At 69.9% G+C, this 228,979-nt stretch carries 205 protein-coding genes, 1 tRNA gene and 1 riboswitch (1 of these 207 cut by a window edge); of the genes, 128 read left to right on the top strand and 78 right to left on the bottom strand.

Annotated elements, in window-relative coordinates:
• The 3 genes from ACGFNP_RS18770 to ACGFNP_RS18760 form a co-directional block, all read left to right on the top strand.
• A protein-coding gene (locus ACGFNP_RS18770) for an RHS repeat-associated core domain-containing protein (RefSeq protein ID WP_358317139.1) crosses the window boundary here: on the top strand, positions 1–5,295 show its 3' portion. The gene continues 840 nt to the left of window position 1, outside the view; only the last 5,295 of its 6,135 coding nucleotides appear in the window; the start codon falls outside the window, past its left edge; the stop codon is at positions 5,293–5,295.
• Between the two features lie 116 nt (positions 5,296–5,411).
• The gene (locus ACGFNP_RS18765) at positions 5,412–6,173 is read left to right on the top strand and encodes an SDR family NAD(P)-dependent oxidoreductase (RefSeq protein ID WP_358317141.1); all 762 of its coding nucleotides are present in this window, start codon (positions 5,412–5,414) and stop codon (positions 6,171–6,173) included.
• 178 nt (positions 6,174–6,351) lie between these two features.
• On the top strand, positions 6,352–7,176 hold the full coding sequence (locus ACGFNP_RS18760; protein ID WP_358317143.1) for an alpha/beta fold hydrolase: 825 nt from the start codon (positions 6,352–6,354) through the stop codon (positions 7,174–7,176).
• 7 nt (positions 7,177–7,183) lie between these two features.
• Here the strand turns inward: ACGFNP_RS18760 and ACGFNP_RS18755 are convergent, their stop codons facing one another.
• The 3 genes from ACGFNP_RS18755 to mce all read right to left on the bottom strand — a co-directional run bounded on the left by ACGFNP_RS18755 (position 7,184) and on the right by mce (position 10,323).
• Positions 7,184–8,269 carry an AI-2E family transporter gene (locus tag ACGFNP_RS18755; protein WP_358317145.1) on the bottom strand — a complete coding sequence of 362 codons (1,086 nt, stop codon included), beginning with the start codon at positions 8,267–8,269 and terminating at the stop codon, positions 7,184–7,186.
• A gap of 139 nt (positions 8,270–8,408) precedes the next feature.
• On the bottom strand, positions 8,409–9,707 hold the full coding sequence (locus tag ACGFNP_RS18750) for a DivIVA domain-containing protein (RefSeq protein WP_358317147.1): 1,299 nt from the start codon (positions 9,705–9,707) through the stop codon (positions 8,409–8,411).
• A 166-nt stretch (positions 9,708–9,873) separates the two neighbouring features.
• Positions 9,874–10,323 (bottom strand): methylmalonyl-CoA epimerase, encoded by a 450-nt coding sequence (gene mce / locus ACGFNP_RS18745; protein ID WP_358317149.1) that lies wholly within the window; start codon positions 10,321–10,323, stop codon positions 9,874–9,876.
• An 84-nt stretch (positions 10,324–10,407) separates the two neighbouring features.
• On the opposite strand from mce, the gene ACGFNP_RS18740 reads away from it, so the two are divergent.
• Positions 10,408–11,592, top strand: coding sequence for an acetyl-CoA C-acetyltransferase (locus tag ACGFNP_RS18740; protein WP_358317151.1), 1,185 nt, complete (start codon positions 10,408–10,410; stop codon positions 11,590–11,592).
• 101 nt (positions 11,593–11,693) lie between these two features.
• Here the strand turns inward: ACGFNP_RS18740 and ACGFNP_RS18735 are convergent, their stop codons facing one another.
• The 3 genes from ACGFNP_RS18735 to ACGFNP_RS18725 all read right to left on the bottom strand — a co-directional run bounded on the left by ACGFNP_RS18735 (position 11,694) and on the right by ACGFNP_RS18725 (position 14,059).
• Positions 11,694–11,846: a hypothetical protein gene (locus ACGFNP_RS18735; RefSeq protein ID WP_219526770.1), complete on the bottom strand. Its 153-nt coding sequence runs from the start codon at positions 11,844–11,846 to the stop codon at positions 11,694–11,696.
• A gap of 151 nt (positions 11,847–11,997) precedes the next feature.
• Positions 11,998–12,669, bottom strand: coding sequence for a DUF4230 domain-containing protein (locus ACGFNP_RS18730; RefSeq protein WP_358317153.1), 672 nt, complete (start codon positions 12,667–12,669; stop codon positions 11,998–12,000).
• Positions 12,670–12,697: 28 nt separating this feature from the next.
• Positions 12,698–14,059 carry a hypothetical protein gene (locus ACGFNP_RS18725; RefSeq protein ID WP_358317155.1) on the bottom strand — a complete coding sequence of 454 codons (1,362 nt, stop codon included), beginning with the start codon at positions 14,057–14,059 and terminating at the stop codon, positions 12,698–12,700.
• A 232-nt stretch (positions 14,060–14,291) separates the two neighbouring features.
• On the opposite strand from ACGFNP_RS18725, the gene ACGFNP_RS18720 reads away from it, so the two are divergent.
• From ACGFNP_RS18720 to ACGFNP_RS18705, 4 genes are read left to right on the top strand one after another with little or no spacing between them, the layout of a single operon-like run.
• Positions 14,292–14,843: a MarR family transcriptional regulator gene (locus tag ACGFNP_RS18720; RefSeq protein ID WP_358033561.1), complete on the top strand. Its 552-nt coding sequence runs from the start codon at positions 14,292–14,294 to the stop codon at positions 14,841–14,843.
• On the top strand, positions 14,827–15,765 hold the full coding sequence (locus ACGFNP_RS18715; protein WP_393320011.1) for a tetratricopeptide repeat protein: 939 nt from the start codon (positions 14,827–14,829) through the stop codon (positions 15,763–15,765). The genes ACGFNP_RS18720 and ACGFNP_RS18715 overlap by 17 nt, the downstream gene beginning before the upstream one ends.
• A 9-nt stretch (positions 15,766–15,774) precedes the next feature.
• The gene (locus ACGFNP_RS18710) at positions 15,775–16,404 is read left to right on the top strand and encodes a cytidylate kinase-like family protein (protein WP_358317159.1); all 630 of its coding nucleotides are present in this window, start codon (positions 15,775–15,777) and stop codon (positions 16,402–16,404) included.
• 56 nt (positions 16,405–16,460) lie between these two features.
• Entirely contained in the window at positions 16,461–17,870 is a 1,410-nt protein-coding gene (locus tag ACGFNP_RS18705; protein ID WP_358317160.1) for an NAD-dependent malic enzyme, read from the top strand.
• A gap of 281 nt (positions 17,871–18,151) precedes the next feature.
• On the opposite strand, the gene ACGFNP_RS18700 is transcribed toward ACGFNP_RS18705, so the two are convergent.
• On the bottom strand, positions 18,152–19,531 hold the full coding sequence (locus ACGFNP_RS18700; protein ID WP_393320007.1) for an MFS transporter: 1,380 nt from the start codon (positions 19,529–19,531) through the stop codon (positions 18,152–18,154).
• 67 nt (positions 19,532–19,598) lie between these two features.
• Between ACGFNP_RS18700 and ACGFNP_RS18695 the strand changes: the two genes are divergently transcribed.
• On the top strand, positions 19,599–20,210 hold the full coding sequence (locus ACGFNP_RS18695; RefSeq protein WP_393320004.1) for a TetR/AcrR family transcriptional regulator: 612 nt from the start codon (positions 19,599–19,601) through the stop codon (positions 20,208–20,210).
• Between the two features lie 83 nt (positions 20,211–20,293).
• Positions 20,294–20,872: a YqgE/AlgH family protein gene (locus ACGFNP_RS18690; protein WP_358317166.1), complete on the top strand. Its 579-nt coding sequence runs from the start codon at positions 20,294–20,296 to the stop codon at positions 20,870–20,872.
• Between the two features lie 13 nt (positions 20,873–20,885).
• On the opposite strand, the gene ACGFNP_RS18685 is transcribed toward ACGFNP_RS18690, so the two are convergent.
• Complete coding sequence (locus tag ACGFNP_RS18685; protein ID WP_358317168.1) at positions 20,886–21,497, bottom strand: TetR family transcriptional regulator; 612 nt, start codon at positions 21,495–21,497, stop codon at positions 20,886–20,888.
• A 157-nt stretch (positions 21,498–21,654) separates the two neighbouring features.
• Between ACGFNP_RS18685 and ACGFNP_RS18680 the strand changes: the two genes are divergently transcribed.
• From ACGFNP_RS18680 to ACGFNP_RS18650, 7 genes are all read left to right on the top strand, one after another.
• Entirely contained in the window at positions 21,655–23,262 is a 1,608-nt protein-coding gene (locus ACGFNP_RS18680) for an MFS transporter (RefSeq protein WP_358317170.1), read from the top strand.
• Between the two features lie 119 nt (positions 23,263–23,381).
• Complete coding sequence (locus ACGFNP_RS18675) at positions 23,382–23,636, top strand: DUF3039 domain-containing protein (RefSeq protein WP_214641663.1); 255 nt, start codon at positions 23,382–23,384, stop codon at positions 23,634–23,636.
• A gap of 77 nt (positions 23,637–23,713) precedes the next feature.
• Positions 23,714–24,829: a zinc metalloprotease gene (locus ACGFNP_RS18670; protein ID WP_358317172.1), complete on the top strand. Its 1,116-nt coding sequence runs from the start codon at positions 23,714–23,716 to the stop codon at positions 24,827–24,829.
• Positions 24,830–24,855: 26 nt separating this feature from the next.
• On the top strand, positions 24,856–26,262 hold the full coding sequence (locus ACGFNP_RS18665) for an MFS transporter (protein ID WP_393319999.1): 1,407 nt from the start codon (positions 24,856–24,858) through the stop codon (positions 26,260–26,262).
• A gap of 600 nt (positions 26,263–26,862) precedes the next feature.
• Positions 26,863–27,618 (top strand): hypothetical protein, encoded by a 756-nt coding sequence (locus tag ACGFNP_RS18660; RefSeq protein ID WP_358317176.1) that lies wholly within the window; start codon positions 26,863–26,865, stop codon positions 27,616–27,618.
• 133 nt (positions 27,619–27,751) lie between these two features.
• Complete coding sequence (locus ACGFNP_RS18655; protein ID WP_358317178.1) at positions 27,752–29,500, top strand: DEAD/DEAH box helicase; 1,749 nt, start codon at positions 27,752–27,754, stop codon at positions 29,498–29,500.
• A 258-nt stretch (positions 29,501–29,758) separates the two neighbouring features.
• Entirely contained in the window at positions 29,759–30,136 is a 378-nt protein-coding gene (locus ACGFNP_RS18650; protein WP_358317180.1) for an STAS domain-containing protein, read from the top strand.
• Here the strand turns inward: ACGFNP_RS18650 and ACGFNP_RS18645 are convergent.
• The 3 genes from ACGFNP_RS18645 to ACGFNP_RS18635 form a co-directional block, all read right to left on the bottom strand.
• Positions 30,126–30,650 carry a hypothetical protein gene (locus ACGFNP_RS18645; RefSeq protein WP_358317182.1) on the bottom strand — a complete coding sequence of 175 codons (525 nt, stop codon included), beginning with the start codon at positions 30,648–30,650 and terminating at the stop codon, positions 30,126–30,128. The genes ACGFNP_RS18650 and ACGFNP_RS18645 overlap by 11 nt on opposite strands.
• 127 nt (positions 30,651–30,777) lie before the next feature.
• Positions 30,778–31,347 (bottom strand): nicotinamidase, encoded by a 570-nt coding sequence (locus ACGFNP_RS18640; RefSeq protein ID WP_358317184.1) that lies wholly within the window; start codon positions 31,345–31,347, stop codon positions 30,778–30,780.
• Between the two features lie 15 nt (positions 31,348–31,362).
• Entirely contained in the window at positions 31,363–32,601 is a 1,239-nt protein-coding gene (locus ACGFNP_RS18635; protein WP_393319993.1) for a nicotinate phosphoribosyltransferase, read from the bottom strand.
• 91 nt (positions 32,602–32,692) lie between these two features.
• On the opposite strand from ACGFNP_RS18635, the gene clpS reads away from it, so the two are divergent.
• The 5 genes from clpS (at position 32,693) to ACGFNP_RS18610 (ending at position 35,301) form a co-directional block, all read left to right on the top strand.
• Entirely contained in the window at positions 32,693–32,986 is a 294-nt protein-coding gene (gene clpS / locus ACGFNP_RS18630; protein WP_393319990.1) for an ATP-dependent Clp protease adapter ClpS, read from the top strand.
• 10 nt (positions 32,987–32,996) lie between these two features.
• Entirely contained in the window at positions 32,997–33,527 is a 531-nt protein-coding gene (locus tag ACGFNP_RS18625) for a DUF2017 domain-containing protein (RefSeq protein WP_358317190.1), read from the top strand.
• 10 nt (positions 33,528–33,537) lie between these two features.
• Entirely contained in the window at positions 33,538–33,939 is a 402-nt protein-coding gene (locus tag ACGFNP_RS18620) for a M67 family metallopeptidase (protein ID WP_358317192.1), read from the top strand.
• A 140-nt stretch (positions 33,940–34,079) separates the two neighbouring features.
• On the top strand, positions 34,080–34,352 hold the full coding sequence (locus ACGFNP_RS18615; protein WP_358317194.1) for a MoaD/ThiS family protein: 273 nt from the start codon (positions 34,080–34,082) through the stop codon (positions 34,350–34,352).
• 1 nt (position 34,353) lies between these two features.
• Positions 34,354–35,301 (top strand): PLP-dependent cysteine synthase family protein, encoded by a 948-nt coding sequence (locus tag ACGFNP_RS18610; protein ID WP_393319985.1) that lies wholly within the window; start codon positions 34,354–34,356, stop codon positions 35,299–35,301.
• A 35-nt stretch (positions 35,302–35,336) separates the two neighbouring features.
• Here the strand turns inward: ACGFNP_RS18610 and ACGFNP_RS18605 are convergent, their stop codons facing one another.
• Positions 35,337–37,145, bottom strand: coding sequence for a DUF3352 domain-containing protein (locus ACGFNP_RS18605; RefSeq protein WP_393321554.1), 1,809 nt, complete (start codon positions 37,143–37,145; stop codon positions 35,337–35,339).
• 151 nt (positions 37,146–37,296) lie between these two features.
• Here ACGFNP_RS18605 and ACGFNP_RS18600 point away from each other — a divergent pair, with 151 nt between their 5' ends.
• The 3 genes from ACGFNP_RS18600 (at position 37,297) to ACGFNP_RS18590 (ending at position 39,723) form a co-directional block, all read left to right on the top strand.
• A complete protein-coding gene (locus tag ACGFNP_RS18600; RefSeq protein WP_358317198.1) occupies positions 37,297–38,088 on the top strand; it encodes a thioesterase family protein in 792 nt (263 codons plus the stop codon).
• 61 nt (positions 38,089–38,149) lie between these two features.
• Entirely contained in the window at positions 38,150–38,974 is an 825-nt protein-coding gene (gene murI / locus ACGFNP_RS18595; RefSeq protein ID WP_393319981.1) for a glutamate racemase, read from the top strand.
• Entirely contained in the window at positions 38,971–39,723 is a 753-nt protein-coding gene (locus ACGFNP_RS18590) for an MBL fold metallo-hydrolase (protein ID WP_358317202.1), read from the top strand. The genes murI and ACGFNP_RS18590 overlap by 4 nt, the downstream gene beginning before the upstream one ends.
• A gap of 13 nt (positions 39,724–39,736) precedes the next feature.
• On the opposite strand, the gene ACGFNP_RS18585 is transcribed toward ACGFNP_RS18590, so the two are convergent.
• Positions 39,737–40,975: an MFS transporter gene (locus tag ACGFNP_RS18585; RefSeq protein ID WP_393319978.1), complete on the bottom strand. Its 1,239-nt coding sequence runs from the start codon at positions 40,973–40,975 to the stop codon at positions 39,737–39,739.
• Positions 40,976–41,043: 68 nt separating this feature from the next.
• Here ACGFNP_RS18585 and rph point away from each other — a divergent pair, with 68 nt between their 5' ends.
• From rph to ACGFNP_RS18560, 5 genes are all read left to right on the top strand, one after another.
• Positions 41,044–41,763, top strand: a complete 720-nt coding sequence (gene rph, locus ACGFNP_RS18580; RefSeq protein ID WP_358317206.1) for a ribonuclease PH — start codon at positions 41,044–41,046, stop codon at positions 41,761–41,763.
• Positions 41,760–42,350, top strand: coding sequence for an RdgB/HAM1 family non-canonical purine NTP pyrophosphatase (gene rdgB / locus ACGFNP_RS18575; protein WP_358317208.1), 591 nt, complete (start codon positions 41,760–41,762; stop codon positions 42,348–42,350). The genes rph and rdgB overlap by 4 nt, the downstream gene beginning before the upstream one ends.
• A gap of 83 nt (positions 42,351–42,433) precedes the next feature.
• Positions 42,434–44,185 (top strand): molybdopterin-dependent oxidoreductase, encoded by a 1,752-nt coding sequence (locus ACGFNP_RS18570; protein WP_393319974.1) that lies wholly within the window; start codon positions 42,434–42,436, stop codon positions 44,183–44,185.
• Positions 44,186–46,203: 2,018 nt separating this feature from the next.
• The gene (locus ACGFNP_RS18565; RefSeq protein ID WP_393319971.1) at positions 46,204–46,665 is read left to right on the top strand and encodes a toxin glutamine deamidase domain-containing protein; all 462 of its coding nucleotides are present in this window, start codon (positions 46,204–46,206) and stop codon (positions 46,663–46,665) included.
• Complete coding sequence (locus tag ACGFNP_RS18560) at positions 46,662–46,931, top strand: hypothetical protein (RefSeq protein ID WP_358317212.1); 270 nt, start codon at positions 46,662–46,664, stop codon at positions 46,929–46,931. Before ACGFNP_RS18565 ends, ACGFNP_RS18560 begins: the two co-directional genes overlap by 4 nt.
• 627 nt (positions 46,932–47,558) lie before the next feature.
• On the opposite strand, the gene ACGFNP_RS18555 is transcribed toward ACGFNP_RS18560, so the two are convergent.
• The 4 genes from ACGFNP_RS18555 to ACGFNP_RS18540 all read right to left on the bottom strand — a co-directional run bounded on the left by ACGFNP_RS18555 (position 47,559) and on the right by ACGFNP_RS18540 (position 52,739).
• Entirely contained in the window at positions 47,559–50,048 is a 2,490-nt protein-coding gene (locus ACGFNP_RS18555) for an ABC transporter permease (protein ID WP_393319968.1), read from the bottom strand.
• A gap of 1 nt (position 50,049) precedes the next feature.
• Positions 50,050–50,802, bottom strand: a complete 753-nt coding sequence (locus ACGFNP_RS18550; protein WP_358317216.1) for an ABC transporter ATP-binding protein — start codon at positions 50,800–50,802, stop codon at positions 50,050–50,052.
• A 105-nt stretch (positions 50,803–50,907) separates the two neighbouring features.
• Positions 50,908–51,558 (bottom strand): response regulator, encoded by a 651-nt coding sequence (locus ACGFNP_RS18545; RefSeq protein WP_393319965.1) that lies wholly within the window; start codon positions 51,556–51,558, stop codon positions 50,908–50,910.
• Positions 51,558–52,739, bottom strand: coding sequence for a histidine kinase (locus ACGFNP_RS18540; protein WP_358317219.1), 1,182 nt, complete (start codon positions 52,737–52,739; stop codon positions 51,558–51,560). The genes ACGFNP_RS18545 and ACGFNP_RS18540 overlap by 1 nt, the downstream gene beginning before the upstream one ends.
• A gap of 146 nt (positions 52,740–52,885) precedes the next feature.
• Here ACGFNP_RS18540 and ACGFNP_RS18535 point away from each other — a divergent pair, with 146 nt between their 5' ends.
• The gene (locus ACGFNP_RS18535) at positions 52,886–53,395 is read left to right on the top strand and encodes a hypothetical protein (protein WP_393319962.1); all 510 of its coding nucleotides are present in this window, start codon (positions 52,886–52,888) and stop codon (positions 53,393–53,395) included.
• On the opposite strand, the gene ACGFNP_RS18530 is transcribed toward ACGFNP_RS18535, so the two are convergent.
• Complete coding sequence (locus ACGFNP_RS18530) at positions 53,392–54,414, bottom strand: helix-turn-helix domain-containing protein (RefSeq protein ID WP_358317222.1); 1,023 nt, start codon at positions 54,412–54,414, stop codon at positions 53,392–53,394. The two genes, ACGFNP_RS18535 and ACGFNP_RS18530, sit on opposite strands and share 4 nt — an antisense overlap.
• 154 nt (positions 54,415–54,568) lie before the next feature.
• Between ACGFNP_RS18530 and ACGFNP_RS18525 the strand changes: the two genes are divergently transcribed.
• Positions 54,569–58,354, top strand: a complete 3,786-nt coding sequence (locus ACGFNP_RS18525) for a S8 family serine peptidase (protein WP_393319959.1) — start codon at positions 54,569–54,571, stop codon at positions 58,352–58,354.
• Positions 58,355–58,360: 6 nt separating this feature from the next.
• Here ACGFNP_RS18525 and ACGFNP_RS18520 read toward each other — a convergent pair.
• Both ACGFNP_RS18520 and bcp read right to left on the bottom strand, forming a co-directional pair.
• Positions 58,361–58,443, bottom strand: a tRNA-Leu gene (locus tag ACGFNP_RS18520).
• Positions 58,444–58,532: 89 nt separating this feature from the next.
• Positions 58,533–59,006, bottom strand: a complete 474-nt coding sequence (gene bcp, locus ACGFNP_RS18515; protein ID WP_358317226.1) for a thioredoxin-dependent thiol peroxidase — start codon at positions 59,004–59,006, stop codon at positions 58,533–58,535.
• A gap of 135 nt (positions 59,007–59,141) precedes the next feature.
• Between bcp and ACGFNP_RS18510 the strand changes: the two genes are divergently transcribed.
• Positions 59,142–59,474, top strand: coding sequence for a DUF3618 domain-containing protein (locus ACGFNP_RS18510; RefSeq protein WP_358317228.1), 333 nt, complete (start codon positions 59,142–59,144; stop codon positions 59,472–59,474).
• A 5-nt stretch (positions 59,475–59,479) separates the two neighbouring features.
• On the opposite strand, the gene ACGFNP_RS18505 is transcribed toward ACGFNP_RS18510, so the two are convergent.
• The gene (locus ACGFNP_RS18505; RefSeq protein WP_393319955.1) at positions 59,480–60,673 is read right to left on the bottom strand and encodes an amino acid deaminase/aldolase; all 1,194 of its coding nucleotides are present in this window, start codon (positions 60,671–60,673) and stop codon (positions 59,480–59,482) included.
• Positions 60,674–60,810: 137 nt separating this feature from the next.
• On the opposite strand from ACGFNP_RS18505, the gene ACGFNP_RS18500 reads away from it, so the two are divergent.
• Together ACGFNP_RS18500 and ACGFNP_RS18495 are read left to right on the top strand one after the other, a co-directional pair.
• Positions 60,811–61,410 carry a DUF6286 domain-containing protein gene (locus ACGFNP_RS18500; RefSeq protein WP_358317515.1) on the top strand — a complete coding sequence of 200 codons (600 nt, stop codon included), beginning with the start codon at positions 60,811–60,813 and terminating at the stop codon, positions 61,408–61,410.
• Complete coding sequence (locus tag ACGFNP_RS18495; protein ID WP_358317232.1) at positions 61,410–61,910, top strand: hypothetical protein; 501 nt, start codon at positions 61,410–61,412, stop codon at positions 61,908–61,910. The genes ACGFNP_RS18500 and ACGFNP_RS18495 overlap by 1 nt, the downstream gene beginning before the upstream one ends.
• Positions 61,911–61,934: 24 nt before the next feature.
• Here the strand turns inward: ACGFNP_RS18495 and ACGFNP_RS18490 are convergent, their stop codons facing one another.
• The 7 genes from ACGFNP_RS18490 to ACGFNP_RS18460 all read right to left on the bottom strand — a co-directional run bounded on the left by ACGFNP_RS18490 (position 61,935) and on the right by ACGFNP_RS18460 (position 69,353).
• Positions 61,935–63,311: an L-serine ammonia-lyase gene (locus ACGFNP_RS18490; protein ID WP_393319951.1), complete on the bottom strand. Its 1,377-nt coding sequence runs from the start codon at positions 63,309–63,311 to the stop codon at positions 61,935–61,937.
• Between the two features lie 51 nt (positions 63,312–63,362).
• Entirely contained in the window at positions 63,363–63,752 is a 390-nt protein-coding gene (gene gcvH, locus ACGFNP_RS18485) for a glycine cleavage system protein GcvH (RefSeq protein ID WP_358317236.1), read from the bottom strand.
• Complete coding sequence (gene gcvT, locus ACGFNP_RS18480) at positions 63,749–64,834, bottom strand: glycine cleavage system aminomethyltransferase GcvT (RefSeq protein WP_358317238.1); 1,086 nt, start codon at positions 64,832–64,834, stop codon at positions 63,749–63,751. Before gcvT ends, gcvH begins: the two co-directional genes overlap by 4 nt.
• Positions 64,835–64,963: 129 nt before the next feature.
• Positions 64,964–65,061: riboswitch (glycine riboswitch) on the bottom strand.
• Between the two features lie 95 nt (positions 65,062–65,156).
• Entirely contained in the window at positions 65,157–65,846 is a 690-nt protein-coding gene (locus ACGFNP_RS18475) for a gamma-glutamyl-gamma-aminobutyrate hydrolase family protein (protein ID WP_358317240.1), read from the bottom strand.
• A 12-nt stretch (positions 65,847–65,858) separates the two neighbouring features.
• The gene (locus ACGFNP_RS18470; protein ID WP_358317242.1) at positions 65,859–66,623 is read right to left on the bottom strand and encodes a 3-oxoacyl-ACP reductase; all 765 of its coding nucleotides are present in this window, start codon (positions 66,621–66,623) and stop codon (positions 65,859–65,861) included.
• A 4-nt stretch (positions 66,624–66,627) separates the two neighbouring features.
• The gene (locus tag ACGFNP_RS18465) at positions 66,628–67,971 is read right to left on the bottom strand and encodes an aldehyde dehydrogenase family protein (protein ID WP_393321551.1); all 1,344 of its coding nucleotides are present in this window, start codon (positions 67,969–67,971) and stop codon (positions 66,628–66,630) included.
• A gap of 5 nt (positions 67,972–67,976) precedes the next feature.
• Complete coding sequence (locus ACGFNP_RS18460; RefSeq protein ID WP_358317246.1) at positions 67,977–69,353, bottom strand: glutamine synthetase family protein; 1,377 nt, start codon at positions 69,351–69,353, stop codon at positions 67,977–67,979.
• Positions 69,354–69,461: 108 nt separating this feature from the next.
• On the opposite strand from ACGFNP_RS18460, the gene ACGFNP_RS18455 reads away from it, so the two are divergent.
• On the top strand, positions 69,462–70,166 hold the full coding sequence (locus ACGFNP_RS18455) for an FCD domain-containing protein (RefSeq protein ID WP_358317517.1): 705 nt from the start codon (positions 69,462–69,464) through the stop codon (positions 70,164–70,166).
• A gap of 64 nt (positions 70,167–70,230) precedes the next feature.
• A complete protein-coding gene (locus ACGFNP_RS18450; RefSeq protein WP_358317248.1) occupies positions 70,231–70,986 on the top strand; it encodes a hypothetical protein in 756 nt (251 codons plus the stop codon).
• A gap of 9 nt (positions 70,987–70,995) precedes the next feature.
• On the opposite strand, the gene ACGFNP_RS18445 is transcribed toward ACGFNP_RS18450, so the two are convergent.
• The 3 genes from ACGFNP_RS18445 to ACGFNP_RS18435 all read right to left on the bottom strand — a co-directional run bounded on the left by ACGFNP_RS18445 (position 70,996) and on the right by ACGFNP_RS18435 (position 75,205).
• On the bottom strand, positions 70,996–72,462 hold the full coding sequence (locus ACGFNP_RS18445) for a nickel/cobalt transporter (RefSeq protein WP_393319945.1): 1,467 nt from the start codon (positions 72,460–72,462) through the stop codon (positions 70,996–70,998).
• Positions 72,459–73,664, bottom strand: a complete 1,206-nt coding sequence (locus ACGFNP_RS18440) for a tetratricopeptide repeat protein (protein ID WP_393319942.1) — start codon at positions 73,662–73,664, stop codon at positions 72,459–72,461. Before ACGFNP_RS18440 ends, ACGFNP_RS18445 begins: the two co-directional genes overlap by 4 nt.
• Before the next feature lie 164 nt (positions 73,665–73,828).
• Positions 73,829–75,205 carry a DUF4331 domain-containing protein gene (locus ACGFNP_RS18435; protein WP_358317254.1) on the bottom strand — a complete coding sequence of 459 codons (1,377 nt, stop codon included), beginning with the start codon at positions 75,203–75,205 and terminating at the stop codon, positions 73,829–73,831.
• Between the two features lie 219 nt (positions 75,206–75,424).
• Here ACGFNP_RS18435 and ACGFNP_RS18430 point away from each other — a divergent pair, with 219 nt between their 5' ends.
• The gene (locus ACGFNP_RS18430) at positions 75,425–77,140 is read left to right on the top strand and encodes an ABC transporter ATP-binding protein (protein ID WP_393319939.1); all 1,716 of its coding nucleotides are present in this window, start codon (positions 75,425–75,427) and stop codon (positions 77,138–77,140) included.
• A 75-nt stretch (positions 77,141–77,215) separates the two neighbouring features.
• On the top strand, positions 77,216–78,040 hold the full coding sequence (locus tag ACGFNP_RS18425; RefSeq protein WP_358317258.1) for a MurR/RpiR family transcriptional regulator: 825 nt from the start codon (positions 77,216–77,218) through the stop codon (positions 78,038–78,040).
• Here ACGFNP_RS18425 and ACGFNP_RS18420 read toward each other — a convergent pair.
• The 3 genes from ACGFNP_RS18420 to ACGFNP_RS18410 are packed head-to-tail and all read right to left on the bottom strand — an operon-like array spanning position 78,020 to position 80,256.
• On the bottom strand, positions 78,020–78,766 hold the full coding sequence (locus ACGFNP_RS18420; RefSeq protein ID WP_393319936.1) for an ABC transporter permease: 747 nt from the start codon (positions 78,764–78,766) through the stop codon (positions 78,020–78,022). The two genes, ACGFNP_RS18425 and ACGFNP_RS18420, sit on opposite strands and share 21 nt — an antisense overlap.
• Positions 78,763–79,716, bottom strand: coding sequence for an ATP-binding cassette domain-containing protein (locus ACGFNP_RS18415; RefSeq protein ID WP_393319933.1), 954 nt, complete (start codon positions 79,714–79,716; stop codon positions 78,763–78,765). Before ACGFNP_RS18415 ends, ACGFNP_RS18420 begins: the two co-directional genes overlap by 4 nt.
• Positions 79,717–79,725: 9 nt before the next feature.
• Complete coding sequence (locus ACGFNP_RS18410; RefSeq protein ID WP_358317264.1) at positions 79,726–80,256, bottom strand: PadR family transcriptional regulator; 531 nt, start codon at positions 80,254–80,256, stop codon at positions 79,726–79,728.
• Between the two features lie 53 nt (positions 80,257–80,309).
• On the opposite strand from ACGFNP_RS18410, the gene ACGFNP_RS18405 reads away from it, so the two are divergent.
• The 4 genes from ACGFNP_RS18405 to ACGFNP_RS18390 all read left to right on the top strand — a co-directional run bounded on the left by ACGFNP_RS18405 (position 80,310) and on the right by ACGFNP_RS18390 (position 83,845).
• Positions 80,310–80,996 (top strand): SDR family oxidoreductase, encoded by a 687-nt coding sequence (locus ACGFNP_RS18405; RefSeq protein ID WP_393319930.1) that lies wholly within the window; start codon positions 80,310–80,312, stop codon positions 80,994–80,996.
• A gap of 98 nt (positions 80,997–81,094) precedes the next feature.
• The gene (locus ACGFNP_RS18400; RefSeq protein WP_393319927.1) at positions 81,095–82,447 is read left to right on the top strand and encodes a formimidoylglutamate deiminase; all 1,353 of its coding nucleotides are present in this window, start codon (positions 81,095–81,097) and stop codon (positions 82,445–82,447) included.
• 5 nt (positions 82,448–82,452) lie between these two features.
• Positions 82,453–82,797, top strand: a complete 345-nt coding sequence (locus ACGFNP_RS18395; RefSeq protein WP_393321547.1) for an amidohydrolase family protein — start codon at positions 82,453–82,455, stop codon at positions 82,795–82,797.
• A gap of 106 nt (positions 82,798–82,903) precedes the next feature.
• Positions 82,904–83,845: an RNA polymerase sigma factor RpoD/SigA gene (locus tag ACGFNP_RS18390; RefSeq protein ID WP_219526709.1), complete on the top strand. Its 942-nt coding sequence runs from the start codon at positions 82,904–82,906 to the stop codon at positions 83,843–83,845.
• 181 nt (positions 83,846–84,026) lie between these two features.
• Here the strand turns inward: ACGFNP_RS18390 and ACGFNP_RS18385 are convergent, their stop codons facing one another.
• Positions 84,027–84,596, bottom strand: coding sequence for a TetR family transcriptional regulator (locus tag ACGFNP_RS18385; RefSeq protein ID WP_358317272.1), 570 nt, complete (start codon positions 84,594–84,596; stop codon positions 84,027–84,029).
• An 84-nt stretch (positions 84,597–84,680) separates the two neighbouring features.
• Here ACGFNP_RS18385 and ACGFNP_RS18380 point away from each other — a divergent pair, with 84 nt between their 5' ends.
• Positions 84,681–85,478 carry an alpha/beta fold hydrolase gene (locus tag ACGFNP_RS18380; protein WP_393319923.1) on the top strand — a complete coding sequence of 266 codons (798 nt, stop codon included), beginning with the start codon at positions 84,681–84,683 and terminating at the stop codon, positions 85,476–85,478.
• On the opposite strand, the gene ACGFNP_RS18375 is transcribed toward ACGFNP_RS18380, so the two are convergent.
• Complete coding sequence (locus ACGFNP_RS18375) at positions 85,479–86,393, bottom strand: ABC transporter substrate-binding protein (RefSeq protein WP_393319920.1); 915 nt, start codon at positions 86,391–86,393, stop codon at positions 85,479–85,481.
• Positions 86,394–86,581: 188 nt separating this feature from the next.
• On the opposite strand from ACGFNP_RS18375, the gene ACGFNP_RS18370 reads away from it, so the two are divergent.
• The 8 genes from ACGFNP_RS18370 (at position 86,582) to ACGFNP_RS18335 (ending at position 95,654) form a co-directional block, all read left to right on the top strand.
• A complete protein-coding gene (locus ACGFNP_RS18370; RefSeq protein WP_358317278.1) occupies positions 86,582–87,898 on the top strand; it encodes an ammonium transporter in 1,317 nt (438 codons plus the stop codon).
• Entirely contained in the window at positions 87,895–88,233 is a 339-nt protein-coding gene (locus ACGFNP_RS18365) for a P-II family nitrogen regulator (RefSeq protein WP_184756141.1), read from the top strand. The genes ACGFNP_RS18370 and ACGFNP_RS18365 overlap by 4 nt, the downstream gene beginning before the upstream one ends.
• On the top strand, positions 88,230–90,455 hold the full coding sequence (locus ACGFNP_RS18360; RefSeq protein WP_358317280.1) for a [protein-PII] uridylyltransferase: 2,226 nt from the start codon (positions 88,230–88,232) through the stop codon (positions 90,453–90,455). Before ACGFNP_RS18365 ends, ACGFNP_RS18360 begins: the two co-directional genes overlap by 4 nt.
• Positions 90,456–90,587: 132 nt before the next feature.
• Positions 90,588–93,485 carry a nitrate- and nitrite sensing domain-containing protein gene (locus ACGFNP_RS18355; protein WP_358317282.1) on the top strand — a complete coding sequence of 966 codons (2,898 nt, stop codon included), beginning with the start codon at positions 90,588–90,590 and terminating at the stop codon, positions 93,483–93,485.
• A gap of 25 nt (positions 93,486–93,510) precedes the next feature.
• The gene (locus ACGFNP_RS18350) at positions 93,511–93,933 is read left to right on the top strand and encodes a roadblock/LC7 domain-containing protein (RefSeq protein WP_214641598.1); all 423 of its coding nucleotides are present in this window, start codon (positions 93,511–93,513) and stop codon (positions 93,931–93,933) included.
• A 26-nt stretch (positions 93,934–93,959) separates the two neighbouring features.
• On the top strand, positions 93,960–94,322 hold the full coding sequence (locus ACGFNP_RS18345) for a DUF742 domain-containing protein (protein WP_358317284.1): 363 nt from the start codon (positions 93,960–93,962) through the stop codon (positions 94,320–94,322).
• Positions 94,303–94,881 (top strand): ATP/GTP-binding protein, encoded by a 579-nt coding sequence (locus ACGFNP_RS18340; protein ID WP_393319913.1) that lies wholly within the window; start codon positions 94,303–94,305, stop codon positions 94,879–94,881. Before ACGFNP_RS18345 ends, ACGFNP_RS18340 begins: the two co-directional genes overlap by 20 nt.
• An 8-nt stretch (positions 94,882–94,889) precedes the next feature.
• A complete protein-coding gene (locus ACGFNP_RS18335) occupies positions 94,890–95,654 on the top strand; it encodes a hypothetical protein (protein ID WP_393319910.1) in 765 nt (254 codons plus the stop codon).
• A gap of 123 nt (positions 95,655–95,777) precedes the next feature.
• On the opposite strand, the gene ACGFNP_RS18330 is transcribed toward ACGFNP_RS18335, so the two are convergent.
• On the bottom strand, positions 95,778–96,548 hold the full coding sequence (locus ACGFNP_RS18330; protein ID WP_393319907.1) for a TetR/AcrR family transcriptional regulator: 771 nt from the start codon (positions 96,546–96,548) through the stop codon (positions 95,778–95,780).
• A 78-nt stretch (positions 96,549–96,626) separates the two neighbouring features.
• Between ACGFNP_RS18330 and ACGFNP_RS18325 the strand changes: the two genes are divergently transcribed.
• Together ACGFNP_RS18325 and ACGFNP_RS18320 are read left to right on the top strand one after the other, a co-directional pair.
• Positions 96,627–97,550 (top strand): ATP-binding cassette domain-containing protein, encoded by a 924-nt coding sequence (locus ACGFNP_RS18325; protein WP_358317290.1) that lies wholly within the window; start codon positions 96,627–96,629, stop codon positions 97,548–97,550.
• A 26-nt stretch (positions 97,551–97,576) separates the two neighbouring features.
• Positions 97,577–98,392 (top strand): ABC transporter permease, encoded by an 816-nt coding sequence (locus tag ACGFNP_RS18320; RefSeq protein WP_219526697.1) that lies wholly within the window; start codon positions 97,577–97,579, stop codon positions 98,390–98,392.
• Between the two features lie 33 nt (positions 98,393–98,425).
• Here ACGFNP_RS18320 and ACGFNP_RS18315 read toward each other — a convergent pair whose 3' ends face one another.
• From ACGFNP_RS18315 to ACGFNP_RS18300, 4 genes are read right to left on the bottom strand one after another with little or no spacing between them, the layout of a single operon-like run.
• Entirely contained in the window at positions 98,426–99,361 is a 936-nt protein-coding gene (locus ACGFNP_RS18315; RefSeq protein WP_393319903.1) for an ABC transporter substrate-binding protein, read from the bottom strand.
• A gap of 58 nt (positions 99,362–99,419) precedes the next feature.
• Positions 99,420–100,388, bottom strand: coding sequence for an ABC transporter substrate-binding protein (locus ACGFNP_RS18310; RefSeq protein ID WP_219526695.1), 969 nt, complete (start codon positions 100,386–100,388; stop codon positions 99,420–99,422).
• Positions 100,385–102,298, bottom strand: a complete 1,914-nt coding sequence (locus ACGFNP_RS18305; protein ID WP_393319900.1) for an ABC transporter permease — start codon at positions 102,296–102,298, stop codon at positions 100,385–100,387. The genes ACGFNP_RS18310 and ACGFNP_RS18305 overlap by 4 nt, the downstream gene beginning before the upstream one ends.
• Positions 102,295–103,341: a glycine betaine/L-proline ABC transporter ATP-binding protein gene (locus ACGFNP_RS18300; protein ID WP_393319897.1), complete on the bottom strand. Its 1,047-nt coding sequence runs from the start codon at positions 103,339–103,341 to the stop codon at positions 102,295–102,297. The genes ACGFNP_RS18305 and ACGFNP_RS18300 overlap by 4 nt, the downstream gene beginning before the upstream one ends.
• Before the next feature lie 345 nt (positions 103,342–103,686).
• Between ACGFNP_RS18300 and ACGFNP_RS18295 the strand changes: the two genes are divergently transcribed.
• The 4 genes from ACGFNP_RS18295 (at position 103,687) to ACGFNP_RS18280 (ending at position 107,668) form a co-directional block, all read left to right on the top strand.
• Positions 103,687–106,308 (top strand): nitrate- and nitrite sensing domain-containing protein, encoded by a 2,622-nt coding sequence (locus ACGFNP_RS18295; RefSeq protein ID WP_393319894.1) that lies wholly within the window; start codon positions 103,687–103,689, stop codon positions 106,306–106,308.
• Positions 106,305–106,727 carry a roadblock/LC7 domain-containing protein gene (locus ACGFNP_RS18290; protein ID WP_358033790.1) on the top strand — a complete coding sequence of 141 codons (423 nt, stop codon included), beginning with the start codon at positions 106,305–106,307 and terminating at the stop codon, positions 106,725–106,727. Before ACGFNP_RS18295 ends, ACGFNP_RS18290 begins: the two co-directional genes overlap by 4 nt.
• Positions 106,728–106,794: 67 nt before the next feature.
• Complete coding sequence (locus ACGFNP_RS18285; RefSeq protein WP_358317306.1) at positions 106,795–107,109, top strand: DUF742 domain-containing protein; 315 nt, start codon at positions 106,795–106,797, stop codon at positions 107,107–107,109.
• Positions 107,090–107,668, top strand: a complete 579-nt coding sequence (locus ACGFNP_RS18280) for an ATP/GTP-binding protein (RefSeq protein WP_393319890.1) — start codon at positions 107,090–107,092, stop codon at positions 107,666–107,668. Before ACGFNP_RS18285 ends, ACGFNP_RS18280 begins: the two co-directional genes overlap by 20 nt.
• A gap of 7 nt (positions 107,669–107,675) precedes the next feature.
• On the opposite strand, the gene ACGFNP_RS18275 is transcribed toward ACGFNP_RS18280, so the two are convergent.
• Together ACGFNP_RS18275 and ACGFNP_RS18270 are read right to left on the bottom strand one after the other, a co-directional pair.
• The gene (locus tag ACGFNP_RS18275) at positions 107,676–108,638 is read right to left on the bottom strand and encodes an SIS domain-containing protein (protein WP_393319887.1); all 963 of its coding nucleotides are present in this window, start codon (positions 108,636–108,638) and stop codon (positions 107,676–107,678) included.
• Positions 108,635–109,786 (bottom strand): hypothetical protein, encoded by a 1,152-nt coding sequence (locus tag ACGFNP_RS18270; protein ID WP_393319884.1) that lies wholly within the window; start codon positions 109,784–109,786, stop codon positions 108,635–108,637. The genes ACGFNP_RS18275 and ACGFNP_RS18270 overlap by 4 nt, the downstream gene beginning before the upstream one ends.
• 150 nt (positions 109,787–109,936) lie before the next feature.
• Between ACGFNP_RS18270 and ACGFNP_RS18265 the strand changes: the two genes are divergently transcribed.
• Genes ACGFNP_RS18265 through ACGFNP_RS18250 form a run of 4 tightly spaced genes read left to right on the top strand, consistent with a single transcriptional unit; the run spans position 109,937 to position 113,753 of the window.
• Complete coding sequence (locus tag ACGFNP_RS18265; protein ID WP_358317314.1) at positions 109,937–111,058, top strand: spermidine/putrescine ABC transporter substrate-binding protein; 1,122 nt, start codon at positions 109,937–109,939, stop codon at positions 111,056–111,058.
• Between the two features lie 32 nt (positions 111,059–111,090).
• Positions 111,091–111,930 (top strand): ABC transporter permease, encoded by an 840-nt coding sequence (locus ACGFNP_RS18260; RefSeq protein WP_358317315.1) that lies wholly within the window; start codon positions 111,091–111,093, stop codon positions 111,928–111,930.
• Positions 111,923–112,705 carry an ABC transporter permease gene (locus ACGFNP_RS18255; RefSeq protein WP_358317317.1) on the top strand — a complete coding sequence of 261 codons (783 nt, stop codon included), beginning with the start codon at positions 111,923–111,925 and terminating at the stop codon, positions 112,703–112,705. Before ACGFNP_RS18260 ends, ACGFNP_RS18255 begins: the two co-directional genes overlap by 8 nt.
• On the top strand, positions 112,692–113,753 hold the full coding sequence (locus tag ACGFNP_RS18250) for an ABC transporter ATP-binding protein (protein WP_358317319.1): 1,062 nt from the start codon (positions 112,692–112,694) through the stop codon (positions 113,751–113,753). The genes ACGFNP_RS18255 and ACGFNP_RS18250 overlap by 14 nt, the downstream gene beginning before the upstream one ends.
• Here ACGFNP_RS18250 and ACGFNP_RS18245 read toward each other — a convergent pair.
• Positions 113,735–114,352, bottom strand: coding sequence for a helix-turn-helix domain-containing protein (locus tag ACGFNP_RS18245; protein ID WP_358317320.1), 618 nt, complete (start codon positions 114,350–114,352; stop codon positions 113,735–113,737). The genes ACGFNP_RS18250 and ACGFNP_RS18245 overlap by 19 nt on opposite strands.
• A gap of 121 nt (positions 114,353–114,473) precedes the next feature.
• On the opposite strand from ACGFNP_RS18245, the gene ACGFNP_RS18240 reads away from it, so the two are divergent.
• From ACGFNP_RS18240 to ACGFNP_RS18215, 6 genes are all read left to right on the top strand, one after another.
• Positions 114,474–115,757 carry a glycosyltransferase gene (locus ACGFNP_RS18240; RefSeq protein ID WP_393319878.1) on the top strand — a complete coding sequence of 428 codons (1,284 nt, stop codon included), beginning with the start codon at positions 114,474–114,476 and terminating at the stop codon, positions 115,755–115,757.
• Positions 115,750–117,147 (top strand): aminobutyraldehyde dehydrogenase, encoded by a 1,398-nt coding sequence (locus tag ACGFNP_RS18235; protein ID WP_393319875.1) that lies wholly within the window; start codon positions 115,750–115,752, stop codon positions 117,145–117,147. The genes ACGFNP_RS18240 and ACGFNP_RS18235 overlap by 8 nt, the downstream gene beginning before the upstream one ends.
• Positions 117,148–117,321: 174 nt before the next feature.
• Positions 117,322–120,636 carry a nitrate- and nitrite sensing domain-containing protein gene (locus tag ACGFNP_RS18230; protein WP_393319872.1) on the top strand — a complete coding sequence of 1,105 codons (3,315 nt, stop codon included), beginning with the start codon at positions 117,322–117,324 and terminating at the stop codon, positions 120,634–120,636.
• On the top strand, positions 120,633–121,055 hold the full coding sequence (locus ACGFNP_RS18225) for a roadblock/LC7 domain-containing protein (protein ID WP_246650111.1): 423 nt from the start codon (positions 120,633–120,635) through the stop codon (positions 121,053–121,055). Before ACGFNP_RS18230 ends, ACGFNP_RS18225 begins: the two co-directional genes overlap by 4 nt.
• A 27-nt stretch (positions 121,056–121,082) precedes the next feature.
• Complete coding sequence (locus tag ACGFNP_RS18220; RefSeq protein WP_219527172.1) at positions 121,083–121,484, top strand: DUF742 domain-containing protein; 402 nt, start codon at positions 121,083–121,085, stop codon at positions 121,482–121,484.
• Positions 121,465–122,043: an ATP/GTP-binding protein gene (locus ACGFNP_RS18215; protein ID WP_214641575.1), complete on the top strand. Its 579-nt coding sequence runs from the start codon at positions 121,465–121,467 to the stop codon at positions 122,041–122,043. The genes ACGFNP_RS18220 and ACGFNP_RS18215 overlap by 20 nt, the downstream gene beginning before the upstream one ends.
• 94 nt (positions 122,044–122,137) lie before the next feature.
• Here ACGFNP_RS18215 and ACGFNP_RS18210 read toward each other — a convergent pair whose 3' ends face one another.
• The 5 genes from ACGFNP_RS18210 to ACGFNP_RS18190 are packed head-to-tail and all read right to left on the bottom strand — an operon-like array spanning position 122,138 to position 126,963.
• Complete coding sequence (locus tag ACGFNP_RS18210; RefSeq protein ID WP_358317328.1) at positions 122,138–122,905, bottom strand: ABC transporter ATP-binding protein; 768 nt, start codon at positions 122,903–122,905, stop codon at positions 122,138–122,140.
• A 22-nt stretch (positions 122,906–122,927) separates the two neighbouring features.
• Positions 122,928–124,385 (bottom strand): dihydroorotase family protein, encoded by a 1,458-nt coding sequence (locus ACGFNP_RS18205; protein ID WP_393319867.1) that lies wholly within the window; start codon positions 124,383–124,385, stop codon positions 122,928–122,930.
• A 9-nt stretch (positions 124,386–124,394) separates the two neighbouring features.
• A complete protein-coding gene (locus ACGFNP_RS18200) occupies positions 124,395–125,171 on the bottom strand; it encodes an ABC transporter permease subunit (RefSeq protein ID WP_358317332.1) in 777 nt (258 codons plus the stop codon).
• Complete coding sequence (locus tag ACGFNP_RS18195) at positions 125,168–125,977, bottom strand: ABC transporter permease (RefSeq protein WP_358317333.1); 810 nt, start codon at positions 125,975–125,977, stop codon at positions 125,168–125,170. Before ACGFNP_RS18195 ends, ACGFNP_RS18200 begins: the two co-directional genes overlap by 4 nt.
• Complete coding sequence (locus ACGFNP_RS18190; protein ID WP_393319863.1) at positions 125,974–126,963, bottom strand: ABC transporter substrate-binding protein; 990 nt, start codon at positions 126,961–126,963, stop codon at positions 125,974–125,976. Before ACGFNP_RS18190 ends, ACGFNP_RS18195 begins: the two co-directional genes overlap by 4 nt.
• 558 nt (positions 126,964–127,521) lie before the next feature.
• Here ACGFNP_RS18190 and ACGFNP_RS18185 point away from each other — a divergent pair.
• The 18 genes from ACGFNP_RS18185 to ACGFNP_RS18100 all read left to right on the top strand — a co-directional run bounded on the left by ACGFNP_RS18185 (position 127,522) and on the right by ACGFNP_RS18100 (position 145,464).
• A complete protein-coding gene (locus ACGFNP_RS18185; protein WP_393319860.1) occupies positions 127,522–130,236 on the top strand; it encodes a nitrate- and nitrite sensing domain-containing protein in 2,715 nt (904 codons plus the stop codon).
• The gene (locus tag ACGFNP_RS18180; protein WP_214641568.1) at positions 130,233–130,655 is read left to right on the top strand and encodes a roadblock/LC7 domain-containing protein; all 423 of its coding nucleotides are present in this window, start codon (positions 130,233–130,235) and stop codon (positions 130,653–130,655) included. Before ACGFNP_RS18185 ends, ACGFNP_RS18180 begins: the two co-directional genes overlap by 4 nt.
• Before the next feature lie 65 nt (positions 130,656–130,720).
• Complete coding sequence (locus ACGFNP_RS18175; RefSeq protein WP_214641717.1) at positions 130,721–131,068, top strand: DUF742 domain-containing protein; 348 nt, start codon at positions 130,721–130,723, stop codon at positions 131,066–131,068.
• Positions 131,049–131,639 carry an ATP/GTP-binding protein gene (locus ACGFNP_RS18170; RefSeq protein WP_214641567.1) on the top strand — a complete coding sequence of 197 codons (591 nt, stop codon included), beginning with the start codon at positions 131,049–131,051 and terminating at the stop codon, positions 131,637–131,639. Before ACGFNP_RS18175 ends, ACGFNP_RS18170 begins: the two co-directional genes overlap by 20 nt.
• Before the next feature lie 163 nt (positions 131,640–131,802).
• Positions 131,803–133,350, top strand: coding sequence for a signal recognition particle protein (gene ffh, locus ACGFNP_RS18165; RefSeq protein WP_358317339.1), 1,548 nt, complete (start codon positions 131,803–131,805; stop codon positions 133,348–133,350).
• Positions 133,351–133,570: 220 nt separating this feature from the next.
• Positions 133,571–134,017: a 30S ribosomal protein S16 gene (rpsP, locus tag ACGFNP_RS18160; RefSeq protein WP_358317341.1), complete on the top strand. Its 447-nt coding sequence runs from the start codon at positions 133,571–133,573 to the stop codon at positions 134,015–134,017.
• 2 nt (positions 134,018–134,019) lie between these two features.
• On the top strand, positions 134,020–134,265 hold the full coding sequence (locus tag ACGFNP_RS18155) for an RNA-binding protein (protein ID WP_020546537.1): 246 nt from the start codon (positions 134,020–134,022) through the stop codon (positions 134,263–134,265).
• Between the two features lie 68 nt (positions 134,266–134,333).
• A complete protein-coding gene (rimM, locus tag ACGFNP_RS18150) occupies positions 134,334–134,834 on the top strand; it encodes a ribosome maturation factor RimM (RefSeq protein ID WP_358317343.1) in 501 nt (166 codons plus the stop codon).
• The gene (gene trmD / locus ACGFNP_RS18145) at positions 134,834–135,613 is read left to right on the top strand and encodes a tRNA (guanosine(37)-N1)-methyltransferase TrmD (protein ID WP_358033854.1); all 780 of its coding nucleotides are present in this window, start codon (positions 134,834–134,836) and stop codon (positions 135,611–135,613) included. Before rimM ends, trmD begins: the two co-directional genes overlap by 1 nt.
• Before the next feature lie 137 nt (positions 135,614–135,750).
• Positions 135,751–136,113 (top strand): 50S ribosomal protein L19, encoded by a 363-nt coding sequence (rplS, locus tag ACGFNP_RS18140; protein WP_214641562.1) that lies wholly within the window; start codon positions 135,751–135,753, stop codon positions 136,111–136,113.
• Between the two features lie 141 nt (positions 136,114–136,254).
• Positions 136,255–137,115: a signal peptidase I gene (gene lepB / locus ACGFNP_RS18135; RefSeq protein WP_393319852.1), complete on the top strand. Its 861-nt coding sequence runs from the start codon at positions 136,255–136,257 to the stop codon at positions 137,113–137,115.
• A complete protein-coding gene (gene lepB / locus ACGFNP_RS18130) occupies positions 137,115–137,705 on the top strand; it encodes a signal peptidase I (protein WP_358317349.1) in 591 nt (196 codons plus the stop codon). Before lepB (ACGFNP_RS18135) ends, lepB (ACGFNP_RS18130) begins: the two co-directional genes overlap by 1 nt.
• A gap of 53 nt (positions 137,706–137,758) precedes the next feature.
• A complete protein-coding gene (locus ACGFNP_RS18125; protein ID WP_358317351.1) occupies positions 137,759–138,427 on the top strand; it encodes a ribonuclease HII in 669 nt (222 codons plus the stop codon).
• Between the two features lie 39 nt (positions 138,428–138,466).
• Positions 138,467–138,790: a DUF2469 domain-containing protein gene (locus tag ACGFNP_RS18120; RefSeq protein ID WP_026215037.1), complete on the top strand. Its 324-nt coding sequence runs from the start codon at positions 138,467–138,469 to the stop codon at positions 138,788–138,790.
• A 1,295-nt stretch (positions 138,791–140,085) separates the two neighbouring features.
• Positions 140,086–140,439, top strand: a complete 354-nt coding sequence (locus ACGFNP_RS18115) for a YraN family protein (RefSeq protein ID WP_358317353.1) — start codon at positions 140,086–140,088, stop codon at positions 140,437–140,439.
• A gap of 1 nt (position 140,440) precedes the next feature.
• Complete coding sequence (locus ACGFNP_RS18110) at positions 140,441–141,976, top strand: YifB family Mg chelatase-like AAA ATPase (protein ID WP_358317355.1); 1,536 nt, start codon at positions 140,441–140,443, stop codon at positions 141,974–141,976.
• Between the two features lie 136 nt (positions 141,977–142,112).
• The gene (gene dprA / locus ACGFNP_RS18105; RefSeq protein WP_393319848.1) at positions 142,113–143,627 is read left to right on the top strand and encodes a DNA-processing protein DprA; all 1,515 of its coding nucleotides are present in this window, start codon (positions 142,113–142,115) and stop codon (positions 143,625–143,627) included.
• A gap of 973 nt (positions 143,628–144,600) precedes the next feature.
• The gene (locus ACGFNP_RS18100; protein ID WP_393321542.1) at positions 144,601–145,464 is read left to right on the top strand and encodes a tyrosine recombinase XerC; all 864 of its coding nucleotides are present in this window, start codon (positions 144,601–144,603) and stop codon (positions 145,462–145,464) included.
• Between the two features lie 927 nt (positions 145,465–146,391).
• On the opposite strand, the gene ACGFNP_RS18095 is transcribed toward ACGFNP_RS18100, so the two are convergent.
• Positions 146,392–147,921 carry a peptidoglycan DD-metalloendopeptidase family protein gene (locus ACGFNP_RS18095; protein WP_393319845.1) on the bottom strand — a complete coding sequence of 510 codons (1,530 nt, stop codon included), beginning with the start codon at positions 147,919–147,921 and terminating at the stop codon, positions 146,392–146,394.
• Positions 147,922–148,053: 132 nt separating this feature from the next.
• Here ACGFNP_RS18095 and ACGFNP_RS18090 point away from each other — a divergent pair, with 132 nt between their 5' ends.
• The gene (locus ACGFNP_RS18090; RefSeq protein WP_393321539.1) at positions 148,054–148,527 is read left to right on the top strand and encodes a GNAT family N-acetyltransferase; all 474 of its coding nucleotides are present in this window, start codon (positions 148,054–148,056) and stop codon (positions 148,525–148,527) included.
• Between the two features lie 159 nt (positions 148,528–148,686).
• Here ACGFNP_RS18090 and ACGFNP_RS18085 read toward each other — a convergent pair whose 3' ends face one another.
• Positions 148,687–150,048 (bottom strand): MFS transporter, encoded by a 1,362-nt coding sequence (locus ACGFNP_RS18085; protein ID WP_393319842.1) that lies wholly within the window; start codon positions 150,046–150,048, stop codon positions 148,687–148,689.
• Positions 150,049–150,321: 273 nt separating this feature from the next.
• Here ACGFNP_RS18085 and ACGFNP_RS18080 point away from each other — a divergent pair, with 273 nt between their 5' ends.
• From ACGFNP_RS18080 to ACGFNP_RS18055, 6 genes are all read left to right on the top strand, one after another.
• Positions 150,322–150,936, top strand: coding sequence for a winged helix-turn-helix domain-containing protein (locus tag ACGFNP_RS18080; protein WP_358317363.1), 615 nt, complete (start codon positions 150,322–150,324; stop codon positions 150,934–150,936).
• A 219-nt stretch (positions 150,937–151,155) separates the two neighbouring features.
• Positions 151,156–152,130 (top strand): 30S ribosomal protein S2, encoded by a 975-nt coding sequence (gene rpsB / locus ACGFNP_RS18075; protein ID WP_393319839.1) that lies wholly within the window; start codon positions 151,156–151,158, stop codon positions 152,128–152,130.
• A 276-nt stretch (positions 152,131–152,406) separates the two neighbouring features.
• Positions 152,407–153,240 (top strand): translation elongation factor Ts, encoded by an 834-nt coding sequence (tsf, locus tag ACGFNP_RS18070; RefSeq protein ID WP_358317367.1) that lies wholly within the window; start codon positions 152,407–152,409, stop codon positions 153,238–153,240.
• Between the two features lie 123 nt (positions 153,241–153,363).
• Positions 153,364–154,062, top strand: coding sequence for a UMP kinase (gene pyrH, locus ACGFNP_RS18065; protein ID WP_217709034.1), 699 nt, complete (start codon positions 153,364–153,366; stop codon positions 154,060–154,062).
• 43 nt (positions 154,063–154,105) lie between these two features.
• Positions 154,106–154,663 carry a ribosome recycling factor gene (gene frr / locus ACGFNP_RS18060; protein ID WP_358317369.1) on the top strand — a complete coding sequence of 186 codons (558 nt, stop codon included), beginning with the start codon at positions 154,106–154,108 and terminating at the stop codon, positions 154,661–154,663.
• 70 nt (positions 154,664–154,733) lie between these two features.
• Entirely contained in the window at positions 154,734–155,573 is an 840-nt protein-coding gene (locus tag ACGFNP_RS18055) for a phosphatidate cytidylyltransferase (protein ID WP_358317371.1), read from the top strand.
• Between the two features lie 274 nt (positions 155,574–155,847).
• Here ACGFNP_RS18055 and ACGFNP_RS18050 read toward each other — a convergent pair whose 3' ends face one another.
• Positions 155,848–156,870: a suppressor of fused domain protein gene (locus ACGFNP_RS18050; protein WP_358317373.1), complete on the bottom strand. Its 1,023-nt coding sequence runs from the start codon at positions 156,868–156,870 to the stop codon at positions 155,848–155,850.
• Between the two features lie 132 nt (positions 156,871–157,002).
• On the opposite strand from ACGFNP_RS18050, the gene rlmN reads away from it, so the two are divergent.
• The gene (gene rlmN, locus ACGFNP_RS18045) at positions 157,003–158,103 is read left to right on the top strand and encodes a 23S rRNA (adenine(2503)-C(2))-methyltransferase RlmN (protein ID WP_358317375.1); all 1,101 of its coding nucleotides are present in this window, start codon (positions 157,003–157,005) and stop codon (positions 158,101–158,103) included.
• Between the two features lie 6 nt (positions 158,104–158,109).
• On the opposite strand, the gene ACGFNP_RS18040 is transcribed toward rlmN, so the two are convergent.
• From ACGFNP_RS18040 to ACGFNP_RS18030, 3 genes are all read right to left on the bottom strand, one after another.
• Positions 158,110–158,811, bottom strand: coding sequence for an SGNH/GDSL hydrolase family protein (locus tag ACGFNP_RS18040; RefSeq protein ID WP_393319834.1), 702 nt, complete (start codon positions 158,809–158,811; stop codon positions 158,110–158,112).
• Positions 158,812–158,893: 82 nt separating this feature from the next.
• A complete protein-coding gene (locus ACGFNP_RS18035) occupies positions 158,894–159,565 on the bottom strand; it encodes a hypothetical protein (protein ID WP_358317379.1) in 672 nt (223 codons plus the stop codon).
• Positions 159,562–160,224 (bottom strand): ATP-binding cassette domain-containing protein, encoded by a 663-nt coding sequence (locus ACGFNP_RS18030; RefSeq protein ID WP_393319830.1) that lies wholly within the window; start codon positions 160,222–160,224, stop codon positions 159,562–159,564. The genes ACGFNP_RS18035 and ACGFNP_RS18030 overlap by 4 nt, the downstream gene beginning before the upstream one ends.
• Positions 160,225–160,364: 140 nt before the next feature.
• Between ACGFNP_RS18030 and ACGFNP_RS18025 the strand changes: the two genes are divergently transcribed.
• A complete protein-coding gene (locus tag ACGFNP_RS18025; RefSeq protein WP_393319827.1) occupies positions 160,365–160,913 on the top strand; it encodes a DivIVA domain-containing protein in 549 nt (182 codons plus the stop codon).
• Between the two features lie 22 nt (positions 160,914–160,935).
• On the opposite strand, the gene ACGFNP_RS18020 is transcribed toward ACGFNP_RS18025, so the two are convergent.
• From ACGFNP_RS18020 to iolC, 5 genes are read right to left on the bottom strand one after another with little or no spacing between them, the layout of a single operon-like run.
• Positions 160,936–161,589: an HAD family hydrolase gene (locus tag ACGFNP_RS18020; RefSeq protein ID WP_358317385.1), complete on the bottom strand. Its 654-nt coding sequence runs from the start codon at positions 161,587–161,589 to the stop codon at positions 160,936–160,938.
• Between the two features lie 39 nt (positions 161,590–161,628).
• A complete protein-coding gene (iolD, locus tag ACGFNP_RS18015; RefSeq protein ID WP_358317387.1) occupies positions 161,629–163,485 on the bottom strand; it encodes a 3D-(3,5/4)-trihydroxycyclohexane-1,2-dione acylhydrolase (decyclizing) in 1,857 nt (618 codons plus the stop codon).
• A complete protein-coding gene (gene iolB, locus ACGFNP_RS18010; protein ID WP_358317389.1) occupies positions 163,482–164,321 on the bottom strand; it encodes a 5-deoxy-glucuronate isomerase in 840 nt (279 codons plus the stop codon). Before iolB ends, iolD begins: the two co-directional genes overlap by 4 nt.
• Positions 164,318–165,223 carry a deoxyribose-phosphate aldolase gene (locus ACGFNP_RS18005; RefSeq protein WP_393319823.1) on the bottom strand — a complete coding sequence of 302 codons (906 nt, stop codon included), beginning with the start codon at positions 165,221–165,223 and terminating at the stop codon, positions 164,318–164,320. Before ACGFNP_RS18005 ends, iolB begins: the two co-directional genes overlap by 4 nt.
• On the bottom strand, positions 165,220–166,143 hold the full coding sequence (gene iolC, locus ACGFNP_RS18000) for a 5-dehydro-2-deoxygluconokinase (RefSeq protein ID WP_358317393.1): 924 nt from the start codon (positions 166,141–166,143) through the stop codon (positions 165,220–165,222). Before iolC ends, ACGFNP_RS18005 begins: the two co-directional genes overlap by 4 nt.
• Before the next feature lie 257 nt (positions 166,144–166,400).
• Between iolC and ACGFNP_RS17995 the strand changes: the two genes are divergently transcribed.
• From ACGFNP_RS17995 to ACGFNP_RS17960, 8 genes are read left to right on the top strand one after another with little or no spacing between them, the layout of a single operon-like run.
• Positions 166,401–167,789, top strand: coding sequence for an extracellular solute-binding protein (locus tag ACGFNP_RS17995; RefSeq protein ID WP_393319819.1), 1,389 nt, complete (start codon positions 166,401–166,403; stop codon positions 167,787–167,789).
• On the top strand, positions 167,764–168,690 hold the full coding sequence (locus ACGFNP_RS17990; RefSeq protein ID WP_358317397.1) for a sugar ABC transporter permease: 927 nt from the start codon (positions 167,764–167,766) through the stop codon (positions 168,688–168,690). Before ACGFNP_RS17995 ends, ACGFNP_RS17990 begins: the two co-directional genes overlap by 26 nt.
• Complete coding sequence (locus tag ACGFNP_RS17985) at positions 168,687–169,505, top strand: carbohydrate ABC transporter permease (RefSeq protein WP_358317399.1); 819 nt, start codon at positions 168,687–168,689, stop codon at positions 169,503–169,505. The genes ACGFNP_RS17990 and ACGFNP_RS17985 overlap by 4 nt, the downstream gene beginning before the upstream one ends.
• Positions 169,505–170,575: an ABC transporter ATP-binding protein gene (locus ACGFNP_RS17980; protein ID WP_393319815.1), complete on the top strand. Its 1,071-nt coding sequence runs from the start codon at positions 169,505–169,507 to the stop codon at positions 170,573–170,575. The genes ACGFNP_RS17985 and ACGFNP_RS17980 overlap by 1 nt, the downstream gene beginning before the upstream one ends.
• Entirely contained in the window at positions 170,572–171,756 is a 1,185-nt protein-coding gene (locus ACGFNP_RS17975; RefSeq protein WP_393319812.1) for a CehA/McbA family metallohydrolase, read from the top strand. Before ACGFNP_RS17980 ends, ACGFNP_RS17975 begins: the two co-directional genes overlap by 4 nt.
• Positions 171,747–172,640 carry a TIM barrel protein gene (locus ACGFNP_RS17970; protein ID WP_358317405.1) on the top strand — a complete coding sequence of 298 codons (894 nt, stop codon included), beginning with the start codon at positions 171,747–171,749 and terminating at the stop codon, positions 172,638–172,640. Before ACGFNP_RS17975 ends, ACGFNP_RS17970 begins: the two co-directional genes overlap by 10 nt.
• A gap of 34 nt (positions 172,641–172,674) precedes the next feature.
• Positions 172,675–173,763, top strand: coding sequence for a Gfo/Idh/MocA family protein (locus tag ACGFNP_RS17965; protein WP_393319809.1), 1,089 nt, complete (start codon positions 172,675–172,677; stop codon positions 173,761–173,763).
• Positions 173,760–176,456, top strand: coding sequence for an alpha-mannosidase (locus ACGFNP_RS17960; protein ID WP_393319806.1), 2,697 nt, complete (start codon positions 173,760–173,762; stop codon positions 176,454–176,456). Before ACGFNP_RS17965 ends, ACGFNP_RS17960 begins: the two co-directional genes overlap by 4 nt.
• A gap of 54 nt (positions 176,457–176,510) precedes the next feature.
• Here ACGFNP_RS17960 and ACGFNP_RS17955 read toward each other — a convergent pair whose 3' ends face one another.
• Positions 176,511–177,005 carry an Lrp/AsnC family transcriptional regulator gene (locus tag ACGFNP_RS17955; RefSeq protein ID WP_358317411.1) on the bottom strand — a complete coding sequence of 165 codons (495 nt, stop codon included), beginning with the start codon at positions 177,003–177,005 and terminating at the stop codon, positions 176,511–176,513.
• Positions 177,006–177,206: 201 nt separating this feature from the next.
• Between ACGFNP_RS17955 and ACGFNP_RS17950 the strand changes: the two genes are divergently transcribed.
• The 8 genes from ACGFNP_RS17950 (at position 177,207) to ACGFNP_RS17915 (ending at position 185,904) form a co-directional block, all read left to right on the top strand.
• Positions 177,207–178,640, top strand: coding sequence for a gamma-aminobutyraldehyde dehydrogenase (locus ACGFNP_RS17950; RefSeq protein ID WP_393319803.1), 1,434 nt, complete (start codon positions 177,207–177,209; stop codon positions 178,638–178,640).
• 17 nt (positions 178,641–178,657) lie between these two features.
• Positions 178,658–179,725, top strand: a complete 1,068-nt coding sequence (locus ACGFNP_RS17945; protein WP_358317415.1) for an ABC transporter ATP-binding protein — start codon at positions 178,658–178,660, stop codon at positions 179,723–179,725.
• Positions 179,726–179,728: 3 nt separating this feature from the next.
• Complete coding sequence (locus tag ACGFNP_RS17940) at positions 179,729–180,958, top strand: spermidine/putrescine ABC transporter substrate-binding protein (protein ID WP_393319800.1); 1,230 nt, start codon at positions 179,729–179,731, stop codon at positions 180,956–180,958.
• 3 nt (positions 180,959–180,961) lie between these two features.
• Positions 180,962–181,813, top strand: coding sequence for an ABC transporter permease (locus ACGFNP_RS17935; protein ID WP_358317419.1), 852 nt, complete (start codon positions 180,962–180,964; stop codon positions 181,811–181,813).
• Positions 181,810–182,595, top strand: coding sequence for an ABC transporter permease (locus ACGFNP_RS17930; protein WP_393319797.1), 786 nt, complete (start codon positions 181,810–181,812; stop codon positions 182,593–182,595). The genes ACGFNP_RS17935 and ACGFNP_RS17930 overlap by 4 nt, the downstream gene beginning before the upstream one ends.
• 36 nt (positions 182,596–182,631) lie before the next feature.
• A complete protein-coding gene (locus tag ACGFNP_RS17925) occupies positions 182,632–184,026 on the top strand; it encodes an NAD(P)/FAD-dependent oxidoreductase (RefSeq protein ID WP_393319794.1) in 1,395 nt (464 codons plus the stop codon).
• Positions 184,027–184,051: 25 nt separating this feature from the next.
• Positions 184,052–184,924 carry an alpha/beta hydrolase gene (locus tag ACGFNP_RS17920; RefSeq protein WP_393319791.1) on the top strand — a complete coding sequence of 291 codons (873 nt, stop codon included), beginning with the start codon at positions 184,052–184,054 and terminating at the stop codon, positions 184,922–184,924.
• Between the two features lie 71 nt (positions 184,925–184,995).
• On the top strand, positions 184,996–185,904 hold the full coding sequence (locus ACGFNP_RS17915; RefSeq protein WP_393319788.1) for a serine hydrolase: 909 nt from the start codon (positions 184,996–184,998) through the stop codon (positions 185,902–185,904).
• A 66-nt stretch (positions 185,905–185,970) separates the two neighbouring features.
• Here ACGFNP_RS17915 and ACGFNP_RS17910 read toward each other — a convergent pair whose 3' ends face one another.
• The 8 genes from ACGFNP_RS17910 to ACGFNP_RS17875 form a co-directional block, all read right to left on the bottom strand.
• Positions 185,971–187,479 carry an MFS transporter gene (locus ACGFNP_RS17910; protein WP_393319785.1) on the bottom strand — a complete coding sequence of 503 codons (1,509 nt, stop codon included), beginning with the start codon at positions 187,477–187,479 and terminating at the stop codon, positions 185,971–185,973.
• Positions 187,480–187,514: 35 nt separating this feature from the next.
• On the bottom strand, positions 187,515–190,325 hold the full coding sequence (locus tag ACGFNP_RS17905) for a BTAD domain-containing putative transcriptional regulator (protein WP_393319782.1): 2,811 nt from the start codon (positions 190,323–190,325) through the stop codon (positions 187,515–187,517).
• An 84-nt stretch (positions 190,326–190,409) separates the two neighbouring features.
• Positions 190,410–191,162: an isocitrate lyase/phosphoenolpyruvate mutase family protein gene (locus ACGFNP_RS17900; RefSeq protein ID WP_393319779.1), complete on the bottom strand. Its 753-nt coding sequence runs from the start codon at positions 191,160–191,162 to the stop codon at positions 190,410–190,412.
• On the bottom strand, positions 191,159–191,944 hold the full coding sequence (locus tag ACGFNP_RS17895) for a cytochrome P450 (RefSeq protein ID WP_393319776.1): 786 nt from the start codon (positions 191,942–191,944) through the stop codon (positions 191,159–191,161). The genes ACGFNP_RS17900 and ACGFNP_RS17895 overlap by 4 nt, the downstream gene beginning before the upstream one ends.
• Positions 191,945–191,995: 51 nt before the next feature.
• Complete coding sequence (locus ACGFNP_RS17890) at positions 191,996–192,676, bottom strand: DUF998 domain-containing protein (RefSeq protein ID WP_358317438.1); 681 nt, start codon at positions 192,674–192,676, stop codon at positions 191,996–191,998.
• On the bottom strand, positions 192,673–193,884 hold the full coding sequence (locus tag ACGFNP_RS17885) for a glycosyltransferase (protein WP_393319773.1): 1,212 nt from the start codon (positions 193,882–193,884) through the stop codon (positions 192,673–192,675). Before ACGFNP_RS17885 ends, ACGFNP_RS17890 begins: the two co-directional genes overlap by 4 nt.
• Before the next feature lie 87 nt (positions 193,885–193,971).
• Entirely contained in the window at positions 193,972–194,775 is an 804-nt protein-coding gene (locus ACGFNP_RS17880; RefSeq protein WP_358317440.1) for a DMT family transporter, read from the bottom strand.
• Positions 194,776–194,811: 36 nt separating this feature from the next.
• Positions 194,812–195,429: a DedA family protein gene (locus ACGFNP_RS17875; protein WP_393319770.1), complete on the bottom strand. Its 618-nt coding sequence runs from the start codon at positions 195,427–195,429 to the stop codon at positions 194,812–194,814.
• Positions 195,430–195,863: 434 nt separating this feature from the next.
• Here ACGFNP_RS17875 and ACGFNP_RS17870 point away from each other — a divergent pair, with 434 nt between their 5' ends.
• Positions 195,864–196,841 carry a hypothetical protein gene (locus tag ACGFNP_RS17870; RefSeq protein ID WP_358317444.1) on the top strand — a complete coding sequence of 326 codons (978 nt, stop codon included), beginning with the start codon at positions 195,864–195,866 and terminating at the stop codon, positions 196,839–196,841.
• On the opposite strand, the gene ACGFNP_RS17865 is transcribed toward ACGFNP_RS17870, so the two are convergent.
• The 3 genes from ACGFNP_RS17865 to ACGFNP_RS17855 form a co-directional block, all read right to left on the bottom strand.
• Positions 196,749–197,378 (bottom strand): VC0807 family protein, encoded by a 630-nt coding sequence (locus ACGFNP_RS17865; protein ID WP_358317446.1) that lies wholly within the window; start codon positions 197,376–197,378, stop codon positions 196,749–196,751. The two genes, ACGFNP_RS17870 and ACGFNP_RS17865, sit on opposite strands and share 93 nt — an antisense overlap.
• Positions 197,379–197,639: 261 nt before the next feature.
• Positions 197,640–198,305 (bottom strand): leucine efflux protein LeuE, encoded by a 666-nt coding sequence (leuE, locus tag ACGFNP_RS17860; protein ID WP_358317448.1) that lies wholly within the window; start codon positions 198,303–198,305, stop codon positions 197,640–197,642.
• 45 nt (positions 198,306–198,350) lie between these two features.
• A complete protein-coding gene (locus ACGFNP_RS17855; RefSeq protein ID WP_393319767.1) occupies positions 198,351–199,556 on the bottom strand; it encodes a serine hydrolase domain-containing protein in 1,206 nt (401 codons plus the stop codon).
• A gap of 206 nt (positions 199,557–199,762) precedes the next feature.
• On the opposite strand from ACGFNP_RS17855, the gene ACGFNP_RS17850 reads away from it, so the two are divergent.
• Together ACGFNP_RS17850 and ACGFNP_RS17845 are read left to right on the top strand one after the other, a co-directional pair.
• Positions 199,763–200,857: a YeiH family protein gene (locus tag ACGFNP_RS17850; protein WP_393319764.1), complete on the top strand. Its 1,095-nt coding sequence runs from the start codon at positions 199,763–199,765 to the stop codon at positions 200,855–200,857.
• An 88-nt stretch (positions 200,858–200,945) separates the two neighbouring features.
• Positions 200,946–204,290 carry a BTAD domain-containing putative transcriptional regulator gene (locus ACGFNP_RS17845; protein ID WP_393319761.1) on the top strand — a complete coding sequence of 1,115 codons (3,345 nt, stop codon included), beginning with the start codon at positions 200,946–200,948 and terminating at the stop codon, positions 204,288–204,290.
• Here ACGFNP_RS17845 and ACGFNP_RS17840 read toward each other — a convergent pair.
• Genes ACGFNP_RS17840 through ACGFNP_RS17830 form a run of 3 tightly spaced genes read right to left on the bottom strand, consistent with a single transcriptional unit; the run spans position 204,263 to position 207,512 of the window.
• The gene (locus tag ACGFNP_RS17840) at positions 204,263–205,846 is read right to left on the bottom strand and encodes a CocE/NonD family hydrolase (protein ID WP_393319758.1); all 1,584 of its coding nucleotides are present in this window, start codon (positions 205,844–205,846) and stop codon (positions 204,263–204,265) included. The genes ACGFNP_RS17845 and ACGFNP_RS17840 overlap by 28 nt on opposite strands.
• Complete coding sequence (locus ACGFNP_RS17835) at positions 205,843–206,604, bottom strand: ABC transporter permease (protein WP_393319755.1); 762 nt, start codon at positions 206,602–206,604, stop codon at positions 205,843–205,845. The genes ACGFNP_RS17840 and ACGFNP_RS17835 overlap by 4 nt, the downstream gene beginning before the upstream one ends.
• Positions 206,601–207,512 carry an ATP-binding cassette domain-containing protein gene (locus ACGFNP_RS17830; protein ID WP_393319752.1) on the bottom strand — a complete coding sequence of 304 codons (912 nt, stop codon included), beginning with the start codon at positions 207,510–207,512 and terminating at the stop codon, positions 206,601–206,603. The genes ACGFNP_RS17835 and ACGFNP_RS17830 overlap by 4 nt, the downstream gene beginning before the upstream one ends.
• A gap of 192 nt (positions 207,513–207,704) precedes the next feature.
• Between ACGFNP_RS17830 and ACGFNP_RS17825 the strand changes: the two genes are divergently transcribed.
• The 3 genes from ACGFNP_RS17825 to ACGFNP_RS17815 all read left to right on the top strand — a co-directional run bounded on the left by ACGFNP_RS17825 (position 207,705) and on the right by ACGFNP_RS17815 (position 213,343).
• Positions 207,705–209,537 carry a M14 family zinc carboxypeptidase gene (locus ACGFNP_RS17825; protein WP_393319749.1) on the top strand — a complete coding sequence of 611 codons (1,833 nt, stop codon included), beginning with the start codon at positions 207,705–207,707 and terminating at the stop codon, positions 209,535–209,537.
• A gap of 389 nt (positions 209,538–209,926) precedes the next feature.
• Positions 209,927–211,612, top strand: coding sequence for a fibronectin type III domain-containing protein (locus ACGFNP_RS17820; RefSeq protein ID WP_393319746.1), 1,686 nt, complete (start codon positions 209,927–209,929; stop codon positions 211,610–211,612).
• A 78-nt stretch (positions 211,613–211,690) separates the two neighbouring features.
• Positions 211,691–213,343 (top strand): carbohydrate binding domain-containing protein, encoded by a 1,653-nt coding sequence (locus tag ACGFNP_RS17815; protein ID WP_393319743.1) that lies wholly within the window; start codon positions 211,691–211,693, stop codon positions 213,341–213,343.
• Between the two features lie 3 nt (positions 213,344–213,346).
• Here ACGFNP_RS17815 and ACGFNP_RS17810 read toward each other — a convergent pair whose 3' ends face one another.
• The gene (locus ACGFNP_RS17810; RefSeq protein WP_358317469.1) at positions 213,347–214,930 is read right to left on the bottom strand and encodes a molybdopterin-dependent oxidoreductase; all 1,584 of its coding nucleotides are present in this window, start codon (positions 214,928–214,930) and stop codon (positions 213,347–213,349) included.
• 117 nt (positions 214,931–215,047) lie between these two features.
• Here ACGFNP_RS17810 and ACGFNP_RS17805 point away from each other — a divergent pair, with 117 nt between their 5' ends.
• On the top strand, positions 215,048–216,439 hold the full coding sequence (locus ACGFNP_RS17805) for a hypothetical protein (protein WP_393319740.1): 1,392 nt from the start codon (positions 215,048–215,050) through the stop codon (positions 216,437–216,439).
• Here ACGFNP_RS17805 and erm read toward each other — a convergent pair.
• Positions 216,428–217,249 carry an ErmE/ErmH/ErmO/ErmR family 23S rRNA (adenine(2058)-N(6))-methyltransferase gene (gene erm, locus ACGFNP_RS17800; RefSeq protein ID WP_358317473.1) on the bottom strand — a complete coding sequence of 274 codons (822 nt, stop codon included), beginning with the start codon at positions 217,247–217,249 and terminating at the stop codon, positions 216,428–216,430. The two genes, ACGFNP_RS17805 and erm, sit on opposite strands and share 12 nt — an antisense overlap.
• Before the next feature lie 229 nt (positions 217,250–217,478).
• Here erm and ACGFNP_RS17795 point away from each other — a divergent pair, with 229 nt between their 5' ends.
• Genes ACGFNP_RS17795 through ACGFNP_RS17750 form a run of 10 tightly spaced genes read left to right on the top strand, consistent with a single transcriptional unit; the run spans position 217,479 to position 227,559 of the window.
• A complete protein-coding gene (locus ACGFNP_RS17795; RefSeq protein ID WP_358317475.1) occupies positions 217,479–218,540 on the top strand; it encodes a MoxR family ATPase in 1,062 nt (353 codons plus the stop codon).
• Positions 218,537–220,315: a hypothetical protein gene (locus tag ACGFNP_RS17790; RefSeq protein WP_393319736.1), complete on the top strand. Its 1,779-nt coding sequence runs from the start codon at positions 218,537–218,539 to the stop codon at positions 220,313–220,315. Before ACGFNP_RS17795 ends, ACGFNP_RS17790 begins: the two co-directional genes overlap by 4 nt.
• A 58-nt stretch (positions 220,316–220,373) precedes the next feature.
• Positions 220,374–221,054, top strand: a complete 681-nt coding sequence (locus ACGFNP_RS17785) for a response regulator transcription factor (RefSeq protein ID WP_358317479.1) — start codon at positions 220,374–220,376, stop codon at positions 221,052–221,054.
• Complete coding sequence (locus tag ACGFNP_RS17780) at positions 221,051–222,439, top strand: ATP-binding protein (protein ID WP_393319733.1); 1,389 nt, start codon at positions 221,051–221,053, stop codon at positions 222,437–222,439. Before ACGFNP_RS17785 ends, ACGFNP_RS17780 begins: the two co-directional genes overlap by 4 nt.
• A 44-nt stretch (positions 222,440–222,483) precedes the next feature.
• Complete coding sequence (locus ACGFNP_RS17775; RefSeq protein WP_393319730.1) at positions 222,484–223,014, top strand: hypothetical protein; 531 nt, start codon at positions 222,484–222,486, stop codon at positions 223,012–223,014.
• Positions 223,011–224,099 carry a peptidoglycan-binding protein gene (locus ACGFNP_RS17770; protein WP_393319727.1) on the top strand — a complete coding sequence of 363 codons (1,089 nt, stop codon included), beginning with the start codon at positions 223,011–223,013 and terminating at the stop codon, positions 224,097–224,099. Before ACGFNP_RS17775 ends, ACGFNP_RS17770 begins: the two co-directional genes overlap by 4 nt.
• Positions 224,099–224,761 (top strand): ABC transporter ATP-binding protein, encoded by a 663-nt coding sequence (locus tag ACGFNP_RS17765; RefSeq protein ID WP_393321536.1) that lies wholly within the window; start codon positions 224,099–224,101, stop codon positions 224,759–224,761. Before ACGFNP_RS17770 ends, ACGFNP_RS17765 begins: the two co-directional genes overlap by 1 nt.
• Positions 224,758–225,960: an ABC transporter permease gene (locus ACGFNP_RS17760; RefSeq protein ID WP_393319724.1), complete on the top strand. Its 1,203-nt coding sequence runs from the start codon at positions 224,758–224,760 to the stop codon at positions 225,958–225,960. Before ACGFNP_RS17765 ends, ACGFNP_RS17760 begins: the two co-directional genes overlap by 4 nt.
• A gap of 54 nt (positions 225,961–226,014) precedes the next feature.
• A complete protein-coding gene (locus ACGFNP_RS17755; protein WP_393319721.1) occupies positions 226,015–226,863 on the top strand; it encodes a hypothetical protein in 849 nt (282 codons plus the stop codon).
• Between the two features lie 33 nt (positions 226,864–226,896).
• Positions 226,897–227,559, top strand: coding sequence for a DUF6597 domain-containing transcriptional factor (locus tag ACGFNP_RS17750; RefSeq protein ID WP_393319718.1), 663 nt, complete (start codon positions 226,897–226,899; stop codon positions 227,557–227,559).
• Here ACGFNP_RS17750 and ACGFNP_RS17745 read toward each other — a convergent pair.
• Positions 227,516–228,556 (bottom strand): AI-2E family transporter, encoded by a 1,041-nt coding sequence (locus ACGFNP_RS17745; RefSeq protein ID WP_393319715.1) that lies wholly within the window; start codon positions 228,554–228,556, stop codon positions 227,516–227,518. The genes ACGFNP_RS17750 and ACGFNP_RS17745 overlap by 44 nt on opposite strands.
• Positions 228,557–228,979: the final 423 nt, after the last annotated feature.

The raw sequence follows: 228,979 nt of genomic DNA, 5'->3' as shown, positions 1-228,979 counted from the left end.
GAGCTGAACCCCAGCGGCTACGTCGAGCGCCGTTACAAGTCCTGCATGATCGACGGCAAGAAGACCGGCGACCTGTGCTGGGACCAGGAGAACGCCACCCTGTCCCTCGGCAACTCGGCCGTCGAGCTGGTCAAGGACGCCACCACCAAGCAGTGGCGCCCCAAGCGCGACGACGGCACCCGGATCGAATACCTCACCGGCGCCGTGAACGGCGACAACAACGGTGAGTACTGGCGCGTCACCGCGGCCGACGGCACCCAGTTCACCTTCGGCCTGAACCGCCTGCCCGGCTGGGTCACCGGCAAGCCGGAGACGAAGTCGGTCCAGACGGTGCCGGTCTTCGGCAACAACAGCGGCGAGCCCTGCTACAACAGCACCCCGGCCAACGCCTGGTGCCAGCAGGCCTACCGGTGGAACCTCGACTACGCGGTGGACACCCACGGCAACGCCACCACGTACTGGTACGCGCTCGAGAACAACTACTACGGCCGCAACATGAAGCCCGAACTGGGCACCCTGTACGCGCGAAGCGGCTACCTCACCCGCATCGACTACGGCTACCTCAAGGGCGAGCTGTTCACCAAGGCGCCCGCGGCCCGCGTGGTCTTCGACGTGGCCGAGCGCTGCCTCCCCAGCGGAACGATCACCTGCGCCGCCGCCGAGCTCAAGAAGGAGACCGCGAGCAGCTGGCCGGACGTCCCGTTCGACCAGATCTGCGACTCCGGCGTGAAGTGCACCGACCGCCTGTCGCCGACGTTCTTCACGCGTAAGCGGCTGGCCAAGGTCACCACCCAGGTGCTCAACACCGACACCGCCAAGTGCGCGGGCGCGCAGTACTGCCCGGTGGACTCCTGGACGCTGACGCACCAGTTCCCCGCCACGGGTGACGGCCTCAGCCCGTCGCTGTGGCTGGCGTCGATCCAGCAGAGCGGCCTGGTCGGCGGCACGATCACGCTGCCCAAGGTCACCTTCACCGGTGTCCAGCTGCCCAACAGGGTGGACGCCAACGAGGGTCGCGCCCCGCTCGTCAAGTGGCGCGTTCAGGCGGTGAACAACGAGAGCGGCGGCGAGCTGCGCGTCAACTACGCGCCGGCCGACTGCAAGCCGGGCGACCTGCCGGCCGCCGACAAGAACAACCGGCGCTGCTTCCCGCAGCGCTGGGCCCCGGCGAACGAGGCCGAGGTCACCGACTGGTTCCACAAGTACGTGGTGACGCAGACGGTGGAGGCCGACCGGGTCGCGGGCTCGCCGAACGTGGTCACCGACTACGAGTACCTGGACGGCGGCGCCTGGCGCTACGCCGAGAACATCCTCGTCAAGCCCGAGCACCGGACGTGGTCGGACTGGCGCGGGTTCGGCCGGGTACGGGTGCGCGAGGGCGACGGCCAGGACACCAAGCGCACGCTCACGGAGTTCAGGTACTTCCGGGGCATGGACGGCGACAAGCAGGCCGACGGCACCAAGCGTACGGCCGAGGTGGTGGACACCGAGGGCGTCAAGCTGGCCGACCTCGACCAGTTGTCCGGGTTCGAACGCGAGGAGATCCTCTACGACGGTGACGGCGGGTCCATCCTGACCGCGACCGCCGAGGAGCCGTGGTCGCTCAAGACCGCCGAGTCCACGCAGGGCGGCGTCACCAAGGCCGCGTACGTGGTCGAGCCCAAGTCCATGGTCACCCGCACCGCGTTGAGCGGCGGCAAGTGGCGGCGTACCGGCGAGGAGCGCGCGTACGACACCAAGGGCCTGCTCACCCAGGTGGAGGAGAAGGGCGACCTGGCCAGCACCGACGACGACCAGTGCACCCGCTACACCTACGCCCGTGACGACACGGCCTGGCTGATCGACTACACCAGCAGGATCCAGAAGGTCGCCGCGGGCTGCGGCACCGGCGTGGCCAAGCTGGCCGCCGAAGAGGTGATCTCCGACCAGCGGGTCCAGTACGACAACAAGGCGTACGGCCAGGCCCCGAGCAAGGGCGACGTGACCGCGGTCCAGCTCGTCACCGGGGACGGCACGGCGAGCACCGACAGCACCCACACCTACGACACCTACGGCCGCGAGACCAGCGAGACCGACGCGGTCGGCACCAAGTCCGTCACCACCTACACCCCGGCCGCGGGCGCCCCCGCGACGGAGATCGTCGAGACCAACCAGCTCGGCCACGTCGACCGCACCCTGCTCGAACCGGCCTGGGGCGAGCCCATCGCCGAGGTCGACGCGAACAACCGCCGCGTCGACATGGAGCACGACGCGATCGGCCGCCTGGTCAAGGTCTGGCAGCCCGACCGGAGCAAGTCGGCGGGGCAGTCGCCCAGCACCGAGTACTCCTACCAGATGCGCAACGACGGTCCCAGCGTCGTCACCACGAAGACGCTGCGCGCGGACGGCTCCTACACCACCAGCTACGAGCTGTACGACGGCCTGCTGCGCGAGCGGCAGACCCAGGAACCCGCGCCCCTCGACACCCAGACGCAGGACCCCGCGCTGCGTGAGGGACGCACGATCACCGACACCATCTACAACTCGCTCGGTGAGACGGTCAAGTCCAACACCGGCTACTTCGCCACCGGGGCGCCCTCCACCGAGCTGCTCGCGGTGGCCGACGCCGACGTGCCGACCCAGGTCGTGTCGACGTTCGACGGCACCGGAGACGTCAGCGCCCAGGCCCTCAAGGCGAAGGGCGTGGAGAAGTTCCGGGTGTCCTCCACACAGGAGGGCGACCGGATCCACGTGACGCCGCCGCCGGGCGGCACCGCGACGACCCGCATCGGCGACGCCGAGGACCGCCTCATCGAGCTGCGCCAGTACAAGGGCGCGACCCCGACCGGCGAGTACGAGTCCACCAAGTACACCTACGACCACGCGGGACAGCTGTCCACGGTGACGGACCCGGCGGGCAACGTGTGGCGCCACCACTACGACCTGCGCGGGCGGGAGATCAAGACCGAGGACCCCGACAAGGGCGTCACCACGATGACCTACAACGACGCCGACGAGCTGCTCAGCACCACTGACGCCCGCGGCAAGACCCTGTGGTACGTCTACGACGAGCTGGGCCGCAAGAAGGAGATGCGGGCGGACTCCGCGACCGGCACGCTGCTGGCCGAGTGGAAGTACGACGCGCTGGCCAAGGGCCACCTGAACGCCAGCATCCGCTACGTGGGCGGGCAGGCGTACAAGGCGGAGATCAACGCCATCGACACCAGCTACCGCACGCTGCGCCAGACCGTCACCGTCCCCGAGCGGGAGGGCAAGCTGGCCGGTTCGTACCAGCTCAACACCCGCTACACGCTCGACGACCAGGTCCAGTCCGTCAGCTTCCCCGCCGGCGGCGGCCTGGCGGAGGAGTCGGTCGTCTACTCCTACGACGAGCTCAGCCAGCCGACCAAGGTCACCGGCCTGTCGTCGTACGTGACCGCGACCCGCTACTCCAAGCTGGGCGAGACCCTGCAGTACGAGCTGGGCGCCGGAGGCAAGAAGACCTGGCTCACCTACACCCACGACGAGTCCACCCGCAGGCTGACCAGGATGCGGCTGGACAGGGAGAGCGCCACCGCGGCCGACCTCGACCTCAACTACACCTACGACGCGGTGGGCAACATCACCAAGATCGCCGAGCAGGCGAGCGGCCAGGACACGCAGTGCTTCAAGTATGACCATCTGCGCCGCATGACCTCGGCCTGGACGGCCACCGACGGCTGCGCCGCCGGCACCCCGCAGTCCGACAAGATCGGCGGCGTGGCCCCCTACGCGGTCAGCTACAACTACGACGCCACCGGCAACCGGATCAAGGAGACCAAGCACGCCTGGGGCGGCGCACCCGAATCCACCCGCACCTCCACCTTCCCGGCGGCGGGCGCCAAGCAGCCGCACGCGCTGCAGGCCGTCGGGGCGGACGTGTTCGCCTACGACGAGGCCGGCAACACCACCAGGCGCAAGGTCGGCAATTCAGACCAGACCCTGGTCTGGGACGCCGAGGGCAACCTGGAGTCGGTGACGGAGGCGGGCAAGAGCACCTCGTTCGTGTACGACGCGGACGGCGAGCGGCTGCTGCGCAAGACCACGACCGACGCCACCCTGTACGTCGACGACATGGAGCTGCGCTTCGACTTCGCCAAGGACGCGGTCGAGCAGACCCGCTACTACACCATCAACGGCGAGGCCATCGCGGTCCGCACGCCGGACAACCAGGTCTACTTCCTGGCCAACGACCACCAAGGCACCGCGCAGGCCGCGGTGAACGCCGGGACCGCGGCGGTGGCCATCAGGAGGATGACGCCGTTCGGCGAGGACCGGGGATCGCCGCCACAGTGGTGGCCAGGACAGCGCGGGTTCGTCGGTGGCGGGAACGACCCGACGACCGGGCTGGTCCACCTCGGCGCCCGTGAGTACGACCCCAAGAACGGCCGCTTCATGTCGGTCGACCCCATCATCGACGAGGAGGACCCGCAGCAGCTCAACGCCTATGCCTACGCCAACAACAGCCCCGTCAGCATGAGTGACCCCGACGGGCAGCTGTTCTGGATCGTCGTCGGCATCGCGGCCAGGATCGCGGCGCGGATCATCGCCAGGAAGCTGGCGCAGGCGGCCGCCAGGCGGGCGGCGTTGGCGGCGGCACGGGCGGCGGCAAGGCGCGCGGCCATCGCGGCGGCCAAGCGCAGGGCTGCGGCACTGGCCAGGAAGAAGGCCTTGGAACTGGCCAAGAAGAAGGCGGCTGAGGCGGCCAAGAAGAGGGCCTTGGCGGCGGCCAAGAAGAAGGCCGCGGAGAAGATCAGAAAGGCCGCGGCTGCTGCGGCGAAACGACGGGCCGCCGCGGCGGCGAGAAGGGAAGCCAGGAGGAAGGCCGCTGAGGCGGCGGCGAAGAGGCGGGCCGCGGCGGCGGCCAGGGCACGCAACCACCGGGCCGGCCGGCTCCCACGCGGCATCCAGCAGGCGCGGCAGCGCCCGGCACACCGGCCGACCAGCCAAAGAGCGGTACAGCGGCAGTCGCCGCCCAAGGCGAGCCGGCAGCCGGCACAGCCAAGACCGAGCCAGGTCTACCGCAACGACGGCAGCACGCAGCAGACCCAGTCCTACACCGTCTACGGCAACGGCCGGATGTACCCCGAAGGGAGACCCCCGACGCGCCTCCCAGATCGCGCCGGCTCCGGAAGTGCGGAGAAACAGCTCTGGAAGAATGAGGAGATCGAGCTGACCAAGAGGTCTGGCGCGATCGCCGAACTGGGCGCCCGAAGTCAGAAGATCGTGGACAACATCGTCGACACCATCGACACTCTGTTGGGCGGGCTGGGATAGCACCTCTCTCCTGCCGATGACGGACCGGCGCGGGGCTCTCGCAGCTCCGCGCCGGTGGCGTTTCCAGGCCCCCAGTCCATAGAATCTTGTTCGGTTCCGATGCGAGGAGGCATCCCGTGGGCGCGTTCGATCTCAGCGGTAAGCAGGCTCTGGTCACCGGGGCGTCGAAGGGGATCGGGCGGGCCATCGCGCTCGCGTACGCCGAGGCCGGGGCCGACGTGGCACTCGTGTCCCGCTCGGCCGAACCCCTGGCCGAGGTGGCCAAGGAGATCGAGGCGCTGGGCCGGCGCGCGGTCGTCCTGCCCGCCGACCTCACCGACCGCGACGCCGCCACGGGCGCCGTGGCGGCGGCGATCGACGGGCTCGGCCACCTCGACATCGTGGTCAACAACGCCGGCGGGTCGAATTTCCTCGTCGAGTTCAAGGATCTCCGGCTGTCCGGCTGGGACAAACTCCTCCGGCTCAATCTCGACTCGACCATGGCGGTCTGCCACGCGGTGGCACCTCACCTCCTGGACAGGGGCACCGGCTCGGTCATCAACGTGGCGTCCGCAGCGGCATTGGGCGCGCCTTTCCTGGCCCCTTACGCGGCGGCGAAGGCGGCCGTCGTGGCGTTGACCAAAACCCTGGCCGTGGAATGGGCGCGAGCCGGTGTGCGGGTCAACGCTCTATGTCCCGGCTGGACCGCCACGGATCTCAACCGCAACCTGTGGGAAGACGAAGCGTCGAACGAGGCGACGGTGTCCAGTGTCCCGATGCGTCGCTGGGGAACACCTGAGGAAATGGCCCATCCAGCGGTTTTCCTGGCTAGCGGCGCATCCGCCTATATGACGGGCCAGGTGCTCTTCATAGATGGGGGCGCGACGGCCATCAGATAGGCGGCAATGGTGAAGAATGCGCACGTCACGGCGCCTCGCCCGGGAGCCGGAGGAGCGTGTCCCTGGACAGGCCTCGGCCAGGTGCGGCGGTTGGGGCCGGCCACTGCCGGCCGTAAAAAGACTGGTGTCACAGAAAGCGGTCAGCACACGAGGCAATATCGGCATAAGCCGAGAAGTGATGGAATCACAAAAGAGGTCTACCGTATCGTGCGTGCAGCTTTACACGAGATCAGCCGGAACGGGACTCCCGGTCGTACTGCTTCACGCGTTTCCGCTCTCGTCGGCCATGTGGCTGGCGCAGCGAGAGGGGCTGGCCAGGTCGTGCCGCGTGATCACACCTGACCTGCGCGGCTTCGGCGGGTCGCGGCTGGGGGAGGAAGAGCCGTCGGTCGAGGTCATGGCCGACGACGTCGCCAGGATGCTCGACGGCGAGGGGGTCGATCGCGCGGTCGTCGGCGGGCTGTCGATGGGCGGCTACGTGACGATGGCGTTCTGCCGCCGCCATCCCGACCGGCTGCTGGGCGTCATACTCGCCGACACGAAGGCCACTCCCGACCCTGAGCCCGCCCGTGAGAACAGGGAGCGCATCGCCAACGCGGTCCTGTCCGGCGGCAGCGCGGTGCTCGTCTCCGAGGTGCTGCCCGCGCTGATCGGGCCCACCACCAAGGAGCGCAGGGCCATGGTGTTCGGGCGGGTCAAGGGGCTCGTGCAGTCGGCTCCGCCCGGTGCGGTGGCCTGGGCGCAGCGGGCCATGGCCGGGCGGCCCGACTCCTTCGACACGCTGGCCGCCCTCAAGGTGCCGCTGCTCGTCGTGGTGGGGGAGGAGGACGAGCTGGCGACCGTGGCCGACGCGGAGGCGATGGCGCGAGCCGTACCCGACGGCCGGTTGGAGATCATTCCGAAGGCCGGTCACCTGTCGGCGGTCGAGCAGCCGGAGGCGTTCAACGCGGCCGTGGCGGAGTTCCTCAACAGCGAACTCGGCGGCGCGGCACGACCTCGCTGACGAGAAGTCAGGCCTGTGCCTGGCGGGGGAGGACGAACTCCCGGATGATCAGCGCGATGGCGGCCGCGACCGGGATGGCCACCAGCGCGCCCACGATGCCGAGCAGCGCGCCGCCGAACAGCGCGGCGATCACCGTCACCGCCGGCGTCACATCCACGGAGCGTTTCATGACGCGCGGGTAGATCAGGTAGTTCTCGACCTGCTGGTAGATCACGAAGAACACCGCGCACGCGAGTCCCACGGGCAGCGACTGAAGCAGCCCGACCCCCGTCACGAGCACCGCTCCGATGGTGGCGCCCACGAGCGGGATCAGGTCCGTGAGCGCGACCACCAGCGCCAGCGCCAGCGCGTACTTCACGCCCATGACCGACAGGAAGATCCAGGTCAGCACGCCCGCGATGACCGAGATGAGGACGTTGCCCGCGACATAGCCGCCGATGCCGTCGAGGATCTGCTCGCTGATCTCCCTGGTCCGCTCCCGCCGGGAGACCGGCACCAGCTTGAGCAGGTACGCCTTGATCGTGTGCAGGGAGCCGAGGAAGTAGAGCATGAGCACCAGCAGCGTCACCGTGGTGAACACGCCGTCGAGCACCACCAGCCCCGCCCCCACGACCCCACTGGCCAGCGAGGGCCCCAGCTGGCTGGTGACGAACGTGGCCACCTTCGGCAGGATCTGGTAGTCGGCGTCGAGCTGCCGGAGCGTCGGATGGTTGCTGAGCTCGGTCACATAACCGGGCACGGCCGCGATGAACTCGCTCAGCTGCTTGCTCACCGGCGGCACCACGGCCAGCCCGAACAGCACGAACGCCACGATGACCCCGGCGAACACGATCGAGATCGCCCCGCGCCTGGCCAGCCCGCGCCGTTGCAGCGCCTCCACGGCCGGGTTCAGCCCGACCGCCAGGAACATCGCCACCACGACCAGGACGATCACGCTCAGAGAGCGGACGACCATCTGCGCGAGCGCGATCGCGGTCAGCACGCCCAGCCCGCCGACCAGCCCGAACATGAACGGCCCCCGGGTGAGCGGCGGCGTGTACGACGGCGGCTTGGCGACATCCTCCACGGCAGGGGATTCGGCTTCTGCGGACACGGGGGCTCCTGGAAGATCACGACAAACCACGGCAGTTTTTGACATATGCCCTACGGAACGACAAAGAGAGCCTAGCGACCCCAAGGTCACCAGGCTCTCTTCAACCGTCAGCCAACCCCCGTGTAGTCGACTCCGGCGGCTACTCCTGCCACCACTCCGCGTCGTCTTCACCCTTGGTCTCGGCCTTGGCCGGCGCCGGTGCCGGTGCGGCGGCCGGGGCGGGCTTGTCGTTGACCGGTGCGGCGATAGCCGGCTTCGGCGGGGCCGCCGTGACCGCGGGCTCGGGCTCCATGCCCGGCAGAGCGGCGCCACCGAGCAGCTGGCGCAGCTGCGCCAGGTGGCTGGTGATGCTGTCGCGCTGGCGGGTGAGCTCGTCGACCTGGCGCTGCATCGCCGTGCGGGTGCGCTCGGCGTCGCTCTTGGCCTCGGTGACGATGGTCTCGGCGCTGGACTTGGCCTCGGAGACGATCGTCTCGGAGCTCTTGCGAGCGTTGGCGACCAGCTGCTTGGCGTGCAGGTCGGCCTCGCGCCTGGTCTGGTCGGCCTGCTGGGTGGCCTTCGTGGCCCGCGACTCGGCCGTGGCCGCGCGCTGCTCGGCCTCGGCGACCAGCTTCTGCGTGTTGGCCTGCGCGGTGGCGTGGCGCTCGGCCTCCTGGCGCTCGGCCTCCTCGCGGCGGGAGGCGAGCTGGATCTCGAACTCGGCCTCGTCCTGCGCCCGCTTGGCCTCGGACTCCTCCAGCACCCGCTGAGCCTGCGCGCGCATCTCGTCGGCCTGTCGCTTCGCGGTGGTCAGCACCTCGTCGCGCTCGCGCTTGGTCGAGGCGCGTAGCTGCGCCACCTCGCGCTCGGTCGTCGTGCGCAGCTTGGCGATCTCGCGCTCGGCGTCGGCCCGCTTCTCCGCCACCTCGTGGTCGGCGGTGGCCCGCAGCTTGGCGACCTCGCGCTCGGTGGTGTTGGTCAGCTCGTCGGCCAGACGGCGAGCGGTCGAGCGGGTCTCCTCCGCGTCGCGCTCGGCGCTGGTGCGCATCTCGTCGGTCTCGCGCGTCGCCTGCGCCCGCTTGTCGGCGGCCTCGGCCTCGGCGGCGGCCCGGACATCGGCGGCCTCGACCTTGGCGGCGGCCTTGATCTCGTTGGCCTCGGACCTCGCGGCCTGGACGAGCTCGGTGGCCTGCTCCTCGGCGAGGCGCAACAGCTGCTCGATGCGGGCGCCGAGACCGGAGTAGGTCGGGCGCTCCTGCTCCTGCAACTGGCGCTGGGAGTCGGATAGATCGCGCTGCAGGGACGTCACCTGCTCGCGGGACTGGCGAAGCTCACCGTCGAGCTGCTTCAGATGATCGTGAACCTGATGGCGGTCGTAACCGCGGAGCACGACGTCGAACTCGCGTGCTGGGGCATCCTCGAAGAAGTTGTTGAGCTGGGCGTCGATGTCGGACTGCATGGAGGCTCGATCCTGGGTTGTCGAGACGGCTACACGGGCCGGACGGGGGGTTCGGGACAGCCGAGCCAGGAGCCTGTGCCTCGCGGCAGGCGCCTTGTCCGGTGGAAAGCCAGCGTACTCCGCCAGCCCCGCCTGAGAAGCCCCGTCGGACTATCTGCGTGACTAGTTACATACGATCGGTTTTGACGTTTGCCGGAGCTCCGGCTGCCTGCACCAGCTCAGTGAGCATCCCTCCCACGTCCTTGGGGTGCGCAAACGCGATCTCCGACCCCATCGAGCCGTGTCGCGGGTGCTCGTCGAGCAGCCGCACGCCCTTACCCGCCAACCGTTCCATCGCCTCGGCCACGTCCGGCACCCCGAACGCCACGTGGTGCACGCCCTCGCCGCGCTTGGCCAGGAACTTTCCCACCGGCGTGTCGGGCGACAGTGGCTCCAGCAACTGAATGTAGGAGCTCCCGCCCTCGCCGTCGGCGATGTGGAGCATGGCCTCCCGGACCCCTTGCTCCTCGTTCACCTCGCGCGCCACGACGGTCAACTCGAACGTTTCCGAGAATAGCGCGATCTTCGCCTCAAGGTCGTGACAGGCGATCCCGATGTGGTCGATCCGCATGAACATGTGTGGCCTGCCTCCATAGCGAGCGTGCACCTACTCGTGGGTATGGTGTCAAAGAACCCCTCGCGCGCACAGGAGGCCGTCGCCATGTCTGGGTCCGTCATCGTAGCCGGAGCTCGTACGCCCATCGGCAGGCTGCTCGGCGCCCTGTCCGAGTTGCCCGCCGTGGAGCTCGGCGGCATCGCCATCAAGGCCGCCTTGGAACGTGCCGGAGTCGCGCCGGAGGCCGTCGAGTACGTGATCATGGGCCAGGTGCTCCAGGCGGGCGCGGGCCAGATCCCCTCCCGCCAGGCCGCGGTCAAGGCGGGCATCCCGATGACCGTCCCCTCGATCACCATCAACAAGGTCTGCCTGTCGGGGCTGGACGCCATCGCCCTGGCCGACCAGCTCATCCGCGCGGGTGAGTTCGACATCGTGGTCGCGGGCGGCATGGAGTCGATGACGAACGCGCCGCACCTGCTGCCCGGCCTGCGCAAGGGCGTCAAGTACGGCGGCGCCCAGGTGCTCGACTCGATGGCGCACGACGGACTGTTCTGCGCGTTCGACCAGTGCGCGATGGGCGAGTCCACCGAGCGCTACAACGCCCGGCTGGGCATCGGTCGCGAGGAGCAGGACGCGCTGTCCGCCCGCTCCCACCAGCTGGCCGCCGCGGCCACCAAGAACGGCGTCTTCGAGGACGAGATCGTGCCGGTGGAGCTCCCGCAGCGGCGCGGCGAGCCGGTGGTCGTCAAGGAGGACGAGGGCATCCGCGGCGACACCACCGTGGACACGCTGGCCCGGCTGCGGCCGGCGTTCGCCGCCGACGGCACGATCACGGCCGGCTCGGCCTCGCAGATCTCCGACGGCGCCTGCGCGGTGGTCGTGATGTCCAAGGCCAAGGCCGAGGAGCTGGGTCTGCCCTGGCTGGCGGAGATCGGCAGGCACGGCAACGTGGCCGGGCCCGACACCTCGCTGCAGTCGCAGCCGGCCAACGCCATCAAGCAGGCGCTGGCCAAGCAGGGCCTGAGCGTCGGCGACCTCGACCTGGTGGAGATCAACGAGGCGTTCGCCAGCGTGGTGCTCCAGTCGGCGAAGGAGCTGGGCGTGCCGCTCGACCAGGTCAACGTCAACGGCGGCGGCATCGCGCTCGGCCACCCGATCGGCGCCTCGGGCGCGCGCATCGTGCTCACGCTGGCCCACGAGCTCAGGCGCCGGGGCGGCGGCCTGGGCGCGGCCGGGCTGTGCGGCGGCGGCGGTCAGGGCGACGCGCTCATCATCCGCGTACCCGCGTAACGCATCAGGGGTGAGAGCTCGGCTCTCACCCCTGATGTACGTCTATGGAGGTTGGTGAGCCCGGCCGCGAGGGAGGTTGCGGCCGGGCTTTCTTGCGGTGGTCATGAGGAGAGGAGCTTGGCGAACACCGAGCGGTGACGACGCTCGGCCTTCTGTCCCTTCTGCGCCTCGCGGGCCCGGCGGTGCTGGGCCGCGGCCTCGCGGAGCTCCTCCGCGTGGTTCTTCATGACGACGTATTCGAGTTCGGCGTTCATCCGAGTGCTCCCGGTTTCTTTCGGTCTTCTTCCCTGGCACTTTCCAGGTTGCTCCTAAGGCCCCTGCCGCCACATCGGGCGGATGCCCTATCTGTGGCATTAGGCCGATGTGCGGAGCTACCTAGGGCGCCGGTCGCAGGACCTAAGGCACCTAGGGCTGGTCGGCGAACTTCACCGTCACCTTGGCGAACCCGAGCGACTTGAGCATCCCTTCGAGCATGGCCTTGGTGTTGGTGTCGGCGCGGGCGCGCAGGTCACTGGACGCCGCGGCCTCGGCGATCTTGGTCTCCGCCAGCACGTACAGCTCCCGCTGGTCGTTCGGGGACGACGACAGGAAGCCCTGCACGCGGTCCAGCAGCCCGCGCTGCTGCGCGAAGACGTAGGAGCGCCGGTTGTCGAGGTTCGGCTTCTCCAGTTGCGCGCGGGGCAGGCGGATCGTGGCCTCCGTACGGTCCTTGGAGACCGTCACGCCGTTGGCCCCCATGGCGGAGAAGTCGACGTAGGCGTCCACGTTGCCCGCCCCCACGAACAGCGTGCGGGTGCCCTTGACCGCGTCGGGCAGGAACCGGGCGTCCTTCTCCAGGTCGACCACCACCTGGAAGTTGCCGGTGGCCGCCTCGAACCGGCTCAGGTCCTTGATGGACTGCAGGAGCACCGGCTGGCTGCGGTCGATGGTCTGCTCACCGAACGGGTTGAGCCAGGTCCAGGCCAGCCGGCCGCCGACCACGAGCAGAACCGCCACGACCAGGAAACCGGCCAGATATCGCCACCTGCGGCGCCGCCGCGGGGTGACCGCGGGGGGCGCCGTTTGGGAAGTCGTCATGCGAGTGTGACTACCCGACCGTGGATCATCATTGCCAGCTTTTTGGTGACATCTCCGATCCCCAGTCGGCAGACCGCTCTTCGTCGCTGGGATTCGGATAGACCGGATAGACCTGTGGCGAGCCGGTCGAGGCCGCCACCGGGGCCGCCGCCGCCCCTGCCGGCCCGCCGCCGAAGTGGGTGCTCGACAGCTTGCACGCCTGGAAATCGCTGAAGAACATGCGCAGCCACTCGCGCCGCTGATGCTCGCTCAGCCCGGAGAACCAGGCCGCCGCGTACTGGTGCTCCGGCAGCGGCCCGCCCGGCAGCGGCTCGCCGCGCAGCCAGGCCACCACGATCTCGCGGTAACCGTCGCCGGGCGTGTCGGGGCATTGGGCGGCCAGCGACTCGACGTACTCGTAGACGGCCTCGTCGGCGAAGCCCGCCGACAGGTCGGGCACGTGGATCTGCGCGAGTCCGGTGGACGGCTGCAAGGGTTCTTCCAGCGGCCGCTGTTCGACCCGGGTGAAGGCGGCGGGCGTGCCCGCCAGGCGGGACGCGATCTGGGTGAAGGCCGCGCCGAGCTCGGCCAGGCCCGCGCGCATGCCCGGATGCAGGCAGACCGTGATCGGCCAGTCCTGGCAGCTGTAGGCGATCTCCTGGGCGGCGGCGGGCTTGGTCGCGGCCAGCAGCCGTGCCACCCCCGTGCCCGCCGCGAGCACGGCCAGCAGCGCGCACGCCAGCACCAGGGCCTGCCTGGTGACCACCGCCGCCCAGCCGAGCAGCAGCGCGGCCGTGATGCCCAGCAACCAGAGCGTCTGGTCGAGGAACGCCGCGCCGCCGAGCCCCTGGAACAGGTCATAGGGCTCGCCCGTGCCGGGCGCCAGTTTGTCGGCCCAGCCGTTGCCGCCGGCCAGCCAGGTGAACAGGCCATAGCAGCCCAGCCCGGCCAGCGGCGGCGTGCAGGCCTTGGGCAGCAGCCAGCCCGCGATCCAGCCGATCACCGAGTAGAGCGCCAGTCCGGCCATGCCCACGCCGAGCCCGGCCAGGCTCAGCCGTCCCGACTGCTCGGTGAGCACCGTCTTGACGGCCAGGACCAGCACGGTCGCGCCGAACGAGCCCAGCACCACCACGACGATCGCCAGCGGCGCCTTCAGCGCCCGCCAGGTCGTCAGTGAGCGGCCACGCAGCGCTCTGCGCTTGCGCATCGCCACCCACGCGGCGAAGGCGGCGGCCACGGGCCCGGTCAGCCGGAGCGAACCGATGACCGCGGCCACGATATTTTCCCACGCGTCCACGCCAGGTATCAGGACGCTCCACGCCGCGACCAAGCCGAGAGCAAGGAGCACGGCGACCGTTACGGCCGCGCTCTGCTTCAACTCTTCACGTGAAACGCCCGCGTGCTCACGCACCCGTTTTTCCATTGAAGTTCACCAAGCACCCCCCGTGCCCCGTCGGTGCGGCGGAAGCGAGGCAAGTCCGGGCCGGTCCCCACGGCGAGTGAACTTGGCTTCCGCGTCACCATTCGATGTGAGAACCATAACGGAGCGTGATGATTGGCGTCCGGATTCTTGGTCAAGCCGTGAGTCCGATCGCTCTCCGTAATCATACTAATCAGGACGAGCGGCGCGCTACCGTAGCGCTGTGTCGCAGCCGAAGCCGCTCAATCTGCCCTTCGACCCCATCGACCGCGCCGCGGAGTCGTGGCGCGCTCACTTCGGGGCTTCTTCCGCGATGGCCGCCGTCACCTCGATCATGAGAGCGCACCAGATCCTGCTGTCGCAACTCGACTCGCTGCTCAAGCCGTACGACCTGACCTTCGCCAGGTACGAGGCCCTGGTGCTGCTGACCTTCAGCAGGACCGGAGCCCTTCCGCTGTGGAAGATCGGAGAGCGGCTCATGGTGCACCCGACGAGTGTGACCAACACCATCGACCGACTGGAGAAGTCGGGTTTCGTCTGCCGGATGCCCAACCCGCAGGACGGCCGCGGGGTGCTCGCCGAGATCACCGACGCGGGGCGCGACGTCGTACGGCGGGCCACGGCCGATCTGATGGCGGCCGACTTCGGCCTCACCATGTACGGCGAGGACGAGCTGCGGCAGCTCTTCGACGGGTTGCGCACGCTGCGGGTGGCGGCGGGTGACTTCTCCACGGCGTCGATGCGGCAAGATGATGAGCATGGCGGACTTCTCTAGGCCCGGGTCGCTCTACGGAGCCATAGACCTGGGCGCGCGTAAGCAGGCACTCGAGGCACAGGCCCGGCGGGAGGCCGGGGGTCCCCAGGCGGCCACGTCGGGCTCGATCGTCGACGTGACCGAGGAGACGTTCACTACCGATGTCATTGACCGCTCGATGAGCGTGCCGGTCGTTCTCGACCTCTGGTCTCCGCGCGCACCCGGCAGCGCGCAGCTCAGCCCGGTGCTGGAGAAGGTGGTCGGCGAGCTGGGCGGCCGGGCGATCCTGGCCAAGGTCAACGTTGACGCCAGTCCCCAGATCGCGCAGGCGCTGCGGGTGCAGGCGGTGCCGACCGTGCTGGCCATCTTCCAGGGGCAGGCCGTCACCGGCTTCCAGCAGGTGCTGCCCGAGCAGGAGGTGCGCCGCTGGCTCGACGAGCTGATGGGCGCGGTGGAGCAGTTCTACCAGGCCAACCCCGACGCCCGGCCGGCGGAGGCGGGGGAGCAGCAGGACGAGCCCGCAGGGCCGCCCGCCGATCCCGACCTGCTGGCCGCCGAGGAGGCCGTCGACAAGGGCGACCTCGACGCGGCCGAGGCGGCCTACCAGCGGCTGCTGGCCCGCTCGCCCGGCAACGAGGACGCGAAGATGGGGCTGGCGGGTGTCGGCCTGATCAAGCGGACGGCCGATGTCGACCCCGCTGACGTGCAGCGTCGCATGCAGGACCCGGCCGACATCGACGCCCAGTTGCTGGCGGCCGACCTGGAGATGCTGTCGGGCGCGATCGACGAGGCGTTCGACCGGATCATCGGTGTGGTCAAGCGCACCTCGGGCGACGACCGCGACAAGGCCCGGCGCCACCTGCTCGGCCTGTTCGACGCGCTACCCGCAGAAGACCCTTCTTTGGCCAAGGCACGTAGAGCTTTGTCCAGCGCGCTGTTCTAACCTGGACCTATGCGGGTCGTCACGATCTCGGCGACGTATGGCACGGCCGGCAGCCACATCGGCCCGGCCGTGGCCGAGCGTCTGGGCGTGCCCTTCGTCGACCGCGCCATCCCCAGCACCGTCGCCCAGGAGCTGGGCTGCACGCTGGAGGAGGCGCTGGCCCACGACGACCGGGCCGAACACGGCCTCGGCCGGTTGCTCTCCGGCGCGATGCGCCTGCCGACGGTCACCTTCGGCGGCGTCGACATGTACGTCCCCGGCGCGATGCCGATCGCGCAGGAGGAGTTCGTCCGCCGCACCGAACGCCTGCTCAAGGACACGGCGCGCGCTCAGGGCGGGGTCTTCCTGGGCCGGGCGGGGGCCGTCGTGCTCGCCGACCATCCCGGCGCGCTGCACGTCCGGCTCGACGCCCCGCTGAAACGCCGGGTGCGCCAGACCGCCACGCTGGGCGAGATCGGCGAGCGCGAGGCCCGCAAGATCGTGGAGGACAACGACCGCGCGCGCACCGCCTATGTGCGCCACTTCTACCGCGCCGACCCGGCGGATCCCTCCCTATATCACCTGGTCATCGATAGTACGAGTATTCCTGTGTCGACCTGCGTGGATTTGATAGCCATCGCAGCCGAGGCACTCGACTGACCGAACTCCCCCTACCATGGGAGAACTTCTTGGTCAGTCCCGAAGGAGCATTTGACGTGGCGACCGTCCCCAGTGTGTCGTACTCCATCACCGTGCGACTTGAGGTGCCCGCAGGCGGCAAGGCCGTCAGCCAGCTCACCCACGCCGTAGAGTCGGCGGGTGGTGTGGTCACCGCGCTCGACGTCACCAACGCGGGCCATGAGAAGCTGCGCATCGACGTCACCTGCGCGGCCCGGGACACCGACCACGCGCAGGCGATCGTCGACCAGCTCGAATCCGTCGACGGCGTCGTCATCCACAAGGTCTCCGACCGCACCTTCCTCATGCACCTCGGCGGCAAGATCGAGATGGTGTCGAAGGTGCCGTTGCGCAACCGCGACGAGCTGTCCATGGCCTACACCCCCGGTGTGGCGCGCGTGTCGATGGCCATCGCGCGCAACAAGGAGGACGCGCGGCGGCTGACCATCAAGCGCAACACGGTCGCCGTCGTCACCGACGGCTCCGCCGTGCTCGGGCTGGGCAACATCGGCCCGGAGGCGGCGCTGCCGGTCATGGAGGGCAAGGCGGCCCTGTTCAAACGCTTCGCGGGCATCGACGCCTGGCCGATCTGCCTCGACACGCAAGATGTCGACGAGATCGTCCGTACGGTCCAGGTCATCGCGCCGGGCTTCGGCGGCATCAACCTCGAGGACATCGGCGCGCCGCGCTGCTTCGAGGTCGAGCGGCGGCTGCGCGAGCTGCTCGACATCCCGGTCTTCCACGACGACCAGCACGGCACCGCCATCTGCGTGCTGGCCGCGCTCACCAACGCGCTGCGCGTGGTGGGCAAGCCCATCGAGGGCGTCAAGATCGCCATGGCGGGCGCGGGCGCGGCCGGCAACGCGGTGCTGCGCCTGCTGCTGGCGGCGGGCGCGCGCAACGTCGTCGTCTGCGACTACCTCGGCGCCGTGCACAAGGGCCGCGACGACCTCGACGAGTCGCTGCGCTGGATCGCCGACCACACCAACGCCGAAGGCTACGCGGGTGACCTGCGCGGGTCGCTCAAGGGCGCCGACGTGTTCATCGGGGTGTCCGCTCCGGGCATCCTGACCGGCGCGGACATCGCCACGATGGCCGACGACGCGGTGGTGTTCGCCCTCGCCAACCCGGAGCCCGAGGTGTCGCCCGACGACGCTCGCGAGCACGCCGCCGTGGTGGCGACCGGGCGGTCCGACTATCCCAACCAGATCAACAACGTGCTGGCGTTCCCGGGCGTGTTCCGCGGCCTGCTCGACGCCCAGGCGACCGAGGTGAGCCAGCAGATGCTGCTGGCCGCGGCGCACGCGCTCGCCGCCGTGGTGGCTCCGGAGGAGCTCGGCCCCAACTACATCGTGCCGAGCGTGTTCCACCCGGACGTGGCGACCGCCGTCGCCGCCGCCGTCCGCGACTCGGCGGGCGGGCGGGCGAGGGGATTTACTGAGGCGTGATTTTTTAACAGCACAAAACCGATTTTCTTTTACGGCACAGCCGCCCCCACCGCCACCCGCCGACCAGGGCTGAGGGCCTCCAGGAAGACGGCCGCTGACCGGATGGTGGCGGGGCGCCGTTACGGCGTCTTCTGGGCCGGTGGCGACTCTTTCGTGACCGCCGGGACGATGCGGTAGTCAGCGTCTTCGGCTCTCTGTGTTGCCTGCCGGTCGGCCCAGAGAACCCGCCTGTCCGCGGGTGCGGTCCCGGAGGTGGCGTAGCGAGGCCTCGTGCGGCGGGGTCATGAGCGGTCTTCTCTTCTGATCGCGGTGTGGGCGGCGATGGCCAGGACCAGGGCCGCGTTGATCAGTACCGCGGTCGTCACTCCCTGGAGGATCGTGCCCATGGCGGCCGTGACTATCGCGCTCATGACCGGGATGCCCATGGTGATGCCGATCTGCTGCGTCATCGTGGCGAGGCCTGTGGCCAGGCCCTGTTCGGAGCTGGGCAGGCCCGAGGTGGCGGTCACCATGAAGGCGACGATCGCCAGCATGTTGCCGACGCCGCCGATGAAGGTGGCCACCAGGAGGAGCCAGATCCAGCCTGCCTCCGGGCCGAGGAGGGTCAGCGCCGCCGTCGCCGCCGCCTGCACCAGGAAGCCCGCCGCCAGCGTCCGGCGGTTGCCGAGGCGGGACAGCACGCGCGGGGCCGCGATCCCGCCGAGCACCGTGCCGAGGCCGAGCACACCGAAGGCCAGTCCCGTGGCCAGGGCCGAGTAGCCGAGGACCTTCTGCAGGTAGAGCGTCATGAGGAAGACCAGCGACGTCTCCGTGGCGAACGCGACCAGCCCCGCCAGGTTGCCCCACTTCACGGTGGGCCTGGCCAGGATCGTCACCGGTACGAGCGGTGCGGGCGCCTGCCGTTCGACGAACCAGAACGTCACCAGCAGGGCGGCCCCCGCCAGCAGGGCGCCGATCCCGGCCGGGTCGGTGAAGCCGCGCTCGCCGGCGCGGGTGAGCCCGAACACCAGGGCCAGCAGGCCCGCGGTCACCGTCACCGCGCCCGGCAGGTCCATCCTGGGCCGGTCCGCGGGGCGGCTCTCGGCGGGCAGGACCGGGGCGGCGGCCAGGACGGCGAGCGCGACCGGAACGTTCACGAAGAACGCCCACCGCCAGCTCAGCAGGTCGGTCAGCAGTCCGCCCAGGATGGCACCGGAGGTGAAACCGGCCGACATCAGCGCCCCGTTCAGCCCCAGCGCGCGCGCCCGCAGCGGCCCCTCGGGGAACGTGGTGGTCAGCAGTGACAGCCCGGCCGGGGTGACAGCGGCCGTGGCCAGCCCCTGGGCCACCCTGGCGACCAGAAGCAGGCCGGGCGACGTCGCCAGTCCGCCGGCCAGTGAGGAGAGCCCGAGCAACGCCATCCCGCCCAGGAACAGCCGGCGCCGACCGAACAGGTCCGCGATCCGGCCGAACAGCAGCGTGAACCCGGCCGCCGCGAGCGCGAACGCGGTCGCCACCCACTGCAGGTCGGCCAGCTCGAACCCGAGCCCGGCGCCGATCACCGGCAGTGCGACGTTCAGGATGGAGAAGTCGACGGCGAGCATGAACTGGGATCCGAGCAACAGCACCAGGACCAGCCTCTGCCGCCCCGTCATCCGGACGGCTTGCGAGGTCACGGTCATGTCATCCCCCTAATGGGTCTCTTGTTCCGTTAAGATGAGGATGACGGTAGCACGCTAGGGAGGCTTAATGGAACAGGATTCCCGTTTGGCTGGGACGGTGCGGCCCGGCGGCCGTACGGCAAGGGTCAGGGCGGCGGTTCTGGAGGCCGCTCAGGACGAGCTGGTGCTCCATGGCTTCCACGGCCTCACCATGGACGCGGTGGCCGCCCGCGCGGGCGTCGGCAAGACCACGGTCTACCGCCGCTGGGCCGGCACGGCGGGCTTGGTGGCCGACCTCATGACGGAGCTGGCCGACCAGTCCGCCGCGCACGCGAACACCGGCACCATCGAGGAGGACCTGCGCGCCAACGCCCTGAGCGTCCTGAACGCCATCACGGACGAACGCCTCGGCCCCACGCTCCAGGCGGTCATCGCGGCCGCCACCTGCGACGACGAGGCGGCGGCCGCCCTGAGCGCCTTCTACGACCGGCGGATCAGGGAGTGGGCCAAGTCGATCGACCTGGCGGTCCGGCGCGGCGAGCTCCCGGAGGGCACCGACGGCCAAGAGGTCATCCGGGCGATCTCGGCGCCGCTGTACTACCGCCTGCTGGTCACGAAGGAGCCGGTGGACAAGGAGGTGGCCGAACGGTCGGTGGCGCGCGCTCTGGTGGCGGCTCGCAATGGCGCGTTCGCAGAGTGACGTCTAGTGCCTATATGGCTGCATAAAGTAACAACAGGGTGGTGGGGGAGCGAGATGCGGGGTTGACCCTTCATGATGGAGGTATGGCGGAAGCGATCTACGTCGGCGGTTTACTGGTGGCGACGCCGCTTCTTGACGACCCCAACTTCCGGCGTAGCGTCGTGCTCATCCTCGAACACGACCTCGACGGCGGCACTCTCGGCGTGGTCCTGAACCGGCCGAGCGACATCTCGGTGACGCAGGTGCTGCCGGTGTGGGATCCCCTGGTGACCGGGCCATCGGTGCTGTTCGAGGGCGGTCCTGTGCAGACCGACAGCGCGCTGGCGCTGGCGGCGGTGCCGAGCGGTCAGGAGCCGCTGGGCTGGCGCAGGCTGCACGCGGGCACGCCCGCGGTCTCCCGGCTGGGCACGGTCGATCTGGACGCGCCGCCCGAGATCCTTCAGGGCGAGATCGCGCAGATGCGGATCTTCGCCGGATACGCGGGCTGGACATCCGGGCAACTGGAGAGCGAGATCGCCGAAGGGGCCTGGTACGTCGTCGACTCGGAGGCGGGCGACACCTTCCACACCGACCCCGGTTCCCTGTGGCGCAACGTCCTGCGGCGGCAACCGGGCGAACTGGCCTTCGTGGCGACCTGCCCGGACGATCCGACGCTGAACTAGATTCGACGCTGAACTAGACGTCCCAGCCGGGGCGGAAGGCGTTCTGGGCGAGTTCGAGGGTCTCCTCCATGCGCTCCACGAGGATCCGCACATCCGTCACCTCGCGGTGCGGGCATTCGAACCCGACCCGCAGGATCGACATCGCGAACGCGACGATGAGGTGGGTGCGCTGGTCGGTGGTCACGTCGACGTTCCTGCGGGCGGCGATCTCGACGGCCAGGCGGCGCTCGGTCGCCGCGCCCCTGGCGACGGACAGACCCACTAGATGGGGATTTTCCTCCATGAGCCGCCGCAACTTCAGGAATCTTGTCGTGTCCTCGGGCGTTGATCCCTCCATGTCGCGGACGACCCCGCGCAGCCCGTGGATCAGCGCCGTGAAGGAGGGCTCGTCGGCGGGGCGGTTCCGCAGGGTCTCCAGCATGATCTCCTCGCCGTGGTCGTGGAACCACAGCACGAGATGGTCCTTGCTGGTGAAGTAGCGGAAGAACGTCCGCGGGGAGATCTCGACCGACCCCGCTATCTGGTCCACCGTGGTCGAGTCGTACCCTTGTTCGAGGAACAGGTCGAGCGCGGCGTCGAGGATCGCCAGGCGCGTCTTCTCCTTCTTGCGTTCCCTTAGACCCACACGCGTCACTCCCTAGAAACTTCCCTGTCATGGTGTGTCATAAGTCATACGCCGTCAAATAAAACCCGTTTGTCATCTGTCAGCGACTGCCATAGATTACCTGAGACTTAAGTGACTTATGCCCCGGTGTGGGGCGGTACGTACTGAGGGGGATCTCATGGCTAACGCGAGGACGGTCGAGGCGCCGTCGTCGCCCGGCCCCGGGGAGACGGGGTCCGGCGGCAATCCGTGGTTGGTGCTGCTGGCGGTCTGCCTGGGCGTCATCATGGTGATGCTCGACGGCACCGTGGTCGGCATCGCCAATCCGTCCATCCAGCACGACCTGGGCGCATCGCTGTCCGACCTGCAGTGGGTGACCAGCGGTTACCTGTTGGCGCTGGCGGTGTTCCTGATCACGGCGGGCAAGCTGGGGGACCTTTTCGGACACAAGCGGGTCTTCCTGATCGGTGTCGCCGGGTTCGCGCTGTCCTCGATCGGCATCGGCCTCAGCCAGGAGCTGGCGGACATCATCCCGGGCGTGTCGCCGATCGGCGCGCTGATCGGCCTGCGCGTGCTGCAGGGCCTGTTCGGCGCCCTGCTCCAGCCCGCCGCCCTGGCCCTGCTGCGCGGTGCCTTCCCCGGTGAGAAGCTGAACCAGGCCATGGGCGCCTGGGGTGCCATCATCGGCCTGTCCAGCGCGGCCGGCCCGATCGTGGGCGGTGTCCTGGTCGAGAACGTCAGCTGGCAGTCCGTCTTCTTCATCAACGCGCCGGTGGGGATCATCGCCCTGATCATGGGCATCTTCCTCATCAAGGAGAACCGCGTCCCGTCGCTGGCCAGGATCGACTGGCTCGGCGTGGTGCTGCTGTCGGGCGCGATGTTCTCGCTCGTCTGGACGATCATCAAGGCCCCCGAGTGGGGCTGGGGCGACAGTACGACGCTCAGCTTCATCGCCGGGTTCGTCGTGCTCATCGCCGCCTTCGTCTTCTGGCAGAGCAAGGCCAAGCAGCCGCTGGTCCCGCTGTCACTGTTCAAGAACCGGTCCGTCTCCATCGGCACCGTGCTGATGATGATGGTGGCGTTCGCCATGTTCGGGGCGATGTTCTTCCTGGGCTTCTTCTTCCAGGGCGTGCACGGCCTGTCCCCGCTGGACGCGGGCCTGCGCATGCTGCCGATGAGCGCCGGCATGATCGTGGCCTCGCCGCTGGCCGGCATGCTGATCGGCAAGATCGGCGCGAAGTTCACGATGGCCGCCGGTCTGCTGATCACCGCGAGCTCGATGTTCCTCATGTCGCAGTTGAGCATCGACGCCTCGTTCGTCGAGAGTGCCATCCCGTTCGTGCTGCTGGCGTTCGGCCTCTCGCCGGTCTTCGTCGGCGCCACCGAGATCATCGTGGGCAACGCCCCGATCCAGCTCAGCGGTGTCGCGGGCGGTCTGCAGCAGTCGGCCATGCAGGTCGGCGGCGCGCTCGGCACCGCCATCCTGGGCGCCGTCATGGCCTCCGAGATCTCCAGCAAGCTGCCCGGCTACCTCGGCCCGGCGGCCAAGGCGATCCCGGCTGAGCAGTTGTCCCTGCTGGAGAAGGCCGCCGCCTTCGGCGGGCTCCCGGCCGGCACTCCGCAGCAGCTCCAGCAGCTGGTGGGCGGTGCCGTGCACAACGCGTTCATGGACGGCATGCACCTGGCCTTCCTGGTCAGCACCGGCATCGCGATCCTGACCGCGATTCTGACGCTGTTCGTCCAGGCCGGCCGCAAGAGCGAGGGCGCGCCGGTTCACATCGGCTGACCCTTTTCGCAGTCCGTACGGCCCTCGCCTGGTGGCGGGGGTCGTACGCGTGTCCAAGGGGTGGGCTCGGCCGTCTCGGCCGGGAAGACTCGGTCGGAGGCGGGCATAGACTCGGGGGGGTGAGTACGAAGATCCTCCCTGAGCAGGAGACCACCCCGCGGACATCGCATGGCGACGGCGATCACGAGCGGTTCTCGCACTACGCGGACAAGCACAAGATCACCGAGAGCATGGTCACCGGCACGCCGATCCGGGCCCTGTGTGGCAAGGTCTGGGTGCCCAGCCGCGATCCCAAGAAATATCCGGTGTGCCCCGAGTGCAAGGAGATCTACGAGGGGCTGCCGTCGGGCGGAGACGACGACAAGAACGAGTGAGTGTTGATCACATGTGATCACCTACGGGAGAGCTACCGTCTGCATGCAGACGTACTCATACCGTAACGGGGGATTGCATGGCCCGGCGCGCGACCGCCGTCTCTTTGGCATGCCTGCTCGCGGCCGGGCTCACACCGCCGCTCCGCCCTGCCGCCACGGCCTGGGCCGCGGCCGACTGCCGCGCCGCGCGGCGCGAGGCGGGCCCGCGCACGGCCCGCGACGGCGCGCCAAGTGCGGCGGGTCCGCGCATGGCCCGCGGTGACGCATCGAGTGCGGCTGGTCTACGCACGGCCCACGACGACGTGCCGAGCGCGGCAGGTCTACGCACGGCCTACGACGACGTGTCGAGTGCGGCTGGTCCGCACACGGCTCGTGACGGGGCGTCGGGTACGGGGGCCTCGGGGCTGGGCGATGATCCGCGGTCGCCGGGGCCTCGGGAGCCCAAGCCGCGGGACGTGCAGCAGGTGCTGGCCGAGCTCGACCAGCGGCTCGCCGGGGTGACGGTCCCGGACACGGTCACCGTTCCCACCTGGGTGCACGTGCTGACCGACGGCGTCCGGCGGGCCTCGGACGCGGCTGTCAAGGCGCAGATCGACACGCTCAACGCCGCCTACAGCGGCGCGCTGGGCGGTGCCCCAAGCGGGGTGCGCTTCCGCCTCGACGGCATCTCGGTCAAGGAGAACGCCACGTGGTTCGTCGATCCGATCGCCAATGAGGGCGCCATGAAGACCGCCCTGCGCAAGGGCGGTCCCGAGACCCTCAACCTCTACATCGGCCAGCTGGGCGACCTCGTCCTCGGCTACTCCGCCTACCCGTACTGGTACAACGGCAGCCCCGCCCTCGACGGCGTCGTCATCGACTGGCGCAGCCTGCCCGGCGGCTCGATGGTCAACTACGACCGCGGCTACACCGCCGTACACGAGATCGGCCACTGGCTCGGCCTCTTCCACACCTTCGAGAACGGCTGCGCCAGCCCGGGCGACGGCATCGCCGACACCCCGCCCGAGGCCAAGCCCACGGAAGGCTGTCCCGATGCCAAGGAGACCTGCGCGGAGCAGGGCGGCGATCCCATCCACAACTACATGGACTACGCGCATGACCGGTGCATGTGGGAGTTCACGCCTGATCAGGCGAAGCGCATGCACCAGATGTGGGCCGTCTACCGGGGCCGGGGCCTGCTGGCCGCACCCTGAAATAACGGCACAACTAGGATGTGTGAGTGACAGCACCGAAGGCACTCGACACTCCATACGATCAACCTCGCATCTTCGGTTCGGCCTACCGGGCGGCGACCATCGGCATCCTGCTGGTGATCACACTGATCGCCTTCGAGGGCATGTCGGTGAGCGTGGTGATGCCGATCGTCTCCCGGCAGCTCGACGCGCTCGACCTCTACGGCCTGAGCTTCTCGGCCTTCCTCATCGCCAGCCTGTTCGCGAACGTGGTGTCCGGGCTCTGGTCGGACCGGCGTGGCTACACGATGCCGTTCCTGCTCGGGGTGGTGCTGTTCGTGATCGGGATGGGGCTGGCGGGGGCGGCGGCGACCAAGGTGCTGTTCCTGGCCGCGCGGGCCGTGCAGGGGCTGGGCGCGGGATGCACGATCGTCGCCGTGTACGTGATGATCGCCCGCGTCTATCCGACTGCCCTGCGGCCCAAGATATTCGCGGGGCTGTCGGCGGCCTGGGTGGTGCCCGCCATGGTCGGTCCGGCGGTGGCCGGGTTCGTGGCGTCCGCGTGGGGGTGGCGGTGGGTGTTCTTCGGGATCATCCCGCTCGTGGTGCCGGCCCTGGTGATGTTGGTCCCCGCCTTGAAGAAGCGCGCCGACGGGGCGGCGTCTGACGAGGGCGGGGGGTCGTCGCAGGGCGCGCGGTCCAGGCCGTTCGCGATGACCGTGGCCGCCACCGCCGCCGCCGGTGGGGCGGGCGTGCTGCTGTACGGCGTGGACAAGCTGCACATCTCACCGGTGCCGAGCGCCGTCGCGGTCCTGGCCGGGCTGGCCTGTCTCGGTTACGGCCTGTCCAAGCTGCTGCCGCCGGGCGCGCTGCGCTTCAGGCAGGGCCTGCCGACCACGATCATGATGCGCGGCATGTTCTCGGCCGCCTTCTTCGGCGTGAACTCGTTCATTCCCCTCGCCCTCCAACAGGTCAAGGAGTTCGGCCCCGCGGCGGCGGGCATCGCGCTCACGACCGGCGCCCTCGGCTGGTCCACCGGCTCCTACCTGCAGAGCAGGCGCTCGGTCGAGCCGTATCGGCGGATCCGGCTGGGGGCCGCCTGCGTCATGGCGGGGGTGCTGCTCGGGCTGCTGTCGGTCCTGCCCGGGATCACCGGCTGGGTCGCGGTGCCGGCGTGGATCGTGGCGGGGTTCGGGATGGGCATCGGCATGACCACGGTCAGCATCACCGCGCTCAAGCAGTCGCCGGTCAACGAGCAGGGGGCCAACTCCGCCGCACTCTCGGTGACGGACATGCTGGGGTCGGCGCTGGCGGTGGGCGCGGGGGGTGCGCTGGTCAACGTCATCGGGCACAGCCCGGGGATGATCGCGCGCGGCTTCGTGGTCATCTGCTGTCTGATGTCGGCCGTCGCCCTCGCCGCCACTCTCCTCGCCTCTCGAACTCGCTCCGATTGATCTCCTGTCGGGGGCGATTCCTGTCCCTCCTGTCACAGCGATCACGGAACGCCGGATCCGCGGGAGAAGGAGTGATAGGACAGCGGACAAGGAGGTGTCATGGAGGACGATCGCCGCGTGTGGCCGCCGAGTTCCGGAGCCAGGCACCGCCGGACACCTCCCGACCCTCCCGACACTCCCGACACTCCTGAGCCTCCGGCTGATGCGGCGCCGGGCCGGGTGCGCAGGGGCGGAGATCCGTATCCGCGGGGTGGACGGCGGGACGGGGAGGCACAGGCGCGGCCGTCCGGGCCGGCGCGGCGCGAGCCGGCGGCCGTCGATGACGGCCCCGGCCAAGTGCGGCGAGAGGCCCTGACCCGGCGGGATCCCCTGGCCCGCCGAGATCCCGTGAGCGGGCGAGACTCCGTGACTGGGCGAGACTCCGTGAGCGGGCGAGACTCCGTGAGCGGGCGAGACTCCGTGACTGGGCGAGACTCCGTGAGCGGGCGAGACTCCGTAACTGGGCGAGATCCCGTGAGTGGACGAGATCCGGTGACCGGGCGGGACTCCGGGAGTGGGCCAGATCCCGTGGCCGGGCTCGGGCGGGTGCGGCGTGGGTCTGTGGGTGGTGATGACAGGCTCTCGTGGCATGGGAGGAGCGGCCCGGAGGGGGATGAGCGGGACGAGCCGGAGGATCTGTGGAATCCACGGCCGCGGCGAACCACCGAGCGGGGGCTTGAGCGGGATGACGGCGATCCGCAGGTGCCGTGGGAGTCGCTGCCCCCGTCCGCCCGTCACTACGGGGCGCCCGCCGATCCAGGCCTGTCGAGGCGGGTATCGGTGCGGCGGTGGGGACGGCCCGCCGAGGCGGTGATCGCGCTGCTCCTGTCCGCCGGGCTGGTCGCGGCGCTGGTCATGGTCGTGCTGCGGCTCGCCGTCCCGAAGCCCGCGACGGCGCGGTTGAGCGACTCGCTGGCGGGAGTGACGATCACGCTGCCGGCCGGGTGGCAGGAGGGCGCGGTGCCGCCTGTGACCGGATTCACCTCGGTCGCCAGAAGCGACGGCGCGCTCGTCATGGCCAGGCCGATCCCCGATCCGGTGGCCGATGTGACGAAGGCCACCAAGGACGCGGCGGAGCTGTACTCCACGCTGCTGCTCAAAGGCGACAAGGTCGACGTCGTCGAGGACAAAGACCTCCCCCAGGGGCACACGCGTGCGCTACGAGCGCAATACCAGGATGTGGTGAACAGACCCGCCTACCTACGTGTCACACTCCTCAACCGGGGCGGCAAGGCAGTACTGCTGGTCGGGCTGCTCCAACCCGAAGAAACCACCCGAAAGCAGGCACTCGACGCGGTGATGTCGAGTGTGCGATAAGCCCCGTACGCCCCTTAGCACGCGAGGATGAGCTTGGCCAGGATCCACGGTGCACGGCACGTCTTGTCGGTGGGCCCGATTACTCTTGGGTCACTGTGAGACAGCGAAGCACACGAACCCCAGAGGTGATGCGGTGAGCACCTTCGCCGCATCCCACCTTTCGCCTTCCTATCCCGACCGCGCCGCGTGGGGCACCGCGCCCAAGCTGCGCGCCTGGCAGCAGGAGGCGTTCGACCTGTATTTCAGGCGCGAGCCGCGTGACTTCCTCACCGTGGCGACGCCGGGCGCGGGCAAGACGACCTATGCCCTGCGCATCGCCAGCGAGCTGCTCGCCAACGGGGTGATCCGGGCGATCACCATCGTCACCCCCACCGAGCACCTCAAGCGCCAGTGGGCCGACGCCGCGAGCAAGGTCGGCATCAGCATCGACCCCGAGTTCAAGAACAGCCAGGGCGCCACCTCCAGCGACTATGTCGGCGTGGCCGTGACGTACGCGGCGGTCGCCATGCACCCCGCCCTCCACAGGGCGCGCACCGAGGCCCGCAAGACACTCATCATCTTCGACGAGATCCACCACGCGGGCGACGCCAAGTCGTGGGGCGACGGCATCCGCGAGGCGTTCGAGCCCGCCGTCCGCAGGCTCCAGCTGACCGGCACGCCGTTCAGGTCCGACGACAACCCGATCCCGTTCGTCGGCTACGAGGAGGACGCCGAGGGGCTCAAGCGCAGCGTCTCCGACTTCTCCTACGGCTACGGCCCGGCCCTCGACGACGGGGTCGTCCGGCCGGTCATCTTCCTGGCCTACTCCGGCGAGATGAAGTGGCGCACCCGCGCGGGCGACGAGCTCGCCGCCACGCTGGGCACGCCGCTCACCAAGGACCAGCTCTCCCAGGCCTGGCGCGCCGCGCTCGATCCCAAGGGCGACTGGATCCGCCAGGTCATGGAGGCCGCCGACCGGCGGCTGACGGAGGTGCGCCGCGGCGTCCCCGACGCCGGCGGCCTGGTCATCGCGACCGACCACGAGACGGCCCGCGCCTACGCCCGCCACCTGCGCAACATCTCCGGCGAGGGCGCCACCGTCGTGCTCTCCGACGACCCGGGCGCCTCCAAGAAGATCAAGCAGTTCGCCGCGTCCGGTGACCGCTGGCTGGTGGCGGTCCGGATGGTGTCCGAAGGCGTCGACATCCCGCGGTTGTGCGTGGGCGTCTACGCCACCTCGACCTCCACCCCGCTGTTCTTCGCCCAGGCGGTCGGCCGCTTCGTGCGGGCCCGCAAGCGCGGCGAGATGGCCTCGGTGTTCCTGCCCTCGGTGCCGACCCTCATGGGCCTGGCCAACGAGATGGAGGTGGAGCGCGACCACGTGCTCAACCGCCGTCCGCCGGAGGACGGGCTGGACGACAGCCTGCTGGAGCAGGCCAACAGGAAGAAGGACAATCCGGACGTCCTAGGTGACGAGCTGCCGTTCGAGATGATGGAGACGTCGGCGACGTTCGACCGGGTGCTCTACGACGGCGGCGAGTTCGGCACCGGCGCGGAGGTCGGCTCGGCGGAGGAGGAGGACTTCCTCGGACTGCCCGGCCTGCTGGAGCCCGACCAGGTGGCCACGCTGCTGCGCAAGCGGCAGTCGGACCAGCAGGCGGCCAAGGCGAAGAAGCCCGAGACCGGCCAGCCCGCGCCGGCGGCGCACGAGCAGATCGCCGAGCTCCGGCGAGAGCTCAACGGCCTCGTGGGCGCCTGGAACCACCGCACCGGCCAGCCCCACGGCGTCATCCACTCGGACCTGCGCCGGGCCTGCGGCGGGCCGCCCATCGCCCAGGCCACCGCGGTCCAGATCCAGGAGCGGATCGACAAGATCCGCCAGTGGGCCACCCAGCGACGTTAGCGAAGCCGCCCGGTTCCATCGCCGGGCGGCCGACTGAAATCTTGGCGTTCGGGTGGCCGTTGAGCCCGAGAAGTGTCACGGTTAGGACACGGCAGCGAAGAGCCTGCTCACGGCCACGCCGGACGCCGATCCAGAGATCGTCATGCTCTGGCCCCCTCTACGCGTTTAGTCACACCGCCGTGTCCTATCGTTAGACAACCAGCGGAACCGGCAACACCAGACGATGGCTGCCTTGGGAAATACAGAAGGACTTCACCCATGTCATCTGGGGCCACGGGAAAATCGACGTTCGTCGTCACCTCCGGCCTCTCGGGAAACGCCATCATCACCCGGCTGAGCGGCGATCTCGACGCCTCTGCGGTGCCGGCCTTCCGGGAGCACATGGCGCGCATCTGGGCACTACCGGTGAAACCCTTCCTGATCATGGATCTGCGGGAGATCACCTTCTGCGACTCCCTGGGGATGAACGAGCTCGTCGAGGTCCTGCAGCGGTGCGAGGCCAGGGAGACACGGCTGCTGCTGGGCGGGGTCCAGGGGGTCATGGGGCGGGTGCTGTTCATCACGGGGCTGCGGCACGCGTTCGAGGTCTACGCCGACCTGGACGACGCGCTGCGACAGGGTTCGGTCATCTCGTAGAAGTCGTCGGCCGGGGGATGGGGTGCCCGGTGCGGCCGTCGACCGGACGCAGGCGCGCGGAGGCGGGCGGGTCGAGCGGCACCCGCAGCGAGGCGGCGCCTTGAGCGACGTGTACGGACACCGTACGCATCCCTTCGCGTTCCTCGCGGGGCGGCCCTTCGTGGACCCAGACGCGCAGCCTGCGGCCCTCGGGCCGGAGCGTGACCTGCGCCGTCGCGCACTCGTCGGGCGCGGCGGCCCAGGACAGCGTGAGATCGTCGCGCGGGCCGCTCAGCCGTGCCGTCTCGGGCACCGGCGTGCGCTCCGCGCAGCCCATCGGGAGCACGCTGGGCGGCACGTCATGGGCGACGACCGCGGCCTCCCGCTCCTCGGTGGTCATCGCCACCGTGGCCGCCTCCAGCAGCACCAGCGTCAGCACGGCCCCGGCCCTGGCCGGATTACGCCCGCGGACGAGCACCCAGAGGCTGAGCGGGGCGAGCAGCAGCCAGGCCAGACCGAGCGAGAAGGTGAGCATGGGGAACCTCACACATGAGGACGACGTAGCATCGCTCTCCGTGGTGGCGCGCATTCGGAGAGCATTCGCCCTCTTGGATATCACATGACCGCAGCGTCGCGCACCGCGTACTCTTCGTGGCCGACGGTCAGGCCACGGAGGGCGTGCCCTGCAGGACGGCGCCAGCTGCGCGCAACTCCGACAGCGCGACGTCCGTGGTCTGCCGCGCCACCCCCGCCGTGAGGTCGAGCAGCACGCGTACGGCCAGGCCGTGCGCGACCGCGTCGAGCGCCGTGGCGCGCACGCAGTGGTCCGTGGCGATCCCCACCACGTCCACCTCGCTCACCCCGCGCTCGGCCAGCCAGTCGGCCAGCGACACCTCGTCGCCGGAGGCGCCCTCGAACCCGCTGTAGGCGGCGGCGTGCGCGCCCTTGGAGAAGACCTCCTCGACCGCCGAGACGTCGAAGGCCGGGTGGAAGTCCGCGCCCGGCGTGCCCGCGACGCAGTGCGCCGGCCAGGTCGTCACGTAGTCGGGGGCCTCGGAGAAATGGCCGCCCGGGCTGATGTGGTAGTCGCGGGTGGCCACCACGTGGTCGTAGCCGTGGTCGGCCACGTAACGGGTGATCGCGGCGGCCACCTCGGATCCGCCCGCCACGGGCAGGCTGCCGCCCTCACAGAAGTCGTTCTGCACATCGACGATGATCAGCGCGCTCCCCATAGGAAGCACCATACGTCAGGCGAACTCCGTGGCGATCGCCGCGTACCCCCGGCCCAGGTGCAGCGCCTCCTGGGGGAGGCCCGCGATGGTCCTGGCGTGCCGCTCGCGGGCCGCGGCCAACGGCTCCCTGCCGATGACCTCGCCGTCGCGCACGAGGTGGTGCAGCAACGGTACGCCGCCCTCCGGCGCCGGCCCCGACGTGGTGATCAGCTCGGTCTCGGCGTGCCCGGTCTCGTCGAACAGGCGGTAGGGCTCCTTGCGGCCGCCGCGCGACGGCTTGCCGACCGACCGCTTGGCCACCGGCTCCATGACGCCCGCCGCGGTCTCGCGCGCCACCAGCTTGTAGACCAGCGCGGCCGTGGGCACGCCCGAGCCCGTCACCAGCGAGGTGCCCACGCCGTAGCCGTCGACGGGGGCGGCGGCCAGCGCGGCGATGGCGTACTCGTCCAGGTCGGAGGTGACCACGATGCGGGTGTTGAACGCGCCGAGCGCGTCGAGCTGCTCGCGTACCTCCTGCGCGGCCGCCGCCAGGTCGCCGGAGTCGATCCGCACCGCGCCCAGCTTGGCGCCCGCCAGCTCGACCGCGGTGCGGACCGCCTCGGGCACCTCGTAGGTGTCGATCAGTAGCGTGGTCTCCGGGCCGAGCGCGGCGATCTGGGCTTCGAACGCGTCCCGCTCGGTGTCGTGCAACAGCGTGAACGCGTGCGCCGCCGTACCGGCCGTCGGAACGCCGTAGACCTTCCCCGCCATCAGGTTGGAGGTGGAGGCGAAGCCGGCGATGTAGGCGGCGCGGGCGGCCGCGATGGCGGCCCACTCGTGCGTGCGGCGCGAGCCCATCTCGATGATCGGGCGGTTGCCCGCCGCGTTCGTCATCCGGGAGGCGGCCGAGGCGATGGCGCAGTCATGATTGAGGATGGAAAGGGTCAACGTCTCGAGGAGTACGGCCTCGGCGAACGTGCCTTCCACCACCATGATCGGGGAGGCGGGGAAGTAGACGTCTCCTTCGCGGTAGCCGTACACGTCGCCGGAGAAACGGTAGTCGGCGAGGAAGGCGAGGGTCGGTTCGTCGACCACCTCTTTCTCCCGCAGGTAGGTCAGCTCCTCATCACGGAAACGGAAGTCTTCCAGCTCGTCCAGGACACGTCCCGTCCCGGCGACAACCCCGTATCGCCGTCCGCCAGGCAGATGCCGGGCGAACACCTCGAAAACCGCCCGCCGATGGGCGGCGCCGCTCCGCAGCGCCGCCTGGAGCATTGTCAGTTCATAGTGATCTGTGAGCAACGCAGTGCTCATGGTCATTGCCACGACTCGAAGACTACGGCCGGGGTAGGGCAGGATGGGGGATGTGGGTAGCACTGCTCCAACGACCGTCGAGCGTCCGTCAACGGACGTCCGGCCCGATCTGCCATGGGTGACGATCGTCTGGAACGACCCGGTCAACCTCATGTCCTACGTGACGTACGTTTTCCAGACGGTCTTCGGCTACTCCAAGGAGAAGGCCGAGAGACTCATGATGGACGTGCACAAGAAAGGCAAGGCCGTCGTGTCCAGCGGCACCAGGGAGGAGATGGAGCGCGACGTGCAGATTCTCCACTCCTACGGCCTGTGGGCGACGGTCCAGCCGGATTCGGTGAAGTGAGGCGGCACACGTGAACTCGGGGTTCTCGACGCGGGACGGCGGCGGCGTCATCGCGAAGTTCGAGGCGGCGGAGGTGTCGATCCTGCGCTCGCTGGTCGCCCAGGTGCTCGGTTTGGTGGCGCCCGGCGAGACCGGGGACGACCCGCTGGAGCGGGCGCTCGGCATCGGCATCGGGGCCGGGCTGGCGCCGTCGGATCCGGTGCTCGCGCGCCTGTTCCCCTCGGCCTACGAGGACGCGGAGGAGGCGGCGGAGTTCCGGCGCTACACCGAGGCGACGCTGCGCGACGGCAAGCGCGCCGACGCGCAGACCATGCTCGACAGCGCCAGACCGGGACGTAGCGAGCTCACGCCCGAGCAGGCCCAGGCGTGGCTGCGCGCGCTCAACGACGTACGGCTGGCCCTCGGCACCAAGCTCGAGGTGACCGAGGAGATCCACGACGAGATCGCCACCATGTCCGAGGACGACCCTCGATACCCGGCCTATGTCACCTACGACTGGCTGACCTACCTGCAGGACACCCTGGTCCGGGCCCTCTGGTAATTTCCGGGACATGCTGACGATCGCGCAGGAACTGGTTGATCAGATCGTTGCCCATGCGCGGGCCGACCACCCGGACGAGGCATGTGGCGTGATCGCGGGCCGGGACGGCGTTCCCGAGCGGTTCGTCCCGATGGAGAACGCCGAACGCTCGCCCACGTTCTACCGCTTCGACTCGATGGAGCAGCTGCGCGTCTGGCGCGACATGGACGACCGCGACGAGGTGCCCGTCGTGATCTACCACTCCCACACGGCGACCGAGGCCTACCCCTCGCGCACCGACGTGACCTACGCCTCCGAGCCGGACGCCCACTACGTCCTGGTCTCCACCAGGGACGAGCACGAGACGGAGTTCCGCTCCTACCGCATCCTCGACGGAGTGATAACAGAGGAAGAGGTAAGATTCCTCCCATGATGGTCAGGCCGGTGCAGAGCTACCTCTTCGCGCATACCCCGGCTGTCGTCGTCTACGACTGTCGCTGATCAGGAATCCGTGTTCAGCCGTCGGCGTTGCTGCCGATGGGACGACGACCTGACCCGAGGAGACTGACCGCGATGGCTATCGAGGTTCGCATTCCGACCATCCTCCGTACCTACACCGGCGGCGCCAAAGCCGTCGACGCCGAGGGCGCCACCCTCGACGAGCTGATCAGCAACCTGGAGTCCCTGCATCCCGGGCTCAAGGCCCGCCTGATCGACCAGGGCAACCTGCGCCGCTTCGTCAACGTGTACCTGAACGACGAGGACGTGCGCTTCCTCGGCGGCCTCGGCACGCCGGTGTCCGACGGTGACACGGTGACCGTGCTGCCCGCCGTCGCCGGCGGGTGACATGCGTTTCGAATCGCTGATCGACTCGGTCGGCCGCACGCCCCTCGTCGGCCTTCCCCGGCTCTCGCCGTCGGCCGACGTACGGCTCTGGGCCAAGCTCGAGGACCGCAACCCGACCGGGTCGATCAAGGACCGGCCCGCGCTGTGGATGGTCGAGCAGGCCGAGAAGGACGGGCTGCTCACGCCCGGCTGCACGATCCTGGAGCCCACCAGCGGCAACACCGGCATCTCACTGGCGATGTCGGCCAAGCTCAAGGGCTACAAGCTGATCTGCGTGATGCCGGAGAACACCTCCGAGGAGCGCCGCCAGCTGCTGCGCATGTGGGGCGCGGAGATCGTCTCGTCGGCCGCGGCGGGCGGCTCCAACGAGGCCGTACGGGTGGCCAAGGGACTCGCGGCCGAACACCCGGACTGGGTGATGCTCTACCAGTACGGCAACCCGGCCAACTGGCGCTCCCACTATGAGTCGACGGGGCCGGAGATCCTTGAGGACCTGCCCGGCGTGACCCACTTCGTCGCCGGGCTCGGCACGACGGGGACGCTCATGGGGGTGGGACGGTTCCTGCGTGAGCGCGTGCCCGGCGTGCGGATCGTGGCCGCCGAGCCGCGTTACGGCGAGTTGGTCTACGGGCTGCGCAACGTGGACGAGGGGTTCATCCCCGAGCTCTACGACGAGTCCGTGCTGACCACGCGGTTCTCGGTGGGGTCGGCCGACGCGCTGCGCCGTACGCGGGAGCTGCTCGCCGCGGAGGGGATCTTCGCCGGCGTGTCCACAGGGGCGGCGTTGCACGCGGCCCTGGGCGTGGCCGCCAAGGCGGTGAAGGCGGGGGAGAGCGCCGACGTCGTCTTCGTCGTCGCCGACGGCGGCTGGAAATACCTGTCCACGGGGGCCTACGAAGGCACCCTGGACGAAGCCGAGCACCGCCTCGAAGGCCAGCTCTGGGCGTGAAAGTGGCCGCCCCCTGAGGGGCGGCCACCCTTGCTTCAGTTGAACAGCACCCGCAGCGAGAAGCTGGCCTCCGTGGCCGTCTGCTTGCCGCTCAGGCCGACCGCCCGCAGGACCTGGGCGTTGGCCTTGTCGTCGCCCTCCATGTTCGGCAGGTAGTACTTCTCGACCTTGTCCAGATCCACGAACAGGGCGTAGGTGGCCTCGTCGGCATCCGGAACGGCGTCCTTGAAGGTCTGGCTCTCACCCAGCGTGCCGTCGGCTGACAATGCCTTGGCGTACTCGTCGGTGGTGGCGACGGTGAACGTGCCGTCACCCGCGACCTTGGCGAGCTGGGGAGTGGGCTGGCCACTGGACGACATGGCCTTCTGGATCTTGTCGTACACGGCCTGCGCCTTGGCCGGGTCGGTCGTGATGCGGACGCCGGCCTTGATCTTGTCGCTGTCCAGGCCCTGGGCGTCGACCGCGAGGGTCAGGTTCTTGCCGAGGACCGTGGCCAGATCGTCGGGCAGCTGCAGGCCGTAGGTCTGCTTGGCCTGGTCGACGAACTGCTTGAACTGGGCCCCCGCGGGCGTCGCCGCGATGGACTGCTCGATCTCGGCCCACTTCTTGGTGATGATCTGGTCGAGGCCCGAGTAGGACAACGCGCCCGCGGTGGAGGCGGGCAGTGCGGACAGCTTGGCGGGCTCCAGGTCGCCCTCCACCATGCCCTCGGCGCCGCGGACGACACCGGCCAGCTCGGCGTAGGCGCTGTCGAAGCGGAGCGCGCCGGCGAACCTGGCGTTCTTGACCTGTTCGAGCGCCTTGGCCTCCTCGCTCGACTTGTCGGTCACCGCCAGCTCGCCGACCTTGCCGAGGTGCGCCCAGTACGACAGCACGCCCTGCTCGCCGACCGCGTTCACGTCGTCGTTGAAGTCGGCGTTGTCGGCGAGGCTGGTGGTGTCGGCGGCGTACTTGTCGGCCAGCGTCTGTGTGGAGGTCACCAGCGCGTAGTCGTCACGGAAGGACAGGCCGAACTTCTCCTTGCCCATCAGCTTGGTGATGCCGGCCTTGGCCTGCGCCTCGTCCTTGACCTGGACGGCCACGGCGAAGTCCGGCTCTTTGCCGCCCGACGGGATGACGGCCAGGCCGATCCTGCTGCCCAGCCAGGGATCGACGTCCTTGGCGAAGTCGACCTTGGACAGACCGGCGTCCTGGGTCAGGTCGAACACCGCCTTGCGCGGGTCCTCACCCCTGAAGGTGTCCTTGGTGACGGTGAACTTCCTGGCGATCTGGAACAGCGCGAGCTTCTGGTTGGCCGCCGGGTCCAGGTCGAGCCGTACATAGGCGATCGAGCTGGCGGGCAGCACCTCGTGCGGCTGCGTGCCACCGCCGCCGATCGCGCCGACCGCCCAGACCGCGCCGCCACCGAGCAGGACGACGGCCAGCGCCGAGGCGATGGCGATGATCCAACCCTTGCGGCTCTTCTTGGCGGGCTCGGCGGGGCCGAAGCCCTCGGGGCCCTGCTGCTGCCAACCGGTCTGCGCGTACGGGTCCTGCTGGCCGTACTGGGGCTGCTGCCCATATTGGGGCTGCTGGCCGTAGGACGGCGGTTGCTGGCCGTACTGGGGCTGTTGTTGCTGACCATAAGACTGCTGCCCGTACTGGGGCTGCTGGCCATAGGACGCCTGCTGCCCGTAGGGAGCCTGCTGACCTGAGGGGGCCTGCTGGCCGTACTGGGGCTGCTGGTAGGACTGCTGCGGTGGATACGGCTGGCCCGGCGGATTCCCGGGCTGCTGCTCCTGGTTCCAGCGGTACGCCGTGGTCCGGTTAGGATCTTGGCCACTCGGGGGATTATTAGCAGACATCACTCAACTCACAATGTGGACTTTTGACCACAAAGAAAGTAGCTGATGTTGCTAGACGGTCGCTTGCAATGTACTTAGACGCCTGAGAGTTCCTGCTTTGAGGTGCTGATGTAGGGTTACTAGAATATAGTTCCGTACCTGAGGCAGGGCGATGACCAAGTTCGATGAGGCCACGCAGGCGATCCGGGTCGACGAGGCCACCTATGACGTCTGCCTCGACCCCGGCTACGTGATCGGTGGCCCGCTCAACGGCGGCTACCTGCTGGCGGTGATCCTGCGCGCGGTCGTGGACGCGTCGCCGTTCGAGCATCCGGTGAGCACGTCGGCCCAGTTCCTCAAGTCGCCCGCGCCCGGTCCCGCGCGGGTCCGGATCGAGCAGCTCAAGGCGGGCAGGACGGCGGCCTTCACCCGGGCGACGCTCGTCCAGGACGGTGTGGCGCAGATCGAGAGCCTGATCACCACGGCCACGCTCGGCGACGTCGAGCCGATGTACGCCGATAAACCGGGATATGTCATGCCACGGCCGGAAGACTGCGCCAAGCTGCCCGACCCCAGGCCCGAGTCGAACATGACGCTCAACGCCCAGATGGAGATGCTCTTCGACCCGCCCACGATCGGCTGGCTGAGCGGCGAGCCCAGTGGCCGGCCCGAGTCCAGGGCGTACTTCAGGATGGCGGAGCCCCAGGACCCCGACCCGTACGTGCTCGCCCTGGCCGTGGACTCGCTGCCGCCCGTCGTGTTCTCGGCCGGCGCGCGAGGTTGGGCGCCCACCGTTGACCTCACCTGGCACCTGCGGGCGCTGCCCGCTCCCGGCTGGCTCACCCTGATCGGCAGCGGCCGGCTCGTCTCCGACGGCTGGTTCGACGAGGAGGTCGAGGCGTGGGACTCCCAGGGCCGGCTGGTCGCCCAGTGCCGTCAGCTCGCCCGGGTGGGGCGCGGGTGACACGCGGGCTGTGAGCATTCTTACGCAGTGAAGATGTCGCAGGTCGCCTACCCTCTTAAAGGTGCCGGACACGAGTATCGGGATCTTCGACAGCGGGGTGGGCGGGCTGACGGTCGCCAGGGCGATCATCGACCAGCTCCCCCATGAGTCCATCACCTATGTGGCCGACACGGCCCGTCAGCCGTACGGGCCGAAACGCATCGCAGAGGTTCGCGCCTACGCGCTGGAGGTGATGGACCACCTCGTCGCGAACGACGTCAAGATGCTCGTGATCGCGTGCAACAGCGCCAGTGCCGCCGTGCTGCGCGACGCGCGCGAGCGTTACGACGTGCCGGTCGTCGAGGTGATCCAGCCCGCGACCCGGCGCGCGGTGCGTGCCACCCGCACCGGCAGGGTCGGTGTGATCGCCACCAGGGCGACCATCGAGTCCATGGCCTATCACGACGCCTTCACCGCGGCTCCCGACGTACAGCTCACCGGCGTGGCCGCCCCACGCCTGGTGGAGTACGTCGAACGCGGAGAGACGGCGAGCGAGGAGCTCATCGAGGTCGTGCGCGACTACCTGGACCCCATCAGGGCGGCCGGGTGCGACACGCTCATCCTCGGCTGCACCCACTACCCGCTGCTCACCGGCGCGATCTCCTATGTCGCCGGTGACGGGGTGACGCTCGTCTCCAGCGCCGACGAGACGGCCAAGGACGTCTACCGCATCCTGCACGACCGTGACATGGCGGCAGGAAGCGAGGCCACCCCCCGGCACCGCTTCCGCGCCACAGGCGACTCCTTGCTCTTCGCCCGGCTCGGGCGACGCTTCCTCGGCCCGGAGATCGACGCGGTCGAAGTCACGCCAGTGGGGGGTATTACCTCAAACGGGAGGCCCACATGAAGGTGACCATCATCGGCTGTTCGGGTAGCTTTCCAGGCCCCGACAGCCCTTCGTCCTGTTATCTGGTCGAGGCCGAGGGGTTCAGGCTGCTCCTCGACTTCGGCCACGGGTCCCTGGGAGTGCTTCAGCGCTATATCGGGCTCTATGACGTGGACGCCATCTGCTTGAGCCATCTGCATGCCGACCACTGCCTCGACATGTGCGCGTACCACGTGGCCCGTACGTACGGGCCGGCCGCGCCGTACCCCCGAGTGCCCGTCCACGCCCCCGCCGACGCGCCACGCCGCCTGGCCGCCGCCTACGGCATGCCGGACGAGCCGGGCATGGAGACCGCCTTCGACTTCATCCCGCTGACCCCGGGCCCCTTCGAGGTCGGGCCGTTCACCCTCGCCGCCGGCCAGGTCAACCACCCGGTCGAGGCGTACGGCTTCCGCGTCACGCACGGCGGCCGGAGCCTCGCCTACTCGGGCGACACCGGCGAGTCCGCCGAACTGGTACGGCTGGCCGCGGGTGTCGACCTGATGCTGTGTGAGTCGTCGTTCCTCGACCAGCCGGGGATGCCGGCCGACCTGCACATGTCGGGCCGCCAGGCCGCTGAGCACGCCGCCAAGGCCGGGGTGGGCAGGCTGGTGCTCACCCACCTCGTGCCCTGGCACGACCAGCTGCAGATCATGGACGACGCCTGCCGGGGCGGCTACGGCGGCCCGATCGACCTGGCCCGCAGCGGGGCCGTCTACGACTTGGCCTGAACCTGCGAGCCGTCTACGACTTGGCCTGAAGCTGGGAGAAGTCGCGCAGCCGCGGCAGCGGCGAGAACATCAGCGGCAGGAACGAGACCAGCCGCGCCCCCATGAACACCCAGAGTGCCTCCCGCACGCCGATGTGCTGAGCCACGATGCCGCCGAGCAACGCGCCCAGCGGCATCGTGCCCCAGACGATGAACCGGACCGTCGCGTTGACCCGCCCCAGCATCCCTTCCGGCGTGATGGTCTGCCGATAGGTGAGCTGCCCGATGTTGTAGATGATCGCGCCCCATGAGAGCGCTATCGAGGTGATCGAGAACAAGGAGATCCGCCAGCCGGCCTGCGTCATGGGGAGCAGCAGGCCGAAGGGTGAGGTGACGGTGATGGCCAGCCAGGTCACCCTGGCCGTGCCGTACCTGCTGAACAACCGGCTCCCGGTGAGGCCGCCGAGCAGCCCGCCGACCGCGCCGGACATGAGCAGGACGCCGATCAGGCCGGCCGGCAGGCGGACCACGTCGGCCAGGAACAGCACGGACAGGCTGACCACGGCGCTGAGAGTCAGGTTCGTCGCCGCGGTCGTGGCGACGATCGTCCGCAGCAGCCGGTCGCGCCAGACGAACCCGAGCCCCTCAGCGATACCGGGGAACATCCGCGGTCGTTCCCCGGAGACCGGCGGCTTGTCGGGGGCCTTGATGGCGCTCAGGAGGAGCACCGAGCCCAACGCGGCCACGGCGGTGGCCAGCATCGTGCGCGAGGCCCCGACCAGCTGCACGAGCGCGCCGCCCAGGCTGGGACCGGCGAGCGCGCCGCCCGACCGGACGAATTCGAGTTTGGAGTTGCCGTCGCTCAGACCGTCCTTGCTCACCAGCTCCGGCAGGTAGGTCTGGTCGGCGACGTCGTTGAACACCTGGGCCGTGCCGACCAGCAGCGCGACCACGTACAGTACGCCGACGGATAACAGACCGAGCGCCTCGCTGACCGGGATGCTCGCCAGCAGCAGGCACCGGATCAGGTCGGAGGTCAGCATCACGCGACGCCTGCGCATCCGGTCCACCCAGACCCCCGCGGGCAGGCCGATCGCCAGGAACGCCGTGGTCTGCAGCGCGGAGAGCACGCCGACCTCCATCGGAGTGGCGTGCAGAGCCAGCACGGCGACCAAAGGGAGCGCCACGCGGGAAATGTTGGCTCCGAGTTCGTTGGCCACGTGCGAACTGAGGAACCGGAGAAAGTCAGGGTTACGCAACACCCCCGTTGTCATTGCGTAAGGATCCATGTGTCGGACACATTCGGTCAAGAGCGTTGCGGCGCGGAGATAGGGTGATCTGCATGTCGCGACAGGATGGCCGAAACCCCGACCAGCTCCGCCCTATCACCATTACCAGGCAATGGATTACCCATGCCGAAGGCTCGGTGCTGGTGGAGTTCGGCGGCACCCGGGTTCTGTGCGCGGCGTCCGTACAGGACAGCGTGCCGCGCTGGCGCCGGGGGAGCGGCCAGGGCTGGGTCACGGCCGAGTATGCGATGCTGCCGCGCGCCACCAACACCCGCAACGACCGCGAGTCGGTCCGCGGGAAGATCGGTGGCCGTACGCACGAGATCTCCCGGCTGATCGGCCGCTCGCTGCGAGCCTGCGTCGACTACAAGGCCCTGGGCGAAAACTCCATCCTGCTCGACTGCGACGTCCTGCAGGCCGACGGCGGCACCAGGACCGCCGCGATCACCGGCGCCTACGTGGCACTGGCCGACGCGGTCGCGTGGATGCGCGAGCGCCGCATGTGCCCCGGCGACCCGCTGGTCGACTCGGTGGCCGCCGTCTCGGTCGGCGTGGTCGGCTCGGTGCCGATGCTCGACCTCTGCTACACCGAGGACGTGGCGGCCGAGACCGACATGAACGTGGTGATGACCGGCGCCGGCAGCTTCGTCGAGGTGCAGGGCACCGCCGAGGGCGCCCCGTTCGACCGCGGCACGCTCAACCAACTCCTCGACCTGGCCGTCGCCGGCTGCGAGGAGCTCACCCTGATCCAGCAGGAGGCGCTGGGGAAATGAAGATCGTCCTGGCCACCCGCAACGCGGGCAAGATCGCTGAGCTGCGCCGGATCCTGTCCGGGTTCGACATCGTCGGGCTCGAAGAGTTCCCCTCGATCGGCGAGGTGGCCGAGACCGGCGTCACGTTCGAGGAGAACGCCCTGCTCAAGGCGCACGCCGTGGCCCAGGGCTCGGGGCTGCCCGCGGTGGCCGACGACTCGGGCCTCTGCGTCGACGTGCTCAACGGCATGCCCGGTGTGTTCTCGGCCCGCTGGTCCGGGCGGCACGGCGACGACCAGGCCAACCTCGGCCTGCTGCTGGCGCAGATCTCCGACGTACCCGCCGACAAGCTGACCGCCCACTTCGCGTGCGCGGCCGCGCTGGCGCTGCCGTCGGGGGAGTCGCGCGTGGTCGAGGGTACGCTGGCGGGTCACCTCGTCACCACGCCCCGCGGCACCAACGGGTTCGGCTACGACCCCATCCTGGTGCCCGAGGGCGGGACGCGCACCGCGGCCGAGCTCTCCGCCGACGAGAAGGACGCCATCAGCCACCGGGGCCGCGCCTTCCGCGCCCTCGCCCCGATCGTCCGCGACCTCATCACCCGCTGACCTAACCACGTCGCTGACGTACCACTCGCTGACGTAACCATCGCGTAAGAACCACCGGCCGCCAGAGGCGTAGCGTCATAACCGTGCAGAGGAACAGTGTGGTGCCCGCCTGGGCCGGGGCGCTGGCGGGAGTGGTGGCCGGGGCCGTGGCGCTCGGCGTCGCGCAACTCGTCGCCGGCCTGCTGAATCCCGCGGCCTTCCCCGTGGTGGCGGTGGGCAACGTGGTCGTGGACAACACACCCGCGTGGCTCAAAGAGTTCGCGATCAACACCTTCGGCTCGAACGACAAGACCGTGCTCATCGCGGGTGTGCTGGTGGTGCTCGCGTTGGTGGCCGCGGCCATCGGAGTGCTGGCGCTCCGTCGGCTCCGGTACGGGCTGGTGGGGCTGGGGGCGTTCGGCGTCGTGGGCATCGCGGCGGTGATGACGCGGCCGGGGGCGGGGGTGCTCGACGTGGTGCCGACCTTGGTGGGGGTCGGTGTCGGGGCGTGGGCGCTCACGTGGTTGCTGGCGCGGGCGGTGGAGGAGTCGTACGGGGATATGGCTGCGGCCTCCTCTGACCCGTCAGCTTCGGACGCGCCTTCGGACGCTTCGGCTTGGGCTCCGGCTGCTTCGGGGTCGTCGGTGTCCGCGTCACCCGCACCCGCACCCGCACCCGCGTCCAGTGGCCTCCTGCCCGGCGAGAGTTCTTCTTCTGAGGCTCCTGAGGCCCCTGAAGCTTCTGAGGCTGAGCGGCCGGCCGTGATGAGGGCCACGGCGGAGCCGTACACGTTCGACCGGCGGCGGTTGCTCGGCGGTGTCGCGGGCGGTGTGGTGGCCGCCGGAGCCGCGACCCTGGTCGGGCGGCTGCTGGCAGGGAGTCAGGAAGCGGACTCCGCCCGCGTGGCGATCGCGCTGCCGAAACCCACGGTTCCGGCCAAGCCACTGCCCCAAGGGGTGGATTTCGGCATAAAAGGCCTCTCACCATTCGTCACAAAAAATCAGGACTTCTACAGAGTCGACACCGCACTCATCGTGCCGCGCGTCGATCCCCAGCAGTGGAAGCTGCGCATCCACGGGATGGTGGACCGGCCGATCGAGCTCACGTACGCCGACCTGCTGAAGCGGCCCCTCACCGAGGAGTACGTCACGCTGACCTGCGTGTCCAACGAGGTCGGCGGCGAGTACATCGGCAACGCCCGCTGGCTGGGCGCCCGCATGGCCGACCTGCTGCGCGAGGCCGGCCTGCAGCCGGGCGCCGACATGCTCCTGTCCACCTCCGACGACGGCTTCACCGCCGGAACCCCGGTCGACGTGGTGATGGACGGACGCGACGCGCTGTTCGCCATCGCGATGAACGGCCAGGTCCTGCCCGTCGAACACGGTTTCCCGGTACGCCAGGTGGTGCCAGGCCTCTACGGATACGTCTCGGCGACCAAGTGGGTGGTGGACCTCAAGGTGACGCGGTTCGACCAGGACGAGGCGTACTGGACGCCACGCGGCTGGTCCGCCAAGGGGCCCATCAAGACGGAGTCGCGCATCGACGTACCCAGGGATGGAGCGTCGCTGACGGCCGGCCGTACCGCGATCGCGGGGGTGGCCTGGGCGCAGCACACCGGGATCGACGCGGTAGAGGTACGCGTCGACCGGGGCGAGTGGCGACAAGCGAAACTGGCCCAGGTGCCGGGCCCCGACACCTGGCGGCAGTGGTCGCTGGAGTGGGACGCCACCTCCGGCCAGCACACGATCGAGGTCCGGGCCACGGACGCGGCCGGCCACACGCAGACCGAACAGCAGGCGCCGCCGGCACCTGACGGCGCGAGCGGCTGGCACTCCATCCAGGTGAAGGTCGCCTGAGCTTCACCCTGTTTGTGCAGGTACAGCGGGTAGCCGTGGCCGCGAAACTTGCTGACTTCCCCTCCTTGGGATGGCGGTCGCTCTACGATCGGTCGTCGAGCCATGACAGGAGGCAGGACGTGTTCCGCGACCGCAAGTCCAGCGTGCGGTGGGTCCTTCCCGAGGGGCACTACGACCCCGTGGTCGGTGACGGGATGAGGTGGCGCGACTACGAGCGCGCCGCCGACTCGGACGTGCCCGCCTCCCCCTCCTCGGCCCCGCCCCCTCCCACCCACCCACCCCCCGAACACTCGGTCATGCCGTGGCCCACCCAGCCGGGCGCCTCACTAGCGGCACCATCGGACACATCGGCCGACCGGTCGACCGCGCACTGGCCGGACCCACCAGGAGAGCCGGCCACGCGAGGACAGACGGCCGCATGGGGCTCCGATCAGCCGTCCGCGTCGTCGGTTGGGTCTGTTTCGTCGGCTGGGCGGTCCGTCGTGCCGTGGGCTGTCTCGTCGGGTGGTGCGTCTGTTACGTCGTCTGGCGGGCAGTCGCCTGCGTCGTCGGTTGGGTCTGTTTCGTCGGTCGGGCAGTCGGTCGCGCCGTGGGCCGTCCAGGTGAGTGCTCCGTCCATTACGTCGTCGGGTGGTCAGCCGTCCACGCCGTCGGCTAGGGACGCGTCGGCGCAGCCGGGAGCTCTGCCGGGCGGACGCCACGAGGCGCCTCCGGCCTCCCGGCGCGTGGCATCGAGTGGTGTGCCGGGAATGGCGCAAGTGGGCGAGTCGGGGCCGGCCAACGGGCCTGTGCCTGCCAGCGGCTTGGCTCCCGGGGCGCTCGCTGGTGGGTGGGCTTCCGGGCGTGGCCCGATCTCCGGGAGCGGCTCGGCGCTCGCCGATGGCTCAGCCCTCAGGAGTGACTCGGCGGGCGGCCCGGAGGCAGCGACCAACGCGCTGGGCGGCTCTGGAGTCGCGAGTGGTGCGGCGACTACCGGATCGGTAGTAGGCCGCAGGGCGGCAGAGGCTGGCGGTGGCCGAGGCGTGGCCGGTGGCGAGGGTACGGCCGGTGGTGCCGGTGTGTTGGGTGATGCCGGGGCTGCCCGCAAGACGGGGGCAGGCGGCGCTGGGGCTGCTCACGGGATGGCGGGCGGTGCCGTAGAGGCTGGCGCTGGCGGCGGCGGTGCGACCGGAGGCGCTGGTGTGTTGGGTGGTGCCGGGGCTGTCCGCAGGACGGCGGCAGGAGGCGCCGGGGCTCGCCGCAGGGCGGCGGGCGGTGGCGCAGAGGCTGGCGTTGGCGGAGGTGCGGCCGGCGGCGAGGGTGCGGCCGGTGGGGCCGGTGTGTTGGGTGGGGCGGGGGCGTTCGGAGCGTCGGCGGCGGCCATTCTTGGGCTCTCACCGGATAGCGTCGCTTCAGGCTCGGCGGCGGTTGATACGGCAGGCCCGCAGGGAGCCGGGGTTGACGTGGCAGGCCCGCAGGGAGTCGGGGCGGATTCGACTGGACAGCAGGGCTCTGGGATGGCGGCGATCGGACCGCAGGAAACCGCGGTGGGGGAGGCTAATCGGCAAGGCGCCGCGCCGAGAGCGGCCAGGCGACATACAGCGGGTACGACGTCGGCGAGTCGGCAGGGAGCCGGTGCGACGGCGGCTGGGTGGCATGGAGCGGGTACTACGGCGGCCGGGTGGCCTGCAGCCGGTACGACGTCGGCGAGTCGGCAGGGAGCCGGTGCGACGGCGGCTGGATGGCATGGAGCCGGTGCGACGCCAGTTGGATGGCATGGAGCCGGTGCGACGCCAGTTGGGTGGCATGGGGCCGGTGCGACGGCGGCTGGGCAGTGGGGAGCCGGGGTAGGGGCGGCTGGGCGGCAGGAGGGCGTTGAGGGGGACTGGTTCGACCGGGCGCAGCGGCCGCCGAGGTTGGCCGGTTATCGGCCCTACGGTGTGCCCGGGGGGCTGGCCAAGCCTGACTCGCAGGTGGAGCATGACCTGGCGATGGCGATCCCGCTCGGTACGCGGTTTCCCGATCCGCGTGGGACCTGGGTGAGGCTGATCAACGGTGGTGGGCCGGCCGATGACCCGTTCCGGGCGTCCAACGCCGCCGACTGCGCGCTGGCCGTGCTGTCCACCTGGCACGGTGAGCCTGTGGCGGCGGCGCCGAGGTGGCCGGATCACGACCGGATCGGCAGGCCGCTGGTTACCGGTGAGGTGGGGGGTACGGCGCGGATCGAGCGGTGGGTGGGGCAGCGGTTCCAGTACTTGGGGCAGGGGCGGCACGCCTATCCGATGGTGGCGCGGCGGCTGGTCGAGGCGGGGCATGGCGCGGGGGCCGTGATCGTGGTGCGTTGGCCGGGTGGCGGGTCCCATGCGTGGAACGCGGTCAACTCGGGCGGCGAGGTGATCTGGATCGACGCCCAGCGGGGGCATATGGCCGTCGAACCGCCTTATCCGACGGTGACCGGGGTGTTCTGTGTGATCGTCGACAGGCAGGGGCAGCCGGCATGAATCTGGACCAGGCCAGGGCGGTGGCTGAGGAGTACTTCAACGGGGTGCGGAGGGCGGACGACTCCGTCTCGGTAGGGATTCATGGCTTCAATGAGGGATATGTCGCTTGGGTGCGGGAGCAGGATCCCGATGACCCGGCCACCCTGCCCGACACGGTCGGCGGGGGCTGCATTGTGATCGACAAGGCGACCGGGGAAGTGTTCACCCGCCCGCTCCTCGACCCGGAGACGGTCGCCGAGCTGTGGCCGGGCCGCACCCCTCGCTGACCGGCAGGGCCGCCCGCTTCGCGCACCTGGGAGGTCATCTCTGCGCGCCTACGAGCTCCCGCCTTTCGCGCGCTTCAGGAGGTCCCACCTCTCGCGCCTTGAGACCGCGCCTCTCGCTGACCAGGAAGCCGGGGCGCAGGGCGATTGGGGCGCTGGCTGGTCGAGGGCGCCTCCGACCGGGCGGCGGGTACCCCTGACCGGGCGGTGGGCATCCCCGATCGGGCGTCGGCCGGGCGGTGGACGCCCCAGGCCGGGCGTGGCCTTCCGGGACGTTTCGCTGTCGCGTGGGCCTGTGTTAGGTCCAGGTGGTCGGAGGCGGCGGGTGGCGGGCGTTTCCGGCTGGGTCGCGACTTTTCGGGATGTTTGGCCGTCATGTGGGTCTGTTGTAGGCCCGGCTGCCGGGCGTCGCCCCCGGGACGTCCGGCAGCCGTGTGCGGCTCGCCCTGCGTACGGTCCGTTGCGCGCGTACGCCAGGCCGCTGCACGCCGGGCCGTTGTACGCCGGGTCGCTGTGCGTCCGGCTGCCGTGCGGGCGGAGCCGCCGAAGGTGGGGCCGCGAGGGGTGAGGCTCGCCGCCCCAGACCTCCTCTATCCGAAATTGGGCGTCTTTATCATGATTTGTCGCACTTTATCCGGTTGCCAGCGACCCCACGATCGACGCCCGAGCCGCCCGCCGCGCAGGCAGTACGGCCGCCAGCACCCCGGCCAGCCCCGACAGCACCACGAACAGCGCGATCTGCCCACCAGGCACCACGAACCCGGCGCCGGCGATCATCGCCCGCATCGCCGCCCACCCGAACACGCCGCCGAGCACCACCCCGACCAGCGCCCCGATCAGCCCGAGCACCAGCGCCTCCACCGAGAGCATCCGCCGCAGCTGCGGCCTGGTCAGCCCGAGTGCCCGCAGCAGCGCCGACTCCCTGGTCCGCTCGTGCACCGACAGTGACAGCGTGTTGGCGATGCCGAGCAGCGAGATCAGGATCGCCAGTCCCAGCAGCCCGGTGATGATCATCAGCATCATGTCCAGCGATTCGTCGAACTGCCCGCGTACCTCCGTCGCGCTCGTCACCTGGACCATCGGGTAGGCCGCCGTCGCGGCGTCCACCACTTCGCGGGCCTGGGCGGCGGGCACGCCGTCCTTGATGTTCACCATCACCCGCGAGTCGGGCACCTGGCCGAAGTACTCGTCGAAGGACCGTTCGGCCACGGTGAGCGTCGGCAGGGCCGACGAATCGCCGTTGAGGACGGCGACCACCCGCAACGTGACGGTCCCGGCCTTGGCGGTCCGCACCGCGACCGTGTCGCCGAGCCGCAGCCCGAACTGCTTGGCCGCCTGGTCGGCCACCGCGACCTGCCCAGGATCCAGCCGAGCCATCGAGCCGGACTCGATTTCGGGCTTGATGGGGCCGTTGAAGGTGCCGACCTCCACCGAATCGCCGGAGACCTTGGCCTTGGCCTCGCGGATCTGCAGCACCGAGGCCAGTTCGGGGCGCCGCCGCAGCTCGTCGGCCACCGATCGGGGGACGGCGGCGTCGCGTTCCTGGGTGGCCAGCAGGTAGTCGATGGGGAACTGGCTGTCGAGCTTGGCCGTCATCGTCTCCCGCGTCGAGGCGGTGACCACCGAGATCAGCGTCATGAGCGTCACGCCGATGGTCAGCGCCACGGTCGTGGTGGCGGCCCGGCGGGGGTTGCGGCCGGAGTTGTCCACGGCCAGGCGTCCCGGCACGCCGAACAGCTTGGCCGGGATCCATCCCACCAGCGCGCTCAGCGGCTTGACCAGCACCGGTCCGAGGATCAGCACGGCCAGGAAGGTCAGCGCGCCGCCGCCCATCACGACGAAGAGCGGCACCATCGTGCCCGGGTCCAGCGCCAGCGCTCCGTAGCCGGCCGTGCCGAGCCCGGCGACGAGGAAGAGCGTGGCGAGGACCACGCGTACGACGCCCGTGCGGAACGTCTGCTCCTCCACCTGCGTGCGCAGCGCCGCGATCGGTGCGACCCGGGTGGCGGCCCGCGCGGGCAGCAGTGCCGCCCCGACGGTGACCAGCAGGCCGAGCGCCAGGCCGCTGAGCATCGTGGCCGGTGACAGTGCGATGGTCGCGTTCGTGGGCAGCGGGGAGTCGAGCGCGCCGAGCACCGCCAAGGTGGCCGTGCCCAGGCCGTAGCCGACGAGCAGGCCCAGCGCGGACGACAGCAGGCCGACGGCCGCGGACTCCAGCAGGATCGAGCCGAACACCTGCCCGCGGGTGGCGCCGATGCAGCGCAGCAGCGCCATCTCCCGGGCCCGCTGCGCGACGAGGATGTTGAACGTGTTGTAGATGACCAGCGCGGCCACCAGCATGGACACCAGGCCGAACAGCAGCAGCCCGGTGGTCAGCGACTCCATCTGGACACCGGACGCGGCCGCCAGGCTCTTGGCGAGCTCCGCGCCCGTCTTGACCACCGCTCCCGCTCCGGCGGCGGCGGCGACCGCTTGCTTGAGACCGGCGGCGTCGCCCGCGATGTCGATCTCGACGAAGCCCTTGGCCCCGGTCATGCGCTGAGCCGTGGCCGGAGTGAAGCCGATCGCGCCGGAATACCCCAGCTCCTGGTCCAGGCCGGTGTCCATGATGCCGACCAGTCTGAACCGCTGCTCGCGGTGACGGGGGTCGAGCACGGTGATCGTGTCGCCGGGCTTGAGTCCTTGGGCCTTGGCGGTGTTCTTGTCGAGCACCGCCGCCTGGTTGTCGGATCCGGGGCCGGTGCCGCTGAGTATGGCGGCGCGGCCGAGCCGGCCGGACACGATCGAGATGCCGATGGTCGCCCAGCTGCCGACGGCCTTGCCGTCCTTGCCCAGCAGTGGCGCGCTGCCGCGGATCAGCCCCTGCGCCTCCAGCACGCCGGAGAGGCCGCGCACCTGTTCGAGCGTGCGTTCCGGCAGGGTCGCGTCATTGTCCTTGGGCAGTACGGCCAGGGCGACCTTGTCCGCCTCGGCCGTGGCCTGCTGCGAGAAGCCGGCCTTGATGGTGTCGGTCAGCACGAACGTACCGGCGATGAAGCCGACGCCCAGCGTGATCGCCAGCGAGGTGAGCAGCAGCCGCAGCTTGTGCGCGCGCAGTCCGGCCAGAGTCGTCTTCAGCAACTCAGGCCTCCAGCTTCATCAGCGTGTCGTGCACGGACTGCGGCGAGGGAGCGCTGATCTCGCTGACCAGCTCGCCGTCGCGCAGGAACACCACGCGGTCGGCGTACGCCGCGGCCACCGGGTCATGCGTGACCATGACGATGGTCTGGCCGAGCTCGCGTACGGACGTGCGCAGGAACGACAGCACCTCGGCGCCGCTGCGCGAGTCGAGGTTGCCCGTGGGCTCGTCGGCGAAGATCACCTGGGGTTTGCTGATCAGCGCCCTGGCCACGGCGACACGCTGCTGCTGGCCGCCGGAGAGCTCGGTCGGCTTGTGGGCGAGCCGGTCCCGCAGCCCGACCGTGTCGATGACGCGGTCGAAGAGCAGCTGGTCCGGCTGGCGGGCGGCGATCTCCAGGGGCAGGCGGATGTTCTGCTCGGCGGTCAGGGTCGGCAGCAGGTTGAACGCCTGGAAGATGAAGCCGATCCGCTCGCGGCGCAGCAAGGTGAGCTGTTTGTCGTTGAGCCCGGTCAGCTCCACGTCGCCGATGTGCACAGTGCCGGAGGAGGCGGTGTCGAGGCCGGCCAGGCAGTGCATCAGCGTGGACTTGCCGGATCCTGACGGGCCCATGATCGCGGTGAACGCGCCCGTGGCGAAGGCCACGTCCACGCCGCGGAGGGCGTGCACCTGCGCGTCGCCTTGGCCGTACACCTTGGTCAGCGCTCTGGCCACCACCGCTGAGGGGGCCTGGCGCCGGGTATCGGTGAGGGTCACGTTCACTCCTTCTCATCTGCGGGAACGTGACCAACTTAGGAGCGGAAAGTTCGCGAAATATGGGCCCTGAGGAGGGACTTCGGGTAGGCCCTGCGATGACCCGGGTCAGCCTTTCGGCTGATGGGACGGGACCACCAGCCCGGCCTCGTACGCGTAGACCACCACCTGGGCGCGGTCCCGCAGCCCCAGTTTGGCCAGCACCCGGCCTAGGTGCGTCTTCACCGTCGCCTCCGCCAGCACCAGGCGGGCGGCGATCTCCAGGTTGGACAGGCCGCGGGCCACCATGAGCAGCACCTCGCGCTCGCGGGGCGTCAGTTCTGACGCGTCCGCGAGCTGGTCGGTCGGCAGTTGGGCGGCGAACCTGCCGAGCATCCGCTTGAGCGTGCTCGGCGCCACGACGGCGTCGCCCGCGTGCACCGACCGGATCGCGCTCACCAGGTCGTCGGTCGGCACGTCCTTGAGCAGGAAGCCCGAGGCGCCCGCCTTGACCGCGGCGAAGGCGTACTCGTCGAGGTCGAACGTGGTCAGGATCAGCACCTTGGGGCCGTCGATGTGCCGGGTCGCCTCCACACCGTCCATCTTCGGCATGCGCACGTCCATGAGCACCACGTCCACCTCGACGTCGCGCAGCACCTCCAGCGCCCGCACCCCGTCGCCGGCCTCGGCCACCACCTCGATGTCGGGCTGGGCGCCCAGCACCATCCTGAACCCGGCCCGCAACAGCTCCTGGTCGTCGACCAGCATCACCCGTATCACTAGGCCGCCCTGGTGCCCGGCACCGGCAGCCTGGCCAGCACCTCGAATCCGCCGCCCGTGCGCGGACCCGCCGACACCGCTCCGCCGTACATGCCGACCCGTTCCCGCATCCCGACCAGCCCGTGCCCGTCGGGGCTGCGCGGCGCCGTGGCGCCCCGGCCGTCGTCGGTCACCCGCACGACCAGCTCGCGACCGCCGTACTGCAGCTCGACGAGCGCGCGGACGCCGGGGCCGCCGTGCTTGAGCGCGTTCGTCAGCGCCTCCTGCACGATGCGGTAGACCGCGAGCTGCTGCCCCTCGGGCAGCTCGCCGGGCGGGCCGCCGATCCGCAGCCGCGCGGGCACGCCCGCACCGCGGACCAGCTCCTCCAGCTGCCCGAGGCCCGGCTGCGGCGTGTAGTCGGTCCTGTCGGAGCCGTCCTCCCGCAGCACGCCGACCAGCCTGCGCATCTCGGCGAGCGCCTCGCGGCCGGTCTTGGAGATGTTGTGTACGGCCTGCCGCGCCTGGTCGGGGTCGCTGCCGATGGCGTATCCGGCGCCGTCGGCCTGGACCACCATCACGCTGACGTTGTGGGCCACCACGTCGTGCAGCTCCCTGGCGATCCTGGCGCGCTCGGCCGCGGCGGCTATCCGGGCCTGCTGGTCGCGTTCGCGCTCGGCCCGTTCGGCCCGCTCCTCCAGGCTCTCCATGTAGCGCCTGCGGGTCCTGGCGTACAGGCCCATCAGCCAGACCGTCACCACGAGGATCGAGCCGCTGAAGAAGAGGCTGAACGTCGGCGCGTTCCAGTGCACCATGACCAGGAGGACGCCGACCTCGGCCACCGCGCCCGCGGCGATGGCCCACCGGGACGCGCACCGCAAGGCCACCGAGTAGAGCGCGACCAGCACCGCGATGTCGGCGGGCATCGGATCGATCTTCGCCAGCCACTGGGCGAAGCAGGTCAGCGCGAGGATCGCGAAGACGGTCAGCGGCCGGTCGCGCCGCCACAGCAGGGGGACGATCAGCGCCGCGCACAGGACGAGGTAGCCGGCCACCCCGATGTACAGGCCGCCGTTGTTGAACGGCCCGTTCGCCCCATAGGGCACGGCCATGGACACGCAGAACACGGCCAGCGGCGCCACCCGGAGGCCGTCCATGAGCTTGCCGTGGCGTCCCGACCAAGCCAGTACCCTGCCGAACACATCATTACGATACGAAGGCTGTGGCGTGGATTTGTCCGCCTGTAGGGGGAGATCTGGGTACGACCCAGGTCTTACACCAGCCTTACGGAGCATCGGGCACTCTTGTCGTTGGGAGCGCCCTTTGGGGCGAGTAAAGGGAGATCGTGATGGCGGATCATGATCGTGACGCCGGGTCGCGTGGCGAAGAGGAAGCGCCACGCGACCCGACCCCTGGAGACCGGTTAAGCGCTCCGCACTCCCCAGGACCTGCCGCATACGCGGCTCCGCGCTCTGACAGCTTCCGCGATTTCATCCGCCAGAAGCCCGCGCAGATCATCGGCGCGGGTCTCATCGGACTGGTCATCGGCGGCGTGCTCGGGGGCGGCGCCGTGGCGATGATCAGCGGCATCGTCCACCGCCACGACGCGCCCCGCGTCTACTGGCAGAACCCGGCCTGGGAGCCCTACCCCGGTTACCAGGGCTGTCGCCCGGTCCCTGGCGGCACCTACTGCGGCCGGCAGCCACCGTACGTCAATCCGATGCCCGGGATCGGCCCCAACGCCGTGCCCTCCACGATGATCCCCAGCGGCGTGCCGACGCCTCCTTCCACGATGGTTCCCACCAGCACGCCCTCGCCTATGCCCACGCCGGTGCCCACGCCCACCAAGACGGGTTAGGGCGCCCGCAGTCCAGTACCGCGGTCAAGAACCAGCAGGTCGTGCTGCGCGGCCAGGAACCCGGCGTGGAACCGCGTACGGGCCCCCAGCCGCTCGCAGAGCTCCTGCACCCGGCGCTGCACGGTACGCGGGCTGAGACCGAGCTGTCGCGCGATCGCGTCGTCCTTCATCCCCACCGCCAGCAGGGCGAGGACCTCGGTGTCGCCCGGCTGCGGCCACACCTCCCGCTCGATGTGCGCGGCCGGGTCGGCGGACAACCGCAGCGGCACGGCCGCCTGCCACAGCACCTCGAACAGCCCCACGAGCGCGTCGAGCAGCGCCGACGGATGGACGACCAGCGCGCTCTCCACCGCCCGGTGCTCGTCGGACACCAGCGGCAGCATGGCCGTGCGGCCGTCGGCGATGGCCAGCTTGACGGGCACCTGCCCCAGCCGGGCCTGCTCGCCGTCGGCGATCGCCTGCCGCGTGTGCGCCAGCATGCCGGGCTCCTCGAACGCCAGCGGTCCGTAGATGCCGCGGACGGCCGGGCCCTGGTGGGCGGCACGCTGCTGGTTCTCCTGATCGTCCAGGATGTCGACCGCGTACGGCGGGCGCACCAGCACGAGCATCTCGGTCGTGACGCTCCGTTCGAGCTGGAGGTAGCGGCGCGCGACGGCGTAACGGCCGGTCACCACCTCCAGCACCTCCTCGGGATGCGGCCCGGTGCGGTCGGCCACCTCGGTGGCGAGCAGCGCCGCGGCGGCCCGGCTGTGCGTGATCTCCTCCTGACGGCGGGCCACCAGCACGTCGATGGCGATGTTCGGGGGCGTGGCGATCAGCCGCAGCGGTCGGCCCGCCACCCGGGAGATCAGTCCGAGGTCCTCCAGGCGGGGCAGCATCCGGCGGATGGCCGCGGCGGACGCGCCGGTCTCGGTGGCCAGCTGGCTGAGCGTCGCGGGGCCGTGGCGGAGCAGCGCCCGGTAGGCCGTCTCCTCGGCGACGCTGACGCCGAGGCCCTCCAGTAGCCGCCGTTGCGCCATGGCCGCCCACCACCGTCCTGTCGTCCCATAAGGGAGCGTAGTCCAGGCGGGTTTACGACAAGTCGGGATCTCGCCAGGCGAGACCTATAGACCGGAACGCCCCCAGGTCACTAGGAATTGGGTCGGCATATTACTCGCCTTCTGGAGGTGGCCCATGAGGCCCAGGCATTGGACAGCGGTGGCCGCCTCCCTGGCGGTGGCCGCGGCCACCATGGTGACCGGCGCGGGGGCGCGCGCCGACGGCGCTCCGGCACCGGCGGCGGACCCCGCGAAGCAGGGCTACGACATCACGCTGATCACCGGCGACCAGGTGCACGTCTCTGTCACCGCCGACGGCCGCCAGAAGGCGAGTGTCACGGCCGCCCCACGCGGGGACGGGCCGCCGGCCGGCTTCCGCATCACCGAGGACGCCGGGCAGCTCACGGTGCTGCCCAGCGACGTGGAGGGGCTGGTCCCCGGCCGTCTCGACCCTGACCTCTTCAACGTGACCGCCCTCGCCGCCCAGGGCTACACCGACGCCCAGTCGGACGCCATCTCGCTCATCGTGACGTACGGCAAGCAGGGCGTCATGCCGGTGATCCCAGCGCTGAAGGCGGTCCGCACGCTGGAGAGCATCGGCGGGTCGGGTGTCCGCTTAGCCAAGAGCGCGGCCAGGGGTTTCGGCGGTGACCTGTCCGCGCTGGCCGCCGGTCGTGCGAAGAGCGCGCTCGACGGTGTCACCAAGATCTGGCTCGACCGCAAGGTGGAGCCGGCGCTGGACCACAGCGTGCCGCAGATCGGCGCGCCGGCGGCGTGGTCGGCGGGCTACGACGGCACGGGCACGACGGTGGCGGTCCTGGACACCGGTATCGACACCGGGCACCCGGACCTGGCGGGGAAGGTCGCCGACGAGCGCGACTTCACCGACAGCGGCAGCGCGACCGACGAGTTCGGGCACGGCACGCACGTCGCCGACATCATCGCGGGCAGCGGCACCGCCTCCGGGGGTTCGCGCAAGGGCGTCGCCCCCGGCGTCAAGCTGCTCAACGGCCGGGTCCTGGACGCCGGCGGCGAGGGGCTCAGCTCGTGGATCATCGACGGGATGGAATGGGCGGCGGGGGAGAAGCACGCCGACATCGTGAACATGAGCCTGGGCGACACCAGTCCGGGCGGCCCGCTGACCGACGCCCTGGGGGAGCTGTACGGAACGTACGGCACCCTGTTCGTGGTGGCGGCGGGCAACCGGGGCTGCGAGGTCTGCGTCGGGAGCCCGGGAGACGCCCCCGCCGCGCTGACCGTCGGCGCGGTCGACGGCCAGGACCGGCTCGCCGAGTTCTCCAGCTACGGCCCCATCGGGCTGGAGCGCGCGGTGAAGCCCGACATCACCGCTCCGGGCGTCGGCATCGTCGCGGCCCGGGCCAAGGGCACCTCGCTCGGCGAGCCGGTGGACGACAACTACACCCGCCTGTCCGGCACCTCCATGGCCACCCCGCACGTCGCCGGGGCCGCCGCGCTCCTGCGCCAGTCCCGCCCCGGCATCTCGGCCGGCGAGCTGAAGTCCCTGCTCATGGGTACGGCCAAGCCCATGCCCGACACCCCGGTGGACAAGCGGGGCACCGGCCGGGTCGACGTGGCCGCGGCGCTCGGAGAGCCGGTGCTGGCCGCCGAGGGGCCGATCGACTTCGGGCTGTCCGAGGTGTCCGCAGGGAAGCCGGTGACCCGCGAGATCACCTACCGCAATCCCGGTAAGACCCCGGTCACCCTCGGCCTGGCCACCGGTGGCCCGTTCAGCGTCTCGCCCGCCGAGCTCTCCCTGCCCGCCGGCGCGAAGGCGACGGCGCGGCTCACCCTCGACGCCGCCAAGGCGCAGCCCGGGCGGCAGCGCGCGGAGCTCGTCGCGACGCCGCGAGGCGGCCCGCCGATCCGCACCTCCCTGACCGGCAGCGTCGAGGTCAAGCGGGCCCGGCTGCGGGTCAGCGCGATCGCCAGGGACGGCCGCCCCGCCCAGGGCGCCATCACCGCGCTGAACGTGGACGACGGCACCCGCGACGGCCGCGAACTGCCCTTCGACCCGGTGCGGAGGTGCGAGGAGGACCAGGACGGCACGTGCGTGCTGGTGCCGCCCGGCACCTACTCCGTGCTCGGCGTCATCAAGACCCTGCGCCCCACGGTCGACAGCATGTCCTACCCCGACCGTGGCACCGTGCTCAACGTGAGCCTCGCCGGAGACCCCGAGCTGAAGATCACCGGCGACACCAAGGTCGTGCTCGACGCCCGCAAGGCGGTCGAGGTGAAGGTCGACACGCCTGACCACCCGACCAAGCGGAACAGGGGCACCGCGACCAAGCTCATCTGGGCCCGTACGCCCGCCAAGGGCACGCCGCTCACCGAGACCATCCTGCAGGACGAGAGCGCCGACGAGGCGTACTACCTGCAGCCGACGAGGCGGGTCATCAAGGGCGCGTTCGCCGTCGCCACCCGGTGGCACCTCGAAGCCCCCGCCATCACCATGCGGACGGCCGGCCTGGAGCTGAACCCCGACTACGTCGACCCCGTGTGGTTCAGCGACCTGTCCGCCGACTTCCCGCGGCTCGACGGCACCACGCTGCTCCTGGCCGTGGACGCCGGGACCGGCACCCCCGCGGACCTCAAGGGCCGCGACCTGCGCGGCAGGCTCGCGCTGATCCGCCGCACCGCCGACCTGACAGTCGCCGCCCAGTCCAACGCCGCCGCCGCGGCCGGGGCCCGGATGGTCGCGGTCTACGGCGATCTGCCGGTGTCCGAGAGCGGGGTGAAGCTGAAGGTGCCGACCGTCGCGCTCACCGGCCGCGAGGGCGCCCGGCTGGCCGAGCGGCTGCGCCGGCTGCCGGTGCCGGTCCTGGCCAAGGGCATCGTGGCCAGCCCGTACGTGTACGACCTGTACCTCAGCGAGGAGGGCAGGGTCAGGGACAAGCTCGACCACACCGTGCGCGCGAAGTCCCTGGCCCGGGTGGACTCGGACTTCTACAGCCAGCTCGCCGACGACGTGACGCTCTCCGAGAACCGTTTCGGGTGGCAGCCGTGGGAGACCACCTCCTGGGACACGGGCCGGCCCGTCTCCCGGACGCCGCGTGACCGGGTCGACTACCTCTCCGCCGGTCCCGGGGTGCGCTGGAGCAGCAGCATGGAGACGCCGGAACGGCCGTACAACTACACCTGGGAGCACGACCGCGCCCACATCGGGGTCGCGGGCCCCGACGACGCGCCCTTCCAGGCCGGTGAGCGGATCGAACGCACCTGGTTCAAGCAGCCGCTGCTGCCCGGCCCCGGGCCGGTCCGGCCGCTACGCAGGGTGGGTGACCTGCTGCAGATCGACCTGTGGGGGCTCATCGACGCCGGGCGGAACACCGGCGTCGCGCAGACCGACGACTTCGAGACCGGTATGAAGACCGGCTGGCGGTTGTACCGGGGAGACACTCTGGTGGCGCAGACCGACAGGCGCCCCCAGGGGGTGCTGCTCCTTCCGGCCGGAGCCGCCGCGTACCGGATGGAGTACGACGTCGAGAACCGCGCCACCTGGGCCCGGCTGTCGACCAGGACGAAGACGGCGTGGACGTTCCCGTCGGAGCACGACGCCGGCACGGGGACGACGGTCCCGCTGCTGCTCGCCGACTATGACGCGCCGACGGACCTGCGCAACCAGGCCGCCTCGCCGCGCCTCGGCCTGACCCTGCGCCACCAGGACGGCTCGGCGGCCGGGGCCGACCGAACCCCGATCAAGGAGGTGTCGCTGGAGGTGTCGTACGACGACGGCGCCTCGTGGCGCGCGGTCCGGCGGCTCACCTCGAAGGGGAACGGCGCCTATGAGGCCACGCTCGAACGGCCGCCGGCCTCCGGGTATGTCTCGCTGCGCCTCAAGGCCGCGGACACGCGCGGGGCGGCGCTGGCACAGGAGGTGATCAGGGCCTACGCGCTGAGGTAGCCGAGGTGCGGGCGGGGGGACTCGAACCCCCACAGTGTCTCCACCAACAGGACCTAAACCTGCCGCGTATGCCATTTCGCCACGCCCGCGCAGCCCCCGCCGATGCGGGCCTGAGCCGAGTTTAGCGTCCCGGCAGTGCGCTGGGGGCCCGTCGCGCGGGGGACGGGCCCCTCCCTTCTCACGCCAGCCCGAGCTTCTTCTTCAGGCTCGCCACGTGGCCGGTGGCCTTCACGTTGTAGAGGGCCTGCTCGATCTTGCCGTCGGCGTCGATGACGAAGGTCGAGCGGATCACGCCCACCATCAACTTCCCGTAGAGCTTCTTGGGGCCGTACGCGCCGTACGCCTTGTGCACGTCCAGGTCGGGGTCGGCCAGGAGCGGGAAGTTCAGGGAGTCGCGCTCGGCGAACTTGACCAGCTTGGCCGGCTTGTCCTTCGACACGCCGAGCACCACGAAACCCTCCGCGGTCAGCTGGCCGAGATTGTCGCGGAAGTCGCACGCCTGCTTGGTGCAGCCCGGCGTCATCGCGGCGGGATAGAAGTAGAGGATCACCCGCTTGCCGCGGAAGGTCTCGAGGGAGACGGACTCGCCGTCGGCGGCGGGTAGCGTGAACTCGGGCGCGGCGTCGCCGGGCGCGAGCTTGGTTTCGGTCATGGGGCCCTCCAGAGTTCGTCGAACAAAACCTACCGGCCTGCCCGGCGTGCCAGGCGGGACGGCGACCTGACAGACTGATCAGCGAACAGTGCCTGGCTTCATTCAGTGCCTGCTTCATTGGTCGAGAGGAGAGCCATGGCTGACACCGATCCCGACGAGCTGGAGCGGCGGATCGCGCGGACACGCGCGGAGTTGGCGGACACGGTCGACGCCATCGCCGACCGGGTGAGTCCCAAGCGGGTCGCCGAGCGCACGGTGGCCGACGTGAAGACGCGGGCAGGTCAGCTGGTGACCTCGGTCGGCGACGCGCTCGGGATGACACCGCGCCCCGCCGAGCCGGGTGACAACCCCGACCGGTTGTGGGACGACGAGGCGCCCGGCCTGGCGCCGGTGCTGATCGGCATAGGCGCGGTGCTGGTGGTCGGCGCGGCCGTCATGCTCTGGCGCCGCCGTCGCCGCCGCTTCTAGCCGCTCTACAGGAAGGTCCTGCCTTCGCCCCGGTACGTCGGGGCGGTCTCCACGACGGTGTCGCCGTCGATGAGGTGGAGCTCGGGGAAGCGCTCGCACATCTCGCCCGCCTTGGCGTGCCGGAACCACACCCGGTCGCCGACCCGCAGGTCCTGGGCCGCCTGGCCGAGCAGCGGCGTCTGCACCTCGCCCGCGCCCTCGTCGCGCGTGTAGCGAAGCCCCGCGGGCAGGTACGGCTGCGGCAGCAGGGTCGTCCCCGGCCGTCCGGAGGCCAGGTAGCCGCCTCCGAGCACCGTCACCGCGTCCACCGCCGGCCGGCGCACGACCGGGAGCGCGAACAGCGCGGCCGGATGGCCGGTGAAGGCGCGGTAGAAGTCGAAGAGCCGGGGATGGAAGAACCCGGAGCCGGCCGCCACCTCGGTGATCGCCTTCTCCCGCACGGTCCGCTCGATGGAGCCGGTGCCGCCGGCGTTGACGAACTCCAGGTCGCAGAGCTGCCGGACAGCGTTCACGATGCGGCCGCGGCGCAGGACCAGCTCGCGGGCCGACAGGCTCTGCATGACCCTGATCGCCCGGGCGAACGCCGCGTTGCCCGGCGGATCATCGCCGACCCCCGCGATCTGCCCTTCGTACGCCATCAGCCCGGCGAGGCGGAAGCCGGGCCGCTTGGCGATGTCGGCGGCCAGGTCGGCGGCCTGCTCGGGCTCGCGGATCGTGGAGCGCAGGGCGCCCGCCCGGAACCTCCCGCCGAGCGCCACATATCCCGCGTCGAGATCCATCGACAGCCGGAGCTCCAGCCGTGGATGGACGGCCGCCACCGCGTCGTCGATGTAGTCGAGATGGTCGGTGGAGTCGATGGTCAGCGTGATCTCCTCGGCCGCCCGCGGATTGCCGGCCAGCGCCGCGAGCGCGTGCCGGTCGGCGGTGGGGTAGGCCACGAGCACGTCGGTGAAGCCCCGCTCGACCAGCCAGAGCGCCTCGGGCAGCGTGAAGGCCATGATGCCGCAGAAGCCGTCCATGGCCAGGATGCGTTCCATGACGGAGCGGCAGCGGATCGACTTGCTGGCCACCCGGATCGGTTTGCCGGCGGCCCGTCGTACGAGATCGGCCGCGTTGGCGCGCATGGCCGCGAGATCGAGGATCGCGAACGGCGGTTCGAGTGCTGTGGTAGCCGTGTCGTAGCGCCCGCGATCGTCCATACCAGCAGCTTAACGGCATATCGGGCAGTTGAACATGAGGGTGGTTCATCTTCTTTGGGCCTCCTGTAATGATCCGGCAAACCGGCGGCGGGGGAATGGTCCGGGGGATGCCCGGTCCGTGTACCTCTGGCGGTGTGATGACCGCCCTCCAGCAGATACTGTCCGGCGCCGGAATCGTCGCGCAGGAGAGCCCGTTGCGCAGGTCGGGCCGGGTGCTCAGACCGGCGCGCACGCCCGCCGGGGCCGTCGTGGCGTTCGCGGTGACCGCCGGGCTCGGGCTCACCACCGCCGAGGTGGTGTCCGCCCTGCTGGGCAGGCCGCTCGGCTGGCTGCCGGTGTCCGGTCTCCTCGAGTTCGCGGCCCATCGCGCCTGGGCCGAACTGTCGCTGCCGGCCCTGCTGACCATGGCCACGGGTGCCGTGCTGCTGCTGCTGGCCGCCGTGCCCGGCCGGTCCAGGCTCGTGCCGGTCGAGACGTCCGACCCGCTGATCGTCATCGGCATCACCCGGGTCGGCCTCCGCCGTACGCTGCGGGCCGTCGCCCAGGAGGTCGAGGGCGTGGAACGGGCCCGGGTACGGCTGCGCAGGCGCACGATCGAGGTCCGGGTCTTCACCGGCCCCGAGAGCTCCGGCTCGATGCTCAGACAGGTCGGCAGCGCGGTCGGCGACCGCCTGGCGAGCGTGGGCACCCTGGCCGCGGCCGAGGTCATCGTACGACTGCGCCGGAAGGGGCTGTGATGCGGCAGTACGCGGGCAACCGGATCGGCCTGGCCGTGGTCGGCGCGCTGCTGCTGGTCCTGGGCGGCTACGCCTGGCTACGGGGCGAGGACAAGCTGCCCGGCCTGTCGCCACGCGGAAAGATCCTGCCGGACCGCACCGCCCAGGCCATCGCAGACCAGCCCTGGGCCCTGTGGGCAGGGGCGTTCGTCATGCTGGTGCTCGCGCTGACCGCGTTCCGCTGGCTGATGCTCTGCCTGGGCTGGGGCCGCCACGGCGTCCGCAACGGTACGGGCACGGCCATGCTCTGCATCGGCCTGAAGGACATCGACGGCCTGACCCGGGCCAGCGCCCGCGTGGTCGGCGACGCGGCCCGCCTCCGCATCTCCCTCAGCTGCCCCTCCTCCGCCGACGTCGGCGCGGTGGTCAGCAAACTGGACAAGGAGATCGTCGGGCGCATCCGCCGCGAGGTCCGCGACGACGAGGTCGGCACCGTGGTCCGGGTCCACGTCCGCCGCTGACCAGCAGCTCGGCCGGCTTCTTGGTCAGCACTCGATGACATTGACGGCCAGCCCGCCGCGTGACGTCTCCTTGTACTTGTCGAGCATGTCGCGGCCGGTGTCCCTCATCGTCTTGATGGCCTTGTCCAGGGCGACGAAGTGCTGGCCGTCGCCGCGCAGGGCGATGCGGGCCGCGGCGATGGCCTTGATGGAGGCCACCGCGTTGCGTTCGATGCACGGGATCTGGACCAGGCCGCCGATCGGGTCGCAGGTCAGGCCCAGGTTGTGCTCGATGCCGATCTCCGCCGCGTTCTCCACCTGCTCGGGCGTGCCGCCCAGGACCTCGGTGAGGCCCGCGGCGGCCATGGAGCAGGCCGAGCCGACCTCGCCCTGGCAGCCGACCTCGGCGCCCGAGATCGAGGCGTTCTCCTTGAACAGGACGCCGATCGCCGCCGCGGTGAGGAAGAAGCGGACGATGCCGTCGTCGGCGGCATGGGGGACGAAGCGGGTGTAGTACGTCAGGACGGCGGGGATGATGCCCGCCGCGCCGTTTGTGGGCGCGGTGACGACGCGGCCGCCCGCGGCGTTCTCCTCGTTGACCGCCAGCGCGAACAGCGACACCCAGTCCATGGCGTGCAGCGGATCCGTCTCCGGCGACTCCGTCTGCAGGCGGCGGTGGAGGCGGTTCGCGCGCCGCTTGACCTTCAGGCCGCCCGGCAGGACGCCCTCCTTGGCGATGCCGCGCTTGACGCACTCGCACATGACCTGCCACAGGTGCAGGATCTGGGCGCGGATCTCCTCGGCGGACCGGCCGAACGCCTGCTCGTTCTCCAGCATCAGCGCGGAGATGGACAGGCCCGTGTTGGAGCAGTGCTTGAGCAGCTCTTCCCCGGTCGTGAAGGGGTAGGGCAGCACGGTGTCGTCGGGCTTGATGCGGTCGGCGCCGGTGGCCTGCTCGTCCACCACGAAGCCGCCGCCGACCGAGAAGTAGACCTTCTCGCGCAGCGTCTCGCCCGAGGCGGAGAAGGCGGTGAAGCGCATGCCGTTCGGGTGCTCGGGCAGGGAGATCTTGCGTTCGAAGACGAGGTCCTCGCCCACGACGAAGGGGATCTCCTGCGTGCCGTACAGCTTGACCGTGCCAGACTCGCGCATCTCGGCCAGGCGCGCGTCGATGCCGTCCACGTCGACCAGCTCGGGCTTCTCGCCGGACAGCCCCAGCAGGACGGCCTTGTCGCTGCCGTGCCCCTTGCCGGTCAGGCCGAGCGAGCCGTACAGGATCGCCTCGACGCGGGCCGTACGCGCGAGCAGGCCGTCATCGTGCAGGCCGCGGGCGAACCGGTGTGCGGCGGCCATGGGACCGCCGGTGTGCGAGCTCGACGGGCCGATGCCGATCTTGAAGAGGTCGAAGACGCTGATCGCCATTGATGGCGCCCTTCAGAAGGGCCGGGGTCCGGCAGGACCCCGGCGGGTGGATCAGGACTCGCCTGAGGTGAGCGCCGAGTACTCCTCGGCGGAGAGCAGGTCCTCGGGGTCGCCTTCCACGCGCACGCGGAACATCCAGCCGTCACCGTAGGGGTCGCTGTTGGCCAGCGACGGGTCGTCCACGACCGCCTGGTTGACCTCGACGACCTCGCCGCCGACGGGGGTGTAGATCTCACTCACCGACTTGGTCGACTCGACCTCGCCCACGGAGTCGCCCGCCTCGACGGTCGAGCCGGCTTCGGGGAGCTGCACGTAGACGACATCACCCAGCGCCTCGGCCGCGTAGGCCGTGATGCCGATGGTCACGGTGATGCCGTCGTCGAGGCCGGCGACCCACTCGTGCTCTTTGGTGTAGCTCAGGTCGTCAGGGATGTTGCTCACTTGTTCCTCCTGTAGAAGGGCAGCTCAATGAGGTCCATAGGTTCATGGCTGCCCCGGATGTCCACGGCCAGACCTGCCTCGGCCCCGTGGTCGACGTAGGCCATCGCGATGGGTTTGCCCAGAGTCTGGGAGGGAGCCCCGCTGGTGACCTCGCCGACGACGGCGCCGTCCTTGGTCACCGGGTATCCATGGCGTGGCACCCGGCGCCCCCGCGCGACCAGGCCGACGAGCCGGCGCCGTGGTGGCGTGTCCTTGACCGCCTCCAGCGCCGACCTGCCGACGAAGTCGCCCGGCTTGTCGAATTTCACCACTCTGCCCAGCCCCGCGTCGAACGGGGTCAGCTCCACGCCGAGCTCGTTGCCGTACAGCGGCATGCCTGCTTCGAGCCTGAGCGTGTCACGGCTGGACAGACCCGCCGGTCGCAGCCCGTGCGTACGGCCGGCCTCGGTCAGCGCGTGCCAGAGCGGCACGGCGTCCTGGTTGGCCACGAACAGCTCGAAACCATCCTCACCCGTGTAGCCCGTGCGCGCGATGAGCGCCTGCCGCCCGTCGACCAGACCGGGCAGGCCCGCGTAGTACTTCAGCCCGGCGAGGTCGGCGTCGGTGAGCGTGGCGAGGATCTCCTGCGCGCGCGGCCCCTGCACGGCGATCAGCGCGTACTGCTCCGAGCGATCCTCAACCACCGCGTTGTACGACTTGGCGCGATTTTTCAGCTCTTCCCCGACTTTTTCATAGTTGGAGGCGTTAGCCACAACCATGAACTCCTCGTCCCCCAGCCGGTAGACGATCAGGTCGTCCAGCACCCCGCCACGCTCGTTCACGATCATGGTGTAGCGGGCCCGGCCGGGCGCGAGTGCCGACAGGTGTCCCACCAACGCGTAGTCGAGCGCCTCGCCGGCCTGCGGCCCGGTCACGAAGATCTCGCCCATGTGGGAGAGGTCGAACAGCCCGGCCGCCTGGCGGACGGCGTTGTGCTCGGCGGACTCGCTGCCGTAGCGGAGCGGCATCAGCCACCCGGCGAAATCGGTCAGGGTCGCGCCGAGGCTCTCATGGACGTCTCGAAGCGGTGTGGGACGTGACATATGCGCACCTCAGGGCAGGATCGGATGCAGGGATCCTCCCCCTCTGTCATCGGTGCCTGAGAGCTTCGCCCGGATTTTGCCGGACTTTCACCTTCGGCGAGGCCGCCAGGCCTGCTTTCCAGAGGACACCTCGTCCGTGCGGTCCTTTACCTTGAGAGGTTCGCGGGGAGGGCTTGCTCCTTCAGGGGTCCTGGCCGGATGCCAGGACGCTCTCCCGCACGGTTTCGTCGGTGATGCGGCAAGCCTAGTGCCGTTATGGGGGAGTTGTCGCGTGCGGATCCCGCCATTTCATGGCGAACGGGCCTGGCGGCGGCGCGAGCGTTCAGCAGGCGGCGATGAGTGCCTCGAACAGCGCGCAGTCCTTCGCCGCCTCCGGATGCCACTGCACGGCCACGGCGAACGTCCGGGACTCCAGCTCCACCGCCTCGATCGTGCCGTCATCGGCCACGGCGGCCAGGGCCAGCCCGGGAGCGAGCCGATCGACGGCCTGGTGGTGGTAGTGCGGCACGTCCTCCGGCACGGCCCCGAGCGCCTTGGCGACGCGGGTGCCCGCCACGGGTCGTACGGGGAGCTGGCCGAACTGGCCGGGTGCGGGGGAGTGCCCGGTGTGTCCGACCACGTCGGGCAGATGCTGGTGCAACGTCCCGCCGAGCGCGACGTTGAGCACCTGCATCCCCCGACATATCCCGAGATAGGGCACGTCGGCTTCAAGAGCGGCCTCAAGCACCGCAAACTCCGCCGCATCGCGAAATTTCCGGATATAGCCGGTCCGCTCATCCGGCTCCTGCCCATACCGGTCGGGCGAGACGTCGCCTCCACCGGCCAGGATCAGCCCGTCCAGCCGTCCCACCAGCTCGGCGGGCTCCCCGGCGGGCGGCAGGATCACCGGCTGCCCGCCGGCCCGGACCACCTGCTCCACGTACATGTACGGCAACAGGGCGACCGGCATGTCCCACACGGTGAACCGGGCAGGCTCCACATAGGACGTGATCCCGATGACAGGCCGCTTCACGACATCCCCTTGCTACAGAGGGGTGACGTACGCACTCGAAATACCCCCATCGACGAGAAACTCCGATCCGGTGATGAACGAGGCGTCGTCGCTGGCCAGGAACGCCACCGCAGCCGCGATCTCGGACGCCTCGGCGAAGCGTCCCACCGGCACGTGCACCAGGCGCCGCGCCGCCCGCTCGGGGTCCTTCGCGAACAGCTCCCGCAGCAGCGGCGTGTTGACCGGCCCCGGGCACAGCGCGTTCACCCGGATCCCCTCACGCGCGAACTGGACGCCGAGCTCGCGCGACATCGCCAGCACCCCGCCCTTCGAGGCGGTGTAGGAGATCTGCGACGTCGCCGAGCCCATCACCGCCACGAACGACGCGGTGTTGATGATCGAGCCCTTCCCCTGGCGCCGCATGTACGGGATCGCGTGCTTGCAGCAGAGGTAGACGCTGGTCAGGTTCACCTCCTGCACCCGCCGCCACGCCTCGATGCCGGTCTCCAGGATCGAGTCGTCATCGGGCGGCGAGATGCCCGCGTTGTTGAACGCGATGTCGACGGAGCCATAGGTGTCGAACGCCGTCTGGAACATCCGGACGACGTCCTCCTCGCTGGTCACGTCGACCTTGACGAAGATCCCGCCCACCTCGGAGGCGGCCTTGGTGCCCGCCTCCTCGTCGACGTCGGCGCAGACCACCTTGGCGCCCTCCTCGGCGAACCGGCGCGCGGTGGCCAGGCCGATCCCGCCGGCCGCCCCGGTGATCACGGCGACGCGGTTGTGCAAACGCTGCATGTGCTCACTCCGTTGAGATGAAGACGTTCTTGGTCTCGGTGAACGCCGAGAGGGCGTCCGGGCCCAGCTCCCGGCCGAGGCCGGACTCCTTGAAGCCACCGAACGGCGTCCAGTGGCGGACCGACGAATGCGAGTTCACCGACAGCGCCCCGGCCTCCACGGCCCGCGCGACGCGCAGCGCCCGGCCGACGTCGCGGGTCCAGATGGAGCCGCTCAGGCCGTAGCGCGTGTCGTTGGCGATGCGTACGGCCTCCGCCTCGTCCGCGAACGGCACCACCGACACCACCGGCCCGAAGACCTCCTCGGTGAACGCCCGGTCGGTGACCGCCGACGTCAGGACCGTGGGCGGGAACCAGAACCCCTTGCCCTGCGGGCAGTCGCCCTGGAGGTAGGGAGGGCCGTCGATGAAACCGCGCACCCGGTCCAGATGTTCGGCGCTGATCAGCGGGCCCATCTCGGTGCTCTCGTCGAGCGGGTCGCCGACTTTGACGTTCCGCACGGCCGGCACCAGCCGCTCCAGGAACTCGTCGTAGACCTCGGCCTGCACCAGGATCCGCGACCGGGCACAGCAGTCCTGGCCAGAGTTATCGAAGACGGCATAGGGCGCGGTTTTCGCCGCTTTTTCGAGATCCGAGTCTGCAAAAACGATATTTGCGTTTTTGCCGCCTAGTTCGAGGGTGATGCGCTTGACCTGGGCCGCCGCCTTGGCGGCGATCTGCTTGCCCACCTCGGTCGAGCCGGTGAACACGATCTTGGCAACCCCCGGGTGCTCGACCAGGCGGGCCCCCGCCACCTCCCCTGCCCCAGGCAGCACCTGGAGCACCCCCTCGGGGAGGCCCGCGGCGAGGCCCAGCTCGGCCAGCCTCAGTGCGGTCAGCGGGGTCCATTCGGCGGGCTTGACGATCACCGTGTTGCCCGCCGCGAGCGCCGGGGCGACACCCCAGCTCATGATGAGCATCGGGAAGTTCCACGGCACGATCACGCCCACCACGCCCAGCGGCTCCTGGAACGTGATGTCCACCCCGCCGGGCACCGGGATCTGCTTGCCGTGGTTGCGTTCGGGCGCGGCGGCGTAGAAGTGCAGCACGTCGCGTACCGCGCCCGCCTCCCAGCGGGCGTTGCCGATCGGGTGGCCGGAGTTCGTCAGCTCCAGCAGGGCCAGCTCCTCGCGGTGCTGGTCCACCAGGTCGGCGAAGCGGCGCAGCAGCCGCGCCCGGTCGCCGGGCGCCACGTCGCGCCAGCTCTCGTAGGCCCGCCTGGCACGCTCCACGGCCCGGTCGACCTCGGCCGCGTCGGCCGGCTCCATGTCGGCGAGGACTTCCTCCGTCGCCGGATTGACGATCAGCATCTTGCTCACATCCGCTCGAAACCCCGGAACAGCTCCCAGTCCGTGACCGCCGCGTCGAAGGCGGCCAGCTCGACCCGGGCGTTGTTCGCATAGTGCGCCACCACGTCGTCGCCGAACGTCTCCCGCGCCAGCTTCGACCCCTCGAACAGCGCCAGCGCGTCCCGCAGCGTGTGGGGCACGGTCTCGGCGCCGGACTCGTAGGCGTTGCCCTCGAACGCGTCCTCCAGCGACAGCTCCTCGTCGATGCCGTGCAGCCCGGCCGCGATCAGCGCCGAGACCGCGAGGTAGGGGTTCACGTCGCCGCCCGGCACCCGGTTCTCGATCCGCAGCGACTGCCCGTGGCCGACGAGCCGGAGCGAGCAGGTGCGGTTGTCCACGCCCCACTTGACGGCCGTGGGGGCGAAGCTGCCGGGGACGTAGCGCTTGTATGAGTTGATGTTCGGGGCGTAGAAGAGGGTGAGCTCGCGCATGCGGGCCAGTTGCCCGGCGATGAAGCGGGCGCCGAGCTCGGAGAGCCCGTACGGGCCGTCGCCCGCCATGACCGATTCGCCCTCCACGCTCCACAGCGAGATGTGGATGTGGCAGGAGTTGCCCTCGCGGGCGTTCGGCTTGGCCATGAAGGTGATCGACTTGCCCTCCTGAGCCGCGATCTCCTTGGCGCCGTTCTTGTAGATGGAGTGGTTGTCGCAGGTCTTCAGCGCCTCGTCGTAGCGGAAGGCGATCTCGTGCTGGCCCAGGTTGCACTCGCCCTTGGCGGACTCGACGTACAGCCCAGCTCCCTCCATGTCCCGCCTTATCCGGCGAAGGAGGGGTTCGATGCGGGCCGTACCGAGGAGGGAGTAGTCGACGTTGTAGAGGTTCGCGGGGGTCAGGTCGCGGTAGCCGCGCTTCCACGCGTCCTCGTAGCTGTCTTCGTACACCACGAACTCCAGCTCGGTGCCGACGAAGGCGGCCAGGCCGCGGTCGGCGAGCCGGGCGAGCTGCCGACGCAGGATCTGCCGCGGCGAGGCGGTCACGTCCTCGTCGTTCTCCCAGGCCAGGTCCGCCATGAGCATGACGGTCCCCTCCTGCCAGGGGACCCACCGCAACGTGGACATATCGGGCTTCATCACGAAATCGCCGTAGCCGCGGTCCCAGGAGGACATCGCGTAGCCGTCGACCGTGTTCATGTCGACGTCCACGGCGAGCAGGTAGTTGCAGCCCTCGGAGCCGTGCCCGAGCACCTCGTTCAGGAAATAGCGGGCCGACAGTCGCTTGCCCTGCAATCGACCCTGCATGTCGGCGATCGCGAGCAGCACGGTGTCGACCCGCCCGGCGGCCACCTCGTCACGCAGCTCGTCGACGGACAGCGGTCCGGGTTGTGGAAGACCTCGCTCGCTCACGTAAGTTCGCTCGCTTTCGGGCTAATTGGGCTACTCTTAGACCATTGATGTGCATATGGGGATCGCTTGTCAAGACCTGAGGACACGTTGGACGACTCAGCGCGGTTGATGACGGTGTTACGGCCGGTCAGGGCAGGTAACGCCTTCGAGGAGACGGTAGAACGGCTGCTCCAGGCGATCAAGCTTGGCGTGGTCGCGCCGGGCCGGAAGCTGCCCCCGGAGCGCGAGCTCGCGGTCCAGCTCGGCATCAGCAGGGTGACGCTGCGAGAGGCGATCCGGGCGCTCCAGGACGCGGGTTACCTCGAGGTGCGGCGCGGCCGGTACGGCGGCGCCTTCGTCACTTACGCCCCTCCTCAGCCGGGCAGCGGCGACCTGCGCAGGGTCGTGGCCGACATGGGCTCGGCCGACCTCACCGACGCGCTGACCTTCCGGATGGCCGTGGAATGCGGGGCGGCGGAGGTCCTGGCGGCGGCCACGCTCACCGACGCCCAGCGCGCCCTCCTGCGCGGCCGGCTCGCGGACCTCAACAAGGCGGGCGTCGAGGACTACCGGCGCCTGGACACGGCCTTCCACCTGTCGATCGCCGAACTGACCGGTTCCCCCCTGCTCACCACCGCCTGCGCCGACGCGCGCCTGCGGGTCAGCGACCTCCTCAACGCCATCCCCATGCTCCAGGTCAACCTCGACCACTCCGCCCTCCAGCACGAGGCGATCGTGGCGGCCATTCTGGCCGGTGACCCGGAAGGGGCCCGTCGAGCGGTGTCCGAACACCTGGAAGGCACAGCGGCACTGCTGCGCGCGTTCCTGTCCTGAGGTCCTTTCGGGACCCTTGCGGTCAAGGGAGGGCGATAGGGCTCGTAGCATCAGTTCCAAGGTCATGGAGAACTGGTTCGAGCTGAACATCGTCGTGACAGGGCGGCTGCCGCTGCTCTGTTTCTTCGTCGCGCTCATCGCGGCCTTCGTGGCGACCCGCGTCAATGTGCGGCTGATCAGGGCGAAGGTCGGGTGGTTCCGTAACGTCAACGTGGGTGAGATGCACATCCACCACGTGGTGTTCGGGGTCGTGCTCATGCTGGTCGGCGGGGTCAGCGGGCTGATCGTGTCGTCGGCCTCGCAGGTGGCCTACGCCGCCGCGGCCGCCGTTTTCGGGGTCGGGTCCGCTCTGGTGCTGGACGAGTTCGCGCTGATTCTGCACCTGCACGACGTCTACTGGGAGGAAGAGGGGCGCACCTCGGTCGACGCCGTGTTCATCGCGGTCGCGGTGACGGGGCTGCTGCTCACCGGGCTCCGGCCGCTGACGTTCGACTACGGGACCCCGGTCAACCCGGGCGCGCTGGTCGTGGCGAACATGGTGCTCGCCGTCATCACCCTGTCGAAGGGCAAGATCTGGACCGGGATGGTCGGGCTGTTCGTACCGGTGCTCCTGGTGGTCTGCGCGATCCGCCTGGCCAGGCCGGGCTCTCCGTGGGCCCACCTGTTCTACGAGAAGCGCTCGCCGCGGAAGCTGGCCAAGGCCGCGCACCGGGAGGAACGGTGGCGGCGGCCGGTGATCAGGGCCAAGATCGCGTTCCAGGAGTTCGTCTCGGGACGCCATGATCTGCCCTCCACCCGGCGCGGCCGCCGGCCCACCTAGCGCGGGCGCCTAGAGGGCGATGGCCGAGCGCAGGGCCAGGCCCGCGCCCAGCAGCATCACCATGCCGGCCGTGCCCAGCGGCGCCAGGGTGGACAGCCGGGCGGCCAGGCCCCGTCCCAGCGAGGCGCGCCGTTCGAGGCGGTCGACGAGCTTGACCAGCAGCAGGCCCGTGACGGTGAGCGTCGCCGCCATGCCGATGCCGTACGCGGTGACCAGCGCCACCCCGAACCAGGTACGGCCCAGCGCGATCGCCCCGAGCAGCACGATGAGCGCCGACGGGCTCGGCACCAGCCCGCCCGCCACCCCCATCCCGAGCAGGCCGGCCCGCGTCGAGCGTTCGTGGCCGTGCCCATGCCCATGCCCATGTCCGTGCCCATGTCCGTGCCCATGTCCGTGGCCATGTCCGTGGCCATGCCCGTGACCGGAGTCGCGGCGGGTGGACAGGAGCAGGCGCAGGCCGATGAAGGCGATCAGCACACCGCTGGCCACCCCCAGCCACCCCAGCACCGACTCCCCGGCCAGCGCGGTGAACGCGCTCAGCAGCAGCCCCACCACCAGCACCCCGGCCGTGTGCGTGGCCGTCACCGTGGCCCCCACGACCAGGGCATCACGCGGTCGCCCGCGCCGCCCGGCCAGGTACGCGGCCATGATCGTCTTGCCGTGCCCGGGGATCAGCGCGTGCCCGGCCCCGAGCAGCATCGCCAGGCCCACGGCCAGCAGCCCGAGCGGCACCGTGAGCGAGTCGGCGCCGATCAGGCCGGTGAACGTCCGGTCCAGCGCCGCCAGCGCGTCCCCGATCGGCCCGCCGACGCTGATCGTGCCGAGCCCGGACGGCGTCCCGCCGGAGCTGGGAGAGCCGCCGCCGGACAGGGCGGAGGCGGCGCCACCGACGGTGATGGTGGCCGTGCGCTGGTCGAGCGGGTTGGTCAGCAGGTCCTCGGGGTACTTGCGCAGCTCGTCGCTCACACTGGCCGACGGCACGGACGACTGGGTCAGCCGTACCCCGTCACCGACGGCGGTGATCTCTCGCCAGCCGATCCGGTCCTGCTCGAACGCGTCGGCGAAGGACACCGTGCCCGACACGCGGGCCTCGGCGACCAGCCGGCAGGTCAGGCGGCTGGTCTGCAGGCCGCCCTGCCCGGGCGCGTACGCGAACTCCGAACCCGACACCCGCCACGGCACCGCCGTGCCATGGATGGTGAGCCGCTGGGCGGCGGCCAGCGTGGCGCAGGTCCTGGCCGCGTACGAGGCGTCCACGTTAGGTTTGGCCTGGAGCGTGGGCAGTTCGGCGGCGTCCACGACCGCCTTGTTCTCCACCCGGTCGGGCCGCAGGCGCAGCCCGTTGTAGTGGTTGACGGTGAAGTTGCCGAGCGGATGCCTGGCCGCCGTCTCCGCCCGCGCCGCGGTCGTGAACAGGACCGACACGCCCATCGACATCAGCAGGCCCACGAGCAGGCCGAGCCGGAGCACTCTCATGAGAACCTCGCCAGTGCGGGCAGGGACGGATCGAAGCCCGGGGCCACGCGCGCGGGCTTGCCGAGCGCGCGCTCGATCCGGGCGCGGTGGTAGGCGAGCAGCGGGTTGCGCCAGCCGGTCGAGGTGGCCTTCTTCGCGTACGGCAGCGCCTCGCGCGGCTTGCCCGCCTTGAACAGGGCCCAGCCGAGCGCGTCGGCGGCGACGAGGTTGGGGTTGCGGGCGTACTCGGCCCGGGCGTGCCGGACGGCCACCGCCGGGTCGCCGTGGTCGGCCTCGAACTCGGCCCAGGTGAGGTCGTCCCGCACGCCGGCGGCCCGCAGCAGCTTGCGCTGGGCCTCCAGCAGGGTCCAGTCGGGCTTCAGCCCTGCCTTGATCCGGGTCTCGCCCTGCTCGATGAGGTACTGGGACAGCGGCAGTCGCTCGACCACCCGCTGGTAGAGGTCGAGGGCCTCGGCCGTCCGCCCGCTGAGCGCGCCGACCCTGGCCTGTCCGGCGACCGCCGGAGTGTAGGCGGGGTAGGCCTGGAGCGCCTTGGCGTACCAGGTGCCGGCCGCGGCGAGGTCGCCCGAGTGCAGGGCCAGCTCACCCAGGTAGTAGCGGGTGTAGGCGATGTCCGCCGGTGCGTAGGCGTCGTTCTGGGCGTACTCCAGGAACTTGCGGGCCGCCGTCCGGTCGCCCCGGAGCTCGGCCGCGTAGGAGGCGCGGGCGAACGCCGCCACGCCGGGGCGCAGCCCCATCATCTTGTCCACGGCCTTCGAGGCGCCGCTCAGGTCGCCGAGCTGTGTCTTGGCGTCGGCCAGCACGCCGTGCGCCGCCGCGCTGTACGGGTTGGCGCCGATGGCCCGCTGAGCCAGCCGTACCGCGTCGGAGAACTCGTGGCGGCCGGCGGCGAGCGCCGCCTGGCCGGTCAGCACCGCGTCGTCGGCGGCGTTCAGGCGGGTCGCGGTGGCCAGGGCGCCTTCGGCCTTGGTGTAGTACGACGGGTCGCCGGTGACTCTGGCCTGGTCGACGTACTCCATGCCGAGCTGGGCCCAGCTTCGGTAGTCACCGGGCAGGCGCTTCAGGCGGGACTGCAGCGTCTCGGTGAAGGTCACGGTCCGCGTGGTCACGGTGGCTGTCTCTGGCGGGGCGTAGACGGCGTAGGCCGTGAAGGCCAGCGCGCTGGCCACGACGAGGCCACCTGCTATGGCGAGGGATCGCATCCAAGGCTCCGGAGATCGGAAAGGGTCGGCGGAGACGGGTGGGGGGCCGGCTGGCCCTGACGGGGGGCACGGCCAGCCGGCCGGGGTCGCGGCGGGAGTGTGGGAGACGGGCCCGCCGCGGAGGAGGACCGGCCGGCCCGGAGAGGAGACCGGCCGGTCGGGCTTCACCGCTTGTTCACAGCCACGTTGCTGGGCAGCGGGATGTACGGGAACGACTGGAAGAAGGGCTTGTCGTTCTGGTCGACCTTGTCCGTCAGGCCCGGGACGAGCTTGCCGGACAGCGCGGCACCGGCCACGGCCTGCAGCGAGATGTCCACGACGTCGTCGGACAGGCGGCGGCCGTTCGGGAAGCCCTGCAGGTCACCGGCCAGCACGCCGAGACGGTTGGGGTCCTTGGACGGCGGAACCGCCATGTTGAGCCGCAGCATCTCGGAGGGCCGCAGCTTGCCGGCGTCCTTGTTGAGGGTCTGCGAGTTCAGGTCGGCCTTGATCGGCCCGTTGCCCTTGGCGATGCCGGTCAGGAAGATCTCGACCAGGTCGCCGCGCGGGGTCGCGGGCGCCTTGATGCCGTAGATGCCCTCCAGCAGCCTGGCCACCTCGGGGTCGGTCACGCGCTTGACCACGGCCGGGATGTCGGCGTCCTTGTGCGGGGGCAGCGAGTTGAACGCGTCCTTCAGACCGGCGGGCACCACGACCTCGTTGACCAGCGGGTTGCCCAGGCGCGAGACCTGGGCGTAGCCGTTCGGGCTCCACTTGTCCGTGGTGGACCAGACGCCGATCACCGGGTTGCGCCTGACGTCGCCCTTGAGCGCCAGGTCGCTGGCGGGCACCTGGACGGCCAGGGTGCTCACGTTGTAGCCCTTGGTGGTGTCCTGGCCGACCTCGGTCAGGTTGCCGCCGTAGAGCAGGTCGAAGACGCGCAGGTCCAGGAAGAACGCCTCGTCGGACTGGCCGGCGTAGGCCTTGCCGCCGTGCGGGAGGCTCTTCAGGGACTGGGCGCGCAGCGTGCCGTAGTCGGGCATCGAGGCGGGGCCGACGTTGCTCGGCGCGACGATGCCGTTCGAGACGAGCGTCCTGCTGCCGTCCTCGGTGATCCGCTTGAGCGTGTAGCGCTGGCGGAAGAGCAGGTTCTCGTCGTGCAGCGAGGTGACGGGCCCGTTGTTGTACAGGAACGTGTCGTTGCCGCGCCGGTCCTCATCGCGGAACGTCCACTGGTACACGATGTCGGGCTTGGCGTCGCCATCGTTGTCGATCTTGATGTTGTAGCGGGACTTGGTGTCGAACGTGTAGAAGTTCGGACCGCCCTGCGGTTCCTGGAACGGGATCCAGTTGGACAGCAGCGTCACCGTGTCGGCCTTGTCGGGGCTGACGAACGCGTACACGTCGGTGTTGTCGTTACGCGGGTCCCCCGCGATCATCGGTGCCTCGCGGTGCGAGGAAGCGGTGCCGGAGTCGGTACGAAGCAGGGCGAACGAGGAGGCGGTCAACGCCACCGCGACGCCCAGTCCGACTAGAGCGCGCCGGTTGATCCGGAGCTCCATGTTCGGTCCTTTCGAGAGGGCTGATCGTTATCGAGAGGTTCCGGCCGGGTTCCTCGACGGCCTATTCGTCGCCGCTCCGCGAATGGATGTGTCTCTCCTTCCAAAGAATGAGAGGTCAATCAAAGTTGACATACTTTGGTCGTCAATCTAGGTTGACGGGTGCGGAATCTGATCCGCCGTTCGTTGGGATGTCGGGATATATCGCGAGAGGAGAACATGGTGATCAGAGAGCTGCTCGCCTACATACGCCCGCACCGGAGGATCTTGATCCTCGGTGGGTTGCTGGGCCTGGTCGGCTCGGCGGCCGGTCTGGCGATGCCGTTGCTGGCCAAGTACGTGGTGGACGCCTTCGGCCAGAACAGGTCGATGGCCGGGCCGTTACTCGGGCTGACCGTGGCGGTGCTGGTCGGGGCGGTGGTCTCGGCGCTGGGCACGTACCTGATGGAACGCACCGGTGAGGGCGTCGTGCTGGGTGCCAGACGCCGGCTCGTCGATCGGATGTTCCGGCTCAAGGTCGCCGACGTGGACCGGCTCAAGCCCGGCGACCTGCTGTCGCGGGTGACCGGTGACACGACGCTGCTGCGGGCCGTGCTGACCAACGGGATCGTGAACTCGATCGGCTCGGTGTTCATGCTGGTCGGCGCGATCATCATGATGGCGACCATGGACGGCGTGCTGCTGCTGGTCACGCTGCTCGTGGTGGTGGTGATCGGCGGGCTGACCGGTTTGGTGATGCCGCGGATCCAGCGGGCGCAGAAGCAGGCCCAGGAGGCCGTCGGCGAGATGGGTGCCGTGCTCGACCGGGCGCTCCAGGCGTACCGCACGGTCAAGGCCAGTGGCGCGGAGGAGCGCGAGATCGCGGTCGTCGCCGGCGCCGCCGAGCGCGCTCGCGACCGGGGCCTGCAGGTGGCCGGGTGGACCTCGCTGGCCGGGGTGGCGACCTGGATGGCGGTGCAGATCGCCTTCCTGTGCGTGCTGGCCGTCGGCGGGTCGCGGGTCGCCTCCGGCGCGCTGGAGGTCTCGTCGCTGATCGCGTTCCTGCTGTACCTGTTCTACCTGGTGGCGCCCATCGGGCAGATCGTCGAGGGCCTGGTGCAGCTCCAGCAGGGCCTGGCGGCGATGAAGCGGATCAAGGAGATCGAGGACCTGCCCGCCGAGCCCGTCGGTGCCCCGCTTCCGGTGACCCTCGGCGCGGGGGACCCAGTGGGTGTGCGGTTCGAGGACGTGGTGTTCCGCTACGGGGACGACCGGCCGACCGTGCACGACGGGGTCAGCTTCGAGGTGCCGCCCGGCGGGCTGACCGCGCTCGTGGGGCCGTCGGGCGCGGGCAAGTCGACGGTGTTCGCCCTGCTGGAACGGTTCTACGAGCACCAGGACGGCAGGATCACGGTCGACGGCCGCGACATCCGCGACTGGCCGCTCGCCGAGTTGCGGGCCACGCTCGGCTATGTCGAGCAGGACGCGCCCGTGCTGGCGGGCACGCTCAAGGAGAACCTGCTCTTCGCCGCCCAGGACGCCACCGAGGAGGAGTTGCGGCGGGCGATCGTCCGTACCCGCCTCGACGACCTGGTGTCCAGGCTGCCCGAGGGGCTCGACACGGCCGTCGGGCACCGGGGCGTGCTGCTGTCGGGCGGCGAGCGGCAGCGGGTGGCGATCGCCAGGGCGCTGCTGCGCAAGCCCAGGCTGCTCCTGCTGGACGAGGCGACCTCGCAGCTCGACGCGGTCAACGAGCTCCGGCTGCGCGAGGTCATCGCCGAGGTGGCCGCCGAGACGACCGTGCTGGTCATCGCGCATCGGCTGTCCACGGTGACCAACGCGGACCGCATCGTGGTCATGGAGGCGGGCGGGGTTCGCGCGGTCGGCACCCATGCCGAGCTGGTGGGGGAGGACGACCTTTATCGCGAACTGGCCGCGACCCAGTTCCTGGTGAGCTAGTACTCTGCGAGTGACCTAGGTGAATGCATTCATTCAGGTGGGATGAGAAGCGGGGCAGGTGGTGTTGGAGGTGGCGTGACGGGCGGATACCACAGCGGTCTTGGCGGGCTTCTCGACGGGCGGCGGCTGTCTCCCGTGCAGCGACGGATCGCGCACTACCTGTCCGAGCATCTCGACGAGGCGATCTTCCTGTCCAGCGTCGAGCTGGCCGAGCGGTCAGGAGTGAGCCAGCCGTCGGTGACCAGGTTCGCCATGGTGCTCGGTTTCGCCGGCTACCCCGAGCTGCGGCAGGCGCTGCGTCCGCTGGTGCTGGGCGGCCTGCCGGAGGAGAGCCTGCTTCAGGGGGCCATCGACAGCGAGATCAGGAATCTGGCCGCCGTCAGGGAGCGGCTGGCGGGCTTCCCGCTCAAGGAACTGGGGGAGTCCCTGGCCGCCGCCGAGCCGCTCCCGGTGCTGGGGCTCCGGGTCTCCTGCGGGCTGGCCACCACCTTCGCCTACTACGCGCGCCGGATCCATCCCGACGTGCGGCTGCTGGCGCACGGCGGCTCGGAGCTGATCGACGGGCTGCACGCCGCGCGCCGGGCCGGCGCGGAATGGCTGCTCGCCGTGGTGCTGCCGAGATATCCGGCCGAGGTCATGCAGGCCTTGGAGTACGCGGAGAAACTGGGCCTGCGGATCGCGGTCATCTGCGACAGAGCCGATTTCCCCGCCGAGGTGGTGCTCGACGCGCCGGTGGGGGACCGTCTCGTGTTCGACTCGCACGCGGCGCCGTTCGCGCTGGCCATGGCACTGGTCGAGGCCATGGCCGACGCCGCGCCGCTGCGCACCCAGGCCCGGCTGGAGGAGTACGAGCGGATGACCGACGAGACCGGTACGTTCCTAACCGGCGATCCGGCGTAGCGAGCGCACCGACCAGCCCACGGTCAGCGCGGCCAAGCCCAGCATGATGGCGAACGCGATCGGGATCGACCCGTCGGTCAGATCGCCCGCGAACAGCGCCCGGCCGGCCACCACCGGGTGGTACATCGGGTTGAACAGGGCCACCTTCTGCATCCACTCCGGTGCCAGCGTCATCGGCAGCAGCGCCCCCGACAGCAGCATGATGGGCAGGGCGAAGAACTGCATGATCTGCGCCATGCCGTTCTCGTCCCGCAGCGACAGCGCCAGGCCGTATCCGATGCCGGAGGCGAACAGGCCGGTCACCGCGATGAGCAGCACCATGACGGCGAGCCCCGGCAGGCTGGCGCGCATGCCCATGACCAGCGCGATCACGATCACCACGATCGACTGGAGCACCAGCACGACCCCGTCGCGCAGCGTCCGGCCGAGCACGATCGACGGGCGCCAGGCCGGGCTGACGGCGATGCGTTCGAGGACGCCGCTGCGTAGCTCGTAGATCATGCCGTAGCCGACGCCGATCGCCCCGAACAGCGCGGTGATCACCAGCATGCCCGGCGCGAAGCTCGTGAGCTGCGCGGAGGTCGGCTGCCCGGCGGCTCCCGCCACCAGCGGGCCGAACAGCAGCAGGTACACCACCGGCTGGACGATGCCGAACAGCGGCCAGATCGGGTTCCTGAAGGTGTTGCGCAGCTCGTACATGAGGAACAGCAGGGTGTGGCGGATCATGCGGCGGCTCCCGCGTCGCGAAGGGATCGGCCGGTCTTGGCCAGGAAGACGTCGTCGAGGGTGGCGCGGTCGAGCGCGATCGAGGACAGGCGGAGACCCTGCTCCTCCAGCGCCCGCAGCAGCGTGGGCAGCGTGTGCTCGCCGTCGTCGACGTACACGCGCAGCACGTCGTCGTCGAGGCGGGTCTCACGGGCGTACGGCTTGAGCGTCTCAGCGGCGCGGTCCGGCTCGTCCAGCCTGAGCGTGACGACGTCGCCGGACACCTCGCGCTTGAGCTCGCCCGGCGTGCCCTCGGCCACCACCAGACCGTGATCGACGATCACCAGCCGGTCGCACAGGGCGTCGGCCTCGTCGAGGTAGTGGGTGCTGAGCAGCACGCTGGTGCCGAGCTCGCGCAGCTGCCTGATGCGGTCCCAGAGGTTGGCCCGGTTCTGGGGGTCGAGCCCGGTGGTGGGCTCGTCGAGGAAGAGCAGGGGTGGACTGTGCACCAGCCCGAGCGCGATGGCCACCCGCCGCTTCTGGCCGCCGGAGAGCGTACGGCCCGGCCGGTCGGCCATCTCCGTCAGGTCGAACCGGTCGAGCACGTCGGCCGTGGCCCCGGCCGGGTCGGGCACGCTGTGGATCTTCGCGGCCATCATGATCTGGGCCCGCGGCGTGGTGTTCTCCTCCACCCCGCCGGCCTGGCTGACGTAGCCCAGGTTGCGGCGGACCTCGCCGGGCGCCTTGAGCAGGTCGTGCCCGGCGATGGCGGCCGTGCCGGAGTCGGGGGTGATCAGCGTGGCGAGCATCCTGATCGTGGTGGTCTTGCCGGCGCCGTTCGGGCCGAGGACGCCGAAGATCACGCCCTTCTCCACTTCGAGGTCGACGCCCCGGACCGCTTCCACGGTCTGCGTGCCCTTCCTGCTCCTGGTGGTGAACGTCTTGCGTAAGCCGTGCGCATCAATGATCATTTGTGCTCCTTAGGGAAGTTCGTCTGCTTCGACCCTGATGACCGCCTTCTCGGCCCAGGCGAGCTGGGCGGCGAGCATGTCCGTGGTCAGGCGGAGGTTCTCGTCGACGTGCCGGGGGGCGCCGTAGCGCTGCTTGACGCCGAAGGCGCTCTCCATCGCCTCGATGGACATCTTGAGCTGGCGGATCCTGCCGTGGAGCGAGTCGAGGATCTCCTGTTTGGTCAGGCGGTCCATGAACGTGAGCGCGACCTGGAAAGGGTCGACGATCGGTTTGACGTCGTACCAGTTCTGCAGCAGCAGGCGACGGAACTCCAGCCGGCCCGCCTCGGTGATCTCATAGACCGTCTTGCCGCCCTTGCCGCTCTCGACCACCTGGAGCAGGCCCTCCTCGGCCATCTTGCCCAGCCCGTGGTAGATCGAGCCGAACGCCACGTTGGCCCAGTGGTCCGCGCCCATCACCTCCAGCTGCCTGCGGACCTGATATCCGTTGCGCGGCTGATCGAGCAGACAGCCGAGGATGAGAACACGCGTCGAAGACATGTTCAAGTTTGTATTCAAATTTGAGTGTATGTCAAGGTCATAAACTGAGGCGCATGACTGAACGACCGACCGCGCTGGTCACCGGCGCATCCCGTGGCATCGGCGAGGCGATCGCCAGGGCGCTGGGACCCACGCACCACGTCATACTCGGCGGACGTGACGGCGGCGCGCTCGCCGCCCTGGCGGCCGAGCTGCCCGACGCCAGGGCGTGGCCGGTCGAGCTGACCGAGGTCACCGCGGCGGACGTGGCGGGCGTCGAGCGGCTCGACGTGCTCGTGCACAGCGCCGGGATCGGCACGCTCGGCACGATCGCCGAACTCACCGCCGACGCGTGGCGGGAGACGATGGAGCTCAACGTGATCGCCGTCGCCGAGCTCACCCGGCTGCTCCTGCCCGCGCTCAGGCCGGCCGGCGGCCAGGTGATCTGCGTCAACTCCGGCTCCGGGCTCCGGGCGAACCCCGGCTGGGGCGCGTACGCGGCGAGCAAGTTCGCGCTGCGGGCCTTCGCCGACGCGCTGCGCCAGGAGGAGACGGACCTCAGGGTGACGACCGTCTACCCGGGCCGGGTGGCCACCGACATGCAGCGGGGCGTCCGCGCGCACGAGGGCGGCGAGTTCGAGCCGGACAAGTACCTCACACCCGAGTCCGTGGCCCGCGCGGTGCTGGCCGCCGTCAACGCCGGACCCGACGCCCATCTGACCGAGCTCATGCTGCGGCCCAGCGCGGGTCCGGTCAACTGAATGGATTCATTCACTACCGTGTCCCACCCCTCTGATGAGCGGGCCGAGCAGGCAGACTGCGAAGCGGGAGTCGCCCTCGCGAACGTTCTGGAGGACCTGTGTCGGTGACCTACTGGTGCGAACACGCCTGGCTGCCCGACGGCGTCGTCGAAAGCGTGCTCGTCGAGGTCGACGGGACCCGCGTCGCCGCCGTGACCCAAGGGGAGCCGGGCGGCGCCGAACGCCTGGCGGGCCTGACGATCCCCGGCCTGGCCAACGCCCACTCCCACGCCTTCCACCGGGCGCTGCGCGGGGCCACGCAGGCGGGCGCGGGCGACTTCTGGACGTGGCGCGACCGGATGTACGAGGTGGCCGCGGCGCTCGACCCCGACAGCTACCTGGCGCTGGCCAGGGCCGCCTACGCGGAGATGGCGCTGGCCGGGATCACCTGTGTGGGCGAGTTCCACTATCTGCACCACGCGCCGAACGGACGGCCGTACGAGGACGCGAACGCGATGGGCCACGCGCTCATCCAGGCCGCCCGCGAGGCGGGCCTGCGCATCGCGCTGCTCGACACCTGCTACCTGACGGGCGGCATCGGCATGGGCACGGCGGCCGGGAGCGGGGGCGGCACGCACCTGGCGGGGACGCAGGTGCGCTTCGGGGACGGCGACGCCGACCGGTGGGCGAACCGGGCCGGCGACCTGGCCGCCGCCTACGAGGGGCAGCACGACGTGGAGATCGGCGCCGCCGTCCACTCGGTGCGGGCCGTGCCGCCGGAGCAGATGCCGGTGATCGCCGAGTTCTCCCACCACCATGCCGCGCCGCTCCACGCGCACGTCTCCGAGCAGCGGGCGGAGAACGCCGCGTGCGTGGAGATGTACGCGGCCAGCCCGGTGCAGGTACTGCACGAGCGGGGCGTGCTCGGGCCGCGGTCCACCGCCGTGCACGCCACCCACCTGAGCGACGTCGACATCGAGCTGCTCGCCCAGTCGGGCACGCACATCTGCATGTGTCCCACCACCGAACGCGACCTCGCCGACGGCATCGGGCCCGCCAGGACGCTGTTCGACCACGGCGCGCCGATCACGCTCGGCTCCGACAGCCATGCCGTCATCGACCTGTTCGAGGAGGCCCGCGCGGTCGAGCTGAACGAACGGCTGGCCACCGGCGAACGCGGCCACTGGCGCGCCGCCGAGCTCCTGACCGCCGCGGCCGGCGCGGGCCACACCTCGCTGGGTTTCCCCGACGCCGGGCTGCTCGTGCCGGGCGCGTGGGCCGACCTGGTCTCGGTACGCCTCGACTCGGTCCGTACGGCGGGCACCGGCGGGCTGGAGGCGGTGGTGTTCGCGGCGACGGCGGCCGACGTGCACTCGGTCGTCTCAGGTGGCCGGCGCGTCGTGTCGGAGGGCCGGCACACGCTGGGTGACGTGGGCGCCATGCTGACCGAGGCGATCGGACGGGTCCGATGACCACTGTGCTGTTCGACGGGATCAAGCTGCTCTACACCGGGGATCCGGAGCGTGAGGAGATCGAGGACGCGGCGCTGGCCACCGACTGCAATCCCGGGTCGTCCTACACCTCGTCGATGGCGTTCTGCGTGGCGCTGGCCGTACGGGAGATGGGCATGACGCCGCTGGAGGCGGTCAGGGCCGCGACGCGCGGTGGGGCCCGCGCGCTGCGGCGTACAGACGTAGGATGGCTGCGGCCGGGAGCCCGCGCGGACCTCGTCGTGCTGGACGCCCCTTCTTACGTACATCTGGCCTATCGACCCGGTGTTCCCCTCGTTCACCAGGTGTTTCTCGGCGGTCTCCTCCTTTAGGAGGACATCCAGAACCGTCCCCTGGTCGTAGCTCTTTAGGGAATCTTTGCATCTGGCCGGACGTTGGCCGGATATAGAACGCAGCTGCGGAACGAGGTGCCTGGGGATGGCAAGGCCTACGGGGAGTCGCACGCAGGAGCAGCACGTCGCTGATCGCGATCTGCTGGGGACCTACCTGGCGGAAATCGGGCGGGTCCCGCTGCTCACGGCGGAGGAAGAGGTGGAGCTCGCCAAGCGCATCGAGGCGGGCCTCTTCGCCGAGCAGCTGCTCGACAGCGGGGGCTCGGAGCCGCGCATCGGCGACGCCGCCGATGAGGAGCTGGAGCGCGTCGCGATCTCCGGCCAGCGGGCGAAAGACGAGTTCATCCAGGCGAACCTTCGCCTGGTGGTAGCGGTCGCGCGCAAGTATTCGGGGCGCGGCATGCCACTGATCGACCTGGTCCAGGAGGGGAACCTGGGCCTGGTGCGCGCGGTGGAGAAGTTCGACTACAAGCGGGGGTACAAGTTCTCGACATACGCCACGTGGTGGATCAGGCAGTCCGTGGGCCGGGCCATCCACGAGCAGGCGCGGCCGGTCCGGCTGCCCACGCACGCGGGTGAGCAGATGACCAGGCTGATGCGGGTGCGCAGGGACATGCTGGCGGAGTTCGACGTCGAACCGACCGACGACGACCTCGCCGGGATCCTCGAACTACCGATCGAGCGGGTCCGCGAGCTACGCCGCTGGGCGTCCGACCCGGTGTCGCTGCAGCTCGGCGTGGGCGACGAGGACGAGACCGAGCTGGGCGACATGATCGCCGACGAGACCTGGGCCGATCCGGAGCAGCAGGCGATCGACATCCTGGAGCGCGAACGGCTCGACCAGTGGCTGACGGATCTCGAGGGGGACACCCGGGACATGCTGCGGTGGCGGTATGGCCTGGTCGACGGCCGCGAGCACACGCTCACTGAGGTGGGAGAGCGGTACGGGATCGGTCGCGACCGCGCCCGCCGCATCGAGCGCGACGCGCTGGCCCGTCTACGCAAGATGGCCACCGCGGCGGCTTAAGAACCATTTTCTTTTACGGCTGAGCACGGTGGGTGCCACCCGCCGTGCTCAGCTGGCGTCTGTCCAGGGGCACGCTCCTCCGGTGGAGCGGGCCGGGCGCCGTGACGTGCGCATTCTTGGCCCCGGTCCGTGGATCGGGCTGGGCGCCGCGTCCCCCTATGGGCGGTGCTGGGCGCGCCCTCTACGGGCGTCGCAGGAGGCGTCGTAGGAATTCCTCCACCGCTGCCTCCGCTGTGTCTCGGTCGCCGCCTCTGGCGACCAGCAGGGCGCTCTCGTTGATGGCGGCCAGGAGCATGTGGGCGTGCAGGTCCAGGAACTCGGCGGGGATCGCGTCCGTGGCCTGTAGGGCGAGCTTCAGGCTGCCGAACGAGTAACGCTCCTCCAACGCCCGCCACTGCTCCCAGCCCAGCACCGACGGCGCGTCGATCAGCACGATGCGCTGGATCACCGGATCGCCCGCGAGCCTGATCCAGGCCAGCATGCCCGCCCGGAGCACCTCGGCGGGGTCGTCGATGCCCTTGACCGCCTTGAGGATCTCCAGGCCGATGGCGGCTTCCGTTGCCTCCAACACCGCCTCGAACAGGGCGTCCTTGCCCGCGTAGTGGTGGTAGAGAGCGCCCCTGCTGAGGCCGGATTCCTGGAGCACCGCCTCGATCGAGGTGCCCTCGTAGCCGTGTTCGGCGAACAGCCGCGTGGCGATCGCGAGGAGCTGGTCGCGGGTGGCCGCGCCGCGTTCCGCCTTGAGGTTCATGGCACCACTCTAGACAAACCGACAGTCAGTCGGTAATTTCATAGACCGACAGTCGGTTTGTTATCCGGGAAAAGGAGTCAGGCCATGGACGGCATCAGCTACGTGGACGTCGGCGAGGGGCCGGTCGCCCTGTTCGTGCACGGCGTCGGCACCAGTTCGTACCTGTGGCGCAACGTCATCGCCGAGCTGCGCGACGAGCGCAGATGCGTGGCGATCGACCTGCCCCTGCACGGCGGCAGCGCGCCGCGCGACGATCTCTCGATCCCCGCGCTGGCCGAGGCGGTGGCCGAGCTCTGCGCCGAGCTCGGCCTGGACCGGGTCGACCTTGTCGCCAACGACACGGGCGGCGCGGTGGCGCAGGTCTTCGCCGTGCGGCACCCGGAGCGGCTGCGCTCGCTCACGCTCACCAACTGCGACGTGCACACCAACACGCCGCCGGAGTCGTTCAAGCCCACGGTCGACCTGGCGGCCCGGGGCGAGCTCGCGCCGCTGACCGCCGCCGTGCTGGATCAGCCGGAGCTGCTGGCCCAGACGGCGTTCGGCGACGGCTACGAGCGCATCGACGATCCGGCGGACCTGGTCGACCACTTCCTGCGGCCGATCTTCGACAAGCCCGGCGGGCCGCTCGCCTTCGAGCGGCTGCTGACCTCGATCGACGCCAAGGACATGGTCGCGATCGAGCCGCTGCTCACCGTGCTGGCCGTGCCGACGCTGGTGGTGTGGGGGACCGGCGACGTCTTCTTCGACGTGAGCTGGGCCCACTGGCTGCGCGACACGATCCCCGGCGTCAAGGAGGTCGTGGAGATCGAGGGCGGGCGGCTGTTCTTCCCCGATGAGCGGGCGAGTGAGCTCGTGCCGCACCTGCGCCGGTTCTGGGGCTGATCAGACGAGCGGGGCCAGGTATTTGTCCAGGTCGTCGAGGATCCCGCCCGCGGCGGTGACGCCGATGCCGAGCATCCAGACCTCGTCGTCCACGTTGTGGGCATTGCCCGACTTGACGGCCCCGAGGTTCTTCCAGAGCGGGCCGCCGGTCACCGAGGCCTGGCTCTTGGCCGCCGCCTGGCCGTACGCGCTGTAGAAGAGGGCGTCGGCGTCGGCCTGGGCGATGTTCTCCTGGCTCAGCTTGCCGAAGCGCTTGTCCTGCTGGCCGGCGAGCTGCTGCACCTCCGGCCGCGGGATGCCGGCGTCGCCGACCACGATGCCGCTGAACGACTCGGGGCCGTACATCCGGATCTCCGTCGGCATGAAGCGGACGATGCTCACCTTCAGCTTCGCGTACTTGGCGCCGACCTGCTTGGCCCGCGTCTCATAGGCCGACAGCAGGCCGGTCGCCTGCTCCTTCTTGCCCAGGGCGTCGGCGTCGAGCAGGAAGTTCTGCTTCCAGGTGACGCCCACCTTCTCCGTGAACACGGTCGGGGCGATCTTGCTGAGCTTGTCGTAGAAGGCCGCCTGCCGGAACTTCGTGCCGAGGATGAGGTCCGGCTTGAGCGCCATGATGGCCTCGATGTTCGGCTGCTGGGTCGTGCCGACGGCCTTGGTCGCGGCCAGCGCCGAGCCGAGGTACTTCGGCCACGACTGGCTCTCGGTGGCCTGGGCCGCACCGACGGGGGCCAGGCCCAGGGAGACCATCGTGTCGAGCTTGTCGGTGTCGAGGACCACGACCCGCTTCGGCTCCATCGGCACCTTCGTCTGGCCCATGGCGTGCGTGATGGTCCTGGTCGGCCCCGTCTGCTGGGAAGTGGTCGCGGTGCCGCAGGCGGTGAGCACGAGGAGGGGGAGCAAGAGGGCCAGGCGCATGAGGGGTTCCTTGATCTCTTAGGTAAGGCGACCCTAAGTCTATGGCCGAAAGTTCCCCGTCAGTCATCCGAAACATGGACGAAACACCAGTGGGGCGAGATTCACGAATGTGAAACACACCTGGTCGAGCCACGAAACTCCGGGCGAACACGCTGTGGCCACACGTCACATGTAAGGAGGGTCGCGTCGTGAAGATCGATAGCGGCACGACAGCCTGGATGCTAGCGGCCACCGCGCTGGTGCTGCTCATGACACCAGGACTCGCGTTCTTCTACGGGGGCATGACCAGGGCCAAGAGCGTCCTGAACATGATGATGATGTCGTTCGTCAGCATCATCACCGTCACCATCGCCTGGGTGCTCTACGGGCACTCGTTCGCGTTCACCGACAACAGCATGTCCTGGCTCAACAATTTCGTCGGTGGTCTCGACGCCCTCGGGTTGCAGAGCCTGGTCGACACGGCCACGAAGACCGACGGCACCGGCATGCCCAACCTGGTCTTCTCGGCCTTCCAGCTGACGTTCGCCATCATCACCGTCGCGCTGATCAGCGGTGCGATCGCCGACCGCGCCAAGTTCGGCGCCTGGGTGCTGTTCAGCTTCATCTGGGCGAGCATCGTCTACTTCCCCGTCGCCCACTGGGTGTGGGGCACCGGCTGGCTGAACGCCCTCGGCATCGAGGACTTCGCCGGCGGCACGGTCGTCCACATCAACGCCGGTGCCGCGGCGCTGGCGCTGGCCCTGGTGCTGGGCAAGCGCAAGGGGTGGCGCAAGGAGCCGATGCGGCCGCACAACCTGACACTGGTGCTGCTCGGTGTGGGCCTCCTGTGGTTCGGCTGGTTCGGTTTCAACGCGGGCTCCGAGCTGGCGGTCGACGGCACGGCCGGCCTGGCGTTCATGAACACCCAGATCGCCACCGCCGTCGCGGCCGGCGCCTGGATCGTGGTGGAGAAGCTGCGCGACGGCCACGCCACCAGCCTCGGTGTCGCCTCCGGAGCGGTAGCCGGTCTGGTCGCCATCACCCCGGCCTGTGGCTTCATCGACCCCTGGGCCGCGATGCTGCTGGGCCTGATCGCCGGTGCGGTCTGCGCCTACGCGGTCGGCCTGAAGTACCGCTTCAACTTCGACGACTCGCTCGACGTGGTCGGCGTGCACCTGGTCGGCGGCGTGATCGGCGCCGTCTCGCTCGGCTTCCTGGCCGCGTACCCCTTCCTGGAGCAGCAGAACAAGGGCCTCTTCTACGGCGGTGGCCTCACCCAGCTCGGCCTCCAGGTGCTGGGCCCGATCGCCATCGGCGGCTACTCCTTCATCATCACCTGGGTCGTCGCTAAGATCATCGACAAGACGATGGGCTTCCGCATCCCGGTCGAGGACGAGGTCACCGGCATCGACGTCACCACCCACGCCGAGACGGGATACGACCTCGGCACGGTCCACGCTTCTGGCGTGTCCTCCCCGAACGGCCCGATCACCACGGCACCGGCACCCAAGAAGGTGGAAGCATGAGGCTCATCACCGCCGTCATCAAACCGTTCAAGCTGGACGACGTGAAGGCGGCCCTCGAACAGTTCGGCGTCAAGGGCATGACAGTCAGCGAGGCGAGCGGTTACGGCCGCCAGCGCGGCCACACCGAGGTCTACCGCGGTGCCGAGTACCAAGTGGACCTGGTCCCCAAGGTGCGCCTCGAGGTGCTGACCGAGGAGGAGGACGCCGAGGACGTGATCGACGTCATCGTCAAGGCGGCCCAGACAGGCAAGATCGGTGACGGCAAGGTGTGGTCCGTCCCGGTCGACACGGTGATCCGGGTCCGCACCGGAGAGCGGGGTCCAGAGGCCCTGTGAGGGGTGAGGCTCGTACCTACGCCGCGGCCCGCAAGGAGCGGGCCGCGGACACCGATCGCTGGCTCAAAGACCTCTTCCGCACGGCGAGTGACGGCGAGCACGTCGCGCTGGTCGCCGTGGGGAGCCTGGGGCGCGGAGAGCTGGCCCCTGGAAGCGACCTCGACCTGGTCCTCCTGCACAACGGCAGGGACGACGTGGCGAGGATCGCCGATCGCATCTGGTATCCGATCTGGGACTCCGCCGTCGGCCTCGACCATTCGGTGCGAACCGTGGACGAGGCCGTGTCGGTTGCCCGCGACGACCTCAAGGCCGTGCTGGGCCTCATCCAGGCCCGGCACATAGCGGGCGATCCCGAGCTGACGAAGAAGGCAAGGGAGGCGGTGCTCGCCGAGTGGCGCGCCGACTCCCGCCGCCGGCTCGGCGAGCTGCGCGAGTCGGCTGACCGGCGCGCCCAGGTCAGCGGTGAGCTGGCCTTCCTTCTCGAACCCGACCTCAAGGACGGCCGCGGCGGCCTTCGCGACGTCCAAGCCATGCAGGCCGTGGCAGCGGCCTGGGTCGCCTCCGCGCCCGGTCCCCGGGCGCGTGAGGCCTATGAGCTCATCCTCGACGTACGGCACGCCCTGCACATCGTCACCGCGCGCGGCACCGACAGGCTCGTGCTCCAGGAGCAGGACGCCGTCGCCGGACTGCTCGGGCTGCTCGACGCCGAGGCGCTGATGCGCAGGCTCGCCGAGGCGGGCCGGACCATCTCCCACGCCTTCGACGCCACGTGGCGCACGGTTGACAGACTCCTGTCGGGGCCGGCTCCACGGGGGCGCCGCCCGCTGGCCGACGGCGTGGTCGAGCACGGCGGTGAAGTGGTGCTCGCCCGTGGCGTCGACCCGCGCAAGGACCCGGTCCTGGTGCTGCGCGCCGCCGCCGCGGCGGCCGACTCGGGGCTGCCCCTCGCCCCCGCCACGATGTCCGTTCTGGCCGCTCAGTCGCCTCCGATGCCCGTGCCGTGGCCCGAGGAGGCCCGTGACGCGCTGGTGTCCATCCTCGGCGCGGGCCGCGCCGCCGTGCCCGTCTGGGAGGAGCTCGACCAGGCGGGCATCCTTGTCAAGCTGCTTCCTGACTGGGAGCGCGTACGGCACCGCCCGCAGCGCCACCCGATCCACCGGTTCACCGTCGACCGGCACCTGATCGAGGCGGCCGCGAACGCCGCCAGCCACACCCGCGAGGTGTCCCGCCCCGACCTGCTGCTGATCTCGGCGCTGTTCCACGACATCGGCAAGGGCTGGCCCGGTGACCACTCGGCCACCGGCGAGGTCGTGGTCCGCGACATCGCGGCCCGCATCGGCCTGCCCCCGCACGACGTCGACACGCTGGCCACGGTCGTCCGTCATCATCTGCTGCTGCCCGAGACCGCGACCCGCAGAGATCTCGACGATCCGGTCACGATCGAGAAGGTCGCCGCCACGGTCGGGTCGCGTGAGGTGCTCGAACTGCTCGCCGCGCTGGCCGTCTCCGACGGGCACGCCACCGGCCCGGCCGCCTGGAACGCCTGGAAGGCCGGGCTCGTCGCCGACCTCGTGCGCCGCGTCCGCTCCGTGCTGTCCGGCTCGCCGCCGCCCAAGCCGCCCAGCCTGTCGGCCGAGCAGGCCGCGCTGGCCCGCCACGGTGGCGGCGCCGTCCGCGTCATCGGGGGAGCCGTCACGGTCGTCGCCCCCGACCGGGCCGGGTTGCTGTGGAGCGCCGCCGGCGTGCTGGCCGCGCACCGGCTGATCGTCCGCTCCGCCTCGTCCGCCGCCGCCGGCTCCACCGCGGTGATCGAGTTCTCCGTCGTTCCCGAATACGGCTCCCCGCCGGACCCCGCCACGCTGGAAGCCGATCTTCGTCTGGTCCTTGCTGGACGCCTTGACATCGAACAGCGTCTGGCCCGCCGTACGAGGTCTATGAGGCCTGCTCGTGTTCCGGTCGCTCCACCCCGTGTGACCTTGGTAGACGATGCCTCTGCGACCGCCACGGTGGTCGAAGTCAGGGCCCATGACAGACCGGGACTCCTGTGGCGCATTGGACGGGCATTCGGTGAATGTGGTCTTGACGTGAGGGCCGCTCGCGTGGAGACTCTCGGCGCGGAGGCGGTGGACGTCTTCTACGTGGTCGATCGTGCCGGACGGCCCCTCAGTGACGGTGCGCAGCGGACCCAAGTCCGTGATCAGGTGCTCGCGGCACTTCGATAACCAACAGCACACACGAGCTACGGGTATGTTTGCAGCGATGTGCCCGTTTTGCCTGGAAGTCGGGTGCTCTTTACCTTATGAACCGGCCTGGACCCGCCGACGGATCGGGATGATTGAGGGGTAGCGGAAGCAGTGACTACGGGGAACTCCGAAAGCGGCCACGCCGCGAGGCAGGGACGCGGAAAGCGGACGCTGCCCCGGCTCGGGCTGCGCAACTGGCGGGTGAGATGGCGCCTCACCGCGCTGGTCCTGGTTCCTACCATGGCGGGAGTCGTGCTCGGGGGAGCGCGGGTGGTGAGCTCGGTGCAGAGCATCGGCGACTACGACCGCACGGCACTGGCCGCGGAGCAGGCCGGCCGGATCCGCGACCTGGTACAGGCACTCGGCCTGGAGCGTGACACTGGAGGCTGGATGGCCGCCTCCGCCAAGGTGCGCAAGAAGCTCACCGAGCCGTACAAGGAGCGCAAGCAGCGGGTCGACGCGCTGGTCAAGGCCGTGCAGGCCGACATGGCGGTGATGGACGAGTCCTACGGCGACCGCGTGCTCAACGCGGTCAAGCGGGCCCGCTACGACTTCAACGTCCTGAACAGGACCCGCAGCGAGGGCCAGAAGGACACCACTCGCTACGACTCGCTGCTCGACACGCTGCTCAAGCTGCACGACGAGCTGAGCCTGCTCAGTGACGACTCGCAGATCATCGGCCAGTTCCGCGCGCTGAGCGCGCTGGCGCGCGCGAAGGAGGAGGTGTCCAGGCAGCGGATCCAGTTGCTCAAGGGCTACTACAACTCCGCCAGCGTGGACGCCAAGGAGGTGGAGCGGTTCATCGCCTCCAACGCCAGGCAGCGCGCCGAGGTCGCGGCCGTCGGCCAGGAGGCCGGCCCCGTCGTGGGCCTCGCGCTGGCGAAGGCGATGACGGCGCCCGAATACTTCAACACCGAGCTGACCAAGGCCCGCGCCATTACGCTCGCCGCCGGCAAGGCGCCGGGCGTGCGGATCAGGGACGACCTGCTCGCCCAGACGGACCGCGCCAAGCCGGCGCCGGACCAGTGGTTCGACGACAACGCCGTCACCATCGACATCCTGCACTCGATCGAGGGCGATCTGAGCCAGAAGGTGGCGCTGCGCAGCCAGGAACTCCGCGACTCCGAGACCCGCAACGCGATCATCGCCGCTGTGTTGATCATAGCGCTATTGCTGCTCGTCCTGCTGTTCACCGTCGCGATCGCCCGCTCGATGGTGGCGCCGCTGCGCCGGCTGCGCGCCGAGGCCCTGGAGATCGCCGGGTTCCGGCTGCCCGACGTGGTGCGCAAGCTGCGTGTCACCGGTGACGCGCCCGCCGACATCCGCCCGATCGAGGTCGAGGGCGACGACGAGATCGGCGACGTGGCCAGGGCCTTCGACCAGGTGCACCGCCAGGCCGTACGGCTGGCGGGCGAGGAGGCCGACCTCCGCAGCAACATCAGCTCGATGTTCGTCAACCTTTCGCGCCGCACCCAGACGCTGGTGGAGCGGCAGATCTCGCTCATCGACGGCCTGGAGAAGGGCGAGCAGGACGGTGCCCGGCTGGCCGACCTGTTCAAGCTCGACCACCTGGCCACCCGCATGCGGCGCAACTCCGAGAACCTTCTGGTCCTGGCCGGGCACGAGGCCGCCCGCAGGCGCAGCCAGCCGGCCAAGCTGGTCGACGTGGTCCGCGCGGCGCTGTCGGAGGTCGAGGGGTACGAGCGCGCGCAGGTCAAGGTGCACCGGACCACCTCGGTGCTCGGCAGCGCGGCCAACGACCTGGTCCACCTGGTGGCCGAGCTGGTCGAGAACGCCATCCAGTTCTCGCCGAACAACACCAACGTCGTGGTGTCGAGCAGCCTCATCGAAGGCGGCGGCGCCCTGCTGTCGGTGAACGACGTCGGCATCAGCATGACCGAGGACGAGCTCGCCGAGGCCAACCGCCGCCTGGCCGAGCCGCCGGTCGTGGACGTGTCGGTGTCGCGGCGGATGGGCCTGTTCGTGGTCGGCCGGCTGGCGCTGCGCCACGGCATCCGGGTCCAGCTCCGCAAGGGCGACGGCGCCGGACTGATCGCCATGGTGCTGCTGCCGCCGTCGCTGATCTCCGACGGCAACCGGTCGCCGCTGCCTCAGCGGCCCGGCTTCGGGGGAACGCCCCCGAACGGCATGCCTCTGACCTCGATGCCCGCGAACGGCGCGCCTCCCGTCACGCCGCCCAACGGCGTTCCCGCGCCGAACGGGACGTTCCGCTCGTTCGCCACCTTCGACTCCTTCGACGCCGGCTCCGGGCCGTCTCAGCCCTTCACCGCCGACACGGACGGCGGCGCCCACCGGCCGTCCTACGACTCGGGCGGCTACCAGTCGTACCCGAGCCAGGCTCCGTCGTATCCCGACCCGGGGCAGGGTGCGCAGCCGCCCGGCCGGGCGCAGCCGGGGCTCCGTCCGCCGAGGTATCCGAACCAGCCCCCGTCGTACCCGGGCCAGGAGCGCACCGGCGCCTTCCCCTCCTTCCCCGGCCCCGTCGGTCCGGGCTCGGATGGTGCCTTCCAGACGCCTTACAGCACAGGTGAGGCGCGTCGGCCGGAGTCGCCGCCGTCGGTGGACGTCTCGCCCATGGAGCCAGGTCAGGAGGAGTTCCTGCCGATCTTCGCGGCCGTGGAATCCGCCTGGTTCCGCAAGCCGGCGGAAGAGCGGTCGCCGGAATCCTCGAGCCGGGATGAGTCAACCCCCCCACAAGCCGTACTCTCTGGGGAGGAATCGTGGCGAAACGCCGCCGACGCCGGTTGGCGGGCGGCGGCCGCCGCCACGAGCGATCCCAGCCTTGGGGGCACCACGTCCTCGGGGCTACCCAAGCGCACTCCTAAGGCGAACCTGGTTCCTGGTACGGCCGGCCCACCGCAGCAATCGCAGCGGCAGGCCCCGATGCCGCCGGTCTCCGCCGATCGGGCGCGCAGCAGGATGTCCAGCTTCCAGCAGGGAGTGCGGCGGGGTCGTGCGGAAGTACGTGGACAGGAGGAACAACAGTGATTGAGCGTCCTGCCGGGGAGGGCGAGTGACCACCCTTAGCCATGAGGCCCACAGGTTCGACTGGCTGATCACCGACTTCGTGCGGAACACGCCCGGAGTCGCGCATGCCGTCGTCGTCTCGGCCGACGGCCTCTGCCTGGCCAGTTCCGAGGGCTTCCCACCCGACCGCGCCGACCAGCTGGCGGCGGTGTCCGCGGGCCTGCTGAGCCTGACCGTGGGCGCGTCCAGGGTGTTCGAGGGCGGCTCGGTGTCGCAGACCGTCGTCGAGATGCAGCGCGGGCTGCTCGTCGTGATGGCGATCAGCGACGGCTCCGTGCTCACGGTGCTGGCCGGGATCGATTGCGACATGGGGCTGGTGGCGTACCAGATGACGCTGCTGGTCGACAGGGCGGGCCAGGCGCTGACGCCGGCCCTGCGCGCGGAACTGCAGGCGGCCAGGACGCGGTGATGCAATGGAACTGATGGGGGAGGGCCGTGTACGGCATTGACGGAACCGGGGAGGATGAGCCCCTGTTCCGTCCGTACGCGGTGACCGGCGGTCGTTCAGAGCCGCGCTACCACCTTGCGATGGAGACGCTGATCTCGTCGATGTCCATACCGGATGACGAGATGTCCATGCTCACTCCCGAGCAAGAGGCCATCATGCAACTCTGTCGCACGTTCCGGTCGGTCGCCGAGATCTCGGCCCTGCTCCGTGTCCCGCTGGGCGTGGCGAGAGTGCTCGTGGCGGACATGTCCGACGAAGGGCTTGTCCGCCTGCACCAGCCACGTCTCAGCGAGGGACAGCCAGACCTCAATATGCTCGAAAGGGTGCTCAGTGGACTTCGCAGGCTCTAGCCCCGGCCTCACGTCGACGAAGATCGTCGTCGCGGGCGGGTTCGGCGTCGGCAAGACGACGTTCGTGGGGGCGGTGTCCGAGATCCTGCCGCTCACCACGGAAGCGGTCATGACCGACGCGTCCGCGGGCATCGACGACCTCGGCATGACGCCGAACAAGCAGACGACGACCGTGGCCATGGACTTCGGTCGCGTCTCGCTCGACCGTGACCTGATCCTCTACCTGTTCGGTACGCCCGGGCAGCACCGGTTCTGGTTCATGTGGGACGACCTGGTGCGCGGCGCGATCGGCGCGGTGGTGCTGGTGGACACGCGGCGGCTGGCCGACAGCTTCCCCGCGATCGACTACTTCGAAGAGGCCAAGCTGCCGTTCGTGGTGGGCATCAACGGCTGGGACGGTCAGTTCCAGCACTCGGACGACGAGGTGCGCGAGGCGCTGGCGCTCTCGTCGCACGTGCCCATCGTGCGTACGGACGCGCGGCACCGCGAGTCGGTGAAGGGGACGCTGATCTCGCTCGTGGAGCACGTCGTACGCCTGCGTGCGGCGCCCGTCTCCTAGCAGGCAGCATGTGGATCGCGCTCGCCGCCGCCGTGGTGATCGGCGTGGCCGTCTGGTGGGTCCGCCACCGCGGCACGGCCGACGGTGGGCCGGCGGTTGTGCGCAGGCCGGGCTGGGAGGCGCGGCTGGGGGACGAGGGCGCGACCGCGTTGCTGGAGGGGCTGAGGGCCTTCGCCGACGCGGGGACCCCGGTTGATCTCGGCGGGGAGTTCGGGGTCCTGACGGTGTTCGAACCGCCGCGGCTCATCTCGCTCGACCTGCTCGCCGGCCGGTTCGCCGCCCGGGGGCAGGCGGCCATGCACGATCCGCAGACCACGGTGGGCGAGCTGATGGCCGAGTTCCTGGCCGCCGAGGAGCCGGGTGTGCTGCATCTGCGGGCGGGCTGGGCTGACTCGGCGCACGGCGGGCGCTTCGCCGATCAGGTGCGTGAGATCGTCTGTCCTCAGGGAGTGGCGGGCATCGGCGCCTGGTCCGGTGCTGGTGGCCTGGGTGCGCTGGAGGTGGTCGTCCTGGGCGACGGGCTGCCGGACACCACGATGCTGCTCGACCTGGCCCGGATCCGTGACCAGTACGACGAGTCGCGGGCGCGGCAGCCGGGGGCGCCCGGCGAGGTGGTGCTCCGCAGCCTGCTGACGAGCGTCATCGCCAACGGCGGGTCTGGACTGACCTGGACCGTGCCGCCTACGGAGCGGCAACTCGGCGTCGCGCTGGCCGCTGCGGGGCCGCCGGAGCTGCGGCGGGCGACCCCTGCCAAGGAAGCGGCTGACCGCTAGGCCCGTATTTCGGCTGCCGTATGTTTCCACACTCCCAGCCGAACTGTGGCGGGGAGTGCGGAAAACGCGGCCGGCGGTGTCGGCAGGGCAGCGTTGTCGGGCTGAATCGGTGGGCAGGCGGAGTCAGGTCGGGTCGGCTCGGCGGGTGATCAGTGTGTCGATGCCGTCGAGGACGCGTTCCAGGCCGAACTCGAAGGCGTGTTCGGCGCTGTACGCGCCGCCTAGGGCCTCGGCGGCGGCCTGACCGACGCGGGAGGCCGTCGGCCACCGTGAGGTGTCGGCGATCCGGCTGAGGAACGGCGCGTGCGCCGCCCACCACTGCTCGTCGGTCAGCCCGGTCTGGGTCTCCGCCTGCGCGGCCTCGACCGCCCCCCTGGCCGTGCCGTGAACGAAGCCGGTCACCAGGGTGATCACCGAGTCCATCTCCACGTCCGTCAGCCCGATGCCGTCGACGGCACGCAGCTCGTAGTCGTACTTGGCCGTGACGTTCGGCCCCAGCACCGGGCGGTTGGCCGCCACCTGCAGGAGCCAGGGGTGGCGCTGGTAGAGCGCCCAGTTCTCCCTGGCGATCAGGGTCAGCCTGGCCCGCCAGCCGCCTGGCACGTCCTCCGGCCTCGCGGTCTCGCCGTAGACGGTGTCGAGCATGACGTCGAGCAACTCCGGCTTGCCCGGCACGTACGTGTAGAGCGACATCGTGCCGACGCCGAGCCGCTCGGCGACGCGGCGCATCGACAGCGCCTGCACGCCGTCGGCGTCGGCGACCTCGATGGCGGCGCGCACGATCCGGTCGACGCTCAGGTCGGGCTTGCCCTTGCGGCTGGCCCGCTCGCTGGTGCGCCAGAGCAGCGCCAGGCTGCGCGCCGGGTCGCCCTTGCCGGAGTACTCGATCGTCACCTTCGTACGGTACACCGTACGGTTGCGAATTCTGAACCGTATGCTGTACGGTACGGCGTACGGAATTTAGGAGGCGGTATGGCGGCGGTACTCGCACAGGGGCTGCGCAAGACGTACGGCAAGAAGGCGGCCCTGGACGGCTTCGACCTGGAGGTGGCCGAGGGCACGGTCTGCGGCCTGCTCGGCCCGAACGGCGCGGGCAAGACCACGGCCGTCCGGATCCTCACCACACTCCTGCGCGCGGACGGCGGCCGAGCGGAGGTGGCGGGGTTCGACGTGGCGGCCCGTCCCCGGCTCGTACGGCGGAGCATCGGCCTGGTCGGCCAGCACGCGGCGGTGGACGACGTGCTGACCGGCAGGCAGAACCTGGAGCTGTTCGGCCGCCTCTACCACCTGGACGCCCGCGCGGCCCGGGCCAGGGCCGCCGAGCTGCTGGACACGTTCGGCCTGGAGCACCCGGGCCCGGTCAAGGAGTACTCGGGCGGCATGCGGCGCCGCCTCGACCTGGCGGCAAGCATGATCCTCTCCCCACCCGTGCTCTTCCTCGATGAGCCCACCACGGGGCTCGACCCGCGCAGCCGCGGCGAGGTGTGGAAGGCGGTGCGCGCCCTCGTCTCCACCGGCACCACGGTGCTGCTCACCACCCAGTACCTGGAGGAGGCCGACCAGCTCGCGGACCGCGTCTCGGTCATCGACACCGGCAGGGTCGTCGCCGAGGGCACGCCGGCCGAGCTCAAGAACAAGCTCGGCGGCGACCGGCTCGACGTGGTCGTCAGGGACGCTGCGCGGCTGTCCGAGGCCGCCGGGATCGTCGGCAGGGTGGCCGCCGCGCCCGCTGAAGTCGATCAGGACACCCGCCACGTCAGCGCGCCGGTGGTCGAGCGAGTCCAGGCGCTCACGGCGGTCCTGGCGGCGTTCTCGGCCGCGGGCATCGAGGCCGAGGACGTCGCGCTGCGCAGGCCGACACTCGATGAGGTCTTCCTGAGCCTCACCGCCGCGTGAATCCCATCAACCGAAAGGAGCCCGGCATGACCGAACTCACCATGGACCCGCCGTTCACCCGGCTGCGCTGGGCGCTGGCCGACGGCTGGTCGGTCGCCCGGCGCGACCTGATCCACTGGATCGCCCAGCCCATGACGATCGTGTTCGGGGTCGCCTTCCCCGTGGTGATCGCCTTGGCGTTCGGCTACCTGTTCGGCGGCGCGGTGGACGTGCCGGAGGGGGCCGACTACTTCGCCTTCCTCATGCCCGGCATGTACGGCATGACGATGCTGTTCGGACTGGGCGCCACCATGGTCGCGGTCACCACGGACCTGTCTCGTGGCGTGACCGACCGGTTCCGGTCCATGCCGATGGCCCCGTCGGCCGTGCTGATCGGCCGGGCCGTCGCCGATCTGCTCAACTCGGTGCTGGTCCTGGCGGGCATGCTGGCTTGCGGGTTCGCGGTGGGCTGGCGCCCGGCGAGCCTGGGCGGGGCGCTCGGAGCCGTGGGGCTGCTGCTGTGGCTGCGCTTCGCCCTGTTGTGGGCGGGGATGTACCTCGGGCTGGTGGCCAAGGATCCGGGGGCGGTGACGGCCATCCAGACGCTGGAGTTCCCGATCGGCTTCCTGTCGAACGCCTTCGTCGCTCCGGGCACCATGCCGGGCTGGCTGGGCGCCGTCTCCGAGTGGAACCCGCTGTCGTCGACCGTCGCGGCGGCGAGGGAGCTGTTCGGCAATCCCGGCTGGGGCGGCGACTCCTGGGTGGCCCAGCACGCGGTGACGATGGCGATCGTCTGGCCGCTGGTGATCACCGCGGTCTTCTTCGTCCTGTCGGTCCGCCTCTACCAGCGCCTGGACCGGTGACCCCGAGGGGTCAGCCGGCCACGATGGCGTAGTTCAGCGCGGGATCCAGTCCTTCCACACGATCTTGTTCTCGTCGACCCACTTCTTGGCGGCCTGGTCGGCGCTCATCTTGCCATTGATCATGTCGCTGGCGACCGCGTTCTGGTTGTCGTTGGTCCAGGTGAAGTTGCGGACCAGGTCGTACGCCCGGCCGCCGGTCGCGGCGAAGCTCCTGCTCACGATCTTGTCGAGCAGGTACGGCGGGTAGTCGCAGGCGACCCTGGCCGCGACGGCGTCGCAGCCTATCGAGTAGGCGGGCAGATTGATCTTGACGAGTTTGACCTTGGTGAACAGCCATTGAGGTTCGTAGAAATACATCAGCACCGGCTTCCTGTTCTTGGTCGCCGTCTCCGCCGCCTTGATCAACGCGTCTTCGCTGCCGGAGTAGACCACCCGGTAATCGAGGCCGAGGTTCTTCACGAGCGCCTCGTCATTGGTGACGAACGACCGATCACCGTCGAGTACCTGACCGGAATTTCCAGATTTAGCGGTCCGAAAAAGGCTCGAATACTTGTTCAGGCTCCGCCAGTTGGTGATGTCTGGATATCGCTTGACCATCCACTGGGGGACGTACCATCCGATCACCCCTTTGTTTCCGGTGAGACCCGCCGAGAGCGCGATCTTCTCGTCCTCGATGTACTTCTTCTTAAGATCGTTGTGGCCCCAATTCTCGACGATCACGTCGACCTTGCCGGTGGCGAAGTCCTTCCAGGAATCCTCCTCTTTCATCTTGCGCTTCTTGACGTCGTATCCCAGCTCGTGTTCGAGCAGGTAGGCCAGCACGGCGGCCTGGGCCTCGTAGCCGACCCACCCGTGGACGTCGATGTGCACCGTGCCCTTCGCCCCAGGGGCGGGCGACGGCTCTCCGCTGGAGCAGGCCGTCAGCAGCAGGGCCGCCACCAGCGGCCCCGTGATCGTCTTGGTTCGCATGAGCGGCTCCACGGCCGCGGCCCGCCGGGGGCCGCGGCCGAAAAGGGGTCAAGAGGGGCTACTTGGGGATCCACGCCTGCCACTTGGCGGTGTTGGCCTCGATCCACTTCTTGGCGGCCTGCTCGCCGGTCATGCCGCCGTTGGTCATGTCGTTGGCGACGGCGTTCTGGTCCTCGTTGGTCCAGCTGAAGTTCTTGACCAGGTCGTAGGCCTTGCCGCCGGTGTCGGCGAACTTCTTGCTCACGATCTTGTCGAGGTCCAGCTCCGCGTAGTCGCAGGCGACCTTCTTGGCGTCGGCGTCGCAGCCCGAGGTGTAGGCGGGCAGGTTCACGCGTACGAGATCGACCTTGTCGAAGAGCCAGTGCGGGGTCCAGAAGTAGAACAGCAGTGCCTTCTGCTGCTCCTGCGCCTGGGTCGCCGACTTGAGCAGGGCCGCCTCGCTGCCGCCCGTGACCACCTTGAAGTTCAGTTTGAGGTTCTTGACCAGGGCCTCGTCGTTGGTGACGTAGCTCGGGTCGCCGTCGAGGAGCTGGCCCTTGCCGCCGGATTCCGACGTCTTGAACAGGCCGGCGTACTTGTTCAGGTTCTTGTAGTCGGTGATGTCCGGGTACTTGTCGGCCATCCACTTGGGCACGTACCAGCCGATGACGCCCTTGTTGCCGGTCGAGCCCGCGGACTGGGCGACCTTCTTCTCGTCGATGAACTTCTTCACCAGGTCCGGGTGACCCCAGTTCTCGATGATGACGTCCACGTCGCCGGTCTCGAAGCCCTCCCAGGCGAGCTGTTCCTTGATCTCCGGAAGCTTGACGTCGTAGTGGAGCTCGTTCTTCAGCAGGTAGGCCACCACGTTGGCGCTGGCCTCGTAGCCCACCCACGGGTTGATCGCGATCTTGACGGTTCCGGCGCTCGAGGCGCTGCCCTGGGCTTGTGGCGCAGCGGAGCTGGACGGCTCTTCGACCTTGGCGCCACCGCATCCCGCGGCCGCGAGCCCGAGCGCTAAAAGGCCTGCGAGCAGGCGAATCTTCATCTGGTCTTCCTTCTTTGGGGGGAAGGGCGCCTGTCGGCGCCCTGCGTGATGCGGTCGAGCATGACCCCGAGCAGGACCGTCGCGATGCCGGCGATGAACCCCATGCCGAAGTCGGTCCGCTGGGAGAAGCCCACGACCACGTCGTAGCCGAGGGCGCCGGCCCCGACCAGGCCACCCACGACGACCATGGCCAGGGTCATCACGATGCCCTGGTTGGCGGCCAGCAGGATCGCCCGGCGGGCCATCGGCAGCTGCACCTTCCACAGGAGCTGGCCCGGGGTGGACCCGGCGGACGCGGCCGCCTCCACCACGGTCGCGGGCACCGCCCTGATACCGTCCTCGACCAGGCGCACGACCGGGGGCACCGCGTAGATGACCGAGGCGAAGATCGCGGTGAACCTGGTGGTCTCGAACAGGGCGAGCGCGGGCAGCAGGTACACGAAGGCGGGCATGGTCTGCGCGGCGTCGAGTATCGGGCGCTGCACGGCTGAATACCGGGACGACCGCGCGGCCGCCACGCCCAGCAGCAGGCCGATGACCAGGGTGACGAGCACCGCGACCGTGACGGTGGTGAGCGTCTGCATGGCGTGCTCCCAGACGCCGAGCAGCGCGATCGCCAGCAGGCAGCCGAGTGCCGTGAGCGCCGGCCTCAGCCCGCTCACCCGCCAGGCCAGGAGCAGCGCGGCGGCGGCGACCAGCCACCACGGCGCCGAGGTGAGCAGGCCCTCCAGCGGGTTGAGCAGGAGACTGGTCGTGACGTCCTTGACGAACGTCGTGACGCCGTACCAGCTCGTCTCGGCCCAGTGCACCGCGTCGTTGACCTGGACGACGAAGTTGACCGTCCAGCCGTCGGGCCACTCGGCGGGCAGCAGCGGGGTCAGAGCCAGACCGGCGGCGGCCGACACAGCGGCGGCGATGAGGGAGATCCGGCCGATCCGCCGGTGCGGGTCGCGAGTGGCCAGCGCGACCGTCATCCGGTCCAGCACCACGGCCATGACGACGATCGCCAGTCCGGCCGGGAGCATGATGCCGACCTGCGCGCGCGACAGGCCCCGGATGATGTCGCCGCCCAGGCCAGGCGCCGAGATGAGGTTCGCGATGACGACCATCGACAGCGCCATCATGATGGTCTGGTTCACCGCCAGCGCCATCGTCGATCTGGCCAGCGGCAGGTAGACCTTGAACAGGGTCTGGCGCCCCGTGGCGCCCAGCGACGCCGACGCCTCGACGGCGGTGGGGGAGACCTGCTCGATGGCCAGCGCGGTGATGCGGATGGCCGGCGGGATCGAGTAGATCATCGTCGCGATGGCGCCGGCGGGCGCGCCGATGTGGAAGAACAGCACGAGCGGCGCCAGGTACGCGAACGTCGGCATGATCTGCATGACGTCGAGGACCGGGGTGATCGCCTTGCGCGCCCGGCGCGAGAGGCCCGCCCAGACGCCCAGCGGGATCCCGATCGCCAGCGACAGCAGCACCGAGGCCGCGACCAGGGCCAGCGTGTCGACGCTCGACTGCCAGAGTCCGAGCACACCGAACGAGCCGACCCCGGCCACCGCGAGCAGCGCGATCCGCCAGCCGCCCGCCAGCCAGGCCAGTGCGCCCATCACGCCGATGAGCCCGGGCCAGCCGAGCGCGTACAGCACGCTCTGGAAGGCCGTGTAGACCGACCCGACGAAGAGCCGGATGTAGTTCAGGAAGTACAGGAACAGCGGGTTGGAGTTCCGATGGTCGTCGATCCACTCCCGCAGGTCGGTGATCGCCAGGAACTGCGGCGCCGACTTGTCGTGCGGGAGCGTTCCCGTGCCGTGGAAGACGAGGTAGGCGGCGGCGAACAGCAGCACGATCCCCGCCGGGGCCGCCCACCTGGGCATGCGCAGCCTGGACGGGGTGGTGACGGCCGTGGTGCTCATACGCCGGCCCGTACGGCGCCCGAGAGGAAGGTGAGCATGTCCACCCGGTCCACGACTCCGGCCAGCTCGTCACCGTCGACCACCCGGATGGGCCGGGAGGAGGCCGACGTGGCGCCGATCGCGTCCTTGATGACCGTGCGGGCGGGCAGGACCGGGCCGTCGAGGGGCTCGCCTGGCTCGGGCGGCCGGCAGATCCAGCGCAGCGTGAGCACGTGGCTCCTGGGCACGTCACGGACGAAGTCGGCCACGTAGTCGTCGGCCGGCGCGCCCACCAGTTCCTCCGGCGTGCCGAGCTGCACGATCGACCCGGCCCGCATGATCGCGATGCGTTCGCCCAGCTTGAGCGCCTCGGACAGGTCGTGGGTGATGAACACCATCGTCTTGCCGACCTCGCGGTGCAGGCGGATCACCTCGGCCTGCATGTCGCGGCGGATCAGCGGGTCGAGCGCGCTGAACGGCTCGTCGAACAGCATCACCTGCGGGTCGACGGCCAGCGCGCGGGCCAGGCCGACCCGCTGCTGCATGCCGCCGGAGAGCTGGTCAGGGTAGGCGTCGGCGTGCCCGTCGAGGCCGACGAGGGCGAGGATCTCCCCGGCCCGCGCGTGCCTGTCGGCCTTGGCGGCGCCCTGGATCTCCAGGCCGTAGGCCACGTTGTCGATCACGCGCCGGTGGGGGAGCAGGCCGAAGTGCTGGAACACCATGCTGACCCGGTGGCGGCGGATCTCGCGTAAGCGGGCGGGGGTGGCGCGGCCGATGTCCTCGCCGTCGATCCTGATCTCGCCCGCGCTCGGCTCGATGAGCCGGGTGAGGCAGCGGACCAGGGTGGATTTGCCGCTTCCCGACAGGCCCATGACGACGAAGACCTCGCCGGGCCGTACCTCGAAACTGACGTCTCTGACGGCGGCGGTGCAGCCCGTCTTCTCTCTCAGCGCGGTGGGTTCCAGATACTTGTCATCGCACTCCAGGACCCTTTCCACCTTTGTGCCGAAGATCTTCCACAGTCCGTTGACGTCGATGGCCGCACTGTTGGGAGAAACCCCCACAACTCGCCTCCTCGCTTTGACCGGGCTCAACCTATGTCGTAAATAACGCAAATCTCAACGGCGTGACCTTGAAGAGACGTCTGTGGTTCTTCTCTGTAACAGCCTTGGAACGCTACAAACGCCCACAAGCGGACACTTGTTTACTTAAAGGAGCATTTTTCACCTATAACGGATCAAAATGGGGCCCCAGGTTCTCGCCTCATGCGTCACACCGCTTGAGTTTTGCCACGTTATGTTCGCTTGGCCGAGCTAGTAGGTATGTGTTCCAATTACCCCCACTTGCTGATTTCCCGAGGGCCTCAGTCGCCCTTCAAATACGCCGATTCGGGCGAGAGGTTGCGTTCGGTGAGTACACAGTTGGGTGAACGGCAGGCGGACGAGGCGAACTGGCGCCTGCGTAACTGGCGGGTCCGGGCGCGGCTCGTCGCGCTCATCCTGGTTCCGACCGCCGCGGCCGTCCTGCTCGGCGGCGTCCAGGTGTTCGCCTCGATGGGCGCCGCCGCTGACTACGCCCGTACGAACCGGCTGGCGCAGCTCTCCCAGCAGGTCGGCGCGCTCACCCACCTGGTCGCCGGCGAGCGCGGCAGGACCTCGTGGTTCATCGCCAGGGGGCGGCCCGCGACGGGGCTAGCCGACGTACGCGACCAGATGGACCTGGTGGACGCCTCCACCAGGCAGGTGCGGGCGAGCGCCGAGCAACTGGTGGGTGAGGTCACCGGCCGTACCGCCGACCAGATCGAGAACATGCTGAGCCGCCTGAACGACCTGGCCGGCCTGCGCCAGCAGGCGCTCGAAGCCGATCTGCTGCCCGGGGCCTGCGTCGAGCTCTACACCACGGTGATCAACGAGCTGCTGTCGGTGCACAACGAGCTGGTCAAGGGCAGTCAGGACGACGAGCTGTTCCGTCAGACCCGCATGCTCGACTCGCTGGCCCACGCCAAGGAGAGCATCTCGCTCCAGCAGGCGTTGGTCACCACCGGCCTGGTCGAGGGGAGCTTCGACCAGGAGCAGCTCAAGCGCTTCCTCGGCGAGCTGTCACGCGAACGCAACGAGCGCAAGGGCTTCGGCGACGAGGCCACCGCGGAGGAACGCCGCTTCTTCGACGAGAGCGTCAACGGCAGATCCGCCGACCGCATGCTGTTCCTGCGCGAGCTGGTGCTGATCCGGGCCACGGCGGGGCTGCCCCTGAAGGGCCTCGACCAGGGCAACCACGGAGACGACGCCAAGGAGTGGTACGACGCGGGCACCGTCGTCGTCGACTCCTTCCGCGAGGTCGAGCAGCGCCAGGCGGCCGGCATCCTGACCCGCAGCGAGGCACTCAGCGCGGACGAGCGGCAGCGCGCCCTGGTCATCGCGTGCGCGGTGCTCGCGCTGCTCATCGCCGTCCTGCTGATCACCACGGGAGTGGCGCGATCGCTGGTCCGGCCGCTGCGCCGGCTGCGCGGCGAGGCGTTGGAGATCGCCGGCCGGCGGCTGCCGGAGTTCGTCCAGCACCTGCGCGAGTCGCGCGACGGCGCGCTCAACGTCAAGGTGCCGCCCATCGGCATCTTCTCCAAGGACGAGGTGGGCGAGGTCGCGCGCGCCTTCGACGAGGTGCACCGCGAGGCCGTACGGCTGGCCGGCGACGAGGCGCGGCTGCGCTCGAACGTCAACGCGATGTTCGTCAACCTGTCGCGGCGCAGTCAGACCCTCGTCGAGCGGCAGCTCACGCTGATCGAGCGGCTGGAGCGCGGCGAGCGCGACGACAACCGGCTCGGCGACCTGTTCAAGCTCGACCACCTGGCCACCCGGATGCGCCGCAACAGCGAGAACCTGCTGGTCCTGGCCGGCCAGGAGGCGGCACGCAAGTGGAGCGAGGCGGTCGAGCTGATGGACGTCGTACGCGCGTCGCTCGGCGAGGTCGAGAGCTACGACCGGGTCAGCGTCGAGGCGCAGTCGGCGGCCGCCATCGCCGGCCAGGCGGTCAGCGACGTCGTCCACCTGCTCGCCGAGCTGGTCGAGAACGCGGTCTCGTTCTCCTCGCGCGACACCAAGGTGATCATCTCCAGCAGCCGCATCGACGGCGGCGGGCTGATGGTCTCGGTCACCGACCACGGCATCGGCATGAGTCCGGAGGAGCTGGCCGAGGCCAACTGGCGGCTGGCCAACCCGCCGGTGGTCGACGTCTCGGTCTCCCGGCGGATGGGTCTGTTCGTGGTCGGCCGGCTCGCACTGCGGCACAGCATCAGGGTGCAACTGCGCCGCCAGGACGTCGGCGGGCTGACCGCCATGGTGCTGATCCCCGAAACGCTGCTCACCTCGGTCCCCGGGGTGACGCCGGCCCCGGAGCCGCCGCCGTTCGTGCCGATGCAGGCCACCCCGGCGATGCCCGGCTTGGGCCACCCGTCGTTCGACCCTTCGCTCGACCAGCCATTCGACCAGCCATTCGACCAGCCATTCGACCAGCCTTTCGAGCGGCCTTTCGAGCGGCCCTTCGAGCGCTCGTCCCATCAGCCCCTTGAGGCCCTCGACATGGCGCCGTCGCCCCCATCCTCGTGGTTCATCTCCCGGCACACGCCCTCGGTGGAAGTGCCGATGCCCGCCCTGGCCCCACCGCCCCCTCAGGCGGAGAACGAGCTCCCGCCGGTCTTCACCTCCGCCGGGTCGAGCTGGTTCACCAAGCCGGAACCGGACCATCGCGACCCCGCCTGGTCCTCGCCGGCCGACGGCGGATGGCAGGCGGCGGGCGCGATCAGCGAGCCCGCGCGGAGCGGGACCACCTCATCCGGACTGCCCAGGCGGACGCCCAAGGCCAATCTGGTGCCGGGCTCCGCCACACCCCCACTGTCGCCGTCGCCGTCGCCGTCGCCGGCCCCCGCACCCGCGCCCGCACCTCCTGTCTCGCCCGACCGGTTGCGCCGCAGGCTCGCCAACTACCAGCAGGGCGTGCGCAAGGGCCGCGCAGAGTTAGAGGAGGACCCAGGATGAAGAATCTGAGCCAGGCGGCCAGGGACATGAACTGGCTCGTCAGCGGCTTCGTGGAGCAGGTGCCCGGCGTGGCGCACGCCGTGGTGGTCTCCGCCGACGGGCTGCCGGTGGCCTTCTCACGAGGCTTCCCCCAGGACCGCGCCGACCAGCTCGCCGCCATCGCGGCCGGGCTGATCAGCCTCACCCAGGGCGCCGCGCGGGTCTTCGAAGGCGGCGAAGTCACCCAGACCCTCATCGAAATGCGGCGCGGCCTGCTCCTGGCCATGGCGATCAGTGATGGTTCGTGCCTGGCGGTGCTGGCCGCCCCCGATTGCGACATGGGCCTGGTGGCCTACCAGATGACGATTCTGGTCGAGCGCGCGGGGCAAGTGCTCACGCCCGCCGTCCGCGCGGAACTCTCGGCCGCGCGAACCTGGTGATGGGAGTGGACTGTTGGCAGCGTGGGATGACCGCGAACCGGAGCCCGAGCGGAGCTCGTTAGTCCGGATGTACGCCGTCACAGGCGGGCGAACCGCCCCACGCGGTGGCCTTGCGGTGGAGGCGCTTGTATCCTCAGCGACGTCGATACGGCTCGGCATGACCTACACCCGGGAATACCGGGCGATCAGCGAGCTGTGCCGGCAGGTCCGGTCGGTGGCGGAGGTGTCAGCTCTGCTGCGGGTCCCGCTCGGTGTGGCGCGGGTCCTGATAGCCGACATGGAGTCGGAAGGGCTGGTCCGCGTCTACCAGCCGCAGCTTGAGGCGGGCGTCCCTGACAAGAGCCTGCTCGAAAGGGTACTCAGTGGACTTCGCAGGCTCTAGCGGGCTCACCTCGACGAAGATCGTCGTCGCGGGCGGGTTCGGCGTGGGCAAGACCACCTTCGTCGGCGCGGTGTCGGAGATCATGCCGCTGACCACGGAGGCCGTCATGACGGATGCCTCGGTGGGCATCGACGACCTCGCGCACACGCCGGGCAAGACGACCACGACCGTGGCCATGGACTTCGGGCGACTGTCGCTGGATCGTGATCTGATCCTCTACCTGTTCGGCACGCCCGGTCAGCACCGGTTCTGGTTCATGTGGGATGACCTCGTCAAGGGTGCGATCGGCGCGGTGGTGCTGGTGGACTCCCGGCGGCTGGCCGACAGCTTCCCCGCGATCGACTACTTCGAGAACGCCGGGCTGCCGTTCGTCGTCGGGCTCAACGGGTGGGACGGGCACTTCCCGCACGTGGAGAACGAGGTGCGGGAGGCGCTCACGCTCTCGCCGCACATCCCGATCGTGCGTACCGACGCGCGGGTCCGCGAGGCGGTCAAGGCCACGCTCATCTCGCTGGTCGAGCACGCCCTCACCGCCCAGTCCGCGTCCGGCGCCCGCTGACGCCCGGTCAGGACGCCGCCGACCACCAGTAGGCGGCGACCAGCTCCGCCACCAGCGTCTCCGTGAGCAGGGCCACGTCCGCGTCGCCCTCGTGCGTGTAATGGATGGCGGCCGTGGCGTCCTTGAGGTCTCCGCCGACGGTGAGGACCGTCGAGCCGCGCTGCCGCACCCAGTCCATGGCTTGGTCCTCGTAACGGGAGCCGGGAAAGAGCAGGGCGCGGTAGTCGAGGGTCTTGGTGAGGTAGACGTCCACGTGGGCCCAGTCGCCCGTCTCGCAGGCGTCGGCCGGGCGGCGGGGACCCTCGCGGAACATCAGCGCCGACTGCTCCGCCGACGACAGGCGCTCCGGGGGCGCCATGGTGTAGACGCCGTGCGGGCCGTCCAGCAGCTCCAGCGCCAGGGGCAGCCACTCGTCCCTGCGGTCGAGGAGGTCGGCCGACGCCTCGGCGCTCCGCCGTACCAGAGCGGGCAGATCGCGCCCGTCGCCCGTGAGGCGGGACTCCAGCGCGAGCAGGAGGGCGAGCGTGTGCTGGAACGTACGGCAGGACACGCCGCCCCGCTCCTCGCCCGCCCGCAGGGGGACGACCAGGTCGGCCGCCTCGGCGAGGGCCGAGCCGGGAGTGTTGGTGAGCGCCGCCACGAACGACGGGCCGCCCGCGTACCGGGCCACCGCGTCGAGCGTCTCGCGGCTGCCACCCGTCGCCGAGATGGGCACCACCAGCGTCTCCGGACCCGCGGGGTAGGTGGCCGCGGCGGAGGCGTAGTCGGCGTAGGCGTCGATGCCCGCGGCGCGCAGGCGGAGCGCGGCCACGCCGGCGGCGTAGCGGGAGCTGCCCATGCCCAGGAACAGCACGCGACGGACACCGCGCGGCAGCCCCTCGAACGGATCGGCGGTCGCCAGCGCGTCCGCCAAGGTGGCCAGGGCCGCGGGTTTGGCCTCCAGGTCGGCCAGGTAGAGCTCGGAATTCACGGGGTCTCCTCGGGATAACGGGCGCGCAGGACGCCCATCGGGGCGTAGCGCCAGCGGGGCAGGTGCCGGGCGGCGTAGACGAGCTCCCGGCACTCCTGCTCGATCTCGAACGGGCGGAGCAGCGAGCCGTCCAGCAGGTCCGGCCGCCCGCGCTCGGCCAGGCGGTCCCGGTAGGCGGTCAGCAGGCGCTCACGGGCCTCGCCGGCCCAGCCGAGCGCCTGGCGCGGCGGGGTGCCGCGGCGCTTGATCGCCACCTGGGCGACGTGTTCCAGGCTGGTGGCGAGCTGGGCGACGTCTCTGGCCGCCGGCTGGTACGGCGCGGCCTCCGTGACGGTGGGGTTGCCGTCGAAGTCGATCACGGCATAACCGCCGGTCCATTGGAGGATCTGGCCGACGTGGAGATCGCCGTGGATGCGGATCAAGGGCGTGCTGATGGGCTCGGTGAGCGGGGCCAGCTCGGCTCTGAGAGCGCCCGCCCGGCCCGCCAGCCACTCGCCGTCCTCGCCGCCAGTGAGAGTGAGGGCCTCGGCCAGGGCGCCCTCCGCCCTTTCCGCCGGTCCGAAATTCGCTGTAACGGCCGGGGCGGTTATGGCGATGGAGGGGGGTGGGAAAGTGGAGAGTGCCAGGTGGAGGTCGGCGGCCAGGCGGCCGAGGGCGTCCGCGAAGGCGGTGCGGCCCGCCTCGGCCTCATCGGCGCACCACTCCCAGCCGTCCCTGGCCCCTGGCAGGTAGCCCGTGACCAACGCGAGCAGCGTCTCGCCCGCCCCGTCCACACGCGTCAGCGCGGCGTACGGCGGAGCCGTATCCTGGAATCCGGCCCCGGCCAGATGGGCGAGCATCTCGGGTGCGGGATGCGGCATCGTCGCCGGAGGCGTCAGCCACTTGACCACCACCCGCTCGGCCACGACCACCGAATAGTTCGTCTGGTCGACGTGTGACCCGAAATCCCGCTCGGCCGGCACCCCAGTGTCGTGTTCCGTCACACCGTGCGAGAGGCTGGGCAGGGCGGAGAAGCGGCGGACGGCGAAGGGCGGTGGCACCTCACTCCCCCCCACGAGCGCCGTCACGAGCGCGGCGGAGATGCCGCGATCTTGTGCTGTGAGGGGCTTCTCACCGAGAGAGAGCAACCGCTTCCATATTGAATTCATGTTCAACAGCTAGACCAAACATCCAGGTAACAGTGTCCGCAAAAGTCTTGCTCATGTTGATTTCTGCTGCAACACTCCTGCTCTGGTCCGCCGTGCCCGGTTGGTCGCGCGACCCCTCTCGTCCCTTGGAATCCTGAAGGAGTAGCGGCCGTGTCCTCCCGTACCCGGTTCACCCGTCGTCTTCCGGCTGCCGTAGCGGTGGTCGGCCTCGCGCTCGCCGTCGCGGCGTGCGGTGGTGAGTCGACCAACAGCGCAGCGGCGCCGGCGGCGACGGCCGACCAGCTCAACCCGAACGCCGACCTGTCGAAGCAGTCGGTCAACGTGACGGTGTGGGACGGCTACACGCCCAAGGAGCTACCGCAGAAGGTCAAGGACAAGCTCAAGTTCCCGCTGAAGATCGGGCTCCACGCCACCAACGAGGAGGCGATGACCAAGCTGACCGCCGGCGGCGACAGCGGCATCGACGTGGCGTTCGTGTCGGGCCAGTACGCCCAGGCGCTCAACGAGCAGGGCCTGCTGGAGCCGATCCACGCGGAGCTGATCCCGAACCTGGCCAACCTCTACCCCGAGGCCACCCAGCTCTCCTACGACAAGGGCAACAAGTACTCGGTGCCCTACACCTGGGGCACGACCGGCATCTGCTACCGCAGCGACCTGGTGAAGACGCCCCCGACGAGCTGGAAGGACATCCTGTCGCCCCCGGCCTGGGCCGACAAGAAGGTCACCATGATGACCACCGAGCGCTGGCTGGCCCTGCCCGCGCTCAAGGCGCTGCACTACTCGGTCAACACCGACAAGGACGACGAGATCGCCGCGGCCAAGAAGCTCCTCATCGAGGCCAAGCCGCACCTGCTCGGCTACGACGACACGACCTTCGGCGACAAGCTCAAGTCCGGCGAGGCCGTGATGGTCGAGGCGTGGGACGGCTGGTGCCCGACCACGGACGAGAAGAAGAACATCAAGTTCGTGGTGCCGAAGGAGGGCAGCGACCTCTGGGTGGACACCATGGTGATCATGAAGTCCTCCAAGAACAAGGAGGCGGCGCACGCCCTGATCAACTACATCCTCGACCCCGAGATCCACAGCTGGGCCGCCGCGAACATCAACTACAAGGTGCCCAACAAGGCCGCCATGGACAAGGTGCAGATCCCCGAGGGCTCGCTGCTGGGCATCAAGCCCGCCGAGCTGCTCAACGGTGAGTCGATCATCGACCTGGGTCAGGCGTCGGTGAAGTACACCCGCATGTCGACCGAGATCACGGCGCAGTCGTAGTAGCAGTGAAAGCACAAGCTGAATCCCGGCCGGTGTCCCCTTCGAGGGGGCGCCGGCTGGGTGCGTTCGTTTTCCTGTCACCCGGGCTGACCTACCTGGTCGTGCTCCTCCTGGTGCCGCTGGTGCTGGTGCTGAGCTACACGCTGTTCCAGCGCGGGCGGTTCGGCGGCGTCGTCTACGAGGTCACCGGCGAGAACTTCAGCCGCCTGCTCGACCCGCTCTACCTCGGTGTGGTGGGCACGTCGCTGAAGACCGCGGGGCTCACGACCCTGGTCGCGCTGCTGCTCGGCTACCCGACGGCCTACCTGATCGCGCAGCTGCCACGTAAGTGGAAGACGGTCGCGCTGGTCGCCGTCGTACTGCCGTTCTGGACGAACTTCATCATCCGCGTCTACGCCTGGATCATCCTGCTCAACGGGCCCGGCCTGCTGAACTCGGGATTGAAGGCGCTGGGCCTCGGGCCGTACGAGCTGCTCTACAACCAGGGCGCCATCGTTCTCGGGCTGCTCTACTCCTACCTGCCGCTGATGGTGCTGCCGCTGTACGCGGCGATCGAGCGGCTCGACCCGCAGTTGCGGGAGGCGTCGGCGAACCTGGGCGCGTCGGGGTTCACCACGTTCCGCAAGGTGACGCTGCCGATGACGGTGCCGGGCGTGCTGACCGGGTGCCTGTTCGTGTTCGTGCCGAGCTTCGGCAACTTCGTCATCCCCGAGATGCTCGGCGGCGGAAAGTCGATCATGGTGGGCAACCTGATCCGCACGGAGTTCCTGAAGGCCCGCGACTGGCCCTTCGGCTCCACGCTGGCGCTGGCCCTGGTGGCGGTCCTGGTGGTGCTGCTGATCGCGCAGTCGTGGGCGGCCCGCCGTGGGTAGGGCGAAGTGGCTGCACGTCCCGTTCTGGGCCACGTACGTCTTCCTCTACGTGCCGATCGTCGTGCTCGTCGTGATGTCGTTCAACTCCGGCAAGTCGGCGTACACCTACGAGGGCTTCAGCCTCAAGTGGTACGGCGAGCTGGCCCAGGACGAGCGGATCAGGGACGGCCTGGTCAACACGCTCATCGTGGCCGTGGGCTCGACCGTCATCGCGACCGTGCTCGGCACGCTGCTGGCCGTCGGCCTGGTCCGGCACACGCGGTCGAAGACGCTCGACGCGTTCGCCCTGATGCCGGCCGTACTACCCGACCTGGTGCTGGCCATCGGGCTGCTGGTCTTCTACGGGATGATCCAGCTCACGCTGGGGCTCTACTCGGTGATCCTCGCGCACGCCGTCTTCTCGATGGCCTTCGTCGCCGCGGTCGTGCGCACCAGGCTGACGAACGCCGACACCTCGCTGGAGGAGGCGTCGCGTGATCTCGGGGCGGGCCCGGTCGTCACCTTCATGAAGGTGACGCTTCCGCAGCTCGCGCCGGGCATCATCGCGGGCGCGCTGCTGGCCTTCACGCTGTCGCTGGACGAGTTCGTGATCGCCTTCTTCACGATCGGCAACACCGAGCAGACGCTGCCGATCGTCATCTATTCGATGGTCCGTTTCGGGGTGACCCCGAAGATCAACGCGCTGGCCGCCATCCTGCTCCTGGTGAGCTTCACGGCGGTGATCGCGGGACAGCGGATCACCAAGATCGGGGAGTCATCTCGTGCTCAAGATTGACCGGATCACTCGGCGGTTCGGTGATGTGACCGCGCTCGACGGGGTCTCACTGGAGATCCGCCAAGGTGAGTTCTTCGCCCTGCTGGGGCCCTCCGGGTGCGGCAAGACCACGCTGCTGCGCATCCTGGCCGGGTTCGAGACGCCCGACGGCGGCACGGTGACGCTCGACGGTGAGGACCTGCTCGCCAAGCAGCCGAACCGGCGGCCGATCAGCCTGATGTTCCAGTCGTACGCGCTGTTCCCGCACATGACCGTCGCCAAGAACGTGGCCTACGGCCTGGAGCGGGAGAAGCTGCCGCGCCAGGAGATCAAGCAGCGCGTCGCCGAGGTGCTGGACACCGTCGGTCTGTCGGAGCTCGGCGCGCGCAAGCCGGCCCAGCTCTCCGGCGGCCAGCGCCAGCGCGTCGCGCTCGCCCGGTCCATCGTCAAGCGCCCGCGCCTGCTCCTGCTCGACGAGCCGCTCTCCGCGCTCGACAAGAAGGTCCGCGCCGACATGCAGCTGGAGCTCAAGCGGCTGCAGCACGAGGTCGGCATCACCTTCGTGGTCGTCACCCACGACCAGGAGGAGGCCATGTCGCTGGCCGACCGCATCGCGGTCTTCGAGCGGGGCGGCGTGCGCCAGGTGGACGAGCCCGTCGAGCTCTACGAGCGGCCCCGCACTCCCTTCGTCGCCGACTTCGTCGGCGCCAACAACCTGTTCGAGGGTACGGCCGGCGGGGCGGAGGGCCTCAGGAGCACCGACTTCGGCCTGCTGCCCGGCACCCCGCTGGAGGAGCTCGAGCCCGGCGCCAAGGCGCTGCTCGGCGTCCGCCCGGAGAAGGTCGAGCTGCGCGACGAGACGGCAGCCCACGGGCTCAAGGGCACCGTGCTCGACGTCAGCTTCTACGGCGGCGTCTCACACATCTCGGTCGACCTGCCCGGCCAGGTCAAGCCGGTCCTGGTGGCCGTACAGGGGGCCAGCGCCGTGCAGCAGGGCGCCAAGGTCAAGCTGCACTGGCGGCACGACGACGCCGTCATCATCCCGGCGGATCAGGGCACGGGTCGATGAGTCAGGCCGTGGCCCGTCGCCGTGCGCGCGTAGGAGAGGATCAGCTCGGCCGCCTCCTGCGGGTCTATCACCGGGTGCCGGGCGGTGATCCGGTAGCCGTAGGCGTCCTCCAGGGCCACCAGGTTGCGCGAGATCGTCAGCGAGTCGGAGCTCAGCTTGAACACCCCGAGCGCGGAACCCGTGTCCAGGATCGACTGGTACATCGACACCTGCCGGTCGTACAGGGAGGTGAGCAGCACGCCGTAGACCCTGTTGCGCCCCGCGGCCCCGCCGAGCTCGTTGAGCAGCCTGACGTCGGGATCCAGCGGACCGGTCGGCAGCCCCGACCTGATCGTCATGACCAGCTTCTCCGCCGGGTCGGTGAGCGCGATGAGCTGGCGCAGCCGCTGCTCGTAGAACCGCTCCATCCCGGCGTGCTGCGCCTCGACCAGCAGCTCGCTGATGTCGGGATAGTGATAGAGCACGGCACCGGAGGTCAGCCCGGCCTCCTCGGCCACATGCGAGAGCTGGACGCGGTCGATGCCGTGACGGATGATGGCCCGCCGGGCCGCCTCGATCAGGTCGATGCGCCGGTCGCTGCGGCTCTTTCGCTGGGCCACGATCACCGCCTTGTTTGTCTGCCGTTCAGGAAGCCGTGACCATAGTGCCTTGAAGTTGGCGTCCCCGCTAGATGAGTATTTGAATTCCTCTTCAATTGCTAGTCCACCTCGGAGTCGTGGAATGTCCCTCACCATCCTGTTCATGCCGGAAAGCGCCTACGGGCCCACGAACAACAGCATCGGCATCGGCGACATCCTGCGTCGCCGCGGCCACCGCGTCGTCTTCGCCGCCGAGGCGTCGTGGAAGGGCAAGCTCGAAGCCCTCGGTTTCGAGGAGGACCTGGTCGACCTGGCGCCGCCGGCCGAAGGGGCCGAGGAGCAGGACGCGGGGCAGTTCTGGAAGGACTTCATCCGGGAGACCGCCCCCGAATACCGCAAGAGCACGCTGGAGCAGCTCGAGACGGTGACCAAGCCCATCTGGGACTCGCTCATCGACGGGGCAAAGTACTGCGAGCCGCAGCTCAAGGCCATCATCGAGCGGGTCCAGCCGGACGTCATCGTCGAGGACAACGTCATCACCTTCCCGGCGCTGCTCACGACCGGCAAGAAGTTCGTCCGCATCGTGTCCTGCAACCCGCTGGAGGTGCGCGGCGACGACGTCGCCCCGGTGTTCTCGGGACTGCCCGCCGACCACCGCGGTGAGTGGGACGCCTTCCGCGCCGAGTACGACCGCACCCACCGCGAGATCTGGGCGGCCTTCAACGAGTGGTGCGTCGAGCAGGGCACCGCGCCGCTGCCCGACCTCGACTTCATCCACGAGGGCGACCTGAACCTCTACGTGTTCCCGGAGATCCTCGACTACACCGACGCCCGGCCGCTCGGCCCCAGCTGGCACCGCCTCGACTCCTCGGTCCGTGAGACCGACGAGGACTTCCAGCTGCCCTTCCAGCGCACCAACGGCGCGCTGGTCTACTTCTCGCTCGGTTCGCTCGGCTCCTCCGACGTGGAGCTGATGCAGCGGGTGATCGACGTGCTGGCCACCACCCCGCACCAGTTCATCGTCTCCAAGGGCCCGCTGCACGAGGAGATCAAGCTGGCCGACAACATGTGGGGCGCCGAGTTCCTGCCGCAGACGAAGATCATCCCGCTCTGCGACCTGGTCATCACGCACGGCGGCAACAACACCACCACCGAGGCGCTGCACTTCGGCAAGCCGATGATCCTGCTGCCGCTGTTCTGGGACCAGTACGACAACGCCCAGCGCGTGGACGAGCTCGGCTACGGCGTGCGGCTGTCGACCTACGCCTTCACCGACGAGGAGCTGACGGGCGCGCTCGACCGCCTGCTCGGCGACTCGGAGCTGCGCGCCCGGCTGGCCGCCGCGGGCGAGGAGATCCGCGGCCGCGACGGTCTGCGCAAGGCCGCCGACCTGATCGAGAACCTGGGCCTGAAGTCCGATGCGTGAGCTGATCAACCCGGCGACCGGGCTCGTCTGCGACCTGGTCCCCGACACCCCGGTGGACGACGTGGCGGGGGCGGTGCGGACGGCGCGCACCGCCTTCGAGGAGTGGTCGCAGGCCACCCCGGGCGAGCGAGCGCGCGTGCTGCTGCGGCTGGCCGACCTGGTCGAGGCCGACGCCGAGGAGCTGACCCGGCTGGAGGTCGAGGAGACGGGCAAGCCCGCGGCGGTCTTCAGGGACGGCGAGCTGCCGTTCGCGGCCGACAACCTGCGCTTCTTCGCCGGGGCCGCCCGTTCGCTCGACGGGTCGGGCGCCGGGGTGTTCAGCCGCGGCTACACCTCGGTCATGCTGCGCCGTCCGCTCGGCGTGGTGGGCTCGATCGCGCCGTGGAACTTCCCGTTCGTGATGGCCGTGTGGAAGCTCGGCCCGGCCGTCGCCGCGGGCAACGCGGTGGTCATCAAGCCCGCCCCGCAGACGCCGCGCAGCACGCTGCGGCTGGCCGAGCTGTTCGCCCAGGCGGGCGCGCCGGCGGGCCTGGTGCGGGTGGTCACCGGCGGCGCCGAGGTCGGCGAGGCGCTGGTCACCGATCCGGGTGTGGACATGGTCAGCGTCACCGGTTCGACGGAGACCGGCAGGGCCGTCATGACCGGCGCCGCCAAGACGCTCAAGCGGGTGCACCTGGAGCTCGGCGGCAAGGCGCCCGCGCTGGTCTTCGAGGACGCCGACCTGGAGGAGACGGCCCGCGGGGTGGCCATGGGCGCCACCTACAACACCGGTCAGGACTGCACCGCCGCCACCCGCGTCTACGTGGCCCGGCAGGTGTACGACGACACGGTGGAGGCCATCAGGGAGACACTCGCCGGCATCACCGTGGGCGACCCGTGGGACCCCGCCACCGACGTCGGCCCGCTGATCTCGGCGGCGCACCGCGACCGGGTGCACGGCTTCGTCTCCGGCTCCGGCGGGCGCGTCGTACATGGTGGCACCTCGGTCGAAGGGCCCGGTTCGTATTACCTACCCACACTTGTTAACGAAGTGTCACAGAACAGCGATATCGTCCAGGGTGAACTCTTCGGCCCCGTCCTCGTGGTCCTGCCGTTCGACACCGAGGACGAGGCCGTGACGCTGGCCAACGACACGCGTTATGGCCTGGCCTCGTCCGTGTGGTCTCGGGACGTGGCCAGGGCGATGCGGGTCTCGCACCGCCTCGACGTGGGTGTGACCTGGATCAATGATCATCTGCCGATAGCCAGCGAGGCCCCGCACGGTGGGGTCAAGGGCAGTGGTTTCGGCAAGGACATGAGCCAGGAGGCGGTGCAGGAGTACTCGGTGACCCGTCACCTGATGGTCAAGCACGCGGCGCCGGTGGAGCGCGACTCCTTCCGGCCCGCCTGAAAACACGCACGGCGATATGCGACCTCGAAGGCACGTTTGGTCGCATTTGATGGGATATGTTCGGTTGGCCGATCTGGTACGGGTTGTGTTCCAATTACCCAGCCCGCAGAAATCCCATGCGCCCCAAGCGTGTCAGATTTTCGAGCACGTAACGGCGAGAGGTTGCGAGAGTCAGTGAGGACGGATAACCCCAGGCACACCAGGTCCGGGGAGCACACAGGCGGACGGTTCCGGCTGGCGAACTGGCGCGTGCGCTCCAGGCTGGTGGCGCTGATCCTCATCCCCACCATCGTGGGTGTGCTGCTCGCCGGGGTCCAGCTGGCGAACGCCATCGGCACCAGCGCCGAGTACCGCCGGCTGACCACGGTCGCCGAGCTGGTCCAGCGCGTCGGCGCACTGTCGCACGAGCTCGCCAAGGAACGCACGCTCACCGCGTGGTACATGGCCGACCGCCGGCGGCCCAGCCGGCTGAGCCAGCTCAAGGCGCAGCGCCAGGCGTCCGATGCCGCCAAGCAGCGGGTGCTCGCCGGCATGACGGCCATCGACGCCACCTACACCGCTCGCGTCATCGAAGAGGTTTCGGAGATCCGCCGGTGGCTCACCGGCCTCGACGGCCTGCGCAAGTCGATCGCGGGTGAGGCGAGCGTGCCGCCCCGAGCTGCGCTCCGCACCTACTCCTCCATGATCGACGTGCTCGAGAACCTCCAGGGCGACCTGGGTGACGGCATCAGCGACGACCGCCTGCAGGGCGACGTGGCCGCGCTGACCGCTCTCGACCGGACCAAGGAGGAGGTCTCGCGCCAGCAGGGCATCCTCATCGTGGCGCTGATCGAACGCCGGCTCGACTACGACGACCTCTCCGACTTCCTCGGTTCCTGGAACAACCAGCAGGCCGAGCAGACCACCTTCGAGGCGGAAGCCACCCGCGACGTTCTCCAGGCGTTCCAGAAGGGCGTACGAGGTCAGCAGATCGACCGCGCGGACGCGATGCGTCAGCGCGCCCTGGCCCAGCTGCGAGAGTTCCAGACCATCAAGGACCTGGACATCACCACTCGCCGGGACATCCAGCTCTGGTACGAGAGCACCACGCTGGCCGCCAACGCCATGCGCAAGGTCGAGGACGCCCTGGCCACCAGGATCGTGGCCACCACCCGGGACCTGAGCGACAGCGAGCAGCGCAGCGCCATCATCTCCGGCGCGACCATCCTGGTCCTGCTGCTCCTCGTCCTGGTGATCACCACCCGGGTGGCCGGTTCGCTGGTCCGCCCGCTGCGCCGGCTGCGTGCCGAGGCGCTCCAGGTGGCCACCACCCGGCTGCCCGAGACCGTCCGCCTGCTGCGCGAGTCCGGTGACAGCGCGGAGGTGCCCGACGTGCCCTCCGTCGGCGTCAACACCCGTGACGAAATCGGGGAAGTGGCCCGGGCCTTCGACGAGGTCCACCGCGAGGCGATCAGGCTGGCCGGCGACGAGGCCAAGCTGCGTGCCAACGTCAACTCGATGTTCGTCAACCTCTCCCGGCGCAGCCAGACGCTCGTCGAGCGGCAGCTGCAGCTCATCGAGGGACTGGAGCAGGGCGAGGAGGACGAGAACCGGCTGGCGAACCTGTTCCGGCTCGACCACCTGGCCACCCGCATGCGCCGCAACAGCGAGAACCTCCTGGTCCTCGCCGGCCAGGAGGCCGCCCGCAAGTGGAGCGAGCCGGTGCCGCTGGTCGACATCGCCCGCGCCTCGCTGTCCGAGGTCGAGAACTACGAGCGGGTCCAGATCCAGATCCCGTCCGGCATCGAGATCGCCGGCCCGGCCGTCACCGACGCCGTGCACCTGCTCGCCGAGCTGATCGAGAACGCCATCTCCTTCTCCCCGCGCGAGAGCAAGGTCCAGGTCACCAGCACGCCCATCGAGGGCGGGATCCAGGTGACGATCAGCGACCTGGGCATCGGCATGTCGGCCGACGAGCTGGCCGAGGCCAACTGGCGGCTGGCCAACCCGCCGGTCGTGGACGTGGCCGTCTCGCGGCGCATGGGCCTGTTCGTGGTCGGCCGCCTGGCGCTGCGCCACGGCATCAGGGTCCAGCTCGGGATGAAGGACGCGGGCGGCCTGGCCGCGCTCGTCATGCTGCCCGACATGCTCATCGCCGGCCCCCAGGGCTCGGTGCCTCAGCAGCGCGGCAGCCAGTACGAAGCCTTCACCACCTTCGACCCGAGCATGATCGAGCCGTCCTCGACGAACGGCTCGGGCGTCTACGGCGGTCCGAGGACCGATACCCCCGACATCCGCACCTCGGACGACGCGCCGGTCGACACGCAGTGGCCGGGCTCGCTGCCGTTGCCGGGTGGCGGCGGCAACTGGCCGCCGTTCGGCGAGGAGCAGCCGCCGCGGCAGCAGCCCGACGAGCAGCGCTGGCCGTCCTTCGCCGACGAGCCGCCCGCGGCCGCCGCGCCAGACCAGCGCTGGCCGTCGTTCGCCGACGAGGCGCCGCCGCGGCAGGACGAGCAGCGCTGGCCCTCCTTCGCCACCGAACCGCCGCCGCCCGCGCAGGACGAGCCCCGCTGGCCGTCCTTCGCCACGGAGCCGCCCCCGCCGGTGCCTGCGCAGGAGTCGAACTGGCCGCCCTACGCGTCGGTGGAGGAGCAGCCGCCCAGGTCGCCGTTCGTCGAGCAGCCCAAGTCGCCCTACGGTGGGGACTCGCAGCCGGGCTTCGGGTTCGAGGAGCACCGCTGGCCGTCGTTCGCCGACTCGCCCATCCCGCCCGTCGAGCCGTTCACGCACAACGGGCGCGGCGCGTTCAACCCGTTCGGCCCCGGCGAGTACTCCTCGAAGGATCTGACCGGCCCGCTCCCGGCGGTGCGCAACTCGCCGACGGAGCAGAGCGACGACTTCCTGCCGATCTTCTCGTCGGTCGGCTCCGACTGGTTCCGCAGGCCGGAGCCCGAGCAGGTCAAGCCGTACCAGGAGCCGATCTCCGAATCCTCCGCGCAGGAGGAGACCCAGATCGGCGGGATACCGGCCGTGCCGCCCGCCGGCCCGCTCACCACGCCGCACGCGGCCCAGCCCTTCGCGCAGCCGCCCGCTCAGCAGTACGCCCAGCCCTATGCCCAGCCCGTCGCGCCACCGGCCGCCGCGCCCCCACCGGCGGCGGCGCCGGCCGCCGCGTCCGCCGGGACGACGGACAAGCCGGCGCTGCCGCAACGCGTACCGGGCGGGTCCGGCGTGAGCGCGTCGTGGTCCTCGCCCGCCGACACCGGCTGGCAGGCCGCGCAGGCCGCCGCCGAGCCGGCCAAGGGCGGCACGACGGCTTCCGGCCTGCCGCGGCGCGTACCGAAGGCCAACCTGGTGCCCGGTACGGCCAGCCTGGCGGAACCGCAGGCGACGTCACCGGCACCGCAGATCTCCCCCGATCGCCTGCGGAGCCGGCTGTCCAGCTTCCAGCAGGGGGTTCGGCAAGGCCGCGCGTTCACCCGCGGAGATGACAATGAGGAGGAGCAATGAGAGAACTGAGCCAGGGAGCGCGTGGCATCAGCTGGCTGATCACCGACTTCGTCAACAACGTGCCCGGTGTCGCGCACACCGTGGTGGTGTCGTCTGACGGCTTGCCGCTGGCCTTCTCCGAGGGTTTTCCCAAGGACCGGGCCGACCAGTTGGCCGCGGTCGCCTCGGGTGTGATCAGCCTGACGCAAGGCGCGGCTCGTGTGTTCGAAGGCGGTATGGTCACCCAGACCGTCATCGAGATGCAGCGCGGACTTCTGATGATCATGTCCATCAGCGATGGCTCCTGCCTCGCTGTGCTCGCCGCGCCCGATTGTGACATGGGCCTGGTCGCGTACCAGATGACGCTGCTCGTGGAGCGGGCGGGCCAGGTGCTCACCCCGGCTGTACGCGCCGAGCTGCAGGCGTCCCGTCCGCGTTAGCCGGACGGTGACAGGAGAAAGATCATGATGTCAGGTCAGGGTTGGGCTGGTGATAGCACTCCGCCGCATCCGTCGGCTCCCCGTCCGCAGAAGCCTAGTTCCCTTGTCCGGCCATATGCCGTGACAGGGGGCCGTACGGCCCCGCGGATGAAGTTCGCCATGGAGGCGCTCGTGTCCTCCGTGACCTCGGAATATCAAGACATTTCACTTCTAAGTCCGGAGTATCAGGCGATCATTCAGCTCACCCGCAACGTCAGGTCGGTTGCCGAGATCTCCGCCCTTTTACGGCAGCCTCTTGGGGTAGTCCGGGTGCTGATCGCCGACATGGCGTCGGAGGGCCTGATCCGCGTGCACCAGCCTGCGCTGGACGCGGGAAAGCCGGACCTCAACTTGCTCGAAAGGGTGCTCAGTGGACTTCGCAGGCTCTAGCCCCGGCCTCACCTCGACGAAGATCGTCGTGGCCGGTGGCTTCGGCGTGGGCAAGACGACGTTCGTGGGTGCGGTCTCGGAGATCTTGCCGCTCACCACGGAGGCGGTGATGACGGACGCGTCGGCGGGTGTCGACGACGTCTCTCTCACGCCCAACAAGACGACCACGACCGTGGCCATGGACTTCGGCCGGGTCTCGCTCGACCGTGACCTGATCCTCTACCTGTTCGGTACGCCCGGACAGCACCGGTTCTGGTTCATGTGGGACGACCTGGTGCGCGGCGCGATCGGCGCGGTGGTGCTGGTGGACACGCGGCGGCTGGCCGACAGCTTCCCGGCCATCGACTACTTCGAAGAGGCCAAGCTGCCCTTCGTCATCGGCATCAACGGCTGGGACGGGAGCTTCCAGCACCAGGAGGAGGAGATCCGGGAGGCGCTGTCGCTCAACCCGCACACCCCGATCGTCCGCCTCGACGCCAGAGTCCGGGACTCGGTGAAGGGCACTCTGATCACTCTGGTCGAGCACGCCCTGACCCGCCACTCCCACACGCCGGCCTGACTTCCTCTTCACCAGTGCCGCCGGGCGAGACGCCCGGCGGCACTGGTGATTCCGGCTTCGGCCGCCGTACGGGAAGCGGTTCGCGAAGGCGCGCTCAGACGGACGCCACGCCGCGCACCAGGCGTCCCACCTCGGCGCGGAGATGGACGAAGTCCGGGTGTTCGCGGGTGGTGATCTGGTCGCGGGGGCTGGGGAGCGCCACCTTCAGGTCGCCCACGACGTGCGCGGGCGCCTTGGACAGCACGACGACCCGGTCGCCGACGTACACGCTCTCGTCGATGTCGTGCGTGATGAGCACGATGGTCATCTGGTGATGCCCTCGTACCTTCAGCACGAGGTCCTCGAGGTCCTCACGCGTCTGCGCGTCGACGGAGCCGAACGGCTCGTCCATGAGCATCAGCGCCGGCCGGTAGGCCAGCGCGCGGGCGATGGCGACGCGCTGCTGCATGCCGCCGGACAGCTGGAAGGGGTACTTGCGCCCGGCCGCGGCCAGCCCCACCGACTCCAGCGCCTCGTGCGCGGCCTCACGGCGCTGCTCCTTGGTCATGTCCTTGCGGCGCAGCGGCAGCGCGACGTTGTCGGCCACCGACATCCACGGGAACAGCGAGCGGCTGTAGTCCTGGAAGACGACGGCCAGATTGGCCGGCGTCTGGCGGACCAGCGCGCCCTCGACCCGGATCTCTCCGCCCGTGGGCTTGATCAGGCCGGCGATGGAGCGCAGCAGGGTCGATTTGCCGCACCCGGAGGGCCCGACGATGCACAGCAGCTCGCCCTCGGCGACGCTCAGGTTCAGTCCGTCGATGGCGTGGTGGCGCGTCGGCCCGTCGCCGTAGACGTGCGTGAGGTTGTCTATCTCAAGCAAGAGGTTTCCTTGGGGGAGAAGGTCAGCCCAGCGGTCTGGAGATGTACTGGCCCACCGGACGGCCCACGATCTTGCCCGCGTCGAGGACGTGGTTGCCTCTGACGAACGTGTCGGTGACCTTCGCGGTCAGTTCGAAGCCCTCGAAGGGGGTGTACTCCTGCGTCGACTCCGACTCGGAGGCGCGAACGGTCCACGTGCTCCCGGTGTCGACCAGGCAGATGTCGGCGTCGAAGCCGGGCGCGATGGTGCCCTTGGTCCGCAGGCCGTACCTGCGGGCGGGGTTCCACGCGGTGAGGGCGGCGATGCGCCCGTAGGGCAGGCCGCGGCGACGGCCCTCGGTGATCAGGCCGGGCAGTAGGTACTCGGCGCCGCCGAACCCGGCCTTGGCCAGGAACACGTCGTCGGCCGGAGCTCCGAACTTGAGCTCCTCCCGGCAGCAGGCATGGTCACTGACGACCCAGTCGACGGTGCCGTCGAGCACGTACTCCCACAGCGCCTCGACGTCCTCGCGCGGCCTGATGGGCGGGTTCACCTTCGCACCGATCCCGTTGGCCGTCTCGATGTCGGCGAGAAGATGTCCGATCGTGACCTCGCGGCGGAAGTCGATGTGCGGGAAGGTCTTGGCCATCCGCACGGCCGCGTCGAGCGCCTTGCGGGACGACAGGTGCAGCAGGTTGATGTTGGCCAGGCCGGTCTCGTGGGCGAGATAGGAGGCGATGAAGACCGCCAGCCCCTCGGAGTGCGGCGGCCGGGAGGCGCTGTAGGCGGCGAGCCCGCTCAGGTCGCCGGCGTCCTCCACCAGCTTGGTGTAGGCGGTCATGATCTCGGCGGTCTCGCAGTGCAGCGACAGCGAGATCTCGTCGGCCAGCTCGGGGAAGCGTTCCCTGGCCTTCTGCACGCCGCGCATCACGAACTCGAAGTGCCCGTAGTCGTAGCGCTCGCCCTCGGGCAGCATCAGGAACTTGCTCTGGTCGGCCGAGCGGCCGTGCAGCCCGTGGCCGCCGTAGAACATGAAGATCTTGAACGAGGAGACGCCGAACTTCTCGATCAGGTCGGGCAGCTCGCCGATGTGCGTGCTCGACATGGGCGCGAGGTGGAAGCCGTAGTCGATGTACGCCTGCCCCTCCGCCTGCTCGCGCACCTGGGGGAAGAACTCCGCGTAGGGACCGCCCTTGTTGAGGTAGTACTGGCCGGTCCGCATGTAGGTGAGCGCCGTGGTGACGCCACCCTGGGCGCTGGCCATGCTCTCCGAGGCGGCGTCGGCGGGCAGCGGGTTGTAGATGCCCCAGTGCTGGTGGGCGTCCACGACGCCGGGGAAGGCCAGCTTCCCGTCGCCGTCGAGCACCTCCTCCACACCCTCGGCGGACAGGCCGGGTCCGACCTGCTCGATGCGCCCACCGGTCACGGCGATGTCCGCGACGACCGGTTCGTCCCGGTCGTGGGTAACAACTCGCACGTTCTTCACCAACAGGTCAGTCACATCCGCCTCCTACGCGGTACGGCGAGCGCCACGGTGCCATGTGAGCATCGGGCGTTCGACCATGAGGAACAGGGTGTTGAACACGTATCCGAGAACGCCGAGCACGACCACTCCTCCCCAGAGGGCCGGCATGTCGGAGTTGGCGCTCGCGATGGTCAGCAGGTAGCCGATGCCGTCCGTGCTGCCTTTGAGCTCGGACACGATCATGAGGATCAGTGCAAGCGAGACGCTCAGCCGCAGCCCCGCGAAGATCTTCGGTGCGGCGGCGGGCAAAATGATCCGGAACAGGCGCAGGCTCGCCGGGACGCCGAAGACGGTCGCGGTCTCGATCTGGAGACGATCCACGTTACGCGCGCCATCGATTGAATTCAGCAGGATCGGCCAGATGATGCCGAAGACGATGGTGGCCACCTGGACCTGCGTCCCCATGGCGAAGAGCACCAGGAACACGGAGAACATCACAGGTGGCGGCACGGCCCGGGCGAACTCCACCAGCGGGTCGATGTAGTCGCCCAGCCAGGCGGCCCTGCCGATCGCGACACCGAGTGCTACCCCCACGGCCACAGCCACGCCCCACGAGCCGATCAGCCTGACGATGCTGGGGACGAAGTTGTCCACTGCCTCATCGGTGAGAATGAGCGGTCCGGAGAACCACATGTCGTACATGCGCGACACGATGACCGTGGGCCGGGGGAAGTAGGGGCTCTCCACCGCCTTGGTGATCAGCTCCCACGCGATGAGGACCACCGGCACCAGCCAGAGCCGTTTGATCAGGGTCTTGATCATGCGTTCCGCCACTTGAAGAGCCGCCGCTCGGCACGCAGCAGCAGGGTGTTGACGATCAGTCCGATGAAGCCCGACCACAGCAGCACCGCGATCACGTCGATCATCGCCTGGTCGCCCAGGCCGGTGCTCGCCTCGATGAGGAAGGCGCCGATCCCGCCGGAGCCGCCGACGACGTACTCCACGCTGATGGCGAGGATGAGCGAGATCGAGGCGGCCAACCGGATGCCGGTGAAGATGAACGGCGCGGCGCTCGGCAGCGACACCCGCCAGACGACGGCCGCGGAGCCGAAGCTGAACGAGCGCAGTGTCTCCGCGGCCAGGGGATCGACGTCACGCACGCCGTAGAGGGTGTTGATCAGGATCGGCCAGGACGCGGCGTAGACGATGAGCGCGACCTTGGCGTTGATCTCGGGCTGGAAGATGAACAGTGCCAGCGGGATCAGGGCCACCGAGGGGATCGGCCGCAGGAACTCGACGATCGCGCGGGTCATCTCCTCGACAACGGGCAGGGTCCCGAGCAGCAGGCCCACCGGGACGGCCAGCAGGACGGCGATCGGCAGGCCGATGACGGCGGCGAGCAGCGTGGAGGACAGGTCCCCGAGGTACTCGGGATCGAACGCCAAGGCGACCACTCTGGCCAGGCAGGCCGAGGCCGGCGGCAGCCACTTGAACAGGCCGGTCCTGCTGGCGAGCTCCCAGACAAGCAGAAAAACCGCCACACCGATGGCGTGGCGGACGAGTTTTCCGACCCTGGCGCGGGCGAGCGGGGAACGCCCGCCGCGCGTCAGCGTTGTGGCAGCGGTCATCCCTGCGAAGTAACGATCATCGAGGCGACGTCGATCTTCTGCTGGATGAAGCCGTACTCGAGCATCAGGTCCGCGACTCGCTGAATGCGCTGGGCGTTCAGTGAGGTCGGGTAGTTGCCGAGGTTGATCGTCGCAGCGACGTTAGCCGGGATCTTCGTGTAGGTCGGCAGGATCTTCGTCACGGCGCTGCGGTCGGTGGCGGCAACGTTCTGCGCCTTCGCCATGGCCCGCTGGAATGCGGCCATGGTCTTGGGGTTCTTGCTGACCCACTTCTCCGTTGCGGCCCAGCCGGTGATCGGCAGACCCTCCGTGGGGCCGGACATGGTGTCGAGCAGCATGGTCGCGCCGACTTCGTTCTTGGCCTGGCTCACGTACGGGTCGGTCATCCAGACCGCGTCCACACTGTGCTTGTCCAGGGCCGTGATCCAGTCGGTGGTCGGCACGACGACGTACTTGACGTCGGTCTTCGGGTCGAGCCCAGCGATCTTGAGGTGGGGGTTCATGGTGAGAACGCCCAGACCGACGAGAGCGTTGACGCCGATCTTCTTACCCTTGAGGTCACCGACGTTCTTGATGGGCGAGTTCTTCGCCACCATGACGCCGAAAGCCCCGGGAGCTCCCTGGTAGGAGTCCGCGATGTACTTGAACTTCTCCAGGCCGGAGCTCTGGATGGACAAGATGGTGGCGTAGCTGCCCAGCACCACGTCCATGCTGCCGTTGCCGAGCTTGGGCAGTACGGCCTGAGGGGCCTGGATTGCCTCTTGCTTGACGTTGAGGCCCTGCTCCTTGAAGAACCCACGCTCCATGGCGATGAACAGCGGGGCCGAGTCCGCCCCGGGGTACTGCCCGATCAGGAGGTCTGTCTTCTCAAGACCATTGGCATTCGTGGTGCCTCCGGTCTTGCTATCTGAGCTGGAACACCCCGTAATGACAAGGGTGGCCACAAGTCCAATCAGGGCGGTGCGCCCTAGTGCACCGAACCTCATGTCGCGTCTCCTTCGAACGGGGGGTGATCGACGACGGTCGCACCCTAGCGCAGCTAACTCTTGCGCATGGTCCCCCGATTCTGGAAATTAACAATATATATGTGGAAATGATGATCACCATGTAGGTTTGAGATGATTGTCCGAATCGACGGAGTGAGACCCGGGCGTCCACCAGGAACATGTGGAGAATGTCCGGTTTGGTACGTTTTGCGAAGAGATAGGTTGACTGCGACCTTTGCGGTATTGGCCGATCTCCTGTTGTTGTGCTCAAATAAGCTCTCGCCCCATGGGTGCGTCGGCGTCACACGGCAAACACAATGCATGACGTGATCCTCTTGCACCAGACCATCAGAGGAGAGGTTGCGGAGGCCAGTGAGGAACGCATTCCCCCCAGCAGGTGGGGATCCCGGCTTAACTGCTGAAGCGCCCGCTCCTGCGGCACTTCACGCCAAGTCAAAGCCCAAAGCACGGGCCGGGCGTGCGAAGAAGACGGGTGGCTTCGCGCTGCGCAACTGGCGCGTGCGTTCGAAGCTGCTCGTTCTGGTTGTCATTCCCACCTTGGCGGCCCTGGTCCTGGGCGGCTTCCGCGTAGCCACCTCGATCAGCAGCGCCACCGAGTACGAGAGAGTCAACGACGTCGCCATCCTGGCGAGCCAGCTCACCGCGCTCGCTCATGAGGTCGAGCTCGAACGCGACCTCACCGCCAGCTTTGTCGCCCTCGGCCGCCCGGCGGCCGGCAAGGCCAAAGTCAGCGAGCAGTACACCACCGTCAACAAGCTCCGTGACGATGTGCGCACCGGTGTCGACGCGCTCGCCGCGTCCGACAGCCCGCAGCGCGCTCAGGCCGTTCGCGTCAAGAACCGTCTGGACGAGATCGACCAGTCGCGCAAGGCTTCGGTGGACTCGCAGCTGAACGTCAGCTCCGTCATCGACCTGTACGACCGGAGCATCTCCGACTTCGTCGCGCTCAATGACAACATCGACCAGGGTGCCGCCGACAAGGAGCTCGCCGGCAGCGTCTCCGGCTTCGCCGCTCTGTCCAGGGCCAAGCAGTTCGTCTCCAAGCAGCGCGCGCTGCTCGCGGCCGCTCTGGCCGCCAAGCGGTTCGGCAAGGAGGACCTCGATTCCTTCATCGCCGCCCGCGCCCAGCGCAACAGTGAGCTGGCGACGTTCAGGGCCCAGGTGCCGCTGAACATCCGCCAGGCGTACGACGACATCGTCAGCGGCCAGGCCGTCGACAAGGCCGAGCTGATCCAGGCCCGCGCCCTGTTCCTGCAGGACTCCGGTGCGCTCCTGGTCGACCCGGCCCTGGGCCTCCAGCGCAACGGCGAGGACTGGTTCGACGCCGTCACCAAGACGATCGACGGCATGCGCAAGGTCGAGCAGCAGGTCTCCGACTCGATCCTGCTGCGCAGCCGCACCCTGCAGGGCCAGGAGCAGCAAGGCGCGATGATCATCGCGATCGCGATCGCCATCCTGCTCATCCTGGTCCTGGTGGTCACCTCGCTCATGGCGCGCTCGCTCAGCGGCCCGCTGCGCCGGCTGCGCAGGGAGGCGCTGTTCATCGCCGGCCGCCGCCTGCCGGAGACGGTCCAGCAGCTGCGCGAGTCCGAGGCGACCGGCCCACCCGAGGTCGAGCCGATCGGCGTCATGTCCGAGGACGAGATCGGGGAAGTGGCGCGGGCGTTCGACGAGGTACACCGCGAAGCCGTACGACTGGCCAGCGAGGAGTCCAGGCTCCGTAGCAACGTCAACGCGATGTTCGTCAACCTCTCCCGCAGAAGCCAGACGCTGGTCGAGCGGCAGATCACCCTCATCGACGGGCTGGAGCAGGGCGAGCAGGACGAGAGCCGGTTGGCGAACCTGTTCAAGCTGGACCACCTGGCCACCCGTATGCGCCGCAACAGCGAGAACCTCCTGGTCCTCGCCGGTCAGGACCCGCCGCGACGCTGGAGCCAGCCGGTCAAGCTGGTCGACGTGGCCCGCGCCTCCCTGTCGGAGGTCGAGAACTACGAGCGGGTCGTCCTGCAGGTGCCCGACGGCGTGTCCGTCGCCGGCCAGGCCGTCAACGACGTCATCCACCTGCTCGCCGAGCTGGTGGAGAACGCGCTGTCGTTCTCGCCGCGCGAGACCCGCGTGACGGTCTCCGGCAGCCGGATCGACGGCGGCGGCGTCATGCTGTCGATCACCGACTCCGGCATCGGCATGACCCAGGACGAACTCGCCGGGGCCAACGACCGCCTCACCGACGCGCCCGTCGTGGACGTCTCGGTGTCGCGTCGCATGGGCCTGTTCGTGGTCGCCAGGCTGGCGCACCGGCACGGCATCCGGGTGCAACTGCGCCCGCACGGCTCCGGCGGCCTGACCGCCATGGTGCTGGTGCCCGAGAGCCTGCTCGGCAGCCAGTCCCCGGCCTACGCCGGCACGCAGGGCGCCATGCCCGTGCGCGAGGAGACCTACGCGGCCCCCGCGCCGGCTCCCGCCGCGCCGCCCGTCGCTCCTCCGCAGTGGCAGGGTGGCGGCTACCAGATGGGCCCGGGACATCCGTCGTACCCGTCCAACCCGGAGTCCGCGGGTGCCTGGCCGTCCATGCCCCAGTGGCCGTCCGACGTCAACGGCTGGCCCGCCGACCCGCGTGCCAGCAGCGGCGGCTACGACACCGCCGACGTCTGGGTGCCGTCGCGAGGCCAGGGCGGTGGCGGCGGAGGCAACTGGTCCGGCGACAACGGCCTGCCGAAGAGGCCCACCGACCAGCCGCCGTTCCAGCCGCCCCAGAACTGGAGCTTCGGCGACCGGGCGGTGGAGTCGAGCCCGCCGCCCAGGCCGAGGTACGACTTCCCGGAGACGGAGTCGGCGGCCACCGGCCCCATCCCGGTGGTGAAGCCGGCGTCGTCTGGTGACGAGTACCTGCCGATCTTCGCCTCGGTGGAGTCGGCCTGGTTCGAGCACGGTGAAAGCGGCGCGAGCTGGGGTTCCTCCAAGGCCGATGCCGGCTGGAGCGCCGCGGAGGCCGTGGTCGAGCCGGTACGTGACGGCGCGACCGCCTCCGGGCTGCCCAAGCGGGTGCCCAAGGCGAACCTCGTGCCGGGTTCCGCTGACACCGCCTCCGCGCCGAAGGGCGTCGCCCCGATGCCCTCTGTCTCGCCTGATCGCGTCCGCAGCCGCCTGTCCAGCTTCCAGCAGGGCTTCCGCGCGGCACGTGACGACATCAGCGAGGGCAGGGCGTACCCCGCCGGCTCAAGGCCCGTTGATAGCAGAGAGGAGGGCGCATGAACGATCTGAGCCACGCGGCACGCGGAGTCGACTGGCTGATAACCGACTTCGTCAGTACCGTTCCAGGCGTCGCCCACGCGGTCGTTGTCTCGTCCGATGGTCTGCCGCTCGCGGCCTCTTCGGGCTTCCCCGTAGACCGGGCTGATCAACTGGCCGCGATCGCGTCCGGGCTGGTCAGCCTGACGCAGGGAGCGGCCAGGGTCTTCGAGGGCGGTGCGGTCAACCAGACCATCGTCGAGATGCAGCGCGGGCTGATGCTGATCATGTCGATCAGCGACGGCTCCTGCCTGGCAGTGCTGGCGGCCCCCGACTGCGATATGGGATTGGTCGCGTACCAAATGACGCTCATGGTCGATCGTGCCGGTCAGGTACTTACTCCGGCGGTGCGCGCAGAGCTGCGCGCTAGCCAGACCAGGTGATGTAGGTGACGGACCCAAGGTGGAACAGCGGCGGCTGGGAGCCCCAACCCCATCCCCAGCCGCAGCTGAGTTCAGATCCCGCGTCGCCGGTCCGTCCTTACGCTGTGACGGGAGGACGGACCGCGCCCCGGGTCAAGCTGGCCATGGAGGCCCTGGTCTCGTCCGCGACGGCCGAGCACCGGGAGTTCTCCCACATCACGCCGGAGTATCAGGCGATCAGCCAGCTCTGCCGGCAGGTCCGGTCGGTGGCCGAGGTGTCGGCCCTGTTGCGGATCCCGCTCGGTGTGGTGCGCGTGCTGATCGCCGATATGGCGGCCGAAGGTCTGGTACGCGTACACCAGCCAGCGCTGGAGTCCGGACGACCAGACGTAAACCTGCTCGAAAGGGTGCTCAGTGGACTTCGCAGGCTCTAGCCCCGGCCTCACCTCGACGAAGATCGTGGTGGCCGGTGGCTTCGGGGTGGGCAAGACGACGTTCGTCGGCGCGGTGTCGGAGATCATGCCGCTGACCACCGAGGCCGTCATGACGGACGCCTCGGCGGGCATCGACGACCTCGGTATGACGCCGCTGAAGTCCACCACCACCGTGGCCATGGACTTCGGCCGGGTCTCGCTCGACCGTGACCTGATCCTCTACCTGTTCGGCACGCCCGGGCAGCACCGGTTCTGGTTCATGTGGGACGACCTGGTGCGCGGCGCGATCGGCGCGGTGGTGCTGGTGGACACGCGCCGGCTGGCCGACAGCTTCCCCGCGATCGACTACTTCGAAGAGGCGCAACTGCCGTTCGTGGTGGGTGTGAACGGGTGGGACGGCTCATACCCGCACAGCGACGCGGAGGTGCGCGACGCTCTCACGCTGGCGCCGCACATCCCGCTGGTCCGGCTGGACGCGCGGTCGAAGGACTCGGTGAAGAGCGCGCTCATCAACCTGGTCGAGCACGCGCTGACGGTCCGGATGGCGGTGCCGGGCTGGAGCGGTAGCTGACCTCGCCTGCTCCTGGCAGGCGACCGTCCGGGATGTCGCCGTCCGGGATGTCGGCGTCTGGGGCATGCTGACAGACCGGATGGCCGAGCCAGGCTGGAAGGGCTGCCGGAGCGGATAGGCTGAACCATTAGACCAACATTCGCTTCGAGGACTGGCCTACCACGTGTTCGAGACGCTTTCCGACCGGCTGACATCGGTCTTCTCCTCCCTCCGCTCCAAGGGTCGGCTGTCCGAGGCCGACATCGACGCCACCACCCGCGAGATCCGCATCGCGCTGCTAGAGGCCGATGTCGCACTTCCGGTGGTCAAGGCGTTCGTCGCCCAGGTCAAGGAGCGCGCCCGCGGCATCGAGGTCTCCCAGGCGCTCAACCCGGCGCAGCAGGTCGTCAAGATCGTCAACGACGAGCTGATCGAGATTCTCGGCGGCGAGACGCGGCGGCTCCGCTACGCCAAGACACCGCCGACCGTCGTCATGCTCGCGGGTCTGCAGGGCGCCGGTAAGACCACGCTGGCGGGCAAGCTCGCCAAGTGGCTGCGCGAGCAGGGCCACGCGCCCATGCTCGTGGCCGCCGACCTTCAGCGCCCCAACGCCGTGCAGCAGCTCCAGGTCGTGGGCGAGCGCGCGGGGGTGGCCGTCTACGCGCCTGAGCCCGGCAGCGGCGTCGGCGACCCGGTCGAGGTCGCCCGCCGGTCGATCGACGAGGCCAAGCGCGCTCAGCACGACGTCGTCATCATCGACACCGCCGGCCGCCTGGGCATCGACCAGGAGATGATGCGCCAGGCCGCCGACATCCGCGACGCGGTCTCGCCCGACGAGGTCCTGTTCGTGGTCGACGCCATGATCGGCCAGGACGCCGTGACCACGGCCCAGGCGTTCATGGAGGGCGTCGGCTTCGACGGCGTGGTGCTCACCAAGCTCGACGGCGACGCCCGCGGCGGCGCCGCGCTGTCGGTCAGGCACATCACCGGCCGGCCGATCATGTTCGCGTCGACCGGTGAGAAGCTCGAGGACTTCGACGCCTTCCACCCCGACCGGATGGCCTCCCGCATCCTCGACATGGGTGACATCCTCACCCTGATCGAGCAGGCCCAGAAGACGTTCGACGAGGAGCAGGCCGCCAAGATGGCGGGCAAGCTCACCTCGGGCGAGAACTTCACGCTCGAAGACTTCCTCGAGCAGATGATGATGGTCCAGAAGATGGGCCCGATCAAGAACCTGCTCGGCATGATGCCCGGCATGGGGCAGATGCGCGACCAGCTCAACTCCATCGACGACCGCGACCTCGACCGCATCGCGGCCATCATCCGCTCGATGACGCCGGGCGAGCGCCAGGACCCGAAGATCATCAACGGCTCCCGCCGGGCCCGCATCGCCGCCGGTTCCGGTGTGACGGTGAGTGCCGTCAACAACCTGGTGACGCGGTTCTTCGACGCCCAGAAGATGATGAAGCGGATGGCGGGGGGCATGGGCATCCCCGGCATGCCGGGCGGCCGGGGCAAGGTGGCCAAGGCTCAGAAGAAGAGCAAGAAGGGGCGGCGCGTGAGCGGCGACCCGCGTAAGGCCGCTCTGGGCAAGCCGGACTCGGCGCCCACCGAGCCGCAGGCGCCCAAGGGCGGTCTGCTCGGCAACCTGGGCGGGAAGCTGCCTCCGGGCCTGGAACTGCCGCCGGGCTTCGACCCCAGCAAGTTCAATCTCCCGGGCGATAAGTAGCAACTTTCCGGATATTTTCGGTTTTGCGAATGCGGCGACCCGCGCTTGCGGGTCGTGTGCAGTGCCGCGCGTCTGGCACAATGACATGTTGGAACACCGTGGCCAGGTGGGTGCCCTCTCACCTCCCACCGGTCATGCCTGTCCCTGGAGCGGACTCCCATCGTGCCCCACTCGATGAGATGCCGTTCACCCACGCTCGAATGCAGGAGAGACCACACCCGTGGCAGTCAAGATCAAGCTCAAGCGTCTCGGTATGATCCGCAACGCTCAGTACCGCATCGTCATCGCCGACAGCCGCACCAAGCGTGACGGCCGGGCGATCGAAGAGATCGGCCTGTACCACCCGAAGGACGACCCTTCGCGTATCGAGGTCAACGCCGAGCGCGCGGCCTACTGGCTGGGTGTCGGCGCGCAGCCGACCGAGCCGGTGCTCAAGCTGCTCAAGCTGACCGGTGACTGGCAGAAGTTCAAGGGCGAGCCCGCCCCTGGGCCGATGAAGGTCGCCGAGCCGGCGCCCGACCGCCACGCCATCTACGAGGCCGCGGCCAAGGAGGCGCTGTCCGGTGGCGACACCGGCACCGCTGCCACCACGCCGCGTAAGGCTCGCAAGAAGGACGAGGCGACCGAGGCCGCTCCCGCCGAGACCAAGACCGAGGGCGAGGCCTGAAGATGCTCGAGGAGGCTCTCGAGCACCTCGTTAAGGGCATCGTCGAACATCCAGACGATGTCCGGGTCCGCGCACGCCGCATTCGCAGCGGGCGCGTCCTGGAGGTCCGGGTGCACCCCGAGGACCTGGGCAAGGTCATCGGTCGCGGCGGGCGCACCGCCAAGGCGCTGCGCACTGTCGTGAATGCCCTGGCCGACGGGAAGTACGTCCGGGTCGATCTGCTCGACCTGGACGAAGCCGTCCGTTAGCGTCAGGTTCCCGCGCCCTCATCGGTTCTTGCCGATGGGGGCGCTTGCGTTAGAAAAGGTAGGTACAGGTGCAGTTGGTCGTCGGCCGGATAGGCCGCCCGCACGGAGTACGCGGCGACGTGACCGTGGAGGTGCGCACCGACGATCCCGAGCTGCGCTTCGCCGTCGGCGCCGCCATCGCCACCGATCCCGCCGACAGGGGGCCGCTCGTCATCGAGAGCCGCCGCTGGCACAAAGGCGCGCTGCTCATCACCTTCGCCGGGATCAGAGCCCGCGACGACGCCGAAGAACTCCGCGGCACGATGCTGGTCATCGACTCCGCCGAGGTGACGCCCTCCGACGACCCCGACGAGTTCCACGACCACCAGCTCATCGGGCTCACGGTCGTGACCGCCTCGGACGAGGCCGTCGGCGAGGTCACCGACGTGCTCCACCACGGCCAGGACCTCCTGGTCGTACGGCGAAGCGGGCAGGACGACGCGCTCATCCCGTTCGTCAGGGCGCTGGTGCCCGAGGTCGACCTCGAAGGCGGCCGGCTCGTCGTCGACCCGCCCGAAGGGCTGCTGTGATGCGGCTCGACATCGTCTCGATCTTCCCCGAGTACTTCGCGCCGCTTGACGTCTCCCTCATCGGCAAGGCCCGCGAGCGCGGCACCCTCGACGTGCGGGTGCACCAGCTCCGCGACTGGGCCCACGACGTGCACAAGACCGTCGACGACACCCCCTACGGCGGCGGCCCCGGCATGGTCATGAAGCCCGAGGTGTGGGGCGAGGCCATCGACGCGGTGACCGAGGGCGGCTCGCCGCGCCTGATCGTCCCGACGCCGAGCGGGCGGCCGTTCACCCAGGAGCTCGCCCAGGAGCTCGCGGCCGAACCCTGGCTGCTGTTCGCGTGCGGGCGCTACGAGGGCATCGACTCGCGCGTCATGACCGAATACGGCACGCGCCTGCGCGTCGACGAGATCAGCATCGGCGACTACGTGCTGGCCGGAGGCGAGGTCGCGACGCTGGTGATGGTGGAGGCCATCGGCAGGCTGTTGCCCGGCGTGCTGGGCAACGCCCATTCGGCCGTCGACGACTCCTTCGCGCCGGGGGCCATGCGCAACCTCGTCGAAGGGCCCGTCTTCACCAAGCCGCCGGTCTGGCGGGGGCACGAGGTGCCGCCCGTACTCCTGTCCGGGCATCACGGGAAGGTCGCGCGGTGGCGGCGTGACGAGGCGCTCCGCCGTACCGTCGCCAACCGGCCCGAGCTGGCTTCGGCGCTCGATCCCGAGACGCTCGACAAGCACGACCGGCGGCTGCTGGAGGAGCTCTCGTTTCGCTTCCAGCCGGAAGATATGGCAAACTGAAGCGCTACCGACCATCATGTGGTTGGTCTGCCATGCCCGGGGGACAGTCCCGGGTTCATCGAATCAGCAGGCGCGTCCGCCGCGAGCTCAGGCCGGGTGGACCTCCGCGTGCTCGCGAGGACTTGAGGACAGCTCTCATGCACACGAAGATCCAGGAGCTCGAGAAGGCGACCCTGCGCGGAGACGTGCCGGACTTCCGCCCCGGTGACACGCTCGAGGTTCACGTCCGCGTCGTCGAAGGAAACCGCTCCCGCGTCCAGGTCTTCAAGGGCTTCGTGCTGCGCAGGCAGGGCAGCGGCGCCCGCGAGACCTTCACGGTCCGCAAGGTCAGCTACAGCGTCGGCGTCGAGCGGACCTTCCCCGTGCACAGCCCGATCATCGAGAAGATCGTGCTCGTGACCCGCGGTGACGTGCGCCGCGCCAAGCTCTACTACATGCGCGATCTGCGCGGCAAGGCCGCCCGCATCCGCGAGAAGCGCGAGGCCGTGCCCGCCAAGTGACACAGACCTTTCCGAATGGCCCGCGTCCTGCGCGGGCCATTCGGCTTTGCGGGGGCATTTCTTTTATGTGGAGCGACTCGGGCGCGGGTGTAACGTCGGTCGAGACTTGTCGAGCCGATGCATCATCTAGGCTCGTCAGCGATGACTAGCGAGAGCCAGGAGCACGGCGCGCCGCGCCGCCCTGTCAAGGACGAGGTGGACGTGGTCGCCGAAGAGACTGAGAAGCCAGCAAAGGGCGGCAAGAAGGACAAAAAGGGGTCGTTCTGGAAAGAACTTCCCGTCCTGGTCGTCGTGGCGCTGGTGCTGGCCCTGATCATCAAGACGTTCGTGATCCAGGCCTTCTACATCCCGTCGGAGTCGATGGAGAACACTCTCCTGAAGAACGACCGGGTCCTCGTCAACAAGATCGTCTACCACACGCGCGACATCGAGCGCGGCGACGTGGTGGTGTTCTCGGGCGTCGACTCGTGGGACGGCGAGTTCGAGATGGAGGAGCCGTCCAACCCGGTCGCGGCGTTCTTCCGCTGGGTCGGCACCGCGTTCGGCGTGGTGCCCGGCGAGAAGGACTACATCAAGCGGGTCATCGGCGTCGGCGGCGACCACGTCAAGTGCTGCGACTCCAAGCAGCGCATCACGGTCAACGGCGTGGCGATCGACGAGGGCGGCTACCTCTATCCGGGCAACGTGCCCTCCGACAAGTTCTTCGACATCACGGTGCCCAAGGGGCGGCTGTGGGTGATGGGCGACCACCGCTCGGTGTCGCTCGACTCACGCTCGCACACGGGCGACCCGGGTGGCGGCTCGATCCCCGTGGGCCAGGTGGTCGGGCGGGCGTTCGTCATCGTGTGGCCGTTCAACAGGGCGACCACGCTGTCCATCCCGGACACGTTCGGGCAGCCGGCGCTGCAGGCGATGGGCGGGTCCGTCCCGCTGGTCGCCGGGTTCGCCGGAGCTTTCCCCCTGGTGCTGGTCCGTCGGCGCCGCCGAAGCAGGAGAAACTGATGTCCTTCACCAAGAAGGCGGCGGCGGTGGAGAAGAAGAAAAAGGGCGGCTTCCGCGAGACGATCCTCCTGCTGATCCTCGGCGTCGGCATCGCGCTGCTGCTGCACACGTTCGTCGTCGGCTCGTTCTACATCCCGTCGGAGTCGATGGAGAACACCCTGCTGATCAACGACCGGGTGTTCGTCAACAAGCTCTCGGGCAAGCCCGAGCGCGGCGACATCATCGTGTTCAAGGGCTGGAACGGCGAGGACACCATCAAGCGGGTCATCGGCATCGGTGGCGACAAGGTGGCCTGCTGCGATGCCAAGAAGCGGGTGACGGTCAACGGCACGCCGCTGGACGAGGCGTCCTACCTCTATCCGGACGACTTCCCGTCGGGCGACACGTTCAAGTACACCGTGCCGCCCGGCAAGTTGTGGCTGATGGGAGACCACCGCAGCGCCTCGGCCGACTCGCGCAGCCATGTCGAGGAGCCCGGGGGCGGGTTCATCTCGGAGGACGCGGTGATCGGAAAGGCCGTCATGCGCTACTGGCCGCTGTCGCGAGGCCTGATCTTCATGCGTCCTGACACTTTCGACAAGGTCAAGTAGAGCCGCCTTCCGGTCGCGGTTTGCGGCGATTGGGGCGTACGCTGCCTCTTGTCATGACAGTTGCGTTTCGCCCTCGGCCCAGCGTTGTCCGGCGTGATTCCGGGCTCTATGCCTATGAGCGGGCCCTGGCCCGCCGGGGCCTGACCCCGATCGCCGGGGTCGACGAAGCGGGCCGGGGGGCCTGCGCCGGTCCGCTGGTGGTCGCCGCGGCCATCCTGCGCAGGCCGATCGACGGGCTGAACGACTCGAAACTGCTGGTGCCGGCCGTACGAGAGCGGCTCTATGACCTGATCATGGATTCGGCGCACGTCGGGGTGGTCGTCATCCCCCCGGCGGAGATCGACGCGCGGGGGCTGCACAAGAGCAACGTGGCCGGAATGCGGCGAGCCGTGGCACGGTTGACCTGTGACCCGGGGTACATCCTCACGGACGGCTTCCCCGTCCCGGGCCTGCCCGCGCCCTCGCTGGCGGTGTGGAAGGGAGACCAGGTGGCCGCGTGCGTGGCCGCGGCCTCGATCGTGGCCAAGGTGACCAGGGACCGCATGATGGTCGAGCTGGACGCCGAGTTCCCGGGCTACGGCTTCGCCGAGCACAAGGGGTACGTCACTCCAGGACACAGACTGGCCCTGGAGACGAACGGCCCTTGCTCCCACCACCGTTACTCGTTCGTCACGGTGGCCAGGGAGATGGGGGAAAATGAAATGGGGGCCGGGGTTGCCTGACCAGGCGAACCGGAAGACCGGTACGACAGGAGGACCGCGATGAGCGCAGAGGATCTCGAAAAGTACGAAACCGAGATGGAGCTGCAGCTTTACCGCGAATACCGCGATGTCGTCGGGCTGTTTACGTATGTCGTGGAGACGGAGCGGCGCTTCTACCTGACCAACTCGGTAGATCTCGACGTCCGGACCGCGGAGAACGGGGACGTGTTCTTCGATGTGAAGATGCAGGATGCTTGGGTTTGGGATATGTACCGGCCTGCACGGTTTGTGAAGAATGTGCGGGTGGTTACGTTCAAGGACGTCAACGTCGAGGAACTGGCCAAGGCCGACCTGGAGATGCCGAAGGAGGGCTTCTCGGGGTAGGTGCTGTTTGAGGGGCGTTGGGGACTGGCCTTTGGTTTGCGGGGGCTGGGGTTGCTGTGGGGTGGTTGTTGGGTGGGACGGGTGGTTGCGGTCAGCCGCCACCTGTGAAGGGCCGCAACCCACGGCCATCCACCAGCCCGCCTGCTCGGTCATCCATGGGTCCGCCTGGCTACCTGCTCGGCCATCCATGGGTTCGTCTGGCTACCTGCTCGGCCATCAACTGGCCTGCACGCGCGGCCACCCGCTGGGCCGCTCACCCCATAGGACCCCTGTCCGGCCCATCCGCCGGTCCGCCCGCGCGGCCGTCCGCATAGGACCCCTGAACCCGGCCAGGGCCCACCCGCCCACAACGGTCTTCGATCCACAGTTCATCCGCCGGGGGCCAATTGCGGTCACCCACCGAAGCCCTTCCCGCAGCCCGGCCCACCGAGCCGCCCACGCGCGATTAACCACGGGACGGCCCCACGGCTCGTCCGCTGCGGGCCACCCGCGGACGCCCATCAGGGCTGCCCTTCGCAACCACTCGCTGGGCTGCCCTGCGCCCACGCGGTCAGTCATCGCCGCCCGCTGGGCCCTTCGCGACCATCCGGCGAGCCTCCCCGCACCCGCACTGGGCGCCACCCCGGCCATTCACCGGGCTCTCCCATGGACCGCCCGGCTCTCCGCCAGCCCGCCCGGCTCTCCGACAAACGAGCCACCGGGCCTCCCGCGCGACGACCCACTGAGCCACCCCCAGGACCGCTGACCGAGCTCGCCCGAGGCTTGCCGACAGCCACCACTGGGGCCCTTTCCACGGCCATCTGCCAGGCCGTCCCGACCACCCTTCCAAAGGACCACTGACCGTGCCCCGCAGCCGCCACTAGGCCCCAGCCACCAAACGAGGCCGCCCACAGTCGCCCCCTGGGATCCACCACCGATCTCACCCACCAGGGTCGCCAGTCGGCGCTGTCACCAGCCGCCACCCCGGACCGCGCCCCTGATCAGGCACAATACGGCTTCGCAGGATCGGTGCCTCGCGTCCATGGCGGCGTATCGCGTCAAGTAGCGCGGCTCCCTCCGTCGGGCTTCCTCCGTTCGGCTCACCCAGCGCGGCTCACCCAGGGGAGCTCACCCAGCGCGGCTCAGCCCGGGCAGCAGCACGCCCAGGGCAGCTCACCCAGCGCGGTGCCGGACGCCCGGATCAGCCCCGGACTTATCCACAACCCGGCGCCAACACCCCCGGCCTATCCACAGAACCTCGCTCGGCCCGACCGCCCCACCCCCGGTACGCGAAAGTCAGGGCCCGGAGGTGCCACATGGCCGCGAGGAACGACCTCGGCAAACACGGCGAGCAACTAGCCGTCAACTACCTGGAAGCCGAGGGAATGACCATCATCGAACGCAACTGGCGCTGCCGTCACGGCGAGATCGACATCATCGCCGAAGACGGCCCCAACCTGGTCGTAGTAGAGGTCAAGACCAGATCCAGCCGATCACACGGCACGGCCCTGGAGTCGGTAGGGCAGGCCAAACTGGCCAGACTCCGCATGCTGGCCGCCAAGTGGCTCACAACCCAACCCCGCACCTTCGACACGGTCAGAGTCGACGTGATCGCCCTGGAGCGTTTCGCCGGCGACTACTCCCTGCGTCACGTACGGGGGGCGATCTGAGATGGCAGTAGCGCGAACCCGCAGCGTGGCCCTGGTCGGCGTCAAAGGCCGCAGCGTCGAGGTGGAAGCCGACGTGGGCAACGGCCTGGCGGGGATCCACCTCATCGGCCTCCCGGACACAGCACTCAGCGAGGCCAGGGAACGGGTCAGATCGGCAATGGTCAACAGTCATTATCCCTGGCCCGACGCCCGCATCACGGTAAGCCTCTTTCCCGCGAGCCTCCCCAAGCGGGGCAGCCAGTTCGATCTCGCCATAGCCATCGCGATACTGGGCGCAGCCGGAGTGGTCCCCGCCGACCGGGTCGCAGAGCCATTTTTCCTCGGCGAGCTCGGCCTCGACGGACGCCTGAGACCCGTACGAGGCGTTCTCCCGTCGGTGCTGGGCGCGGCCGAGCACGGAGACGTCACGGTGGTCATCCCCGCCGCCAACTCGGCGGAAGCGGCACTTGTGCCCGACGTCAAGGTGGCACCCTTCGCCGACCTACGCCAGCTCGTCGAGTGGCTACGAAGGGGAGACGATCCGCCAGAGCCGTACATCCAAGACACCCCAGAGCCGCAGCCGCTGACCATCCAGCCCACGGTCGACCTGTCCGACGTGGCCGGCCAGCCGGTCGCCCGCCGGGCGCTCGAGATATGCGCCGCCGGAGGCCACAACATCTGGATGCTCGGCCCGCCCGGCACAGGCAAGACCCTGTTGGCCGAACGCCTGCCCACGCTCCTGCCCGACCTGGAGCTCGACCACGCCCTCGAGGTGACGGCCATTCATTCGGTGGCGGGCATCCTGCCGGCCAGCAGCCCGATGCTGAGCAGACCGCCGTTCGTCAGCCCCCACCACACCGCCACGGCGGCGGCCATCGTCGGCGGCGGCAGCACCGTCATACGCCCAGGCGCAGTCTCCCTCGCCCACCGGGGAGTCCTGTTCATGGACGAAGCTCCAGAGTTCCCCCGCCACATCCTCGACTCCCTCCGCCAGCCCCTTGAGACTGGTCGCGTGACGGTGTCCAGGTCGGCAGGCTCCGTCACCTTCCCGGCCCGCTTCATGCTCGTACTCGCCGCCAACCCATGCCCCTGCGCCCAGCCCCAGGACCAGGGGGAAAACTGCCAGTGCTCCCCGACGATGAGACGCCGCTACCTGGCCAGACTGTCCGGCCCGCTTCTCGACCGCATAGACATGAAGGTCACAGTCGCCCGTACGTCCAGACGCGAGCTCATGGCAGACCGCCAGTTCGTCGAACCAAGCAAAACCGTGGCCCAACGCGTACTGGCAGCCCGCGAACGAGCCGCCAAACGCCTGGCCGGCACCGCCTGGCGTACGAACGCCGAAATCCCGTCCGCCGCCCTCCACGCCGACTACCGCCCTTCGGACGCCGCCATGAAGTGCATGACGACCGCCCTGGACTCGGGCACCCTCAGCGCGCGCGGCCTCGATCGCGTCCTACGAGTCGCATGGACCCTTACGGACCTGGCAGGAAAACCCCACCCCGAATACGCGGAAACATCGACGGCACTCGCCTTGTGGCTGGGGGTGAACACGTGACCACCCCATCCACCCCGCAGCGGCCACCGCGTTCCCCCGCCCAGCTCCCTTACCGAGCCCAACTCCACCTCCGCCATCCCGTCATGAAGGCGTTCCCACCGCCGGTCACCAAGATCCCTAACCCTCAGGAGCGTCGATGACGAGAGCAGAAGTGGAGGCAAGAGCCGCCCTCATGCGTGCAGCCGACGCCGGGGACCCCACCATGGGCCGTCTCATCGCCTGCTGTGGGGTTGAGGCAGCAATCGACGCCGTACGTACGGAGACCCTCCCACCCGACTTCATCACCCAGGAAACCCAAGACCAACACATCACAGTCCCGTCCCAACGAGAAACAGCTGACCAAAGCTGGCAGCAAGTCACAGAACTCACGCCGCACCACATCGCAGACCTCAACCAGCGACAGCTCCCAAACTCAAGCCAGCAACGCAAAGAAGGCCCCGCCCAAGAACACATCACGAACCCCAGCGAGCAATGCGGAACGACCCTCACCCAGCAACGAACCGCAAACCCCACCCAGCGGCACATCACGGAGTCCGCTCATCAAATCGGAGCAGCCCTCGCCGAGCGGCGCCTAACAGACCTCACCCAGCGACTACGCGCCTGGCACGCCCGCCTGGCATCCGCCGACCCCATAGCCGACCTCGCCGAGGGCGAACGAAGCGGAGCCAGATTCATCATCCCCGGCAGTCCCGAATGGCCCACCCAACTGGACCAGCTCGGACCCCGCCGCCCCCTCGGCCTGTGGCTCCACGGCTCGGCCGACCTGCGCTTCTCCTGCCTGCGATCGGTCGCCGTCGTCGGCGCACGGGCTGCTACGGCGTACGGCGTGCACGTCGCGGCCCAGTTCGCCGTGGGATTCAGCGACTCAGGCTGGACGGTGGTCTCAGGCGGCGCATTCGGCATAGACGGCGCGGCACATCGCGGTTCCCTGGCCGCGGACTCTCCCACGGTCGTCGTCCTGGCCTGCGGCGTCGATGTCACCTACCCGACCGGACACCACGAACTGTTCGCCGCCGCCCGCGACCAGGGCGTAGTGGTCAGCGAGTGCCCTCCGGGCGTCCACCCCACCCGAGCGCGCTTCCTCATCAGGAACCGCTTGATCGCCGCCCTGTCCCGAGGCACCGTCGTGGTGGAGGCGGCACTCCGCAGCGGCGCACTCAACACGGCCGGTCACGCCTTGTCGCTGCAACGCCACCTGGCGGCCGTACCAGGCCCGATCACCTCCACCATGTCGGCCGGCTGCCACCGCCTGCTTCGCGAACGCAAGGCCGTATGTGTCACCTCACCCGAAGAAGTGATCGAACTAGTCGGCGCGATAGGAGACGACCTGGCCCCCCAATCTCGCGGCCCGGCCGTCCCGCGAGACACGCTGAACGAAACGACCAGCCGCGTCCTCGACGCCATCCCCACACGCGGCGCCGCCGGCCCCGCGTCCATCGCGGTAGCGGCAGGAGTCTCCCTGGACGCGGCTTTGAGCGCACTGGGCGGCCTGGCCGCCGCAGGCTACGTCGAAAGAGTGGACAAGGGCTGGCGCACCCGCAAAACGCCGTCGAGTACGTACCAGAAGGCCAACGAAACGGCCCCACCACGGCAATACCCCTCAGACCAAACCGACTATGACGATCTCCCCCCAGCCCCCGACGACCCGTGAACTTCCCGAACAGTCCACACTGATGTCCGCTGAGCCACCGATGGCGATATCCGGGTTGTGGGCGATCGTCGAAATCGCCACCGCCCGCCGGGATTGGTCAGCGCCATCACTTGCGGGAAGCATTCCCCTCCTGCTGGCTGGCCGCCGATCGGTCGGCACTCCCGCCCCGATAGATGGCATCCCGCCAAGGCGTGGGAGTGCCACGGCCAAGATCGAGATCGAGACCCTCAAAGCGCCGATGATCGCCCCTCGACGCCTCGCGAGGGGCGTCATCCTCCCGAACAACTGCCGACCGCTGTGCAAAGCTGGAGAAACGAGGCAGGGGCAAGACCAGATACGCCACACCGTGGAAGCGGAAGAGACGTACCCGAAACAGCAGATCGCAGATACGGCGCGATGAGCGAGCCCAGGTACGTTCGCACCGCTCGGGAGAGCCGGCTGGAGCTCATCGGACCGGAGGAGGTCGAGCTGATCGGCACAGACAGGCCACAGAAGCTGCTCAGAGCACACGAACCGAAGAGACGGATCAGCGGGCAGGTCCATCCAGGTTGGCTGGTGGACGTGGGTTGGTCGGTGGAATGCGGAGGGACAGAGCTGGTCAGCGGGTCGGGACCGTCTAGGTCGGTTGGTGGACGTGGCCTATCCGTCTGGTCGATGGCTGCGGGCTGGTCAGCGAACCCCGACCGATGGGACCGGTCAGCGACCCGACTCATGAAACCGGTCAGTGGCGGCCGCCTAGTGGGTCTATCCGCATCAGCGGGCCAATCGATGGGCAGCCGTCGGGCTGGGTTGGCGAAGAGGCGTGGGCTGTTTAGCGAAGGCGGGCCGTAGGCCTGCACGGGCACCGCTAGGACCGCATGGACAGATGACAGGGCGCTTGACATCGATCACCTGGTGCGCGGCTCCGGGAGAGGTCGGCGTCTACGAGAGGGAGGCGATTGTGGCCGACGGGTGGCTGGGAGCGGATGAGGTGATGGCCGAGTTCGGCAGATACTTGCGGTTCGAGAGAGACCTGTCTCCGCACACAGTCCGCGCGTACCTCTCTGACGTCACGGCCCTGTTCGACCACCTGAACAACCGACTCCACGGCCTCGACATCGCTACGTTGCGCGAATGGCTGGCCGAGCAGCATGCCGACGGTAAGGCGAGGGCCACGCTGGCGCGCAGGACCGCGTGCATCCGTACCTTCACGGCCTATTGCCATCGCAGAGGCTGGTTGCCGGATGACCCCGGCTTGCTGTTGGGCAGCGCCAAGGCGCCCCGCCCGCTGCCCGCTGTGCTCAATCAACAGCAGGCACAGGCCGTCCTCGAAGCGCCGTCGGCCGAAGAGCCCAAGAAACTGCGAGATCAGGCCATCCTGGAGCTGCTGTACGCCACGGGCGTGCGAGTGAGCGAGCTGTGCGCGTTGGACGTCGATGACGTCGACCGGGATCGGCACGTCATCAGAGTGCTGGGCAAGGGCCGTAAGGAACGATCGGTTCCGTTCGGATTGCCCGCACTCCGGGCCCTGGACAAGTGGTGCGTACACGGACGGCCTCTGTGGATCCGTGCAGGCTCAGGGGCGGCGGTGTTCCTTGGGGTGCGAGGCGGTCGGATAGACGCGGGTACGGTCCGACGGGTGGTGCACGCTCGCCTGCGCGAGGTCGAGGGAGCGCCGGACATGGGCCCGCACGGGCTGAGACACAGCGCGGCGACGCACCTACTCGAGGGCGGCGCCGACCTCCGCAGCGTCCAGGAACTCCTCGGGCACGCCTCCCTGCACACGACCCAGATCTACACGCATGTCTCAATCGAGAGACTCCGCACGGCATACCGCCAGGCACACCCCAGGGCGTGAACGGGCACAGACTCGGCGGCCAACCGGGCTACCGGAGTTCGGAATCAGCTGCCCTGCGCTGCGCTGCCCTGCCCTGCCCTGCGCTACGCGGCTCCGCCGTGCGCTGCCTGCGCTGTGCTGCTCCGCGGGTGGCTCGCCGACGACGACGGCATGGTCTGCGCGTGCACCATCGGTTTCACCCGCTCCACCCTGATCCGCCTCCGCAACGGGCCAGGAGGGAAGACCGGTGGTGGTTCGGCGGCGGTTGAGACGGTATCCACAAGCTCTACCTGCGCGCCAACGGGATCCGCCGGGCTGCCCCCGCGCCCACGCGGTCATCCGCCGTTGCCCGCTGGGCCGTTGGGGCCATCTGGCGAATCGCCTGTACCGAACCTGTCCACTGGACGATGGCGCATCCACCTCGGAGCATCCACCTCCTGTCGTTCCAAGATCGGGTATCGCGAACAGTGCGGTCAGTAGAGGCGGGGCGTCTCAGGCGAATCTGCGCGGCCGAGACGAAGTCGACGTCGGTCTAATCAGCGGCTTGGCGGAGGAGGTTGGCAGCCTCCTCCGCCGGACACCTTCCGGTAGCGGCTTCGTCGCCTCCGGCCGCTCAAAGTGAAAGCGCTGTACATGGCCGGACGAGCGAAGCAGAGCGGCGTCGAGTGCGCACTCCGGACAGCCCAGCGCCGACTGAGCTTCCTCACTCTGCGGCTGCAAAGACGTGGTTTCTCGTCGCAGGATCCGGCGAATGGGCCAGCGGCAAGTGGGTCATGGCTATGCACGAGAACCTCTTCAACGAACAACGCGGCTCTGCCGACGACGGAAAATTGCTCTGGCACTAATTCCGAAATAAGTGCCAGAGCCAAGATTCAGCGGTCGTTGACAGGCTCACGTGGCGGCGATCAGACACCGTCCCGGTTGCCGTGAAGCATGCCCCTGTCGTGACTAGTTGTGCCTCACGCGTTGGCGCCCCCGTGGCTGGCGGGATCGACTTCTCAGTCCGAGATAACGCCGCTTGTGCTGCTGTTTGCGGTGCTGGCCTCTTGCGGCTCCATGTTGCTGTGTGCGTGAACATCGAATACGGCGGATCAGGGTGAACAGCAGCCATGCGCTCAAGAGCGCACCCGCGCTGATGGCTGAGATGGCCGGTGTTGAAGCGGAACGTGTTACGAAGCGGGGAGTCGGTTTGGGGGCCGCACGCTCGGGGGTTTGGCCCGAAGGGGTGGGGTCGGGAGCAGGGGTGGGATCTGACCGACGGGCCGGTGTTGAGGGGAGAGCAGTCGAGGATGTTGTCGCTGTGGGTGCTGCGGTGATGGGTGCTGTTTGGAGGTGCCCGATGTTCCGGAGTGACGGTTGCGGCGAAAGAACGAAGGCGTTGTGGTCGCTAGGACCGTCCGGGGAGTAGGGACCTTCTAGGTTGTCCAGGGTGTTCGGACCGCCCAGGGTGTTCCGGTCGAATCTGCTCGGACTGCCTGTGCCGTTCGGACTGCCTGTGCTGCCGCCCGTGCTGCCCGTGCTGCCCGTGCTGCCCGTGCCGTCCAGGGCGTCGAGGGCGTCCAGGTTCCAGTACGGGAGCAGGCGGATGTGGGCTCGGCCTAGGAGGAGCAGAGGGTCGAGGTAGTGGGTGCCGCGGAGGAGGCCCCAGTGGAGGCAGGATTCTTGGCAGTGACCCATTCGGTGTTCGATGAAACCGAGGCGGGTGCCGGGCGATACATGTTGGTCTCGGCGTACTGATGCGTTGACCGGCAGATACGTCGTGCGTAGGCCGTTCGCATGCTCGACGGTGACCACACCCCGGCCGGCGAGGGGGCCGGCGAAGCGGACGATGCCTGGGCCCGCGGCTACGACAGGTGTGGTGGGTGCGGCGGCGAGGTCGATGCCGCGGTGGCCTGACAGCCATGGCTCGGGTGGGGGCGTGAAGTGGCGGAGGATTCTGGGGTGTCCGTCCAGTGGCCATCGCCAGGTGGGACGGTCCGCGGCAGCGGGGCTTGCGGGCGTTAGGGAGATGGCGAAGGCGAGGAGGGTGGCCAGAAGAGTCAGCGGGCCTGGGGGCGCTACTCGCCGATGGGAGTTCGTTGGCGGGGGATGGGTCGGCGTGCTGCCGCTGGAGGAATATGGGCTGATTGTGGAGTTTTGGTGGGTGGGGGGCAGCGGGGAGTTGGGACTGGGGTGGGTGAAAGGGAATGGCGGCTGGGGCTTTGGGTGAGTGTATGGAGGAGGTGGCTGGGGCTTTGGGTGAGCGCACGTGGATAGCGGGTGGGTGCACGGGGATGGTGAGTGAGTGCGTGGGGATGGTGGCTGAGTGCGTGGCGATAGTGGGTGGGGCTTTGGGTGAGTGCATGAAGGTGATGGCTGGGACTTTGGGTGAATACACAGGGATGGCGGATCGGGCTTTGGGTTAGTGCGCGGAGGTCGCGGGTCGGGCTTTAGGTGGGTGAGTGGGGAGAGGGAATCGGAGGTGGGGGGAGTGGGCATGCGGTGAGTTTGTGGGAGGGCGGGGGGTGTTCGGAGAGGTGAACGTAATTCTGTGGAGGAAGGGGGTGTGGGGCGGTAAGCCTGTGGATAACCGCTGGCATCTGGGCCGGGGCGGGTTTGGGAGGCGGCATGATGGAGCTACGTGGATCTCGGGTGGTCCTGCGGGATGTTGTACAGGACGACGAGGCGCGGTTGCGGGAGATCGTTGCGACGCCTGAGGTGGCCCGGTGGTGGGGGCCTGTCGACGAGTTCGACGACATGCTGGCCATTACGGTCGGCGGTGAAGTGATCGGGGCGATTCAGTACGAGGAGGTGGAGGATCCGATGTATCGCAGTTCGGGGATCGACATCTTCCTCGGGCCTCAGTGGCATGGATGTGGGTTCGGCCAGGAAGCTGTTCGCACGTTGGCACGATGGTTGATTGAGGTGCGGGGACATCATCGGCTGACGATTGATCCTGCTGCGCACAATACGGTCGCCATCAACGCCTACGAGCGTGTGGGATTCAAGCGGGTGGGGATCATGCGGGCTTATGAGCGGAATCCGGTGACTGGGGAGTTTCACGACGGGCTGCTGATGGATCTGTTGGCGGGCGAACTGATCTAGCCAAGCGAGAGGCCCTGTCTGGACAAGCGGACGGTGGTGCCCAGGCAAAGGAGATCAAGCGAAGGGGCGTGCCTGGCCAGGCGAAGGGTTGTGATCGTTCGTCATGCTGTGTTCAGTTTTGTGTTCGTTCGTCATAGTCTGTCGGCGCGCCGGTGAATGTCAGCGGAGAGTGTCGTCAGACGAGCGTGCTTCCGCTGGAGCGGTGTGGGTCTTCGAGAGCTTGGGTGAGTGCTCGGGCGATTCTGGGTCCGTGGGATTCGACAAGCTGCGGTGACCGCGGGGGCGCAGGGGAGAGGCCCAGATCCAGATCGTGCTGAGCGCGATGCCGGCCGCGGAGACGATGATGACGGGACGCAGGCCCGCGAACTCCGCCAGCGCGCCGCCTGCGAGGCCTCCCAGGGCCAGGACCCCCTGTACGGCGAAGGTCAGGGTGGCGTTGACGCGGCCGCGGAGTTCGGGGGCGGTTTCGCGTAGGACGATCGCGCCCATGCAGGTGGCGAACGCGACCACGACGCCGCCCGTGATCGTGCCGGTGAGCGTGAGCAGGGTCAGTTTCCACCAGAGGGGGCCGCTGAGCAGGCCCACGGCCAGGATTTCGATCGGGAAGAAGAGTACGGAGACGAGCAGCACGCGGTTCTCGCCGTAGCGTTTGGCGGCGTGGGCGGTGATCCAGGCGCCAAGGAGGCCGCCGACGCCGCCGAGGGCGATGAGGGCGCCGATGAGGCCCCGGGGGATGCCGAGGGTGTTCACCATGTAGAGCATGTACACGGCCGTGTAGGCCATGGCGAAGAAGTTGATGGTGATGCCCGCGCCGAGGAGGGCGCGCAGGACGGGATGCGTGGTGCTGGCGCGGAGTCCTTCGGTCACGTCTCGCCACATGCCTCGGGAGGGGGCGGGCTCGTTCCGCTCCGGGGTACGGATCGAGCGCAGCAGCAGTGCGGAGGCCAGGAATGACAGCGCCTCCGCGAGCACCGCCAGAGGGGCCGTCAGGAGTTGTACGAGGAGTCCGGCCAGGCCGGGGCCGCCGACTGAGGCGACCGAATAGGAGGCGTGGAAGCCCGCCATCGCCTCCGTTCGCTGTTCGGGGGAGACGACCGCGGCCAGGTGGGGGAAGTTCGCGGCCTTGAAGAGTACGCCTGCTGAGCCGATGACCAAGGCGACGATGATCAACCAGAACGCGTTGAGTACGCCCAGGAGCCAGGCGAGGGGGACCGTCAGCGCGGCGGCGCAGGAGACGAGTTCGCAGGCGATCATGAGTGGGCGGTGGCGGGAGAGGCGGTCGGCTATCGCGCCTGACTGGAGGCCGAGGAATAGGGCGGGGAGTGAGGCGGCGGCTGTGAGGAGGCCCATTTCCATGGGGGAGGCGGTGAGGAGAGTGACGGCGGTCAGGGGGACGGCCAGCTTGGACACCTCGGAGCCGGTGATGGAGATGGTGCGGGCTGTCCAGAGCAGTCGATAGTCGCGCTGATTGCGGAGTGGTGCGAGGTCTGGCCCCGACAGAGGGTCCTTGGAGAAGGCCATGCCGCGGGTCGGAGAAGGAGGGCCAGCGGCGGGTGGGACAGCGGTGACGGCGGTGGCCGGGACGACGGTGGATGGGACGACGGTGGATGGGATGGGGGCGGACGGGGCGGACGGGGTGGACGGGGTGGATGGGGTGGACGTGGATGGGGTGGATGGGACGGGGTTGGGCATGGGAGGGCTCCTATTTGTGAAGGGAATGCTTCATAACTATGAAAGTAACCCTTCAGAGTTATGAAGGCAATGCTTCACGTCTCTTCCGGGTACCTTTGGGCCATGACGCGGGAGAGGGAGAGCCTCAGCGACCCCAAGGCGATGCGGGCTCTGGCGCACCCGGCCCGGCTGGCGATCCTGAATCGCCTCGGCATCGAGGGCAGTGCCACCGCCACCGAGGTCGCCGAGGTCGCCGGCATCACCCCGAGTGCCGCCAGCTATCACCTGCGCATGCTGGCCAAGTACGGATTCGTGGAGGATGCGCCGCCGCGCGGTGATGGGCGGGAGCGAGTCTGGAAGCCGGTGAGTACGCCTCTGTCGGTCGGCGTGCAGCCCGGCGATCAGCCGGAGGTGCGTGAGGCCAAGAACCTGCTGATCCAGGCATTTCGCAGGGAAGCGGACGAAGAGGCCCGGCGGGCACTGGAGAACATCGATCAGGAGCCCGAGGAGTGGCGCGCGGCGACCACCTTCAGCCGCCTGATGCTGAGGCTCGACGCCGAGGAGATGGCGCGGCTCAATGCGGAGGTCGAGAAGCTGTTCGAGCCGTACCTGGCGCGCAGCCGCGATGAGGGGGCGGCGCCTCCCGGTGCGAGGATCGCCGAGGCCCAGGTCAATCTTTTCCCGCACGTGAGGAGGGCGGCACCGGGGCTGCCCACGGAGGACCACGACGCGGGCTGACCCACAACGGTCAGGCCGGGGCGGCGTGGGAGGTAGACTTTTGGGTGGCCTGTTATCACAGGCCGACTTCGCATGCCCCATCGCGGACCGCGCCCTCGGTCCGAGCCACGGCTCGGCTGGAGCGGTTTCGGGGCATCAGGGCGGCAGCCACTGGGCTGCCGCAGCACAACCGAGAACTGCGCCCGCCCGCACGGGCGCCCAGACCTGGAGGACCATCACATGGCCCCCGTCGTCACCATGCGACAGCTGCTTGAGAGCGGCGTTCACTTCGGGCACCAGACGCGCCGCTGGAACCCGAAGATGAAGCGCTTCATCTTCACCGAGCGCAACGGCATCTACATCATTGACCTGCAGAAGTCGCTGTCCTTCATCGACCGTGCCTACGACTTCGTCAAGGAGACCGTCGCCCACGGCGGCACGATCCTGTTCATCGGCACCAAGAAGCAGGCGCAGGAAGCGATCTCCGAGCAGGCGGCCCGCGTCGGCATGCCGTACGTCAACCAGCGCTGGCTGGGTGGCATGCTCACCAACTTCTCCACCGTGCACAAGAGGCTTCAGCGCCTGAAGGAGCTCGAGGAGCTCGACTTCGACAACGTCGCCGCATCCGGGCTCACCAAGAAGGAGCTCCTCATGCGCCGGCGCGAGAAGGACAAGCTCGAGCGCACGCTCGGCGGCATCCGTGACATGGGCCGCGTGCCCAGCGCGGTGTGGATCGTCGACACCAAGAAGGAGCACATCGCGATCAGCGAGGCCAAGAAGCTTGGCATCCCTGTCGTCGCGATCCTCGACACCAACTGCGACCCCGACGAGGTCGACTACCCGATCCCCGGCAACGACGACGCCATCCGCGCCGTCGGCCTGCTGACCAGGGTCGTCGCCGATGGTGTCGCGGCCGGTCTGATGGCCCGTTCGGGCGCCGCCCGTGGTGACGAGAAGCCCGCTGCCGCCGAGCCGCTGGCCGAGTGGGAGCGCGAGCTCATCGAGCAGGGCGCCGCCGAGCAGGCCGCTCCCGCTGAGGCCGCCGCTCCCGAGGCTGAGGTCGCTGCCCCTGAGGCTGAGGCCGCCACCGAGGTTGAGGCTCCGGCTGAGGTCACGGCCGAGGCTGAGGTCGCTGCCCCTGAGGCTGAGGTCACCGCCGAGGCTGAGGCCGCTCCGGCCGCCGCCGAGGGCGAGACCGAGCAGCAGCAGGCCTGATCGCGCACGCCTCGGGTAAAGCCGAGGCGACGAGCGGGTGCGTAGCAAAAGGCCGAGCGCGGCCAAGCGCAACCGCAGAGGCTGAGCCCGGCGGCGGGGTGGACACCCCGCCGCCGGGCAGGGCCGGAAGAGCCGGGCAAGGCCGCGAACGGCAGGGCTGGTGCCCGGTAAGAACCCGAGCTCCTGTACGGCAGCCGCCGGCCGTACGAACCATAGGGTGGGCGCCGGATCGCCGACACCACCCGATCCACGACGAAATCCCACAAGGAAAAAGCAATGGCTTCCGTGAACATGGCCGACGTCAAGCGGCTTCGCGAGATCACCGCTGCCGGCATGATGTCCTGCAAGAAGGCGCTCGAAGAGGCTGACGGCGACATCGACCGCGCCATCGAGCTGCTGCGCCTCAAGGGCGCCAAGGACGTGGGCAAGCGCGAGGCGCGCACCGCCTCCAACGGCCTGGTCGCGCTCAAGCAGGACGGCGACTCCGCCGCGGCGCTGCTGGAGCTCAACTGCGAGACCGACTTCGTGGCCAAGGCCGAGCGCTTCCAGGAGCTGGCCGGTCAGGTCGTCGCGCACACCCTGGCCACCAAGCCGGCCGATGTGGCGGCGCTGCTCGAGTCTTCGTTCGACGGTAAGTCCGTCAAGGAGCACCTCGACGAGGCCAACGTCGCGCTGGGCGAGAAGATCGAGATCCGCCGCTTCGCGGTGCTGGAGGGCGGCTACGTCGGCGCCTACATGCACCGCACCGACCCGGCGCTGCCGCCGGCCGTCGGTGTGCTGGTCCAGCTGGACAAGCCGAACGCCGAGGTCGCCAAGGACATCGCGCAGCACGCCGCCGCGATGGCCCCCCAGTACCTCAACGCCGCGTCCGTGCCCGCCGACGTCGTCGACAAGGAGCGCAAGCTCTTCGAGGAGATGACGCGCGAGGAGGGCAAGCCCGAGGCCGCCATCGGCAAGATCGTCGAGGGCCGCGTCAACGGCTGGTACAAGGACTTCACCCTGCTCCAGCAGGCGTTCGTCAAGGACAACAAGAAGACCGTCGGCAAGTACGCCGAGGAGAATGGCACCGAGGTGCTGGCCTTCGTTCGCTTCAAGGTCGGCCAGGCTTAGGCTTGAACGAAATTCCAGCCCATCGAACCGCCTAAGAGGGAGGCCGCCGCCGTGCAGGAGAACCAGGAGCCAGCTACGTCGGCGGCTTCTTCATATCAGAGCCCGCTCCGGTGGAAGCGGGTCATGCTGAAGCTGTCAGGTGAGGCGTTCGCCGGTGGCGATCCGCTGGGGATCGACCCGCTGGTGGTCGATCACCTGGCCGACTCGATCGCCGAGGCCGTACGCGAGGGTGTGCAGGTGGCGGTGGTGGTCGGCGGCGGCAACATGTTCCGCGGCGCGGCGCTGTCCGAGCAGGGCATCGATCGCGCCCGCGCCGACTACATGGGCATGCTGGGCACGGTCATCAACTGTCTCGCGCTGCAGGACTTCCTGGAGCGGCGGGGTGTCGAGACCCGCGTGCAGACCGCCATCACCATGCAGCAGGTCGCCGAGCCGTTCCTGCCGCGCCGCGCGATCAGGCACCTGGAGAAGGGCCGTGTGGTCATCTTCGGCGCCGGGCTCGGCTCGCCGTTCTTCTCCACCGACACCGCGGCGTCCCAGCGCGCCCTGGAGATCGGCGCCGAGGCGCTGCTCAAGGGTACGCAGGTTGACGGGGTCTACGACTCCGATCCGCGGAAGAATCCCGACGCGGTCAGGTTCGACCACCTCGACTACGGCGAGGTGCTGATCCGCGACCTCCAGGTCATGGACGCCACCGCGATCAGCCTGTGCAAGGACAACGACCTCCCGATCGTCGTCTTCGACTTGATGGGCGAGGGCAACATCCTGCGAGCGGTCCGTGGTGAGAAAATCGGCACGCTGGTGAGTCCCGCAGGCAAATGAGGGAGTGCGCCCGACATCGCCAGCTAGAAGACAGGGAGCCGCTGTGATCGACGAAACCCTCCTCGAAGCCGAGGAAAAGATGGACAAGGCCGTTGCGGTCGCGAAGGAGGACTTCGCGAGCATCCGGACGGGCCGGGTCACCCCTTCGATGTTCAACAAGATCAATGCCGAGTACTACGGCACGCCGACCCCGATCCAGCAGTTGGCCTCGTTCCACGTACCCGAGGCCCGCATGATCATCATCCAGCCCTACGACAAGGGCTCGATGTCTGCGATCGAGAAGGCGATCCGTGACTCCGACCTGGGCGTCAACCCCGGCAACGACGGGGCGGTGATCCGCGTGTCGTTCCCCGAGCTGTCGGAGGACCGGCGCAAGGAGTACATCAAGGTCGCCAGGAACAAGGGCGAGCACGCCAAGGTGTCCGTGCGCAACATCCGCCGCTCCGCCAAGGAGATCCTCGACAAGATGATCAAGGATGGCGAGGCGGGCGAGGACGAGGTCCGTCGCGCGGAGAAGGAGCTTGACGACATCACCCAGAAGCATGTCGCCAAGATCGACGATCTGCTCAAGCACAAGGAAACCGAGCTGCTCGAGGTCTGAGCGGCGCGCCGCACGGCCCTCGCCCGATGGCGGGGGCCGTGGCACAGGGAAGGCCCAGGGAAGAGACTCTGTGGAAGAACGTACGGCTGGCTCCAGCCCGAGCGGCGGCAGCCGTACCGGACGGAACCTCCCTGCCGCGATAGCGGTGGGCGTGGGGTTGGGCGCGCTGGTCATCGGCACGCTCTACACCGTCAAGGAGCTCTTTCTCCTGGTGCTGGTGGGTGCCGTGGGCGTCGGGGTGGTGGAGCTGACCCAGGCGTTCGGCAGCCGCGGCATCAAGGTGCCGACCGTGCCCGTGCTGGGCGGCATGACGGCGATGCTGGCCGGTGCCTACTGGGGTGGGCCTGTCTGGCTGCTCGGCGCGTTCGTGGTGGTCGTGTTCGTGCTGCTGATCTGGCGGATGTTCAGCGCCGGCACCGACGGATACGTACGTGACGCGACTGCCTCGGTGTTCATTCTGGTCTATCCGCCGCTGCTGGCCGGGTTCGCGGCGCTGCTGCTGGCGCCTGGTGACGGCCGGGAGCGGGTGGTCATCTTCATCGCGGTGACCGTGGCCAGCGACATCGGCGGCTACATCGCGGGTGTGCTGTTCGGTAAGCACCAGATGACCGTCATCAGCCCCAAAAAGACCTGGGAGGGGCTGGCCGGGTCCGTCATCGCGTGCGTCGTGGTGGGAGCCTGGCTGGTGAGCTGGCTCATGGGCGGGCAGTTCTGGCAGGGCGCCCTGATCGGCGCGCTCGCGGCGCTGTTGGCGACCGTTGGGGACCTGATCGAGTCGATGATCAAGCGTGATCTCGGCATCAAGGACCTGGGCTCGATCCTGCCTGGCCACGGCGGACTGATGGACCGGCTCGACTCGCTGGTGACCACGCTGGTGCCGGTCTGGCTGCTGATGACGCTGTTCTTCTGACATACCTCGCCCGCCGCGCTCCGCTCGTGACGCGACCGCGCCCGTCTGGCTCTGGTTCCGTATTCCGTGCGTCATCACGACTGGCCCATGTTTCCGCACTCCTCCGCCGCACTTCGGCTGAGGCCTTCTGGGGGGCAGGCGCGGTGATCGCTGAGGTCCTTCTGGGGGGCGGGGATCGCTGGGGTCCTTCGCGGGAGCGAAGCGGGGATCGCTGGGGTCCTTCTGGGGAGCGGGAGCGACGCTGGTGACGAAGCGGTACGTGTGGAAGACGCGGCTAGTGGCGTTGTTCTTCCATCGCCTCGGTGGTGACCGGCTGGAGCCAGAGCCAGCGGACGGTCTCGCCGCCGAAGGTGAATCCTGATAAATCAGGCATGGCGGGTGGGTCGGCCATCATCACCACCCCCGAGTACTGCGGGCCCAGCGGGAACGTGGCCGGCTCGTGATACCACTTGGCCGTGTGCCCGTGCCCCAGCCACGTGACCGAGTGCCACGGATACTGCGACAGCCACACGAGCAGCAGCGCCGCCTCGCGCGGATCCTCGCGGGTCGCCACGGCCAGCTCGATCCGGGCGTACGCGCCCGGCCGGTCGATCCACTGCTCCACGGTGGGCATCCGCTGGCAGCTCATCCCGACCGTTGACAGCACCGTGAACTCCCGATGCCCGTACGGCGGCCGCTCGGTGATGCCGATGGCCGGCAACCGCTCCCCGCTCGCGTCCCAGTAGCGGCCCGCGGGCCCGAGCGCCCGCTCCAGATGCCCCATGACGAACTGCTGGAACGACGCCCACGACCCATCCCCATACCGCCACCGCCAGTACGATCTGGCGTTGGCGATACGCGGCCGCAGCCCTTCGAGCGCCTCGGACAGCGCCCAGGCGAACGGCGTCTCACCCACGGCGTCACGGGCGTAGCCGGGCATGCCCCTGCTCATGTCGGCCCACCCGGGGATGACCGCCAGCAGATCGTCGTCCTCGTAAACCGCGACCCCGTCGCCCTCCTCGAACCACAGCGCGGTGAGCTGCCCGAGCGGGCGGCGCCCGGCCGGGTGGGTGGTGTTGGCCCTGGGCATGAGCGGCGGCAGCCCGGAGTTGAGCCGGGCCAGATCGACGACCGGGGGCGCGGGACGGTGGTTGGCCAGCCACACGGCGCCGTGCACGGCGCCGTCGGGCGAGCACAGGTAAGCTACCGAGGCGTCCTCGTCCCGCTCGACCACGAGCGTTCGGCTGCCGTACGGGTTGCCGGCGGTGAGGACGACCTCGGTCTGCCCCTCGCCAGACGCCGACCGGAAAATCGCCATACGAGATGCACTCTAGATCGGCCCCCACCCTCATGCGAGGGCTACCGCCACCGGGAGCTCCCTCATGGAATGTCACTTGGGAGCCGAGCGTTCACTACCCTGGTCGGTAACCACCCAAGCAAAGGCAGAAACGTGTCCCAGCAGCCAGGTCAGCTCACCTTCGTCGCGCCGCGCAGGGCCAAGCCGGCTCGGCACCTGGCGGACCTGTCCATGCCTGACCGGCGTGCCGCGGTTGCCGAGCTCGGCGAGAAGGCGTTCCGCGCCGACCAGCTCTCCCGCCACTACTTCGAGCGCCTCAACGCCGACGTGCACGCGATGACCGACCTGCCCGCGGCGGCCCGCGACAAGCTGTCGGTGCTGCTGCCGTCGCTGCTCACCCCGGTCAAGGAGCTGACCACCGACGGCGGCACGACCCGCAAGACGCTGTGGCGGCTCTTCGACGGCGCGCTGGTCGAGTCGGTGCTCATGCGTTATCCCGACCGGGCGACGATCTGCGTGTCGTCGCAGGCCGGCTGCGGCATGAACTGCCCGTTCTGCGCGACGGGCCAGGCCGGGCTGACCCGCAACATGTCCACCGCCGAGATCGTCGAGCAGGTGGTCTCCGGCGCCCGCGCGCTGGCGGCGGGCGATGTGCCCGGCGGCCCCGGCCGGGTGAACAATGTGGTCTTCATGGGCATGGGCGAGCCGCTGGCCAACTACAAGCAGGTCATCGGGGCCGTGCGCCGCATGGTGGAGCCCGCCCCGCACGGTCTCGGCATCTCGGCGCGCGGCGTCACGGTCTCCACGGTCGGCCTGGTGCCCGCCATCGCCAAGCTGGCCGACGAGGGCCTGCCGGTGACGCTCGCGCTGTCCCTGCACGCGCCCGACGACGAGCTGCGCGACACGCTGGTGCCGATCAACACGCGCTGGAAGGTGGCGGAGGTGCTCGACGCCGCCTGGGCGTACGCGGCCAAGACCAAGCGGCGGGTCTCGATCGAGTACGCGCTGATCAAGGACATCAACGACCAGGAGTGGCGGGCCGACCTGCTCGGCAAGCTCGTACGCAACAAGCTGGTGCACGTCAACCTGATCCCGCTCAACCCGACGCCCGGCTCCAAGTGGACCGCCTCCCGGCCGGAGGACGAGCGGGCGTTCGTGCGCCGGCTCGAATTCCACGGCGTGCCGGTGACCGTCCGCGACACCCGCGGCCGCGAGATCGACGGCGCCTGCGGCCAGCTCGCCGCCGCCGAATAAACAAGCTCAGGAAGCGCGGACGAACCCCTCGATCAGGTCCGCGATCATGCCGGCGCCCCGGCTGTTCAGGTGGACGGTGTCGGTGGTCAGCAGCAGGCCGCGGCTCTTGGCGATCGCGTCGAAGCCGCGCCCGAGAAAGAAGTGCTGCATCGCGGCGGTAGGCGCGAGCAGGCTGTCCGGCCGGTAGTGGACGCGCGGCGCGTGGTCCGTCTTCTCCAGGTACGCAACCATCTGCTCGTTGAGCGGAAGGTACGTCACGAACTGCTCGGCCGCGACCTTGCGCACGATCTCCCCGAACTCCGAGGTCCGCCGCAGCGCCACGGAGTCGAGGTCCTCCCCGAGCACCGGCGGGGAGATCAGCGCGATCCGTGCCCGCGTCTCGTCCTTGAGCCGGGTGGCGATGGCGGCGAGGTTCGCGGCGTATCCGTCGGGGGTCGGGTCTTCGGTGAGCTTCCACCGGTCGCGTAGCTTCTGGGCGGTCCGCTCGCCGAGTGTGGCGGTGGCGTCGTTGGTGCCGATGAGCACGGTGACCACGTCGGGGTCCTGGTCGACGACCTCGGAGAGCCGGTCGAGCACATGTGCGGAGACGTCGTAGTTGACGCCCGCGTTGAGCACAGTGCTGTCCGTCAGCCTGGACTCCAGCAGTTTCACATAGTTTCCGCTGACCTGACCACGCGTGATGCTGTCGCCGACACAGATCACCTTCATGACGCCTGCTCCTCATAGGTGGGTGAGTGCTCACTAACCTAGTGGTTCAAAGAGGCGCGTGTGACGTTCCCTGAGGGTTTTTTCAGGGTCTGGTACGGCGCAGCCAGGCGTAGCAGGCCAGGCCGAGCAGGCACCAAACCAGCGAGATGGCCGCGAGCTCGGGCAGCCGGGCTGTCAGCTCGGCGGCGTTCGCGGACTTCATCCAGCCGACGAGAGGGATCGTGAGCCAGTACAAGGGCGAGGCGCTGACCACCAGCATGGCCAGGAAGCCCAGCAGCAGCGCGATGATGGAGATCGCGGGGGAGCGCAGGATCACCCGGCTGGTGAGCGCGCCGAACACGACGCCGGCCAGCGCGGCGATGCCGGACAACGTCAGGACGGCGGCGAACTCCCCGGGCGCCGGGGCGGCGCTGACGCCCAGCGCCAGCCCCCAGCCCAGGGTCAGCGCCACCAGCACCAGCGACGTCACGAGCGCCGCGAGCAGACCCGCGCCCAGCTCGCGCAGCCGCCCGCCCACGCTGATCTCCGACAGGGCCCGCTGCTGGTCGGGCTCGGTGTCGAGCAGGCTCCTGCTGGACCAGGCCAGGATCGGGATCGCCAGCACCACGCCGTCCGTGAGGACGGAGGTCTCGGCGCCCTTGGGCGCGCGGCTGCCGTAGACGATCGCGACCAGCACGAGCAGGAACAGCAGCGCCTGGTAGACGCGGTGCGACCGGACATAGGCGGCGACGCGGAACACGGTCAAAGCGATCATGGCTGCTCCTCGGTGACGATGTCGTGCACCCGGTAGCCCTCGTCACGCATCCTGGCGATGAACGACCGGACCTCGTCCACCGGCAGATCCACCCGTACGGTCGCCCGCTGCCCCACCGTGCCCTCCTTCACCCTGCCGTCCACCACGGTCCAGTGCCGGATGGAGGGAAGGTGGCGCAGGCCGCCCTGGTGGTCGCTGACCACCACGATGGCGCCGCCCTCGGAGAGTTCTGTGACGATGGACGGGAGCGCCTCGCGGGTGTCGGCGTCGAGCCCCGCGAACGGCTCGTCCAGGATGAGCAGGCCGGGGCCGCACATCAGCGCCTGGGTCAGCCCGACCTTGTGGGCGCTGCCCTTCGATAACTCGCTCAGCCGCAGGCCGAGCAGGTGGGCCATGCCGAGGCGCTCCGCCCAGGGCTCCCATCTCGCGCCGCCGCGTACGCGGGACATGTGGCGCAGATAACCGGAGACCGTGAAGGGCTGCTCCATCGGGAAGCGGTCGGGGGCGAAGCCGACCACCGTAGGACGCTCGGTGATCGTGCCCGAGGAGGGCCGGGTGAGCCCGGCAAGCAGGCGGAGGAGCGTGGACTTGCCCGCGCCGTTGACGCCGGCGACCTCGATCACGTCGCCGTGATCGAGGTGCGCGTCCACGTCTCGCATGACGGAAGGGTCACGTCTTCGATAACGGAAAGAGACCTTGGTCAATTGCATGGTTCAGAAACGGTATATCTCAGTTCGCATTGTCGGCGTAAAGAGCCCCACAATATGAGCAACCCCAGCACACCGCAGAAGGAGTGAGCTTGAACCGCTTTCCACGCGTCATGGGCATGCGTTCAGGCTATGACCCAGTCGAGGTCGACGCCCTGATCGGGCGGATCGAGGCGACGTTGGGCCGGGGGCCGCGCGAATTAGCGCAGGTCACGGCCGACGACGTGCGCGGGGCGACGTTCCGGGCCAAGCGCGGCGGCTATCAGGAGACCGCGGTGGACTTCGCGTTGGAGGCGTTCGTGGTGGCGCTGGAGACGCGGGCCAAGAGTCCCGTACGGCTGGCCATGACCGAGCCGACCGGTGAGATGCTGCGCGAGGAGTGGTTCGAGGCGCAGGCGGCGCGGGTGGAGCGGGTGGCCTTCCGGCCCGGGCGGATGGGCACGGGCTACAACGAGGACGAGATCGACGCCTTCCTGGACCGGATCGTGGCCACGCTGCGCGGCACCACCGACTACCCGGTGACGGCCAAGAACGTCCGCGAGGCGAAGTTCTCGACCGTGCTGCTGCGGCCCGGCTACCTGATCGCGGACGTCGACTCGTTCCTGGCCAGCATCGCCGACGTCCTGGAACAACGCGCCTGATCCGGTGGCCGGCGCGCCCGGCTCAGCGGGCGGCCTTCTCCACGACGGACAGCAGCCCGTGCAGGTCGGGTAGCACCTCCTGCAGGATGGACGGGTCCTTCGGCCGTTCGGCCTGCCGGTTGATCCAGACCCGGCGGATGCCCAGCCGGTGCGCCGGCTCCATGTCGTGCATGTAGCTCTGCGCCACGTGCACCCACGGGTCGGGCGCGTGCGCCCGCCTGAACCGGTCGAAGTGCGCGTCGGCCGGCTTGTAGGCGCCCACGTCCTCGGCGGTCACCACCGCGTCGAACGGCACCGGCAGCCGCCGCTGCGTCTCGCCGATGAGGTCCCGGTCGCAGTTGGTGAGCAGCGCCAGGTTCCAGCCGGCCGCCCGCAGCGCCGACAGCTCCGCGCCCACCTCGGGAAAGGCCGGCCAGTACGGGATCGTGGCGGCCAGCACCGAGAGGTCGTCATCGCCGAGCGCCACGCCCTCCTGAGCGCACGCCCGGCGCAGCGCCTCCGCCAGCACCCTGCGGTAGCGCAGGCCGGGCGACTCCTCCTGGACCACGGCCTCGTGCCGGATGTAGGCCGCCAGCAGCCGTTCTCCCTGGCCGGGAGCCACCAGCTCGGCGCTGGTGGAGATGCCGTGCCGCCAGTCGATGAGCGTGCCGAAACAGTCGAACGTTACCCATTTCATGCCTCCCATCATGCGGCATGGCGATCTCCGGCCAACTGGTCAGCCGGGTGTGATGTGCGGCTTCTGGGCGTTCTTCTCCGACTCGTACGAAGCGCGGAGCGTACCGCCTTCCGGCGCGGCCGAGACCTCGGCGACCGGGACGTCCCACCACGCCTCCGACGACGGGCTGTCCAGCAGGGGGTCGGCCCGGACGTAGACGACGGTCGTCTCCTCGGCCGCGCGGGCCGCCTCCAGCGCCTTGCGGAAGTCGGTCAGCGTGTCGGGCCGCAGCACCGTGGCGCCGAGGCTGGCCGCGTTCGTGGCGAGGTCCACCGGCAGTCCGGCGCCGTCGTAGCGGCCGGCGCCCCGGTAGGCGTAGGAGGTGCCGAGCCGTTCGGCGCCGACGCTCTCCGAAAGGCGGCCGATCGAGGCGAAGCCGGAGTTGTCCACCAGCACCACGATCAGCTTGACGCCTTCGGCGACGGCCGTGACCAGTTCCTGCGCCATCATCAGGTAGGAGCCGTCACCCACCATGACGAAGACCTCGCGGTCGGGGACGGCCATCTTGACGCCCAGCCCGCCGGCGATCTCGTAGCCCATGCAGGAGTAGCCGTACTCCACGTGATAGCTGCCCGGACCGCTCGGCCGCCAGAGCTTGTGCAGGTCGCCGGGCATCGAGCCGGCCGCGCAGACCACCACGCCGTCGTCGCCGGCCGCGGCGTTGACCGCGCCGATCACGGCCGACTGCGGCATCGGCCGGCCGTCCAGCGCGTACGCCTCGTCCACCACCGCGTCCCAGGCGGCCGACAGTTCGGCGGCGCGCGAGCGGTAGGACTCCGTGGTGCTCCAGCCCGCGCAGGCCCCGGCCAGCTCGGTCAGGCCCTCGCGGGCGTCGGCCACCACCTGGAGCCCCGAGAGCTTGGCCGCGTCGAAGCCGGTGATGTTCAGGTTGACGAACCGCGTCTCGGCCGCGAAGAGCGTCCGGGAGGCCGTGGTGAAGTCGCTGTAGCGGGTGCCGACGCCGATGATCAGGTCGGCCTCGCGGGCCAGCGCGTTGGCCGCGGTGGTGCCGGTCGCGCCGACCGCGCCCATCGCGAGCGGATGCCCGTACGGCAGCGCGCCCTTGCCCGCCTGTGTCTCGGCGACCGGGATGCCATACGTCTCGGCGAAGGTCCGCAGCTCGGCCGTGGCCTCGCTGTAGATCACCCCGCCACCGGCGATGATCAGCGGGCGGCTCGCGGCCTTGATCAGCTCGGCTGCCCGCGTCAGGGCCGCCCGCTCGGGGCGGGGTCGCGGCACGTGCCAGAGGCGGCGTTCGAACAGCTCCTCCGGCCAGTCGTACGCCTCGGCCTGGACGTCCTGGGGCAGCGCCAGCGTCACCGCGCCCGTGTCGGCCGGGTCGGTGAGCACCCGCATGGCGGCCAGCAGCGCCGACGGGAGCTGTTCGGCCCGGTTGATCCGGTCCCAGTAGCGCGAGACCGGCTTGAAGCAGTCGTTGACCGAGATGTCGTAGGAGCGGGGGTCTTCGAGCTCCTGGAGCACCGGATTGGCGACCCGGGTGGAGAACACGTCGCCGGGCAGCAGCAGCACGGGCAGGCGGTTGATCGTCGCGCCCGCCGCGCCGGTGATCATGTTGGTCGCGCCGGGCCCGATCGAGGTGGTGCAGGCCAGGGTGGACAGCCGGTTGCTGGCCCGGGCGTAGGCGGCGGCCGTGTGCACCATCGCCTGTTCGTTGCGGCTCAGGCGGTAGGGCAGGTCCTCGGTCGAGGTGGCCAGCGCCTGGCCGAGCCCGGCCACGTTGCCGTGGCCGAAGATGCCGAAGCAGCCGCCGAACAGCCGGTGCTCGACGCCGTCGCGCTCGCTCCACTGCCGGGCCAGGAAGCGCACCACGGCCTGCGCCACGGTCAGGCGGGTCATGAGGTCCTCCCGAACGGCAGTCGCGGGTCGATGTCCTGGCCTTCCCAGGAGGAGCGGATCCAGGCGTGCCGGGGGTCGTCGCAGAACGCCATCGACCGCTCGTCGGCGGGACCGGCCAGGACGTTCAGGTAGTACAGGTCGTAGCCGGGCGCGGCCATCGACGGGCCGTGGTAGCCATAGGGCACCAGCACCACGTCACCGGACGAGACCTCGGCCAGCGTGTCGATCTGGCCCCGCTCGGAGGAGTAGACGCGCTGGTAGCCGAGGCCGTCGTCGGCCACCTCGAAATAGTAGATCTCCTCCAGCACGGCTTCGCCCTCGTGGAGGGTGTCGTGCTTGTGCGGGGGATAGGACGACCAGTTGCCGCCGGGCGTGAGCACCTCCACGGCCACGAGCTTGTCGCACTCGAAGACGCCGGGAGCGCAGAAGTTGTTCACCTGGCGGCTGGCCTGGCCCGCGCCGCGGATCTCGACCGGCACTTCCGAGGCCGGGACGTACCGCGGAGCCAACTGCCGGGTCGCCCGAGCGGAGGGGAACGCGATGCGTCCCGACCCCTCCACCGTCACGTCCGAAGAAATCGGGATATAGGCGAAATCGGAAGGCCCGGCGAACACCGACGCGCGCCCTGTCAGCTCGAACTGTGAGGCACCGCACGTCACCGTGCACGAGCCCGACAGCGGCAGGACCAGCATCTCCTCCTCGCCGGTGGAGAAGGAGACCGGGTCGCCGCCGAGGTGGGCCACGCGCAGTCCCGAGTAGGTCCAACCGGCCAGGGAAGGCGTGATCTCCACCGACCACGACCCGCTGGCGGCCTTGCCGTACGGAAGGTATGTCATGAGCGAACCTCTCGAACCAGGGCGGCCGCACCGTCCACGGCGCCGGCGACGTCGTCGTCCGGAGGGTAGAGCAGCGCGCGGCCGATGACGAGCCCGCGCACGCCTGGCAGGCGCAGCGCGCGACCCCAGCCCGCGTAGGCCGCGTCGACGTCGGGCGGGTCGCCGCCGAGCAGCAGCGCGGGCAGCGTGGTGGCGGCCATGACGCGTTCCATCTCGGCGACCACGGGGATCTTCAGCCAGGTGTAGGCGGAGGTGCTGCCGAGCGCCTGGCAGACGCTGATCGACCTGATGACCGCGTCGGGCGACAGGTCGTTGCGCAGGACACCCGTCTCCGTGCGCGCCGACCAGAACGGCTCGACCATCGCCAGCAGCCGCCTGCGGGCCAGGTCGCTGACCGCGCGGGCGCACGACTCCAGCGTGGTGACCGTCGCGTGGTCGGCCGGGTCGATGCGGCAGAGCATCTTGCCGCCGTCGAGGCGCATGGCGTCGATGGAGGCCGCGTCGAAACCGGTGAACCGGTCGTCCAGTTCGAACACCGAGCCCTGCAGGCCGCCCCGGTTCATCGAGCCGAAGGCCAGCTTGTCCTCCAGCGCGCCGAGCAGCAGCAGGTCCTCCAAGACGTCGGGGGAGGCCAGGATGCCATCGACGCCGGGCCTGGCCAGCGCCGTCTGGAGCCGGTCGAGCAGGTCGGTGCGGCTGGCCATGGCCAGCGGCCGGTCGCGGACGCCCAGCGAGCCGCGGGCCGGATGGTCGGCCGCGATGATCAGCAGGCGCTCGCCCTCGCTCGGCAGTCCGCGCCGCTGCCGCCGGGCGGCGGCGCGTTCGATCTCCTCCGGCCTGGTGGCCCGGATGTCGGTCAGGTGGGCGTAGCGGGCGGCTCGGGGCAGCGTGATGTCGCTCATAGGAGTGCCAGCACCTCGTCAGTCGTGGGCATCGCGTCGGCGCAGGCCAGGCGGGCGGCCACGAAGGCGCCGGCCGCGTTGGCGAAACGGACCGTACGCTCCAGCGGCCAGCCGTGGAGCAGCCCCAGGCACACGGCGCCGCCGAACGCGTCGCCCGCGCCGATGCCGTTCACCACGTCGATCTTGACCGGCTCCACCACGGCGTACTCGTCCTTGCTGCGGGCCAGCACCCCGTGCGGGCCCATCTTGACGATCGCGACGCGCATCCCGGCGTCGAGCAGCGCCTGCGCGGCCGCCTCCGGGTCGCGGGTGCCGACCGCGTTCTCCACCTCGTCGAGGTTGCCGACGGCGACGTTGGCGTGCGGGAGCGCCTGGCGTACCGCCTCCTGGGAGGCCTCGGGCGACTCCCAGAGCATCGGGCGGTGGTCCAGGTCGAACACGGTCCAGCCGGACGTGCGCGCGGCCAGCGCGGCGGCGTGCGCGGCGCGGCTCGGCTCCTGGCTCAGACCGGTGCCGGTGAACCAGAACAGCTTCGCCTCGCGGATCGCGGCCAGGTCCAGCGACTCGGCGGTCAGTTGCAGGTCCGGCGGATGCTCGCCCCGGTAGAAGTAGAGCGGGAAGTCGTCAGGCGGGAAGATCTCGCAGAACGTGACAGGCGTCGGGGGACCGTCGACGGTGGCCACGAAGGAGTCGTCCACGCCGAACCCGCGGATCGCCTGCCGGACGAACTCTCCGAAGGGGTCGGCGCCCACCGCGGTGATCACCGCGGCGCGCAGTCCGTGGCGGGCGGCCGCGACCGAGACGTTTGTCGGGCTCCCGCCGAGGAATTTACCGAAGGTCTCGACGTGGGCCAGCCCCACGCCGGTCTGCAGGGGATAGATGTCGACACCGGAGCGGCCGATCGTGATCAGGTCGTACAACGCACCTCCAGAGACGGAGCCTTATTGCCTACTAAGGCATATTGTCATGACATTCGGATGTCCGCTATGTCGGGAATTGCGCCCCGACCGAATCCCCCAATGGGCGGGTCGCCCAAGACGGATCGTCGCCGAGACCTCCTCGTAATAAAGATGCAGCATGTGGACACATGGGCGAAATATCGGCAGACCTTTACGTCATCTGGATGTCATGACATATTGGCCACCGTCGTGCCTTTAGGACGTTCCGGAGGGTTTGCATGGGATTGCGGAATAGGTCGGTAGGCGTGGTCGCGGTCCTTGCCGTGTCCACGCTGGGGCTCGCCGCGTGCGGCCAGTCGTCCGGAGGCGGTGACACGATCGAGTTAACCATCGCGCAGAACGCCATCGCCGGCGGCAAGAACGCGGCGGCGGCCGACTTCCTCGCCAACTGGGTCGTCCCCAAGTTCGAGGCGGCCGAGAAGGCGAAGGGGAAGGACGTCAAGGTCAAGTTCGTCCCCAGCGGTGTCGACGACGAGCAGTACAAGACCAAGCTCTCCCTCGACCTGAAGTCGGGCAAGGGCGCGGACGTGATCGACATCGACGGCATCTGGGCCGGTGAGTTCGCCGAGGCGGGCTACATCAAGCCGCTGTCCGACGTCGTCGGGGCGAGCGCGGACAGCTGGGACGGCTGGCAGCAGATCCCCGAGTCGGTTCAGGGGCTGGCCACCTTCAACGGCAAGAAGTACGCGCTGCCTGTCGGCACGGACGGCCGGGTGCTCTACTTCAACAAGACGCTCTTCCAGAAGGCGGGCCTGCCGGCCGACTGGCAGCCGAAGAGCTGGCAGGAGATCCTCGACGCCGGCACCAAGCTGAAGTCGTCGGGCGTCCCGGTGCCGATCCAGATCAACGCGGGCACCGCGATGGGCGAGGCCACCTCGATGCAGGGCGTGCTCCCGCTGCTGGCGGGCGCGGGCGGTGAGGTCCAGAAGGACGGCAAGTGGACCGGCGCCTCCCAGCCGCTCAAGGACGCGCTCGGCCTCTACCAGAAGATCTACGGCGGTAGCGGCCTCGGCGACCCCAAGCTCCAGCAGGAGGCCAAGGGCCGCGACAAGTCCTTCCAGCAGTTCGCCGGCGGCAAGATCGGCATCCTGATGGAGGGCGACTACTTCTGGCGCGGCGTCGTCAACCCCCAGACCGGCGTGGCCAAGATGGCCGACCGCGACCAGACCGTGGGCTACGCCATGATCCCGGCCATGGAGCCGGGCAAGGGCCTGCGCGGCCAGGACTTCGTCAGCATGTCGGGCGGCGCGCTGCGTACCGTCAACCCCAACAGCAAGCATCCGAAGGAGGCCTTCGACCTGCTGGCCTTCACGCTCTCGCCGGAAGGGCTGAAAGAGGAGACCAAGAACGGCAACGTGCGCATCACCCCGCGGACGGACGTCAACAAGGAGATCCTCGCCGGGGAGCCGCTGCTGACGTTCATCTCGGAGAAGGTGCTGCCGCTGACGGCCTACCGGCCGCCGGTCGCCGTCTACCCGCAGGTGTCGGCCGCGCTCCAGGAGGCCACGGCCGCCGTCGTCGGGGGCACGGCACCCGACCAGGCCGCCGCCGACTACCAGAAGAAGCTCGAAGGAATCGTCGGTGGCGCAGGCAACATCGCCTCCTGAGGTCATCGACGACGTGCCGGCCCGCCGCTACAGCTCGGACGCGGCGGGCCTGGGCAGGCTGAGAGCGGGCGCCTTCGTGGCGCCCGCGCTGGCGCTGATCGCGGTGTTCCTGGTCTTCCCCGCGCTCTGGGTCCTCTACCTCGGCCTCACCAACTACCGCCTCACGGGCACCGCCGCCGCCGAGCCCAAGCTCGTCGGCTTCGACAACTTCGTCAAGGCGGTCTCCGATCCCGCGTTCTGGGACTCCACCTGGCTGACCGTCCAGTTCGTGCTCGGCTCGGCCGTCATCGGCCAGGTCGTGCTCGGGTTCACGATCGCCTGGCTGATGCGTGATCGCACCGGGCCGCTCAAGCGGGCCGTCGAGGGCCTGGTCATCCTGGCCTGGATCCTGCCCAGCGCCGTGGTCTCGTTCCTGTGGGTGGCGCTGCTCGACCGCGACGGCGGCACGCTCCAGGCGCTGCTCCACCTGCCGGGCTTCGCGCCGCTGCTCGACCACCCGATGCTGTCGATCGTGGTCTTCAACACCTGGCGCGGCGCCGCGTTCTCGATGATGCTGTACGGCGCCGCCCTCGGGAACGTGCCGCCCTCGCACCTGGAGAGCGCTCGCCTGGCCGGGGCCTCCGGCTGGCAGCAATTACGTGACGTGGTGTTCCCCCACATCAGGGGGCACATCCTGACGAACCTCCTGCTGATCAGCCTGTGGACGTTCAACGACTTCACCCCGTTCATGCTCACCGCGGGCGGGCCCGACGGTCAGACCGAGGTGCTGGCCGTCCACGTCTACAAGGTCGCGCTGCTGGGCCAGGAGCTGGGCTACGGCGCCGCCGTCTCCACGGTGATCCTGCTGATCAACCTGGTCGTGGCGGTGTTCTACCTGCGCCTGCTCAGGAGTAAGAAATGACGCGGTTCGTGCTGGGCCGGATCGGCTTCTACACGCTGATCGCGGTGCTGCTGGCCTTCTTCACCATCCCCTTGCTGTGGCTGGCCGCCGCGCCGTTCACCTCGGACCCCACCTACGAGGTCCGGGTGCCCGACTTCACGATGGACAACTTCACGGCGATCCTGGAGCACCCGTACGCGCTTCCGTCCCTGCTGAACTCGCTGGTGCTGGCGGTCGGCACCGCCCTGCTCGTGGTGCTCTTCGCGGCGCTGGCCGCGTACGCGCTGAGCCGGGTGCGGCTGCCGGGACGCGACGCGCTGCTCTACGCGCTGCTGCTGCTGTCCTCGATCATCACCGGCACGGCCGCGATGGTGCCGCTGTTCCAGCTGGCCGTCGAGCTGAACCTGATCGACTCGCAGTTCGGGCTGATCCTCATCCTGAGCGGCGGCCTGCTGCCCGCGGCGATCTTCATGCTCAAGGACTTCATGGACTCGACGCCGAAGTCGTACGAGGAGTCGGCGCGGGTCTTCGGGGCCTCGCCGCTGCAGATCGTCCGCCACGTGGTCGTCCCCCTGGTACGGCCGGGGCTGGCGACGATCGCGGTGTGGGCCGTGGCCAACGTGTGGGGCAACTTCCTGATGCCGTACCTGCTGCTGAGCGATGTCGAGAAGCAGCCCGCGGCAGTCATCATGTACACGCTGTACACCGAGGGCGGCCAGGCCAACCTCACCCTGCTGTCCACGTTCGGCCTGCTCTATTCGGTCCCTGTGGTGCTCATGTACCTGTTCGTCAGCAAGAAGTACGGCTTCCGCTTCCACGGAGGGATCAAGCGCTGATGGCCGCAATCGAACTGCGAGGACTGACCAAGGTCTACCCCGGGGGAGTCAAAGCGCTCGACTCGCTCGACCTGGCCATCCCCGACGGCGAGTTCTTCGCCCTGCTCGGCCCGTCCGGCTGCGGCAAGACCACGCTGCTGCGCACGATCGCCGGGCTGGAGACCGCCACCGGCGGCGCCGTCGTCATCGGTGACCGCGACGTCACCGGCGTCCAGCCGGGCGGGCGGGACATCGCGATGGTCTTCCAGGACTACGCGCTGTTCCCGCACATGGACGTCACCGACAACATCGCCTACCCGCTGCGCATCAAGAAGGTCGCCAGGGCCGACCGGCAGCGGAAGGCCCTGGAGGTCGGCACCCGGCTGGGCCTGGACCAGCTCATGGACCGGCGGCCCGGCCAGCTGTCCGGCGGCCAGCAGCAGCGGGTCGCGCTGGCCCGCGTCATGGCGACGCAGGCGAAGGCGTTCCTGTTCGACGAGCCGCTGTCGAACCTCGACGCCCGGCTCCGGCTGGAGGCCCGTACGTTCCTGAAGAAGCTCCAGCGCGAGCTCGGCGTCACCACCGTCTTCGTCACCCACGACCAGGCCGAGGCCCTGGCCATGGCCGACCGGATGGCGGTCATGGAGGCCGGGCATATCCGCCAGATCGGCACACCGGCCGAGGTGTTCCAGCGGCCCGCCAACACCTTCGTCGCCGCTTTCATCGGCTCGACGCCGATGAACCTGCTCGACGGGACCGTCCGCGGTGACACGCTGGAGGTGGCCGGGTGCAAGGTGCCGGTCCCCGTCTCGGCCGAGGGCTTACTGGTCGACGGCGAGCGGATCGTGTACGGCGTGCGGCCCGAGTACAACACCTACTCGGCCGAGCCCGCCGAGGGCTCGCTGGGCGGAAAGGTGGCCATCGTGGAGAACCTGGGCGCGTCCCACCTGGTGACGCTGGAGGTCGGCGACGTGCTCGTCCAGGCGGTCGTGCCCGAGGGCGACGAGCCCGAGCTGGGCGTCGACGGCTTCGCGACGCCCCGCCGCGACCGGGCCCTGGTCTACCGCGACGGCGAGCTGGTGTCGGCATGACCCTGATCCGCGGCCACTGGAGCCTGGACGACCGGCTGGAGCGGATCCTGCGCGAGGTGCCCTTCGAGGTGCCCGCCGGCACCGCCGCGCTGACCGTGCGGCTGAGCTTCGACCGGTCGCAAGGGGTGCTCGACCTCGGGTGCGGCTCGCCGGAGGGGTTCCGCGGCTGGTCGGGTGGCGCGCGCGACGAGTACACGATCACCACCGACTGGGCGACGCCCGGCTACCTGCCCGGTGAGCTGCCGGTGGGGACGTGGCAGGTGTGGCTGCGGCTGCACCGGGTGCCGCCGCAGGGCCTCGACTTCACGCTGGAGATCCGCACCGAGCCCACCGTGCCGCCGCGGCCGGTGGTCGAGGAGCCGCCGCACGGGGAACGGCCGCCGCCCCGCGACCTGCCCGGCGTCGACGGCCTGCGCTGGTTCGCGGGCGACTTCCACGCCCACACCGTCCACAGTGACGGGGTGCTGACCATCCCCGAGCTGGCCGAGCTGGCCAAGGGCCGCGGCCTCGACTTCCTGGTCGTCACCGACCACAACACCGTCAGCCACCACCCCTGGCTCGGGAACGACCGCGGCATCGCGCTGCTACCCGGCCAGGAGGTCACCACCGACCGGGGGCACGCCAACGTGTTCGGCGACGTCGGCTGGGTGGACTTCCGGCGGCCCGCCGACTCCTGGGTCAGGCACGCCGCGCGCGAGGGCGGGCTGATCTCGATCAACCACCCGCTCGGTGGCGACTGCGCCTGGCTCCAGCCGGTGGCCGAACGGCCGCGGATCGCCGAGGTTTGGCACTCCGGCTGGTGGGACCGGCGCTGGGGCGCGCCCCTGGCCTGGGCCGACGCCTGGCACCCCGACCTGGTCGCGATCGGCGCCAGCGACTTCCACCGGATCGGCGACGACGGCCTGCCGGGCGCGCCCACCACCTGGGTCCTGGCCGAGGACACCAGCACGATCTTCGATGCAGTCGCGGCGGGCCGTACCGCGATCTCCGCGGGCCCCGGCGAGCCGCTGCTGCTCAGGCTGGGCGACGAACTGCTCGCGCTCGACGCCGACGGCCTCGTCCTGGTGTGCCCCGGGGGCGATCGCCAGGTCATCCGCGGTGAGCGGGTAGTGGTTCCCGTGGGAGAAGGACGGCATCGCCTGGAAACGTATGAGAACGAGGTAATGGCCCTATGCGAGTGATACAAGTCGCCAACGCCCCCGTGAGTTTCGGCGTGTTCGAGCTGGCCGACGCGCCGCCGCCGCTGAGCGCCGACCGGATGGTCCGCGCGCTCGCCGACGCCGGCTACGCGGGCATCGACCTGGGACCCATCGGCTACCTGGGCACCGGCGCGGACCTGGTGAAGCGGCTCGACGGGCTGCTGCTCGCCGGCGGCTGGGCCGACCTGCGCTACAGCGACCCCGCGGAGTTCGAGAAGGGGCTGGTCGCGCTGGAGGCGACGCTCGACGTGTTCGCCGCCGCTCCGGCCGCTCCCGAGCACCTGGCGCCGCGGCCCACGCTCGGCTGCTCGGGCTCTCCGGCCAGGTTCGCCAGGCCGGGCGGGAACGCTCCGGGGCTGGCCGCCGCCGACTGGCCCGGTTACGCCTCCCGGGTGCAGATCGCGGCCGACCGCTGCCGGGAGCGCGGCTTCGAGCCCGCCTTCCACCATCACCTGGGCACGTACGTCGAGACGCCCGAGGACGTCGAACGGCTGCTGGAGCTGACCGACGTGGAGCTCTGCCTCGACACCGGCCACCTGCTGCTGGCCGGTGGCGACCCGGTGACCGCGCTACGCGACTGGTCGGCCCGGGTCGGCCATGTGCACATCAAGGACGGCGACACCGCGATACTCGGCCAAGCCCTCGCCGACGGCGTGGACCTGCGCGAGCTCATGGGCCGCGGCGGGTTCGCGCCGCTGGGCGAGGGCGAGCTGGACCTGCCCGGCGTCGTCCGCGTGCTCGACGAGATCGGCTACCAGGGCTGGGTCATCATCGAGCAGGACACCCTGCCGGGCCGCCGGTCGGTTGAGCGGAACATCGCCGATCAGGCGGCCAACCGCGAGAAGCTGAGAGAGCTGGGACTGTGACCCCCAGGCTGACCCCACGCTGGAGGATCGGGCTTTGAAGATCGCGCTTGTCGGGTGCGGTGCCGTCACGCAGGCGGTGTACGTACCGCTGCTGTCGAGGCGCCGTGACCTGTTCGAGGTGACCGCCGTCTGCGACCTGTCGCGGACCGCCGCCGACGCCGTCGGCGACCGGCTGGGGGCGCCGAAGCGCTTCACGGCCGTGGAGAGCATGCTGGCCGAGGGCGGGTTCGACGCCGTGCTCATCCTCGCCTCCGGCTCCCACGGCGAGCCGGTACGCCAGGCGCTGGCCGCGGGCTACGCCGTGCTCTGCGAGAAGCCGCTCGCGCTGACCAGGGCCGAGGTCGAGGCGCTGCCCGAGGGGCGGCTGATGGTCGGCTACATGAAGCAGTACGACCCGGCCGTGCGCCGGGCCGAGGAGCTGCTGGCCGAGCTGGGCGGTCCGGCCGCGATCCGGTCGGTCGAGGTGACCGTGCTGCACCCGAGCGCCGGATCCCAGCTGGCCTTCGCGAACCTGACGGCGGCCCGTGACGTGGACCCCGAGCTGCTGGCCTCGCTGCGGGCGGCGGAGGACGCGCTGGTCTCCCGGGCGCTCGGGGACTCGGCTCCCGACTCGGTACGGGCCCTGTACGGGGTGGCCCTCGGCTCGATATGCCACGATTCGTCGCTCTTGAGGCGCTTTACCGGGTCGCCTGCCGATATTTCGGCAGTTGAGACGTGGGGGCCGGGGCCCGGGTCCATCGAGGTCTCCGGGACGCTGCCCGTCAGCGGGCGGTTCTCGATCCGGTGGCACTACCTGGAGGACTACCCGGCCTACCGGGAGACCGTGGCCATCCACCACGACAAGGGCTCGCTGGAGCTGGTCTTCCCCTCTCCCTACCTGATGAACGCGCCCACGAGGCTGACCGTGGTCTCGGGGGTCGCCGGTGCTGAGAGCCGGACCGAATGGCGGGACGTGACCGAGGCGTTCGAGGTGCAACTGGCCGCCTTCCACGCCTACGTCAACGAGGGCAAGCCGCCGCTCACCGCCGCGGCCGGTGGGCTGGCGGACATCGTCACGGCCCAGAGCATCGCCGCCTGCTTCGCCGTACAGCATGACCTGCCGATCGGAGGGGAAGCCGCGTGAGCGCCGAAATCGTCGTCGTCCCGCACACGCACTGGGACCGGGAGTGGTACGAGCCCTTCCAGCGGTTCCGGCTGCGGCTGGTGGCGCTGCTCGACGAGGTGCTCGACACAATGGAGCGCGAGCCCGGCTACCACTTCACCCTCGACGGTCAGCTGGCCTGCGTCGATGACTACCTGGAGGTCCGGCCGGAGAACCGCGACCGCATCGCCGCCCTGGTGGAGTCCGGGCGGCTGGCGGTCGGGCCGTGGCAGATCCTGCTCGACGAGTTCCTGTGCTCGGGCGAGAACATCGTGCGCAACCTCGAACTGGGCATGAGCCGGGCCGACAAGCTCGGCGGGGCCATGGCGGTGGGCTACCTGCCCGACATGTTCGGGCACACGGCCCAGATGCCGCAGATCCTGCGGCGGGCCGGGCTGCTGCACGCCTGCGTCTATCGCGGGGTGCCGTCGTCCGTGGTGACCGACGCCTTCGCCTGGGTCGCGCCTGACGGCACGGCCCTGCGGACGCAGTACCTGCCCGCCGGTGGATATGGCAACGGGGCGCACCTGTTCGAGGATCCGGCGCAGCTGCCGGAGCGGGCCGGCGAGTTCATCCAGCGGATGCGGGAATGGCACGGGCCCGAGGGGGCGCTGCTGGCGATGTACGGGACCGACCATTCGGCTCCCGTACGCGGGCTGCCCGGCATGGTGGCCGACATCGGCGCCCGCATGGACACCTTGATCGGATATATCGGGGCTCATTCGGGTTCTGTGGAGGGGCTGCCCCGGGTCTCCGGCGAGCTGCGCTCACACGCCCGCGCGAACATCCTGCCCGGCGTCATCTCCGTACGCGCCCACGTCAAGCAGGCCATGGGCCGGGCCGAGCGGATGGTCGAGCGCTACGCCGAGCCGCTGGCCACGCTGTGGGGCGGCGACTGGCCCGGCCGGTTCCTCGACATGGCGTGGTGGCGGCTGGTGGACGCCAGCGGGCACGACTCGGTGACCGGCTGCGGCGTCGACGACACGGCCCAGCAGGTCGCCGCGCGCATCGCCGAGGCCGAGCAGCTAGGGCAGGCCGTACGCGACATGGTGACCGCCAGGCTGTCGGCCGCCGTACCGTCGGACGGGGTGCTCGTCGTCAACCCGACACCCGCCGCCCGGCGCGGCGTCGTGGTGGTGGACGTGGCGGGCCGGGACCCGCTGGTGGACCCGGCCGGCGCGCCGGTGCCCGCGCAGACCTTGGAGTACGCGCCCACGCTGTTGCTGGACGCCGAGATGGATCCGGCCACCGCGCTGACCTTCATCCACGGCACGGAGCTGTACGGTCAGCACATCACCGGCTGGTCGGTGGACGACGGCACGCTGACGTTCACGGTGGCGCGGGAGTCCGCGGTGGCCTTCAATGTGGCGCAGGTACGCGGGGCGCTGGACGGGGTGACCCGGGTGCGGATCGTCGCCGAGGCCCGCCGTACGGTGGCCGCGCTCGTCGAGACGCCGCCCTTGGGGCACACGAGCGTCCGCCCGGCGCCGTACGACGCTTCGGCGGTGCACGGCTCCTCCGCTGGGAGTGCGCCGGTCGCCGGGGTGCGGGCCGAGGAGCGGGCGCTCGACAACGGGCTGCTGCGTGTCGAGGTGGCGGCGGACGGGACGCTGACGCTGACCGGCGCCGACGGGACCACCCTCTCCGGCGCGGGCCGCATCGTGGACGGCGGCGACGTGGGCGACACCTACAACTACGCGCCCCCGGCCGACGACCGGATCGTGTCGGACCCGGAGTCGGTGGAGCTGGCGCCGGTCTACTCGGGCCCGCTGCTGGCCGCCTTCGACGTCCGCCGCACCTACCGCTGGCCCGCCGCGGGCCAGGGCATCGACGGCACCCCGGAGATCCCGGCCGCCGCCAGGACCGAGACGACCGAGGAGATCGTCGTCGACACGCGGGTCGAACTGCGGGCCGGTGAGCCGTACGTCAGACTGCACGTCTCGTTCGACAACCGGTGCTCCGACCACCGGGTACGCCTGCACGTACCGGTGCCCGCGCAGGCGGCGGCCTCGTACGCGGAGGGCCAGTTCGCGGTCGTCACCCGCGGCCTGACCGCGGAGCCGGGCTGTGGTGAGGAGCCGCTGCCCACGTTCCCGGCCTCCGGGTGGGTGGCCGCCGGCGGGGTCGCGGCGCTGCTGGAGCACGTCACCGAGTACGAGCTGGTCGACGGCGGCGCGGAGCTCGCCCTCACCCTGCTGCGCTCGGTCGGCTACCTCTCCCGCAACCTGCACGCCATGCGCCCCGAACCGGCAGGCCCCCAACTGCCGACCCCGGCCGCCCAGTCACGCGGCCTGCGCACGGTCAGCCTGGCGCTCATGCCGTACAGCGGCTCGTGGGAGGCGGTGCCGCCGGCGGCCGAGACGTTCCGGCACGACCTCCTCGCGGTTCCCGGCACCGGCGACCCGTCGCTCACCCTGCCCTCGGCGGCCCCCGGCCTGTCGGTGACGGGCGACGGCGTGGTCATGACCTCGCTCAGGGTCCGCGACGGCTGGCACGAACTCCGTGTCGTGGCTTTGTCGGACACCTCCGCGGAGGCGGTCGTCTCCGGCTCGTTCACCCAGGCTCGCCATGCCGACCTCCGCGGCCGTCCAGGCGACCCGCTGCCTGTCTCATCCGGAAGCGTCCGCCTCGCGCTGCGCCCTTGGGAGATCGCCACCATTCAGTTGACCAGCTGACGGTAATATTTCGACCATGGCCGAGGCGGACCTACGGGCCCGCCTCGGGTCAGCTCAGCGTGTTCCCCACGAATAAGTCTGCTTGCGCAGCTTCAGGTACACGAACGACTCGGTGGCCCGGACGGCCGGAATGGCCCGGATCTTGCTGAGGATCTCCAGCAGGTGGCCGTCACCCTCGCACACCACCTCGACGATGACGTCGAAGGACCCGGCCGTCAGGACGACGTAGTCGATCTCGTCGATGGCCGCCAGTTCGTCCGCGATCGAATCCAGGTCGCCCTCGCAGTTCACCCCGATCATCGCCTGGCGCGGGAAGCCGAGCGTGAGGGGGTCCGTGACGGCGACGATCTGCATCACCCCGGCGTCCTGCAGGCGTTGCACGCGCTGCCTGACCGCCGCCTCCGAGAGGCCGACGGCCTTGCCGATCGCCGCATACGGCATGCGCCCGTCGCCCTGGAGCTGCTCGATGATCTGCTTGGAGAGATCGTCGAGCGCGAACGGCGCGGGGGCGGCGTCATTGCTGCGGCGTACGCGGGGCGGCGTGGACATCGTGTGGGGGCCTCCTAGCGGTCCGGCGTTGCGGGCGCATTCCCGCTGCGTTGCCGTCCTGGTGCGACATGGTGTCAGTTATTAGGCCTCTGTCAAGCGATTTCGTAGCAATTTGATATATTCACCACGAAATCCCTTGTCGTGATGCATGTGCTCTGTAAGAGTCTCGGCATCTCAGCCACCTCACGAGGAGGTCATACCTTGACCACCCGTCTGCAGAACTTCATCAACGGTGAGTTCGTGGACGCCAAGAGCGGCCGATTCTCCGATGTCATCGACCCGTGCACGGGCGAGGCCTACTTGCAGGCCCCGATCTCGGGCACCGAGGACGTCGACACCGCCTACGCCGCCGCGGCCGCCGCGTTCGAGTCATGGGGACAGACCACCCCGGGGGAGCGGGCGAACCTGCTGCTCAAGGTCGCCGACGCCATCGACGCCCGGGCCGACGAGATCAACGAAGCGGAGTGCCTGAACACCGGCAAGCCGCGGGCCCGCATGGCCGAGGACGAGACCCCGGTCGCGTCCGACCACTTCCGCTTCTTCGCCGGCGCGGCCCGTACGCTGGAGGGCCCGACGTCGGGCGAGTTCCTCGCCGAGCACACCAGCGTCATCAGGCACGAGCCGATCGGCGTCATCGGGCAGGTCACGCCGTGGAACTACCCGATGATGATGGCGGTCTGGAAGATCGCCCCCGCGCTGGCCGCGGGCAACACGATCGTGCTCAAGCCGTCCGACACCACCCCGGCCTCCACGCTCAAGCTGGCCGAGATCATCGGTTCGGTGCTGCCCGCCGGGGTCTTCAACGTGGTGACGGGTGACCGGGACACCGGCGCGCTCGTCGTGGGCCATCCGACCGCGGCCATGGTCGCCATCACCGGTTCCGTCGGCGCGGGCATGGCGGTGGCCAAGACCGCCGCCGAGGACGTGAAGCGGGTTCACCTGGAGCTCGGCGGCAAGGCGCCCGTCGTGGTCTTCGAGGACGTCAAGGACCTGCGCAAGGCCGCCGGTGACATCGCCACTGCGGGCCTCTACAACGCGGGCCAGGACTGTACGGCCGCGTGCCGGGTACTTGTCCATGAGAGTGTGCACGACGAGTTCGTCGCCGCCCTCACCGAGGCCGCTGCGGGCACCGTGACCGGTGACCTGTCCAACGACGAGGCGTTGTACGGCCCGCTCAACAACGAGACCCAGCTGACCAGGGTGCAGGGCTTCATCGAGCGCGTCCCGGCGCACGCCAAGGTGCTCACCGGCGGTAATCGGGTAGGCGAGAAGGGCTACTTCTTCGCCCCCACCATCGTCGACGGGCTCAAGCAGGACGACGAGATGGTGCAGAACGAGGTGTTCGGCCCGGTCATCACCGTCCAGACGTTCTCCGACGAGGCCGACGCGCTGGCCAAGGCCAACGACGTCAGGTACGGCCTGAGCGGCTCCGTCTGGACGTCCGACCACGGCCGCGCCATGCGCATGTCCAACAGGCTGGACTTCGGCGTGGTCTGGGTGAACACGCACATCCCGTTCGTGTCGGAGATGCCGCACGGCGGCTTCAAGCACTCGGGGTACGGCAAGGACCTTTCGGTGTTCGGTCTGCATGACTACACCCGGGTCAAGCACGTCATGCACTACATCGGCGACTAAGAGGACAGTACCTGGACATGGCCGAGCTGAACGCGATCGAACTAGATGACGTCGTCAAGGAGTATCTCTCACACGGCGAGGTCGTCCAGGCCGTCAAGGGCATCACGCTGGGCATCGCCGAGGGGGAGTTCTTCTCCCTCCTCGGCCCGTCCGGGTGCGGCAAGACCACGACCATGCGGATGATCGCCGGGTTCGAGGACCCGTCGCGCGGCGTGGTCAGGCTGCATGGCAGCGACGTGACGGACGTCCCGCCGAACAAGCGGGACGTGAACATGGTTTTCCAGTCCTACGCGCTGTTCCCGCACATGAGCGTGTGGGACAACGTGGCCTTCGGACTCAAGCAGCGCAAGGTCCCGCAGCAGGAGATCAGGCAGCGCGTGAGCGAGATGCTGGAGATCGTCGACCTCACCGGCCGGGAGAAGCGCCGGCCGCGCGAGATGTCCGGCGGCCAGCAGCAGCGGGTGGCGCTGGCGCGCGCCCTGGTCAACAAGCCGCGGGCGCTCCTGCTCGACGAGCCGCTCGGCGCGCTCGACCTCAAGCTCCGCCAGGCCATGCAGATCGAACTCAAGCGCATCCAGCGCGAGGTCGGCATCACGTTCGTGTACGTGACGCACGACCAGGGCGAGGCGCTCACCATGAGCGACCGGATCGCGGTCATGAACGACGGCCTGGTCGAGCAGCTGGGCGGGCCGCGCGAGATCTACGAGCGGCCCGCGACGACCTTCGTGGCCGGGTTCATCGGCACCTCCAACCTGCTCGCGGGCACGGCGACCGGCGGCGTGCTGCCCATCGGCGGCGGCCGGGTGCTGGTGCCGGAGCAGGACGGCCAGGTCAGCGTGACCGTCCGGCCGGAGAAGATCACCATCTCGACGGAGAAGCCCAACGGCGACGTGAGCGTCGTGCCCGGCACCGTGGCCGAGGTGGTCTACCTGGGGACTTACACGAGTTACGCCGTGAGCCTCGCGGATGGGGCGGAGATCACGGTGTTTCAGCAGAACGCGCTCGACTCGACGACCACCGCAGAGCGGGGCGACCCCGTCTGGCTGTCGTGGCGGGCGCAGCACTCTTATGCGATTGGAAGTTGAGCCATGAACCGCTCGCTCAACCCGGCCCTTCTGCGGGGCATGACTCAGGCCCGCACTCGTCGGGACGCCTTCAGGATCGCCGGTCTGTCCGCCGCCGGGCTCGCCCTCGCCGCCTGCGGCGTGCAGGGCAAGAAGGCGGAGGCGCCCAAGACCGACGCCGTCAAGGATTACTGGGCCAAGCAGACCAAGCACGGCCGCGTGGTCTTCGCCAACTGGCCCGAGTACATGCCCGAGGACCAGGCGCCGCTGAAGAAGTTCCAGCAGGCCACCGGCATCTCGTACCAGTACAAAGAGGTCATCAACGAGAACGCCGAGTTCTTCGGCAAGCTCGACCCCGTGCTGAGGGCGGGCCAGTCGTCCGGCTACGACATCGTCGTGATGACCAACGGCATCCAGCTCCAGCACATGATCGAGCTGGGCTACGCCACGCCGCTCGACCACTCGAAGATGCCGAACTTCCTGGCCAACGCCGGTGACAAGTACAAGGAACGCAGCTACGACCCCGGCAACGTCTACACGATGCCGTACACGTCGGGCGTGACCGGGATCGCCTACAACACCAAGTACGTCGAGGACGACATCAAGAGCATCGGATCGCTCTTCGACTCGAAGTACAAGGGCCGCGTCGGCATGATGAACGACGCCCAGGAGATCGCCAACTTCGGCATGTTCGCCCTGGGCCTCGACCCGGAGAAGTCGACCGAGGCCGACTGGAAGCAGGCCGGGGAGAAGCTCAAGGCCCAACGCGACGCCGGAATCGTCCGGAAATATTACGACCAGAGCTATATCGATGCCGTGTCCAAGGGCGACGTCTGGATCAGCATGGCCTGGTCGGGCGACGTTTTCCAGCGGCAGCTCGCCGGTGAGCCGGTCAAGTTCGTCGTGCCCGAGGAGGGCGGCACGATCTGGACCGACAACATGCTCATCCCCAAGAACGCCGCCAACCCGGTCGACGCGATCACTCTCATGGACTACCTCTACCAGCCGGCCGTCGCCGCCGAGCTGGACGAGTTCATCCAGTACGTCACGCCGGTGCCGGCCGTACAGGATCTGCTGCGCGAGAAGGCCACGAAGGCGACGGGCGAGGGGAAGCAGTCGTTGGAGCAGATGGTCGAGAGCCCGCTGATGTTCCCGTCGGAGGCCGAGTACGCCAAGCTGCGTACCTACGTCAAGCTGAGCACGGCGCAGGAGCAGGTCTTCAACCCGATCTTCCAGTCGATCACGCAGGCGTAGGAGATGAAGCGGCTCACCCCGTATCTGCTGGCGCTGCCGAGCTGGATGTGGCTGGCGATCTTCCTGGTCGTGCCGATGGCCGCCATGGCGTCGGTGTCACTGCAGACGGGCAACGCGATCGACGGCTTCGCCATGACGTTCAGCGTCTCCAACTACTCCGACGCGATCGGCCGTTACAGTACGCAATTCCTGCGCTCCCTCCTGTACGGCGGGCTCGCCACGGTGGCGATGCTGATCATCGGCTACCCCGTGGCGTACTGGATCGCCTTCAAGGGCGGGACACGTAAGTCGGTGTACCTGTTCCTGCTGCTGCTGCCGTTCTTCGTGTCGTTCGTGCTGCGGACGATCTCGTGGGGCTTCCTGCTGGCCGACGACGGCGTCCTGTTCGGCACACTGAAGGGCTGGGGCCTGCTGAACCCCGAGTTCCACGTGCTGGCCACCACGTTCGCGGTGGTGGGCGGACTGACCTACAACTTCCTGCCGTTCATGATCCTGCCGATCTACGTGGCGCTGGAGCGGGTCGATCCGCGGGTCATCGAGGCGGCCTACGACCTGTACGCGACGCGGCTGTCGGCCTTCCGCCGGGTGGTGCTGCCGCTGTCGCTGCCGGGAGTGTTCGCCGGGGTGCTGATGACGTTCGTGCCCGCTACCGCCGACCCGGTCAACGCGCAGATACTCGGCGGCACGTCGAACACGATGATCGGCAACGTCATCCAGACCGAGTATCTGACGAACCTCAACTACCCGACGGCCTCGGCGCTGTCGTTCACGCTGATGGCCGTGCTGCTCGTGGGCATCTTCATCTATGCCAGGGCGCTCGGCACCGAGAACGTCCTAGAGGCGGTGGCGCAATGAGGGGCCGCAGGCTCGGGGACAAGCTGCTGCACGCCTACACCTGGCTGGTCATCGTCTGGCTGTCCTCGCCGATCGCCGTGATGATCCTGTTCGGGTTCAACGACAAGAAGAGCAAGTCGAACACCACCTGGCAGGGCTTCACCCTCAAGTGGTACGACCGCCTCTTCGACATCTCCGACCTGACCGTCGCGCTGCAGAACTCGCTGGTGATCGCCCTGGTCAGCACGGTCATCACCGTCGTGATCGGCACCATGCTGGGACTGGCCGTCGGCCGTTACCGCTTCCGGGGCCAGGGAGTGACGAACTTCCTGGTCTTCGCCGCGATCTCGACGCCCGAGCTGGTCATGGGGGCGTCGCTGCTGTCGCTGTTCGTCTCGGGCAACGTGCCGCGCGACGCGAACACGATCATCATCTCGCACGTGCTGTTCTCGCTGTCGTTCGTCGTCGTCACCGTACGGGCCAGGGTGATCGTGCTGGACCCGGCGATGGAGGAGGCGGCCAGGGATCTCGGGGCGACCGCCTGGGGGACGTTCCGGCAGGTGACGCTGCCGTCGATCATGCCGGGCGTGCTGGCGGGGGCGATGCTGGCGTTCGCGCTGTCGATTGACGACTACGTGGTGACCAGCTTCGTGAACGGCTCCACCATCACCTTCCCGCTGTGGATCGTGGGGTCGGTCAAGACCGGCATTCCGCCGCAGGTCAACGTCATGGGCACGCTGATCTTCGGCGTCGGTGTGCTGATCGCCATCGCCACTTCGGTCGCGGCACGTCGCCGGGCCTGAAAATCAGAGAACCAACACCGTGGGGAAGTGGAATGTGTGGATCCGCTGAAGGCGCTTGCTGACGCGGAGCGCAAGCCGTACTGGCTGGACAGTCCGGCCAGTCCAGAACCAAGGCCACGGCTCATCGGCGACACCAGCGCCGACCTCGTCGTGGTCGGCGGCGGCTTCACGGGGCTGTGGACCGCCCTGCTGGCCAAGGAGCGCGACCCCGAGCAGGACGTCGTCCTGCTCGAAGGCCGCAGGATCGGCTGGGCGGCCTCCGGCCGCAACGGCGGCTTCTGCATGGCGACCCTCACTCACGGCCTGTCCAACGGCCTCGAACGCTGGCCCGACGAGATCGGCCGCCTCGAACGCCTCGGCGTGGAGAACCTCGACGAGATCGAGCGGACGCTGGAGCGCTACGGCATCGACTGCTCCTTCGAGCGCACCGGCGAGCTGAACGTCGCCACCGAGCCGTGGCAGCTCGACGCGCTGAACGAGCACCTCGACCTCATCTCCGACCTCGGCCTCGACTACGTGCCGCTCGACCAGGACCAGGTGCGGGCCGAGGTCAACTCGCCCACCTACCTGGGCGGGCTCTGGGAGCGCAGCGGTTGCGCCATGCTCGACCCCGCGCGGCTGGCCTGGGGGCTGCGCGAGGCCTGCGTCGCGCTCGGCGTCCGGGTCTACGAGCGCAGCCCGGTTCGCTCGCTCGACGACGACGGCGTCACGATCAGCCTGCGCACGCCGCACGGCGTCGCCACCGGCCGCCGCGTCGCGCTCGGCACCGGCGTGTTCCCGCCGCTGCTGCGGCGGCTCAAGCACTTCGTGGTGCCGGTGTACGACTACGCGCTCATGACCGAACCGCTGACCGGCGCGCAGCTCGCCGAGCTGGGCTGGCGCAACCGGCAGGGGATAGGCGACGGAGCCAACCAGTTCCACTACTACCGGCTGACCGACGACAACCGGATCCTGTGGGGCGGCTACGACGCCGTCTACTACAACGGCGGCCTGGTCAAGCCGGAGTACGACCAGCGCGACGAGACGTTCGTCAAGCTGGCCGGCCACTTCGCCACCACGTTCCCACAGCTCGCGGAGGTGCGCTTCACGCACCGCTGGGGCGGCGTGATCGACACCTGCAGCCGGTTCAGCGCCTTCTACGGTCAGGCGCACGCCGGCAGGCTGGCCTACGCCGTCGGCTACACCGGCATGGGCGTCGGCGCCACCCGCTTCGGCGCGAACGTCATGCTCGACCTGCTCTCGGGCGAGCGCACCGAGCGGACCGGCCTGCGGATGGTACGGGAGAAGCCGATGCCGTTCCCGCCGGAGCCGGTGCGGTCCGGGGTGATCCAGTTCACCCGGTGGTCGATCGCCCAGGCCGACCAGCACCAGGGCAGGCGCAACCTCTGGCTGCGCGCGCTCGACCGGATGGGTCTCGGCTTCGACTCCTGACCGGCACAGGCGGGATCATGGGGACATGAGGGTTGAGTTCACCGCAGACGGGATCGTGCTGGCAGGGGACCTTCGGGTGCCCGAAGGAGAGGGGCCGAGGCCGGGTCTGGTGTTCACCGGGCCGTTCACCGGAGTGCGTGACCAGGTCACCGGCCTCTACGCGGAGCGGCTGGCCGAGCGGGGCTACGTGACGCTGGCCTTCGACCACCGCAACTGGGGCGAGTCGGGCGGTGAGCCGCGCCGTCACGAGGACCCGCAGGCCAAGCTGGGCGACCTGCGGGCCGCGGTGTCGCTGCTGCGGTCGAGGCCCGAGGTGGACCCGGAGCGGATCGGCGTGGTCGGGATCTGCCTGGGCGGGGGATACGCGCTGCGGTTCGCCGCCTTCGAGCCCCGGGTGAAGGTCTTCGCCGGGATCGCCGGGGCGTACAACAACCCCTACGCGATGCGGTCGGGCATGGACTACCAGGCGGCGCTGGCCTCCTTCACCGAGGTGCTGGAGCGGCAGGACCTGGGCGGGCCGGTGGAGTACCTTCCCGCCGTGGCGGAAGAGGGCGAGGCGGCCATGCCCGGCGACGAGCCGTACGCCTATTACGGCGGCGCGCGTGGCGCGTCGGCGACCTGGGCGAACGAGGTCACACGGGCCAGTGTGCGCGAACTGATCACCGTGGACAACATGATGGGCGCCGACTTCCTGTCCCCCAAACCGGCGCTGATCGTGCACGGCGTGGTGGACCGGTTCTGCTCGCCGGAGGGTGCGGAGGAGGCGTTCCGGCGGCTCGACCGGCCCAAGAAGCTCGTCTGGGTCGACGCCAAGCAGCACATCGACCTCTACGACCGCGAGCCGTACGTCACGCAGGCCGTCGACGCGACCGCGGACTTCCTCAGCGAGCACCTGTGATGGGTGTGGCGGGCTGATCCGCCGGGAAGAAACCGATTTATACCCCCGGTGATTTTCCTGGGGGTTTGTAGATGCGTGCGACATTGCAGGTGGGCGCCGCCCTGACAGTGGCCCTGATGGCGGGGTGCGGGGCTGAGCGGCCGCCGGTGCCCGTGGCGGCACGGGTGCCCTGGGTGCGGGTCGAGCGGTGCCTGCTGACCATCCCCGACCCTCGGGCGGGGGCCGCGGCCAGGGCCGAGCTCGTCCGCGACATCGGCCGCTACCTGGTCAGGCAGCCGGGCCGCATCGTGTACGCCGCGCGCGACCGGATCACCGGCATCACCCTCGGCCATGGGGAGCACCAGCACGACATGATCACCGCCAGCGGCGTCAAGGTCGACATCCTGACCGCGCTGCTGCTGCGCCGTGCCCGGCTGGGCGAGGATGAGCGCGACCTGGCCTCACGCATGATCAGGGAGAGCGACAACTCCGCCGCCGACGCGCTGTGGTGGCGGGTCGGGGCGGGGGAGGGGATGAGCGGGTTCTACCGGAAAGTGGGTCTGAGCGAGACGACTCCGGGGCCGAGCCGCTACTGGGGCGGCACCACCACCAGCCCCGCCGACCGCCTGCGGCTGCTGAAGGTGCTGATCGGCGGTGACAAGGGGCTGGGCGCCGATCGAGACCTGGTGCTCGGCCTGATGGGAGACGTCGTGCGCGACCAGGCGTGGGGTGTCAGCGCCGCCGCCCGGCGAGGTGACCGGGTGGCGTTGAAGAACGGCTGGACGCCGCGGCCGTTCATCCACAACACCTGGGCGGTCACGAGTTACGGCCGGATCGTCGGGCCGGGGCGCGATCTGCTGCTGTCGGTGCAGACGGACCAGCAGCCGGGCGAGGGCTCGGGCATCCAGGCCATCGAAGGGCTGGCCCGGATGATCGGCACCCGCCTCGACAGCCTGTCACCGGTCCGGATCAGGCCCTGCGCCGCCGAGCCCACCGCCTGACCGGCCGGGCGCATCGACCTGAGCGGCCGCGTCAATGGCCGAGTCCACGGCCTGACCAGGGCCGGGTCAGTGGACCGCGGTCAGTTGCTCCTCGGGGATGACCTTGGGCACGCCACGGAGCCCCACCAGCGCGAGCGCCGCCACCACGGCCAGGATCGCCGAGGTGGACAGCGCCGTGAGGTGCATGGCCTCGACGAACGCGCTCCGGGCCGCCTCGATGACCTGCCCGGCCAGTGCCGGGGGCAGGGTCTCGGCCGTCTGCAGCGCGCCGGCGATCGACTCCCTGGCGGCCTCGCCGGGCACTCCGGCGGGCAGGCGCAGGCCGGCGCTGTAGGAGCTGTTCAGCACGGTGCCCAGGATGGCGATGCCCAGCGCCCCGCCCAGCTCGAACGCCGTCTCCGACACCGCGGCCGCCGCCCCGGCCCGTGCCCTGGGCGCGGTCGCCAGCACGTTGTCGTTGTTGACGGTGAAGGTGAGCCCGACGCCGAGCCCGCCGATCAGCTGCGGAGCGAGCACCGCGAGGAAGCCCGTGTCGAGCCCGAGCAGGCTGTAGGACAGGAAGGCGCCCGCGGTCAGCGCCAGGCCGAGCGCCACGACGCCGTTCCGGCCCTGGAGCCCGATGAGCCGGGCCGCCAGGATGCCGCCGACCGCGCCGCTGAGCCCGCCCGGCAGGGTGGCCAGCCCGGCCTGCAGCGGCGTCCAGCCGAGCACGAGCTGGAAATACCAGGCGAGGATCAGCGTCATGGCCATCATCGCGAAGATCGCCAGCATGTTGGTGCCGATCGACGCGCTGAACGCCCGGTTCCCGAACAGCCGCATGTCGATCAGCGGCTCCGCCAGCCTGGTCTGCCGCCGGACGAACAGCCCCAGGCACGCTATGCCCAGCACCGCCGCCACCGGCACGCCGGCGTGCTCGAACCCCTGGTGCGCCGCCTCCTTGATCGCATAGATGCCCGTCACGATGCCGGTGAAGGAGAGCGCCACGCTCGGCAGGTCGATGCGACCGGCGTCGGGGTTGCGCGACTCCGGCAGGACGAGCCGGCCGGCGACCAGCACCAGCACCATGATCGGCACATTGATCAGGAAGACCGAGCCCCACCAGAAGTGGTCGAGCAGCAGCCCGCCGATGACCGGGCCCACGGCGAACCCGACGGCGCTCATCCCGCTCCAGATGCCGATGGCGGCGGTCCGCTCGCCGGGATCGGTGAAGACGTTGCGGATGATCGACAGCGTCGACGGCATGATCGTCGCCGCGGCCACACCGAGCAGCGCCCTGGCCGCGATGAGCAGTTCCGGGCTCGGCGCGTACGCGGTCAGCACCGAGGCCGCGCCGAACGCGGCGGCTCCGATGAGCAGCAGGCGCTTGCGGCCGATGCGGTCGCCGAGGTTGCCCATGGTGATGAGCAGGCCCGCGAGCGCGAAGCCGTACATGTCGCCGATCCACAGCAACTGCGTGGCGTTGGCGCCGAGATCGCCGACCAGCCTGGGCAGGGCCAGGTGCAGGACCGTCATGTCGAGCGAGAGAAGGAGGGTGGCCAGGCACGCGACGGCCAGGCAGGACCATTTGCTCTTCATGGTGCCCAGGATGATCAGGGCCGCTGACCGGCCGCCTACCGCCCGCTGACGATCTCCGCGAGGCCGGTCAGCCCGGCCTGGATGCGGGCGCGGACCTCCTCCGAGCTGTACCAGTCGCCGGAGCACTCGGTCAGGGCCTGCTCCATGAGCGCGCGGGCCTCGCCGAGGTCGCCGCGGAGCACCGCCAGCTCGCCCAGCCCGACGTGCGCCCTGGCCAGCGTGTCGCCCGCGCCGATGCGCCGGGCCATCTCGGCGGCCCGCAGATAGCCGGCCCGCGCCTCGTCGAGATCGCCCAGCCGGGCCACGGAGTCCGCGCTCAGGCACAGGCACTCGGCCATGTCGGCCACCGAGCCCAGCTCCTGAGACGTCCGCAGGCCCTGGTCGGCCAGTGCCCGGGAGGCCGCGTAGTCACCCTGCTCGTAGGCCAGCTCGGCGAGCCCGCTCAGCGCCAGCGTGGCGCCCCAGCGCTCGCCGACCGCCTGGAAGTCGGCCAGCGACCGCTCGAACTCGGCTCGGGCCTCGCCGCCCCGGCCCATGATCTGCAGCATGAACGCGACACCGCAGTGCATCAGCGCCTGTGACCAGGGCGGCATGGCGCCGGCGTACTGGGCCATCAGCTTCCTGACGCCCTCGTAGTCGTCCGGCGGGCCGGTGAACATCGGCAGCATCATCGTCAGGAACTCCAGCCGCGTCGACAGGAATTCGGCCGGCAGCAGGCGGCGGAGCGTCTTCAGCCGGGCGCGCAGGTCGTCGCCGGGCCGGCTGCCCCAGGCCGCGACCAGCACGCACAGCGCGTACTCCTCTTGGAGACCCGCGGGCGGGGTCTGTCCCATGCCGGCGATCAGCCCGTCGGCCAGGTCCGCGCTGGTGCCCCGGTGGCCGCGCATCCACCAGTAGCAGGCGGAGTAGGCGAGGATCCGCATGCCCAGCGCCGCCCGGCCGGTCTCGGCCGCCCAGCGTACGGCGGCGGCCAGGTTGCCGCTCTCCTCGTCGAGGCGCGAGAGCCACTCCAGCTGCTCGGCCGTGCGCAGGTGGCCGTCGGCCTCGACGGCCAGCGCCAGGTAGCGGTCGGCGTGCGCCTCGCGCATCGCCTCGGTCTCGCCCGACTCCGCGAGCTGCTCGGCGCAGAACGCCCGGATCGTCTCCAGCATCCGGTAGCGGCCGTCGACGACCTCGACCAGCGACTTCTCCGCCAGCGAGAACAGCACCTCCTCCGGCAGCCCGCACACCCGCTCCGCCGACTCGGGGGTGGCGCCGCCCACGAACACCGTCAGCCGCCTGGCCATCCGCTGCTCGCGCTCGTCCAGCAGGTCCCAGCTCCACGCCACGACCGCGCGGAGCGTCTGGTGCCTGGGCAGGGCCGTACGGCTGCCACGGGCCAGCAGCCGGAACCGGTCGTCGAGCCGCGCCGCCACGTCGCCGACCGACATCGTGCGCAGCCGCGCGGCCGCCAGCTCGATCGCGAGCGGCAGCCCGTCGAGCGCCCGGCAGATGCCGGCCACCTGGGCCAGGTTCGTCTCGTCGACCGGCTGCCGGACCGCGGCCGCCCGGTCGGCGAACAGCCGGACGGCGGGGTAGTCGAACGGGTTCGCGGCGTCGGGCGGCGGCAGCCGCAGCGGCGCGACGGGCAGGATGGACTCGCCGGTGATGCCCAGGGCCTCGCGGCTGGTCGCCAGCACGCGCAGCGCGGGGCAGGAGGCCAGCAGCAGGTCGGCCAGCTCGGCCGCGGCGGTGATGAGATGCTCGCAGTTGTCGAGGACCAGCAGCAGCCCGCGGTCGGCGAGCGCGGCGAGCAGGTGGGAGACGGGATCGACGGCCGGCGGGCGGTCGTGGCCGGACAGGCGGGTGTCGCGGAGGCCGAGCGCCGTCAGCACCGCCTTAGGCACGTCGGCGGGTTCGGTGACGGGCGCGAGCTGCACGAAGCAGACGTCGCCGGTGGCCTGCTCGGCCGCCTCCAGCGCGAGCCGGGTCTTGCCCGCCCCGCCGGGGCCGATGAGCGTGACCAGCCTGGCCTCCGTGAGCTGGGCGCCGACCTGGCGGAGCTCCTCGGCCCTGCCGACGAAGCTGGTGAGCTGGGCGCGCAGGCCCTGCCTGCTGACGGGCGCCGCGGTGGCCGCCAGCGACGGGTCGGCCCTGAGCACGGCCAGCTGCGCCGCGGCCAGCTCGGCTCCCGGCTCGATGCCCAGCTCCTCGTCGAGGATCCGCCGGGCGTCGTCGTAGGCGGTCAGCGCCTCTGCCTGCCGGCCGCTGCCGTACAGGGCCCGCATGAGCTGCGCCCGCATCCGCTCGCGCAGCGGGTGGGCGGCCGTCAGCCGCCGCAGCTCGGCGACCAGCTCGCGGTGGGCGCCCAGCTCCAGGTCGGCCTGGACGCGGTCCTCGACGGCGGCCAGGCGCAGCTCCTCCAGCCCGGCGGCGGCGGCCTCCGCGTGCGGGGCGTCGGCGAGCGGCGGGCCCTGCCACAGCGCCAGCGCCTCACGCAGCAGCGGAGCCGCTCGGCGGGGGTCGCCGGCGTCGAGAGCCTGCCTGCCGTCACCGGCCAGCCGCTCGAACCGGTGCGCGTCGACGTCCCGCGGGTCGGCCGCCAGCCGGTAGCCCGCCGGGTGGAACTCCACCTGATCCCTGCCCAGCGCCCTGCGCAGCCTCGACACCTGGGCCTGGAGCGCGTTGGCCACGCCCTCGGGCGGCTCGGGGCCGTAAAGACCGGCGGCCAGCCGCTCCGCGCCGACGACCCGGCCCGCGTCGAGCGCCAGCAGGGTGAGCAGCCCCCGCACCCGGGGGCCGCCGAGCACGACCGGCTCGCCGTCCTCGTCCAGCACCCGGGCCGGGCCAAGGATCTCGAAGCGCATGCCTCGATTATCGCGGCCCCAGCGGCCTCGTGACGGCCTCCGCGTGCGCGGCTTTCGCGGCGCCGACGGCCTCGGCGTGCGCGGCTATCGCGGCTCCGGCAGCATCGCGGCGATCTCCGCGTACGTCGGCGCCGGGGGCGCGGCCTTTCCCTGTACGGCCAGCAGGCTCGACAGCGCCCCGTGCAGCGAGGCCCGGTACAGCAGCGACCCGGTGCTCACCCTGGCGACGCCCGCCTCCGCGAGCTGGGCCAGCGTGGGCCCGTCAGGCAGGTACAGCACGTTGACCGGCAGCGGCGTGCTCGCCACCACCTCGGCGATCTCCCCCAGGTCGCGGAGACCGGGCACGAAGATGCCGTCGGCGTGCCCGTAGGCGCTCACCCGCTCCCGCGTGTCGCCCGTCTTCAGCCAGTGTGTGTCGGTCCTGGCGTTGACGAACACGCCATGGCCCTTGGCCGCCTCGATGATCCGCTGGTGCAGCGCGATCGGCCGCAGCGTGCCGTCGGGCCGGCCGTCTTCCAGGTTGACGCCCGCGACGCCCAGCGACGCCAGCGCCGCGACCAGGTCGGACACCTGCGCAGGGTCGTCGCTGAAACCGCCCTCGATGTCGACGGTGACCAGGACGCCGAGGTCCTTGAGCAGCTCGGCCAGCTCGATCGTCTCCGCCTTGGTGGCGCCCGCGGCGTCCGGCTTGCCGTGTACGGCGGACACGCCGAGGCTGGTGGTGCCGATCGCCGGGAAGCCGTGCGCGGCCAGTACGGCGGCGGACCCGTAGTCCCAGGCGTTGGGCAGCAGCAGCGGGTCGCCCGGCCGGTGCAGGTCACGGAATCGGGTGCTCATCGGGCATCCTCCGGTCGCAGGACCGCTTCCAGCACGCCGGCCGCGAGGGCGAGCGCGTGGGCGGAGGCGGGGCAGGGGCGCACACCCGAGCCGAACGTCAGGTGGGGCGCCGGACCGCGCGAGACGTCGAACCGGTCGGGCTCGGGGAACACGGCCGGGTCGCGGTTGGCGGCCACCAGGTCGATGGTGACCTCGTCGCCCGTCTGACGGTCGAGCCTGCGGCTGGCCTTGAGCGGCGGATCGTGGCGGAGCGTCTCTCGCAGCAGGCCGTCGATGTCATCGCCGGGTTCGGCGTGGGTGAGCGCGTTCGCGATGAGGCCGGCCGTGGCCGCGTGGGCCTGCAGGAGGATGGTGATGCGGGGGATCGGGTCGCCCTCGCCGGCCAGGAGCTCGACCAGGTCGGCCACCGCGGCGTCGGCCTCGGGCCCCTCCTCGCCTGACAGGTAGCCCGCGGCGGCGGCGGTCACCGCCCCCACCAGCCGCTTCTCGTCGGTGATCCCGAGCGCGGCGCCGAGCACCGCCGTCGGGACGTCCGGCCAGTCGCCGCCCCGCTCCAGCGTCGCCGCCGTGGCGGACTGTCGCAGCGCGGCCGGGTCGAGCGCGGCGAGCCGTTCGGTGACCAGGCGGCGCCGCTCCGCGTGGACCTCGCCGGTGCTGAACCGGGACACCTGGGCGCGGAGCCAGGGGAGCGTCCCGGCCGGCGCGTCCTGACGCACCGGAGGCGGCACGTACCTGGTGTCCGACAGCACCGCGACGGCTTCGGCATGGCGTGTGATGAGCATGGACCCACGCTAGGTCCGAATCCCTTCGACGCCGGGCGAAGTGTCGGCGCGTCAGGCCGCCAGGCGTTCGGGGCTCTCGGCTGGAGCGGGCACCACGGGGCGGACCGCGGTCCGCCGTTCGACGACGGTCATGGCCATGCACACGACCAGCGCGATCTCGGCCAGCACCACGCCGCGTTCCAGCAGCCCGTAGTAGGAGGCGCCGCCGATCAGCGGCGAGGTGAAGGAGGCCGGGTGCGCGGCCAGGTAGGCGGCCAGCGCCACGGCCGAGGTCACGCTGAGCGCCCTGACCCGGTTCCACTTCGGCAGGGGCACGCGGCCCCTGGCCAGGATCCAGCCGGCCACGGGCAGGGTGGTGAAGACGACGGCCGAGGACCAGCGGTGGATCTCGCCCGGCAGCGTGCCGATCGCCGCGTTGCCCGGATCGGTGGGGAAGACCGCGCTCAGCATCAGCCCGGCCGCGCCGGCCAGCAGCAGCACCCGGGTGGCCGCGCTGCGGGCGGGCTCGCGGGCCGCCAGGCCGTACGCGAGGGACACGCAGGACCAGGCCAGGGCGAGCATGCCGATCAGTACGGGCATCATTCCGCCGGGGACCAGCGCGTAGTCGCTCAGCAGCGGCTGGCCGGGCAGTGCGATCTGCGCGTAGGCGAGCGCGGCGGCGGCGATCACCGCGCCGGTCACCGCGCTCACCACCGGCGCCACGCCGCGACCGGGGACTTCCATCTGGGTCATCGCGTCACCTCGTCATAGATCTTCTCGAAGCGGGCCAGGGAGGTCTGGTGGTCGTGCGTGAGGGCGAGGTCGCGGCTCGCCTTGCCCAGGCGGGCGCACAGGTCCTCGTCGGTGAGGATGGAGGTCATGTGGCGGGCCAGCGACATGACGTCGCCCGGCTCGAACAGGTAGCCGTTGCCGTTCACCAGGTGCGGCAGCGCCATGGCGTCGGCCGCGACCACGGGCAGCCCGCTGGCCATGGCCTCCAGGGTCGCGATGCTCTGCAGCTCGGCGACGCCCGGCATGGCGAACAGGTCGGCCGCGGCGAACGCCTGCGGCATGTTCTCGTCGGGCACGAAGCCGAGGAAGAACACCCGGTCGCCGACCCCGATGCGGTCGGCCAGCCGCTGCAGTTCCGCCCGCTGGTTGCCCTGCCCGACGAGCGCGATCTGCGCCTCGGTGTCGTTGAGCACGAACGGCAGCGCGCGTACGAGCTCGTCGATGCGCTTCTCCTCGTCCAGGCGGCCGACGAACAGGGCGGTGGGCCGGTCGGGCAGGTCGAACAGCTTGCGGGCCCATGCCTTGGGCTCGGCGTGCGGGTGGAAGCGGGTCAGGTCGATGCCGCAGGACACCGACTCCACCTCGCGGGCGAAGCCTTGGTCGGCCAGCAGTTTGGCGGCCAGCGGGGTGGGCGTGGTGATGTGGTCCGCGCGGTTGAAGACGCGGCTGAAGTCGCGCCAGGCCAGCTGCCCGGCCTTCTGCCTGAGCCGGTCGGGGATGTGGCCGAACTGGAAGAGGTTGTCGGGCATGAAGTGGTTGGTGGCCACGATGGGCACCCGGCGGCGGCGGGCGGCGGCGATGGCGGCCCTGCCGACCACGAAGTGGCCCTGGGTGTGCAGCACGTCGGGTTCGATGGCGGTCAGCAGCCAGTCCAGCCGGGTGGGGACGGTGACCCGCATGCTGGGGTGGACCAGGAGCGGCGCGGAGCGCAGCCGGTGCACCACCACGTCGTCGACCACCTCGGCCGTGGCCGGGCCCTGGTCCGACTGACAGACGACGTGTACCTCGTTGCCGCGCGCGGCAAGACCGGTGGCCAGACGATAGGTGAAGACGGCGGCGCCGTTGACATCGGGCGGGTAGGTGTCGGTGGAGATCAGGATGCGGCGCGGGCGCCTGGGGAGGGGCGCGAGCTCGGTGGGGTCGGGGGCGGTGCGCAGGGGCATGGCCATGACAGGGACTCCAGTCGAAAGTGTGGACGCTGACCGGCTGGGGAGGGCCGGGGCGGGGGTTGAGTAGGGGATCTGGCGGCGGGCAGGTCAGTGGCGCGCCTCCAGCGGGGTGGTGCGGGCCAGCGCGAGGGTGCCCGCCGCGGTCAGCGCCGCCGCCGCGATGGGGACCAGCCCGCTCGGCAGCGGCTCGCCCAGCAGCAGTGCGCCGAAGGCGACCGCGGTGAGCGGGTCCGCGATCTGCAGCGAGGCGAAGGAGACGCCGAAGTGGCCGACGGCGTAGGCCCGCTGGAGCATCATCAGCGCCAGCAGCGCGGGCACCGGCAGCGCCAGCAAGTACCACCAGTTCCAGGAGCCGTCGACCAGCGCCCGCATGAGCGTGGCCGTGGCGCCGTACAGCACGCCCGCACTGGTGGCCAGCAGCGCCGCCCGGCCCGCCGGGGAGGCGATCTTCGAGCCCGCCCAGAGCAGCACCGACGCGACGCCGGCGACCGCCAGCAGCGTCAGCACGCCGTTCGGGCTCAGGTACGTCGGGCCTTCCGACTCGGGCACCAGCAGGACCAGGCCGATCAGCCCGGCCGCCACCAGGCCCGCGGCGGACAGCTCCTTGCGGGTGGGCCTGCGGCCGTGCAGCGCGGCGGCGATCGGCAGCGCGAAGAGCAGGCTGGCCACCCCCATCGGCTGCACCACGGTCAGCGGGCCCAGGCCCAGGGCGACGACGTGCAGGCCGCCGCCGGACAGGATCGACAGGCCGCCGAGCAGCCAGCGCGGCCTCCGCAACAGCGTGAGCAGGGTGGGCTTGGCCGTACCAGCCGCTTCGAACTGCTGAAGCGCGGCGCCGAGCGCGAAGAACAGCGAACCGACCAGGGCGATAACAGCGGCCAGGACAGTCATGCCCACTCCTCTCAAACAGATGGTTACCGGGCGAGGTCAAACAGACGTGTCCACCGAAAGGCGCTCTGGGGAAGCCTGGATGGCGCGTCGCTTCCGCGACCACCGGACGGCCTCGACGACACCGGTGATGGACAGTGCGATGCCCAGACCGAGCAGCAGGCCCTTGATCGGGTCGTTCTCGAACGCCATCCCGCCGAAGAAGCCGATCAGGCCGGAGTACACGGCCCACGAGGAGGCGGCGATCGCGTCGAAGAAGGTGAAGGAACGCAGCGGATGGCGTACGGCGCCCATGGTCAGCGTGGTCGCGGTGCGCCCGCCGGGGATGTAGCGGGCGACCACCAGGACCATCCCGCCGCGCTCGGCCAGCGCGTTCGCGGCCCACACGAACGCCTTGCGGTCGCGCAGCCGGCCGCCGGACTTCTTGCCGATGAGGTAGGAGACGTGGTCACCCGCGAAGGCGCCCAGCGCGGCCACCACGATCACCAGCGCCAGATTCGTCTGCCCGGACGCCGCGAACACCGCGGCGGTGATCACCGAGGTCTCCGCCGGAACGACCGGGAAGAACCCGTCCAGCAGTGCCAGCGCGAACAGCGCCAGGTACAGCCAAGGCGACGACATCATCTGCTGGACCAGGTCCAGAATGGCGTGCGACATTGCGTGTACTCCGATCGTTGGGGCGCCTTCACAGCGTGTCGGTGTGAGGTGCCGTGAGACATCGGGGATCACCCCGGTCGAACGCGGGCCCCACCCCGACAGGGGTCGGGGCCCGCTCCCTTTGAAGCTAGAAACTCCGCAGGCCACGGCACATCGGTCGATCGGCACGCATGACCCCCCACTTTCGTCGGGGGCGCTCAGATGACTTCCGGACGACTCCCTACGATCAAAGCGGGCTGACCCTGCCAGCGCAGGAGTGCGTGTAGGCGGCTTTGGGGTGGGGTTAGCACTACCGGGAGGGTTTGCCTGGCACCACCCTGACTCCGTTGTCAGGGTTGTCCCTTACCTCTGGTCGGCGCGGTTCCCCCGCGCGGGTGAGGCGGATCCCCTCGCGGCGGGAGGGCCGGCGGAGCCGGAAGGCGCACGGTTGGCACATGACTCCGCAGCAGGCCGGAATCGGCCGCATCACGGCGGCGATCGTGGCGATGGCCGCCATGCTCCCGTACCTCACCCTGAAGATCTTCTGGCTGACCGGCCATCCGGTGGGCGTCTCCGACCCGGTGTTCATGAAGGACCCGGCGATGGTCGGGCTGAACGCGATGACGTTCGGCATGGACGCGGTCGCGCTGCTCCTGGCGCTGGCGTTCACCACGCGGCAGGGCATGCGGCTGCCCGCGTGGCTGGTGCTGCTCCCTCTGTGGGTGGGCACCGGCCTGCTGTCCGTGGTGGTCGTCACGGCGCCGGTCGGCGTCCTGCTGGAGGGCGTGTCGGTCTTCTCGACGGACGGGCCCATCGCACCCTGGGTCTATATGACGGTCTACGGGGGGTTCATCGGGCAGGGCGTGGGGCTGATGGTGGCGTTCGTCCTGTACGCCAAGGATCGGTGGCCGGGCGTCTTCTCCGCCACGCTCGGCTCCGGCCAGGCGAGCCCGACCAGGCCGCTCCAGACCGTCGTCGCCCGAGGGGCGCTGCCGGTGTCGGCGGTGCTCGGCGGGATCCGCCTGTACTGGGCAGTCGCCAACCCCTCGCCGGTCCAGGCGCTACAGGACGGCTTCAAGGGCCTGCTCGCGCTCGGGGCGGGGATCGCGCTGGTCCTGCTCGTCAGAGGCCGGGGCGCCGGGCCGTTCTGGCGGCCACTGGTGGTCGGCTGGCTCGGCACGGGCGTGATGTTCGGCTGGGGGCTCTACGCGATGATCCTCACGGTGGCCGGCGGGCCGCTCGGCGCGCGGATGACCGGCGTGGTGGGGCTGGTGGAGCTGTTCGGCACGCTGACCGGGCTGGTGATGGCGATGTGCGGGGCGTTCCTGCTCGCCGAGCGGTCAGGTGTGGGCCACGTGCAGGCGGCGCAGCACCCGCTTGAAGGCGAAGATCGAGAAGACGATCGCGAGACCGCTGATCACGGCCACCGCTGACGTGCGGAGCAGCATGAACGCGCTGAGTGACTCGTGCAGCGCGAGCCAGATGCTCACCGTGGAGTTGGCCATCAGCACGAACGCCCACAGCAGCGTGATCCTGGCGAAGAACCTGCGGACCCGCTCGTGCTTGAGCACCGCCGACGGCAGGTGGATGTAGTCGAGCGTGAGCTTCTGCACGAGCGGCTTGTTCAGCCGCACCGAGGCCAGGAAGGCCATGCTGATGCAGAGCGTGCCCAGCTCCGGCTGGATGAAGTAGACGACCCAGCTCCCGGTCCAGAAGCCCACGGCGGCCCGGGCGGTGATCGCGATCGCGGCCAGGATCATCGTGGCGGGCACCCGGATGCCCCTGATCAGCCGCCAGGCGACCCCGAGGTAGACCCAGGACACGGCCGCGGCCAGTGCCCCGTTGAGCCCCAGCACGGCCAGGGCGGCGTAGAAGACGGCGAGCGGTGCGACCACGCCTTCGAGCAGCCGGGGAACCGCCTGACGCATCAGCGCTGTCAGGCGCGGCAGGGTTACGGGAACGTGGTTCAAGGCTGCTCCGCAGATTGGCCGACGATCAGCGAACTACCCGGGCTTCGGGAGACCAGGCTTCCTGGATGGGCCAGTCGAGGTTACGACTTGGTTACTCCAGGCTTGCCGGTGGCTTACCGTACCCGATGGCGTGGTATGCCACTGCCTCTTTTGACACGTTCCATGGATTTGTGCCGGTCCGAGTAGCTGCGACGCGGGTGGCGCGTCGCCGCCACTCGTCACTCAACCAAAGGGTGCTTGCGCCTCACCGTCGAGGTGGTTTCAGCTCAGCGACGTGGTGGCCAACTTGGCGCCGAAGCCCAGGAACAGAGCGCCGACGCCCGAGGTCAGGCCGGCGCTGAGCTTCCTGCGGGCGCGGAACTGGGCGGCCAGGAAGGTGCCACCGAAAATGAGCCCGGTGAGGTAGAGCAGGCTGAAGATCTGGATGATCGTGCCCAGGATGAGGAACGACAGGACGGGCGTGCCGTACCCCGGATCCACGAACTGGAGGAAGAACGAGACGAAGAACAGAATCGCCTTGGGATTGAGCAGGCTGATCGTCAGAGCCTTGCGGAACGGGTTCGGCGGGCGGCCCGGGATCGCGGCCTCGGCGGCGGCGACGGGCTCGGCGATGTCGGGCCGGGAGCGCCAGGCTCGCCAGGCGCCGCGCAGCATCTGGAAGCCGATCCAGGCCAGGTAGCCGGCGCCCGCGTACTTGACGATGGTGAACAGCAGCGGGCTGGAGCGCAGCAGCGACGCCGCGCCCGCGGCTGTGAGCGCCATCAGGACCGTGTCGCCGACGAAGACGCCCGCCGCGGCCCGGTAGCCGTGCCGCACCCCGTGCTGGGCCGCCGAACTCAGGACGTACAGGGAGTTGGGGCCCGGCAACAGGATGATGAGGAAAGCGCCGATGACGTAGGTCGGCAGATCCGTGATACCGAAGAACATGCGGCTGGCTCCTGAAGCGTGATGACATATCACGGTACCGCGTGATTAATCCCTTGGCGCGTACCAAATCCCGCCATGGGCTTGCCGGTAGCCGAGCGACAGATAGGTGGCATCCGTAAGGGCCTGGCCGCGTGGGTTGACGCCGAGTCCGATGCCCTGCTTGCTCATCGTGTAGCCGAAGGCCAGCCGGGCGGCCGGGTCGCAGAAGCCGAGTGAGCCGCCCATGCCCGCGTGCCCGAACGCGGTCGCGGACAGCAGCGCGCCCTCGCTGTCGGCGGGCGGCAGGTACCGGTTGTCGGCCGCCTTCATGAAGCCGGTCGAGAACCTGGTCGGCACGGCCAGCACCGCGTCGGTCCCCGCCGAGGCGGTCAGCCCCATGACGGCCACCTGCTCCTCGGTCACCAGCTCGCCGCCCCCGAGGGAGAGCGGCCGGTACATGCCGGCCAGGCCCCTGGCGTTGGTCACCGCGCCGACGGCGCCGAACTCCGCCGCGTGCGCCTCGCGGCTGTCCGACTCGCCGAGCGTCGTCATGTAGCCGCCCTGGTTGGCCAGCAGCAGCGCCGGAATGGAGCCGGGGTCGGTGAACGCCTTGACGTAGAACGTGGGCGGGTCCGTCGGCGGATCGGCGGGGATCGTGGGCGCGACCCGGCCTTCGTGCTCCTCGGGCAGGCCCAGCCAGAAGTCCAGGCCGAGCGGCTCGGCCACCTCCTCGCGGAAGAACGTGCCGAGCGAGCGCCCGCTCACCCTGCGGACGACCTCGCCGACCAGGTAGCCGAACGTCAGCGCGTGATAGCCGTGCCTGGTGCCCGGCTCCCAGAACGGCTGCTCGCCGGCCAGCCGGTCGGCCATCAGTTTCCAGTCGTAGAACGCGCCGTCCGGCAGCGGCTCGCGCAGCGCCGGAAGCCCCGCCTGGTGCGAGAGCAGGTGCCTGACCAGCGTCGGACCCTTGCCGTGCGCGCCGTACTCGGGCCAGTAGCGGATGACGGGGGCGTCGAGATCCAGCTCGCCGCGCGCGCTCAGCATGTGCGCGCAGAGCGCCGTGGCGCCCTTCGTACATGACCAGACATGGCCGATCGTGTCGTGCAGCCAGGGGACGCCGGGAGCGGCCTCGCCGCCCCAGAGATCGACGACGACCTCGCCGTCGAGAACCACGCACACCGACGCGCCGACCTCGCCGCGCAGCGCGAGGTTGCGGTCGAACTCCTCCGCGACCAGCGAGAACCGGGGGTCGCACGTCCCTTGTACGGTCATTGCCCGAATCCATCATGAATGGCGGACGGTGTAAACCGCTCCTGGGATCGTCGGAAAATTCGACAAGACCACTTTACCTGAATTCCATGTAGGTTTAGTGTGAAACCCATGCGGTCGATCAACGAGGACTGGGCGGCGACCATCGTCGGCCTGGCGCTGGTCGTGCTCGTCATCACAGGCGTGATCCCAGCCGGGCTGGTGCCGTGATGAGCGCCGAAGCAACCGAAGGCCGGACGACCACCGGCCTGGACGTCGCCGGAGGAGTGCTGGCGGTGCTGGTGCTCGGCGCCGCCACCAGATTCCTGGAGCAGAGCGTGCCCGCGGCCACGAAGGGCGGGCCGTTCGAGCAACTGGGCGCGGCCATCGAGTATCCCGTGTACGCCATCGCCCTCGGCCTGATCGGCAATGCCGTGCTGACCGCCGCCGGGCTGCGGGAACGGCTCTCCGGTGGCTTCAGGACCGAGTTCTTCATCAAGACGGGCCTGGTGCTGCTCGGAGCGTCGATCAATCTCAAGGTGATCGTCACCGCCGCGGGCCCGGCCATCGCCCAGGCGGTCGTGCTGATCAGCTGCGTCTTCCTGTTCACCTGGTGGCTCGGCGGGCGGCTCGGGCTGGACGACAAGCTGCGGGCGCTCCTGGCGTCCGCCGTGTCGATCTGCGGCGTCAGCGCGGCCATCGCCGCCGCCGGGGCCGTACAGGCCAAGAAGGAGCAGCTCGCCTACAGCGCGAGCCTGGTGATCGCGTTCGCGCTGCCGTCCATCTTCGTGCTGCCCTGGCTGGCCGGGGCGCTGGGGCTGAGCCCCGAGGTGGCGGGCGCGTGGATCGGCGGCAACATCGACACCACGGCGGCCGTGACGGCGGCGGGCGCGATCGTCGGCGAGCAGGCGCTCCAGGTCGCCACCATCGTCAAGGTCACGCAGAACGCCCTCATGGGCGTCGTCGCCGTGGCGCTGACCGCCTACTTCGCGTTCAAGATCGAGCGTCGCCCCGACGCGCCCCGGCCGCGTTTGGCCGACCTGTGGCATCGCTTTCCGAAGTTCGTGCTCGGTTTCGTGGCCGCCTCGGTGATCGCCACCTGGTATCTGGGGGTGGGCGGCGACAAGGCCGCCATCGGGGTGGTGAACGACCTCCGAGTGTGGTTCCTGATCCTGGCGTTCGTCAGCATCGGGCTGGAGTTCCGCGTCTCCTCGCTGAGGGAGGCGGGCTGGCGTCCGGTCGGCGTCTTCGCCGCCGCGACGGCGGTGAACCTGCTGCTGGCGCTGGGGCTGGCCGCGCTGTTGTTCGGCGGGTTCGCCGTTTGAGAGTGGGTACGGCTCGCGCGGCTAGGGGTGGTCGCGTGAGCCGTCCCGCTTGAGCGCTCACCCTGCGGGACGCGGCAGGATGGGTCTCGTGCGGATTTCCATCCTTGGGACGCTGGAAGTGGCGACGGCCGACGCGGAGCCGGTCGTGGTCGGTGGGTTCCGGGTGCGGGCGCTCCTGGCGGTCCTCGCCCTGGAAGCCGGCCGGACCGTCACGTCGGAGCGGCTCATCGACGCGCTGTGGCCGGACGAGCCGCCGGTCAACGCCGCCAACGCGCTGCAGACGCTGGTCAGGCGGTTGCGTGTGGCGCTCCGGCCGTACGAGATCGTGCAAAGCCGGCCGGGCGGCTACCTGCTGGCCATCAACCCCGCCCAGGTCGACGCACTGCACTTCCGCACCCTGACCCGAGCCGCGCACTCACCCCAGGACGCGGGCCCTTCCCAGGCGCTGGGCTCTCCCCACCACGCGCGCTTTCCCCAGGATGCGCGTGCTTCGCGGGACGCGGGCTCCCTCGGACCTCCGCGGTCTTCCCCGGAGGCGGGCTCTCCCCGGGAGGCGAGCGCGGCCTGGGAGGCGGGCGCGAGCGGGACGGCGGCGCTCGATGAGGCGCTCGCGCTCTGGCGTGGGGCGGCGCTCGCCGACCTTGGCGGCGTGCCGTACCTGGCGAATGTGGCGGCGGGGCTGGAGGAGGATCGGCTGGCCGCCGTCGAGGCTCGCGCTGAGGCGCGGTTGGCGGCGGGGGAGCCCGCCGATCTGGCCGCGGAGGTGAGCGCCCACCCTCTCCGGGAGCGGCTGTGCGCGCTGGAGATGCGCGGGCTCGCCGCCACCGGGCGGCAGGCCCACGCGCTGGCCCTGTTCGAGCGCACCCGCGGGACGCTCGCCGACGAACTCGGCGTCGACCCGGGGCCCGAGCTGCGCGCCGCGCACCTGGCCGTCCTGTCAGGCGACGTTCCCGTTCGGCAGGCCGCCCCCAAGCGGCGCGACCTCCCCAAGGGCAACGTCCGAGTCCCTCTGACCACGTTCATCGGCCGAGAGGACGAGCTGGACCTGCTGACCGCCGTCCTCGGCCACGCCCGGATGGTCACGATCGTCGGCCCGGGCGGCGCGGGCAAGACCAGGCTGGCCGGCGAGGCGGCTCTGCGCATGGGCGCGCGGTTCGACGGCACGTGGATGGTCGAGCTGGCCCCCGTCACCGACCCGGCCGCCGTTCCCGGCGCGGTGCTCGACGCCCTCGGCCTGCGCGACGACCGTCCCGGCTACTCACGCAAGGATCCCGTCCCCGGCACCCCTCACCAAGGGCCCGGACCGCTTCAGCAGGTGGTCGAGGCCCTGGGCGAGCGCCGGGTGCTGATCGTGCTGGACAACTGCGAGCACCTCGTCGACGCCGCCGCGCGCCTGGCCGACGACCTGCTCACCGGCTGCCCGGGCGTGCATGTGCTGGCCACCAGCCGCGAGCCGCTCGGTGTGCCGGGAGAGCGGCTGGTGCCCATCCCGCCGCTGGAGCCGCCCCCGACGGGGGTGGGCGCGGCGCGGGCGGCCGAATACCCGTCGGTGCGGCTGCTGCTCGACCGCGCCACCGCGGCCCGGCCCGCGTTCGCCCTCGACGAGGAGAACGTCGCCGCCGTGGTGGCCCTGTGCCGCAGGCTGGACGGAATGCCACTGGCCATCGAGCTGGCCGCGGCCCGGCTGCGGACGATGACGCCGCGGCAGCTCGCCGACCGCATCGACGATCGTTTCAGGCTGCTGACGGGCGGCAGCCGTACGGCGTTGCCCCGCCAGCAGACGCTCAGAGCGGTCGTCGAGTGGAGCTGGGACCTGCTCGACGAGCCCGAACGCGAGCTGGCCCGCAGGTTCGCGATCTTCGCGGGCGGTGCCACGCTCGAGTCCGTCGAGGCCGTGTGCGGCGGCACCGCCGACGTGCTGGGCGCGCTGGCCGACAAGTCGCTGGTCCAGGTGTCGCCGGAAGGCCGCTATTCGATGCTGGAGACGATCCGCGCGTACGCCTCCGACCGGCTGGCCGAGGCGGGGGAGGGGGACACGTACCGGCGGCGCCATGTCGTACACCTGCTCGATCTCGCCGAACGGGCGGTTCCCGAGTTGCGGACCGGCGCGCAGATCGAGTGGATCGAGCGGCTCTCGGCCGAGCGCGACGACTACGCGGTGGCGCTGCGCTGGGCGCTCGACCAGCGCGACGTGGAGCTGGCGCTGCGGCTCTGCGCGGCACTCAACTGGTACTGGTGGATGTGCGGCTACCGGCGCGACGGCGCGACGTGGGCGCGGCAGGTGCTCGACCTGGCGGGCGACAGCCCGCCGGAAGGCCTGGTGCGGGTGTACACGGCCTGCCTGTTCGCGGACGGGGTGGACCGGTTCGCCGCGATCGTCAGTGATCGGCCGGCGATGGAGGCGCTGTCGGCGCACATGGACGAGCTGATCGAGGCGGCGGAACGGGAAGGCCCCACCCACCCGCTGCTGCTGATCGCCCGGGCCGTCATGGCGGGCGCGAGCGGGCGGGACGAGCACGCCGCCGCGCTGCTCGACCGGTACGCCGCGAGCGACGATCTCTGGCTGGCCAGCTCGGCCAAGATGATGGGCGGCCCGCACCGGTCCGAGAAGGCGCTCGAACAGGCGGTGGCCGGTTTCCGGAAGCTGGGTGAACGGTGGGGGCTGAGCGAGGCGCTGCTGAACCTCGCCGCGCTGCGCGCCGAGCGCGGCGAGCGCGCGGACGAGCTGATCGCCGAGACCGTCTCGCTCACCAGTGAGTGGGTGAGCCCGGAGGAGACGATCTCGACGCTGACGCGGTTGGCGACGCTCCGCGCGCAGAGCGGCGACCTCGACGGAGCCGCCGCCGACCTGGCCAAGGCCCGCCTCGGGACCGCCGGCCGAGCCGCCGCCGGAATCACTGACCCGGCCAGGGCCCGGCGCGGCGTGGATGAGGAGATCTCGGCGTTCACCCTCATCCAGCTCGGCCTGGGGGAGGCGGCGCTGGCCTACCGGCTCGGTGACATCGAGGAGAGCCTGGCCGCCTATCGCGGTCTGTTCGGGCTGCTGACCGAGGCCCCGGCGATCCCGCAGCTCGCGGTCGCGGTCCGGACCGGCTACGGCAGGGCGCTGGCGGCCGGCGGTGACCCCGAGGCCGGGCTCGAACAGCACCGCCTGGCGCTCGGCCTGCTGGGGGCCACGCCCGATCTGCCGTACCTGTCGGTGGTGCTGGCCGGTTGCGCGCTGGCCGAGCTGGCGGGCGGTGCCCCGGAACGCGCGGCGGTCCTGTTCGGCGCGTCGGCCGCGGTCGAGCCGCCTGACATCGCGGCCGACACCGTCGCGGGGACGGTGTCGGCCAGGGCCGCGCTCGGCGACTCACGCTATGACGGCCTGCACGGCAAGGGCGCCGCCATGACCAGGCAGGAGGTCTACGAGATGATCGGCAGCATCACGTAGGACGGGTCGTGGATCGTGGTCGTGCCCTTCTCGGGGTTCCTGCCGAACCTGGGGAAGTTCGAGCCCGCCACGTCGATCCTGATCCGGTGCCCCGGGCGGAAGAGGTTCGAGATCGCGCCCAGCTCGACCTTGACCTCGCGCACCTCGCCCGGCACCAGGTCCATCACCCTGGTGATGGCGTCGGTCAGCAGCTCGGCGCGGCCGTCGGGGTGCACGTCGATCAGCTTGGCGGCGACGTCCGTGCCGGTCGCGGTGGACGACACGAGCACGACCAGCTCGACCGCCCCCGTCACCTCCAGCGCGCCGTCGAGCGGCTCGCTCTGGTAACGCAGCACGTCGTCACGCTCGTCCAGCGGGCGCTGGTCGAGCGGCCCGAACGCGTCGAACATCATCACCGCGCCGCCCACCGTGGGCACCGGGTGGTCGGGGTCGCAGACGAACTCCCCGCCCCCGCCGCCCGCCGGGATGGTGCCGAGCGTGCCGTCCGGGCCGAGGTGGAAGGCCGCGCGCCGGGCGGCGGGCGGCGGCCAGTCCGCCGCGGTGCGCCACTCGTCGGCGCCCATCAGGAAGTACGTCACCCTGGCCCGTTCGGGCGCCGGCTCGCCGCGCAGCCACTGGCCGAACCAGTCCAGGTGCAGGTCGGTCCAGTCGATCGCGTCCTGGCTCGCCTGCTCCCCGAAGTCCCGCCCGCCCACGTCGCCGTCCTGCGTGTAGTGCGCCCACGGGCCCACGACGAGCCGGGATCCGCCGCGCAGGTGCTGGTAGTGGCCGAGGGAGGCGTCGCGGAAGTAGTCGTACCAGCCGGTGCCCACCAGCGCCGGCACCTCGATCTCGTCGTAGCGGACGACGCCGTCCCGCCACAGCTCCGCGGCCGGGTCGGGGTGGTCCATCCAGCCGGCGTAGAAGGGCACGAGGTCGGCCAGGAGCGGCTGGTCGCTGAGCGGCAGTCGCTCGGCCAGCTCCTGCATGGTCTCGGCGAACCGGTCGGGGAAGCCCAGCGCCGCCAGATAGGCGTTCTTGCCGGATTCCTGCGCCGTACCCCGTTTGATGCGGCGGTCCAGCTCGTTGACCGCGAGCACGAACGCGCTGACGGTCAGCACGATGTTGAGGTTGGGCACGCCCGAGCTGTACACCACCTCGTGCAGTCCGGCGGGCGCCACGTGCGGCGCGATGGCCCGCAGGCCCTCCGGGCGCTCCTGCGCGGCCAGGAGCTGGGTGATGCCCAGGTATGAGTCGCCGAACATACCGACGTTCCCGTCCGACCAGGACCGCGTGGCCGCCCACCGCACCGCGTCGTAGCCGTCGGTGGCCTCCCCGGCGATGAACCGGAACGCGCCGTCCGAGTCGCCGGTCCCGCGTACGTCCTGGACGACGACCGCGTATCCGGCGGCCACCAGCCGGGGCAGGTCCAGGTGCAGTCCGGGCCCCTGCCCGGCCCTGCCGTACGGCGTGCGGGACAGCAGCACCGGAAAGCGACCGGGCCCGGCGGGCCGCCAGAGCGTGGCGACGAGCGTGACGCCGTCGCGGGTGGTCATGGTCTCGGTGGACGTGATCATCGAACTCTCCTGTTGTAGGCCCGCAGCGCGAGCGGGGTGAAGACGGCGAGCAGGGCGGTGGTCCAGCCGAACGTGATCCACAGGTCCGCGCCCCGCAGTCCGCCGACCAAGAGGCCGCGGATCGCCCCCGCCAGGTGCGAGACCGGGTTGACGCCCATCCACCAGGTCAGCCAGCCGGGCAGGTCCGTCGCGGGGATGAAGGCGCTGCTGCCCAGCGTCAGCGGGAGCAGCACGGCCGTCGAGATGCCCTGCATGGACGTGACGGACTTGGCGATGAGGCCGATCCAGGCCGATCCCCAGCTCAGCGCCATCGCGAACAGCAGCACCAGGCCGACCCCGGCCAGCGTGCTCAGCGGATCGGTGCGCACGCGGAACCCCACGGCGTACCCCACGATCAGCGACATGGCGATCGTGACCAGCAGCGTCAGCAGGTCCGCCAGCACCCGCCCGGCCAGGGGCGCGGATCTGGCGATCGGCATCGTCCTGAACCGGTCGAAGACCCCGTTGCCGATGTCGGTGGCCAGGTTCATGCCGGTGCCGATCGTCGCCATCAACGCCACCTGGACGAGCACGCCGGGCAGCATGTACAGCACCGCGCCGTCCCGGTCACCGCCCGCCGCCCCGCCGAACAGATAGACGAAGACAACGATCATGAAAACCGGTTGCAGCAGCATGCCGATGAGCTGGCCGGGGCTGTTCTTCAACGGGATCAGGCTGCGCCAGGCAAGTGTCAGGCTTTGAGAGATAGCAGTGGTCATTTCTCGGCTCCGGTCAAGGTACGGAAGACGTCGTCCAGCGAGGGCAGCCGCAGGGCGTGCTCGGCGAGCACGATGCCCGCGTCGTCGAGCTCTCTCAGCAGAGCGGGCGGCATCGACAGGTCATGGATGGGGATGCTCAACAGACCGCCCTCGGCCCGGGTACGCAGGATCGACTCGGCCTTCTCCACATCGGCGGCCAGCAGCGGCCTGACATCGAGCCGATGCCCGCCGGCCAGGGACTTCAGCTCACCGGGGCTCCCGCTCGCCGCCGTCCGGCCGGCGTCTATCACCAGCAGGTCGTCGGCGAGCTGGTCGGCCTCCTCCAGGTACTGGGTGGTCAGCAGCACGGTCACCCCGTCGGCCACCAGCTCCCTGACCGCGTCCCACAGCTCGCCGCGGGCGTGCGGGTCCAGGCCGGTGGTCGGCTCGTCGAGGAAGAGGATCCGCGGCCTGCTCACCAGGCTCACGGCCAGGTCGAGACGGCGGCGCATGCCACCCGAGTAGCCGCCGGCCAGGCGGTCGGCGGCGTCCGTCAGCCCGAATCGGGACAGCAGCGCCGTGGCCCTGGCCCGCGCCTCGGACCGGCTCAGGCCGAGCAGCCGGCCCATCAGCACCAGGTTCTGGGTGCCGGTCAGTTTCTCGTCCACCGAGGCGTACTGGCCGGTCAGGCCGATCAGCTCGCGCACCTTCCCGGCCTGGCGGGTCACGTCGAACCCGCCCACGAGGGCCCGGCCCGCGTCGGGGGCCACCAGCGTGGCCAGGATCCGTACCGCGGTGGTCTTGCCCGCCCCATTGGGGCCCAGCACGCCCAGCACGGTCCCGGTTCTCACCCGCAGGTCGATCCCGTCGAGCGCGGCCGTTTCGCCGTACCTCTTGACGAGCCCTTCGGCTTCGATCGCATAACTCATGCCGCTCAGCGTGTCTAGAAGCCCTGGTAACGGCCTGGCAGTAACCTGTCACCTACCTGTCAGGCTCTGGCACCGGCAGGAAACGGGCCCACTGGACGGCCGGAAAGTTGGGCCTTTGCCAACTACCACAACGTCCTCACCCTCAGTTCAGGCGCGTGTCAACAACTAGCCCACGCGCTCGAGGAGGACGAGGTGAAACGCCGATTTGTCATCCTGCTAGCCGTCCTTGGCCTGGTCTGCCTGACCGGCATGACCGGAGCCGGGGCCGCCGCCGAACCGCCGCCGAACCGGCAGTATCGCGTGGAGGGACCGGCGAACGCCCAGCAACGCAGCGCCGTCGCGGCGACCGGCGCCGCGATCGACGAGGTGACCAAGGACTCGGTCCTGATCACCGCCACGGCGGCCGAGGTGGACGCGATCAGGAGCCTCGGCTACCGGGTGGCGGAGGTGTCGCGCCCGTTATCCCCGTCCGACGAGGCCGGGACCTTCGACTTCCCGTCCGCGGACTCCGGCTACCACAACTACGCGGAGATGAACACCGACATCAACGCGCTCGTCGCCGCCCACCCCAGCATCGCGACCGTGTCCAATTACGGCACGTCGTACCAGGGCAGGGCGCTGCGCGTGGTCAAGATCAGTGACAACGTCGCGACCGACGAGGCCGAGCCGGAGGTGCTCTTCACCGCGCACCAGCACGCCCGCGAGCACCTCACGGTGGAGATGGCGCTCTACCTGATGCACCTGCTGGTGGACAACTACGGCACCGACACCCGGATCACGAACCTGGTGAACTCCAGGGAGATCTGGATCATGCCGGACCTGAACCCGGACGGCGGAGAGTACGACATCGCCACCGGCAGCTACCGCTCCTGGCGCAAGAACCGCCAGCCGAACAGCGGCTCCTCGGCCGTCGGGACCGACCTGAACCGCAACTGGGCCTACAACTTCGGCTGCTGCGGCGGCTCCTCCGGTTCGGCCTCCAGCGAGACCTACCGAGGCGCGTCGGCCGAGTCGGCACCCGAGGTCAGGAGCACGGCCAACTTCGTCCGCGGCCGGGTTGTCGGCGGTGTCCAGCAGATCAAGTCGAACATCGACTTCCACACCTACTCCGAGCTCGTCCTGTGGCCCTTCGGCTACACCTTCAACGACACGGGCCCTGGCATGACCCAGGACGACCATGACGCCTTCGCCGCGCTCGGCCGCAACATGGCCGGCACCAACAGCTACACCCCCGAGCAGGCCAGCGACCTCTACATCACCGACGGCACCATCGACGACTGGCTGTGGGGCGTCTACAAGATCTTCAGCTTCACCTTCGAGATGTACCCCAGGGGCTCCAGCCCCGGCTTCTACCCGCCGGACGAGCAGATCGTGCCGCAGACCACCCGCAACAGGGAGGCGGTGCTCCGCTTCCTGGAGTACTCCGACTGCGTCTACCGGATCATCGGCAAGCAGGCCCAGTACTGCGGCACCGGCACCCCGCCCGTGACCGTCTACTCCGACACCTTCGAGACCGACACCGGCTGGGCCGCCAACCCGAGCACCGCCGACACGGCCGGCACCGGCGCGTGGGAGCGCGGTGACCCGGAGGCCACCACCTCCTCCGGGACCAAGCAGCTCGGCACCACGGTCAGCGGCACCAACGGCCTGGTCACGGGCCGTCTGGCGGGCACCACCGCCGGTGACTTCGACATAGACGGCGGCGTCACCTCGATCCAGTCGCCGCCCATCACGCTGCCGTCCACCGGCACGCTCAGCCTCTCGCTGTCGTGGTACCTGGCGCACGGCTCGAACGCCTCCAGCGCCGACTACTTCCGGGTCAGGGTGGTCGGCAACACTACGACGACCGTCTTCCAGCAGGCCGGCGCGGCGTCCAACCGTAACGGCTCCTGGGCGACGGCCACGGCCGACCTGAGCGCGTACGCGGGGCAGACGGTCCGCATCCTCATCGAGGCCGCCGACGCCGCCGGCGCGTCCCTCGTCGAAGCAGGCGTCGACGACGTCCGCATCACCCAGCAGAACTGATTTTCCGGGGTCATTTCGGCGGAGCGCCACGTTTCGGCGCTCCGCCGTTTTGGGTCTTGTAAGACCTTGGTGTCAAGGCTACGATCGCGACAACTCTTAGGAAACTTTCCTAAAAGAAATCTTGAATCAGGAAGCCATGTCGCGGTCGCCGCCCCCTCGTCCGCTCAGGGCCCGGCATCTCCGACGCGTTCCGGGCCGTGGGAACGAGCGTTCGGCGTGGCCGTTCCCCACCCATCCTGACTGACCGAGCAAACCCCTGCTGCCATCCCCCAGTGGCCCGTCACACCTCGCGGGCCGGTGCCGTACGGCTTGCGCTCTCACCCCCCGGCGCAAGCCGTACGGCACGACACAAGGACATGACCCGTCAAGCCGCACCACCAGGGAATGCCATGAGATTTCGCCGCATGTTCCTCGCCTTACTCGCCGCTCTGGCCATGATGGGCACCGGGCTCACCACGGCCATGCCCAGCGCCTATGGGGCGGTGGCCTTCGCCTACCCCGCGTGGACGGCATGGACGGCCTACACCGTGGGCACCCGCGTCACCTACAACGGCGTCGACTACGAGTGCATCCAGGCCCACACCTCCCAGCCCGACTGGACGCCGCCGGCGGTGCCCGCCCTGTGGAAGCCCGTCTCCGGCGGCGGCACCGACACCACCGCGCCCTCGGTGCCCGGCAACCTCCGCTCGACCGGCGCCACCTCCAGCAGCGTCTCGCTGGCCTGGAACGCCTCCACTGACAACGTGGGCGTCACCGGCTACAACGTCTACCGCGGTTCCACACTGGTGACGACGGCCACCGGCACCACGTACACCGACGGCGGGCTCGCGGCCTCGACCAGCTACACCTACACGGTCCGCGCCCGTGACGCCGCCGGGAACCTCTCGGCCGTCAGCAACTCCGTCACCGCGACCACCTCGGCCGGCACCGGCGCCCCCGGCCAGCCGGGCTCGCCGAGCGTCAGCGGGTCCACCAGCAGCTCGCTCTCCCTGTCGTGGGGCGCGTCGTCGGGCACGGTCACCGGCTACCGCGTGTACGAGGGCAGCACGGTCAGGGCCACGGTCTCCGGGACGTCGGCCACCATCGGCTCCCTGGGCGCCTGCACCTCGCACACCTACACCGTCAGGGCGTACAACTCGGTAGGCGAGTCGGCCTCCAGCGCCGCGGTCACCGGCACGACCACCGGCTGCACCACCGGCTCGAAGCTGCCCGGCGCGCCGTACCTCTACATGGGCTGGGGCGACCCGCCCGCGCCCGCCACGGTGATGAGCGCGACCGGCGTCAAGTCGTTCACGATGGCGTTCATCCTGTCCAGCGGCGGCTGCAACGCGGCCTGGGACGGTAGCCGTCCCCTGACCGGCGGCGCCGACGCGCAGGCCATCTCGGCCATCAAGTCGGCCGGCGGCAGCGTGCAGGTCTCGTTCGGCGGCTGGTCGGGCAACAAGCTCGGCCCCAACTGCTCGACGCCCGCCGCGTTCGCCGGCGCGGTGCAGACGGTCATCAACGCCGTCGGCCCCGCCGCGGTCGACTTCGACATCGAGAACACCGACGAGTTCGAGAGCGAAGCCGTCCAGGACCGCATCCTGAACGGCCTCAAGATCGTCAAGCAGAACAACCCCAACGTCAAGGTCGTCGTCACCTTCGGCACCTCGACCACCGGCCCCACCTACTGGGGCACCCGCCTGATCAACCGCTCGAAGGAGCTCGCGGTCCCGATCGACAACTACACGATCATGCCGTTCGACTTCGGCGGCGGCTCGAACATGTACCAGAGCACGGTCAACGCCTCCGAGGGGCTGAAGAACACCCTCAAGACGGCCTTCGGCTGGTCTGACGCCCAGGCGTACGCGCACATGGGCATCTCGGGCATGAACGGCCTGTCCGACCAGCAGGAACTCACCTCCACGGCCACATGGACCCAGATCCGTGACTACGCCAGGAACAACGGGCTGACCAGGCTCGCCTACTGGGCCGTCAACCGCGACCGGCCATGCCCGGGTGGCGGGGTCGTGTCGAACTGCAGCGGAATCGCCCAGTCGAACTGGGACTTCACCAGGATCACGGCCGGCTTCTGACCGAGCCCGGCTCGCCGCCCCCGTCGCACCGGCACCTCGCCGCCGGTGCGGCGGGGGCGGCCGACGAAGGAGACCCCCATGAACCTTCGAGGACTTGCGGCGACCGCCGCCATCGCCCTGGGGCTCATCGCCCTCCACGCCACACCCGCCGCAGCCGCCAACATCCTGACCAACCCCGGCTTCGAGTCCGCCCTGTCCGGCTGGACCTGCTCGGCCACGGCCGCGGCCCAGGCGGTGTCGCAGCCCGTTCACGGCGGCACCAAGGCCCTGCAGGCCACCCCGGCGGGCAACGACTACGCCAGATGCGCTCAGACCGTGACGGTCAAGCCCAGCACGACCTACCAGTTGTCGGCCTGGGTGCAGGGCAACTACATCTTCCTGGGGGCCACGGGCTCGGGGATCGACGTCAGCACGTGGGGCGCCCCGGGCGGTCAGTGGCAGCAGCTGAAAACCTCCTTCACCACCGGTGCGGGCGTGACGAGCGTGACCGTCTACGTCAACGGCTGGTACGGCCAAGGCGCCTACTACGCCGATGACGTGGTGCTGGACGGACCGGGCGGAACCCCGGACACCCAGGCGCCGACCGTGCCGGGCAGCCCGGCGGTCGGCGGCGCCACCAACTCCAGCCTGACCGTGACGTGGTCGGCCTCCACCGACAACTCCGGCAGCATCGCCGCCTACGAGATCTCCAGGGACAACGCGGCTCCCACGGCCGTCACCGGCACCAGCTACACGGCCACCGGGCTCAGCGCCAACACGACCTACGGGTTCCGTGTCAGGGCGTGCGACGCCGCCGGCAACTGCTCGGCGTACACCGCCTCCATCAGCGGGAAGACCACCAACGACACCACGCCGCCCACCGGCGACGTCCGCTACGCGCCGTACATCGACATCACCATGACGACCCCGTCCCTGGCCGGCGCCGCCGCCGCGACCGGGGTGAAGAACTACACGCTGGCCTTCGTGCTCGGCGACAGCACGGGCTGCAACCCGGCCTGGGGCGGGGTCATCCCGCTGGCCGACTCCAGGATCATCAACGACGTCAAGGCCCTCCAGGCCCAGGGCGGCCAGGTGGTCGTCGCGAGCGGCGGCGCCCAAGGCCCGTACCTGGAGCACAACTGCGGCACCACCGCCACCCTGCTCGCCGCCTACAAGAAGGTGCTCGACACGGTCGGCACGAACCAACTGGACGTCGACGTCGAGGCGTCGATCGATGTGAACAAGGTCAACAGCGCGCTGAAGCAGTTGCAGACCGAACGCGGCACCGTCGTGCGATACACGCTGCGCGTGCAGGCACAGGACTACGGGCTCGACCCGTTCTCGGTGCAGATCCTCCAGGACGCCGCCGCCAAGGGCCTGAACGTGATCGTCAACCCGATGGTCATGGACTTCGGCTACAGCGGCAACTGGGGCGACGCGATGGTCTCAGCCGCCCAGGCGACGCTCGGCCAGATGAAGGGCGTGTGGCCGTCGAAGACCGACGCTCAGCTCAAGCGGCTGCTCGGCGTCACCCCGATGATCGGCAAGAACGACACGGGCCAGACCACCACCCAGGCCGACGCCCGCAAGCTGCGCGACTGGGCCAACACCAACCACATCGGCTTCATCGGCTTCTGGTCAATGGGCCGGGACAACGGCGGCTGCCCCAACGGCAGCGTCTCGCCGACGTGCAGCGGGATCGCTCAGTCGGCGTACGAGTTCACCGGCATCTTCAAGGGGTTCACTGGATAAGGCTCAACGCACCAACTGAGTCGGCTTCACGGGGAGGCCCAGCCCCGGCGGGCGATACGTCGGCAGGGCCTCCCCGTACTCGTGCATCCACGCGTGATCGACCAGCAGCCGCATCCGCCCCCCGTTGACCACCGCAACCGGATCCGGCGCGACGCGCTCCACGTAGTCGACGGTCAGCTTGGCCACCGCGTCCGCCACCAGGTAGGCGTCGGGCGGCGCCAGATCGCACCGGTCGTCGGGCCCGATGAGCAGCTCCACCTCGGGCGGGAGCGGATAGATCGGCCGCGGGATGGCCAGCACGCGCGGCGACGGCGCCATCGGCAACCCGTCCCGCACCGCTTCGAGCAGCACCGACCGCGACGACCGGCGATCGAACAGCCCCGCGGCCAGCGGCCAGCTCAGCGCCCCCACGTCCGTGCCGTCCTCGCCGCAGGCGTGCAGGCACAGGTACGGCACCAGCGGGACGGCCGACCCCGCCCCGGCCTGCGCCCACCCGCTCCCGCAGCCGGTCAGCACGAGCAGCGCCAGCATGGCCCGGTAGGCGGTGTCGGCATGGTTGGTCTCCAGCCGCCCCGGCACGATCATGCACCGCCCGCCGGTCTTCTCCGCCGTCACCCCCAGCTCCCGCGCGATCTTCAGCGTGCGCGCGGCGGCCACCCCCGTGTACGTCTCCTGCCAGGCAGGCGTGTACGGCTCGCCGCGATCGTCATAACCGCGGGGCCAGTGGCCGGGCAGCCCGTCGCGGGCCACCCCGTACACCGCCAGCAGCAGGTCGAACACGGTCGTCGCCAGCTCGTCGCCGTCGCTGACCACCGGCACCCCGCGCCGCAGCAGCCCGGGCCCGTCGTCGAAGCGCGGCAGCAGCACCTCCACCGCGTCGCCGCCGTACACGCTCAGTCCCTCGGCCGGACGCCCGACCAGGCCGCCGGCGACGAAGGCGTCGCCGTGTTCGCGCAGCCGGACCAGGAACGGCAGGTCCGTACGCTCCATGGCGTGCCCGGCGAACGCCGCCCGGTCCAGGAAGAACTCCTTGAGCAGCACATGCCCCATGGCCATGGCCAGCGCGCCGTCGGTGCCCGGCCGGACGACGAGGGTCTCGTCCGACAGGCGCGTCGGGTGCGGCCCGATCGCCACGACCTTCTGTCCCTTGTAACGCCCGGCGATCACCAAGGGCATGCCGGGAGTCCGGACGAGCCTGTTGTTCTCCCCCCACAGCAGCACGTACGCCGCGTGCGGCCAGTCCTCCGGCAGCGTCCCGGGGAATCCGTGGCCGAGCAACTGGTCCGGCACGTTGGACTGCTCGGTCAGCACCGCGCCGCCGAGGCCGGCGACCAGCCCGGCGAGCGGCGAGGTGGACAGCGCGGCGACTCGGTCCGCGCCGTGCTCGGCGGCCGTGTGCACGATCGCCGCGGCGGTCAGCTCGGCCGCGGTCCCGTCGTCGAGCGGCACTCGTCTGCCGCCCCTGGCCTGCTGGTAGAGCTGCGAATTTCCTGTGAGTTTCGCCCAGGCGGCAACCGGGTCACGGAGCCCGCCTTTCACCTCGAAATAGAGCCTTACCAGAGCCTGGTTGACCTGCGATCCCCCCATGCAAAAAGTTCAGCACAGAGGGTCATGTTCTATCGCGTTACGACCCGCCATGTCAGGGATAAGAATCGGAACCCCCGGTGGAAGTACTCAGATGAGTACGGCAGGCTAGAAGCCGCCATGGAATACGCAGTTCTCACGGGGACCATCCTCGTCGCAGGTGTCCTGCTCGCTCTCATCGCCCAGTGGCGTGACTGGCGGCCTCCGCTGCTCGTGTCCGTCCTCGTGGGCGTTGCCGTGCGTTTGCTCCTGATGTTCACCGCCGCCAACGACGCATGGCAGCCCGTCGACTTCATGGAGAGCTTCCAGCCGGCCGGCCAGGCGGTGCTGAACGGCCACGACCCGGTCCTGGCCAGCGAGGGCGGCTGGCACTTCCTGCCGACCATCCCCTACGTCTACGGCATCCTGCTGTGGCTGGGCATCCCGTGGGTCTACGCCGGGCGCCTGGTCACCGTGGTCGCCGACATCGTGCTGATCCCGCTGGTCGCCAAGCTGGCCGGCGGTCCCAAGGCGTCGCTGCGCGCCCTGCAGTACGCGCTCAACCCGCTCGCCCTGCTCGTCGCCTGCATCCATGGCCAGGTCGAGCCGGTGGCGCTGGTCTTCGGCGTGGCCGCCTTCGTGGTGGCACGCGGTCCCGGCGCACCCGAACGGGCCGGCGTCACGACCCGGGTGGTGGCCAAGGTACGCCGCGGCATCGCGATCTACGGCTGGCGGGCATCGCTGCGCCGGATCGTGGGCCCCGGCGGCATGCTCCACCGCGCCCTGCTGCCCGGCCCCAGCGACCGCCTGGACCTGAGGCGGGGCGCGCTGGCGGGCCTGCTGATGGGCCTGGCGCTGTGCGCGAAGAGCTGGCCGATCTGGCTGATCCCAGGCATGCTGCTCCTGCTGCCCAACCTGCGGGCCAGGGTCGCCGCGCTGTTCATGACCGGCGCGCTGCCGGTGTTCTTCCTGGTCACGCTGCCGGTCTTCGCGGGCACGTCGCTCAAGCAGATCCCCGAGGTCATCAAGACCATCCAGGCCATCCGGCCGATCGTCGGCGAGTGGGGCTGGACACCGCCCTTCACCGGCGGAAACTGGGAGCTGAGGCCCGATCTGGCGACCTTCGGCACCTACCTGATCTACGCCTGCGTCGTCGCCGCGGTGCTGATCTGGCGGCGGGCCGACCCGATCGACATGACCCTGGCCATTCTGCTGATCTTCATGGTCGTCACGCCCCGCCTGGGCGCCCAGTACCTCCTGTGGTTCATGCCGTTCCTGATCGCCAGGCCCACGAGGTTCGCCTGGCCGGCGATCATCGGGGTCTCGCTGTGGTCGGCGTACGGCTACCTGTACATGACCCAGTTCGACGAGACCACCTGGTGGCTGCTGCACGCCGACTGGTCGCGGGCGTCGATCGTGCTGCTGCCGATCCTGCTCATGGCGATGCCCTGGGGCCGCCGGTCCCCGGCGGCCCAGGTGCTCGCCCCACCGGTCGAGCCGGTGGGGAAGGCCACGGTCACGTCAGCGGCATAGCCGCTCCCACAACGTGATCCACTGGTCGGGATGGACGTGGCCCACCACCGCGTCGCGGGCGATGCCCGCCGCGGCGACGGCCGCGTCCACCCCCTCGTAGCGGCGTCGGAGCGAGGCGCGCAGCGAGCCGCCCACCCCGCCGAACCCCAGTTCGACCAGCTCCTGGTAGCCGCGCCCCGCCTCGACCAGCGGCGTGGGCCGCCGCTCGATCCGCAGGATCGCCGAGTCGACCGACGGGACCGGCCGGAAGCTCTCCCTGCCGACGCGGTCGCCCAGCCGCCAGCGGAACCACGGCCACGACTCCACCGTCACCAGGCTCCAGCGCCCGTAGTCGCCCGAACGCTTGCGGGCGTACTCCCGCTGCGTGAGCAGCGTCGCCGACGTGAGCCGCGGCGCCCGGAGGCACCAGCCGACGATCCCCGACGTGACCGAGTAGGGGATGTTGCCGACGACCGCGAACGGCTCCCGCGGCGCCCGCGCGGTCGTGAAGTCGGCTCTGACCACCTCGATCCGGGGATCGTCGCGGGTCCGCGCGGCCAGCCGGCCGGCCAGCCGCGGGTCGATCTCATAACCGATCACCCGGGCTCCGGCCTCGGCCAGCGCCCAGGTCAGCACGCCCTCGCCCGAGCCGGGTTCGAGCACGAGCCCTTCGGGGGCGGCCGCCTTGACCACCAGCTCGACGGCATGCCGGTCGACCAGGAAATTCTGCGACAAGGCACGCCTGGCCCGGTCTCTGGGCGTGCGACCGCCGCTGTTCCTGGCGTTCTTCTGAGTGTGTGAATAGTTTCCGTGCGCGAAGTTCTGCGCCACAGCCGCCCTCTCGGGTCTTCGAGATGAATGGGTCTCTCGAAGGGCCCGGGGCGCGCCAGCGGACGCCTAGGTCGTCACCGCGTCAGCTGACGGGCCCGAGCCCGGTCGCTGCGCAGACGCATGAAGCAGAGGCAACACATGCGCCCGATGCTAGGGACGCCGTCGTTGACGGGGCAACCCAATAAAAAACCGGATGCGCGCCCCACCCGGCGTTCGCCACTCTGAAGACGTGCAGGCGACGGTGACGGTCACTCCGCAGCAGCTCCCCGAGTTGCTGCTGCACGTCGCCGTCGTCCGGCCGGTGTTCCTGTGGGGCGCGCCGGGCATCGGCAAGAGCTCGTTGGTGCGCGAGTTCGCCGACTCGCTCGGCCTGGAGTGCGTGACCCTGCTCGGCACCCAGCTCGCGCCCGAGGACCTCATCGGGGTGCCCGAGCTGGTCAACGGCCGCAGCCGGTTCGCGCCACCCGAGTCGATCGCCCGCGCCGAGCCTTACTGCCTGTTCCTCGACGAGCTCAACGCCTCGGCGCCCGAGGTGCAGAAGGCGTTCTACTCGCTGATCCTCGACCGCAGGATCGGCGCCTACGAGCTGCCCGCCGGGTCCGTCGTGATCGGCGCGGGCAACCGGGCCACCGACAACGCGCTCGCCCGCCCGATGGCCTCCGCGCTGATCAACCGGCTGATCCACGTGCACCTGCGGGCCTCGTCCGACGACTGGCTCAAGTGGGCCGCCGCCAACGGCATCCACCCGTGGATCGTCGACTACCTGGTGCAGCGGCCCGACCACCTGTGGAGCGCGCCGCCCAAGAGCGAGGAGCCGTTCTCCTCGCCGCGCGCCTGGCACATGCTCTCCGACGTGCTGATCTCCTACGGAGACGACGTCGCCGACGAGACGATCGCCATGCTCGCGTTCGGCACGCTCACCGCCGGCCACGCCTCCGCCTTCCGCGCCTACGTCAAGACCGTGCGGCACGCCTATGACCTCAACGCGGTGATCAAGGGCGAGGCGCCATGGCCGCGCCGGCCCGAAGAGCGCGACCTGCTCTACTTCCTGGCCGAGGCGTTCCGCGCCCGGCTGGTCAAGGAGCTGCCCGCAGACAAGCGCGGCTCCTCCTCCCGGGGCCGCGACCTGGGCTTCCGTGCCAAGACGCTGCTGGTCGAGCTGGCCGAGATCTCGCTGGAGTGCGCGCAACTCGTCATCGCCGCCGACGCGAACGGCGCGCCCGCGCTGCCCACCTGGTTCCTCGTCGAGGTCGGCAGGGACGTGCCCCGGCTGATGGCGGCCCGGTCATGAGCCCCCGTACCAAGGTCAAGGCCGACCCGTGGCGCGCCGAGGTGCGCAAGGGCTTTCAGCTCGTCGACCGGCACCCGCTGTTCGCCGTCTACCACTGCTGGCTCTACGCCGCGGAGGAGGGCGAGCTGTCGGCCGACACGTGGGCGGTGGTGACGGAGGACGGGGACATCCGCCACCACCCCCGCCGCCGCGCCGAGGCGGCCGAGTGGGCGTGGGTCTTCGCGCACCTGCTGCTCCACCTCGGCTTCGGCCACGCCGACCCGCGCACCTGTACGCCGAAGGACCTCGAAGGCGACCGTCCCGAGCCCGCCTACCGGGCCGCGTGCTGCCTGGCCGTCGACCGGTTCCTGGGCACGCTCAAGATCGGCCGCTGCCCCGCGCCGCTGCCCGCCGAACTGCCCGAGCAGGACGAGGTCACGCTGTCGGAGCGCTGGCGCAGGCTCGGCATCCCCGAGGCGTACCAACCGCTCGGTGAGGAGGACTTCCGCGTCTGCTCGGTGGAGATGGCGAAGCACTACGACTTCCCGGCCATGTTCGCGGTCGGCGTCGCCGAGGCGGCCACCGCCGCGCTCGACCGGGCGGGCACGCCGCGCACCACGGCCGACAAGCACGTCGACGGGCCGTGGGACCTGGCGCTGCGCTGGTTCGTCTCCTCCTACCCGCTGCTGGGCGCGCTCGCCGCCGGGATGAACATCGTCGCGGAGGTGGAGCTGGCCAGGAGCTGGGGGATCTCCATCGCCGCGGTCAGCGCCGAAGCCGGCGAGATCTACGTCAATCCGCTCGCCCGGCACTCCGCGGAGGAGTGGCGGTTCGTGCTGGCCCACGAGATGCTGCACGCCGCGCTCCGCCACGGCGAGCGGGTCGGCGCGCGCGAGCCGTACATCTGGAACGTCGCCTGTGATTACGTGATCAACGGCTGGCTCGTCGAGATGGGCGTCGGCGAGATGCCGGAAGGGCTGCTGTTCGACCAGACGCTGTCCGGCATGTCGGCCGAGGCGGTCTACGACACGATCGTCACCGACCTGCGGCGGATGCGGAAGCTCGCCACGCTGCGCGGGCGCGGCATCGGCGACGTCCTCGACCGGCCGCCGCGCCCCGCCCGCGGCTGCGTCGACCTCGACGATTACTACCGGAGCGCGCTCTGCACGGGCCTGGCCTACCACCAGGGCAACGGCCGCGGCTTCGTGCCCGCCGGCCTGGAACAGGAGATCCGGGCGCTCGACCAGCCGCCGCTGCCGTGGGACGCGCAGCTGGCCCGCTGGTTCGACGAGCACTTCCAGCCGGAGGAGAAGCGCCGCTCCTACGCCCGCGCCTCCCGCCGCCAGGCCGCCACCCCGGACATCCCGCGCCCCGGCTGGCTGCGGCCGGAGGAGGTGGTCAGGAAGGCCACGTTCGGCGTCGTCCTCGACACCTCGGGCTCGATGGACGTCAAGCTGCTCGGCAAGGCGCTCGGCGCGATCGCCTCCTACGCCACCGTCCGCGACGTGCCGCGGGCGCGCGTGGTGTTCTGCGACGCGATCGCGTACGACGCCGGCTACCTGCCGGTCGAGGACATCGCGAACCGGGTCAGGGTACGCGGCCGGGGCGGCACGATCCTGCAGCCGGGGGTCAGCCTGCTGGAGCGGGCCGACGACTTTCCGGCCGACGGGCCGATCCTGCTCATCACCGACGGCCAGTGCGACGTGATCCGCATCCGCCGCGAGCACGCCTTCCTCGTGCCGCAGGGCGCCGCGCTGCCGTTCCGGCCGCGCGGGCCGATCTTCTACATGAAGTGATCTTCTTCATGCGGCGACTTTGAGCTGGCTTTGAAGTGGCTCGGGTAAACCTTTAACCATGGACCGACCGGCCAGGGTACTCGTCGTGGACGACGAGCCGAACATCCGTGCCCTGCTCTCGCAGACGTTGCGACTGGTCTCGTTCGAGGTCAGGACCGCCGAGTCCGGCGCCGAGGCGGTACGGGCCGCCAGGGAGTTCGAGCCCGACATCGTGGTGCTCGACGTGATGATGGAGGACATCGACGGGTTCGAGGTGGCCAGGCGGCTCGGCGAGCGCGTCCCGGTGCTGTTCCTGACCGCGCGCGACACGGTCGAGGACCGCGTCCGGGGGCTCACGCTGGGCGCCGACGACTACGTGGCCAAGCCGTTCAGCCTGGAGGAGGTGGTGCTGCGCATCCGGGCCATCCTGCGGCGCAGCCGTACCGAGACCGCGCGCGAGGACGTGCTGCGCTACGCCGACCTGGAGCTCGACACGGCCGCGCACGAGGTGCGCCGCGGCGGCGTGCGCGTCGAGCTGTCGCCCACCGAGTTCAACCTGCTCGCCTACCTGCTGACGAACGCCGGCCGGGTGGTGAGCAAGGCGCAGATCCTCGACAGCGTGTGGCGCTACGACTTCGACGGCGACTCCAGCATCGTCGAGTCGTACGTCTACTACCTGCGCAAGAAGATCGACAAGTGGGAGCCGCAGCTCATCCACACCGTGCGCGGCGTCGGCTACACACTCAGGACGCCGCGGTGAGGCCGGGCCGGTGGACGCTGCGCGCCCGGCTCGTCATGGCGATACTCGGGCTCACCACGGTCGCGCTCGTCCTGGTCAACGTGGTGGGCATCGCGCTGCTCGGCGACAACCTGCTGCGCCGCGTGGACAGCCAGCTCAACACGATGAGCGGCGCCGCCCAGAAGCTGCCGATGATGGCCGGCCTGATCTCCCCCAGCCAGACCATGGACTGGCAGAAGGTGCTGACGAAGCGGGTCGCCTCCGTGGCCAGGATCTACGTCTACTCCGCCGACGGCAGGCTGGTCAGCGCGCTGCCCAGTGGTTCGGACCCCGGGCCGATGCTCGACGACATCCACGTGGGCGACCCCTACACCGTGAGCGGCACCACGGGGCCGTCCTGGCGGCTGAAGGCGACCGCGACTGACGGCGGTGGCACCGTGCTGGTCGCGCAGTCGCTCGCCGAGATCGAGGCGACCCGCGCCTCGCTCAGCGCCATCGCCTTCGCCGTCAGCGCGCTCGTGCTGCTCCTGCTCGGCCTGGCCGCCGACGCCGTCGTACGGCTCGGCCTGCGCCCGCTGACCAGGATGGAGCGTACGGCCGGCCAGATCGCCATGGGTGACTTCGCCAGCCGGGTCCCCGCGCCCGACCCGCACACCGAGCCGGGCCGCCTGGGCACGGCCATGAACGTCATGCTGGATCGCGTCGAGCACGAGATCGCCGCCAGAACCGACTCCGAGTCCCGCATGCGCCGCTTCCTGGCCGACGCCTCCCACGAGCTGCGTACCCCGCTCACCTCGGTCCGCGGCTTCGCCGAGCTCTACCGCCGGGGCGCCGGCGACGAGCCGGAGCTGATGCGCCGGATCGAGGAGGAGGCCGGCCGGATGGGTGTGCTCGTCAACGACCTGCTCACCCTGGCCCAGCTCGACCAGGAACGCCCCATGGACCACCACCCCGTCGACCTGCTGGAAGTGGCGGCCGACACCATCCGCGACGCCCGGGTCCGGGTGCCCGGCAGGCAGGTCAGGCTGAGCGGCCTCGGCGAGGCGCTGACCCCCGTCTCGGTCATGGGCGACGAGGCCAGGCTGCGCCAGGTCGCCGCCAACCTGGTCGGCAACGCGCTCACCCACACCCCGCAGGACGCGTCGGTCACCGTCAGTGTGGGCACCTCGCGCGGCATGGCGGTCTTCGAGGTGGCCGACACCGGGCCCGGCGTGCCGCCGCAGCACGTCCCGCACGTCTTCGACCGGCTGTACCGCGTCGGCCAGGGCAGATCCAGGACCGACGGCGGCGCGGGGCTGGGCCTGGCCATCGTGGCCGCCATCGTGCGGGCCCACGGAGGCGAGGTCGAACTCGACTCGGTGCCGGGGGAGGGCGCCACTTTCCGCGTGCTCCTACCGGGCTCCTAGGCGGCTCCCAGGCTCCTCTGATCGGCGCTCGGCACATTCGGAGCATGAACAGAATCCTCCTCACGACAGCCACGGTGGCGCTGGCGCTGGCCGCCACCGCCTGCGCCGCGCAACCGAGCTCGACGGGAGTCGCCTCCGTCAAGGCCGCCTCGGCGGCGCCCACGGCCACCGCCTCGCCCACGGGCAGCGTCGATCCACAGGAACAGGGCAGGAAGTTCGCCGCGTGCATGCGCGAGCACGGCGTCGACATGCCCGACCCCGACCCCGACGGCGGTGGAGGGATCCAGGCGATGTCCGCCATGAAGGGCGACAAGGACGCGATCATGAAGGCGCTGGAGTCCTGCCGGTCCGTCGCGCCCGTCAGGGACCGCAAGGCGCTCAAGCCGGAAGATGCGGAGCAACTGCGCCAGTTCGCCGCGTGCATGCGCAAGAACGGCGTCGACATGCCCGACCCCGACGCCAGTGGCGCCATCGCCAAGAGCACCGCCCGCAACTTCAAGCCGGACGACCCGGCGTTCAAGAAGGCGTACGAGGCGTGCCGGGGCACGTTCCCGAAGCTGGGCCAGGCGAAATGACCCAGGTGAAGGCCGGCCCGGAGATCGTGGCCGTCCGGCCGCGGCGCCGCCGGCCGCTGCGCGCGGTCGCCTGGGCCGGTGGCGCCGCCCTGCTCGCCGCCGCCGTCACGGCCGCCGCCATCGGCTTCGGCGGCAACGGCTCGGGCACGGCGGTCGCCGGCCGCACGCCCCCGGCGACCGCCAAGGTGACCCGTACGACGCTCACCGAGACCAAGACCGTGGACGGCACGCTCGGCTACGGCGACCCCCTCACCGTCACCGCCAAGTCCCAGGGGACGATCACCTGGCTCCCCGCGGAAGGCTCCGCCATCACCAGAGGCAAGGCCGTCTACAGCATCGACGCCGACCGTCGCCCCCTGCTCTACGGCAGCATGCCCCTCTACCGCGTCCTCAAGGACGGCGTCGAGGGCAAGGACGTCGAGTTACTGGAGCGGAACCTGGCCAAGCTCGGCTACACCGGCTTCGACGTCGACAAGGAGTACACCTGGACCACCCGCGAGGCCGTCGAGGACTGGCAGGAGGACCTCGGCCTGGACGTCACCGGCGAGGTCCAGCCCGCCGACGTGGTCGTGGAGAGCGGGCCGCTGCGCGTCGCCGACCTCAAGACCACGCTCGGCGCCGGCGGCACCGGACCCGTGCTCACCGCGACGGGCACCACCCGCCAGGTGCTGGTCCACCTCGACGTGGCCGACGCGCACCTGGTCAAGAAGGGCCTCAAGGCCACGGTCGAGCTGCCCGACGGCTCCACCGTCAAGGGCAAGGTCACCGGCGTGGGCAAGGTCGCCACCGAGACGGGCACCGGCGCCGACGCCACCACCACGGTCGAGGTCAAGGTGTCGGTGAGCGGGCTGAAGAAGCCGTTCGACTCCGCCCCGGTCGACGTCACGATCGTGTCGGCCCAGCGCGAGGACGTGCTGGCCGTACCCGTCGGAGCGCTGCTGGCCCTCGCGGAGGGCGGCTACGGCGTGCAGGTCGTCGAGGGCGGGACCACCCGGTACGCGGCCGTCGAGGTCGGCATGTTCGCCGACGGCAAGGTCGAGGTCAACGGCGTCCAGGAGGGCGCGACCGTGGCGGTGCCCAAGTGATCGTCCGGCTGCGCGACGTGAGCAAGGAGTACGGCGAGGTGGCCGCGCTGCGCGGCGTCTCCATGAGCATCGAGTACGGCGAGCTCGTCGGCATCGTCGGCCCGTCCGGCTCCGGGAAGTCGACCATGCTCAACATGATCGGCACCCTGGACCGCCCGTCGAGCGGCACCGTGAGCATCGCCGGCCACGACGTGCTCACACTCACCGACAAACAGCTCTCCGCGCTGCGGGCGAACGTCATCGGCTTCGTGTTCCAGCAGTTCCACCTCGCCGCGGGCGTGCCCGCGCTGGACAACGTCGCCGACGGCCTGCTGTACGCGGGGCCCTCGCTACGTGAGCGCCGCCTGCGCGCCTACGAGGCGCTCGACCGGGTCGGACTCGGGCACCGGCTCGGCCACCGCCCGCACGAGCTGTCCGGCGGCGAGCGGCAGCGGGTCGCGATCGCCCGTGCCGTGGTCGGTGGACCGCGACTCTTGCTGGCCGACGAGCCGACGGGCAACCTCGACTCCCGTTCCGGCGCGGGCGTGATGGACCTGCTGCGCGAGCTGCACGCGGGCGGCACCACCGTGGTCGTCATCACCCATGACCGCGACATCGCCGCCTCGCTCCCCCGGCAGGTCGAGATGCTCGACGGGCTCGTGGTGGAGGGGATTAGAGCATGACCACCACCATCCTCACCTCAGCCCGGCTGCGCCCGCGTGACGTCGTCAGGGTCGGCGGGGCGGGCCTGCGGGCCAGGCCGCTGCGGGTGTTCCTGTCGGCGCTCGGCATCGCCATCGGCATCGCGGCCATGCTCGGCGTCGTCGGCATCTCGGCCTCCAGCCAGGAGGACCTGAACCGCCAGCTCGAATCGCTCGGCACGAACCTGCTCACCGTCTCACCCGGCCAGGACCTCTTCGGCGCGGGCTCCCACCTGCCCGCCGAGGCGGAGGGCATGATCGAGCAGATCGCCCCCGTCACCTCGGTCACCGCCACGGGCACCACGCCCGCCAAGGTCTACCGCAACGACCACATCCCGGTGGCCGAGTCGGGCAGCATCTCGGTCACCGCCGCCCGCCTGGACCTGCCGCACGACGTGGGCGCCCAGATCGTCAGCGGCACCTGGCTGAACGAGGCCACCCAGCGGTACCCGGCCACCGTGCTCGGCGCCAAGGCGGCCGACCGGCTCGGCGTCGTGCGGGCGGGCCCCGACCAGCGGGTCTGGCTGGGCGGGCAGTGGTTCACCGTCGTCGGCGTGCTCGGCGCCGCGCCGCTCGCCCCCGAACTCGACACCGCCGCGCTGATCGGCTGGCCGGTCGCCGAGGAGCGGCTGGACTTCGACGGCTACCCGACCACGATCTATGCCAGGGCCGAGGAGGCGTCCGTCGTCGCCGTACGCGACGTGCTGGGCCCCACCGCCAACCCGGAGAAGCCCAACGAGGTCGAGGTCTCCAGGCCGTCGGACGTGCTGGCCGCCAAGCAGGCCACCGACGCGACCCTGAACGCCCTCCTGCTCGGCCTCGGCGGCATCGCCCTGCTGGTCGGCGGGGTCGGCGTGGCCAACACGATGGTGATCTCGGTGCTCGAACGGCGGGCCGAGATCGGGCTGCGCCGCTCGCTCGGCGCCACGCGCGGGCAGATCAGGCTGCAGTTCCTGGCCGAATCGCTGCTGCTGTCGGCCATCGGGGGCGTCGGCGGTGTGGTGCTCGGCATCGGGGTCACCGCCGCGTACGCGAGCTTCCAGGGCTGGCCGGCGATCGTGCCGGTCTGGGCCATGCTCGGCGGCGTCCTCGCCACCCTGGTCATCGGCGGGATCGCCGGGTTCTACCCGGCCGTGCGGGCCGCCCGCATGTCGCCCACGGAGGCGCTGGCCACACCCTGACACGTGTCCGATTCTTACAAGAGAACCCGGCTCGGCCTGGGTAGCTTCGCCGGTATGGAGATGCTTTCCCAGGCTGAGACATATGTGCTGCTGCACGGGCGGCTGATCGACAGGCTCAGGTTCGGCGCCCTGTTCAGGGGTGCCTCCCGTACGCGGGTGCTGGACGCGCTGCGCTGCTACCAGAACGACGACGGCGGCTTCGGCAACGCGCTCGAACCGGACCTGCGTGGCGCGGCCAGCCAGCCCGAGCCTGTCGAGGTGGCCTTCTCGATCCTCGACGAGCTGGACGCCTTCGACGATCCGATGGTGGCCGCCGCCTGCGACTACCTCGTCAGCGTCACGGCCAAGGACGGCGGCGTGCCGTTCGTGCTGCCGAGCGTCCGCGACACGCCGCGGGCGCCCTGGTGGGAGACCGGCGACGAGCCGCCGGGCAGCCTCGTCCCCACCGCGTCGCTGGCCGGGTTCCTGCACAAGCACGGCGTCGACCATCCGTGGCTCGGGCCCGCCACCGACTTCTGCTGGTCGGCGATCGCCGATATCTCGGACACCACCCCGTACGAGGCGCGGGCCGTCGTCCAGTTCCTGGACCTCGTGCCCGACCGGTCGCGGGCCGAGGCGGAGTTCGCCCGGTTGCGCGAGGCCCTGCTGGCCACGGTCACTTTCGACCCCGGAGCGCCCGGCGAGGCGCATTTCCCCCTCGACTTCGCGCCGTCGCCGCTGCGGTTGCCGCTGTTCACGCAAGACGTCCTGGACCGGCACCTCGACGTGCTCGCCGCCGCCCAGGCGGAGGACGGCGGCTGGCGCGGGAACTGGCTGATGTGGACGCCCGTGGTGGAGCACGAATGGGGCGGCTACCTCACCGTGCACCGGCTGCGGACGCTCCGGGCGTACGGGCGGCTGTGACTTCTTGTCGGTGGCCGTGCGTACCTTGGTGGCATGTACGAGGAGCGGCCTCCAGGGGACGGCTTCGACGGCCGGGTCGCCTGCGTGTGGCGGCGGGTGAACGACGCCGACAGCACGCAGCTCGTGGTGCCCGACGGATGCGTTGACCTCATCTGGGGGCCTTCGGGGGCGTTCGTGGCGGGGCCGGACACCGGGCCGATGCCGGTGCGGATGCGGGCGGGTGACGCTTTCACCGGGATCAGGTTCAAGCCGGGTGGTGTGGGGGACGTGTTCGGCGTCCCGGTGCACGCCCTTCGTGATCAGCGGGTGCCCGTGACGGACCTGGGGTTCTCCCTGCCCGGTGGGCGGCCGGCGGTCATGCGGGCGGCGATCGTGGCCCGGCTCCGGGCAACCGCGCCCGCCGACGCGGCCGCGCCGGCGATCGCCGAGGCGCTCCGGGCGGGGCGGAGCGTGGGAGAGGTCGCTTGGACGCTGGGGTTCAGTGAGCGGCAACTGCTGCGGCGGAGTATGGCCTCGTTCGGATACGGGCCGAAGGTCCTGCAGCGGGTCGTCCGGTTCCAGCGGGCGCTGAAACTGGCCCGTGCGGGGGTGGCGCTGGCGGAGGTGGCGGTGGTCGCGGGCTACGCGGATCAGGCGCACCTGGCCAACGAGGTCAAGCGGCTGAGCGGGGTGACTCTGGCGGAGCTCCGGATATGAGAGCGGCCGCCCAGCCCGCGCCGGGGTCACTGTCGACGAGGAGCGCCCGCGTGAGCAGGCTCAGGGGGATCGCCAGCAGCGCGCCCAGCGGCCCCAGCACGAACGCCCAGACGATCAGCGACAGGAACGTCATCGTGGTCGACAGGCCCACCGCGTCCCCCAGGAACTTGGGCTGGATGAACGATTGGATCACCACGTTGATGGCGATATAGGCGGCGATGACGAGCAGCATCTGCTTGAGACCGCCGTCGAGGAGGGCCAGCATCGCGGGCGGGATCAGGCCGAGGACGAAGCCGATGTTCGGGATGTAGTTGGTGATCAGCGCGAGGACTCCCCAGAGGATGGGCAACGGCACATCCAGGATGGACAGGGCCGTGACGTCCAGCGCCGAGCAGATGAGACCGAAGACCGTGGAGACGATCAGATAGCGCCTGGTCTTGTCGGCGAACGTGGCGAGCGCCGCCACCAGGTGCGGCTTGGTGTTCTCGCCCGCCGCGATGATCCGGGCCATGCCCGGAGTGTCCAGGCACATCGCCAGCAGCAGCACCACGATGAGGAACAGGCTGGACAGCACTCCCAGCAGACTCGACGCCAGGCTCTGCGCCAGACCGATCACCTTGGCGGGGTCGAAGCTCTGGATCGCCTTGTTGAGCTGGGCGTTGCTGATGCCGTGGGTGGTGGCGAAGTTCTGGGCGTCGGTGAGCAACTGCTGGAACTGCGGGGCGTACGCGGGGAGCAGCGAGGCGAGCTGGGTGATGGAGAAGGTCAGCACCGCGACCATGCCCAGCAGGACGAGCAGCACGATGAGGAAGGGCACGATGACCTGCACCCAAGCGGGAGCGCCCACGCGGGCGAGCCGGTTCCGCACGGGGGCCACGGCGATGACCAGGACGAGCGCGAGCACGACCGGGCCCAGGATCGACGCGACCTCGCGCATCCCGAACAGAACGATGACCGCGCAGGCGATACCCAGCAGGATGGTGAGGGCTCGGGGCACACGAGATTCCTACCCGTGAGCAGGGGATGACACCGGCAATCCGTTGATTTGACGGTTCCGGGAGGCGTACATAGAGTTCACCAGTCCCGCGAGGACGGCGTTGATCGCCGGTCTCGCCCGGGGGCCACCTCCAGCTAGATCCATTCAGAAGGCGTTCGCGTCACTCCGAATGGCTGGTAAGTTAGAGGGGTTGTCCCGGAAACGGGGCGGTGTTTATTCCAGAAGGTCGATGCGAGTCGGGTCAATTTGACACCGGGTCGGGCGGCTGAAAGAATAAAGACACAACGAAAGAACAAAAACGAAATGAGCGCCTCTCGCAGGTTGGGGAGTACGCGTCCGTTTCTTGAGAACTCAACAGTGTGTTAAAAGCCAGTGCATGATGCACAACCCCGTCATGTCCATGCTTTCGGGTGTGGATGACGG

Origin of the sequence: Nonomuraea sp. NPDC049269 (assembly GCF_043197155.1) — a bacterium.
Taxonomy (GTDB): Bacteria; Actinomycetota; Actinomycetes; order Streptosporangiales; family Streptosporangiaceae; genus Nonomuraea.
The sequence above is the reverse complement of the archived record's forward strand: the minus strand, read 5'-3'. Positions and strand labels throughout refer to the sequence as shown.

Excerpts from the sequence above, each read along its gene's own strand:
- ACGFNP_RS18760 (WP_358317143.1), top strand. The coding sequence starts at position 6,352 with ATGGAATCACAAAAGAGGTCTACCGTATCGTGCGTGCAGCTTTACACG.
- ACGFNP_RS18750 (WP_358317147.1), bottom strand. The coding sequence starts at position 9,707 with ATGCAGTCCGACATCGACGCCCAGCTCAACAACTTCTTCGAGGATGCC.
- mce (WP_358317149.1), bottom strand. The coding sequence starts at position 10,323 with ATGTTCATGCGGATCGACCACATCGGGATCGCCTGTCACGACCTTGAG.
- ACGFNP_RS18740 (WP_358317151.1), top strand. The coding sequence starts at position 10,408 with ATGTCTGGGTCCGTCATCGTAGCCGGAGCTCGTACGCCCATCGGCAGG.
- ACGFNP_RS18735 (WP_219526770.1), bottom strand. The coding sequence starts at position 11,846 with ATGAACGCCGAACTCGAATACGTCGTCATGAAGAACCACGCGGAGGAG.
- ACGFNP_RS18730 (WP_358317153.1), bottom strand. The coding sequence starts at position 12,669 with ATGACGACTTCCCAAACGGCGCCCCCCGCGGTCACCCCGCGGCGGCGC.
- ACGFNP_RS18715 (WP_393320011.1), top strand. The coding sequence starts at position 14,827 with ATGGCGGACTTCTCTAGGCCCGGGTCGCTCTACGGAGCCATAGACCTG.
- ACGFNP_RS18710 (WP_358317159.1), top strand. The coding sequence starts at position 15,775 with ATGCGGGTCGTCACGATCTCGGCGACGTATGGCACGGCCGGCAGCCAC.
- ACGFNP_RS18700 (WP_393320007.1), bottom strand. The coding sequence starts at position 19,531 with ATGACCGTGACCTCGCAAGCCGTCCGGATGACGGGGCGGCAGAGGCTG.
- ACGFNP_RS18695 (WP_393320004.1), top strand. The coding sequence starts at position 19,599 with ATGGAACAGGATTCCCGTTTGGCTGGGACGGTGCGGCCCGGCGGCCGT.
- ACGFNP_RS18690 (WP_358317166.1), top strand. The coding sequence starts at position 20,294 with ATGGCGGAAGCGATCTACGTCGGCGGTTTACTGGTGGCGACGCCGCTT.
- ACGFNP_RS18680 (WP_358317170.1), top strand. The coding sequence starts at position 21,655 with ATGGCTAACGCGAGGACGGTCGAGGCGCCGTCGTCGCCCGGCCCCGGG.
- ACGFNP_RS18670 (WP_358317172.1), top strand. The coding sequence starts at position 23,714 with ATGGCCCGGCGCGCGACCGCCGTCTCTTTGGCATGCCTGCTCGCGGCC.
- ACGFNP_RS18650 (WP_358317180.1), top strand. The coding sequence starts at position 29,759 with ATGTCATCTGGGGCCACGGGAAAATCGACGTTCGTCGTCACCTCCGGC.
- ACGFNP_RS18645 (WP_358317182.1), bottom strand. The coding sequence starts at position 30,650 with ATGCTCACCTTCTCGCTCGGTCTGGCCTGGCTGCTGCTCGCCCCGCTC.
- ACGFNP_RS18640 (WP_358317184.1), bottom strand. The coding sequence starts at position 31,347 with ATGGGGAGCGCGCTGATCATCGTCGATGTGCAGAACGACTTCTGTGAG.
- ACGFNP_RS18635 (WP_393319993.1), bottom strand. The coding sequence starts at position 32,601 with ATGCTCCAGGCGGCGCTGCGGAGCGGCGCCGCCCATCGGCGGGCGGTT.
- ACGFNP_RS18620 (WP_358317192.1), top strand. The coding sequence starts at position 33,538 with ATGCTGACGATCGCGCAGGAACTGGTTGATCAGATCGTTGCCCATGCG.
- ACGFNP_RS18615 (WP_358317194.1), top strand. The coding sequence starts at position 34,080 with ATGGCTATCGAGGTTCGCATTCCGACCATCCTCCGTACCTACACCGGC.
- ACGFNP_RS18610 (WP_393319985.1), top strand. The coding sequence starts at position 34,354 with ATGCGTTTCGAATCGCTGATCGACTCGGTCGGCCGCACGCCCCTCGTC.
- ACGFNP_RS18605 (WP_393321554.1), bottom strand. The coding sequence starts at position 37,145 with ATGTCTGCTAATAATCCCCCGAGTGGCCAAGATCCTAACCGGACCACG.
- ACGFNP_RS18600 (WP_358317198.1), top strand. The coding sequence starts at position 37,297 with ATGACCAAGTTCGATGAGGCCACGCAGGCGATCCGGGTCGACGAGGCC.
- ACGFNP_RS18590 (WP_358317202.1), top strand. The coding sequence starts at position 38,971 with ATGAAGGTGACCATCATCGGCTGTTCGGGTAGCTTTCCAGGCCCCGAC.
- ACGFNP_RS18585 (WP_393319978.1), bottom strand. The coding sequence starts at position 40,975 with ATGACAACGGGGGTGTTGCGTAACCCTGACTTTCTCCGGTTCCTCAGT.
- rph (WP_358317206.1), top strand. The coding sequence starts at position 41,044 with ATGTCGCGACAGGATGGCCGAAACCCCGACCAGCTCCGCCCTATCACC.
- rdgB (WP_358317208.1), top strand. The coding sequence starts at position 41,760 with ATGAAGATCGTCCTGGCCACCCGCAACGCGGGCAAGATCGCTGAGCTG.
- ACGFNP_RS18560 (WP_358317212.1), top strand. The coding sequence starts at position 46,662 with ATGAATCTGGACCAGGCCAGGGCGGTGGCTGAGGAGTACTTCAACGGG.
- ACGFNP_RS18535 (WP_393319962.1), top strand. The coding sequence starts at position 52,886 with ATGGCGGATCATGATCGTGACGCCGGGTCGCGTGGCGAAGAGGAAGCG.
- ACGFNP_RS18530 (WP_358317222.1), bottom strand. The coding sequence starts at position 54,414 with ATGGCGCAACGGCGGCTACTGGAGGGCCTCGGCGTCAGCGTCGCCGAG.
- ACGFNP_RS18525 (WP_393319959.1), top strand. The coding sequence starts at position 54,569 with ATGAGGCCCAGGCATTGGACAGCGGTGGCCGCCTCCCTGGCGGTGGCC.
- bcp (WP_358317226.1), bottom strand. The coding sequence starts at position 59,006 with ATGACCGAAACCAAGCTCGCGCCCGGCGACGCCGCGCCCGAGTTCACG.
- ACGFNP_RS18510 (WP_358317228.1), top strand. The coding sequence starts at position 59,142 with ATGGCTGACACCGATCCCGACGAGCTGGAGCGGCGGATCGCGCGGACA.
- ACGFNP_RS18505 (WP_393319955.1), bottom strand. The coding sequence starts at position 60,673 with ATGGACGATCGCGGGCGCTACGACACGGCTACCACAGCACTCGAACCG.
- ACGFNP_RS18500 (WP_358317515.1), top strand. The coding sequence starts at position 60,811 with ATGACCGCCCTCCAGCAGATACTGTCCGGCGCCGGAATCGTCGCGCAG.
- ACGFNP_RS18495 (WP_358317232.1), top strand. The coding sequence starts at position 61,410 with ATGCGGCAGTACGCGGGCAACCGGATCGGCCTGGCCGTGGTCGGCGCG.
- ACGFNP_RS18490 (WP_393319951.1), bottom strand. The coding sequence starts at position 63,311 with ATGGCGATCAGCGTCTTCGACCTCTTCAAGATCGGCATCGGCCCGTCG.
- gcvT (WP_358317238.1), bottom strand. The coding sequence starts at position 64,834 with ATGTCACGTCCCACACCGCTTCGAGACGTCCATGAGAGCCTCGGCGCG.
- ACGFNP_RS18470 (WP_358317242.1), bottom strand. The coding sequence starts at position 66,623 with ATGCAGCGTTTGCACAACCGCGTCGCCGTGATCACCGGGGCGGCCGGC.
- ACGFNP_RS18465 (WP_393321551.1), bottom strand. The coding sequence starts at position 67,971 with ATGCTGATCGTCAATCCGGCGACGGAGGAAGTCCTCGCCGACATGGAG.
- ACGFNP_RS18455 (WP_358317517.1), top strand. The coding sequence starts at position 69,462 with ATGACGGTGTTACGGCCGGTCAGGGCAGGTAACGCCTTCGAGGAGACG.
- ACGFNP_RS18450 (WP_358317248.1), top strand. The coding sequence starts at position 70,231 with ATGGAGAACTGGTTCGAGCTGAACATCGTCGTGACAGGGCGGCTGCCG.
- ACGFNP_RS18445 (WP_393319945.1), bottom strand. The coding sequence starts at position 72,462 with ATGAGAGTGCTCCGGCTCGGCCTGCTCGTGGGCCTGCTGATGTCGATG.
- ACGFNP_RS18440 (WP_393319942.1), bottom strand. The coding sequence starts at position 73,664 with ATGCGATCCCTCGCCATAGCAGGTGGCCTCGTCGTGGCCAGCGCGCTG.
- ACGFNP_RS18435 (WP_358317254.1), bottom strand. The coding sequence starts at position 75,205 with ATGGAGCTCCGGATCAACCGGCGCGCTCTAGTCGGACTGGGCGTCGCG.
- ACGFNP_RS18420 (WP_393319936.1), bottom strand. The coding sequence starts at position 78,766 with ATGATCCGCCACACCCTGCTGTTCCTCATGTACGAGCTGCGCAACACC.
- ACGFNP_RS18415 (WP_393319933.1), bottom strand. The coding sequence starts at position 79,716 with ATGATCATTGATGCGCACGGCTTACGCAAGACGTTCACCACCAGGAGC.
- ACGFNP_RS18410 (WP_358317264.1), bottom strand. The coding sequence starts at position 80,256 with ATGTCTTCGACGCGTGTTCTCATCCTCGGCTGTCTGCTCGATCAGCCG.
- ACGFNP_RS18405 (WP_393319930.1), top strand. The coding sequence starts at position 80,310 with ATGACTGAACGACCGACCGCGCTGGTCACCGGCGCATCCCGTGGCATC.
- ACGFNP_RS18390 (WP_219526709.1), top strand. The coding sequence starts at position 82,904 with ATGGCAAGGCCTACGGGGAGTCGCACGCAGGAGCAGCACGTCGCTGAT.
- ACGFNP_RS18385 (WP_358317272.1), bottom strand. The coding sequence starts at position 84,596 with ATGAACCTCAAGGCGGAACGCGGCGCGGCCACCCGCGACCAGCTCCTC.
- ACGFNP_RS18380 (WP_393319923.1), top strand. The coding sequence starts at position 84,681 with ATGGACGGCATCAGCTACGTGGACGTCGGCGAGGGGCCGGTCGCCCTG.
- ACGFNP_RS18375 (WP_393319920.1), bottom strand. The coding sequence starts at position 86,393 with ATGCGCCTGGCCCTCTTGCTCCCCCTCCTCGTGCTCACCGCCTGCGGC.
- ACGFNP_RS18365 (WP_184756141.1), top strand. The coding sequence starts at position 87,895 with ATGAGGCTCATCACCGCCGTCATCAAACCGTTCAAGCTGGACGACGTG.
- ACGFNP_RS18335 (WP_393319910.1), top strand. The coding sequence starts at position 94,890 with ATGTGGATCGCGCTCGCCGCCGCCGTGGTGATCGGCGTGGCCGTCTGG.
- ACGFNP_RS18325 (WP_358317290.1), top strand. The coding sequence starts at position 96,627 with ATGGCGGCGGTACTCGCACAGGGGCTGCGCAAGACGTACGGCAAGAAG.
- ACGFNP_RS18320 (WP_219526697.1), top strand. The coding sequence starts at position 97,577 with ATGACCGAACTCACCATGGACCCGCCGTTCACCCGGCTGCGCTGGGCG.
- ACGFNP_RS18315 (WP_393319903.1), bottom strand. The coding sequence starts at position 99,361 with ATGCGAACCAAGACGATCACGGGGCCGCTGGTGGCGGCCCTGCTGCTG.
- ACGFNP_RS18310 (WP_219526695.1), bottom strand. The coding sequence starts at position 100,388 with ATGAAGATTCGCCTGCTCGCAGGCCTTTTAGCGCTCGGGCTCGCGGCC.
- ACGFNP_RS18305 (WP_393319900.1), bottom strand. The coding sequence starts at position 102,298 with ATGAGCACCACGGCCGTCACCACCCCGTCCAGGCTGCGCATGCCCAGG.
- ACGFNP_RS18290 (WP_358033790.1), top strand. The coding sequence starts at position 106,305 with ATGAAGAATCTGAGCCAGGCGGCCAGGGACATGAACTGGCTCGTCAGC.
- ACGFNP_RS18285 (WP_358317306.1), top strand. The coding sequence starts at position 106,795 with ATGTACGCCGTCACAGGCGGGCGAACCGCCCCACGCGGTGGCCTTGCG.
- ACGFNP_RS18270 (WP_393319884.1), bottom strand. The coding sequence starts at position 109,786 with ATGAATTCAATATGGAAGCGGTTGCTCTCTCTCGGTGAGAAGCCCCTC.
- ACGFNP_RS18240 (WP_393319878.1), top strand. The coding sequence starts at position 114,474 with ATGTCCCTCACCATCCTGTTCATGCCGGAAAGCGCCTACGGGCCCACG.
- ACGFNP_RS18235 (WP_393319875.1), top strand. The coding sequence starts at position 115,750 with ATGCGTGAGCTGATCAACCCGGCGACCGGGCTCGTCTGCGACCTGGTC.
- ACGFNP_RS18225 (WP_246650111.1), top strand. The coding sequence starts at position 120,633 with ATGAGAGAACTGAGCCAGGGAGCGCGTGGCATCAGCTGGCTGATCACC.
- ACGFNP_RS18220 (WP_219527172.1), top strand. The coding sequence starts at position 121,083 with ATGTCAGGTCAGGGTTGGGCTGGTGATAGCACTCCGCCGCATCCGTCG.
- ACGFNP_RS18200 (WP_358317332.1), bottom strand. The coding sequence starts at position 125,171 with ATGATCAAGACCCTGATCAAACGGCTCTGGCTGGTGCCGGTGGTCCTC.
- ACGFNP_RS18195 (WP_358317333.1), bottom strand. The coding sequence starts at position 125,977 with ATGACCGCTGCCACAACGCTGACGCGCGGCGGGCGTTCCCCGCTCGCC.
- ACGFNP_RS18190 (WP_393319863.1), bottom strand. The coding sequence starts at position 126,963 with ATGAGGTTCGGTGCACTAGGGCGCACCGCCCTGATTGGACTTGTGGCC.
- ACGFNP_RS18180 (WP_214641568.1), top strand. The coding sequence starts at position 130,233 with ATGAACGATCTGAGCCACGCGGCACGCGGAGTCGACTGGCTGATAACC.
- ACGFNP_RS18155 (WP_020546537.1), top strand. The coding sequence starts at position 134,020 with ATGCTCGAGGAGGCTCTCGAGCACCTCGTTAAGGGCATCGTCGAACAT.
- trmD (WP_358033854.1), top strand. The coding sequence starts at position 134,834 with ATGCGGCTCGACATCGTCTCGATCTTCCCCGAGTACTTCGCGCCGCTT.
- rplS (WP_214641562.1), top strand. The coding sequence starts at position 135,751 with ATGCACACGAAGATCCAGGAGCTCGAGAAGGCGACCCTGCGCGGAGAC.
- lepB (WP_393319852.1), top strand. The coding sequence starts at position 136,255 with ATGACTAGCGAGAGCCAGGAGCACGGCGCGCCGCGCCGCCCTGTCAAG.
- lepB (WP_358317349.1), top strand. The coding sequence starts at position 137,115 with ATGTCCTTCACCAAGAAGGCGGCGGCGGTGGAGAAGAAGAAAAAGGGC.
- ACGFNP_RS18125 (WP_358317351.1), top strand. The coding sequence starts at position 137,759 with ATGACAGTTGCGTTTCGCCCTCGGCCCAGCGTTGTCCGGCGTGATTCC.
- ACGFNP_RS18120 (WP_026215037.1), top strand. The coding sequence starts at position 138,467 with ATGAGCGCAGAGGATCTCGAAAAGTACGAAACCGAGATGGAGCTGCAG.
- ACGFNP_RS18115 (WP_358317353.1), top strand. The coding sequence starts at position 140,086 with ATGGCCGCGAGGAACGACCTCGGCAAACACGGCGAGCAACTAGCCGTC.
- ACGFNP_RS18110 (WP_358317355.1), top strand. The coding sequence starts at position 140,441 with ATGGCAGTAGCGCGAACCCGCAGCGTGGCCCTGGTCGGCGTCAAAGGC.
- dprA (WP_393319848.1), top strand. The coding sequence starts at position 142,113 with ATGACGAGAGCAGAAGTGGAGGCAAGAGCCGCCCTCATGCGTGCAGCC.
- ACGFNP_RS18100 (WP_393321542.1), top strand. The coding sequence starts at position 144,601 with ATGGCCGAGTTCGGCAGATACTTGCGGTTCGAGAGAGACCTGTCTCCG.
- ACGFNP_RS18095 (WP_393319845.1), bottom strand. The coding sequence starts at position 147,921 with ATGCCCACTCCCCCCACCTCCGATTCCCTCTCCCCACTCACCCACCTA.
- ACGFNP_RS18090 (WP_393321539.1), top strand. The coding sequence starts at position 148,054 with ATGGAGCTACGTGGATCTCGGGTGGTCCTGCGGGATGTTGTACAGGAC.
- ACGFNP_RS18085 (WP_393319842.1), bottom strand. The coding sequence starts at position 150,048 with ATGGCCTTCTCCAAGGACCCTCTGTCGGGGCCAGACCTCGCACCACTC.
- ACGFNP_RS18080 (WP_358317363.1), top strand. The coding sequence starts at position 150,322 with ATGACGCGGGAGAGGGAGAGCCTCAGCGACCCCAAGGCGATGCGGGCT.
- rpsB (WP_393319839.1), top strand. The coding sequence starts at position 151,156 with ATGGCCCCCGTCGTCACCATGCGACAGCTGCTTGAGAGCGGCGTTCAC.
- tsf (WP_358317367.1), top strand. The coding sequence starts at position 152,407 with ATGGCTTCCGTGAACATGGCCGACGTCAAGCGGCTTCGCGAGATCACC.
- pyrH (WP_217709034.1), top strand. The coding sequence starts at position 153,364 with ATGCTGAAGCTGTCAGGTGAGGCGTTCGCCGGTGGCGATCCGCTGGGG.
- ACGFNP_RS18050 (WP_358317373.1), bottom strand. The coding sequence starts at position 156,870 with ATGGCGATTTTCCGGTCGGCGTCTGGCGAGGGGCAGACCGAGGTCGTC.
- ACGFNP_RS18040 (WP_393319834.1), bottom strand. The coding sequence starts at position 158,811 with ATGAAGGTGATCTGTGTCGGCGACAGCATCACGCGTGGTCAGGTCAGC.
- ACGFNP_RS18035 (WP_358317379.1), bottom strand. The coding sequence starts at position 159,565 with ATGATCGCTTTGACCGTGTTCCGCGTCGCCGCCTATGTCCGGTCGCAC.
- ACGFNP_RS18030 (WP_393319830.1), bottom strand. The coding sequence starts at position 160,224 with ATGCGAGACGTGGACGCGCACCTCGATCACGGCGACGTGATCGAGGTC.
- ACGFNP_RS18020 (WP_358317385.1), bottom strand. The coding sequence starts at position 161,589 with ATGAAATGGGTAACGTTCGACTGTTTCGGCACGCTCATCGACTGGCGG.
- iolD (WP_358317387.1), bottom strand. The coding sequence starts at position 163,485 with ATGACCCGCCTGACCGTGGCGCAGGCCGTGGTGCGCTTCCTGGCCCGG.
- iolB (WP_358317389.1), bottom strand. The coding sequence starts at position 164,321 with ATGACATACCTTCCGTACGGCAAGGCCGCCAGCGGGTCGTGGTCGGTG.
- ACGFNP_RS18005 (WP_393319823.1), bottom strand. The coding sequence starts at position 165,223 with ATGAGCGACATCACGCTGCCCCGAGCCGCCCGCTACGCCCACCTGACC.
- ACGFNP_RS17995 (WP_393319819.1), top strand. The coding sequence starts at position 166,401 with ATGGGATTGCGGAATAGGTCGGTAGGCGTGGTCGCGGTCCTTGCCGTG.
- ACGFNP_RS17985 (WP_358317399.1), top strand. The coding sequence starts at position 168,687 with ATGACGCGGTTCGTGCTGGGCCGGATCGGCTTCTACACGCTGATCGCG.
- ACGFNP_RS17980 (WP_393319815.1), top strand. The coding sequence starts at position 169,505 with ATGGCCGCAATCGAACTGCGAGGACTGACCAAGGTCTACCCCGGGGGA.
- ACGFNP_RS17975 (WP_393319812.1), top strand. The coding sequence starts at position 170,572 with ATGACCCTGATCCGCGGCCACTGGAGCCTGGACGACCGGCTGGAGCGG.
- ACGFNP_RS17970 (WP_358317405.1), top strand. The coding sequence starts at position 171,747 with ATGCGAGTGATACAAGTCGCCAACGCCCCCGTGAGTTTCGGCGTGTTC.
- ACGFNP_RS17955 (WP_358317411.1), bottom strand. The coding sequence starts at position 177,005 with ATGTCCACGCCGCCCCGCGTACGCCGCAGCAATGACGCCGCCCCCGCG.
- ACGFNP_RS17945 (WP_358317415.1), top strand. The coding sequence starts at position 178,658 with ATGGCCGAGCTGAACGCGATCGAACTAGATGACGTCGTCAAGGAGTAT.
- ACGFNP_RS17940 (WP_393319800.1), top strand. The coding sequence starts at position 179,729 with ATGAACCGCTCGCTCAACCCGGCCCTTCTGCGGGGCATGACTCAGGCC.
- ACGFNP_RS17935 (WP_358317419.1), top strand. The coding sequence starts at position 180,962 with ATGAAGCGGCTCACCCCGTATCTGCTGGCGCTGCCGAGCTGGATGTGG.
- ACGFNP_RS17930 (WP_393319797.1), top strand. The coding sequence starts at position 181,810 with ATGAGGGGCCGCAGGCTCGGGGACAAGCTGCTGCACGCCTACACCTGG.
- ACGFNP_RS17920 (WP_393319791.1), top strand. The coding sequence starts at position 184,052 with ATGAGGGTTGAGTTCACCGCAGACGGGATCGTGCTGGCAGGGGACCTT.
- ACGFNP_RS17915 (WP_393319788.1), top strand. The coding sequence starts at position 184,996 with ATGCGTGCGACATTGCAGGTGGGCGCCGCCCTGACAGTGGCCCTGATG.
- ACGFNP_RS17910 (WP_393319785.1), bottom strand. The coding sequence starts at position 187,479 with ATGAAGAGCAAATGGTCCTGCCTGGCCGTCGCGTGCCTGGCCACCCTC.
- ACGFNP_RS17905 (WP_393319782.1), bottom strand. The coding sequence starts at position 190,325 with ATGCGCTTCGAGATCCTTGGCCCGGCCCGGGTGCTGGACGAGGACGGC.
- ACGFNP_RS17900 (WP_393319779.1), bottom strand. The coding sequence starts at position 191,162 with ATGAGCACCCGATTCCGTGACCTGCACCGGCCGGGCGACCCGCTGCTG.
- ACGFNP_RS17895 (WP_393319776.1), bottom strand. The coding sequence starts at position 191,944 with ATGCTCATCACACGCCATGCCGAAGCCGTCGCGGTGCTGTCGGACACC.
- ACGFNP_RS17890 (WP_358317438.1), bottom strand. The coding sequence starts at position 192,676 with ATGACCCAGATGGAAGTCCCCGGTCGCGGCGTGGCGCCGGTGGTGAGC.
- ACGFNP_RS17885 (WP_393319773.1), bottom strand. The coding sequence starts at position 193,884 with ATGGCCATGCCCCTGCGCACCGCCCCCGACCCCACCGAGCTCGCGCCC.
- ACGFNP_RS17880 (WP_358317440.1), bottom strand. The coding sequence starts at position 194,775 with ATGACTGTCCTGGCCGCTGTTATCGCCCTGGTCGGTTCGCTGTTCTTC.
- ACGFNP_RS17875 (WP_393319770.1), bottom strand. The coding sequence starts at position 195,429 with ATGTCGCACGCCATTCTGGACCTGGTCCAGCAGATGATGTCGTCGCCT.
- ACGFNP_RS17870 (WP_358317444.1), top strand. The coding sequence starts at position 195,864 with ATGACTCCGCAGCAGGCCGGAATCGGCCGCATCACGGCGGCGATCGTG.
- leuE (WP_358317448.1), bottom strand. The coding sequence starts at position 198,305 with ATGTTCTTCGGTATCACGGATCTGCCGACCTACGTCATCGGCGCTTTC.
- ACGFNP_RS17855 (WP_393319767.1), bottom strand. The coding sequence starts at position 199,556 with ATGACCGTACAAGGGACGTGCGACCCCCGGTTCTCGCTGGTCGCGGAG.
- ACGFNP_RS17850 (WP_393319764.1), top strand. The coding sequence starts at position 199,763 with ATGAGCGCCGAAGCAACCGAAGGCCGGACGACCACCGGCCTGGACGTC.
- ACGFNP_RS17840 (WP_393319758.1), bottom strand. The coding sequence starts at position 205,846 with ATGATCACGTCCACCGAGACCATGACCACCCGCGACGGCGTCACGCTC.
- ACGFNP_RS17835 (WP_393319755.1), bottom strand. The coding sequence starts at position 206,604 with ATGACCACTGCTATCTCTCAAAGCCTGACACTTGCCTGGCGCAGCCTG.
- ACGFNP_RS17830 (WP_393319752.1), bottom strand. The coding sequence starts at position 207,512 with ATGAGTTATGCGATCGAAGCCGAAGGGCTCGTCAAGAGGTACGGCGAA.
- ACGFNP_RS17820 (WP_393319746.1), top strand. The coding sequence starts at position 209,927 with ATGAGATTTCGCCGCATGTTCCTCGCCTTACTCGCCGCTCTGGCCATG.
- ACGFNP_RS17815 (WP_393319743.1), top strand. The coding sequence starts at position 211,691 with ATGAACCTTCGAGGACTTGCGGCGACCGCCGCCATCGCCCTGGGGCTC.
- ACGFNP_RS17810 (WP_358317469.1), bottom strand. The coding sequence starts at position 214,930 with ATGGGGGGATCGCAGGTCAACCAGGCTCTGGTAAGGCTCTATTTCGAG.
- ACGFNP_RS17805 (WP_393319740.1), top strand. The coding sequence starts at position 215,048 with ATGGAATACGCAGTTCTCACGGGGACCATCCTCGTCGCAGGTGTCCTG.
- ACGFNP_RS17790 (WP_393319736.1), top strand. The coding sequence starts at position 218,537 with ATGAGCCCCCGTACCAAGGTCAAGGCCGACCCGTGGCGCGCCGAGGTG.
- ACGFNP_RS17785 (WP_358317479.1), top strand. The coding sequence starts at position 220,374 with ATGGACCGACCGGCCAGGGTACTCGTCGTGGACGACGAGCCGAACATC.
- ACGFNP_RS17775 (WP_393319730.1), top strand. The coding sequence starts at position 222,484 with ATGAACAGAATCCTCCTCACGACAGCCACGGTGGCGCTGGCGCTGGCC.
- ACGFNP_RS17770 (WP_393319727.1), top strand. The coding sequence starts at position 223,011 with ATGACCCAGGTGAAGGCCGGCCCGGAGATCGTGGCCGTCCGGCCGCGG.
- ACGFNP_RS17760 (WP_393319724.1), top strand. The coding sequence starts at position 224,758 with ATGACCACCACCATCCTCACCTCAGCCCGGCTGCGCCCGCGTGACGTC.
- ACGFNP_RS17755 (WP_393319721.1), top strand. The coding sequence starts at position 226,015 with ATGGAGATGCTTTCCCAGGCTGAGACATATGTGCTGCTGCACGGGCGG.
- ACGFNP_RS17750 (WP_393319718.1), top strand. The coding sequence starts at position 226,897 with ATGTACGAGGAGCGGCCTCCAGGGGACGGCTTCGACGGCCGGGTCGCC.